Genomic DNA, 230,686 nt, shown 5'->3' with positions numbered 1-230,686 from the left:
TAACTTACTTTTTCAGTAAATGAATATTTCCTCCGGTCAGTATTTATTGAATTTGCGTATTGAATGAATTGATTATCCACGCATGAATATCAACAATATTTACAGGCTTATTTTGGCCGATAACATTCTGGTCAACAGAATAAACTGGTCCCGGGGTTATTGGTCGTGCTTTTCCTGCGAGAATTTTTAATTCGGGGATATATTCTGCCCCGACATGTCCCGGTAAACGCTCGCCCAGCCGTGAAGAAAATCGTTCGGCCGCCAGTTCAGCATCAATCTGGCACCAGATTTCCACAACCTGCGATATGCCCGCCCGTTGCAGATAATCCTGCAACACCTCTTTGGGCTGAAAACCAAACCAGGCATCGACAATAAAGGTGCTGCCTTCGGGCGCGCCGCCGATGATGTCCCAGATAACCTGATAACTTGCCAGCCCGAGTACGCGGTTAAAAGGGCGGTCAACATTCTCTAATCGCTGAAGAAACGGATTTTTAATGCCATCAAGCGACAGTTGCAGCCAGCCGCTGTATGCAGAAAGCTCAACGGCGAGCCGGCTTTTACCTGACGCCGGGATCCCGTTCACCAGGATGACGCGTTTGCCGGTTGAGCCATTTCGTGAGGCATTTCTGTTTTCAGACATGTTCCACCTGTTGTGTCTGGTTGTGTGACGGTGCATGGAAATACTGTTCAATGACGGCCTGAAGTTCGTTCAGACGCGGTACCGCCAGCGATTCAAGACGGGATTTCGTCGCGTTGCGGTCCAGTGAGATGCAGTCTTTCCACAATGAACGACCTGCGATAACGCCTGATGCGCCTTCGCTCATGGCATCTGCCACTTGTTTGAGGAAGGTGGAATGGTCAACCCCGGCAGAAAGTACGGCCCACGGCACGTCGCCAGCGAGTTTTGTGATGTCAGCACAGGCTTGTTTTGAGCCAGGATAAGGCAGTTTCAGCACCTTCGCGCCGCATTCCAGACAAATCTTGGTGCCGCCATAAATCAGAGACGGGACTTTTTCTTTATATTCTTCCTCGGTTTCGTTGTCGAGTTTATAGGTCAGAAACTCCACCACCAGCAGCAGGTCTTCGCGGGCGAAATCCTCAATGCTCTGGCGCAGAATATCAATGTTATGACGGTTTGCCGCTTCCTGGTCTGAACGCAGATACACCATGATTTTGCCGCCGGTCGCACCGAGTTCACGCACACGACGTGCATCGACATTCTCCACCAGCCGTGACAGGCGGTAGCCTTCCGGCGAACTGTCCCAGCCCGACGCATCCAGGCCAATCAGCAGCGCGGTGTCGCGGGCAATAATGCCGTTGTCCACCAGTTGCGGAACGGCACAGACCGGATCGACCAGTACGCAGGAGGCTTTGCTGGCAAGATATTGCGTGATGTCGGCTTTAATCAGCCCGAGTTCGTGTTCTGAAATGGCAGATTGCTGTTGCGGGTCGCTGGCGAGCAGGCTGCGCATGGCACCGCGCTGGTCACAGGCGATCACCAGCATCGCGCCATTTTTGCCGCAAATCTGCTGGTAGCTGCGTAGTTCTGAGGTAGACATCTTTGACATGGAACTCTCCTTTGCGTGAAATTTATTACAGATTAAAAAATCTCGATTACACTGGACGTTCTGTCTTTCCCCCCTGAAAAAACGGGGCGGAAAATCGCGTAACATGCCGTATTACAAGGGTTGAAGCCCGATCCGGCACATTGCATTTTTACAGGTGTTGCGCAATAATCCCTCAATCGACGATTTGAGTGTAATTCATTACTGAAAGGAATTTCAAGCTGAAAGAGCCAATTTTGCAAGATATTGCAGCAACGCGTGCCATGATGCATCTGGTGGCGAAGCTGCATTACGAGTCTGATATGTCTCAGGTGGAGATTGCACGCAAGCTGGATGTGTCGACGGCAACCATTTCCCGGTTGTTGAATAAAGCCCGCGCGGCGGGGATTGTGCGCATCGAAGTGGTGGGATTATCGTCACCGGAAGACATGACGGCAGACCTGATAAAACGTCTCGGGCTGAAACATGCGTATGTTGTGGATGCACCGCCGGGCAATGTGCTCGGCGCGCTGGCGACGCCGCTGGCTTCTCTTTTACAGGAAGCCGGTTTAGGCGCGGGATCGGTGCTCGGCATCGGCTGGGGAAGAGCAGTGCGCGAAGTCACGCTGGCCGGTATGCCCCGTCTGCCGGGGATCATGACCGTGGCGCTCAACGGCGGGATGCAACAATCTGCGCCGCATTTTCAGATAACCGAGTTCGTGCGCCGTGCGGCGGAACAGATGGAAGGCACACCCTATTTTCTTCATGCCCCTTATCTTTCTTCGGCGGAACTGCGTGATGCGTTTCTCTCGGACCCGAGCGTGCAGGAAATCATTTCACTGTGGGACAAACTCGATGCGGCGATTGTCGGCGTGGGTCTGACGCATACCCCGAAACCGAGTGAATCCACTACCGCGACGCCCGGTGAGCAGGCATTGAGCGATGCCGCAGGCGATGTGCTGCGCCATTACTTCACGGGAACCGGCGAGTTATTGCACTGGGAAGGCGAGGAGCGAATGATTGCGGCCTCGGTTGAACAGCTACGCAATACGCCGCTGACTATCGGCGTGGCGGCAACGCCGGAAAAAGCGGCAGGGATTATCGGTGCCGTGCGTTCAGGCATGATTAATTCATTAGTGACAGACGTGAATACCGCACAGGCGATTCTGGATAAACTGCCGGTGGTCTGACGCCTGCTTGCTTAAAAAAGCAGTGCTTAAAAAATATGCAGAAAAGAAAAAGGCATTCCTATGCGGGAATGCCTTTTCGTTTCTGCATCTATGCTATCACACCGCACCGTCGGAAATGCCGTGCCCTGATGAGCACTGCAGTTTCCCCGTAGTATGATTGATTTTCTTGTTGAACGTTTGGATGCAGGGAAGGTGGTTTGAAAATTAAAGCTACCAATAATCCTAATCGTGATTGAGGAGCATTCCGTTTTATCCAGAAATGTTAATTGATATTTGAGGATTTCGCGGGATTTCTGAAAAATAAATAATGATATATGTCAATTTTCACAAATTATTTATCCATTAAGACATCGTTACAACGACGAATTTTTTTCTTTTACGCATAAAAAAGAAAGGTTTTTTTCATTTTTATTAATTTAACTTATTGATTTTATTTTGTTTTTATTTGATGTGGTGTTTGCTAAATGATCATTTCAGTAAAAGTGGGTGTTCCACGGGGTATTTTGCTGGGAAAATAATGTGTTCTAGCAGTAAAACCCTACAGGATAATTCCCATGAATAAGCCTTGCTTAATGTCTTTGACTCTCATTGCGTTAATCGCATTGACTGCTTGTAGCACTAAAAATAATGTGGCTACGATAAAAGAGGTATCAGTAAATAAAAGCTCGAATAATACGTGCGTTAATGAATTCAAAGCATTACAACGTCTCTCTCCTCACGATTTTGATCTATATCAGAAGCAGTTTAATCAACTGACAAAATCTTATGATGTCTATAAAACCAATAAAGGTTTGATAAATAAAGATGCTCAGGAGATCCTGAACATAGAGCTGGATTCTAAATTAAAACTTATCTGCGCAAGAGTTAAAGGGGCGGCCTTTAAGAGCATGGACGAGCGCTCTCAGGAAGTGAATAAAATATGATGGCGCGAGTGAAGTCTTTCTTCTTAATTCTGCTCCTGATCAATATACAGGGAGCCCATGCTGAAGAACCGGTGGATGCTAACCTGGGTCTTTTGGATCAGTTGCAGAGTGAAAATTTAATTTCTGCTCCAGAACCGTCTGTTTTTGCGGAAAAAGATAAGACTTCCTCTCCGCTGATCCAGCCTCCAAAAAATATCGTCGTGCCGAAAGCCCTTGTTGAAAAACCGGTAGCGCAAAAACCGCGACCTAAACCGACGCCAGCGCCCGTCAGGAAAGCCCCTAAAGCGCTTCAGCCTGCGAGCACTCAGTCTGCACCTGCGGTGCCTGCTACTGCGAATGTCAGCGACACCCAGAAAAAGGCCAATGAGCAGCTCAAAAAATCCCTTGAGACAGCAAAATCCACGGCAGAAAAATCCCGTGATCAATACGCGGCTTTGCAAAAATCTTATGCGGATACACAAAAAGAAAATCAACAACTCCAAACGCAGATCGCGGCGTTAAAAGCCAAACCTGTGGTCATCCCGCCGTCGGCAGATCAAAAACTTGCGCAGAAAAAAACGCAGGATGAACTGAAAAAACTGCAAAATTCGCTGAAAAATACACAACAAGAAAACCAGCAGATTACCACTCAGTTGCAGAAGCTAAAGAGCAGCCAGAAACACGCTGAAAGTCTGACGGAAAAACTTTCCGTGGCGCAGACGGCGACAAAAAAATACCAGGACGAAGTGGCAGATATTCAGCAATCTTTGAAAAAGACTATGGGTGAAAATGCCCGGTTGAAAGCACAGTTAACCGCATTCAAAACCAGTCAGGACGGCTCAGTCAAAAAATCCTCCGAACAGGTAGCTGCCTCTCAATTGGCGACTAAAAAAGCCCAGAAAGAATTCGCTGCTCTGGAGGCGAGCTTTAAAAAATTAAGCAGTGAGAATACACAGCTCAAAACGCAACTCGATACCGTGAAAAAGCAATCCTCGGCACGCATCGAACAACTGGTCTCATCCGAACACGCTAACGGTAAATCTCTGGCAGAATTCGCAGTGCTGAATGCGACATTACAGCAGGCGACAGAAGAAAATCATAAGCTTAAAACGCAGTTTGAGACACTACAAAAGCAGTCGACTGCACAGGCCGATAAATTGCAGGCTTTACAAAGCACGGGCAATAAATCTCAGGCTAATGTGGTTGAGTTGCAGACGACGGCAAAACAAGCTGCTGCTGAAAATGTTCAACTGAAAACGCAGCTGGCCAGCCTGCAAAAGCAAGGCGCCAGCCAGAATGAAAAAATAGCGTTCGCTGTCGAGGCCAATAACAAATCCCTCAATGAAAATCAGCTACTGCAAAAGTCCCTTAAACAGGCCACTGATGAGAATGCGCAATTGAAATCGCAGCTTGCAGACTTGCAGAAACAGGATGCTGTACGTAATGACAAACTGTCAGTTTCAGATGCTGTGAATAAGAAATCTCAGGCTGACTACGTGGCTCTGCAGAAAACCCTCAAACAGGCGACCGATGAAAATGCCGGGTTGAAAAACCAACTGGCGGCATCGCAAAAAGAAACTGCTGCGCAGACCGGAAAATTGTCAGTGTCAGAGACGGCGGTTAAAAAATCTCAGGCCGACTATGTCGCTCTGCAGAAAATCCTGAAACAGGCCGCTGATGAGAATGCGCAAATGAAAACTCAATTGGCAGACTTGCAAAAACAGGGCACCGCACAGAATGGCAAACTGTCCGTGTATGAGGCGACCATCAAAAAGTCACAGGCTGACTATCTGGTCTTGCAGAAAAGCGTGAAACAGGCCGCTGATGAGAATGCGCAAATGAAAACCCAACTGGGAGAGTTGCAGAAACAAGGCGCGGCACAAAATGAAAAGTTGTCCGTTTCACAAGCCGCCAATAAGAAATCTCAGGCGGATTATCTGGCTTTGCAGAAAACCCTGAAACAAGCCACGGATGATAAAGCGCAACTGAGTATTCAACTGGCAGATTTGCAGAAACAGAGCGCAGCGCAGGCGGAAAAACTGGTGGCGTCTGAGGCCGCGAACAAAAAGTCGCAAAGTGATTATCAGGCGTCACAAACGGCATTATCAAAATCTTCTGAGGATGTGAAACGTCTGACAGCCCAGCTCAGCGAGAGTCAGCTGGCGGCGACCAAAGTCACTGAAGAAAAAAATAAGCTGACAGCCGAACTGGATAAAACGAAGAAAGACCTCGCCTCACACAGTATTGCTGCCGTGACGCAATCTGGCGGAGAGTTGATCAGTGATGCAGAACTTAAAACGTTGCAGGCGAAAGAAAGCAAGAAAACCGGGCGTTCTTATTCTGTCGGGTATTTGCTGGGGCAGGCCGCGAATTCAAAAATCGAGCAGGTGGTATCCGCCGGTGAGAAAATTGATCGCAATGTGATTGTTAAAGGCTTTGTTGACCGGATGAATGAGCTGTCCAGCATGTCGACTGAAGACATGCGGGAGTCGCTGAACAGTCTGGACAGTGATATCCGCTCTCGTCAGGAAAAGCAAAAAACGTCAAATGTAGAGAATAACCAGAAAATCCTCGATAAAGCGGGCAAGGCTAAAGGCGCGGTGAAAGCCAAATCTGGCTTTATTTACCAGATTACTAAGCCAGGTTCTGCACCTAAAGTGACGATGGATAAGGGCATTCGTTTGCAGATTATTGAGACGTTGGGCGACGGTAAAGTCATTGCCAGCGAAAAAGACAATAATGTGATCAGCGCGTCCGTAACGGAAATCCCTGCAGTGCTTCAGGAAGTCGTGCTGAAGCTGGGTTTGCAAGGCGAAGCGACACTGTATATTCCACCTGAACTGGCGTATGGCAAAGACGGCATTCCGGGTAAAATTCCGCCGAATTCACTTTCCATCATGAATATCAAAATATTAGGTATAAAAGACAAGTAAGAGTGGCCGCATAAAAAAAGGCAGGCGATCGTCAGATCACCTGCCTGTTTTATTTCTGCGGCCTGATTTATTTTCCGCTCAGGAATGCCAGCAAATCGTCGTTCAGTTGATCCTGATGTGTGACGGCAAAACCGTGCGGTGCGCCTTCATAGATTTTCAGTTCTGCAGTTTTAATCATTTCTGCCGCCAGCTTGCCGGTGGCTTCGAACGGCACTATCTGATCCGCGCTGCCGTGAATAACCAGCGTCGGCACGGTAATTTTCGCCATATCCGGGCGGAAATCTGTTTCAGAGAAGGCCGTGACACAATCGACGGTGCCTTTCAGCGACGCCATCAGCGCGATGTTCAGCGTCTGTGTCATCACGCCGTCGGAAACGGTCATCCCCTGATTAGTGCCGTAGAACGGCGTCGCAAAGTCGCTGATGAACTGTGCGCGGTCTTTCAGTAAACCGGCCCGGATGCCGTCAAATACTGATTTATCCACGCCCTGCGGATGATCATCCGTTTTAATAAACAGCGGGGTGACCGCGCCGAGCAATACCAGGCTGGTGACGCGTTCTGAACCGTAACGGCTGATGTAGCGGGTGACGTCGCCGCCGCCCATCGAGAAGCCGACCAGCGTAACGTCGTGCAGGTCGAGATGTTCAATCAGATCGTTGATGTCAGAGGCGAAAGTGTCGTAGTTGTAACCTTCCCATGGCTGCTCTGAACGGCCAAAACCACGACGGTCAAAAGCGATAACGCGGTAGCCGCGATCGGCCAGGAAATTCATCTGGCTGTCCCACATATCGGCATCCAGCGGCCAGCCGTGGCTGAATAACACCGGCTTACCTTTGCCCCAGTCTTTAAAATAAATTTGAGTGCCGTCTTGGGTATTGAATGTGCTCATTTTTATATTTCCTCAGCGGTTATTTGCAGGTTTTAAACAGGTTGTGTGTTGTGTTGCAAACAACATTAGGCATGGCAGGGAAATATTGATAATGGGTTATTTTTGACAAGTCGTTAAAAGATTTTGTTGCTTCTATCAGTCTGAAAGTAATAGGGATTTACGACGGTATAGAGAGGGGGGTGCCTGTCAAAAAAATCTGAACAAGTTGCCAAATTCTTTCCGCTATCCGCTTTTGATGTCCTGACCTATTGTTAATTCCAGCAGCACAACAACACAACGTGAAATACAAACACACAACCCAACAATGCACTCTGAGAGGAAATGAAAATGTCTAAATTCGATCTGCTGGACCCACAGAACTCCACCCTGATTTTCATCGACCATCAGCCACAAATGTCATTCGGCGTTGCGAATATCGATCGCCAGCAGCTTAAAAATAATACGGTCGCTCTCGCTAAAGCGGGCAAAGTTTTTAACGTGCCGGTGATTTACACCTCGGTTGAAACGGAAAGCTTCAGCGGCTATATCTGGCCGGAATTACTGGCGGTACATCCGGATGTGAAACCGATTGAGCGTACCTCAATGAACTCCTGGGAAGACGCGGCATTCGTGAAAGCTGTTGAAGCCACTGGCCGTAAGAAACTGATTATCTCTGCCCTGTGGACTGAAGTGTGTCTGACATTCCCGGCACTGATGGCGCTGAAAGAAGGGTATGAAGTGTATGTGGTGACCGATACTTCCGGCGGCACCAGCGTGGATGCACACGAACGTTCCATTGACCGTATGGTGCAGGCCGGTGCGGTGCCGGTGACCTGGCAGCAGGTTCTGCTCGAATACCAGCGCGACTGGTCACGCAAAGAGACTTACGACGATGTGATGAATCTGGTTCGCGAGCACAGCGGTGCGTACGGTATGGGCGTCGATTATGCCTACACCATGGTGCACAAAGCCCCTCAGCGCAAAGCGTAACCTTCTTCATTTATCCATTAAGCCGGAACCGTGCTCAGGCGGGTTCCGGCAGGAGAGACATCATGCGTCATGCCCCTGTTTCCCGCCTGTCGGCACCTGTTATCCCTTTCGCGGTTATCCGCTGGTTGGCCCTGCTGGCCTTGTGTGCCGCGTATCTGCAGGGCGGTATCGTCAAACTGTTCGATTTTCCCGGCGCGATTGCCGAGATGCAGCATTTCGGCTTATCGCCCGCCGCGCCCATGGCCGCAGCCGTGATTGTGCTGGAACTGGGCGCTTCAGCGCTGATTCTTTCCGGACGCTTTCGCTGGGCTGGCGCGCTGGCACTGGCACTGTTCACTTTCAGCGCCAACTTTATGGCGAATGCGTACTGGCAGGTTTCCGGCCATGAACGCGCCATGATGATGAACGGTTTCTTCGAGCACATCGGGCTGGCCGGCGCTTTTATCTATGTCGCCTGGACTGACCTTAAGGAGCGGGCATGAGCCAGAATAATGCTGCGGCCGGCGGCGCTTTTTCGCCGCTCAAACAGGGGCTGTTTGCCACGATTTGGGTGGCAACCATTCTCGGCAATACCGGCAGTTTTATGCGTGATGTGGCCAGCTCATGGTTAGTCACCGGGCTGTCATCAAACCCTGCGGCGGTGGCGCTGATGCAAACCGCAGCAACGTTGCCGATTTTTTTGCTGGCGATCCCCGCGGGTGTGCTGTCCGATATTCTTGACCGTCGCCGCCTGCTGATTTTTGTTCAGTTGTTACTGGCGGGCGTCAGCGGAACCTTGCTTCTGTTGTCGCACAATAATTTGCTGACCGTGGAATATCTGGTCGCGCTGACCTTTATCGGCGGTATCGGTGCGGCGCTGATGGGGCCAGCCTGGCAGGCGATTGTGCCGGAACTGGTGCCCCGTTCTGATTTGCGAAATGCCGTTGCCCTGAACTCGCTTGGGATTAATATTGCCCGCGCAGTAGGGCCTGCGGGCGGTGGCTTGCTGTTAGCCAGTCTCGGTGCCGGTGCGGCTTATGGCGCAGATGTGATGAGCTATGTTTTTGTGATTGGCGCATTACTGTGGTGGAAGCGTCCGGTCAAAGCGAAAAATGAATTATCAGAACACTTTCTTGGCGCGTTCCGTGCCGGGCTGCGATATGTCAAAGCCAGCCGGGAACTTCATCGTGTGCTGCTGCGTGCCGCGATTTACTTCGCTTTCGCCAGTGCGATCTGGGCGATGTTGCCGCTGATTGCCCGCAATATGCTGCACGGTACCGCCGGATTTTACGGCATCCTGCTCGGCGCAGTGGGCGTCGGTGCGATTTGCGGTGCACTGTTGCTGCCCCGTTTACGTCAGAAACTGAGTGTTGACGGGCTGGTGTTGCTTTCCGCCTTACTGTCCGCCGCCGTGATGTTGCTGCTGGCGACGTCACCGGCAAAATGGCTGGCCGTGGTGCTGATGGTGGTATTAGGGATTGGCTGGATTATCGCGCTGACATCCATGAACGGCGTGGCGCAGGCGGTGCTGCCTGACTGGGTACGTGGCCGCGGGCTGGCGGTGTACCTGATGGTATTTAACGGCGCGATGGCGGCGGGCAGCCTGTTCTGGGGATTAATCGCACAGGAAACCGGTCTGGTCGGGGCGTTATTACTCGCCGGTACCGGCCTGGTTATCGCCGCGCTGGTATGCTGGCGGCTGAAACTGCCCGCAGGCGAGGCGGATTTACAGCCTGCCGGTCACTGGGAAAATCCGGTGGTTGAAGGCGATGTGCAGGGCGACCGCGGTCCGGTGATGATCCAGATTGAATACATGATTGCACAAGAAGATCGCCCGGCGTTTCTGGCGGAAATTCGGAAACTTTCGCTGGCGCGCCGCCGTGACGGTGCTTATGCGTGGGGGATCACCGAACACAGCGATGACCCGTCGCGTCTGGTGGAATGGTTCCTGGTGGAGTCCTGGCATGAGCATTTGCGTCAGCATCAGCGTGTGTCACATGCCGATGCCGATTTACAAAGCGAAGTGACGCGTTATCACCGTGGCGAAAATAAACCTCAGGTGCATCATTATTTGTCGGTGCGTTAGTCGCCGTAAAAAGCCGCATTGTGCGGCTTTTTGTTTTTCAGGCCTGGCTGTACACCGCCGCAATGCCCTCGAAATCCTGTAAATTTTCGCGCCACCACATGGCAGCGTTGCCGGTCGCGTTTTCGTTCCAGGCCATAAAAGCCTGATCGCGGCGGGTTTCGGTATCCAGACGACGTTCAACCAGCGCACCGCTTTCGAGATGGGGGGCGGCCAGATAACGCGGCAGATAGCCACAACCCAGCCCGGCAATTTGTGCGTGAACTTTGGCGTTAAAATCATGAACGCTGAGCATTTTCTGCTCATCGAGCACGCGCAAATCCGCGCCTGTGCCATGGCGTGACGTGTCGTGAACCACCACGGCGCGATACTGACGGATTTGCTCACGCACCAGCGGTTCCGGCAGCGAGGCGAGCGGGTGATGCGGCGCGACAGCAAACACATATTCCAGCCAGCCGATCGGACGGTATTCAATGCCGCTGCGCGTCACCGGTTCCTGCACGGCACCAAATACGATGTCGGCTTCGCCATAACTCAGCGCTTCCCAGCAACCGGCCAGTACATCGTGGCGGAACAATAACTGCGTGTGCTGATGTTCTGCGTAAAAACGGTCAATCAACGGCGCAAGCAGCGCGAAGGGGACGGAAGCATCGACGCTGATGGTCAGTTTGCTTTCCCAGCCGCTTTCGACGTACTGCGCTTGTTGTTCCAGCTCACTGACGGCACGCAGCAGCACACGGCCTTTTTCCAGCATCAGACGGCCTGTTGGTGTGAATGTCGCGCGATGGCCTGAGCGGTCCAGAAGTTTGATGTTCAGGTCACTTTCCATTTTCTGCACGGTATAACTCAGTGCAGAAGCGGTTTTAAACAGTCTGGCGGCCGCTGCGGCAAAAGTGCCGTGTCTGTCCAGCGCATCCAGGATCAGCAGCGCTTCAAGGCTTAATCGCATTATTTTCCCCACCCCAAAAATTGTTTAACAACAACCCAAAATATTTCCGTTATGAATGGCCGTGTTGATTTCGTATCGTTCATGAATATAACGCAACATTCAGTTAACCAGAACAACGGTTAATCAGAAGGAACATCCTGTGACTTATCCTCATCAACCTGACCACATTACTCTGGTGATCACCCACGGCGTACAGCGGGATAAGCTGACGGAATATGAACGCTGGCTGGAACAGCTGAAGACCGATGCGGCCCGGTTTCCAGGTTATCAGAATGTAAATATCCTGCGCCCGGTGCATGGCGAAACTATCTATACCGTGCTGGTGCGGTTTGATAACGTCGATAATTTGTATCTCTGGATACAATCCGATCAGCGCGAAATCCGTGAGGCGGCATTAGCCAACTTACTGAGCGGACAGGAATATATTGAGCTGCGTACGCAGGCGTAAATCCTGACGTCCAACATTTACACCCGATTTTTTCCATAAAGGTTGAAGGCTGTATAAATCGCCAGTATTATTCGTCTGTTTTCTATACGACGTTTATCCGGTTAAAGCAGGTCAGTTATTTTGTGGAATCCCGAAAAAGAGTTTTTTACCGAGCTTTATCAGTACCCTGAACATCTTCGCCATACCTTAGAAAACTTACCCAACGGCAGCGGCGTCTATATTTTTTACGGCGACGATAATGCCTTTCCGCTGTATATCGGTAAAAGCGTGAATATCCGCAGCCGCGTGATGTCGCATTTCCGCAATCCTGCCGAAGCCAAACTTCTGCATATGACCCGCGATATTGAATTCATTGAGACGATCGGTGAAGTGGGGGCGTTACTGCTGGAATCGGATCTGATTAAAACCCGACGACCGCTGTTTAATAAGCGGCTGCGCACCGCCCGCAAGCTGTGTTCGATCCGGCTTCAGGGGCTGACGGCCAGTATTGTGTTTAGTGATGACGTGGATTTTTCTCACAGCGAAGATTTATTTGGCCTGTTTAAAACTAAAATGTCGGCAGTCGAAAAAATCCGGGATATCGCCGATCAGGAAAAGCTGTGTTACGGCGCGCTGGGGCTGGAAAAACTGGCAAAAAATCGTGCGTGTTTCCGCTTTTCACTCGGCAAATGTGCCGGTGTCTGTTGCGGTAAAGAGACGCCCGACGTCCATCAGGCGCGCCTCAGAAATGCACTCAGCACCCTGAGAATCCGCAGCTGGCCGTATCCGGGGCGCATTGCCATCGCCGAAGAAGCCAACGGGCTGACCGATTATCACGTCATCAATCACTGGTTCTATCTGGGAACGGTCAAAACGCTGGAAGACGCCAAAGCCTTCGATATTGCTGTGCAGCACTTTGACCGCGACAGTTATAAAATACTCTGTAAGCCGCTATTCGAGACGGAGAGTTCGAAAGTGATTTTGCTGGACTGAGAAAGTACAATGAAAACGAGTGAGCAGTTCGCTCACTCGTGAGAGGAGGCTATGAATCGCCTCTTTTATTCGCTTTTGTTGTATTACTTAGTTGCCAAACCGCTAAACCAGCTTGGGTGGTTTGCAAGCGCTGCGTCGAGTTCGGACCATCTGACATTCTTTGCAGTGTCACCATTTTTCAGTTTATCGATGATAATATTTCTTAACTCATCAACGTTATCCTGACTTCTGGAATACTCATTACGCCCCAACCAATCTTTTAACTCATATTCTTGAGATTTATCCAGATTAATAAATTCATTATCATTTTTAGCCATTTCATTAATTCCTTCTAATGCCAGCACAGGAATTGCGCTGTCTTTTTCTAAGATGAGGTTTTGAAACGCCGTTTTAATTAGTTAAATAACTATTTAAGTTAAGTTTTTTTTGGTTTTCTATATATCAACATGAATTCAAAAGGTTTTAATTTTAAGTTTTTTACCTTTCTTAGAAATTCATATTGAATTTCCCTGAGCTCAATGTCGAAAAGCAAAAAGGCCTGAGATCAGAAAATCTCAGGCCTTTATTTTTTACCGACTGGCGAATTAACGCATAGTAACAAACTCTTCCGCACCGGTCGGGTGGATGGCGACGGTGTTGTCGAAGTCTTTCTTGGTCGCGCCCATTTTCAGTGCGACCGCAAAGCCCTGCAACATTTCATCCATACCGTAGCCGATACCGTGGATACCGACGATTTTCTCTTCAGCACCGACGCACACCAGTTTCATGCGGCACGGCTGGCGGTGTTGAGTGACGGCAGTGTACATGGCGGTGAAAGCAGATTTGTAGACTTTCACGTTTTCTTCGCCGAACTGCTCTTTCGCCTGCGGTTCAGTCAGACCGACCGTACCGATTGGCGGGTGACTGAACACCACGGTCGCAATGTTGCTGTAATCCAGATGTTCGTCAGGTTTGTTGTTAAACAGACGCTCAGACAGACGACGACCCGCAGCAACGGCAACCGGAGTCAGTTCAACGGCACCGGTATTATCGCCAACGGCGTAAATCCCGTTTACGCTGGTGTTCTGGAACTTATCGACGACGATGTAACCTTTTTCGTTGGTTTTCACGCCGGTCGCTTTCAGATTGAAGTTATCGGTTTCCGGTTCGCGGCCAATCGCCCAGACCAGGCTGTCGACTTCAAATTCCTGACCGTTTTCCAGCTTAAGCGTCAGGCTGCCGTCGGCATTTTTCACCACTTCTTTCGGAATGGATTCTTTATGCAGCGCCGGGCCTTCGGTTTCCATCACTTCCACCAGCGTTTCAACGATCAGCGGATCGAAAGTCCGCAGCGGCGCGTGTTTACGCACGAACAGGTGAGTTTCAGCACCCAGCGCGTTCATCACACCGGCGATTTCTACCGCGATATAACCTGCGCCAACCACTGCAACGCGTTTTGGCATTTCGGTCAGATCGAAGAAACCGTCTGAATCAATGCCGTATTCTGCACCCGGAATATCCGGATGGCTCGGGCGTCCGCCGGTAGCGATCAGGATGTGATCTGCCGTGATCTTCTCACCGTTCACTTCCACAGTATGATCGTCAACGAAACGGGCGAAGCCTTTGATCACATCAACGTTATTTTTGCCCAGCACGTTATCGTACGAGGTATGGATACGGTCGATGTAGGCGGTACGGTTGGCGACCAGCGTTTTCCAGTTGAAGCTGTTCACGGTGGTATCAAAGCCGTAATCCGGGCCGTAGTTGCGGATCGCTTCAGCGATTTGCGCGGCATGCCACATCACTTTTTTCGGGACACAACCCACGTTGACGCACGTGCCGCCCAGCTCTTTAGCTTCGATCAGCGCACATTTTTTCCCATACATGGCTGCACGGTTGATTGATGCGATACCGCCGCTGCCGCCGCCAATTGCCAGATAGTCATAATGTTTGGTCATCGGATTTTCCATGAGTTGTCAAAAATGAAGAACGCCATACCGGCGTCGCTAATCTTAAAAATTGCTTGTGAGTTTAGCGCGTGAATGCGTTTTGTCGCAAAGTTTGGATCGATGGCTGCAATAGGTTTGATAGCTGAGACCTTAGAAAAAGGCCTCAGCGAAGGGAAATTCTTTACTTACTCAGGCACTACCCAGTTCACCGTGGTGTGACCGGTACCGGAAGGCACCAGCACTTTGAGCAGCCACGGCAGTACGTTGTTCATCTGCTGCTCGAGCTTCCATGGCGGGTTAATCACGATCATGCCGGAAGCGGTCATGCCGCGCTGATCGCTGTCCGGGCGCACGCCCAGTTCGATTTGCAGAATACGGCGGATGCCGGTTGCTTCGAGATCACGCAGCATTTTCTTAATTTGCTGGCGCATCACCACCGGATACCACAACGCGTAAGTGCCGGTGGCAAAACGTTTGTAGCCTTCCTGAATGCCTTTTACCACATCCTGATAATCGGTTTTCATTTCGTACGGCGGGTCCATCAGGATCAGCCCGCGACGTGAAGGTGGTGGCAACTGGGCTTTCAACTGCTGATAACCGTCGGCACGCGCAACGCGGGTACGGTCATCTTTCTGGAATTCACTGCGCAGCAGCGGGAAATCGCTCGGGTGCAGTTCGGTCAGGTGCAGCTTGTCGTCTTCGCGCAGCAACTGACGGGCAATCAGCGGTGAACCCGGGTAATAACGCAGGTTCTCGTTGCGGTTGAAGTGATTGACGACCGACATATACGCCGCCAGTTCTTCAGGAATATCGTCCCGCTGCCAGATGCGCGCGATGCCTTCCAGATATTCGCCAGTACGTTCGGCATGTTCGCCGCTCAGCTGATAACGCCCGGCACCCGCGTGGGTGTCGAGATAAAGGAAGGGCTTTTCTTTTTCTTTCAGAGATTCAATGATCAGGCTCTGAACGGTGTGTTTCAGTACGTCGGCATGGTTGCCGGCGTGAAAACTGTGGCGGTAACTCAACATGTGCGGCTTCTCCTGCGGCTTCGCGGCATTATCCATTAAAGACTATCCCGCCGCCACCCATTGATTTCCCCGTAACTTGACCGCATGTTAGAAGTTACGTCATCTTTAAGACGACCCGAATTCACGGCGTGGTGCGCCACAGGCGCATCAGCCACAAACGCTATTACGAAGGACTGGCCCTATGACTGAACAGCAAAACGCGTCGAATCCGCTCTTAAAACCGTTCTCCCTGCCTCCTTTCTCTGCGATCAAGCCTGAACATATTGTCCCTGCGATGAAATCCGCTATCGAAGAAAGCCGTCAGACGATCGAACGTGTTGTCGCGCAGGGCGCGCCTTATACCTGGGAAAATCTCTGTCAGCCGCTGGCCGAAAGTGATGACCGCCTGAGCCGCATCTGGTCGCCGGTGGGGCATCTCAATGCCGTAAAAAACAGCCCGGAACTGCGTGAAGCTTACGAGCAGTGCCTGCCGATTCTGTCTGAATTCAGCACCTGGACCGGGCAGCACGCCGGTTTGTATCAGGCCTACCGCGATTTAAAAGACAGCGAACATTTCAGCACGCTGTCCGTGGCACAGAAAAAAGCCATTGATAACGCGCTGCGTGATTTTGAGCTGTCCGGCATTGGTTTGCCGATGGAAAAACAAAAGCGCTATGGCGAAATTTCCGCGCGTCTGTCTGAGCTGGGTTCGACCTACAGCAACAACGTGCTCGACGCCACGATGGGCTGGAGCAAACTCATCTCTGATGAGAATGACCTGAAAGGTCTGCCGGAAAGTGCGCTGGCCGCCGCGAAAGCGCTGGCAGAATCGAAAGAGCAGGAAGGCTGGCTGTTGACGCTGGATATCCCGAGCTATCTGCCGGTGATCACCTATGGCGAAAACCGTGAACTGCGTGAAGAGATGTACCGCGCATTTGCTACCCGCGCCTCCGATCAGGGTCCGAATGCCGGTAAGTGGGACAACAGTGAAGTCATGGCCGAAGAACTGGCGCTGCGTCACGAACTGGCTCAGTTGTTAGGTTTTGATTCTTTCGCGGATATGTCTCTCGCCACCAAAATGGCCGAAAGCCCGAAACAGGTGATCGACTTCCTGAGCGGTCTGGCAACCCGTGCGCGTCCGCAGGGCGAGCAGGAACTGGCCCAACTGCGTGCTTTCGCCAAAGAACATTTCGGTGTGGACGAAATGGAAGCCTGGGATTTGCCGTTCTACGGCGAAAAACAGAAACAGCATCTGTTCTCCATCAACGACGAACAGTTACGTCCTTACTTCCCTGAGCAGCGTGCGCTGGAAGGGCTGTTTGAAGTGGTGAAACGCATTTACGGCATCACCGCCAAAGAACGTAAAGACGTAGAAACCTGGCATAAAGACGTGCGTTTCTTCGACCTGTTCGATGAAACCGGCGACCTGCGCGGCAGCTTCTATCTCGACCTGTATGCCCGCGAACACAAACGCGGTGGCGCATGGATGAACGACTGCGTTGGCAGCATGCGTAAAGCCGACGGCGAACTGCAAAAACCGGTCGCGTACCTGACCTGTAACTTTAACGGTCCGGTCGGCAACAAACCGGCGCTGTTTACCCATAACGAAGTCACGACGCTGTTCCATGAATTCGGTCACGGCCTGCATCATATGCTGACCCGCATCGACACGCCGGGAGTCGCCGGTATTGCCGGTGTGCCGTGGGATGCTGTCGAGCTGCCAAGCCAGTTTATGGAAAACTGGTGCTGGGAGCCGGACGCACTGGCGTTTATCTCCGGTCATTTCGAAACCGGCGAACCGTTGCCGAAAGAGATGCTGGATAAAATGCTGGCGGCGAAAAACTATCAGGCGGCGTTGTTTATCCTGCGTCAGCTGGAATTCGGCCTGTTCGATTTCCGTATGCATGCGGAATATGACCCGGCTAAAGGCGCGCAAATCCTGCAAACGCTGGCTGAAATCAAGAAACAGGTTGCCGTGGTGCCGTCACCTTCATGGGGCCGGTTCCCGCATGCCTTCAGCCACATCTTTGCAGGCGGTTATGCGGCCGGTTACTACAGCTATCTGTGGGCGGAAGTGCTGTCTGCAGATGCCTATTCCCGCTTTGAAGAAGAAGGGATTTTCAACCGCGAAACCGGTCAGTCGTTCCTGGATAACATTCTGTCGCGCGGCGGTTCCGAAGAGCCTATGGAGCTGTTCAAACGCTTCCGCGGGCGTGAGCCGCAGCTGGATGCTATGCTGCGCCACTACGGAATCAAAGGATAACCTCTGCCTGTGAGTGTGTGTTTACTGTGTGAAGAAGGCGCCGATGAAGGCGCCTTATCTGTTCTGGCGCAGCGCTGGAATCTGACGTCTGACCCGGATGCTGTGATGGCACTGGTGCTGACGCCTGAACGTCTGGAATTACGTAAACGTGATGAGCCAAAACTCGGCGCGATTTATGTCGATTTTGTCGGCGGCACGATGGCGCATCGTCGCAAATTTGGCGGCGGGCGCGGTGAAGCGGTGGCCAAAGCTGTCGGCATCAAGGGGCGCTATCTGCCGGATGTCGTCGACGCGACCGCCGGGCTGGGCCGCGATGCGTTTGTGCTGGCTTCTCTGGGTTGCAAAGTGCGGATGCTGGAACGTAATCCGGTGGTCGCGGCACTGCTTGATGATGGGCTGGCGCGGGGTTATCGCGATGCAGAAATTGGCCCGTGGCTGCGCGAGCGTATGACGCTGCTGCACGTCTCAAGCCTGACGGCGCTTGCTGAGCTTTCGCCAAAGCCGGAAGTGGTGTATCTCGACCCGATGTATCCGCACAAACAGAAAAGTGCGCTGGTGAAGAAAGAGATGCGCGTGTTTCAGGGACTGGTTGGCCCGGACGAAGATGCCGATGGCCTGCTGGAACCGGCACGCCGTTTAGCGACCAAACGTATTGTGGTGAAACGCCCGGATTATGCGCCGCCGATGGCCGACATCCCCGCACAGGCCGCCGTGGTGACCAAGAGCCACCGGTTTGATATCTATACGCCGTTATAGAAAGCCGCTGCTGTAACGTCTTTCCACTACTGTCATAAAAAAAAGCCCGCAGGTGAAAACCAGCGGGCTTTTTTAAATTAACAACAACGCCTCTTATTCTTCTTCTTCCTCATCGCGCAACGGCACGATCAGCATGTCGATATGAACGGTGTTGATTAGCTGGCGTGCGGAGGACATCAGTTTGCTCCAGAAATCCTGGTGATGGCCGCACAGTACTAAGTCCATGCCATATTTGTTGATGGCATCCACCAGCACCTGCGCTAAATCACCGCTGCCGCTCAGGGTTTCTGAAATCGGATAGCCGGCATTTTGCGACAGTTCGTTCAACGCGTGATGCGTTTCTTCGGAAATACGTTTCTGCATGTCACCCAGATTAACGTCGATCAGACCGGTATACAGGTCGGAATAGTTTACATCAACGTGGATCAGGGACACTTTGGCGTTATACGGACGCGCCATGGAAACGGCTTTCTCGACCAGAACTTTGCTCTCCGGTGACAAGTCCACAGCAATAAGTATGTGTTTGTAAGCCATAAGAAAACTCCTTCCATAAGTCGGTTAATAGCAATATCAGCATCATGCAAAACTCATGACTTCAGTATAGCGCCAAAAGGGTTAAATAAATCAAGCATACAGATCCCATTTCCGTTTCCGGCTATGTATAGATATAAATAATATGAACAGTTACGGATTCGTTTCCTACACTGAATAATGCAGGCGTCTCCTGTTTTGGCAATCTTCTGTGATAGGGCAAGAGGGCGGGCGAACGTAGCCCGGGGGTGTGAAATTGCGGAAAGGCAGGGCGAAACGCCGGGTGTGTGCCAGCACGACGGGCGCATTGCGCGGTGTCAGTTCGCCTTGAGGGGGAATCATGATCAGTCCCGTTGCGCTGTTTTGGGCTTTATGTTTTGTGTGTGTAGTGAATATGCTGCGCTATTACTCTTCTTTGCGCGCATTGCTGGTGGTTCTGCGAGGGTGTGATCCGCTGCTGTATCAGTACGTTGATGGAGGAGGGTTTTTTACGTCTCACGGTCAGCCCAGCAAGCAAATAAGGTTGGTACGCTATATTTATGCTCAGCGCTACGTTGAACATCACGATCCTGAGTTTATCCGCCGTTGTGAACGGGTTCGCGGTCAGTTTATCCTGACAACAGCATTGGTCGGTTTAATATTAATCAGTATGTTAGCCATGCTGATTTGGTATTAGAAACGGAAAGAAACGCGAGGGAGGATGCGTGAAAAAGGAAACAAAAAAGGCGACCTGCTGAGCAAGGTCGCCTTTTTATTTCATGCCGGTCAGACAATCATCAGATCAGCTTCAGTGCAATCCAGTACAGGACACCGGAGAGCACAATCGACACAGGCAGGGTTAAGACCCACGCCATCGCGATGTTTTTCACGGTTTTCGACTGCACACCGCCACCATCGACAATCATGGTTCCTGCGACCGCAGAAGACAGCACGTGCGTGGTGGATACCGGCATGCCGGTATAGCTGGCTACGCCGATGGAGACCGCCGCCGTGAGCTGTGCAGACAGACCCTGTGCGTAAGTCATGCCTTTCTTACCAATCTTCTCACCGATAGTGGTTGCGACACGTTTCCAGCCAATCATCGTACCCAGCGCCAGTGCCAGTGCCACAGCGATAATGATCCAGATAGGCGCGTATTCAACGGTTTGCAGAATGTCTGTTTTCAGCTCGCCGAGGAAGCGTTTGTCTGCAGGAGAGGTTTCCGGCAGCTTGGCCACTTTATCCGCAGTATCAGAAACACACATCAGCAGGCGACGCATATGGCTGCGTTCTTCCGGTGCCAGGTCGCTGTAAGACTGAAGATTGGTCAGCAGGGTTTGCGCGCGGCCGATAGCGTCAAGTGCGTGGCTGCTGTCGCAGTGGAACACTTTAGGCTCATCGGTCGGTGCGATATTGACGTCCGGTGCCGGCACTATTGGCGTCTGTGCAACCACGTGCGGCACGGCATCAACATGTTGCTGATAATACTGGCCGAGGTGTGTCACGGCGTCGCGGGTACGGGTAATGTCGTAACCGGTCGCGTTCATATTCACCACAAAACCGGCTGGCGCCACGCCAATCAGCACCAGCATGATCAGACCGATACCCTTCTGACCATCGTTAGCGCCGTGAGAGAAACTCACGCCGATAGCCGACAGAATCAGACCTGTACGTGTCCAGAATGGCGGTTTTTTCTTGCCGTCTTTCTTCTCACGTTCCGCCGGTGTCAGGTGGATACGGGCATGTTTCTTATTGCCACTCCAGTAACGGCGCAGCAGGAAAATCATGGTACCGGCGATAATCATCCCGACCAGCGGAGAGATAATCAGCGAAGCAAAAATACCAATCATTTTAGGGATGTTTAACGCATCGACCACGGAAGTGTGAGTCATTAATGCATTGGTCAGCCCTACGCCAATGATGGCGCCGATAAGGGTGTGGGAGCTGGACGCCGGCAGGCCGAAATACCAGGTACCGAGGTTCCAGATGATCGCCGCCAGTAACATAGAGAACACCATGGCAAGGCCATGAGCAGAACCCACATTGAGCAGCAAATCGGTTGGCAGTAAATGAACGATGGCATAGGCCACACTCAAACCACCGAGCAGGACGCCAAAGAAGTTAAATACCCCTGCCATCACGACCGCTAATTGCGAACGCATTGCCCGGGTATAGATGACGGTTGCCACTGCGTTGGCCGTATCATGAAAACCGTTAATGGCTTCATAGAACAGAACAAACAGTAACGCGAGAATCAATAACGAACCGGTATGAATATCCAATCCGGCAAATAGATGCAGCATAATTGTTACGCCAGTTAGTGGTCATGAACGCCGCGCATTATCTGCGAGAACAGGGGGACGGGAAAAGGAAAATATGACATTTTTTTGACTAAAAACAGTTCAATGTTTGGCTTTATTTCAATTAAGTATTTATCTATCAATATGTTATTCCTCCTTTGAACGCAGAAACATTTACTTACGACGTCCGGCAAGCAGTCTGTCTGGCTGGTTTAACAGCCCTCCGTCCCTTACAATCCGCGACTCAAAGCCCCGGTTAACAGGGCAAACCTTATCTAAAACGTAGTTGAATTTCCGGAAAAGAGAGGCCAAAAGTGGAACAGGTTGATGTGGTAGTCATTGGTGCAGGTGCGGCAGGCATGTTCTGCGCAGCACAGGCCGGACAGGGTGGCTGCCGTGTTCTGCTGCTGGATAACGGCAAAAAAACCGGGCGAAAAATTCTGATGTCAGGCGGCGGACGCTGCAATTTCACCAACCTTTATGCCGAACCCGCTGCCTATCTTTCCGAAAACCCGCATTTCTGTAAATCCGCGCTGGCGCGTTACACCCAGTGGGATTTCATCGATATGGTCAACCGTTACGGCATCGCCTGGCACGAGAAAACGCTCGGGCAGCTATTCTGCGACGACTCGGCGCAGCAAATCGTCACCATGCTCGATAAAGAATGCGAGCAGGGCAATGTCGATGTGCGCTTGCGCAGCGAGATTTCCGACGTGCAGAAAACCGAAAATGGCTTTGTTATCAAAGTGAATGGCTCAACTGTAAGCACTCACTCACTTGTTATTGCCAGCGGCGGGCTTTCCATGCCAGGGCTGGGCGCGACACCCTTCGGTTACCGTCTGGCGGAACAGTTTGGCCTGAAAGTACTGCCGACCCGCGCCGGTCTGGTGCCATTTACCCTGCACAAGCCGCTGCTCGATCACTTGCAGACGCTTTCCGGGGTGTCAGTCCCGGCGGTGCTCACTGCTGAAGACGGCACTGTCTTCCGTGAAAGCATTCTTTTTACCCATCGTGGCATGTCCGGCCCGGCCGTTTTACAGCTTTCCAGTTACTGGCAGCCTGGCGAGTTTGTGAGCGTTAACTTACTTCCTGATGTCGATCTGGCGGCGTTTCTGAATGCACAGCGTCAGGAACACCCAAATCAGAGTCTGAAAAACACGCTGGCAATGCAACTGCCGAAGCGTCTGGTCGAATGTCTGCAAACGCTGGGGCAATTGCCGGACGTGACGCTGAAACAGCTGAACGTGCCGCAGCAGGCCGAACTGGTTGAGCAACTGCAAAACTGGCAGGTACAGCCGAACGGCACCGAAGGTTACCGCACGGCGGAAGTCACACTCGGCGGCGTCGATACCAAAGAATTATCTTCAAAAACGATGGCGGCAGCGAAAGTCCCCGGCCTGTATTTTATCGGCGAAGTGGTGGATGTGACCGGCTGGCTGGGCGGATACAATTTCCAGTGGGCATGGAGCTCGGCGTGGGCATGTGCGCAGGATCTGGTGGCTGTTCTGGAATAATACAGACGGTGATCTGAATAAATAGTTTGTGATCTAACCTGAATTTGAGACATTAAAGTTCGTGATCTAGAGCACCTCTACAAAAAATCTAATTTTGATGTCAAACAGGACAATCTCCCCCCTCAAAAGCAGAAAAACACTACATATGGTAGCAGTCGCAGATGGGCGGCATAGCATATGTAGTGTTTAGCGAACGGTTCACGCTGGTGGCATGAGGAAGTTGGGCAGTCTGGGTATAAAGCCCAATTCGGAAAAACTCTATTACGCAGCCTGCCCGTAAACCCGAATCTCACCGGCGAGCAAGGCCGCTGGGGAAATCACAGTGCATCATGAAGCGGGGAGGGCCGGCATGTATAAAGACGAAGCCTCTTTTAATATATCCACTGCCGAAGGGGGAGTATACTCACACGCTGGGAACTGGCTAATAAAAGGAATTAGCATGAGCAATTATGAGGAAATCGCCACACGCATTGCCGATATCATTATTTCACCTGACTCAGTATTAGGGTTTGTTCACGGTGCGCTCTCCGTACCCGTCGATCTTGGATATATGGCTTATGGTGTATTTGACACTGATTCACATTACGCCCACGAAACACAAACCATTAGAATCATCCATGCAATCAAAAATGGAATCCTCAATTATGATCGGATTCTAGACGCGATAAAGACGGTTTTCGAAAAGTTTGATAAATACGTTTCAGAAAGCAAACAAAACAAAATATACAGCCGGTCTTTATTTTCAATAATAGGTCGCACTGCAACTAACTCTGTAATTTCAGCAAAAATAGCCACGGCGATTGCTCAGCGTGCTGGATTGGCAGTCACAGTGCGGGGTGGTCTTGTTGGTAATTTATTGCTGATAGGTGGAATGAAAGAACGCTGTATCAGAACATCAGAAGCTCTCAGCATAGACGAACCTGAAATATATGGCGAGTTGCGAAAAAAAGATTATGACTTACTCTACTTTATGTTTGAACCGGCACTCAAGCCCTTTGTGGATGCTCTGATCGTAAGACGACAACAGGGAATGCTAGCGTTTGATAACATACTGGAACGTGTTGAATCAAAATTGAGTGGATCTCATGGGGTTAATTAAAGGCTCACTAGGCGCGTTTGCCGGTTCGATAGCTGTTTGGCTGTCTTTCTATTTCATTTTCCATTTTGACACATGGACAATGAGGTTGATTTCTATTTTTACTCTCAATGCTTGTATTTATCTTGTGGCAAAATTTTTAGACAAAAAATTTCCATGTGATTAATACAGTCGCTTAAATTATAAGGATGTAAAATGTCAAATCCAGCATATTTATGGTTAACTGATGAAAATGGATCACCCGTTATAGGTGGATCTTTAGTTTCTGGTCGAGTAGGAGCCATAGAATTAAAGTCGTTGACTCATAATGTACAGATCCCAACCGACTCAAATACGGGACGACTAACGGGAACACGGGTACATTCACCTTTATCATTTCAAAAGTAATTTGATAAGGTTACACCGCTTTTATACAAAGGACTGAGCCAGGGGCTTACCATGAAATCCGCAACATTTAAGATGTACCAGATTTTAGATGCAGGCATCGAATCCGAGTATTTTAATATAATACTGGAAAATGTAAAAATAACTTCTATTACGCCGAACCTATATCAAGGCGGTCAGACGGGAACGCATTTTGAAACAATCCAAATGCGCTATGAAGTTATTACGTGGAAGTGTTGCGAGGGCAATATTATATTTAAAGATTCGTGGAATAACCGCTGGGTTGCATAAGCAGGCGCACTCCACTTTATAGGGCAAGATGTCTATCCCCACTGTGGTCTCTGAACACAATTTGTGTACAAAGTTTATTGTTCCAAGACAGTGGCTGTTCGTGGCAGTTAAAACTATTTATTCCATATCGTCATCATGAGGTGCTGTTTGCGCGGTGAATTAAAAATCCCCCTGAAGGAGCAAGTGATCCTTCAGGGGAAAGATTAAAAAATACCCCGTGCCGCGTTACCGTATCCCCGGTAACACATTCTCAGGACAAAAAACCTTTCAAATTTTCCAGCATGTTGGTCATCATGCCGAAGGCCATATTTACGCTGTGAATGCTGTAATACAGCGTAATATCATTGCGCATCAGGTATGTTTCAAAACGCTTATCTGCCAGCACCGCCTGAACTTCCAGACTGCGATCGCGAAAATGGCGGCAGTTATTAATGTACAAATCCAGCGACCGGTATTCTCCCGTAGCAAGCTGATTCACCAGCGCCGCCATCTGTTCGAAGCTCTCTACCAGCGCCCTGTGTTTTTCCAGATGGCCGGTATGCTCCTGAAGATTTTCCATAATGACGTTCTCCCGGTAATAAGACGACGGTAAAAGCCTGATCAGAAGCTTTGCCAGTCGGCCTCATTGGCTGAGAGTGCCCCCGGCTTTTCCTTGCGTGGAAGGGCGGCAAGTGCCTGCGCCGGTTTTGCCAGGGACTGATGCTGAGCCGTGGCGTTGCTGAGGTGGAATTCGCCGACCAGTCTCGCCAGGCCATCCGCCTGATCCTGCAACGAGCGCGAGGCTGAAGAGGCTTCTTCAACCAGCGCGGCGTTCTGCTGGGTCACGTCATCCATCTGATTGACCGCCTGATGCACCTGAGAAATTCCCTGACTCTGTTCTGTTGCCGCTGCGGCAATCTCGTTGACCAAATCAGTCACCTGACGGATGGCATTACCCATGGAGTTCATGTTCTCGCCGACATCGCCCGCCTGATGGGCACCGGCTTCGATCAGGCTGTAGGAAAGGTCGATCAGTTCTTTTATCTCACGCGCGGCAGTGGTCGAACGTTGTGAAAGATTTCTGACTTCACCGGCAACAACAGCAAAGCCTTTACCGTGCTCACCGGCTCGTGCCGCTTCTACGGCAGCATTTAACGCCAGAATATTGGTCTGGAAGGCGATGCCTTCGATAAGCGTGATGATCTCAGTGACTTTGCGCGAACTGCTGCGGATATCACCCATCGTACCCAGCATCGTCTCAAGTGATGATGCACTTTTCTCCGACAGCGCATTCATGTTACCCGCCAGCTGGCTGGCCTGACGCGTGTTGTCAGCCGTCTGGCGAACCGTCTCACTGAGCTCGGTCATGCTGGCGGCCGTTTGTTCCAGAGAGGCCGCTTGCTGCTCGGTGCGCGAGGAGAGATCTTCGTTACCGGCCGCGATTTGTGCCGAGGCGCTGCTGACGGACTGGGAAGCCGCGCTCACAGACAGCAGCGCTCCGGATACGCGTTGCATCAGGTTGTTGAACGCGCGGGCCATGTTGCCCACTTCATCATGACGGCTGTCATCGGCGCTCACTGTCAGATCAAGCCGCTCGCTGGCAACGGCCATAATCCCCCCGATGTCCAGCAGGCTTTTTCGTACCCGACGGATGGTGGCCAGTGCAAGGGATCCCAACAGCAGGATAATGATCGTTACGCTGCCGCCCATTCCCCACAGTGTGGTGCTGAAAATGCTGTGGTTGGTGGCCCGCAGCTCCTCACCAATGTTGATATTTAAGGTAAGCTGCTTTCGGTAATCGGAGATGAGCTGACGGATAGCCCCGCCGATGCTGTCATCGCCCTCAATCATTGCCAGAGTGACCTCGTCCTGATGCGCCCGTGAAGAGGTCAGAAAGGCGGGAAGCGCCTCCTCCACTTTACGAATATTGTCGAAAGCCACGTGCGTCAGCCTTTCATCTTCAGCATCTGAGATGTCGTGCTGCAGATAATAATCTGTCAGCGTTTTTAACCCGGTAATCTGTTGCTGAATGCGGGTTTCTACTTCAGGCATTTTGCTGTTATCAGTCTGGCTCTGATGTTTATAGAGGGTGAGAGAAAGCTTATTGCTTTGATCAATAAGATTATTGAGATCCTTAATTGAAGGGATCGTATTGACCTGAACATATTCAAACCGGTTCTGGAAACCCGAAATCAACATGATCGCGACGATGCCCATTGTGATAAGGGCCGCAGAAAGCAGCGAGAACGTCAGTAAAAGACGCTGTGTGATGTTCATATTTTCCCCTGATTTTAAAAGTCCCGCCTTCAGGAAAGCGGCAGGATGTGAATCAAGGTTATCGGCAAATGTTGCATCAACATTAATTAAATTGATCTAATTCAACAATTTACGTTAATTCAATGTTCGTGATGTGAATGTTTAAAGTGATTTTTTATGCATTTAAAGAAATTTTTCATTCTCATTGAGTCGGTTTTTGAATTATTCCCGAAGGGGCAGGAAGGTTTGTTGAAAAGAACATCAGGAACACAGCAATTTCTCATTGAAAAGCGCGAAGAAATAACCCAGTCTGCGGCCTGCACTGCGCCATCCGGCATGTCTCTTTCTCTGTCACAAGGTCATCTGATGTTTACCCATAATTGTTACCGTGCTATTGCGCTGTATAAATCAATGAAATGAAAAGAATGACGGGACGATTTACCGGTTTAAGCATCATGCTTCCTCTGCTTCTGACGTCATGCGGTACACTTTCTGAAATGCAGGTGGAGGAAAATCCTCATGAAGTGAAGCAGCTTGCCTGTAGCCAAAATCTTGACGACATGGTGGATACCGTCGCGCAGCGATATCTGCACAGAGAAAAATCCAGCGGCATGGCGGTCGGGATCATCAGAAATAACGGCGCGGCCAGAACCTGGGGTTATGGCTATACCAACGCGGTGAACGGCTACAAAATTGATGGCGAAACGCTATTTGCGCTTGGTTCGGTCAGTAAAGGTGTGACGGGAGAAGTGGTGGCGGGGCTGGTCGACAAAGGGCAGCTAAAGTGGGATGACAAACTGGCAGATTTACTGCCAAAAAATATTCCGCTGAGCGAAGACGCTAAAAATATCACTCTGCTGCAACTGGCGACGCATACTTCGGGATTGCCCCGTCAGAAAATGACCAAAGATATGTTGGAAAGTTTTCTCAGGTATTTATATACCGGCGACAACTTCTATCATGAACTGGACAGCGACGCCGTTGTGGATAATCTGTCGTCATTTAAAAAGCCATTATTGCTTGTGCCGCAATATTCTAATTTAGGGTATGCACTGCTCGGTTATATTCTGAAATTGAAAACCGGTGAAGATATCCAGCAATTATCTTATGCCTTTATTTTTAATGCCTTAAAAATGGATAACACCAGTTTTTATGCCAGCCAGTTAAAAGCCTATCCGTATCGTGCGATTGGACATGCGGGAGATCAGCCTAAACTTATCCGCCGTGGCGAGGTCGTTCCCGACTGGCATTTCTCGAATAATATGGTAGCGGCGGCCAGCCTTTACAGTAATGCTGATGACTTGCTGAAATATCTGCGGGCGCATATTGATGATTCACAACCAGGCGATCTCAGTGACGCCATTCAGGTGACGGAAAAAGTCTATTTCCAGCGAAAAATAGAAGCGGCCAATATTGCCTGGGTCACGGATTATAAAGATGGCCAGATTATTACTTACCAGGTCGGTTATATCGGCGGTTATTCCAGTTATATTGGTTTTGATAAGAAGCATAAAAATGCGGTAGTGGTTTTACAGAATACCTTCAACTGGAGCAATTACATTGGTCATGATTTACTGCTGAAAATGGCAATGGCGGATGACTATAAGGCAACCTGCGGGAAAGAGACGTTTTTCTCCTCCCCCGTTAAAGAGGGAGAAGCCCGGTGATCTATTCTGCCTGATGCACTGCAATATACCGCTCAAACTTCGCCGGTTTTAACTGGCTGAGATCCACCAGCACTAACCCGTCGATGCAGTTGTTGAATTCAGGGTCGCTGCCGAAATCAATAAACTGCACACCACCGGTTTCGCAAAGCTCGGAATATTGTTTATACAACGCCGGAATGCTGCACCCGAGATTCGCCAGCAGGCGTTTCAGGCGCTGCAAGTCTTCCTGATAATCATCGCCGCAAAACTGTGCTAACACATCGGGCAGCGAAGCCGGATACGGACGTCGTGATGTCGCCAGCGGTAATGCCGGGGAGAAATACAGGCGGTAAAACGCCACCAGTAAATCGCGGGCGGGCAGCGGCATTCCGCCGGAAATCGACACCGGACCAAACAGATAACGGGTCTGCGGATATTTCGCCAGATACGCGCCGATGCCGAGCCACAGATAATCCAGCCCGCGCTTTCCCCAGTAGGCGGGCTGAATAAAGCTGCGCCCGAGTTCGACACCCTGCGCCAGAATCGGGTCCATCTGATGGCCATAGTGGAACAGGCTCTGGCTGTAGATCCCGTTCAGCCCTTTGCTGGCGACTTGTTCTGCGGTCGGGATGAACCGGTAAGCACCGACAATTTCCAGCGCCTGCGGATCCCATAAAACCAGGTGATAATAATCATCATCATAGCCGTCGAGATCACGGCGGCGACCACTGCCTTCGCCCACGGCGCGGAACGCGATTTCGCGCAAACGCCCCAGCTCGCGCAAAATCGGCACAGTGTCTTCACCGTGACGACGATAGAGGTAAATCATTTTGCCGTCCGGCGTGTTGCCCAGCACTTCGCTGGCTTCCAGCGCGTGTTTTAGTACCGCACGGTTTTCCGCACGGGCAATCGACGTTTCGGTGTGGAACAAACCCGGCTTGCCAGCGCCGAGGCGGTAAAGGTGTTTACGAAAACGCGCTGCCAGATCGCCCGCCTGCATTTGTCCATCGTGCCAGCTGGTATACGGAATGCGCGCACCGATTTTAAGCGTCAGGCTGTTGCCGCGCTGGCCGAACATTTCATGTACCAGTAAAAGCGTACTGAGCGGGCGGTAAATCATAGAACTGAGATAAAACAGCGCGCTGTTGCTGCCACTGATATGTACCGGCACCACCGGTGCACGGGCTTTGGCGGCGAGGCGGATAAATCCGGTGTGCCATTTTCCGTCGCGCACGCCTTTCGAACTCATGCGGGATACTTCACCTGCGGGGAACACAATCAGCACGCCCTGATTCTCCAGGTGTTCCTGCATCTGTGTGACCTGATTGCGCCGCGTGCGGTTGCCCATATTATCCACCGGGATCATCAGGCTGCCGAGCGAAGACACCAGCGACAGCAACTGATTCGCCACCACTTTGACATCCGGACGTACCGACGCCACCGCATGTAATATCGCCAGTCCGTCCAGCGTGCCAATCGGATGATTCGCTACGATAACTACCGGGCCGTAGCTCGGGATTTGCTCCCGGTCGCGCTCGGTCAGTTCACAGCGGATATTAAAATGTTCAAGTACCTGCTCGGCCATATCAATGCCTTTCAGGTGCGGATACTGATCGGCGAAACGGTGAAACTCTTTTTCGCGGAACAGGATTTTTAACAGTTTGCGTTGCCAGGAAGGGGTTTTCTGCTGCGGGTCGAGATCCTGAAACAGGGTATCCATGCTGAACATAGGATGTCCTCCGGTTGAAGTCTCCCGACCATAATCAGCGCGCATGACAGTGATGTGTCACTTTGATGGCAGTACGGGGAAGCCTGAGTAAAACAACGGTTCAATTTGTTGCGAAAGCAAGCCATTGCTAATAAAGTCAAACACTCATTTACGGCTTCGTAACATGCCAGAACCCTTTTTTGTGAGACGCGACTTTCCATGCCTGACGCTGCTTCGCCCGACCTGACTGCCACCAGTCCGTCAAAGACCACGCTGCGAATTCTCTCGATTCTGGTGTTCAATTTTGCCAACTATCTGACCATCGGCCTGCCACTGGCGATCCTGCCGGGTTATGTACATGAGCATCTCGGCTACAGTGCTTTCTGGGCGGGACTGGTCATCAGCCTGCAATATTTCGCGACGCTGCTGAGCCGCCCTTATGCCGGGCGTTATGCGGATAAAGTCGGGCCAAAAAGGGTGGTGATATTCGGGCTGAGCGGCTGCCTGCTCAGCGGCGTGTTCTATCTGCTGGCACTGGGATTTGACGCCACACCGGCGGTCAGTCTGGCGTTGTTATGTCTTGGCCGCGTGATGCTCGGTGCCGGGCAAAGTTTTGCCGGAACCGGTTCGACGCTGTGGGGCATCAGCGTGGTCGGCTCCCTGCATATCGGCAAAGTGATTTCATGGAGCGGGGTGGTCACTTACGGTGCGATGGCGATCGGTGCGCCACTCGGTGTGCTGATTTTCAGTTTCGGCGGCCTGACGCTGTTGTCGGTGTGCATCATTTTGGTGGCGCTGACGGCGCTCATCACCGCGTGGCGCAAGCCGCCGGTGGTCACAAAAGCCCCGGCGCAAATCCCGTTCCGCCAGGTGCTGGGGAAAATATTGCCTTATGGCATGATGCTGGCGCTGGCGTCCACCGGCTTTGGGGTGATTGCCACCTTCATCACCCTGTTTTATGCCGCAAAAGGCTGGCCGGGCGCGGCATTTTCCCTGACATTCTTCAGTGTGGCCTTTGTCGGCATGCGGCTGTTATTGCCCAACAGCATCAACCGTTTTGGCGGATTGCGTGTGGCGCTGGCCTGTTTTGTGGTGGAGATTGCCGGGCTGATTATGGTGTTTTTCGCCCCGACGGCGTGGGCAGCAATGGCCGGTGCTTTCATTACCGGTGTGGGTTTCTCGCTGGTCTATCCGGCGCTGGGCGTGGTGGCAGTCAAAAAGTTGCCGCAGGAAAATCAGGGCAGCGCGCTGGCGACCTATTCGGCATTTCTTGATTTATCTCTGGGGATTACCGGCCCGCTGGCCGGTGTGCTGATGGCGCAGGCTGGCATTGATGCGATTTATCTTGGCTCGGCGCTGCTGGTGCTGATGGCGCTGGCGCTGGTCGTCCGGTTGCTGTTACGTCAGCCTCCGGCTGAAACCAGCGCCTCCGTCAGTGCTGATTAAACCGGTTGCCGTACGCCACGGATGCGCCCCATATGCAGCGTATCCACCAGTTCGCCGTCGCGCATTGCGTAGCTCGGGCTGAGGCCTTCAACGCTGAAACCGAACTTTTTGTACAGCCCGATTGCGGCATCATTATCGGCATAAACCGTCAGCTCGACGCGGATCACGTGCAACCATTTGTCACATAACTCAAGGGCAGCAGCGATCAGCTTACTGCCGACGCCTCTTCCCTGAAATTGCGTATCCACACCAATGCCGAAAGTCGCCACATGACGGCGTCGCCACGGCTGCTCAACCATCAGGGTGAGATTGCCCACCAGTTTGCCGTCGATACACGCAACCAGCGCGAACCGGCCGGGTGCGGCATTGGCAAGGCGGTCTTCCCATAGCGTGGCGGGTGGATAAGGGAGTTGCAGGGTGTCGCTGTAAACAGGAACCTGAGCGTATAGGTGTTGAAGCGCCTCTGCATCTGCGGCTTCAGCGTGACGAATGACTATTTCGCTCATGGCGACACTCCTCTTTTTGTGGTTACTGTTTGAATATCCTCTACATTTATCAGGAATAGGAAAACTGTCAATCGAATGTTTGGTGAAAAAAACGCTTTACAAGTGCGAATGATAATGATTATTATTGCCATGCGTTCCGGGGATGGCCTCACACCAAGGTCAAACGGGTCCCCATGAATGCACGACATTGCTCACATTGCTTCCAGTATTACTTAGCCAGCCGGGTGCTGGCTTTTTTTTCTTCATATTTTGAGCTGTGGATGCGTTGGCTGCGCTCGCTCACCCCGGTCACATACTTGTGTATGCTCCCGGGGATTCGCTTGCTGGCCGCCTGCCCACAACTCAAACTATTTCGAAAAACTCCTTTATATCTTCTCCACAACTCAAACTATTTCTAAAAACACGTTAATTAGAAGAATCCCGCGTCAGGCAAGAATCATATTCTGCTGCCATATCACCCGATCTCCGGCGGGTGGCTGGGCGATGACGGTGCTGCCGGATAAACGGTTATTAAGGAACATCAGTGAACTGGCAGGTTGTGCGGCGACGTCGGTGAAGTCGAACGTTGCCTGCGTCAGGGTTGAGGAAAGAATATCGATTTGCTTTGGCGCAGTGCCGGAAAGCGTGAAGCCGACCTGATTAAACTGCGATGCCTGAACCGACAGTGTGGAGGATTTCAGCGTGAGCGGTGCAAATTCGGTGGTGGCATTAAACGTACAGCGGACAAAATTCACCGGCGCCGTGCTGTCAAATGAATGCCCGTTGATGTCATTAAATACCGTATCGGTAAAGGTGATGGCGGCAGTGACGTTGCTTTGTACTACCGGCGCGCCGTCCTCCTGCAGGGAAAACTGACACTGACGAATAACGTTCGGGCGCGCAGCGCGTTGCGATGCCTGGCTGATAATCAGGGTGCGGTCAGCGGTACAGCCGGTCATCTGCAAACCGTCGGCATTCACCCACAACATCCCGGACTGCGGGATAGTCTCGTTGGTGATCACCACCAGATCTTCCAGCGTCAGTTCACTCACGCCGGAGCGGGCGACAAACCACGGACAGACGTGCTTACGTACATTGATACGTTTGGCGCTGCCTCCCCAGGTGGCACCGGAATTGGCAAAGGTCATCAGGCCGGAATTGCCGGTATAGGTGAGATCATGTTCGTACTGACCGTGAGTCACGAACGGGCCTTTTTCCGCGCTCTGTCCGCTGGCGTGACAATTCTCGACCAGGCAATATGCCGACGCCGTGAAATCATTTAAATGCCGCGCGTTCGCCACGCTGCAATCACTGACATGTCCATACAGACAATAGATTTGCTGTGTCAGATATCCGGCACCGCCAAAGGCGGTGTTCGGCGGATTAATGAGAGAGCACTGCTGCGTCAGATAATGGGTATTCCAGCGTCGCATCACCACCGGCCAGAAAGAACCTGTCGAATGGATCCCCTCGACATTGGCATATACCGCGTATTCAAACGCCACCGGATGGCTGCCGCTGATCTGATCAGCCCCCGCCCCGAAGAACTGCATATTTTTGATGGTGACGAATGCGACCGGTTCGACTTTCTGCAAGCTGATCACCCTGCCGGCCAGCAGTTCCCAGCCGTTGTAATAGCCAGTCTGAATATGCGTGCTGTCAGGAATCGCGATGATTTCCACCAGCTTTTGCAGCTCGCGTTCCGCCGCGCCTTTCACCGGTGCAACCTGCACTGCATACCAGTCGCCCACGCTGAACAGTGACGAATCCGCGACCGGGAAAATATCCGTTTGCTCCTGCAACGTTTCAGTCAGCGTGAAGGAGACGGGGGTGCCGGTCACCGTGCCCCGGAAGAACAGTACGGCGGCAAACGGGTCATTGACCGGTGCGCTGGCAATGCCGGTGGTGAAAACCCGGTTGTTCTGGAAATCCAGGGTGATGTCTGAGCGTGAGAAGCGATGGCGGCGCTGAAAAAGCAAATCTGAAAAAGCGAAGATCTGGCTGATGGCCGGGTCATTGACTAATGCATCAAGCGCATCGTCGGCGGGTTGATCAGCATTGAGAATACCGAAAGTGCGGAAATCGCCCACGCCCTGATGGATAAGCAGCCAGCGTCCGGTGTCCGAGTGGTCAGAAGGGATGACTGTGCCGTTATTGGCGGGCAGAACGCAGTTTTTGTCCCAGTGATAATGACCGCCGCCGCCGTCACCGGCCTGAAAATAACCATTAACGAAGACATTATGATCCATACGTATTTTATGATTCTTCAGCGCGGATACAGAATTGAACGTTTTCATGGTGAATCCTTTTAAGGCTCAGAGGTGAGCCACTTTATTTTGTTATATCTCCGTATTTTCAACCACAATATGCGGCCCTGTACTGGCTGGCACAACGGATCGGGTATTTATCATGATATTGTTCTGTTCAATAAAATAAGACGGTCGGGAAAATGCCTTATCTGTGAATAACCGCTTACCGTGCGTGAATGTCACGTGATGCGCCTGATAATGATTAATGCCGGCGGTAATGTGAATATGAAGCTGATCGTCACCGGTCACTTCAGTTTGCATTGGGCCTAATCGCCAGGTCACAGGATGTTCGCCGGTCCGTGAAAGTAAAGGCCGGGAGGCCTGATCACTGGACAGTGTGGAATCACCATTAATAACGATTTTCTGAGGTTCATCCGCCGTTAATATAAGGGACACATTTTCAAGACGGCAGGCGTTAAAGTTAACTTCTTTATTTTTAATTAACAGCGAAACATCTTTGTCCGTTCCTTTAAACTGGCAATGGGAAAAATACAGCAGCGAACGGCCATTAATGGAATTCCGGGCTTCGGCAGCAGGATGAGAAACAATAAACGGGTCATCCGGCGCCAGGTTACTGATAGTGGAATCATGGCGAGGATCCAGTACGAACCCGCAGTTTTCGAATACGTTCATTTTGATACTGCGCTGACTGTTTTGCAGTAATGTCAGTTCTCCGCTGAGGCTGCAGTTTTGCACCGTCAGTCCGTCGCAATTCAGGCGCAATATGCCGAGATTATCCTGTTCCACACTCCGGTAAATGTGCACATCCGTTAAGGTCAGATCAGTAACGTGCGTGTCGGCTGTCAGCATAGAACAATGGTGCTGGTTGATGACAATACGTGCCGCCGACTGTCCCCAGGGTTTGCCGGAATTGGCCAGTGTCAGGATGCCGGAGTTGGCCGTAAAATGCAGATCATGTTCATACTGACCGTGCGTGACGAAAGCACCGGAACTGTCACCGTTGCTGTGACAGTGCTTTACCACGCAGGAAGAGCTGGCGGTGAAATCGTTAAGATGCCGGGCATTGGATGCCGTACAGTCCGTAATCACGCCATACTGACAGTAAATTTGCTGAGTCAGATAGCCTGCGCCGCCCCAGGAAACCGAAGGTGGATTAGTCAGCGAGCATTGTTCGGTGCGAAAGAAGGTATTCCAGCGACGGAAAATGACTGACCAGAATGTCCCCTGAGCATGAACATTCAGAACATCGCAATAAATGGCATATTCGAAGGCGACCGGCTGGGAACTGCTATTAGCCAGCTGCCCCTCTGCGACATATTGCATGTTCTGAATACAGACATTCTCAACCGGCGTGACTTTGCGCCAGTGCAGTTGGCTTTGGGCGTCCAGCGCCCAGCCGCTTCTGTAATTGAGCCGGATATGCGTTTCATCAATCTGTTCTGTCACCTGCACCAGTCGTTGTATTTTGCGTTCCCAGTGGCCGGAGACTTTGTCCGATTCCAGGCAATACCACTGGCCGACAGGATATAAGCTGCTGTCATCTACCGGATAGATTTCTGACAATAAAGGCAAAGGATCCCTGAGAAGGGATATTGATGTTTTTTCTTCTGCTATTCCCCTGAAAAAGAAAATAGCGGAGAGGTAATTATTTTTGGCATCTGCCAGGGTTTCCAGTCCTGTCGCGGTCACTGTCTGGCCATTAAAATCGAGGGTGATATTCGAACGGTTAAAGCGATGGCGCGACATGAAATTCAGCGAGGTATGTGCTTCAATCCGGTGAATAAGCGGATCACTGATCATCGCCTTCAGTGCCGCATCTGCAGCATTTTGTCGGTTAACTATACCAAACTGACGAAAATCCATGACGCCGTTATGTAATTGCAACCAGCGGCCTTTAGCGGATTTTAACGAGGAAATAACGGTGCCCTGATTGGCCTCTTTCTCACTGTTCGCATCCCAGTAAACCAGTTTTGGCGCACCATCTCCGGCAAAGTAATATCCCAAAACCATCGCGCAGGTCCGGTCAGCAGGCGCAGGGAGGTTTCTTAACGCCATAATGTTGCTCGCGCTAATCATTTTATCCGGATTAATTTCAACGGCTTTAAATAATCCCGCCGACACTACACCACCGGTTATTCCCGCGATCAACTCGCGGCGGTTAATCATGATAATTTCCGGAAACAGATGTCACATTAATTTACCTTAAGGAGTTTCTTCTTTGAGTATTGTACCGATGGGTAATTAAGCAACCTGCATAAGAACAATTTACCTCAACCTTCCTCAAATCCTTTGGATTGAGTCACCTGCATTTGTTCATATTTTTTGAACAGAGGGGTGAAGTTTTTACGCTTTCTTATTCTCAGGCGTTGACTAGACTAGAGAAAACATTGAGGAGAGTTGAACATGATCTATTTACGTCAGGCACAAGAACGCGGTCACGCCAGTCACGGCTGGCTGGAAAGCTGGCACACCTTCTCTTTCGCCGATTATTACGATGCACAATTCATGGGATTCTCCGCACTGCGGGTGATCAATGAAGACTTTATCGATGAAGGACAGGGTTTTGGTAAGCATCCGCATAAAGACATGGAAATTCTGACCTATGTGCTGGAAGGCACCGTGGAACATCAGGACAGCATGGGCAATAAAGAACAGATCCAGGCGGGGGAATTCCAGATTATGAGCGCCGGGACCGGGGTGACACACTCTGAATACAACGGTAACAGCGACCGTAAACTGCACCTTTATCAGATCTGGATTATCCCGAATCAAAAAGGGCTGGAACCGCGTTACGAACAGCGTATGTTCGATGCGCCGCAGGGTCGTCAGTTAGTGCTTTCACCGGATGCCCGCGACGGTTCGCTGAAAGTGTTCCAGGATATGGAGTTGTCCCGCTGGGCGCTGAAAAAAGATGAACAGTCGGTTTATCAGATTCAGGCTGACCGCCGCGTGTGGATCCAGGTGGTAAAAGGCACCGTGTCCATCAACGGTAAGAAAGCCGGGCAGAGTGATGCGCTGGCGATCTGGGATGAAACGGCATTGTCCGTTCACGCAGAGGAAGACAGCGAAATTCTGCTGTTTGACCTGCCGCCAGTCTGATCATGGTGAAGTCAAAAGCAAAAGGCGGTGCTCCGGCATCGCCTTTTTTTGCATCATTCATTCGTCATTTGAAGCTGACATTAATACCGATATTGCCCCGGTAACCTTCCTGTTTTCCGTCAAAGCCACGCTGATAATTCACGCTGGTGTAAAACGATGCATTTTTACTCAATGGCGCCGTGATCCCGCCACCTGCTTTCCAGGCGCTTTGCGAGAAATCAGGCGAAATCTCAGTGCTGCCGATGGTGACGGCGGGCGCATCGCTGAGCGTCGATACTGCGTCGATATTCAGGTATGGCGTAATGTTGGGCTGATCTACCTGAGGCTGATGAGAAAGCCGCAAACCGCCGCGTGCCTGTACGCTGTTGTCGGCGGTTTTCGCTACCGCGGCAATACCGTCATTGAACCCTCTCATATGCAGATACTGATAAATCACCTGCGCCTGGGGTTCGAGCCTCCAGCTTTGGGTTATTGCAAAGGGAATGCCGCTTTCCGCTGAAAGCGCCACGCCGTAGCCGTCCTGTTTAGCTTCCGTTTCACTCTGGAATTCGGTGTGGTAATCGGTGACTTGCCCGACGAAATCCAGATACGCGCCGCTGTCGGTCTTCACGGTGTAATAGCCGCCAATGCCGTAAGCATCGGTAGACACATCTCCGGTATCGGTGGATTCACCGACCAGCCCGCGGGCGCTGTCCGAGCTGCTGGTTTTCTGATCCCCCAGCGAAATCATCACCCCGGCATGCACATTATTCCCGCGCGGTGTCTCATCCTGATACAAATCCTTGCCGATCTGGATATAACGAATGTCGCTGTCAAAACTGAAGCGACCTACATCATAATTATCATGCGATCCGCCGACGCGTGCCCATGTGCCATCCTGAGCACGTTTGACGCTATCGCCGGTACGTTCGTGATAAGACCCCATTGAGCTAAAGCCGTACTGCCGGTTAAGGAAGGGCGCGGCAATGTAACCCACGACATCCGTCCGGTAGGCGATCACCGGTTTAGGTGTGGGTGCAGGTTGCGGTGTGGGCTCCGGTGTCGGGTTAGGGGTCGGGTCAGGATCAGGCACTGGTTCCGGCGGCGGCACCGGCTCGAGCCAGGTGCGCAGATACCAGTCTTTTGGCGACGTACTGCCGCCTTTATAGAGATAATAATCGTATGCCCCCGCACTGACTTTTCTCAGCAATTTCAGCGACGATGTGTCATCCCCATCCACCTGCACCAGACGGATCCCGTCGCCTGTCGTCAGCGCACCATTGCCCCCGGCATTGCGCACCAGCACCCCAAAATTGCCGCTGGCGTTACCCTGAACATGCAGTAAATCGGTGGGGGAATTATCGCTGCCCAGTTGCGTGTTGAAATTCAGGGCACCGTTGCCGGAAAGCGTGCTGGCGGTAAGTGTGTGGAATGCCCCCTGCTGCGGTTGGGTGAAGTTCATCAGGCTGTTATCGAGCGATAAATCCCCGAGCACGGAATCGCCAGTCAGATTCCACGCGGACTGATTATTCAGCGCCAGTGAATGGAGGTTTTGCACCGAGCCGGTCAGCACGGAGGCATCCAGTGTGACATCGGTTTTCGCCGTCGTCGCATTGATAATATTGCCGATAATCTGGCTTTTGCCGCTGACATTCACCGTACTGATGCCGTTATCGGCAAAGGTCATGGCCGCGTTAATACCGACAATGCGAGCGGCGTTTTCGATGATCACTTGCGCATTACCGTTGTAAATCTTGCTGATGCCGATATTGCCGCTGTTTATGGTCGCGTTATCAATGCGAACGTTTTGCCACTGATCGTCTGTCATGGGGGCGCCGCTCAGTGACAGGCCGACGGAGGCATTGCCCGGTGTGGAAATAAGCAGTTCATTTTCCAGAATCAGGTTGTTAGCGCCGAGGAATGTTATGCCGTTAGTGGACGTCGCCTTCGTGGTAATGGATCCGCCGTTGATCCGTACATTGCTGTCGTTTTCCAGCATCACGCCGTTGCCATATTGCCCGGAGGTGTGGATGTCGACATTCTTCATTTGTAAATTACCGAATGACAATATCACGGCATTGCTCTGATCTTTCTCTGTGATGATGGTTCCGCGATCATAAGTGACATTTGAGAAGCGGTCAGCGGACCCGTCGATACTTATCCCCTGGCGAACCTGAGATAAAATTGACGTATTCAGTAATGTGGCATCGGCATTGTTGATGGCTATTGCCGAACTGCTGGACATTCCCGAAAGATGATTAACAGCCAGCCCGGTGGCATTCAGCGTGGCGCCATTATTCACCTCAACGGCATTATCCGCATTATTGGCGTTAATTGTGGTATTAATCATATTCGCGGTGGCGTTATTATTAATCACCACTGCCGCACTGTTAGAATTAAGGGTCGCGTCGTTGATATTTAAAACACTGCCTGCATCTTGTATCGTCACCGCATGGGAAATTTCCCCGGATTGACTGTTGTGATTAATCACGGAATCTTTCCCGATATTAATGACACCGCCATTTTGCGCGACAAGCGAGGAGCCAAGCTGGCTGCCGGAAGCGTTGAACGTGTTAGCCAGGAACGTCAGTTCTGCGCCGTTATTGACCATAATGCCATATTTTATCAACGGGTTATCGGCGACAATATTTTCGTTATCCTTGGTGGATAAGGTCAGCTTTTGATTGTTCGTCAGCAGCAGTGGCAGGGTGTAATTTGCCGCACTGGCGCTCATGACGGCAATATTGGGCAGGCAACACGCCAGCAGAATACATCGTGTAATTTTACAGGTGTTAAACGCCGGCATCAGGCATTCCTTAAAGATAATAAGCGGTGAATGCCGGACAATGTATTGATTAATTTCCCACCGACAAAATCATTCCATATCAATTTTTAACATCACATAGTGCGTGATATTAATCAGGTTTTATTTTGATTTTTGACGGTTTTAAATATCCTGCTGATGAGTAATTTAATCCCTCCGTGATAATTGTTATCTGGTTTTTCCTGTAGCGTGAGTTTCTTACTGCGCGAATGAAAAATGCGCAAAATGTGAAACGTTTCACATTGCCGGACAATCACCGTGAAATTTTATGAACAGGTTCGCACATTTTCCCTGAAGCCATGGAAACCGGTTTCCATAAAGCCTCAAATACCCTCAACAGGCTAAAAAGGGCAGAACATTAATCATCTCGGAGTGAAGCAAAATGAAAAGAATCATGCTTTGTTGTTCGGCGGGGATGTCGACCAGTTTGTTGGTGCGCAAGATGAAAGAAGTGGCGGCGGAACGCGGAGAAGAGGTGCAGATTGATGCATTCGGTGCCAGCGAGTTTGATGAAAAATTCCGTGATTATCAGGTGGTACTGCTCGGACCTCAGGTGCGTTACATGCAGGCTGATTTATCTGCCAGAGCGGCAGAATTCAACATTCCGGTCGAAACCATCAACATGATGGATTACGGCATGCAGCGCGGCGATAACGTGCTCGACTTCGCTTACGGCCTGATCGCACAGGAAGGAAGCCGCGTATGAGTGGCCTTTATCAGGCGATGGTTAACGTCATCGAAAAACACATCACGCCCCTGGCGGGCAGCGTTGGCCAGCAGCGGCATGTGATCGCCATCCGCGACGGCTTTATCGCTGCGCTGCCTTTTATGATTATCGGCTCGTTCATGCTGGTCTTTATTTTCCCGCCATTCTCGCCGGATACCACCATGGGATTTGCGCGCGGGTGGCTGGATCTGTCGCTGAAATACCGCGAGCAGCTGATGTTGCCGTGGTATCTGAGCATGGGCGTGATGACGTTTTTTATTTCGGTAGGCATTGGCGCAAGCCTCGGCAAACACTACAAGCTTGATCCGATCATGACCGGTTTACTGGCGTTTATGGCGTTTCTGCTGGTGGCTGCGCCGTATCATGACAAACAAATCTCGACGCAGTATTTCTCCGGCGAAGGCATCTTCACCGCGATCCTGACGGCGATTTATGCCGCCGAAGTGTATGCGCTGCTCAAGCGCCGCAATATCACCATCCGCCTGCCGAAAGAAGTGCCGACCGGCGTGGCGCGCTCGTTTGAAATTCTGATCCCGGTGGTGGCGATTGTCGCCACGCTGCACCCGCTGAACCTGTTTATTCAGTCCACCACCGGCATGATAATTCCTGAAGCCATCATGCATTTGCTGGCACCGCTGGTTTCTGCGTCGGATTCCCTGCCAGCGATTTTGATTTCAGTGTTTATCTGTCAGGTACTGTGGTTTGCGGGGATTCATGGCGCGCTGATTGTCACCGGCATCATGAACCCGTTCTGGATGACCAATCTGGCGCTCAACCAGACGGCGTTGCAGGCCGGTGCGCCATTGCCACACATTTATCTGCAAGGATTCTGGGATCACTATCTGTTAATTGGCGGCGTGGGGTCGACCTTACCGCTGGCGATTTTGTTGCTGTGCAGCAAGGCCGTGCACCTGCGCACCATTGGCCGGATGGGGGTGGTGCCGAGCTTCTTTAACATCAATGAACCGATCCTGTTTGGCACGCCAATTATCATGAATCCGGTATTCTTCCTGCCGTTTACGCTGGTGCCGATGCTGAACGCTATTTTTGCTTACACCGCCACCAAACTCGGCTGGGTCGCGCAGGTGGTCTCGCTCACACCCTGGACAACGCCTGCGCCAATCGGTGCATCATGGGCCGCAAACTGGGCATTCAGCCCGGTAATTATGTGCCTGTTCTGTATGGTGTTATCAGCCGTTATGTACTATCCGTTCCTGAAAGCCTATGAACGTACGTTGCTGAAACAGGAAGCGGAAAAAGCCCTGGCACAGACGGCGGGTAATGCCGTACCGGCAAACAGTTAAACATCAGTTAAAAACGTAAAGCTAACGGACAGCGAGGATGACGATGAAATACGCATTTCCAAAAGAATTCTGGTGGGGCAGTGCCAGTTCAGCGCCGCAGACGGAAGGTGAAACCCTGAGCCACGGAAAAAGCGCGACGGTGTGGGATCACTGGTATTCACAACAGCCGACGCGCTTTCACAATGACGTCGGTCCGCAGGATACCTCGACGTTTTACAAAAACTGGCGCGAAGATATCGCGCTGCTGAAACAGCTCAATCACAACACCTTCCGCACCTCGATTTCCTGGGCGCGTTTGATCCCCAACGGGCGTGGTGAAGTGAATCAGGAAGCGGTCACGTTTTATAACCAGGTGATCGACGAAATGCTGGCGCAGGGCGTACAGCCGTTTATCAATCTGTTCCACTTTGATATGCCGATGGCGATGCAGGAAATCGGCGGCTGGGAAAACCGCGACGTCGTGCAGGCTTACGCAAAATACGCCGATACCTGTTTCGAGCTGTTCGGTGACCGCGTGAAGCATTGGTTTACGTTCAACGAACCGGTGGTGCCGGTGGAAGGCGGCTATTTGTATGATTTCCATTACCCGAACGTGGTGGATTTCAAACGGGCTGCCACCGTGGCGTATCACACTATGCTGGCCCATTCGCTGGCGGTGAAGGCCTATCGCGCCCGCAATTCTGGCGGTGAAATCGGCATTATTCTTAACCTTACGCCGTCTTATCCGCGGTCACAGAATCCGGCTGACCTGAAAGCCGCTAACATTGCGGACCTGATGTTTAACCGCAGCTTCCTCGATCCGGCGCTGCGCGGTGAATATCCGCAGGAACTGGTGGAATTGCTGAACAAATACGATCAGCTTCCGGCCTGCCAGCAGGGCGATAAAGCACTGCTGCAACAGGGTGTGGTGGATTTACTCGGCATCAACTATTACCAGCCGCGCCGTATTCAGTGCCGCGACAGTATGGTTAATCCGGAAAGTCCGTTTATGCCGGAATGGTTCTTCGATAACTATGTCATGCCGGGACGTAAAATGAACCCGCACCGTGGCTGGGAAATCTACGAGCAGGGCATTTACGATATTCTGACCAATCTGCGTGAAAACTACGGTAATCCGCGCTGTTTCATTTCCGAAAACGGCATGGGTGTGGAAAATGAACTGCGCTTTGAACAGGCGGGGCGGATTGATGATGATTACCGCATCGAGTTTGTCAGCGGGCACCTGAAATGGTTGCACCGCGCCTTGCAGGAAGGCAGTGGTTGTCTGGGTTATCACATGTGGACATTTATTGATTGCTGGTCATGGATGAATGCCTATAAAAACCGGTATGGTTTCATCCAGCTGGATCTGGAAACGCAGAAGCGTACGGTGAAGAAAAGCGGCGAATGGTTCGCGGCGGTGTCTAAAAATAACGGTTTCGATTAACACAAGGAAAGACATGGCAAACATTAACGACGTTTCGCGGCTGGCGAAGGTGTCGAAAGCGACGGTGTCCCGTGTCCTGAGTGGCAGCCGCGGTGTCAAAGAAGAAAGCCGCCTGGCTGTGATGCAGGCGGTGGAAACACTGCAATATAAACCGAGCGTGATTGCGCAGTCGCTGTCCACGCAGTCTACCGGTTGTATCGGCGTGATTTGTGCGACCGAAAACATCAATCAGTCCACCGGTTATCTCCACGCGCTGGAAAAAGAGTTGCGGCTGAATCAGAAGTATCTGCTGCTGCGCTTTGCCACCGACGCAGCGAGCCTGACGCATTCCGTAGCTGAAATTGGCCGCGGTCTGTGCGATGCGATGATTGTGATCGGTGCGCGTTTTCCGCTGCCGGCATTGCCGGAAAACGTGATCACCATTGATTGTCTGGATGCGGATTCAGCACGCAGCATTCACTTTGACCGCAGCTTTGCCGCCGAAACTGCCTGCCAGTATGTGCTCAAACAAGGGCGCCGGCAGATTGCCCTGATCAACGCGGAAAACAGCGAAACCGCCGGACAAATCTTGCAGGGATATCATCTGGCACTGGAGAAGTTCCTGCTGCCTTACGACCGGCGGCTGGAGCACAGCGGCGCAGATGCGCTGACGAAACTGCTGGCACAGAACGTGCCGTTCAATGCGCTGCTGGTGCCGGACGATGCCACCGCGCAGGATGCACTCCGTCAGCTTGCCCTGCACGGGCGCGCCGTGCCTGAAAATGTGATGGTGTTCAGTCTCGACAGTACGCTGCCACCGGGCGTTTCTGCTGTTCCGGCGATTGCCTATCCGCTGGAAACCCTGGCACAACGCGCGATGGCGCTGCTGACCGGCCAGCTCTCAGCGAACCTCAGCGCACCGGTTCGCGGGCAGCTTTCCCTGCCTTCCTGATAAACCTCTCATGTCGCGCAGCAACGGATATCCGCCTGCGCGATTGTTTGCTAACATCACGCTCTGATCCCTTAACCTTTTCAGCGGCCCATCTCTTTGATGAATATGAAGAAAAAAAGACCCGTACTCCAGGATGTTGCCGACAAGGTGGGCGTCACCAAAATGACGGTCAGCCGTTATTTGCGTAACCCTGAACAGGTTTCCGGCGCGTTGCAGGAAAAAATCTCTGCGGCGCTCGACGAGCTGGGCTACATCCCCAACCGCGCACCGGATATTCTCTCTAACGCTAAAAGCCGCGCCATCGGTGTGCTGCTGCCGTCGCTGACCAACCAGGTGTTTGCGGAAGTGCTGCGCGGCATCGAAAGCGTGACTGATATCCACGGTTATCAGACCATGCTGGCGCACTACGGCTACAGCCAGGAGCGCGAAGAACAGCGTCTGACTTCACTGCTTTCCTACAATATCGACGGACTGATTTTGTCCGAACGCCATCACACCGCGCGTACGCTGAAGATGATTGAAGTGGCCGGTATTCCGGTGGTGGAGATGATGGACTGTGTGTCGCCGTGTGTGGATCTGGCGGTCGGCTTCAACAACTTCGAAGCCGCGCGGCAGATGACGCAACAAATTATCGCGCGCGGCCATCGTCATGTGGTGTATTTCGGCGCTCGTCAGGATGAGCGAACCATTATCAAACAGCAGGGTTATGAACAGGCGATGCGTGAATCCGGTCTGGAGCCTTACAGTGTGATGACCAGCCGTTCTTCCAGTTACAGCGGCGGCGCGGAATTACTGCGTCAGGCGCAAAAAGACTGGCCACAAATCGACAGTATTTTCTGTACCAACGATGACCTCGCGGCGGGCGCATTTTTTGAATGTCAGCGCCAGGGGCTGAAAATCCCTTCACAAATGGCGATTGCCGGTTTTCATGGGCACAACATGGGGCAGGCGATGGAGCCACCACTCGCCAGCGTGCTGACACCGCGCGAAAGAATGGGGCAAATCTCCGCCGAACGTCTGCTGGCGAGACTTCGCGGTGAAGAAGTGGTGCCGAGAATGGTGGATGTCGGGTTTACGATTTCTGCGGGTGGAAGTATTTGATTTGTTTGCTCCTTCCCCTCTCACGAGGGGAAGGCCGGGATGGGGTGTTGGTTTTGCGGATGACAGCTCAGCTATTAAAACCCCCTCCCCACCTCCCCCTTCGCAGGGGGAGGAGAAAGTCTTACTTCTGAATTGTTTTGAGGGCTGCAACGCAGCGATCTACCACACCTTCAAACTTGTGATCGATATTCACGCGCAACACATCCGGTTCGTCTTCGCCCGGTTCTTCGAGCGCATCGAACTGGCTGCGCAGTAAATCGGTCGGCATGAAATGTCCGGCACGCGCTTTAAGGCGCTCGGCGATCACTTCAAAACTGCCTTTCATGTAGATGAACACCATGCCTTCGTTGTCTTTACGCAGGGCGTCACGGTAGCGACGCTTCAGTGCAGAACAGACAATGATGCCGGTTTCATTTTTATGGCGCAGGCTGTAAGCCGCGTCGTTGAGGCGTAATAACCACGGCGCGCGGTCATCGTCGTTCAGTGGCGTGCCGCTGGCCATCTTTTGAATATTGGCGCGGGGATGAAGATCATCGCCGTCGATAAATTTCGCGTTAATTTCACGGGCCAGTGCCGCGCCGACGGTGGATTTACCGCTGCCTGACACGCCCATCAGAATGATGCTTTGTCCTGCCATAAGTATGATCTCTATCCCAAAATGAACATTTTGACTGCGTAGTGAGTCCTAATATTACCATGTTACCGGTATCATGATACCGGTAACAAATGGAGATGTGACTAATATCACAAAGGAATGCACTGCTGTTTTAGCGGTCGCGGTCTGTACCCGTAGCACTGTTAATTCCTACAACATCTTGAAAATTAAAAACAATGCTTCACCCGGTTTTTAGTCATACCCGGGTGACAGCGTGAGGGGAAGAATATGCCATTAGTTATTGTAGCGGTGGGTGTTGCACTGCTGTTGTTACTTATGATCCGATTTAAGCTTAATGGCTTCATTGCACTGATTCTTGTCGCGCTGGCGGTGGGGATTATGCAGGGAATGCCGGTCGATAAAGTTATCACCTCGATCAAAAACGGGGTGGGTGGGACGCTTGGCAGTCTTGCGCTGATCATGGGCTTCGGTGCCATGCTCGGTAAAATGCTGGCGGATTGCGGTGGCGCACAACGTATCGCGACCACCCTTATCGAAAAGTTTGGCCGTGAGCACATTCAGTGGGCGATCGTGCTGACAGGTTTCATCGTCGGGTTTGCCCTGTTCTATGAAGTCGGTTTCGTGCTGATGTTGCCACTGGTCTTCACTGTGGCCGCGGCGGCGCGTTTACCATTGCTGTATGTCGGGGTTCCGATGGCGGCTGCGTTATCCGTTACACACGGGTTCCTGCCTCCGCACCCTGGTCCGACGGCGATTGCGACGATTTTCCATGCGGATATGGGTAAAACACTGCTGTTTGGTTCACTGCTGGCGGTGCCGACGGTGATTCTGGCAGGGCCGGTGTATGCGCGCTTCCTGAAAGGTATCGACAAACCGGTGCCTGAAGGTCTGTTTAACCCGAAAACCTTCACGGAAGAAGAGATGCCGGGCTTTGGCGTCAGCGTCGCGACTTCACTGGTGCCGGTTATTCTGATGGCATTCCGCGCACTTTGCGAAATGATCCTGCCGAAAGGGCATCCGGTGCTGGCGTATGCTGAATTCTTCGGCGACCCGGTGATGGCAACGCTGATTGCGGTGCTGATCGCTATCTTCACTTTCGGTCTGAACCGTGGCCGTAAGATGGAAGATGTGATGGCAACTGTGACCGATTCCATCAAAATTATCGCGATGATGTTGTTAATCATCGGCGGTGGCGGTGCGTTTAAACAGGTGCTGGTGGACAGCGGTATTGAAAAATACATTGCAGCTCTGATGGACGGCAGCACGCTCTCGCCAATCCTGCTGGCCTGGTCCATTGCGGCGGTTCTGCGTATCGCATTGGGGTCTGCTACCGTGGCAGCGATTACTGCGGGCGGTATTGCCGCGCCACTGATCGCCACCACGGGCGTCAGCCCTGAACTGATGGTGATCGCCGTCGGTTCCGGCAGCGTGATTTTCTCGCACGTCAACGATCCGGGCTTCTGGTTGTTCAAGGAATATTTCAACCTGAGCATTGTCGAAACCTTCAAATCCTGGTCTGTGCTGGAAACCATCATTTCCCTGTGCGGTCTGGCGGGATGTCTGCTGTTGTCGATGGTCGTCTGACGACAAATTGTTAGCATATAAAAGGCGAGCCGCGTGGCTCGCCTTTTTCGTTTCTGACGAGAAAAACCTCGCGTTGAACTCTTACCCTGTGAGAGTATTATTCAGCCATCTTGAGTCATGGAATGAGTCATATGGAATATCTGGAGTTTATCGAAACCCCGACCTTTAGCCGCAAATGCAAAGAGCTGCTGACTGAGGAGGAATATCGCCAGTTTCAGGAATACCTCACCCATTATCCCGACGCAGGGGCTTTGATTGTCGGCACCGGTGGATGCAGAAAAATCCGCTGGGGTCATCAAAGGCGTGGAAAAAGTGCGGGTGTGCGGGCGATTTATTATTACCTGTGCGCTGACGGTCAGATTTTCATGCTGCTGGTTTATCCGAAGAGTGAGAAAGATTCACTGACGGAAAGCGAAAAATTGATTTTGAAAAACATTGTACGAAGTCTGTCATGACACAGGAGATAGACCATGACGAAAGAATTCTTTGAAGAATTGCGACAATCCGCTGAAGAGATGGTCGCTATCCATAAAGGCGAAATGACACCTGCGCATATCACGCGTGTTGCCATGCCCGAAGTAAAACAAATCCGTACAAAGGCGGGAATTAAGCAGGATGAATTTGCCCGACTGCTCGGTGTATCTCCTTCGCTGGTGCAGGCGTGGGAACAACAAAAGCGTTTGCCGAATGGCGCTGCGCTGAAATTATTGAAAATGCTCGAACTGAATCCGCAAATTATCCAGACGCTTAAAACGATTTAAAACAGATGTAAAAAAGGCGAGACGCGTGGCTCGCCTTTTTCGTTTTTTCTGCCGCTAAATCTTCAGATACGCCCTGATCCCATCAAGGAACATCTGTGTTGAGAGCATCACCAGAATCAGGCCCATCAGGCGTTCGAGGGCGCTGACGCCTTTGTCGCCGAGCAGGCGCAGGAACAGGTTCGACAGCAGAAGGATCGCCATCGACATGCCCCAGGCGATAAACAGCGCCAGCGTGAGATGACTCATCTGATTCGGATACTGGTGCGAAAGCAGCATCAGCGTGGCGAGAATCGACGGGCCAGCAACCAGCGGGATGGCCATCGGTACGAGGAAGGGTTCTTCACCGGCTGGCAGGCCGCTGCTGCTTTTCTCTTCTGACGGGAAAATCATTTTGATAGCAATCAGGAACAAAATAATACCGCCGGAAATCGACACGGTTTCGGTACGTAAATTCAGGAACGACAGGATTTTTTCCCCGGCGAACAGGAAGATCAGCATCAGGATCAGTGCGATCAGCATTTCGCGGATTAACACGACCCGGCGACGTTTCGGGTCGAGATGTTTTAAAACCGACATAAAAATCGGTAAGTTGCCCAGCGGATCCATAATTAAAAACAGCAAAATGGTTGCTGAAATCATTTCGGTCATGACTACCTCAGAAAAAATGCCTGTTATAAGTTGCGCTGCTATTAAAAGCTGCACTATTGATTAAATTCACTTGCCACTTCTACTACATTTTGTAAGGTGGTAGACCAGCGCGTTAACGGGGCACAGTGCATCAAAACAGGCACTAACTTAGTGCAAACGCGCGTTCAAGCCGTTTTAAGCAGTTATCACCCTCAGGGCAGGACAGATATTATGAAAAATGTAGGTTTCGTTGGCTGGCGCGGGATGGTCGGTTCTGTACTCATGCAACGCATGATTGAAGAACGCGATTTCGACGCTATCCGTCCGGTATTCTTCTCCACCTCTCAGCACGGTCAGGCCGCGCCTTCTTTCACGGGTCAGTCCGGAACCTTGCAGGATGCCTATGATCTGGACGCTCTGAGCGCGCTGGACATTATCATCACCTGTCAGGGCGGCGATTATACCAATGAAATCTATCCTAAGCTGCGTGAAATCGGTTGGTCTGGCTACTGGATTGACGCAGCATCCTCTCTGAGAATGGAAGATGACGCGATAATCATCCTTGACCCGGTGAACAGCGCAGTGATCCATCAGGGCATCGACAAAGGCATTAAAACCTTTGTGGGCGGTAACTGCACCGTCAGCCTGATGCTGATGTCGCTCGGCGGCCTGTTTGCGAATGACCTGATCGAGTGGGCGTCTGTTGCCACGTACCAGGCAGCTTCCGGCGGCGGAGCGCGTCACATGCGTGAACTGCTGACCCAGATGGGTATGCTGCATAGCAGCGTGGCGAAAGAGCTGGAAAACCCGGCTTCCGCCATTCTGGACATCGAACGTAAAGTGACCGCGCTGACCCGCAGCGGTACGTTGCCAACCGATAATTTCGGTGTTCCGCTGGCGGGCGGTCTGATCCCGTGGATCGACAAACAGCTCGATAACGGCCAGACCAAAGAAGAATGGAAAGGTCAGGCGGAAACCAACAAAATTCTCGGCACTTCCAGCATTATTCCGGTGGATGGCCTGTGTGTTCGTATCGGCGCGCTGCGTTGTCACAGCCAGGCTTTCACGCTGAAATTGAAACAAGACGTGTCAATTCCGGAAATCGAACAGATGCTGGCTTCGCATAATGACTGGGTTCGCGTGATCCCAAATGACCGCGAACTGTCGATGCGTGAACTGACGCCAGCGGCTGTCACCGGCACCATGAACACACCGGTCGGCCGTCTGCGTAAACTGAATATGGGCCCGCAATATCTGTCTGCATTCACCGTGGGTGATCAGCTGCTGTGGGGCGCGGCAGAGCCTTTACGCCGCATGCTGCGTATTCTTCTCTAACGCGATGCAATATTGAAAACTGCCCTGTTTTCTTTGTAAAGATTTCCCTGCGGGACACCAGCACGGTGTCCCGTTTTTGATTCTGTCATCAATCACTTCACCGTTTATCCGCCTTTTTCCAGCGCAACTCTCTGTATTTCATTTTGCGAAAAATTCATCGGTTTCTTCCCGCTGATTTTTCGAACCTTTGTCTATGCTTAGTAGAAGAGCTATGCCTCTTTGAGAAGCTGAAATAAGCACTTATTTGGAAATTGTGAGCGTAAGCGTCATCGCGCACTTTTTGGCAAAACCGAAACACAGCCGGATCACAAAGCGGCGATAAAAAGGGGAGCACACTGGGATCACGTTTCGTATTGAATACCTGAATGATTTTATTGGATTTATTGATTTAATTAATCATAGGACGAAATACATGTCTGTACTTCCCGATCAGCACGTCATTAACCAAATTATATCTGGCCACTACGCTGATCCTTTTTCTCTTTTGGGTATGCATTCTGTGGCCGCCGGGCTGGAAGTGCGTGCCCTGTTGCCGGATGCGGATCAGGTCTGGGTTATTGATGTAGAAAAAGGTAAACAGGTGGCGGAACTGCGTCGTTACGATGATCGTGGTTTCTTTGTCGGCCTGATCCCGCGGCGTAAAAATGCCTTTCGTTACAAGCTGGAAGTCCGCTGGGGCGAGAATCTGCATGTGATTGACGATCCGTACCGGTTCGGCACATTGTTGCAGGAACTGGATATCTGGTTGTTGGCGGAAGGCACGCACCTGCGGCCATACGAAAAACTCGGCGCACATCTGCAAACGCTGGATGACGTCGAGGGTGTCAGTTTTGCCGTCTGGGCACCGAACGCCACGCGGGTTTCCGTCGTGGGTGAATTCAACTTCTGGGACGGCCGCCGACACCCGATGCGCCAGCGCCGTGAAAATGGTATCTGGGAACTCTTCATTCCCGCCGTCCGCGAAGGTCAACTGTATAAATTCGAAATTATCGACTGCCGCGGGCATGTCAGCCTGCGCGCCGACCCTTATGCTTTTGAGGCGCAGATGCGTCCGGATACTGCCTCGTGCGTGCGTAAATTACCGGATGTTGTGCCGCATTCAGAAAGCCGAAAGAAAGCCAATGCGCTGAATCAGCCGGTTTCCGTGTATGAAGTGCACCTGGGTTCCTGGCGTCGTCATACCGATGATAATTTCTGGCTCAGCTATGGTGAACTGGCCGAGCAATTAGTCTCATATGCCAAATGGATGGGTTTTACGCACATCGAACTGATGCCGGTCAACGAACATCCGTTCGACGGGAGCTGGGGTTATCAGCCGCTTGGCATGTATGCGCCGACCCGTCGTTTCGGCACGCCGATGGAATTCAAAGCCTTTGTCGATGCCGCGCATAACGCCGGGCTGAACGTCATTCTCGACTGGGTGCCGGGACATTTTCCGAGCGACACCTATGGTTTAGCGCAGTTTGACGGCACCGCGCTGTACGAATATGCCGATCCCCGTGAAGGTTATCATCAGGACTGGAACACGCTGATTTATAACTATGGCCGCCATGAAGTGCGTAACTATCTGGCAGGCAATGGTTTTTACTGGATTGAACGGTTTGGCATTGACGGCCTGCGTGTCGATGCGGTGGCTTCCATGATTTACCGCGATTACAGCCGTAAAGCCGGGGAGTGGATCCCGAATTATTACGGTGGCCGCGAAAACCTCGAAGCCATTTCCTTCCTGAAATACACCAACCAGACCATTGGTCGTGAACTCGGCGGTGCGGTGACGCTGGCGGAAGAATCGACCGATTATCCCGGCGTCACCATGCCGCCGGATGCTAACGGGCTGGGTTTCCATTACAAGTGGAATATGGGCTGGATGCACGATTCCCTGACCTATATGCAGCTTGATCCGGTTCACCGCAAATATCATCACAACCTCATGACATTCGGCGTGCTTTACGCTTACAGCGAGAACTTTATATTGCCGCTGTCCCACGACGAAGTGGTACACGGTAAAAAATCCTTGCTGGATAAAATGCCCGGCGATGTGTGGCAGAAGTTCGCCAACCTGCGCGCTTACTACGGCTTTATGTGGGCACATCCGGGTAAGAAACTGCTGTTTATGGGCAATGAATTTGCGCAGGGGCGTGAGTGGAATTTTGACGCCAGCCTCGACTGGCATCTGCTTGACGATCCAAGCGGCTGGCACAGCGGCGTACAACATCTGGTACGCGACCTGAACCAGACCTATCAGGCCAATGCGCCGTTGTATGAGCTCGATTACAACCCGCGCGGTTTCGAATGGCTGGTGGTCGACGATCACGAAAACTCGATTTTCGCCTTTGCCCGCCGTGACGAAAATGGCGGTGAAGTGATCGTCATCAGTAACTTTACGCCGGTTCCGCGTGAGCATTATCGCATAGGCATCAGTCAGCCTGGGCGTTATCACGAAATCCTCAATACCGATTCGCATTTTTACCGTGGCAGTAATGTCGGCAACGGTTGCGATATTTACAGTGAAAATATTGGCCATCATCAGCGTGACCATTCGATCAGCGTGACTATTCCGCCGCTGGCGACGGTTTATTTGCGAAGGGAGGCGTAATGAAACAGCTCGGTCCCGGTCTGCCCGCACCTTTTGGTGCGCATCTCAGAGATAGTGGCGTCAATTTTTGCCTGTACTCTGCACATGCGGAAAAAGTGGAACTCTGTCTTTTTGATGAGACCGGCAGCGAGCAACATTTGCCTTTGACCGGGCGCACCGGCCATCTCTGGCATGGGTTTGTGCCGGGGCTGAAAGCCGGACAACGCTACGGCTACCGGGTTTACGGACCGTTCGACCCGAAAAAGGGTCACCGGTTTAACCCGAAGAAAGTGCTGATCGACCCAAGCGCACGTGCGATTGACGGCGTACTGCTCGACAACGCACGGTTCACCGGCGGCACCGATGCGCCCGACGATAAAGACAGCGCCGTGGTTGCGCCGAAATCCGTGGTGGTCGCCGGAAATTTCGACTGGGGTGATGATCAACCGCCCGCGAAACCCTGGGGTGAAACGGTGATTTACGAGGCGCATGTGCGCGGCCTCACTCGCCAGCATCCCCATATTCCGGCAGCCCTTCGCGGCACCTATGCCGGGCTGGCACATCCGGTGATGCTTGAATATTTGCAGCATCTGGGCGTCACCGCGATAGAACTTTTGCCGGTGCAGCATCATGCCGACGAACCACGCCTGCAACACCTTGGGCTGAGTAATTACTGGGGCTACAACGTGCTGGCACCGTGCGCGGTTGAACCGCGTTACGCCAGCGGGCTGGGCGGTGTGTCGGCGCTGAATGAATTTAAATCGGCGGTTAAAGCACTGCATCAGGCGGGTATTGAAGTGATCCTCGACGTGGTGTTCAACCACAGCGCTGAGCTGGATATCGACGGGCCGTTTATTTCGTTTCGTGGCATTGATAACGCCAGCGGGTACTGGCTTAACGACGACGGTTCCGACAACAACATGACCGGCTGCGGCAACACGATACGGCTGATGGACGAGGACATGATCGCCTGGACCCTCGATTGCCTGCATTACTGGGTACGTGAATGTCATGTTGATGGCTTCCGTTTTGATTTAGCGACAGTTCTCGGCAGAACACCGGAATTCACCGCACAATCGCCGTTGTTCCTGGCCATTAAACACGATGACATCCTCTCGAAAATCAAACTGATTGCCGAGCCGTGGGATATCGGGGCCGGGGGCTATCAGCTCGGAAATTTCCCCGCACCCTTTGCCGAATGGAGTGATGTGTGGCGCGACGATATGCGCCAGTTCTGGCTGCATGGCGATCTTTCTCTGGGGCAGTTTGCCGGGCGTTTTGCCGCCTCCGCCGACAAGTTCAACCCCGCGCAGCGTGAGCCTTACGCCAGCATCAACATGCTGACGGCGCACGACGGTTTCACGTTGCGCGATCTCGTCAGTTTTAACCAGAAACATAACCAGGCCAACGGTGAAGAAAATCGCGACGGCCATAACGAAAATTTCAGCCAAAACCACGGTGAAGAAGGGCTTGCGGCGTCTGAAGGCGTATTACAGCAGCGCCGTCTCAGCCAGCGTGCCTTGCTGGCGACGCTCTGTTTGTCACAGGGCACGCCGATGTTGCTGGCCGGTGATGAACTCGGCAACAGCCAGTCGGGCAACAACAATGCCTACTGTCAGGACAATCCGCTGACCTGGCTTGACTGGGAGAACGCCGATGAAAGCCTGACAGCCTATACCTGCGCGCTGATTGCGCTGCGCCGGAAAATTCCGGCACTGACGCAAAACCGCTGGTGGCAGGAAGGCAGCGATGACGTGCAATGGCTGAATCAACAGGGGCAACCGATGAGCCCCGGCGACTGGGAGCAGGGGCCGCAGCAGTGGCTGCAAATCTGCCTGTCACAGCGCTGGTTGGTTATCGTTAATGCCTCGCTGCACGAGGTGGATTTGCACCTGCCTCCGGGAAACTGGCAGCCAGTGGCACCGTTCAACAGCGTGCTTTTTGATGAGGAACCCCGGCGTGTCATGGAAGGCTCGCAATGGCGGGCAGCAGCAAAAACCCTCTGTGTCCTACAAGATTTCACTTCACAGAGCCGGTCATTATAAAAACAAAGGAGTCAGATATGGCGACATTAGATAACCGGGACCCGGTCATGCTGGCAAGGCAGTTGCCGCTGAAATCCGTGGCATTAATCCTTGCCGGGGGCCGTGGTTCGAGACTGAAAGATTTAACCGCAACCCGGGCAAAACCCGCCGTTCACTTTGGCGGAAAATTCCGCATCATTGATTTCGCCCTGTCAAATTGCCTGAACTCCGGCATTCGTCGCATCGGCGTGATTACACAATATCAGTCACACACGCTGGTTCAGCATATCCAGCGCGGCTGGTCTTTCCTTAACGAAGAAATGAACGAATTCGTGGATTTACTTCCGGCGCAGCAACGCCACAGCACCGAGCACTGGTACAAAGGTACCGCCGATGCGGTTTATCAGAATCTGGATATCATCCGCCGCTATAACGCCGAGTTTGTGGTGATCCTGGCGGGTGATCATATCTACAAGATGGACTACTCGCGGATGCTGATCGACCATGTGCAGAAGGGCGGTGAATGTACCGTCGCCTGCCTGGAAGTGCCGCGCACCGAGGCCAGTGAATTCGGTGTTATCGGCGTCACTGAGGATTATCACATCACCAGTTTCGTCGAAAAACCCAAAGACCCGCCGCCGATGCCCGGCAATCCCGATATGGCGCTGGCGAGCATGGGCATCTACATTTTTAATGCAGACTATCTGTTTCGCATGCTCGAAGAAGATATGGCGAGTGAAGAGTCGAGCCACGATTTCGGCAAAGACCTGATCCCGAAACTGACCCGTCAGGGCGTTGCCCGCGCGCATCCGTTTGGTCTTTCCTGCGTCACGCAAAACGATGAAGCGCCGCCGTACTGGCGTGATGTCGGCACGCTCGATGCCTACTGGCGCGCTAATCTGGATCTGGCTTCTGTCACGCCGGAACTGGATATGTACGACCGCGACTGGCCGATCCGTACCCACATGGAGCCGCTTCCGCCCGCCAAATTTGTACAGGATCGCTCAGGCAGCCACGGCATGACCATGAATTCGCTGGTGGCCGGTGGCGTGATTGTTTCCGGTTCGGTGGTGGTGCATTCCGTGCTGTTCCCGCGGGTACGCGTCAACTCTTTCTGCAATATCGATTCGGCCATCATCCTGCCGGATGTGAATGTGGGGCGTTCATGCCGTCTGCGCAAATGCGTCATTGACCGCGCTTGTCAGATCCCTGAAGGCATGGTGATTGGTGAGAATGCCGATGAAGACAGCCGCCGTTTCTACCGTTCGGAAGGTGGCGTGGTGCTGGTGACCCGCGCAATGCTGGCGAAACTATAAACAGACGATAGAAGTACGACTTTTCGTCATCCTGGTGAACGCCGGGATGACCGGGATAATCAGGAGCGCGAATGCAGGTTTTACATGTTTGTTCTGAGCTGTTTCCGCTGTTAAAAACGGGCGGCCTTGCGGATGTCGCCGGTGCATTACCCGCCGCTCAGATTGCGGAAGGCGCGGATGTCCGCGTGCTCATTCCGGCTTTCCCTGACGTCAAAAAAGGACTGGGGGAAACACAGGTGATTGGCACGCTGGCAACTTTTGCCGGGCATGTCACCCTTTCACTGGGTTACTTTGATGGCGTGGGTATTTATCTGATTGATGTGCCGGGATTGTATGACCGTCCCGGCAGCCCGTATCACGATCAATCGTCGTTTGCCTATCCGGATAACCATCTGCGCTTTGCGTTGCTGAGCTGGATGGCCTGCGAACTGGCACTGAATTTCGATCCACACTGGCAACCCGATATCGTCCACTCTCATGACTGGCACGCCGGTCTATGTTCCGCGTATATCCGCGCCCGTAATGCGCCGGTGCGGACGGTTTTCACCGTACATAATCTGGCGTTTCAGGGATTGTTTGGCGCGCATCATCTCGATGAGCTGTATATCCCGCGCGAGTTCTTTCAGATGCACGGGCTGGAATTCTACGGCCAGATATCTTTCCTGAAAGCCGGTCTGTTCTATTCCGACCACGTGACCACCGTCAGCCCAACGTACGCGAAAGAAATCACCCGTCCGGAATTTGGCTATGGCATGGAATCGCTGCTGCTGGAACGTGAAATGCAAGGGCGGCTGACGGGGATCCTTAACGGCGTCGATGACGCTATCTGGCAGCCGCGTGATGACGTGCTGCTGTCAGCGCGTTACGACGCGGAGGATTTACGCTCGAAAGCGGTCAATAAAGCCTATCTGCAACGGGCGATGGGGCTGGATGTGGATGATTCGCGGCTGGTATTTGCTGTCGTCAGTCGCCTGACCAGCCAGAAAGGGCTGGATCTGGTGCTGGAAGCCTTGCCGGATTTACTCGAACGCGGCGGTCAGCTGGCGCTGCTGGGCGCGGGTGACGCGGTGCTGCAACAGGCATTTCTGGCAGCCGCGGCGGACAATCCTGGCCAGGTCGGCGTGCAGCTCGGCTATCACGAAGCGTTTTCCCATCGCATTATCGGCGGGGCGGATGTCATTATGGTGCCGAGCCGTTTTGAGCCTTGCGGATTAACCCAATTATATGGCCTCAAATACGGTACGTTGCCGCTGGTGCGCCGCACCGGCGGGCTGGCCGACACGGTGGTCGATTGTGCACTGGAAAATCTGGCCGACGGAACAGCCAGTGGTTTTGTCTTTGAAGAAGCAACGGGGAAATCGCTGGGAAATGCGATCCGCCGGGCATTTGTTTTGTGGAGCCGACCGAAACACTGGCGACACGTCCAACAACACGCCATGGGTATTGATTTTGGCTGGAAGGTGGCTGCGCAGGAATATATCACCCTGTATAACCGCCTGCTGTCCTGACCCTGAACGTAGCTAACTTGATCGGGAATGTAACGCTATGACTTCACCGTTTAATTACAACTCACCGACAGTCAGTGTCGAAGCGCTTAAGCATTCTATTGCCTATAAACTGATGTTTATCATCGGCAAAGATCCGTCTATTGCGACACAACACGACTGGCTGAACGCCACATTGTTTGCGGTGCGCGATCGCATGGTGGAACGCTGGTTGCGTTCTAACCGGGCGCAAACCTCACAGGACGTCCGGCAGGTTTATTACCTGTCGATGGAGTTTCTGATTGGACGGACGCTTTCCAATGCGTTGCTGGCGATGGGTATTTACGACGACCTGAAAAGCGCGCTTGATGAAATGGGCTTTGATCTCGAAGAACTGATCGGTGAAGAAAATGACCCTGGTTTAGGCAACGGCGGACTCGGACGACTGGCGGCCTGTTTCCTTGATTCGCTGGCGACGCTGGCGCTGCCGGGGCGCGGTTACGGCATCCGGTATGAATACGGTATGTTTGCGCAAAGCATCATCAACGGTGAGCAAAAAGAAGCGCCGGATTACTGGCTGGAATACGGTAACCCGTGGGAATTCCAGCGTTACAATACCCGTTATAAAGTGCGTTTCGGCGGACGGGTGCAGCATGAAGGCATCAAAACCCGCTGGCTGGAAACCGAGGAGGTCATCGCCTGCGCCTATGATCAGGTCATTCCCGGCTACGACACCGACGCGACCAACACGCTGCGCTTGTGGGGCGCGCAGGCTAGTAACGAAATCAATCTGGGGAAATTTAATCAGGGCGATTACTTCGCGGCGGTGGAAGATAAAAACCATTCTGAGAACGTGTCCCGCGTGTTGTATCCCGATGACTCAACTTATTCTGGCCGCGAGCTGCGGTTGCGTCAGGAATATTTTCTGGTGTCGGCGACCGTGCAGGATATTCTCAACCGGCATTACACCACGCACCATACTTACGACAATCTGGCCGATAAAATCGCCATCCACCTCAACGACACGCACCCGGTATTGTCGATCCCTGAGCTGATGCGCCTGTTAATCGACGAGCATAAATTCGAGTGGCAAGCCGCGTGGCAAACCGTGTGCAGCGTGTTCTCTTACACCAACCACACGCTGATGAGCGAAGCGCTGGAAACCTGGCCGGTAGACATGATCGGCAAAATCCTGCCGCGTCATCTGGAGATTATTTTCCAGATTAACGATCACTTCCTCAAAGAAGTGGCGGAAAAGATACCCAATGATAATGGCCTGCTGTCGCGTGTCTCGATTATCGATGAAGGCAATGGCCGCAAAGTGCGGATGGCATGGCTTGCGGTCATCGCCAGCCACAAAGTTAACGGTGTGTCTGAGCTGCATTCCGAGCTGATGGTGCAGTCGTTGTTTGCTGATTTCGCCCGTATTTATCCGGACCGTTTCTGTAATAAAACCAACGGCGTGACGCCGCGCCGCTGGCTGGCACTGGCCAACAAACCGCTGTCAGCGGTAATTGACGATGCCATCGGCCAGACCTGGCGTTCTGATCTCAGCCAGCTGGCGGAACTGAAACAGAATCTGGATTACCTGAGCTTCCTGCAGGCAATCCGCAAGGCCAAGCTGGACAACAAAAAGCGGCTGGCGCTGTATATCGCCCAGAAGCTGAATATTGTGGTGGATCCGAAAAGCCTGTTCGACGTGCAGATTAAGCGTATCCACGAATATAAACGTCAGCTAATGAATGTGCTGCACGTCATCACCCGTTATAACCGCATTCTCGAAGAGCCAGACGCCGAATGGGTGCCACGCACAGTGATTTTCGCCGGTAAAGCGGCCTCGGCGTATTATGCGGCGAAGCAGATCATCCGGCTGATCAACGATGTGGCGGCGGTGATCAACAACGATCCGCGTATTGGCAACAAGCTGAAGATCGTTTTCATTCCGAACTACAGTGTCAGCCTGGCGCAACTGATCATTCCGGCGGCAGATCTTTCCGAGCAAATCTCTCTGGCCGGTACCGAAGCCTCCGGCACCAGTAACATGAAATTTGCTCTCAATGGCGCGCTGACTATCGGTACGCTTGACGGTGCCAACGTCGAAATGCTCGAACACGTGGGCGAGGAGAATATCTTTATCTTTGGCAATACCACGCCGCAGGTCGAGGAATTACGCCGCAAAGGCTACAACCCGCATACTTACTTCGAGCAGGATGCCGAGCTGCATCAGGTGCTGACGCAAATCGCCACCGGGGTCTTCAGCCCAGGCGAGCCGAAGCGCTACACCAACCTGTTCGATACGCTGGTCAATCTCGGCGATCACTATCAGGTGCTGGCGGATTACCGCAGTTATGTCGATACGCAGGATAAAGTCGATGAGCTGTATAAACTGCCGGAAGAATGGACGCGCCGCACGCTGCATAACATCGCCAACATGGGCTATTTCTCCTCGGACCGTACCATTCAGGAATACGCCGATGAGATCTGGAACATTAAGCCGGTGAAGTTGTAGAGGAGTCGCTCCCTCCCCTGCGAAGGGGAGGGTTGGGGTGGGGTATTAAGGTCAAAAACAAGATGTTAAGTGTGCATAAGCACTTGTTTTGTCTGTTAAACCCCCTCCCGGCCTCCCCCTTCGCAGGGGGAGGAGCTAACTAAATCAAGACGCCAGCGACAGATGTTTCTTCTGCTGTTTGTGCGTTTCCAGCCACTCGGCGACGCGTTGTTGCTGGGTTTTATCCAGCCACATACCGAGTTTGGTACGACGCCAGATGGCATCATCAAGCTGTGAAACCCACTCTTTTTCCACCAGATAACGCAGTTCAGCTTCGTAGAATCCGTGACCGAAATCTTCGCCCAGCGATTCAAGGCTGGTCGCGTCATTCAGGAATAACTCTGTCTGGCTGCCGTACGTACGCGCATAACGGCGTGCCAGTGATTCCGGTAACCATTTGAAGCGGGAACGCAGATTGGCGCTGTAGGTATCACGGTCTCCGTTCAGTTTCCCGCCAGGCAGCACGGCCGTTTTGGTCCACGCCGGGCCAGCTTTCGGATAGTACTTCACCAGTTTTTCCAGCGCGTGTTCTGCCAGTTTACGGTAGGTGGTCAGCTTGCCGCCGAATACAGAAAGCAGCGGCGCTTTGCCATCCTGATCGTGAACGTCGAGCGTGTAATCGCGGGTCACCGCCTGTGGTGAATCTGATTCGTCATCGCACAGCGGGCGCACGCCGGAATAAGTCCAGACGATGTCTTCAGTGGTCAGTTGTTTCTTAAAGTGGTCGTTATACACTTTCAGCAGATAACCGATTTCATTGTCATCGATTTTCACGTCTTTCGGATCGCCGTGATATTCCACGTCGGTGGTGCCGATGATGGAGAATTCATCCATCCACGGGATCACGAAAACAATGCGGTGATCTTCGTTTTGCAGAATGTAGGCCTGCGGCTGATTGTGTGCACGGGGCACCACAATATGGCTGCCTTTGATCAGACGGATGCCGTATGGCGATTTCAGCTTCAGGCCGTCGTCGAAGAAATGTTTTACCCACGGACCGGTAGCGTTCACCAGACCTTTGGCGCGCCAGGTGAAGGTTTTGCCGGTGTCGATATCTTCGGCTTCCACCATCCACATGCCGTCCTCACGCCATGCGCGGGTCACGCGGGTGCGGGTACGAACTTCGCCGCCACGTTCTTCCACTTCCTGTGCATTGACGACCACTAAACGCGCATCGTCGACCCAGCAATCCGAGTATTCAAAACCTTTGGTCAGTTCTGGTTTCAGCACGGACTCGCTGCCGAATTTCAGACCTTTACTGGCCGGCAGGCTGGTGCGTTTGCCCAGATGGTCGTACAGGAACAAACCGGCGCGGATCATCCAGGCCGGGCGCAAATGCGGCTGATGCGGTAAACGGAAACGCATCGGGAATGCAATATGCGGTGCCATTTTCAACAGCACTTCACGTTCAGCCAGCGCTTCGCTGACCAGACGGAATTCGTAATGTTCCAGATAGCGCAGGCCACCGTGGATCAGTTTTGAACTGGCCGAAGAGGTCGCGCAGGCCAAGTCTTGCGCTTCAAGCAGCAGAACAGACAGCCCGCGGCCAGCTGCGTCGACTGCGATGCCGGTACCATTAATACCGCCACCAATTACGATCAAGTCTTTGGTTTCCACGTCATCTTCCTCCAGATGTTCGCAATAGCTCTTTTATGTTCGTTTTCGCTCACGATTGTAATCGAGAATCGACAAACAAGCCAAGCGTTAACCAAATAAAAACAATTATGCGTGATGAAGGTAACATTTTTGTGTCGGTTTCGAGCAAAATAGCAAGGCGGGGACGAAACCGAACGCCGCTACGCGTGGAATTTTTCGAAATTGTTCGTTTTGCCGGGCAGGGCGGAGGGAGGAAAAGCAGGAGCGCCAGCCGCAGCGCTCCTTAAATGCAGGCAAATCAGCACAGTTCGAGATGCACGTCGTACTTGTCGATGATCTGCTTCACGCTGTCCGGCGGCTGTTTATCAGTGAACAGATAATGAATCAGATCCATTTTGCCAAGGTTGACCATCGCGTTTCGGCCAAATTTGGAATGGTCCGTCACCAGCATCACGCAGCGGGAGTTTTCGATAATCGCGCGTTTGGTACGGGCTTCGTGATAGTCGAATTCGAGCAGCGAACCGTCCATATCGATGCCACTGATGCCGAGAATGCCGTAATCAAGGCGGAACTGAGAGATGAAATCGAGCGTTGCCTCGCCCATGATGCCGCCGTCGCGGGCGCGCACTTCACCGCCTGCGAGGAACAAACGAAAATCCTCTTTGGCTGTCAGCAGCGTCGCGACGTTCAAGTTGTTGGTCACGATGCGCAGATTTTTATGGTTAAGCAGCGCATGCGCCACGGCTTCCGGCGTGGTGCCGATATCAATAAACAGCGTTGAACCGTCAGGGATCTGGCTGGCGACTCGTTCGGCGATACGCGCTTTCGCTTCCGACCACATCACTTTACGGTCGTTGTATGCCGCATTCACCGAACTGGACGGCAAGGCTGCACCGCCATGGTGACGGTGAATTTTATTCTGTTCCGCCAGATCATTCAGATCACGGCGGATAGTTTGCGGGCTGACTGCAAAATGCTCCACCAGCTCTTCGGTGCTGACATACCCCTGCTGGCGGACTAAATCGATAATCGCATCATGGCGTTGTGTTTGTTTCACCCGAATCCCCTACTTATTTTTTTTGTTGCGCGGAGTGCGCGTGTCAACAAATGCCATGATCAGGCCGAGGCCCAGACCAAACGCATGCGCGGCATTCGACACGGCCGCGCCGCCCGTAGCATAGCCAATGAACATAAAAATCAGCGAAATGACCAGTAATCCGCCGGGCACATACAGACGACTTTCCGGTTTCAACTGGCCGGTCAGCCAGGCGTAACCCATCAGCGCGTACACCACACCGGATAATCCGCCGAACCACGAACCGCTGACCATCGACTGGCCCCAGCCGCTGATCAGGGCCGAAATGAGTGTCACGGTGAACAGTTTGCCGCTGCCCAGATGCATCTCAATCTGGCTGGCGAGATACCACCACCATGCCAGATTAATCAGCAAGGCAATAAAGGAGAAATTCATCAGAGCCGGGGTGAACCAGCGCCATAACTGGAAAACGCGCGAACTGTCCGGCCAGGCGAGCCAGCTCATCACCAGTTCGTCGCCGACCATCTGTTGCAGGATAAACACCGCCAGACTCAGCACAATCATGCCTATCGTCAGCGGCCCGGCGCGGCTGCGCAGGGTTTTCAGGAAGGGCGTGTGCGACATCTTTAAATGTGGCTGTGCCTTGCCGGTTTTCCAGCTTGCTTCCTGATAGCGTGGATGCAGGGGATCGCGCACAAACAGCGCCACCTGCTTCTCGGCCTCTTCCAGACGGGATTCATCTTCCAGCCAGAGCTGCACTTCCTGACTTTCGTGTTTCATCGTCAGCGTAAAACCCTGGGTTGCCATGTAATCGACAAAAGCCTGAGCCAGGCGGGGGTTGTTCAGGTTAAGAATGCGCACCATAGCGTTTAGCGGTTTCCCTAATTGTTTGACTGCGGTAATTCATTGTTATGTAGACAGGCGATAATGGTATCGCCTGATTATCTGTCAGCAGGCTTCTGGTTAACAGGGTCATGCTAACCTAAATGCTGATGACATCGCATTTTGCTCGCGTACAGAGAGGCCAATTTTGCTGGCAATCGTTGGCCACTGTCTGACGATTTGCTGGCAGCGACGGATGATATCCAGCGCATCGCTGTTTGAAATCCTAAACACCGGCGCGACAGAAAGCGCTAAATCGAGATCCATCGCATTATCGGATTCGCTGATATTCAGTTTTAATCCTGTGCTTTGCGCCACCGGATTCATGTCATAGGCGGGTGAAAGACGCCATCCTTTTCCCGGTTCCAGTAGAAAACCGTGATTGCGCAGATGATCGTCGGTATTGGATACCAGCAAATTGAACACGATACGCGACCAGAGTTCGCGTAAATCCTGATTTGGCTGCGCGCCCTGATTAATAATTACCGCCGCCAGCTCAAGGTAGCTGATACCTGAAGAGGCGTCGTCGCCATCCTGATGGCCGGTCAGCGTCATCGCCGAGGCAAAGTGTTTACGCTGACCCTCTGTCGTCCGGTCAAAACGCTTCACTAAAAAACAATGATGAGGATTGGCGTAGCGGCGGGCAAGGCTTTCAGGCACATTCAGACCACAGGCTTTTGCCAGCGTATTGACGACCAACTCCCATGCACCGATATCATATTCGTCATTAATGCTGGGAAATTTTGCTATCCACAGATGACCATCTGGTGCGCTGACGCTGGCTTTTGGGCGGGCGCCGCCAAGCGATCCGCCTGGTGCAATCAGTAAACGTAACCATTCATCTCCTGCGGCATCCTGATTTTCACGGTCCTTTTCCAGCGCCCGGCTGGCGGCTTCGAGTTCACGAATTTGAATGAAAGGAGGAGCAGCGACATCATGACGGTCATCCAGAAAATTGCCTTCATCATTGAGCCGAAACCGCAGCGCGCCGATACGAAAACTGTCATGCACGCCCAGCAGGTAATCAGATTCATAAAGACGCTGGCTTGCAGAGGCCACACCTGCCCGTTTTTCACGTTCCAGCCGTCTTTTCATCAACAACCGTCCCCAGCGATCCGGACTGGTATCCGCAAAGGCACCAAAAATATCCTGCCTTTGTGCCGGATATTGGGGGCCAGTGAATAACCCTATTCGTGGATCAAGCTGAAGATGGGCAAAATCAGGATGCTCCAGCGCAGCCTGATCATATTCAAAGGCAAAAATTTCGCGACCTGCAGCCTGATGCACATTGAGATAACCGATGCGCAAAGGCGATGGGAGGGGCGCCCAGTCGGCATACACGGCAATCCTTACCGTCATTTCTTCGTCCTTTTATGGGTTTTTTTACCGGTATTTTCACCACCTTGAAGCAGTGACGCTAATGAACCCGCACTTAAAAAATCATCCTTAGCCCAGTCACTTTCTGTATCCGGTTCATCTTGTTTTAAAAGAGTATTATCTGAGGACACAGAGGAAGGCGTCCGTTTTGAACGGGAGTTGCGTGAGGTGGGTTTACGGGGAATTAATGTAGCGTCCTGCAACTGGCGGCCGAACGGATCATCTTTGAGCAACAAATTGAGATCTTGTTCTACGCCCAGAACCTGCATTACCGCCAGACAGGCACCGAGAGTGACGCCTGTGTTGCCGCGTTCAAGATTGCGCAATGTCATGGGAACCATACCTGCCCGTTCTGCGACCTGTGCTGCCGTCAGTTTGCGGCGCAACCTCGCCAGACGAAGACGATCGCCAAACTCAGTTAATAGCGATTCAGTTGCCGGAAGCAAGGGCGATGTTTTTCGGGGCATGGTAGCAGCCAATTTGAAGTGTAAACTGAAAGTATTATGGCGATATATGCTCTATATCGCCATAATAATTACACTTTAGCATGCAGGAGATGTGATGCTGAGCGTGATTTCAGATCCGCTTAAAGCCCTTCCAGCGCCTGTTGCAGATCAGCAATCAGGTCTTCGGTATCTTCGATACCGATGCTGATGCGCACCAGTCCGTCGGTGATACCGCTCTGGCGGCGAACTTCCGGCGCGACGGCGCTGTGCGTTGTCGATGCCGGATGGCAGGCCAGCGAATCGGTGTCGCCGAGCGATACCGCCTGCGTGATGATGCTCAGCTTATCGAGGAACGTCCGTGCGGCGTTGAGGCCGCCTTTCAGCTCAATGGCCATAATCCCGCCAAACAGTTTCATTTGTTTTGAGGCGGTGGCATGTCCCGGATGCTGCTTCAGCCCCGGATAGAACACGGTGTCTACCGCGCTGTGGCCGTCGAGGAATTCCGCCACCGCCTGTGCGCTCAGCGAACTGGCTTCGACGCGCAGCGGCAGAGTTTTCAGGCCGCGGATCAGCAGGCTGGCTTCGAACGGGCTCAGGTTGCCACCGAACTGCTTCAGACTCAGGGTGCGGATTGGCGTGATTAATGCCGCCGAACCGGCCACTACGCCACCGGTCGCATCGCCGTGGCCGCTGATGTATTTGGTCGCGGAATGCAGAACGATATCAATGCCCAGTTCCAGCGGGCGCGTCAGGTACGGTGTGGCAAAAGTATTATCCGCCACACTGACTGCACCGGCGGCTTTCGACAGACGGGCGACTTCAGCCAGATCGGCGATATCCAGTCCCGGGTTAGCCGGGGTTTCCACCAGCACCACTTTGGTGTTTTTTGTGAATGCCGCTTCCAGTTCGCTCACATGGGTAACGTGAACCGGTTTGATGCCATAACGTGGCAGCAGGTTACGCACCACGCCTTCAGTGCCGCCATACAGCGTGCCGATATGAATGATTTCATCGCCGGGAACCAGCAGGGCAAACAACGTGGCGCTGATCGCTGCCATGCCACTTGCGCAGGCAACGGCGGTTTCTGCACCTTCGAGCGCCGCCAGTTTCTGTTCAAAAACGGCCACCGTCGGATTGGCGAAACGGCTGTAAATATAACCCGGTTCTTCACCGCTGAAACGGCGGGCGCCGCTGTCAAAATCCGGATATGAAAATGCCGATGCGGCGGTGATAGGTGTCGCAATCGCGCCGGTCAGGGCATCGGGCTGCTGTCCGCCATGAACGGCGAGCGTACGCATCCCTAAAGAACGTGAAGTGTTCAGATGTTTCATCTTGGAATCCTGTCGATAGTAGGCAGAAATTATATCAACACTGGAGAAAGGTAGCTTTTTCAGCTTAAGAACATTTTCGGCGCAAACTCATTAGCCTGGTTATAAAGACTATAGCGTGCGCCGGCGTCAATAAAGAGGGATCAGGCTTCAATATCTTGCGGGAAGGTTTGCGACCAGGCTTCGAAACCGCCGTCAACGCTGTAGACCGATTCGAAACCCTGAGAAATCAAAAATTGCGCGGCACCGCGGCTGCTGATGCCGTGATAGCACATCACCAGTACCGGTGTTTTGGCATCGGCCTGCTGGATAAACGCAGGCAGGCTGTCGTTGCTCAGGTGATAAGCGCCAGGTGCATGTGCTGCGCCGAAGCTTTGCGGGTCACGAATATCGACCATCACGGCTTCGCCTGAGGTCAGGCGGGAATGTGCTTGTTCAACGCTGATTGCTTCAAATTGTTCCATTCTGGTCTTGCCTCATAAAAGGTTATGCCGCCATTCTACCCAATAATTGCACAACTAAGACCAGACGAAATACAGGGATAAAGGCTAAACCAGGATCACCTGCACGCCTTTCTGACGTAATTGCCCGATGATTTCATCATTCGCTTCTTTGCCGGTGATCAGCACATCGATTTGTTCGGTACGGCTGAACAGCATGCCCGCGCGCTGGCCGATTTTGCTGCTGTCGACCAGTACCGCCAAATTCCCAACATAATTCAACATCTTCTGCTCGGCCATCGCGGTCAGCATATCGGTTTTGTACAGGCCATCGGCGGTCAGCCCCGCGCCGCTGGTGAACATCCAGTGCCCGGCATACAGGCTGGCATCGCCGTCTTGTGGTGCCAGCGTAATTGACTGACTTTTATTGTACTGACCGCCCATGATCACCACGCTGTCGTGCTCCTGTTCAATCAGATAATTGGCCAGCGGCAGATAATTGGTAATGACCTGAATGTCTTTTCCGCACATTTCACGGCCGAGCAGAAACGCCGTCGAACCGCAGTTTATCACCACGCTTTCACCCGGCTGGCACAGTTCGGATGCCGCTTTGGCGATGCGCATTTTCTCGTTGAGATTGTGCGTCTGATGGATATTCAGCGGTGTCCAGTTCTGGCGTGGCTGATTCACGGCTTCAGCGCCATTGCGCACTTTCCGCAGTTTGCCCAGTTCGTTGAGCTTGGTGATGTCACGACGCGCCGTAGCGGGTGAAATATCAAACTGATCAATCACATCAGCGACGGAAATCTGCCCCTGACGTTGCAGCAGATCGAGAATAGCGTTGTGGCGTTGTGGCTCAGTCATGGTGGCTCCGCAGGTAAATAGGTGATTACCGCGTGATTATAAACGAGCAGTAATGGCAATTACATGGTTTATAAAAAAGCGGAGTCTGTTGCCTCCGCCTGTTCATAACATACTTTATAAGAAAGACTTGAATGGCAGATCAGTCTCGGTAGTAAAGCAGTCGTCAAAGCCACGCGGATAGTGATACTCGAAGTTATCCTTATCATCCGGATACGTGAATTTACCGCCGACCTGCCAGATAAACGGCTTGAAGCCGTATTTCAGGCGATCTTTTTTCATCTCCCACAGCACGCGGATTTCCTGCGGATCGGCCTGGAAATTCGACCAGATATCATGGTGGAACGGAATAACGACTTTGGTGTTGAGGGATTCCGCCATGCGCAGCATATCGACGCTGGTCATTTTGTCGGTCACACCACGCGGGTTTTCGCCATAAGAGCCGAGCGCCACGTCTATCTGATATTCGTTACCGTGTTTGGCGTAGTAGTTGGAATAGTGCGAATCGCCGCTGTGATACAGGTTACCGCCCGGCGTTTTGAACAAATAATTCACCGCGCGCTGATCCATCATATCCGGCAATACCCCTGCGGCTTTCTGGTCTGCGGGCAGGGTGATCAGCACCGTGCGGTCGAAAGAATCCAGTGCGTGAATTTCCACGTCTTTGATCCTCACCACTTTGCCCGGCGTCATCACGATGCAACGACTGGCGGGCACGCCCCAGCTCATCCACAAATCCACACAGGTTTGCGGGCCGATAAAGGGCACGTCAGCAGCACAGTTTTGCATGACCGCGGCGGCCACGTTCACATCGATATGATCGTTATGATCGTGGGTGGATAACACCGCGTCGATCTCCCTGATCGCAAAGGGATCGAGCACAAACGGTGTGGTGCGCAGATTTGGCTGGAGCTTCTTTACACCGGCCATGCGCTGCATCTGGTGGCCGGTTTTCATCAGCGGGCTGCTGTGATTTTGCTTGCCGACGCCACACCAGAAATCGACACAAATATTCGCGCCGCCCTCAGACTTCAGCCAGATCCCTGTACAGCCCAGCCACCACATGGCAAAAGTGCCCGGCGCGACCTTTTCCTGCTCGATCTCTTCGTTTAACCAGGTGCCCCATTCCGGGAAAGTGCTGAGGATCCAGGATTCGCGGCTGATCGTTTCTACTTTGCTCATAGTATTCCCTCATCTGAGTTGGCTTTGAAATAGAGTCACAATAAATCATTTAGTGATTATATATGATTTGTTTGTGAGAACTTATCATCGAAAATTCATAATGACAATGATTATAAACGAGCGATTTTTAGCATTAAGCAGGGGGTGACAAAGGAGGATGGGAGGATTTCAGGCGGTTTTCACATGCCTTTTTTTGTAGTATATGGCTGATATTTATCATAAAAACAGAGTGATTTAGTTTGTTAGCTCATTCTGCCGATGACGATATCTTGCGAGACTGCTCACAAATAATCATTGCGAATCTTTATTTGATTCGATGTGAGCATTAGAGTGCGTTTGTCCCTCACTTTTTAGCGCAGCGGTTATGTTCAAGTGCGTTGAAGAGATCAAACAAGGTCAGACGGAGAGTCTTATGGAATTCCTCTACACCATCTTCACCGTATTTTTTAATCAGGTAATGACTAACGCGCCGTTGCTGCTGGGTATTGTGACCATGCTCGGTTACATCCTGCTCAGGAAGAGCGCGACGGTGATTATCAAGGGCACCATCAAAACCATTATCGGCTTTATGTTACTGCAGGCGGGGTCCGGCATTCTGACCGGTACCTTCAAACCGGTGGTGGCAAAACTTTCAGAAGTGTATGGCATTAACGGTGCAATATCAGATACCTATGCCTCAATGATGGCCACGGTGGAGCGCATGGGCGAGGCCTATAGCTGGGTCGGTTACGCGGTGCTGATCGCCCTGGCGCTGAATATCCTGATGGTGGTATTCCGCCGCATTACCGGCATTCGCACCATCATGCTCACCGGCCACATCATGTTCCAGCAGGCGGGGCTGATTGCGGTGTTCTTCTTCATCATGGGCTATCCGATGTGGACCACCATCTGGTCAACCGCAATTCTGGTGTCGCTGTACTGGGGCATTACCTCGAACATGATGTACAAACCGACGCAGGCCGTGACCGAAAACAGCGGCTTCTCGATTGGTCACCAGCAGCAATTTGCCTCGTGGATCGCTTATAAAATCGCGCCGTATCTCGGGAAGAAAGAAGACAGTGTTGAAGATCTCAAACTGCCGGGCTGGCTGAATATTTTCCATGACAATATCGTGTCTACCGCCATCGTGATGACCGTGTTCTTCGGCATCATTCTGTGTTCCTTCGGCCTCGACACCCTGCAGCAAATGGCCGGAAAAACCCACTGGACGATTTACATCCTGCAAACCGGTCTGATGTTTGCAGTGGCGATTTTCATCATTATTCAGGGCGTGCGTATGTTCGTTGCTGAACTGACCGAAGCCTTTAACGGCATCTCCCAACGCCTGATCCCCGGTGCCGTGCTGGCCATCGACTGCGCGGCTATTTACAGCTTTGCGCCGAACGCCGTGGTCTGGGGCTTTATGTGGGGCACCATCGGCCAGCTGATTGCTGTCGCCATTCTGTTTGGCATGGGCTCTTCCATCATGATCATCCCCGGCTTTATCCCGATGTTCTTCTCTAACGCCACCATCGGCGTGTTTGCCAATCACTTCGGCGGCTGGCGCGCGGCGCTGAAAATCTGTCTGGTGATGGGGATGATCGAAATCTTCGGCTGCGTCTGGGCCATCAAACTCACCGGCCTGAGCGCCTGGATGGGCATGGCAGACTGGTCGATTCTGGCACCGCCAATGATGCAGGGCTTCTTCAGCATCGGTATGGCCTTTATAGGCGTCATTGGGGTGATTGTGCTGCTCTACATGTTCTTCGCGGGTCGCGCATTGCGGGCCGAAGAAGATGCTGAAAAACAGGCGCTTAATCAGTCCGTTTCTCACTAATGACTGTTCACTAATGACTTCTCACAAATAACTTCTCACAAAATAAAGAGGTTCCCATGACAGTACGAATTCTGGCGGTATGCGGTTGCGGGCAAGGCAGTTCGATGATCATGAAGATGAAAATCGGCCAGTTTCTGACGCAGGAAGGCGTGGATCACACCATGAATAGCTGCGCGGTGGGGGAATACAAATCCGAGCTGAGCGGGGCTGACATTATTGTCGCCTCCACGCACGTGGCGGATGAAATCACCGTCAGCGGCAACAAATACGTGGTCGGCGTGCGCAACATGCTGTCGGCGGCGGACTTCGGTCCGAAAGTGATGGAAGTGATTAACGCGCACTTTTCCGCAGACCTGAAAAAGTAAGGAGCGATGTATGAAACTGCGAGATTCGCTGGCTGAAAACAACTCGATTCGCCTCAACGCAGAAGCAGAAACCTGGCAGGGCGCAGTGAAAATTGGCGTCGATATGCTGGTGGAAGCCGGAGTGGTAGAGCCGCGTTATTACCAGGCGATTCTGGACGGCGTCGAACGTTTCGGGCCGTATTTCGTGATCGCGCCCGGGCTTGCCATGCCGCATGGCCGTCCGGAAGAAGGTGTGCTGAAAACCGGTTTTGCGCTGGTGACGCTGAAAAAACCGCTGGTGTTCAATCATGAAGATAACGATCCGGTGGACATTCTCATCACGCTGGCGGCGGTGGATGCCAATGCGCATCAGGAAATCGGCATCATGCAGGTGGTGAACCTGTTTGATGATGAAGCCAATTTTGACCGCCTGCGTGCCTGCACTACGGCGCAACAGGTGCTGGATCTGATCGACCTGACCTCCGCCACGGCGGTTCACTAATTCGTTAGCAGAGAAGGAATATATTATGTCTCATTCATTACCGATGTTGCAGGTGGCGCTGGATAACCAGTCGATGGACGACGCTTACAAAACCACGCGTCTGATCGCCAGCGAAGTCGACATTATCGAAGTTGGCACTATTTTATGTGTCGCAGAAGGTGTGCGCGCGGTGCGTGACCTCAAGGCGCTGTATCCGGAAAAAATTGTGCTGGCCGATGCCAAAATCGCCGATGCCGGAAAAATCCTCTCGCGCATGTGTTTCGAAGCCCATGCTGACTGGGTGACGGTGATTTGCTGTGCCGACATCAACACCACCAAAGGTGCGCTGGAAGTGGCGAAAGAATTTAACGGCGACGTGCAGATTGAGCTGACCGGTTACTGGACGTGGGAACAGGCGCAGGAATGGCACGACGCAGGCATCGGGCAGGTGGTTTATCACCGCAGCCGCGACGCGCAGGCCGCCGGGGTGGCGTGGAGCGATGCCGATATCTCGGCGATTAAACGCCTTTCCGCCATGGGCTTTAAAGTGACCATTACCGGCGGACTGGCGCTGGAAGATTTGCCGCTATTTAAAGACATTCCGGTGCACGTCTTTATCGCCGGACGTAGTATCCGCGACGCCAAAGATCCGGTTGACGCAGCACGTCAGTTCAAAAAATCCATTCGCCAGCTCTGGGGCTAAGGAACACCGAATGATGCATAAAGCCGTTCCACTCGGTATCTATGAAAAAGCCCTGCCTGCGGGCGAAGACTGGCTGATGCGCCTGACACTGGCGAAAGAGCTGGGCTTCGATTTCGTTGAAATGTCGGTGGATGAAACCGACAACCGGCTGGCGCGGCTGGACTGGTCACGCGAGCAACGTTTGCAGGTAGTTGATGCAATATCACGCACCGGCATCCGCATTCCGTCCATGTGCCTGAGCGCACACCGGCGGTTCCCGCTTGGTGCAGAAGATGATGAAACCCGCAATCAGGGTCTGGAAATCATGCGCAAGGCCATCGTGCTGGCGCAGGATCTCGGCATTCGCGTGATCCAGCTTGCCGGTTATGACGTGTATTACCAGCAGGCCAATGAAAATACCCGCGAGCGTTTTCGCGATGGCTTGCAGGAGTCCGTCGAAATGGCCAGTCGTGCGCAGGTCACGCTGGCGATGGAAATCATGGATTACCCGCTGATGAATTCGATCAGCAAAGCGCTGGGTTACAGTCATTACCTGAACAATCCGTGGTTCCAGCTTTATCCGGATATCGGCAATTTATCGGCATGGGATAACGACGTGCAGATGGAACTGGCAAGCGGCGCAGGGCATATCGTCGCTGTGCATGTTAAAGACACACAGCCCGGCGTATTCAAAAACGTCCCCTTTGGCAACGGCGTGGTGGAGTTCGAGCGTTGCTTTGCCACGCTGCAAAAAAGCGGTTATCGCGGGCCGTACCTGATCGAAATGTGGAGCGAAACCGCCGCCGATCCGATGCAGGAAGTGCGCAACGCCCGCGCCTGGGTGGTCGATAAAATGCAGAAAGCCGGGCTTAACATGGAGGAAACCCGATGACGGATGCACTGAAACAACGCGTATTTGAAGCCAACATGGCGCTGCCCGCTTTTGGTCTGGTGACCTTCACGTGGGGGAATGTCAGCGGTATTGATCGCGAGCGCGGTATTGTTGTGATCAAACCGAGCGGCGTGGAATACGAGAAAATGCAGGTCAGCGATATGGTCGTGCTGAACCTGCAAGGCGACGTCGTGGAAGGGCATTACAAACCCTCTTCAGATACCGCCACGCATCTCGAACTTTACGCCCGTTTCCCGCAGCTTGGTGGCATCGTGCATACCCATTCGACCTATGCGACCTCATGGGCGCAGGCCGGCGTCGCCATCCCGCCACTCGGCACCACACACGCGGATTATTTTGCCGGTGCCATTCCCTGCACCCGGCCTTTATCGCGTCAGGAAGTCAGCGGAGAGTACGAACTGGAAACCGGCAAAGTTATCGCCGCGTCGCTGACCGGCATCGATCCGCTGCATATGCCGGGTATTCTGGTCGCCCAGCATGGCCCGTTCTGCTGGGGAATCACGCCGGAACAGGCGGTACACAACGCGGTGGTGCTGGAAGAAGTCGCGAAAATGGCGTGGATCACCGGTTCAATCCGACGTGACCAAACCCCGATGGACGATTATTTGCTGCACAAGCACTTCAGCCGCAAGCACGGGCCGGATGCGTATTACGGGCAGAAATAATAGCTATTGAGATGCCATTAAAACCCCTCCCCTGCGAAGGTGAGGGTTGGGGCGGGGTTTTAATGGCATCTCCGCCATCCCTTCGACATGATTTCATGCATTTTTCCTCATCCCCGCAGTGAGCATTTTTCCAGCATAGGGTTTATACATAGATATCGCGATCACACTTTTTCTCACGGAAGCATTCCGTCCCCTCAGACTGAAAAGAGACTGCCCTATGTCGAAGATCACGTTCAAGCAGGATGTTTTTTTGGCGGCGCTCACCCGCCAGTGGCAAGCGTTCGGACTCACTTCAGCTTCAGATATGACCCGGCACCAGTGGTGGCATGCGGTCAGCGCCGCCGTCGCGGAACAAATTCCCCCGCAAAATGAGCCGGTCAGCAGTAAAAGCAAAAAAGTCATCCGCCACGTTAACTATATCTCGATGGAATTTCTGGTCGGGCGTCTCACCGGTAACAACCTGATTAATCTCGGCTGGTACGAAAAAATTGCCGCTGCGCTGGAGCAGTTTGATATCAACCTGACCGACCTGCTGGAAGAAGAAATTGATCCGGCGCTGGGCAATGGCGGGCTGGGACGGCTGGCGGCCTGTTATCTCGATGCGATGGCTTCCGTCGGGCAGCCCGGCATCGGTTACGGCCTGAATTATCAGTACGGTTTATTCCGCCAGCGTTTTGTTGACGGCAAACAGAAAGAGTCGCCGGACGACTGGCACCGCAGCGAATATCCGTGGTTCCGCCACAACAGTTCGCTGGCGGTCAGCGTCGGTATTGGCGGTAAAATCGTGAAAAATGAGCAGGGCGTTTCACGCTGGGAGCCGGAATTTACCCTGCGTGGCGAAGCCTGGGATTTACCGGTAATGGGTTACCGCAACGGTATCACGCAACCGCTGCGCTTATGGGAAGCCACGCATCCGCACCCGTTTGATCTCGAAAAGTTTAATGACGGCGAGTTTCTGAAAGCCGAACAACAGGGTATCGACGCCGCCAAACTCACCAAAGTGTTGTATCCGAACGACAACCATCAGGCCGGTAAACGCCTGCGCCTGATGCAGCAGTATTTTCAGTGCGCCTGCTCGGTGGCCGATATCCTGCGGCGTCATCATTTCCTTGGCCGCAAAATCAGCGAACTGCCGGATTATGAAGTCATCCAGCTCAACGATACGCACCCGACCATCGCTATTCCTGAAATGCTGCGCGTGCTGCTCGACGAGCATCAGTTGAGCTGGGATGACGCGTGGCACATCACCAGCCGCACCTTCGCGTACACCAACCATACGCTAATGCCGGAAGCGCTGGAAACCTGGGACGAGCGACTGGTGCGCAGCCTGTTGCCGCGTCATTTCCAGATCATTAAACAGATCAACGCCAACTTTAAGAAACGGGTCAGCAAAGAATGGCCGGGTGATGAGGCGGTCTGGGCGAAACTTGCCGTGCATCACGACAAACAGGTGCGTATGGCGAACCTCTGCGTGGTCGCGGGTTTTGCGGTTAACGGCGTGGCGGCGCTGCATTCGGATCTGGTGGTCAAAGATCTGTTCCCGGAGTATCACCAGTTGTGGCCGGAAAAATTCCATAACGTGACTAACGGCATCACGCCGCGCCGCTGGCTTAAACAATGTAATCCGGCGCTGTCGGCACTGATTGATGAACGGCTGAAAACCGACAGTTGGGTCAATAATCTGGACCTGCTGAAAGGTCTGGAAGACGGCGTTAAAGACAAAAAATTCTGCAAACAGTACCGCAAAATTAAGCACGATAACAAAGTGCGGCTGGCGGAATACGTCTGGCAGCGCATGGGGATCCGGCTTAATCCGGACGCGATTTTCGATGTGCAGATCAAACGTCTGCACGAGTACAAACGTCAGCATCTCAATCTTCTGCACATTCTTTCACTGTACCGCCAGATCCGCGATAACCCGAAACTCGACATCGTGCCGCGTGTATTCCTGTTCGGTGCAAAAGCCGCGCCCGGCTATTACCTCGCCAAAAATATCATCTATGCGATCAATCAGGTGGCAGAGAAGATCAACAACGATCCGATCGTCGCCGATCGTCTCAAAGTGGTATTCATCCCGGATTATTGCGTGTCGGTGGCTGAACTGATGATCCCGGCGGCGGATGTCTCCGAGCAGATTTCTACCGCAGGCAAAGAAGCTTCCGGTACCGGCAATATGAAACTGGCGCTGAACGGTGCGCTGACCGTCGGCACGCTGGATGGTGCCAACGTCGAAATTGCCGAACAAGTCGGCGAGGACAACATCTTTATCTTTGGACTGACCGTTGATGAGGTAAAAGCGCAGCTGAAAAAAGGCTACAAGCCGAAAGCGCTGGTGAAAAAGGACAAACATCTCAAAGCCATTCTCGACGAACTGGCCAGCGGTTTTTATGCCAGTGGTGACAAAAAGGCCTTCGATCTGATGCTCAACAGTCTGCTCGATGGCGGTGATCCGTATCTGGTGCTGGCGGATTTTGCCACCTATTGCGAGGCGCAAAAACAGGTCGATGCGCTTTACCGTAATGCCGATGAATGGACCCGCCGTACCTTGCTCAACACGGCCCGTGTAGGCATGTTCAGCGCTGACCGTTCCATCCGCGATTATCAGCAGCGCATCTGGCAGGCCAAACGATAGGAGCCGACATGGAGGACAAGCAACTTGCTGAGGCCGCGCGCCGGGCAGGCATTGTAGACAGTTTCATTAATATGACGGATGTCGTGGAAACGGTGTCAGATGACACGCGCGTCGCCTTGCTGGCGGCGATGGGGCGTGATCCGGCTGACGTGCCGGAAATCACGCCCGTGCCGCCGGTCAAAGTGTTTACACAAGGCAAAAAAGTGTTGCTGACGCCGGAAGGCAGTGGCGCATTTCAATGGCAACTGACGCAGGAAAATGGCAGCCAGACGCAGGGCGAAATCCTGACAGGCAACGTGTTGAACCTCGGGGCTGCGCTGCCTGCCGGCTATCACCAGTTGACGTTATCGCAAAATGATAACGTCTGGCCTTGCCGGATCATCGTCGCGCCGACGCGCTGTTATGAGCCGGAGGCATTGCTGGCAGGGGAAAAACTGTGGGGCGCGACGGTTCAGCTTTACACGCTGCGCTCGGAGAATAACTGGGGCGCAGGCGACTTCGGTGACCTGAAAAAAATGGTCGAAGAAGTTGGGAAACGCGGCGGGGCGTTCGTCGGGCTGAATCCGATACACGCGCTCTATCCGGCGAATCCGCAAAGTGCCAGCCCTTACAGTCCGTCGTCCCGCCGCTGGCTGAATCTGACCTACATTGATGTGAATGCCGTGGAGGAGTTTACCGCCAGTCGCGAGGCGCAAGACTGGTGGCATTCGACAGAGACGCGCGAGGCGTTACTGCAGGCGCGCAGCACGGAGTTTGTCGATTATCCGCTGGTGATGGCGCTGAAATCGGCGGCGCTCAAACTGGCCTGGCCGCTGTTTTGCGAGTTGCCGGAAGACAGCCCGCGTAAGCAGGATTTTCGCCGTTTCGTCGCACTTGGTGGCGACAGCCTGCGACAGCAGGCGTTGTTCGACGCACTGCATACGCATCTGCGCGATCTGGATTTAGGCCAGTGGGGCTGGCCGGTATGGCCGGAAGTCTATCGTGATGCGAAAAGTGCACAAGTGCGGGAATTCAGCGAGCGTTACGCCGGTGAAATTGAATTTTATCAGTGGCAGCAATGGCTGGCGCAGATGCAGTTTTCCGCATGTTATCAGCGCAGTGTTGAGCTGAAGATGCCGATCGGCGTGTATCGTGATCTGGCGGTTGGCGTAGCGCAAGGCGGCGCGGAAACCTGGTCCGATCCGGCGCTGTATTGCCTGAATGCTACCATCGGTGCGCCGCCAGATATTCTCGGGCCGCAGGGACAAAACTGGGGGCTTCCGCCCATTGATCCACACGAAATGAAAGCCCGTGCCTATCAGCCGTTCATAGATTTGCTGCGTGCAAACATGGCGGAATGCGGTGCACTGCGTATCGATCACGTCATGGGGTTGCTGCGTTTGTGGTGGATACCCGCCGAACAGGAGGCGGGCAGCGGCGCGTATGTCCGTTATCCGCTGGAGGATTTACTCGGTGTGCTGGCTTTGGAAAGTCAGCGGCATCAGTGCATGGTGATTGGTGAAGACCTCGGTACCGTGCCGAAAGAAATCCTCGCCAGCCTGCGTGACAGCGGGGTGTATTCCTACAAAGTGCTGTATTTCGAGCACGATAAACACTTCCTTTACCGGCCGCCGGAAGATTATGTTTCACAAGCGATGGCAACGGTCACCACCCATGATTTACCGACGTTGCGGGGCTACTGGGAAGGGGGCGATTTAACGCTCGGTGCGTCTCTGGGTGTTTATCCTGATCCGCAGGTGCTGGAAAAACTGCGCGGGGAACGTGAACGTAGCAAGCAGGGGCTTCTTAATGCGCTGCATCTGACACAGTGTGTGCCGAAATCGATCAGCCGCAGTGCTGAAAACATGCCGATGACGCCGCTGCTGAACCTGGGTTTGCAACGTTATCTGGCGGGCAGTGCCAGCGCGTTGCTGGGTTTGCAACCGGAAGACTGGCTGGACATGGATTTGCCGGTGAATGTGCCGGGCACCAATACCGAATACCCCAACTGGCGGCGCAAACTGACGCGAACCCTGGAGGACATGTTTGCTGATGAGCATATTGATGCGCTGCTCAGTGATTTAAACCAGCGCAGGCAGGCATAAAAAAAGCACCCAACGGAAGGGTGCTTTTTATGTTCTGACTGATCAGCAGGTGATCAGTAGAAGGAGTGCTCGCCGCGCTGGTGTTCAGTCAGGTCGCGAACGCCTTTCAGCTCAGGGAAGTTTTGCAGCAGTTCTTTCTCGATGCCGTCTTTCAGGGTGACATCAATCATCGAACAGCCGTTGCAACCGCCGCCGAATTGCAGGATAGCGATGCCGTCGTCGGTGATTTCCATCAGGGAAACACGACCACCATGGCTGGCTAACTGCGGGTTAATCTGTGACTGCAACTGATATTCAACACGTTCCATCAGCGGCGCATCGTCAGAGACTTTACGCATTTTGGCGTTCGGAGCCTTCAGCGTGAGCTGGGAACCGAGCTGATCGGTGACGAAGTCGATCACGGCGTCTTGCAGATAAGGCGCGCTTAATTCATCAATGAAAGCAGACAGTTTCTCGAACTTGAGTTCGGTATCCGTCGCTTCTACGGCGTCAGGTGGGCAATAGGAGACACCGCATTCTGCGGTTGGCGTACCGGGATTGATCACGAATACGCGGATTTGGGTGCCTTCTTCCTGGCTTGCCAGCAATTTGGCAAAGTGCTCTTGGGCAGCATCGGTAATAAGGATCATAACATTCGCTCAATAGTTGACTACTCTAGTTGGTTATAATACGCCCTTTGTTTTTACCCGTCACCCTTCACGTTGCCAGTGTGTTAGCAGCACGTGCTTACGCCTGTAAAGTCCGGCAAATACAGGCAATTTGCAGCGAAGCAACGCCCTGATTACGCAGAATCTTGCTGATTTCCCTGACAGTACTGCCGGTCGTGACCACATCATCGAGCAACATCACGTGCTTATCGCGCAGGCTGGCATGGCAGGTGAAGGCTTTGCGCAGATTCCACTTTCTCTCGTGCTCGGTCAGACTTTGCTGCGGCGGCGTGCGCCGGTTGCGTCTCAGGGCATCGGGCAGATATTGGCAATGCAGCCAGCGTGCCAGCGGCTTCGCGAGCAATTCACTCTGATTATACCCGCGCGAGAAATAGCGCTTCTGATGCAGCGGCACGCTGAGAAGCACGTCGGGTCTGGGCAGATTGCTCATCCGGTAGCGTTCCTGCCAGCGCAGAAAAAGTAAACGGGCAAGTGTGGTGTCGAGTTCCGGTTGCCTGGAGAATTTGAACCGCAAAACCAGCCCGCTCACCGGCATTTCATAAGGGCTGGCGAAGATCATCGCGTCCCACGGTGGGGGTTTTAACAGACAACGTCCGCAATCGGCATGGCCCCCGGAAGAGGGCAATCCGCAGCGCAGGCAGCAGGGCGGTGCGACCGGCAGATGTTTCATGCACAAACTGCAAATGCCCTGAACCGGGAGATGCAGCGGACACTGGCATAGCCAACAGCGGCTGGCAATTGTTAGCATAGCGGCGGGTTCCTTTTGCCAATCAGACAGACACGGACAATACGCTATGAATACGCTTTACCGGGAGACTATCGGCGAAGGAGATCGCCATCTTGTGCTGCTTCACGGATGGGGGCTGAATGCCGAAGTGTGGCGTTACACGGCAGAGCGACTTGCGCCGCAATTTTGTCTGCATCTGATTGATCTGCCGGGCTATGGCCGCAGTGAGGGTTTCGGGGCGATGACGCTGGAAGAGATGGCGGAAACCGTGCTTGCCGCAATGCCGGAGAAAAGCGCATTACTTGGCTGGTCGCTGGGCGGCCTGGTGGCCAGCCAGATAGCCCTGAGTGCGCCGCAGCGCGTGGAAAAACTGATTACCGTGGCATCATCGCCCTGTTTTGCAGCCCATGAAAACTGGCCGGGGATCCGCCCGGACGTATTACAGGGTTTTCAGCATCAGTTAAGTGAAGATTTCCAGCGCACGGTTGAGCGTTTTCTGGCGCTGCAGACGCTGGGCAGCGACAGCGCCCGTCAGGATGCGCGGCTGCTTAAATCGATCGTTCTGAATCTGCCGATGCCGCCGGTGGCCGTGCTCAATGGCGGGCTGGAGATTTTACGCAACGTGGATTTGCGCCAGCCGGTGACGCAACTGACCTTGCCAGTCCTGCGTATTTACGGTGCGCTCGACGGGCTGGTACCGAGAAAAATGGTGCCGCTGATGGATGCGATTCTGCCCGATTCCTGTTCGGAAGTCGTTGAAAAGGCTGCACATGCGCCGTTTATCTCCCACCCTGATAGGTTTTGTGAACTTGTCGAGCGTTTCCTGATTGCAGACTGCAAGCCAATGTAAATATTTTTTTCAATTTTCTGGCTAATTCTCAAGGGTGACTAATACTTAAGCCGATGATGACGGGGTGAAAGGTGGGCGTAAGTTGTTACGCGAGCCTGTTTGCGTCTCTGGGGAGTTTACTGGCGTTTAACCATGAAGGTCATGCCAGCGCAGATACACCCGCTGTTCATATCCTGACTGCTTTCTTTGAGAACTATTCATCCAATTTAGAGGTAATGTCATGAAATCAAAAAAAATTATCGTTGCGGCAATTCTGACAGGGTTATTCTCACTCAACGCGATGGCGGCAGAGATGATCTCGAAAGAAGAAGCCAAAGATAAGGGTTACACCAGTCTGGGCGTGGTCACGACCAGCAATGAATACACTGCGCCAATGGATGCGAAAGAAGAATTGTCCAAACTGGCTGATGAAAAGGGCGGCAAATACTATGTGGTGATTGCGGCTCAGGAGAAGAAGAAAATCACCGCAACGGCTGAAGTCTTCAAATAATCGCTTTTATGCTGCTCTGAACCCCGGGATGCCTTTGTGCATCCCTTTTTTATTCCCGTTTTCTGTGCGCTCCTTCTCTTTCTTTGTTCTGTATCAATTTGTTTTTAAAGAAATACGTCAGATCGTTACTCTCAGCGTAACGAAGTGTCCGGACGCTTAATTGATGCAATATTCTTCGCTGCTTACACTTAGCAGGCTATCAAAACAGGTCAAATGTGATGCAACCGCCACTTGACTGAACTTCCCGATGCCTCTTGTTTCATCACGCCGGGAAAGATTCAGCAAGCTCAACCCAGGGAGGTTTGGCATGCCGCAACATCCGCAGACCACGAAAGTGTGGGACACCCGCCGCAATGAAAAACAACGGCGTATCGACAGTGTCCGTTCCGTGGCAGAGGGTAAAGTTTTACCCACAGATAAAATTATCCCCATCCTCGAAACGCTGATTGCCTCCGGCGACCGCGTGGTGATGGAGGGTAACAACCAAAAACAAGCTGACTTCCTTTCCCGATCACTGGCGAAAGTGAATCCTGAAAAGCTGCATGATTTACATATGATCATGCCGAGCGTCAGCCGCGCTGAACATCTGGATCTCTTTGAACGTGGCATCGCCCGTAAGCTCGATTTTGCGTTCTCCGGTCCGCAAAGCCTGCGCATCGCGCAGTTGCTGGAAGACGGTCAGATGGAAATCGGTGCGATCCACACCTATATCGAACTGTATTCCCGTCTTTACGTCGATCTGGTGCCGAACATCGCACTGATCGCCGGTTTCAAAGCTGACCGCAAAGGCAATCTGTATACCGGCGCGAGCACCGAAGACACCCCGGCGCTGGTCGAAGCCGCAGCCTTCAAAAACGGTATCGTGATTGCGCAGGTCAACGAACTGGTTGAAGAAGACACTGATCTGCCGCGCGTCGATATTCCGGGCGACTGGATCGATTTCGTGGTCGTCGCCGACAAGCCATTCTTCATCGAACCGCTGTTCACCCGTGACCCGCGCCTGATCAAACCGGTTCACGTGCTGATGGCCATGATGGCCATTAAAGGTATCTACGCCAAACACAACGTGCAGTCGCTCAACCACGGCATCGGTTTTAACACCGCCGCTATCGAACTGCTGTTGCCCACTTACGGCGAACAGCTCGGCCTGCGTGGCAAAATCTGTAAACACTGGACACTGAACCCGCATCCGACGCTGATCCCGGCGATTGAAAGCGGCTGGGTGGAAACCGTTCACTGCTTCGGCGGCGAAATGGGGATGGAAGAATATATCCGCGCCCGTCCTGACGTGTTCTTCACCGGCTCCGACGGTTCTATGCGCTCCAACCGTGCGTTCTGCCAGATGGCAGGCCAGTACGCGGTAGATATGTTCATCGGTTCGACCTTGCAGGTTGACGGGCTGGCGAACTCGTCAACCGTGACCCGCGGTCGTCTGGCCGGTTTCGGGGGCGCGCCTAACATGGGGCATGATCCGCACGGTCGCCGTCACTCCACGCCAGCCTGGCTCGACATGATTGAAGAGCCGGACCCGATGGCACGCGGTAAAAAACTGGTCGTACAGATGGTGGAAACCTTCCAGGCCGGGGGCAAACCGACATTCGTTGAGAAACTCGAAGCCGTTGATGTGGGTAAAGAATCCGGTATGCCGCTGGCGCCGGTGATGATTTACGGCGACGACGTGACCCACGTGCTGACCGAAGAAGGTATCGCCTATCTTTACCGCGCCCGTTCTCTCGAAGAACGCCGTGCGATGGTGGCGGCAGTTGCCGGTATCACTGACATCGGTCTGGGCGTTGACGCCAAACGCGTCGCCGACCTGCGCCGTCAGGAACTGGTGGTCTTCCCGGAAGATATGGGCATCCGCCGCACCGACGCCACCCGTTCATTACTGGCGGCGGGCAGCGTGAGCGAGCTGGTTGACTGGTCCGGCGGCTTGTATAACCCGCCAGCCAAATTCCGTAGCTGGTGATCACTATGCCGCAGACTTTAACGACTGGCGCTCTGCTCACAGCGGAAGAACTGGCCGAAAGGCTGGCAGAAACGGCGACGCAGGCGCTGATCGACGAAGCGCGGCTTAGCCCGAAACCGGGGCTGGTAGACAGCCGGAGTGCCGGAGCCCATCAGGATTTAAGTTTAGATCTGATGGTGCGTTCGGCGCGCAGCCTGACGTCCACGTTCTATTTGCTGGCTTTACACAGCTGGCAGCGCCCGGCGGATATCGCCCTGCGTCAGGAAGTGGGCCGTTTAGGTCGTGCTGGCGAAGCGCAGATGATGGCAGAAACCGGCGGCGTGAATACTCACCGGGGCGCTATCTGGGCGATGGGGTTGCTGGTCAGCGCCGTCTCCATGCAGCCGGAAAGTTTACTGCCGCTGCATATTGCGCAGCGCGCCGCGAAAATTGCAGCGTTACCCGATGCTTTCAGCCCGAAAAAATTCAGTAAAGGTTCGCACGCCGTGCAGCGTTATCAGGTGCCGGGTGCACGCGAAGAGGCGCAAAGCGGTTTCCCGCACATTATCGGTTGTGCACTGCCGCAGCTTCATCACAGCCGGGCACACGGCGCCAGCGAAAGCGAAGCGCAGGTCGATGCCTTACTGGCGGTGATGTCCACACTGGCCGACACCTGCGTGCTGTCACGCGGTGGCTTACCGGCGCTGGAAGCCATGCATCAGGGCGCGCAGGCCGTGCTGGAAGCCGGTGGCACCAGCACGATGGCGGGCAAACAACGGTTGCGCCATCTCGAACACCGGATGCTGGCGGACAACACATCGCCCGGCGGTGCCGCTGATTTACTGGCTGCGACGCTGTTTCTTGACCGCGTCAGCGTGGTCTGAACCGGATACGCATTAACTAACATCAGTACAAAGAGGTGTTATGGAACGTTTTGAATTTAACTACCCGGCGGCAAAACCGCTGGCAGGCCGTGCCGAAGCAGGCGTGGTAGGTTCCGGCGATTTAGAAGCGCTGTATGAACCAAAAACAGTCAATGAACTGAACATTATCGTCACCACCTCGGTCGACGGCAGCCATACCTTATGGCAGAACTTTTTTAACCGTCTGAGTGCGCTGCGTGAATTACCGGCCGGTCGTCTCGACATCAATGATTTTGGCGCCACACCCGGCGTTGCCCGTCTGCGTATCGAACAGGTCTTTGAGGAGGCTGAAAATGCCAACTGATACTGATCAGAGCTTTATCGAACTGAGCGCCCGTCAGCGCGCCCGCAAATTGCTGGACGCCGGGACTTTCCGTGAACTGCTCGGGCCGTTCGAACGCATTATGTCTCCGTGGCTGGAACCGCAGGGCATCGTGCCGCAGGCCGATGACGGCATGGTCGTCGCCAAAGGTCAGATTAACGGCCAGCCTGCTGTCGTTGTGGCGATTGAAGGCAGCTTCCAGGGCGGCAGCATGGGCGAAGTGTCCGGTGCCAAAATGGCTGCTGCGCTGGAAATGGCTGCAGAAGATAACCGTAACGGCATCCCGACGCAGGCCGTTCTGCTGCTGGAAACCGGTGGTGTGCGTTTGCAGGAGGCCAATCTGGGTCTTGCCGCTATCGCCGATATTCACGCCGCCATTGTTGATTTGCGCCGCTATACGCCGGTGATCGGCGTCGTTGCCGGTACTGTTGGTTGCTTTGGCGGGATGTCGATTGCCGCCGCGCTGTGCAGCTATCTGATTGTCACCCGTGAAGCCCGTCTGGGACTGAACGGTCCGCAGGTTATCGAACAGGAAGCCGGTATCGATGAATACGATTCCCGCGACCGTCCGTTTATCTGGAGCATGACCGGTGGCGAAGTGCGTTATCACAGCGGGTTTGTTGATGCGCTGGTGAAAGATTCCCTGAATGAAGTGAAAGACAGCGTGCTGGCCTTTATTAAAGCGGGCGTACCTGCGACACATCGTTCTGATAATTATGATTATTACCTGCCAAAACTGACCGGTTTTGACACCGCGCAGCAGGCCAGCCGTGAAGTGACGGAAGCCTTGTTTAACCGGGAGGATCGCGCATGAGCAACGTAGCAAATAATGCAGCCAGCCGGGGTGATTACTGGTTCGCTGAACTGACCAAAGACGCCACTCCGGTAACCGGTCTTTGCCCTTCCGTGAAAGCGGCTGACGGCAAAATGAATGACCAGCCGGTACGTTTCATCGCCGTGGTGCCGGACAAAAATAACCAGTATCCGCGTGCAGCGGGCGGCGAAGTCGGTTTGCTCGAAGGCTGGAATCTGGCAAAAGTCGTTAACGACGTGATTGACGCCGACGCGGATGCCAGCACCAAACGCGCCATCGTGGCGGTCATCGACGTACCAAGTCAGGCTTATGGTCGCCGCGAAGAAGCGTTCGGTATCCATCAGGCGCTGGCCGGTGCCGCAGGCGCTTACGCCAAAGCGCGTCTGGCCGGGCATCCGGTGGTCGGGCTGATTGTCGGTAAAGCGATGTCCGGTGCGTTTCTGGCGCACGGTTATCAGGCTAACAAACTGATCGCCTTCAAAAACAACGGCGTGATGATCCACGCGATGGGTAAAGAATCCGCCGCACGTATCACCTTACGTTCTGTGGATGCGCTGGAAAAACTGGCTGCCACCATTCCGCCGATGGCTTACGACATCGAAAACTACGCCACGCTGGGCCTGCTGTCGCAATTACTCGACATCGCTGATCCGGATAAGGCCACACCCGACGACATCAGCAACGTGCAAAACGTTGTCTGGCAAAACATCCAGGACGCACGCAAAGAAGGCGTTAGCCTCAGCAACCGTCTGGGTGCAGAAAACCGCGCAAGTTCGCAGCGCGTTCGCCAGCAGATGCGCCAGGAATGGTAATTCGTTAACAACTTTCAGTCTCAACCGGTAACGCACCTGCAAACAGCGTGACGCAGCCGCATTGCGGGTTCCCGCCCTGACATACCGTCCGGGCGAGGGCCTGCTGTTGTCTGCAACTGGACTGTCATACTAAAAAAACCATCGCACCGGCGCCGACTGAGCAATCATTTTTTGCCTCAGGAAAAACGCTATGACTTACGTAATATTGCACGCGCTTGCCCCTATTTTCGTCATCATGATCCTCGGTTTTTACGCCGGGAAAGCGAAAATGGTGGATAACCAGAATGTCTCTTTACTGAATATTTTCGTGATGGATTTTGCTTTACCTGCTGCGCTGTTTGCAGCCACCGTACAAACCCCGTGGGCGGGCATTGTGGAACAGTCACCGCTGATTCTGGTGCTGGTTCTGGCGATGTGGATAACCTACGCAGCGATTTACTTTATTTGCACCAAAGTCTTCAAAAAATCTGCGCAGGATGCGGCGGTTCTGACGCTGACTGTCGCACTGCCGAACTATGCGGCACTGGGTTTGCCTATTCTGGGCAGCGTGCTGGGTGATGCGCCGTCAACATCACTGTCCGTCGCGGTCTCTATCGCCTGCGGTTCCGTGCTGATGACGCCGTTCTGTCTGCTGATCCTTGAACGTGAAAAAGCGCGTCTCAGTGGTGAAAATCAGGGATCTTCCCTGGCATTACTGCCGGTTCTGATGTGGCGTTCAGTGAAAAAACCGATCGTCTGGGCACCATTGCTGGGCGTGATCCTGTCAGCGATTGGCATTAAAATGCCGGAAATTTTCCTGGCTTCGATCAAGCCGCTGGGGTTGTCAGCGACCGCATCTGCGCTGTTCCTGACCGGTGTGATCCTGTCAGCCCGTAAACTGAAAATTAACGGTCCGGTGTTGTTGTCTTGTGTGGCGAAAAACCTGATCCAGCCGTTCATCGCCTGGGGTCTGGTTCTGGCATTTGGCCTGAGCGGTCAGGTTGCTGTGACCGCAATACTGATGATTGCGCTGTCTGCCGGTTTCTTCGGTATCGTGTTCGGTAACCGTTTCGGTGTGCAGTCCCCGGATGCAGAAGCATCACTGCTGATCAGTTCCGTATTGTGTATCGTGACTTTGCCGCTGTTTATCTCACTGACCGCTGCATTGCATTGATTTAAGAAGGATTGAATATGTGTGACCCGCGTGCCCATGATTTTGTCTGGATAAGCGACCGTTCAGCGCTGCAAAGCGACGACACTTTACCCGAATGGGTAAACACCGGCTGGCGCACTGCGCTGCCGCTGGTAGTGCGTCGCGATAAGCGTGCTGACGGTGCGGTTCCGGTGGGTATTCGCGGGCTGACCCGTATTCAGCGAGCCGCCGCCTGGATTGACCCGGCGGCGGTGGTGCGGGTCGTCACGCCCGAATCACTGGTCAGCGACGTGAATGCATTACTGCACTCGCCGTTTGTGTCTCAGCAACCGGTGCAGGCGCTGATCACGTTATGCAGTCTGCAACTGCCTTTCGCGTGGGGCGTGACGGGCAGTTGCGCCTACGCGCTGGTCAGTGACCTGCCGGTGATGCATGCCGACAGCGATCTCGATTTACTAGTCCGTTGCGACACACCGGCAGAACCTTCTCAGTTTTCCGATTTTTACGACCAGCTTCAGCGGCTTCCCTGCCGCGCCGATGTTCAGATCAATACGCCGCAGGGGGGATTTGCCCTCAGCGAATGGTTGCGTGGCGGTGACATCATGCTGAAAACGGCGTCCGGCCCGTTGCTGGTGCGTGACCCGTGGCAATCGCCGGCAGGCTAAGGCCCGCAAAAAGAAGCAAGGAGCACGATGAAAATCTTATTTACCTTCCCCGGGCAAGGGCCGCAGGTGCCGCAAATGCTGCATCGCCTGCCGGATAACCCGCTCACGCATTCCCTCATCGAACAGGCCAGCCTCGCGCTGGATGAAGACGTTCTGCTGCTCGACAGCGCCGATGCTCTGCGTTCCACCCGCGCGGTACAACTGTGTTTACTGATTGCCGGTGTGGTCTGGGCGAAACAATGTCAGGCCGAAGGAATCGAAGCCGATTTTTGCAGCGGGCTGTCGATTGGCGCGTTTCCGGCGGCGGTGATTGCCGGTGCGCTCGACTATTGCGATGCTGTACGTCTGGTCGCGCTGCGCGGTGAGCTGATGCAACAGGCTTATCCGCAGGGCTTTGGCCTCTCGGCGATCACCGGTCTGCGTCAGATGCAGGTTGAAGATCTGGTGGCGCAGGTCAACAGTGCAGAATCGCCGGTATATCTGGCGAATATTAACGCGGAAGATCAACTGGTGATTGCCGGCAGCGATGCCGCGATGGCGCAGGTGATGCAACTCGCTAAAGCGCAGGGCGCACAGAAAACCCATCAGCTGGCGGTCAGTGTGCCGTCACACTGTGCGCTGCTTGATCAGCCTGCGGCGAAACTGGTGGAGGCGTTTAAACAGATTCATATTTCCCGCCCGATCAGTGGTTATCTCAGCGGAACAACCGGGCGTGTGTACTGGCAACCGGAAAAAATCGCTGACGACCTGGCGATGAACATGGCCCGTACTGTCAACTGGCGTGACGCCATGGTTGCCGCGTATCAGCGCGATGTACGGCTGGCGATTGAAATGCCGCCGGGCGCGGTGCTGAGCGGCCTGACACGCCGCGCGATGGAGCAGGGCGAAGCGCTGTCGTTATGCCAGTCGGGTATGCAGGTTGCGCGACGTCTCGCAACACGGTTACGGCAAAACGAACGCTGATTAAAGGCGTGATAGGTTGGTGATACTACGGAATAAAAGCCTTTCCTGAGTGAAAGGTTTTTTGTTTTTATCGGACTGTTTATACAGGGAAGTCACCGCCATGCCAGTGATACTACGCTTTAAAAATTACCGTTTTTTCTTCTATTCCAATGAAGGAAATCCTCTTGAACCGCATCATATTCATGTAAGATCTGGTCAGAAAGAAGCCAAACTATGGCTTTCACCTGTTGCCCTATGTCGCCAGACAGGTTTTTCTGCCAAAGAGATCAGGGAAATTATAACGTTAACTAACGTTTATCAGACACTATTTCAAGGAGCATGGAATGAATATTTCGCCTAAAAGTGTTCGTTTTGATGAAAGTACAATGTGGGTGACTCTTGAAGATGGCCAGATCCTGACAGTGCCGCTGGCGCAATTTCCTGTTCTGCTGAACGCAACACCCGCACAGCGTCAGGATTGCGAAACCAGTGCTTATGGTTTGCATTGGGATGCTCTGGATGAAGATATTTCCATTGAGGGCTTAATCGTGGGAAAGCCGATCGCTAAACCGGCGACCCATACGAATGCGTCAGCGCTTTCTGCTCGCTAGCGCATACATCCGGCTTTCAGCGGCGAGGGCGAGCAGATTCGGGTCGTGCTCGCGGCTGTGCGGAAAGACCAGCGAAATGGTCTGGCGCATCTGGTAGGCTTCAGCCAGTGGCAGTAATTTTACCGTATTCTCATACACGCCTTTCATCCTGCCGGGAATCAGTGTGTAACCGACACCCGCCTGCACCAGACTCAGCATCGAGAAAATATCATTCACCCGCGTCACGATATCCGGTTCGAAACCGGCGACCTGGAAGGCTTCCTGAAAGCCGTGATAGGTGGCGAACCCTTCAGCCAGCGACACGAATTTCTTCTGTTTGTAATCGCGTAAATCCGCTGTGCCTTCTGAAATCAGTTCTGCGCTGGCCGGTGCGGCGAGGAAGATATCGTCCTGAAACAGCGGCAACTGATCGTAACGCTGGGCATCGACATTGGAATCACTGGTCGAAATCAGGATGGCATCCAGCTGACCGTCTTCCAGCTTGTGCAGTAAATCATTGTTGGACCCCATCACCAGTTCCAGTTCAAGCTCCGGACGGCGCAGTTTCAGCCCCATGATCAGGCGCGGAATGGTTTCCAGCGTCAGCGAATATAACGTGCCGACTTTCAGCCGCTTATCGCCAAAACCGGCGGCGCGCCGGGTCGCCAGGATACCGTGTTCCATTTGCTCGATGACCTGCGTCGCGTGCTCCAGCAGCGCTTCAGCCGCAGGCAGCGGCAGCAGATTGCGGCCACGATGGATAAACAGCGGGCAACGTAAACCTTCTTCCAGTGAATGCAGGGCGCGATGCACGCTGACGCTGCTCAGACCGAGTTGTTCAGCAGTACGCGTGATGTTTTGCTTTTCCATATAAGCGAGGAAGATTTCGAGTTTACGGAAGGTGATTTCACTGTCGATCATGCAGGCTCCTGCGGGCGTAAACGAGGAGTGATGATAGCCGCGACGCGGCTATCAGGAAAGGCTTTGAATCAGTGTCGGGTGAGCTGATAGCTCACCGTGAGGCATTTCTTGCCGTCGGCGCAGCTTTTACAACTGCCGCTCAGACAACTGTCATCAGCTTCGACCACTTCTGCTTTGCGCATGGCGACCAGCCGTTCAAGCATCGCCTGCACCAGCGGTTGTGGTGCATTAAGCTGATGGCTGAGCTGGCGGGCATCTGCCCGCCCGGCCAGTGCGAGACTGTCGCGAACCTGAATCAGACTGGTCATCTCATCTCCTAATGGCAATCGCTGCCGGTAGCGGGTTTACAACAGGCCGCCACATTGCGCGGTTGCAGATGAACGCTGACCCGGCTGCGGGCTTTGCGCAGGGCGGTTAAGACGAGGGCATTGAAGATCAGTACGATCAGGATAATGCCCGCGCTGTGTGCCGGATGCGTGCTGAACGTTGCCGCCTGATAGAACAGGGTTGCCAGTGAGTACGCCACGTTCAGCCCCCAGAAGATCGAGAACGTCATCCAGCTACGGCTGGTTTCACGGGCAATCGCCCCCATCACCGAGACGCAAGGCACGTAAAGCAATACAAAGATCAGGTAGCTGTAAGCCGAAATCGCCGAACCAAATTTGGTGCTCATGACGCCCATTGAGCTGACGCCCATTTCACCGTCGCCTTTGCTGGCTTCGATCGGGTTCGACAGCACGCTGATGCTGAAGGTATCTTTCAGACCCTGCCAGGTTTCTTTTACCGCGCCGCCCAGTTCATCGAACAGGTTAAAACTGGCCGCATCGAAGGCTTCATTGGTGATGTGTTCGGCGGTATATAGCGTGTTCAGCGTACCGACCACCACCTCTTTTGCCATCGCACCGGTGACCAGACCCACGGTCGCCTGCCAGTTGTCAGGATGTACGCCCATCGGCGAGAGCACCGGTGTCAGCACTTTACTGACTGACGCCAGCGCCGAGTCATTGATGTTATCCACCGCCTTGCCGCTGAACGAGAAACTGTTCAGTGCGCCGATGAAAATACTGGCAATCACGATCACCTTACCGGCGCGCAGTACGAAACCTTTCAGACGTTGCCACGTTTGCAGCAGCAGGCTTTTCAGGTGCGGAACGTGATACACCGGCAGTTCCATCACAAACGGCGAGGCTTCGCCGCGCATGATGGTGTATTTCAGCAGCAGTCCGGTCAGGATAGCGACCACGATGCCCAACAGATACAGCGAGAACACCACGGATGCGCCGTCCTGCCCGAAAAAGGCCGCAGAGAACACCGCAAAAATCGCCAGACGTGCGCCGCATGACATGAACGGCGCCATCATCACGGTGATCAGCCTTTCACGCGGCGCATCCAGCGTGCGGGCACCCATAATAGACGGCACGTTACAGCCGAAACCGACAATCAGTGGCACGAAGGATTTACCCGGCAGGCCGAGCGACTGCATCAGCCTGTCCATGACGAACGCGGCACGTGCCATATAACCGGAGTCTTCAAGGAACGACAGAAACAGATACATCATGCCGATTTGTGGCACCAGCGGCAGCACGGTATTGATACCGCCACCCAGCCCCTGTGCCAGAAAAATGGTCAGCCATTGCGGGAAATGCAGGGTAAAGCCAATCCACTGCATGCCCTGAATGAAAATCGCGGCGGAGCCGATATCGAAAATCGGCTGCAGCGCACCACCGATGTTGATGGCCAGCACGAACATCAGATACATCACCAGCAGGAAAATCGGTACGCCCAGAAAGCGGTTGAGGATCACGCGATCGAGCACCTGCGTCAGTTTATTCGGCGCCGTAAGGTGGGAGTTGCTGATCTCTGCGCAAAGCGCCGCGATGCTCTGATAACGCGCATCGGCGATCAGCAGTGCCGGATCGTCCAGTTTCTGCTCAGCCAGCCGGGCTCTCACCTGCGGCAATAATGCCTGTGCGTTGCCTGCGTGCGTCTGGCTATAAATATCCCCTTCAAGAATTTGCAGTGCCAGCCAGCGGCGTTGTTGCAGCGCCATGGCTGGCGGCATTTCGGCGGCCAAGACATCGACTTCCTGTTGTAAAACCGGATGATATTGCACACGTTCCAGCACAGCCACTTGTGGCAATTCGTCGATGGCGGCTTTCAGTTCTTTGATGCCGCTGGCACGGGTAGAAACCAGCGCCACCACAGGGCAACCCAGACGAGCAGACAGCGCAGGGATATCAATATTGATGTTCTGGATTTTGGCGATATCCAGCATGTTCAGCGCCACGATGCATGGCACGCCCAGTTCCAGCAGTTGCAGTGTCAGGTATAAATTGCGCTCGAGGTTTGAGGCATCGACGACGTTGATCATCAGATCCGCGTCGCCGCTCAGAATGTAATGGCAGGCAATTTGTTCATCGAGCGAAGTTTGCTCGGAAATGGTGGTCAGGGAATAGGTACCCGGTAAATCCACCAGCGTAATCTGGTGCGCTGCGGTGGCAAACTGACCTTCTTTGCGCTCGACGGTCACGCCTGCCCAGTTACCGACACGCTGGCGTGAACCGGTTAACTGATTGAAAAGCGTGGTCTTACCTGAGTTTGGGTTACCAATCAGGCCGATCGTTAATGGTTTCATTCGATAAAATCTACGTGTCAGAAAAGGTAAACATGCAAGCCCGGGGCCGCAGCGAAAAATGAACTGTCAAAGGCCTGATGTTGGGATCAGGCCATCATCTCGAGCTGGAGGAGATCGAGGTCTTTTCTGCGGACGACGAGGCTGGTACGGCGGGTTTCGATTTGTACCGGATCACCCATCGGCGCAACGCGGATAATGTTGAAAAATGACCCCGGTAACATCCCGAGTGACAACAGTTTCTGCCGGTAAGCCGGGCTGATTTCGTGTGAAAAGCCGGTAATTTTATAAGCACGTTTTGATTGAAGTTGCATAGTTCCTCGCGAAGCATTCAGGCATTTTGGGGGCAGCGTGACAAAGGTTACGCCGCGCTTCCGTGCCCGGTGATCTCACTTAACTGCGAAATATTGCTCAGAAATTGTCCATGGTGCGAAATTGTCAGCCTGTGGCTGACGGCGTATTGAATACGCAAAGAAGTACAAACGAGAATAGTTATCATAATTAGTACGCGTATAGAGACAAAAGAAAAGAGGGGGTGCCTCTTCACGGGAATCTCCACCGCGTCGCTATCGTATGCCTGCCGGATGGCCGATTTATTGATTTACCTCAGTGATTGATTCATTAAGACAGAGTTTAAAAAGTGTCGAAAAAAGATACATAAAAAAAGCCGCTGGATATCAGCGGCTTTGGTGTGGCGGGGAAAAACGAAGAATTAACGTTTTTTGCCGAGCGCGGCGGCCAGAGCATCGGCCATCGCGTTATTGCCTGCTGGCGCGGCATTGCGGCCCGACGGTTTGTTTGGCGCGTGGCGTTTCTGATTGTCTCGTGAATCTGACGCTGGCGCGGAAGAACGGCGCGCGGGTGCTTCGCCCGGTTGCTCGTCCAGTCGCATGGTCAGCGCGATACGTTTGCGTTGCAGATCGACTTCCATCACTTTGACTTTGACGATGTCGCCGGCTTTCACCACTGTGTGGGGATCTTCGACGAATTTGTTCGCCAGTGACGAGATGTGAACCAGGCCGTCCTGATGGACACCAATATCGACGAACGCACCAAAGTTGGTGACGTTAGTGACAGAGCCTTCGAGGATCATGCCCGGCATCAGGTCGTTCATGGTTTCCACGCCCTCGGCAAAGGTCGCGGTTTTAAACTCTGGACGCGGATCGTGCCCCGGTTTTTCCAGCTCTTTGATAATGTCGGTGACCGTCGGCACACCGAACTGCTCATCGGTGAATTCGCTGGCTTTCAGGCCACGCAGCACATTGGAATCGCCCATCAGTTCTTTCAGCGCCAGCTGTGTCGCCGCCAGAATGCGTTCCACTACCGGATAGGTTTCCGGGTGAACTGTCGAGGCATCAAGCGGGTTGTCGCCGTGGTTGATACGCAGGAAGCCCGCGCATTGCTCAAAGGCTTTTGGCCCCAGACGGCTGACTTTCAGCAACTGTTCGCGGTTACGGAACTGACCGTTTTCGTCGCGCCAGTTAACGATATTCTGCGCCATCATGCGTGTCAGACCGGCCACGCGGGTCAGCAGGGGAACGGATGCGGTATTGAGATCAACACCCACGGCGTTCACGCAGTCTTCGACCACGGTATCGAGTTTTTTCGCCAGCTGAGACTGGCTGACGTCGTGCTGATACTGACCAACACCGATGGATTTCGGGTCGATTTTCACCAGCTCCGCCAGCGGATCTTGTAATCGACGGGCGATAGAGACTGCGCCGCGAATAGAAACATCCAGATCCGGGAATTCCAGCGCCGCCAGTTCGGAGGCGGAATACACCGATGCACCGGCTTCACTGACAATCACTTTCTGCGCTTTTACCGCCGGGAACTGTTTTTGCAGCTCAAGGAAGAAGCGCTCGGTCTCGCGGGACGCGGTGCCATTACCGATCGCCACCAGTTCGACATTATGTTTGATGCACAGCGCGGCAACCTGTTGTGCGGCTTTTGCAGCCTGACCGGTGTGGGGATAAACCGTATCGATATCCACCAGTTTGCCGGTGTTATCCACAACGGCGACTTTTACACCGGTACGTAAACCCGGATCGAGACCCATAGTGGCGCGCATACCGGCGGGGGCGGCCATCAGCAAATCGTGCATGTTGCGGGCAAAAACGTTGATCGCTTCATCTTCGGCGCGTTCGCGCACGGTGCCCATCAGCTCGGTTTCGAGGTGCAGCAGCACTTTGATACGCCATGTCCAGTTGACCACGGCACGACGCCAGACGTCAGCAGGCGCGTTGTTCAGGCGCAGGCCCAGATGGTCGATGATCAGTTGTTCGGCATAGCTTTCTTTTGGCGGCTCGTCATGCTGCGGATCGGCATTCAGCGCCAGTTGTAAGATACCTTCGTTGCGGCCGCGGAACATCGCCAGCGCGCGGTGCGAAGGCACCTGAGAAATCGGTTCGTGATGGTCGAAATAGTCGCGGAATTTCGCGCCTTCCTGCTCTTTACCTTCCACCATCCGGGACGTCAGATGGGCGTTTTTCCACAGGTAATCGCGGACTTTCGCCAGCAGCGCGGCATCTTCAGCGAAACGCTCCATCAGAATGTAACGTGCGCCATCAAGGGCAGCTTTGGTGTCGGCCACGCCTTTATCGGCATCAATGAATTTTGCGGCAGCAGCGTCCGGCTCGTTTTGTGGCTCGTTCCACAGCAATTCGGCCAGCGGCTCCAGACCGGCTTCGATAGCGATTTGTCCGCGCGTGCGGCGCTTGGGTTTGAACGGCAGGTAAAGGTCTTCCAGCTCGGTTTTGCTCAGCGTGGTATTAATGGCTTTTGCCAGGTCGTCGCTGAGTTTGCCCTGTTCCTCGATAGATTTGAGGATGGTCTGGCGGCGGTCTTCCAGCTCCCGCAGATAACCCAGACGGGTGTCCAACTGACGCAGTTGGGTATCGTCCAACCCACCGGTGACTTCCTTACGATACCGCGCAATAAACGGCACGGTATTACCTTCATCCAGCAGACGCACCACGGAAGCAACCTGCTCCGGGCGAACCTGCAATTCACTTGCGATAATGCGGCTCAGTTGATCATTCATAGGTCTGATATCAGTTTTTTTCGTTTAAAAAGCAGGGCACAGTTATACGGTTTGAAGACATAAAATGCCAGTCATCAGGCTGTCCGCCTGCGTGTTTTGAGAGTTAGCTGATCATTTCCCGTAGTCAATCTCATTGACGTACCAGGTCGCGTCGCCAACCGGCGTGGTGACCACCAGACTGTCGCCGACTTCTTTTTTCAACAGCGCGCGCGCCATCGGCGAGTCGATAGAAATGTAGTCTTTGCGGCCAAAAATTTCGTCATATCCGACAATGCGGAAACGCTTGATGTCGCCGTCGTCATTTTCGACTTCCACCCAGGCACCAAAGAACACTTTGCCGTCCTGTTGCGGTGAATAATCGACGATGCGCAGCTGTTCCATGCATTTGGTCAGATAGCGGATGCGGCGGTCGATTTCACGCAGCCGTTTCTTATTGTACTGGTAATCGGCATTTTCACTGCGGTCGCCCAGGCTTGCAGCCCAGGTGACCTTTTTGGTCACTTCGGGGCGTTCATCGCGCCACAGGAAATCCAGTTCAGTTTTGAGCTTGTCGTAGCCTTCACGGGTAATCAGTTTCGTCTTCATGTCACCTGTCGCTTTGCGCAAAATCCTCGCGCTATTGTTTCACACAATCGTGTCGCTGGCAGCGCAGAAATCAGCCGGAAACTCCCGGTTGCTGCTACGCTTTATCTGATGGCTTTTTAGGCGAATAATCATTATCCTGCGGCGCAATGCGTTGAATTTAATAAAAGTCCTGATTCGCATAAAAATATCACTTCTGGCGATGGTTCACAGGGATTAGGGGTACAGCAACAAATGGATTTATTAAAATTCTTACTTCGTCTGCCTTTTACATTGATAAAAGGTGTTTTCCGCGTGCTGGCTTTTGTTCTGGGTCTGCTGGGTCGTGTCTTCAAACCGCTGGTCGGGAATATTGACTGGCGGGCGCCTGCCTGGTGGACGGCCACTTCCGGCTGGCTGAAGCGCAGCTTTACACGGATGGAAAATGGCGTAGATAAATACCCGAAAGCCATCAGTCTGGCGATTCTGGTTTTGCTGTGCGCCGCAGGTGCTGGCGTTTACGGCTGGCACTGGTGGCTCAATCGCCCGCAGCCGATAGAACCTGCACCAATGGTTTATCAGGACACCAGCGTCAGCGTCAGCGGCCCCGAGTCCGTCAATTACGCCGCACAAAAGCCTGCACCGCAGCAAGTCATTTTTAGTTTCCGCCATTCTGCCGCGCCCGTGACGGAAGTGGGCAAAGTGGTCGAAAAAGGGATTTCCCTGAAACCTGCCACGGAAGGTGAATGGAAATGGGTAAGTGGTTACACCTTAGTGTTCACGCCTAAAAATCCGCTGCCGATGGGCAACAAATATGATGTGAACTTCACCCCTGATGTGCTGCTTGCGCCACAAATTAAACTGGCGAAAACTCGCTATGAATTTTCTGCCCCAGCTTTCGGTTATCAGTTGGGTCAGGCCGAGTATTATCAGGACCCGCAGGATCCCCAAAAACGCAGTGCGATTTTTAACGTTAAATTCAACGCACCGGTGGATGTCGCCAGTTTCGAAAAACAGATTTCGCTTGGCCTGACCGAAGGGAAAGCCAAAACCGGGACGAAACTCAATTATTCTGTGGTCTATGACCAGAAGAAACTCAATGCCTGGGTACATTCCGAACCGCTGAAATCGCTGGATCACGGTGGTTCCGTGCGTGTCATCATTGGCGAAGGCGTGAAAGCCTCTGTACCCTCAAATGCCACCGCGCAGGCGAGGAATGGCGTGGTGTCCGTGCCGACGCTCTATAGCCTGACGGTGAACGAAGCCAGCGCGCAGGTAGTGGATGCCGATGGCGCGAAAGGCCAGCGTGCGCTGATCGTCGGGTTCAGCGACGCGGTCAAAGACAACGATATCCGCCAGGCAGTCAAAGTGTGGTTACTGCCACAGCATAATCCAAACGATCAGGACGAAGCCAAAGGCCCGGATGATTACGCAAGCTGGGCAGTCGACAGCGTCGAGAATAATGTGCTCGCGCAGGCCACCCCGCTGAATATCCAGCTTAATGACGCGGAAAGTGATTATCAGCCGCAGTTCAGCTTCCGTTTCGATGCGCCAGCCCACCGTGCCATGCTGGTGGAGATTGACAATATTCTGACATCTTCCGGCGGCTATAAAATGCCGGAAAAAGTCTACCGCATCGTTCAGGTTCCGGATTATCCGAAATCCCTGCAATTTATGTCGCAAGGCTCGTTGCTGTCGGTCAACGGTGACAAGCAAATCAGCGTCGCGGCGCGTAACGTACCGGGGCTGCGCCTGGACATCAAACGGGTGATCCCGAGCCAGCTGCAACACATCGTGTCGTTCAAAAGTCGTGAATATTCATCGGCGGAATTTAACCGCCTGAATGACGAGTATTTCACCGAGCACTTCAAATATCAGACGGCGGTGAATAACGACAAGCCGGGTGAAGTGAATTATCAGGGCGTCGATCTTTCGCGTTATCTCTCCACCGATCCGACCTCGCATCGCGGCGTATTCCTGCTGACGCTGTCGGAATGGGATCCGAAAAAGAAAGAAGTGAAACCGGAAGCGGATGACGACGGCAATGTGTATCAGGATGAAGACCAGAGCGGAGATGAAGCGCCGGTTGGCGATTCGCGATTCGTTGTTGTCACCGATTTGGGGATTATTGCCAAGCGTTCGCAGGATAAAACACGCGACGTATTTGTGCAGTCAATTCACAGCGGCACACCGGTGGCAAATGCGAAAGTCTCGGTTATTGCTAAAAACGGCGTCACGCTGCTGACTCAAACCACCGGTGCTGACGGGCATGTACGTTTCCCGGCGCTGGACGTTTATACCAGCGAGCGTCAGCCGGTGATGTTCCTGGTGGAAAAAGAGGGCGATGTCTCCTTCCTGCCAGCGGACCGGAATAACGATCGCGGCCTCGACTTCTCCCGTTTTGATGTCGATGGCGAAATCACCCCCAATGACCCGCGTACGCTGAGCAGTTATCTGTTCTCCGATCGCGGCGTTTATCGTCCGGGGGATACCTTCAATATCGGGTTGATCACCCGCGCTGCCGACTGGAGCAACGGGCTGGCGGGTGTGCCGGTGCGTGCGGAAATTCACGACCCGCGCGACAAGCTGATGAGCACTATCCCGCTGACGCTCGGTGCCAGCGGTTTCAATGAGCTGAGTTATACCACTGACGATAATTCACCTACCGGTGAATGGAATGTCTATCTGTATCTGATCGGCAAAGACAATGAGTCTTCCACTTTGCTGGGACATACCTCGGTTAACGTCAAAGAGTTCGAGCCGGATCAGCTGAAGGTGAAATTACAACTGACGCCGGAGCGTAAACAAGGCTGGGTGAAACCCTCAGAATTGCAGGCCAATATTGACGTGCAGAACCTGTTCGGTACGCCTGCGCAGGACCGGCGCGTGACCTCGAAACTGACGCTGCGCCCGATGTATCCGAGCTTCGATCAGTTCCCGGATTACGCTTTCTATGAGAACCGCCAGAACAGCGACGGTTTCGAAACGGAACTGGAAGAGCGCACGACGGATGAAAAAGGCGCGGCGAATATCCCGCTGGATCTGAAATCTTACGCTGACGCGACCTATCAGTTGCAACTGCTGTCCGAGGCGTTCGTGGCCGGTGGCGGACGTTCCGTGGCCGCAACGGCTCGGGTGCTGGTATCGCCGTATGACTCTCTGGTCGGCGTAAAAGCCGACGGCGATTTAGGCTATATCAACCGCGATGCAGCGCGCCATCTGAACATTATTGCGGTCGACCCGTCGCTGAAGCAGATTGCGTTGCCGGATCTGAAAGTCGCGCTGATTGAACAGAAATACATTTCAGTGCTCACCAAACAGGATTCCGGCGTTTACAAATATCAGTCGAAAATGAAGGAAGTGCAGTTGTCGGAACAGCCGCTGTCGCTGACGGCGCAGGGCAACGACCTGACGCTGGCGACGGATAAACCGGGTGATTTCGTGCTGGTTATTGAAGATGCGAAAGGCAATGTGCTGAACCGCATTGGCTATACCGTGGCCGGTAACGCCAACCTCAGCCGTTCGCTGGACAGGAATGCCGAACTGAAGCTGAAACTCAATCAGTCGGAGTACCAGCCGGGTGAGGAAATCGAGGTATCCGTTAACGCGCCGTACACCGGCAGCGGGCTGATTACCATCGAGAAAGATAAAGTCTACAGCTGGCAGTGGTTCCATACCGACACCACCAGTTCGGTGCAGAAAATCCGTGTTCCTGCAGGCATGGAAGGCAACGGCTACATCAACGTGCAGTTCGTGCGTGATGTGAATTCCAATGAAATCTTTATGAGCCCGCTGAGCTACGGCGTGATGCCGTTCAAAATCAGCACTAAAGCCCGCCAGAACACTCTCGACGTCAACGCGCCTGAGGTGATTAAACCGGGGGAAAACCTGGTCATGACGGTGAAGACCGACGGCCCGCAACAGGTGGCGCTGTTTGCCGTCGATGAAGGGATTTTGCAGGTGGCGCGTTATCGCCTGAAAGATCCGCTGGAGTACTTCTTCCGTAAACGTGAACTGGGCGTGGAAAGCTCGCAAATTCTGGATCTTATCCTGCCGGAATTCAGCAAGCTGATGCAGCTCGCCGCCGCGCCGGGCGGTGACGCCGGTGAAGGTCTGGATCTGAACGTCAATCCGTTTAAACGTAAGCGCGACAAGCCGGTGGCGTACTGGTCGGGCATTACCGAAGTGAACGGCGAGAAGCAGTTTGATTATCCGGTGCCGGATTATTTCAACGGTAAAATCCGCGTGATGGCGATTTCCGTGACGCCGGACAAAATCGGTAAAGCGCAGACCTCGGCAACCGTGCGCGACAACTTCATCATGACGCCAAACGTGCCGTCGATGGTGGCACCGGGTGATGAGTTTGATGTCAGCGTAGGTGTCAGTAACAACCTCGAAGGGCTGAACGGCAAAAGCATTCCTGTTGCTATCCACCTGACTGTACCGCCGCAGCTTGAAGTGGTGGGCCAGGCCGATCAGAACCTGTCGCTGGCTGAAAAACGCGAGGGCGTGATTAATTTCCGCTTACGCGCCAAAGCCTTGCCGGGTGATGCGCCGCTGGTGTTTGAGGCGACGTATGGCGATAAAACCAGCCGCCGCACGATCAGTACGTCGGTGCGCCCGGCAATGCCGTTCCGCACGCAGTCGGTGATGGGACGCATGAACGGCAGCAGCCAGGACGTCGATAATCTGCGTCAGATGTTTGATGCTTACGCGGTGCGTAAAGCGGCGGTGTCCAACTCGCCGCTGGTACTGACCAGCGGGTTATCCCAGTATCTGGCGGATTATCCGTATTACTGTTCTGAGCAGATTGTCAGCCGCTCGGTGCCGCTGATCCTCGAAACCGTGCATCCGGAAATGCGTGGCAATCTCAGCCCGGCGGACAGCAGCAAGCAACTGAAAGATATGCTGGGGGTGCTGCGTTCACGACAGAACGACAGCGGCGCGATTGGCCTGTGGCGTTCATCGCCGCAAACCGATCCGTTCGTCACGCCGTATGTAGTGCAATATCTGCTGGAAGCCAAAGCGGCGGGCGTTGCGTTGCCAGCCGGTATGCTGGAAGAAGCCAATTCGGCACTGCGCGAACTGGCAGCGAATCAGAATGATGATTTGTATACCCTGCGTCTGCGCGCATGGGCGGTTTATTTGCTGACGCGTCAGGGTGAAATCACCACCAGTTCGCTGGCCTCGGTGCAGGATACCTTGCAGCAGCGCTATCCGGACACCTGGAAAACCGATCTCAGCGCGATGTATCTGGCGTCTTCTTACCGTCTGCTGAAAATGGATGATGAGGCGAATACGCTGTTGCAACCAACGTGGGCGCAACTGAGCAAGGCGTATGACAAAGCCTGGTGGACGCAAAGTTACTTTGATCCACTGGTGCAGGACGCGACGCGGCTGTATCTGATCACCCGTCACTTCCCGGAAAAAGTCTCCGCGATTCCGCCACAGGTGCTGGAAAATATGGTCAAGGCACTGAAAGAGGAACGCTACACCACGTATTCCTCGGCAATGAGCATTCTGGCGCTGGAGAGTTATTCCGCACAGGTGGCGGCGCAGGCCACGGCACCGGATGCGCTGAAAATTACGCAACTAAGCAAAACCAAAAATGTGGAACCGCAGCTGATTTCACAGGTTCAGGGGCTGTTTGCTAAAGCGAATTTCACCGCTGACGCACAGGCACTTCGCATTGAAAACGGCAATAACGCGCCCGCCTGGTACGTGGTGACGCAGGCGGGTTACGATCTGGCAGCGCCGAAGAAAGCCATTTCCCGCGGTCTGGAAATCACCCGCGATTACACCGATGAAAAAGGCAACGCAGTCACGCAGGTGACGCTGGGGCAGAAGATCAATGTGCATCTGAAAGTCCGCGCCAACTCGCAGGAAGGGCAGGACAATCTGGCGATTGTGGATTTGTTGCCGGGCGGATTCGAAGTGGTCCAGCAAACGCCACCGGAACCGGAATCTGACAGCAGTGATGAAAACAGTGAAGCAGAAGCTTCAGCGTCCTGGCAGTCACCGCTGGCGGCATCGGGTTCTACGTGGGCACCGGATTACAGCGATATTCGTGAAGATCGCGTGGTGATTTACGGCAGCGCCAGCACCGATGTGCAGGAGTTTGTGTATCAGATTAAAGCCACCAACACCGGCAGTTTCGTGATCCCTCCGGCTTACGGGGAAGCGATGTATAACCGTGAAGTTCAGGCGTTGTCGGTCAGTGATAAAAAACTGGTGGTCGTGCCGGCTGATGAAGCGGCTGTTGCTAAAAAATAACACAATGCAGAAGCCCCGCCGCTGATGGCGGGGCTTAACCTGTTCTGAGTAGCAAGATGATCACCTTTCGCGCATTTTCTAAAACAGCCAAACGTCTGCTGCAAAACATCGCGATGGCGGTTTTTTTACTGGCGATGATTATTGTGGCATGCCGCCTCTGGCCACATCCGCTCCTTTCTCAGGGCCAGCCTTTTTCCACCGTCTATTATGACCGTCAGGGTACGCTGATGCGCATCACGCTGGCGAACGACGACCGTTATCGCCTCTGGACGCCGCTTGAACAGGTTTCTCCACTGGCGGTGAAAAGCTTGTTGCTGCATGAAGATCGCTGGTTTTATATCAACCCCGGTTTTAACCCGTTCAGCCTGATGCGGGGGTTCTGGCGCAGCTATGTGACGGGTGGAAAGATGCAGGGCGGCTCCACTATCACGATGCAACTGGCGCGGATGCACTGGCATCTGAACACCCGCACGCCATCGGGTAAAATCATGCAGGTTCTGCGCGCGGTGCAACTGGAACTGAGTTATTCCAAACATGACATTCTCGAAGCCTATCTGAATACCGCACCGTACGGGCGAAATATTGAAAGCATTGGCGCGGCCAGCCTGATTTATTTCAACAAAGCCCCGAAGGATCTGACGTTACCGGAAGCACTGACGCTGGCGGTTCTGCCACAATCGCCGAGCTACCGTATCGACTCTAAAACGGGTGTTGTCGGTGCGGCGCTGACGCAGGCTCGTAACCGGCTTTTCCAGCGCTGGCAGGCCCATTATGCAACCGACAGCAGCCAGACTTCATTGTTCAGATTGCCGCTGGCACTGCGCCAGCCCGAACAGATGCCTTATATTGCGCCGCATTTCATCGAGCAGTTACGCCAGCAGAACCCGCAAATTATCCGCACGGATACCCGTATCGACACCACACTGGATGCCGGTTTGCAGCGGCTGATCGTGCGGCAGGTGAATGCGTTTATCACCCGCAACGAAAGCCGTGGGATTCACAATGCTGCTGTTGTGCTGGCCGATACCCGTGATATGGGTGTGCGTGCGCTGGTCGGTTCCGCCGATTACTACAACCGTACGATTCAGGGGCAGGTGAACGGCACCAATGCGAAACGCTCGCCCGGTTCGGCGCTCAAACCGTTTATTTACGCGCTGGGCATGGAGCAGGGCGTGCTGCATCCGATGACTATTCTCAAAGATGTACCTTCAGCATTTGGGGCATATGCGCCGGAGAATTTCGACCGGCGATTTCTCGGACCAGTGACTGCCACCGATGCGCTGAACTTCAGCCGCAACATTCCGGCCGTGTATGTGGCTTCACAGCTTCGCCAGCCGACGTTCTATCAGTTTCTGCGTCTTTCCGGCGTGGCGGATATGTCCAGCGAGAACCATTATGGTTTATCGCTGGTGCTGGGCGGTGGCGAAGTGACGATGCAGGAACTGGCAAAACTGTACGCATTGCTGGCGAACCGTGGCGTCTTACAGCCGTTACGGATGCAGAAATCCGATCCGCGGCAGACAACGCCGGTCAGGTTACTGAGTGAAGAGGCCAGTTTCATCACCCTCGATATGCTGCGCCAGCACCGCCGTCCGGGCGATACGCTGGCACAGGCACCGTCTTCACTGCCAGTTTACTGGAAAACCGGCACGTCCTGGGGCTTTCGTGATGCCTGGAGCGTGGGGGTTTTCGGGCCTTACGTGCTGGTGGTGTGGGAAGGGAATTTCGACAGCAAAGGCAACAACGTGTTTGTCGGTGCCGATGCGGCCGCGCCGCTGTTCTTCAATATTATCGACAGCATTACCGCCAGTTATCCTGATTTGCAGGAACCCAAACGCCCGTTTCCCAAAGGGTTGAAACGGGTGGATATCTGCCTGGCCAGCGGTGATTTGCCGACGCCATGGTGCCAGCAAAAAGGCAAAACCTGGTTTATTCCGGGCAAGTCGCCGATCAAAGTCGATACGGTTTACCGCCCGGTGCGCCTCGATAAACTGACCGGTGAAGTGGCATGCCCGCCTTATGAGGAGGACGAAACCCGTACGGAAGTGTTTGAGTTCTGGCCATCGGATCTGGCGAATGTTTTTGCACAGGCAGGGTTGCCAAAACGTAAGCCCCCGGCGAATCACTGCAAGGATGAGGGCGTTGACGTGAGTGGCAATCCGCCACGCATCACGTCACCGCTGAAAAATACCACCTACACGCTGCGGCAGTCACAGCAAGGCCGTGACCGGATTTCCTTTAATGCGGTCACGGATGCGGACAGTAAAACGGTGTACTGGTTTGTCGATGACATCTACCTCGGCAGCTCCGCCAGCAAATCCGCTATCGACTGGCGGCCTATCAATAACGGCCAGTATCGCATTCGCGCGGTGGACGACCACGGGCGCGCGGACAGCCGGTTGGTGAGTATTGAGATTGTGAACTGAACAGCGTGGCAGGCTTATCGGATATCTATTTTCAAGGTCGCCATCCCACTGAATTCGCCGGTATCCAGCCCGCCACCAATGAGGTTAATTGGGTAAGCCGTCATAGAGATGTTTCCCATACCGTTTTGATTCATGGGTAAGTTTCCAGATTCAAAAGGGATCGCTGTACCGCTGGCATTCTCAACGCGAATACCAATATCGGCTTTATTGTCAGAAGGCCGGCGTCTGGCGACCAGCGTGTACTGATCTGTCAGGTCGTCCCCCTTCAACAGCATGGCAAGCTGTGTACCTGCCGGGATCTTCGGCAATCCATTGGCTGTGCAGTCATACGTAATGTTGAACGTTACAGGAATAAACCCTCTGGGAGGCTGATTGAGCGTGGTGAATTTATTGGTGGCGATGGCACCGAAATTGACCGTGATCGTTTCACCTTTATTGATTTCGCAGCTTTGGGGTACGGTCAGTTTTCCGCTGACGTAGACGCGGGCAACAGGGGAGCCAAGCGGAGGGGCGGTCACTATGGCCGTACCTGATGACAAATAAATCTCAGCGATCTCTGTTCTTGGTATATCCAGTTCTCCGATAAAAGGGGTGGTGATATAAAAAGTTAATGAACCTTGAGAACCAATGTCGAGGCTGGCACGGGTATTTTGCTGCACGCAAACGCCGTTATTATTTGCATCTGTGTGATGCGTGGCATCGCCAAGTGTTTTGGTCGTCGGCACCGGAACATCAGTTGCCGGAGGCAGATCAAGGCTTGCTTTGACATCAATGTGGTCATTAATTTTGTAATATCCCGGCTCAGTTCCCTTAGGTAAGGCGGTTTTTACGGTGTACATCAGCAGTACTCCACTGCGGCTGCTGGCATCTTTGTCGGTACAATTGCAGGCAATGGTGTAATTTTGCATTCCACCATTCATGCTTTTTTCATACTTTTTCCCTCTCTCGTTGTCCGACGCGGGGATGTCTTCATGAAGAAAGTTTTCATAACTCACGGCGGCACCATTTTCTGGCGAGCACATTGCCGATCCCGCTTGTGCGAGGGATGAAAAACTATTTATGGCGATCCCCAACAGTGCGAGCTTTATGAGTGATGTCAGGTTGTGCAAAACCTGTTTTTTAGTGTGCATGAATTATCCTTAAATACACTGAGCCTTCAGCGAATTCACCTGAGAGGTTGAGGCAGAAATGTTGAGTTGAGCCTGACATTGCTGAGATGCGTTATTCCCCCATTTGACATGAAGTAAAACGGGTTTTTCTAACGGGATACCTGACAGATAAACGACGCCGCCCTCATCCACGATATTGCTTTGTTTATCAGTGGCCGCCACGGCACCAAACGGGACTGTGGCCCCGTTTGGTCTGACAAGTGTCACCAAAACTCTGGCCCCCACTCGGGCATCAAAATGTGCCGTCACCATGGCGCCGGAATTCGGGATCACAATGGCTGAGGTATTTTCGATATCTACGTCGTCAGGCAGGGTGGTGGTGTCCATGGCGATACGGTTTTCGTTATACGCAGTCAGATACGGGACGACAGCAAAACCACGCCAGTCTGTTCTGACGCCAGGAAGATTTTGCAGACGTGCCCCACTGGCTCCATTGGTATCAATCAATGCAAAGGAATCACCGAGAGGTTGAGACAAAGTGGCACCCCGGGAATGCGCCACGATCCCGCCGGCAATGCCGTAGCTGAGTTGCTGAGAATCCCTGCTGTAATTGTAACCTGCATTGAGATTGCCAAAGGAGGAGCGGTAAGAAGAGTAAAGGTTGCTGCCGCTTTCACTGTTATGATCGGTATAACTTTGCTGAACTGAATAGCTCAGGCGACGATCGTCAAGCGCGGTTCCGCTTAATCCAACCTGATGCCGTGTCCCTTCGCCTTTCTGGTGAGAGACATTGTATGTCCCCCAGCTTTGTGGCAACCAACGGCTGAGCGGAATACGGACGTTCAGGGATATCTGTTGATCGTTATCCTGATCCTGTAACTGGCTGTAGGAATAGCTCAGGTTATAGCTGATACCAAACAGACTGTTGTTTAAGCCCAGTGAGAGATTCTTCTCCTTGCCGCTGTTGTTCCAGTAGTCCTGTTTGTATCCTGACAGATACAGGCTCGCGCCTTGCCACAATGTCTGATTGATATTGAACTGGATTTTACTGCGTTTGTGATAATCAAGTTCCGGAGCATTGTCGCCATCAAGATATTGTGTAGACTCATCGAAGTCGTAATATCCCGCACTTGAGTACCGATAGCTTGCCAGACTGAAATCTGTGTCGGTCATTTCAATATTTTTCGAATACTGGACGCGATATGACTGACCTGAGGTGGTTTGATTATTGTCCAGTGTGGAACGGGCATGGGTAACATCAGCCGAAATGCCGCCCAGCCACCGGAGGTTATAACCAATACCGATGAGTCCTGAGAGGTAATCTTCAGATACCACAGAGCCACCGTAGGACGTAATGGTGTTTGAAAGACCATAGATAGCCGTACCTTGAGCAAAGGTTGGCTCTTTCTCATTGTTATCTGTCGCGCGATAAGTCCCCGCAGTTGCGCTGTATTTCAAACGACCAGGGCGTTGCATGATGGGAATCGCTGAAAAAGGCTGATTAAACCGGCGTTCAGTCCCGTCAGCTTCTTTCACCGTTATCTCAAGATTTCCGCTGTAGGATGAGGGATAAAGATCGTTAATCTCAAAGGCACCCGGAGGGACAAAAGACTGATAAATAATGTGATCATTTTGCCGGATAGTGACTTCTGCATTTGAGTTTGCAATACCCCGGATGGTGGGTGCGAAACCGCGCTGGCTGTTTGGCAGCATATTATCGTCAGAAAAAAGCTGAACCCCGGAGAACGGGACACTGCTGAGGATTTCTCCGGAGGTCGAGTTTTCACCGATTTGGAATTTTGATTTTAAGGTTTTGATATCCCGTTCGGCGTAGGTTGAGATCGTATCCCAACGCTTCTCACCTCCGCTGTTGCTGTAAGTCGTATAATTACGTAAGCGCCACGGGCCTACGTTGAAGCCATTTTGCAGATTCAGGTATTGGCTGGAATCATCACTGCCATTTCGGTAACTCCTCTGGCCGCCTGAATAGGAATAATTTGAGAAAAGTACAGGTGCGCCGTCATCCCATTTTTCCGGATCAATATAGTCTTCAGCTTTTTGAAGGATCGCTGCCTGCGGAATGCTGAAATTAAGCTGCATGAGGTAGAAATCAAATTTGACGTCTGCAGCAGGGATATATTGTGCAAGCGAACCCAAAGGTGCGTCCGGCTGATGATTTTTTAACGCCGGAAACGCATCAACATTGACGCCCAGTAACCGCAATATATCAGGCGTGATCTGTGGCTCAAGCGTGCCGTCTGGTTTGGACAAGTAGCTGATTGAATGACGTATTTTTAATTTTTTATTCACATACAATGCAGTGTCATAGTTACCTGGTAACTGTGCCTGGTCATTACTCTGGAACAACGAGAGGTCGACATCCCCAACATCACCGGCTTGACGCTCGATGAACTGAGGATCGAAATAGACATTTTCTGAACGGGCCGGGTGAGCGGCGAGTAATCCCAAAGCCGTACTGGCCAGCAGGCCACCCAGTTTTAGCACGAGCGGCGCGGAGGTCTTTTTAATGTCTCCAGACAAGCTCTTCTGTAAAAATTTTTCATCCGTGAGCATAGTTTTCTCGTGCTTCTGAGTTGCCGTAATTAGGCGATTGCTGTGAGTTATGGCGTGGCTTTATTGGTCCGGTTACAGAGGTTGCTCATATCGTTCTGTCGTGCCGCCATAGTCATTTATCGCTTCCCATTTCACACTGTTGCCTGAGATTTTCGCGGGAAGAATGACATCCAGCTCGCTCAATGGCGCAATCATGGCCACCTCTTTTAAAAAAGTTGAGCCAATGCTGAGTGAACTGAAAACAACGTGATAAGGGCTCTGATTCTTGATAACGAGATGACCGTTATTTCTGGAGAAAGTGAGCGCCTTCGGTGCTTCAAACGATTTTCCGGGCAGTTTTGTTGGCCGGTAAAAGAGCTTTATCCGCGTATTGACCACCAGTTTAAGTTCGTTTTTTGTATTTTTTGGCGTTGAAGGTATCGCTTTAACATTGATATAGAAAACGGACTCTCTGTCTGTCGGGAGGACGCTGCCGTTATAGGAAATGCGCAGGTTACTTTCCTGTTGAGCATTCAGTCGAAATAGTGGCGGGGTGATAATAAAAGGACCGCGTGTTTTTTCTCCCCCCGCATCAACCCACGATTGTATGAGGAAAGGATTGTTATCGGCATTATTTTTAACGGAAAGGGTAGCTTCCCTTTTATCTGCATCATAAATAACGCGTGTCCGTCCGACAATAATTCCGCCGGCATAGGTTATTTGTGATGTAACTACTGAGGTTATAATGAAAAGTAATGTTAATATTTTTGACTTACCCATTCGAATATGAATCCTTACAGTAGCAATATATCCATGCGGTAATTGAATAAACGTATAAGAAATGCCCTGTAGAATTAATTTTTTACAGGGCAAGGCTCAAAGTACTTATCTGTAATCGAGAGTGACTTTCACGCGCGCGTCTGCCGCACCGGCAGTGATATCGCCAGGCAATTTAAACGACTCATAGTATGCGAGAAGGTTGACATTCATAACCTTTCCGGGGATTGGATAGATGATGTCAGGTAATCCGTTGATTTTCATTATCTCGTTGGTTTCTGCATCTTCGATTCTGATGCCGACACCATCCGCCATTTCATCACCGTAATCATTGCCAAGTGCAATCAAATCAGTGGTATCAGCAACGGTATCTGACTCCAGCCATATCCGGAAGTGAGGGGTAGGATTACTTTCAGTAACGACAGGACAGTTATCAAGTGGCAGGGTAAAAGGGATCTTCGGAGAGAGATCACCAATTTCCTGGAATTGAGCTGCTGAATAAGTCCCTAAAGGTATATTGAGCTCTTCACCCCCATTGATTTCACAGGCCTCTTCAACAATCGCACCCGTAAAATTAATAGCGCCATCGATCGCATAGCTATTTGCAGCCATAGCCAAAAATATCCCACCCGCTAAGAGCTTGAACTTGGTTTTCATTTTTTGCGTCCATTCAGAAATAAAAATTAGTGGTTAATCTAAAGATGACTTTATCGGATTAAATAAAGTGAATTCATCACCTTCAGACGCCGGATTCTATCAAGTGTTCTATACATTGAATAGTCGGTGGCATCCTGTCTAATTAAATGATAATGAGTTTTTAATCTGAAATATCACTGTCTATGATCTTTATGGTTTGGTTAATTCATTCAAATGATCAGTTGGTGGGTAAATGATCTATTTCTCAAATAAAATATTATCCTTATCACTTTATTATTAATCAAACGAATAAGTAAAATCACCAAACTTTTATCCCCACGGGCACATTGAGATGATCATTTTCCTGATACTTTCGGTAGAAATGCTCAGATAATGACCAGAAAAACGGATGAGCAGGTTTGCAGAGCGGGACACCCCGTAACAAACCAACCTTCGCTTGCAGAAGACTCCTCTGATATTGTTGATAAATTAGGAAATCCATAATCATTGTTACAATTTCGACTAGAATATATACCATTAAACGCTGTCTGTTTTGGCTGACTTTTCTAACAATACAAGCTTGAGGCATTCACGCCTTTGGGAGATTTAAATGCAAGAAAATCACAAGATTCTGGTGGTCGATGACGATATGCGCCTGCGTGCACTTTTGGAGCGTTATCTGACTGAACAGGGCTTCCAGGTGCGTAGCGTTGCCAATGCTGAACAAATGGACCGTTTGCTGACCCGTGAGTCATTCCACCTGATGGTTCTGGATCTGATGTTGCCTGGCGAAGATGGCTTATCTATCTGCCGTCGTCTGCGCAGCCAGAGTAACCCGATGCCGATCATCATGGTGACGGCGAAAGGGGAAGAAGTTGACCGTATCGTGGGCCTGGAAATCGGCGCCGACGACTACATTCCTAAGCCATTTAACCCGCGTGAACTGCTGGCGCGTATCCGCGCAGTCCTGCGGCGTCAGGCCAATGAACTGCCAGGCGCACCTTCTCAGGAAGAGGCGGTTATCTCATTTGGTAAGTTCAAACTAAACCTCGGCACCCGCGAAATGTTCCGTGAAGATGAGCCTATGCCACTGACCAGTGGTGAGTTTGCCGTGCTGAAAGCGCTGGTAAGCCATCCGCGTGAGCCACTGTCCCGTGACAAGCTGATGAATCTGGCGCGTGGCCGTGAATACAGTGCGATGGAACGCTCTATCGATGTGCAGATTTCCCGTCTGCGTCGTATGGTAGAAGAAGATCCGGCGCATCCGCGTTACATTCAGACTGTCTGGGGTCTGGGCTACGTATTTGTACCGGACGGCAGTAAGGCATGAAGCGAATACGCTTTTCACCGCGTAGCTCGTTTGCCCGAACACTGTTATTAATCGTCACCTTGCTGTTCGTCAGCCTGGTGACGACCTATCTGGTGGTGCTGAACTTCGCCATTCTGCCCAGCCTGCAGCAGTTCAATAAGGTATTGGCATACGAAGTCCGTATGCTGATGACTGACCGGCTGCAGTTGGAAGATGGGACGTTGCTGGCGGTTCCACCGGCATTTCGTCGCGAAATCTACCGCGAACTGGGCATTTCTCTTTATACCAACTCTGCGGCCGAGGAGAGTGGCCTGCGCTGGGCGCAGCATTACGAATTCCTCAGTCAGCAGATGGCGCAGCAACTCGGTGGTCCTACTGACGTGCGCGTCGAGGTCAATAAAAATACCCCGGTGGTGTGGCTGAAAACCTGGTTGTCGCCTGACATCTGGGTGCGGGTTCCCCTTACTGAAATCCATCAGGGCGATTTCTCTCCGCTGTTCCGCTATACGTTGGCGATTATGTTGCTGGCGATTGGTGGCGCGTGGCTGTTTATCCGTATACAGAACCGCCCCCTGGTTGAGCTGGAGCATGCGGCGTTGCAGGTAGGGAAAGGTATTATTCCGCCGCCGCTGCGTGAATACGGTGCGTCTGAAGTGCGTTCTGTGACGCGGGCGTTTAATCAGATGGCTGCCGGTGTCAAACTGCTGGCCGATGACCGTACCCTTCTGATGGCGGGCGTCAGCCATGATCTGCGTACGCCGCTGACGCGCATTCGTCTGGCGACCGAAATGATGAGTGACGATGACAGTTATCTCGCCGAGTCGATCAATAAAGATATCGAAGAGTGCAACGCGATTATTGAGCAGTTCATCGATTATCTGCGCACCGGACAGGAGATGCCGACCGAGATCACCGATCTTAACGGTATTCTGGGCGAAGTGATTGCGACGGAAAGCGGTTATGAACGTGAGATCGACTCTGGTCTGGCGGACGGCGAATTGCTGGTCAATGCTCATCCGCTGTCTATCAAACGTGCCGTGGTGAATATGGTGGTGAATGCTGCCCGTTATGGCGACGGCTGGATTAAAGTCAGTAGTGGTCGCGAATTGCAGCGGGCCTGGTTCCAGGTTGAAGACGACGGCCCGGGCATTGAGCCTGACCAGCTTAAGCATCTGTTTCAGCCATTTGTGCGTGGCGAAAGTGCGCGAACTACCAGCGGAACCGGACTCGGGCTGGCGATTGTTCAGCGCATTATTGATGCCCACTCAGGCACGCTGGATATCGGGAAAAGTGACCGCGGGGGATTACGAATTCGGGCCTATCTGCCGTTACCGGTTGAGATGCTGAAAGCGGTGGCGGTACAGCAAAAACTGGTTTGATTAAGGGGAGCCTTAATGATCCCTTTTATTCAGACAGGTGAAAGTTTCGGTTTCTCAATTTCGGCGATCACTTATCGCGCTGCGGCAGCTGAAACATAGCCAGCGCGGAGCGCGCAATAGAGCCCGGGATTCCTTAAGGGGGGTGGCGATAAGCCACCTTTAAGGCCAGTGTGGGTGGCAACCCACGGTTTAACAGCAGCCCAGCCGCTGGCTTAATTCTTCCTGCTCATCACATAATACTCTGCCGCTTCTTCCCGCCATCGTGGTGTTTCCGCCGTATCCCATGGATTAACTAACACCACGCCCGTGTGGGCAAACACTTCTGCGTGATCCGTGGCAAGCCCCGCCTGATGGTTCAGGCAGATTGCCGCGAGCTGCATATCACGCTCCGCCATCTCAATATTGGCCGCCTTCGATAAGGCCATCACACGCGGGTAATACAGCGCGCTGGCCGCATCAAACGGCAACAGCCTGCCCGCGAAATCCTGGTTCATCATCTCCAGCAAAGCGTCCGAAAGCGCGGCTTTCGGCTGATTCTCCGGCAGACTATCCGCCCAGCTGAAAAGTGCCGCGACGCTCAGGCTGGTCAGATACAGTTGTGTGGCGTCCTGCGCGTCCAGCCATTGCAGCACGTTCTTTTGCGGGAAGGGGCTAATCATCTCAAGGATGACGGCAGTATTGAGGATGATCATTTCGGTGGCAGTTCCAGATGTTCCACGCTCAGGGAAGAAAAGCGCTGGCGCAGCTGACTGCCCAGACCAAAATCAGGCACAGTAGTGGTCAGCGCCTGTTTTAGTATCAAACGTGCTTCTTCTTCCATCGAATGGCCTTTTCTGGCCGCCGCAATGCGCAGTAATTCCTTCACATCATCATCCAGATTACGAACGGTAATCGTCGCCATATCAGGCTCCTCTGACAGCAATGCTGTCATTCTGAAATGCCGCTGGGCTGGTTGCAATAAAAAAGGCGCGGAAGCCCGCGCCTGATAAGAGTTTGCCAGCAGATTAGCGTTTCGGTCCGGCACTGACCAGTGCGGCGCCAGCCGGGGTATCGGTGTATTTGTCGAAGTTATCGATAAATAACTGTGCCAGATGTTCAGCTTTTTCCTGCCACTGTTCACGGCTGGCGTAAGTATTGCGCGGATCCAGAATATGCGTGTCGACGCCCGGCAGCTCAACCGGCACCGCCAGATTAAACAGCGGCAAGGTGAAGGTTTCCGCATCATCAATGGTGCCGTTGAGGATCGCGTCGATAATAGCGCGGGTATTTTTCAGCGAAATACGTTTGCCGGTACCATTCCAGCCAGTGTTCACCAGATAGGCCTGAGCGCCTGCAGCTTCCATGCGCTTCACCAATACTTCGGAGTATTGCGTCGGGTGCAGCATCAGGAACGCCGCACCAAAGCAGGCAGAAAAGGTTGGCGTGGGTTCAGTGACACCGCGCTCAGTTCCGGCCAGCTTCGCAGTGAAACCGGACAGGAAATGGTATTGCGTTTGCGCGGCTGTGAGACGGGAAACCGGCGGCAATACGCCAAACGCATCGGCTGTCAGGAAAATCACTTTACTGGCGTGACCGGCTTTCGATACCGGTTTCACGATATTTTGAATGTGATAAATCGGGTAGGAGACGCGGGTATTCTCAGTCTTGCTGCCGTCATTGAAGTCGATTTTGCCGTCTGCGCTGACCATCACGTTTTCCAGCAAGGCATCGCGTTTTATCGCACCGAAAATTTCCGGCTCGGCGTCTTTGCTCAGTTTGATGGTTTTGGCATAGCAGCCACCTTCAAAGTTAAAGACGCCGTCATCGTCCCAGCCGTGCTCATCATCACCGATAAGCTGACGCTTCGGATCGGTGGATAAGGTGGTTTTGCCGGTACCGGAGAGACCAAAGAACACCGCCACATCGCCTTTTTCGCCGACGTTCGCTGAGCAATGCATTGAGGCGATACCCTGCAATGGCAGCAGATAGTTCATGACTGCGAACATGCCTTTCTTCATTTCGCCGCCGTACCACGAGCCGCCTATCAGCTGGATACGCTCGGTCAGATTGAAAGCGATGAAGTTTTCAGAATTCAGGCCCTGTTTCTGCCAGTCCGGATTGGTACATTTCGCGCCGTTCATCACGATGAAATCAGGCTCGAAATTTTCCAGTTCATTGACTTCGGGGCGAATGAACATGTTCTTGACGAAATGTGCCTGCCAGGCGACTTCCGTAATAAAGCGTACTTTCAGGCGCGAGTCTGCATTGGCACCGCAGAAGGCATCAACGATAAACAAACGTTTCCCGGATAGCTGCTTGCTGACCAGCGCCTTGAGTGATGTCCAGATTTCCTGCGACAGCGGTTTGTTATCATTTTTCCCTTTGCCCTGATCAGCCCACCAGAGCGTATCGCGTGTGGTGTCATCACGGACGATGTATTTATCTTTCGGCGAGCGGCCGGTGAAAATGCCAGTATCGACATTCACTGCACCGAGCTCTGTCACCTGCCCGCGCTCATAACCTTCCAGGCCCGGGGCCGTCTCTTCTGCAAAAAGAGTTTCGTAATCAGGGTTATAGACAATTTCGCTATTCTGGTGGATCCCATACTGGGAGAGTGTTTCGGCGGTGATCCCGATAGTGGTAGGCATTTCCCTGCTCCTTGCTGAATTTGAATCCCGTAAATAGGGATAAATCAGTTGCTATTGTAGGTATATATCGCTTTTGTGCCACGACAGCTCTCAAAGAATAACGGTAGATGTGAATGTTTTTCCAGAATTGTGATGAAAAACCCGAAAGGTGTGCAAATGAGGTTATGGAATAGCAATAAAAAAGGGACTTTTCAGTGAAAAGTCCCTCAGGCTGCGCGTGTTAACGATCAATGAACGTGGTCATCTCCGGAATGAACGTCGCCGCCAGCTTTCAGTGTCGCCATATCCATCGCGTCAAATTCATAGTCCGTGCCGCAATAATCGCAGTGCATCTCTATTTTTCCATCAGTTTCCAGCATGTCGAGCACATCTTCATCCGGCAGCGTCAGCAACGCTGCTGCACAACGTTCGCGGGAACAGGTGCAACGGAAACAGACATTCTGCGGTTCATACAGGGTGACCTCTTCCTGATGATACAGACGATAAAGCACTTCGTTGGCAGGCAGGGTCAGCAGCTCTTGCGCCTTGATGGTGGTGGTCAGTTGTGCCAGATGGCTGAACTCTTCCGGATCAGTATCTTGCGCTGGCAGAACCTGCAACAACATGCCGCCTGCAGCAGGCTGGCCTTCAACTTCACCCGTGCGGATGAAGATGCGGGTTGGCAGCTGTTCTGACTGCATGAAGTAGTTTTCCAGACACTCTGCCAGGTTTTCGCCTTCCAGCCCCACGACGCCCTGATAGCGTTCGCCGACGGTCGGAGAAATCGTGATCACCATGTAGCCGTTGCCAATCATCTCTTTCAGCGAGCTGCCTTCGGTAATGTCACCCTGCAGACGTGCGACGCCGCGCAGTTCCTGCTTGTTGTTACCGTTGATCACGGCCAGTTTCAGCGGACCATCACCTTGCAACTGCACGGTAATATCGCCGTCAAATTTCAGGGTGGCAGTCAGCAGGCTGGTCGCCACCAACATTTCACCCAGCAGATTGCGCACTTCTGCCGGATAGTCGTGACCGGCAATAACCTGCTGGAAAGTCTCTTTGAGCGAGACCAGTTCACCGCGAACGGCGTGATGATTGAACAGGTAGCGATGCAGTTGGTCGTGATTAGACATAATTTTCTCTCTGTTTAGCGAACTCAAATCCTTCATCCCTCCTGGAAGGACTTTGGATTTATTCAGAATCGCCATATTTAAATTTGATCAGGTTGCGGCGTTCCTTTTTGTCCGGACGTCTGTCCGGATGCGGCATCGCGTTCATTTTGCGTGCTTCGGAGATTTTTTCCCGGCTGGCAATGCTCGCCTCAGTTTCCTGATACAGTTTCTGTGCTTCTTCTGCACTACGGCGCTGAGTGGTCAGCCCCAGAACGATGATCGTTTTTGAGTCATTTCCCTGACGCAATGTAATTTCGGCATTCAGTTCCATCAGCTTGCTGGGTTTCCCCCGCTGACCGTTGTAATGCACTTTGCCGCCATCAATCATCTCGCGTGCCAGCGCGCGGGTCTTATAAAAACGAGCCGCCCACAACCATTTATCGAGGCGTACTGCATTATCGTCGTCTTCCGTTTTACCTTTCATATTCTTCCCCTGAGCGTACCGGTGTTACTTAGCCGGGCCTGTTACGGGGTGAATTGCAGGCAACAGGCTGCGGTAATCATTGATGGAAGGATGTCCTTCAAATGACTTATTTGCCATGGTCGAGTCCGGATTTTCTATACCCAGACAATAGCGGATGCCGAAGGTTTTTGCCGCATTCAGGATCGGTTCACCGTCATCGACAAATAATGTCCTGTCGGGATTAAAGCCCGTTTGTTGCTGAACTGCAGACCACAGCCGCTGATCTTCCTTCGGATAACCAAATGTGTGGGTGGAAAGTAATAAATCAAGGTGCTGGTCTAATCCGGTATGTTCAATTTTAACGGAAAGACTGTGCGGATGCGCATTGGTGAGCAAAATTGTCTGTCGTCCGCTTTCACGCAGGTGAACCAGAAACGGCAGCGTGTCGTCGCGAAGACGCGCATTTTTGCCGATGTTCGTCGTCATCTGGTAGATATCCAGACTCAGCCTTTCACTCCAGTAGTCGAAGCAATACCAGTTCATGGTGTGCTGGACGGCAAGATATTCGTCATGAATTAACTGGCGCGCGTTTTCAAGCGGGATCGCACGCTGCTGGCTAAGGGCAAGAGGGACATCCTGCAACCAGAACTGGCTGTCAAAAGCCAGATCCAGCAATGTGCCGTCCATATCCAGTAAAACAGTATCGATGCATTGCCAGTCAAAATCGGGGGGCATGAAGACTCCAGGTTCTTGCGGCTGTGAGAAACCGCAGGGGCGAACAGATGAAAGCAGGGAAGGGCGTCAGGGTAGCATAATCTGACCGGGTGGCGCAGGGACACCCGGTGGTTTTCAGCCCAGTTTTTGCACGGGGATTGGCATTAATGTGGGATGAAAGCAGGAGTTATAATATTGCTGAATATCGTCGATTCTGCGCTTATCTTTGATGAAACGGCGGGTAAACAGCACGAGATTGACCGCCAGAACACCGATTAACAGTAACAGTAATAAGCTGGTGCCCAGATAGCGCCAGAGCGTTGAGATATCCGGCTCGCTGTGCAACGAAATGTGACGGGTTCCGTTGGCATCAATGCTGATACTGGTGATCACGCCCTGCGCACTGAACGGTGTATGTAGCAGGAGTGTCGATAATTGTTGCAGTTGCTTCCACTGCTCCTGAGGCGGGTTAGCAAACACGCTGACCGGAGGCGTGGGCATTTCAATCAACTGGCGTCCTTCATCGTTACTGATCAAGAATCCGCCCGGTGGCGGGCTGTTAAGGCTGTCAGCGGCGCGACGGGTTTCCTGAACAAAGAAAGAAGACGTTGCGTTATTCACCAGTTCACTCAGCGATTGCGCGCTGACCGGACGCAGCAGAACGTTAATCCCCTGCAATGTGCCTGCTTTTGCCCGCTTCACCAGCGAATTCCAGTTGCTCGAATTGCCCAGATTCACCAGCGCATTTTTCAGACGAACACAATCGTTACTGTTTCCGCATAGCGTTTCGGTTTTCAGCACGATATCCGCGAAATCATCAAGCAGGATCATCCCGGATTTCTCGATGGCGGTGGCCAGTTGCGGGTTAATGTTTTGCTCGGGGGTTTGGTTCTGGCCGGGATGCAGCTGGTTGTTCACCGTGGTTTGCAGCGCTGTAGCTGCATCAATAATTTCTGACTGCGGCACCGGCAGCGGCGTCGCGGTATTCCAGTAAATCGCGGAACAATCAAAAGGCATAAAACCGGATGCAGAACGGCTGGCCGCCGGTGGCACATAACACATGCCGGTACCCTGAACTTTCAGGGTGTCGCCGACGCGCAGGGCAGCCTTTTCCAGTTCCTGTACGCTGTTAACCTGCGAACTTTGTGCACCTTGCAGCCAGGCTACGCTGAGTTTGAGCGGCAGGCCAAGCGGCACATAAACCAGTAACGCCAGCAGCAAGAGGAAGGCGCTGGTGGCGAGCACCAGGTTTCTTCCCCACTGCTGGAGCGGGAATCTTTTCACTTCCTCGTGCAGTGTCAGATAGCTTCCCTGGCGGACAACGTGGCTGTTCATATAGACTTCCACGTCCGTTGGCTGTCCGAGATCACGACCAATATAGGGCTGCCAGTGAGGCGGATAAATCAGGTCTACCGCACCGAGCGAAATATTGCTGATATCACCTTGTTTGGATTCACCGAACAAACCCCAGCGTTTAGGTAAGCCGCGCAGGCAATGAATTTCCTTACGATTTTTACCTAAACGTTCAGACACAAACCGCCAGATAACCCAGGCGGCTAATCCTGCCGAAATCACCAGCAACCAGGGCAGAAATATCACCGGACTTTGCAGTGTGATGAAAAGCAGAAGCAGAATAGCGGAAACAGCCAGCGCTTCTTTTACACCATTCGAACGGGTCAGCGCATGCTCTTCACGTGTTTCGCGACGCACTTTGACCAGTTCAATATGCTCGCTTTCTTCATGACGGATAGACGCATTTTGCGGCTGAGAAGGTATCACCGCCGAAACCGGCGCCGGGCCTTCGTAAACGTGCTCGGTCAGCGTATGACCGTTGAGTGAAATCACCAGCGGCAGAGTCTGTGTTTTGATCAGCTCGACCTGGTTTTCCTGAGCAATGTATTGCTCCCAGAATGGCGGCAGGTGAATTTCAGTAGAATCGAGGAAGTAACGCCATTTGTTAGGATCTTCGCTCGCCACCCCATAACGGGTGATCGCGCGGGTCAGGCTATAAACATTTTCGCTTTTGGTGGTCAGCGTCAGTTTATCTCGCAGGATAATCAGATTATTGCGGTGGGTGATCGGTGTCTGGCCGAGGCCTTCATTTTGTCGCAGATAGCGTTCTACTGCGTCGCGTTCTTTCTGGGAGAGTTTGCGCTGACTGGGTGTGGAAAAACGCACGACTGACTCGCCGCGTTGGCGGCGACGCAATACGAGCCAAAAATAAGACGCTGTGGCAATAATTGCGATACACAACAACACCAGTGTCACGACTACTGTGCTCATCCGATCCCCGTTCAGACGTGGGTGACTTACGTCAACTCTGTGAAAGTATTATACATATAACGAAATGCACATTCTGCGCATGGGTGCTTTTTGATAGGAATTTTATTATTGTTAACCTGAATCGCGTGCACAAAAATACCACGCTAGAGGATACCTGCATTTGGGAATTAACGGGTATCGGTATAATCCTATTTTTAAGTGAGAGTGTTTTTGTTAAAGCAAAAATGTGACAGCCATGAGTCAACGTGTTTTTTTTGCGCGATTAACGGCGATTATTTAGTGACATTTTGAACGGGAAATAGGCAGGACAAAGACAGTTTTTCAGTAAAGATTGCGATGCTGACGCTCCTTAACGCACAATGACTACCGGTAGCGGCTTTTGAACAGACAAACGAACCCATTAGAACACCTCTGGTCAGGTGAATAATAAGTTGGGGATGAGATGACACAACACCTGCAAAAACCGAAAATTACGAAGGTGGAAACCGTAGCCCGTTCGCGATTATTCACCATCGAATCTGTTGATCTGACATTCAGCAATGGCGCTGAACGCGTGTATGAACGCATGCGTCCTTCCGATCGTGAAGCGGTGATGATTGTACCGATCATTGATGATGAGCTGTTGTTAATTCAGGAATATGCCGTTGGGATTGAAAGCTACGAGCTGGGTTTTCCCAAGGGCCTGATTGATCCGGGTGAAGGTGTGCTTGAGGCGGCGAACCGGGAACTGATGGAAGAAGTGGGCTACGGTGCACGGCACTTTGACGTGCTGGCAAAACTGACCATGGCACCTTCTTACTTCTCCAGTCGCATGAATATCGTCATTGCTAAAGATTTGTATATGAAAAGCCTGGAAGGTGATGAGCCGGAACCTTTGCCACAAACGCGCTGGCCGGTGTCACGCATGATGGAACTGTTGCAACATCCCGATTTTTGCGAAGCCCGCAACGTGAGTGCGTTATTTCTGGCGCATGAGTTTCTGATGCGCAATGCCCGCTGAGCCTGCGATAAAACATCATTAAAAAAGCCGGTCATGCATTACGCAGACCGGCTTTTTGCTTTACAGCTCAGGCATCAGAACAGTTCGTGTTCCTGACCGTTATCCATGATGGTTGTTCCGACCTCATGCACAGCATGTTCTGTCGGCTGAGTCCCGTCGATAAAGTATTCCGGGCGACTGTTACCGCCGCCGTCAGAAAGCTTACCGGTACTCTTATCGATAGTGACGGTCACCACACCCGGAGGCGGAGTCTGTGGCTGTTCCGGCACTCCTTCCAGCACGGCTTTCATGTAATCATCCCAGGCTGGCTGAGCACTTTTCGCGCCGCCTTCGGCACCGGAGATTTGATCCGGGATGACACCGGAAGCCGTCGAACGGCCCAAATCACGACGGTGATCGTCAAAGCCAATCCAGACTGATGTCACCACGTCAGGACCATATCCGGAGAACCAGGCATCTTTCGAGCTGTTGGTTGTCCCGGTTTTGCCGCCAATGTCGTGACGTTTCAGGTCGCGTCCTGCGCGCCAGCCCGTCCCCATCCAGCCCGGTTCCCCGAAGATGTTGGAGTTCAGTGCATCACTGATCAGGAATGACAGAGGAGTACTGATCACATGCGGTGCGTATTGCTGTGCGGCATCAACCTGTGGCGAGTTCGGCGGAACCTGCTCAAGTTGTGGCGTTGGCACACTGGTATTGTTATTGATGGTGGACGTAGCAACATTTTCTACGTTGTCATCCGACAGCACGGCAGATTTCTGCGTATCCCCATAAATAACCGGAATATTACAGGTACGGCAGGCGATTTTAGGTTTGGCTTCAAACTGAACCTGGCCGGATTCATCCACGATTTTGGTGATGAAATACGGGTCAACCAGATAACCGCCGTTGGTCAGTGTGGCGTAACCGCGCACCACCTGTAACGGAGTGAATGAAGCAGAACCCAATGCCAGTGATTCGGAATGAACAATGTTCGCCGCCGGGAAGCCAAAACGCTGCAGATATTCAGCCGCGTAATCCACACCCATCGCACGCATCGCACGCACCATCACCACGTTTTTAGACTCGCCCAGACCCTGACGTAAACGGATCGGACCGTAATACGTTGGCGGGGAGTTCTTCGGCCGCCAGTCGGTACCGGCACCGGCATCCCAGCGGGTGATTGGCATGTCATTCAGGATAGTCGCCAGCGTCAGGCCTTTATCCATTGCTGCGGTATACAGGAAAGGTTTGATGTTCGAACCGAGCTGACGAACCGCCTGATTGGCGCGGTTAAACTTACTCTGGTTGAAGTCAAACCCGCCGACCAGCGCTTCAATGGCACCGTCGTTTGGATTGAGTGAAACGATGGCTGAGTTGACATCAGGCACCTGCGCCAGCCACCAGTCATCACCCACTTTACGTACCCAAACTTGCTGACCAGGGCGCACCACGTCAGTGACTTTTTTCGGAGTCGGGCCCTGAGCATTGTCATTACGGTAAGGTCGCGCCCAGCGCATGCCGCTGAATGGCAGGCTGATGACCGCGCGGTTGGACATCGTTGCCGTCGCCTGAGCGTCGTCCGTTGCGGTGATAACGGCCGGGAACAGCGGGCCATACACTGGCAGGGTTTTCAGCGACTGAACAATCTTGTCCTGATCCCACGCAGGTTCACCCACTTTCCATAACTGATTTGACGGGCCACGGTAACCGTGGCGCATATCGTAATTGAGCACGTTGGTGCGCAGGGCTTCCTGCGCGGCCAGCTGGGTTTTCTTGGTAATGGTGGTGTAAACCATGTAGCCATCGTTATAAGCGTTGTCGCCATAACGTTTCACCATCTCCTGACGCACCATTTCGGTCAGATACGGCGCAGAAAACTCGATATGTGGAGCATGATAATTCGCCACCAGCGGCTCAGCACGCGCCTGATCGTACTGGGCCTGCGTGATGTATTTCTCATCCAGCATACGCACCAGTACGGTGTTGCGACGCGCCAGGGAACGATCGTGAGAATACAGCGGATTGAAGGTTGACGGTGCTTTTGGCAGACCGGCAATCACCGCCATTTCACTGAGTGTCAGTTGGTTGACATTTTTCCCGAAGTAAACCTGTGCAGCGGCACCCACGCCATAAGCGCGATAACCGAGATAGATCTTATTCAGATACAGCTCAAGGATTTCATCTTTGGACATCATCTGCTCAATGCGGATGGCCAGAAATGCTTCCTTGATTTTACGGGTCAGCGTGCGTTCAGGACTCAGGAAGAAGTTACGGGCCAGTTGCTGAGTAATGGTACTCGCGCCCTGTGAGGCGTGGCCGGACACCAGCGCAACGGAAGCCGCACGGAAAATACCGATCGGGTCCACGCCGTGATGTTCATAGAAACGACTGTCTTCTGTCGCGATAAACGCATGCACCAGTTCCGGTGGGATCTGGTCGAGTTTCAGTGGGATACGGCGCTTTTCACCATATTGAGCGATTAAATCACCCTCGGCACTGAAAACTTGCATTGGTGTTTGCAAGCGCACGTCTTTAAGCGTGGCGACATCGGGTAGCTGTGGCTCGATATATTTATACAAACCGAAGATCGAGGCGGCTCCCAGCAAAATGCAACACACTGCAAGAATCAATAAATACTTTACGAACTTCACCTGAGATTTCCCATTAAGTGTCAATTGGGCAGTTTATAAACAACCGCGCGGTAGTATAAAGGCAAGCCAGCAACATGGATACGTTCTTTTATTTACCTGACGATATGGAGATTGGGCGAAAATGCGACTACAAGCATGGCAGGTAGGTCTGGATATTCAAGCCGGTTTTGCCCGTGCGATCGCCGTTCAGCGGCGGCGTCATGGCTGGCAATTACGTCACTGGTGGCAGCATCCTTTGCCTCCTTTCACATTGCGGGAGGGGATATTACATGAGACCGCGCCGCTGATCGCCCTTTTATCGTGCTGGCGAAAAACGCTGCCGACGTCTTTTTCATTACGAATAAGCCTTCCTGCACAACGTATTATGCAACAGCGAATGGCCGCGCCCGATGCCCGGTTGGGTGAGCCGCAGCGCAGTGCGTTTATTTTCGCTAACGCCGCGAAACAATTCCCCCTCGGCATGGAACATCTGGTGATGGACTACCGGGCTGATCCTCATGGTGATAATCAGTTGGTGGTTACAGCCGCAAGGCAGCAGGAAATTGAACAGTGGGTGCGATGCATGGTGCAGGCACGGTTGTTTCCGGATGCTATTGAACTGGCCCCTTGCGCACTTCAGATGGCGGCCTGTGCTGCCGGCGTTCCGGGTGATGCATTGCTGATTCATCCCCTTGACGATGCCTTTCTCTGGGCTTCGCCGCACAGCTTGCCGTTCCAGTTTGGCTTGCTGGATCACGCAGAGGCCATGACTGAAACCTCAATTTCTCAGAAGATCCGCACACAGTATCGCGCGGCCGCATTATGCCACGCGGAGGACTATTTCAGTGGCGAATCGCCATCTGCGGTAATGCAATGCTGGTCGCCATTAAGCGCAATCGCGCAATTGTCCGCGCCTTTGCCTGCGAATCCCGGTGCATTTGCGCCCGCCATCGGGCTGGCTATTCGTCAGGCGGATTACTGATGCTCCAGGTCAATTTATTACCGTGGCGAAAGCTGCGCCGTCAAAAGCGGATGCGTTGCTGGCTGAAGATTTTCGTTTCGTTTCCGGTCTCTGTGGTGGTCTGTGCCTGGCTTCTGGCCGCTTTCATTGCGCAGGAGCGGACGTTATTGCAGGTGAAGCTGTCAGCGCTAAATTCAGGCATTCAAAAGATTATGCTTCAGCAGCGTCGTGTGGAGGCCGCTTCAGCACAGGTAAAGGTTCTGACTGAAGCACGCCTTTTGAGCCACCAGCGTGTGCAGCGGAGCCGGGACTATCTGCAATTATTGGAGCTGCTGGCGTTAAAGATGCCCGAAGAACTGTGGCTGACTGAGCTGACAGAATATCAGGGAATGCTGACGTTAAAAGGTGAAGGGCGGTTGTACCACGACATTCTGGCATTGAGCGACATGCTGTCGGCAGGAGACTTGCTCAGCAAGGTCAGTCTTTCTGATGTACAGCAACAGCCCAACCAGAATCTGAGCTTCGTGATGAAAACGCAGTTTCGCGCTGAAAGGCCACTGCCTGCGCCGGAAGTACCGCAATGACCGGTTTTCTATCAGAGCGTATTGAACCGCTGATGGAAAAACCCGGCTGGCAGCGGGTATTCATTCTGACCGCATGTTTAGTGATGATGGTTTTAACGCTGTATCAGTTCGGATTGCGCGGATTATGGCAGCAACAGGAAACCCTGAAACGGGAGATTGACATCGCACAACAGACCCTTTCCCTGGCTCAGGTGACGCTAATGCGCATGATTCCACTGGAAAGACTGGATCAGGAACTGGCCGGTAATGCGACATCACTGCGCAAAAGCCTGCCTCTGGAGCAAGCGTTTTCCCGGCCACTGAAAGACTCTCAGGCGGTGCTGATTCGCTGGCAACCCGTTTCGCAACCGAAACAAGAACCGCAGGGTGAATTGCAATTGCAGGTGACTTTTACCGAACTGATGCATTTTCTTCATGCGCTGTTGCAACGTCCCGAACAGCCTGCGTTTAGCGAGCTGAATCTGCATACCACCGGTAGTGGTGGGATGAAAGCATCAGTGTTACTGACACAAACTGCGCCAGCGGCGGAGTTTGTTAGCGGTGTCGTCGCGTCGAAAGCCGTGCGTGATCCGTTTAATACGCCACAGACACCCGACTGTGCTGGTGTTTCTCCGTTATCTGAATGGCTGTTAAGCGGGATTTCAGATGTCGGAGGGCAACGTTATGGCTGGCTGCTTTCTCCGCAGGGGCGCTGGAATAAAGTCGAAACAGGTTCACTCGTTGGGATGCCGCAATGGACGGTTGAAGTGCTCAGCAGTGTGCAGGTTGAACTTAGCCTCAGTGACGCACGTTGCGGCTTACAGCGTCAGATTATCAGGCTGGGTAAAGGTAATGATTCTCCAGGGAAAGGAAAATAATGAAATACGTAAATAAACGGATTGTGCTGTTTTTGCTGTGTTTATGTCTTAGCCCGGTGAAAGCCGGTACGCCACCGCTGATTTCGCTGGAGTTTCAGTCCTCGCCGGTCGGCTTGGTATTGCAGGCGCTGGCGGATGCCCGGCAACTGAATCTGGTCACCGCACCGGGTTTGGACGGGCAGATAAGTGTGAAACTCAAAGATGTGCCGTGGCAGCAGGCGCTCGACATCATTCTGCAAATGAACCATCTCACCAGTCAGTTGCAGGGCAACGTTTTATTGGTGTCGCCTGAAGAAGACCCGCAGGTTGTACAACAGCGGATAAAAGATGCCGCCGATCAGCAGGCGCTGCAAAGCCCGCTGATCAGCCTCACCGTCCCTTTGCAATATGCGGATGCGAAAGAGACGGCGCTTAGCCTGAACGCTCAGAAAGGATCGCTGTTGTCGCAAAAAGGCAATGCTTCTGCAGATACCCGCACCAATACGCTATTGTTACGTGACACGCAGGCGGCGCTGGATGTGGTGGCACCGTGGGTAAAGGAGATGGATTTACCCCTCCAGCAGGTCCAGCTGGCGGCGCATATCGTCACCATGAACAGCGAAAGCCTGCGCGAACTTGGAGTGCGCTGGGGATTTACCGGGGAGGAACCCATTACAAAAGCGGTGCGCATGAACAATTTCAGTATGGGAATGCCGGTCGAAAATCCGATATTTACTGCCGGCTTCAATCTTGCACACATCAGCGGGCGGATCCTTGATCTCGAACTGACGGCGCTTGAGCAGGAAGATAAGGTCGATATTATTGCCAGCCCGCGGCTGCTGACGGCGCATATGCAGACTGCCAGTATTAAACAGGGAACGGAAATCCCGTATCAGGTTTCCAGCGGGGCGAGTGGCAGCACGTCGATCGAATTCAAAGAAGCGGTGCTGGGAATGGAAGTCATGCCGAAAATTCAGCGTGACGGGCGTATTCAACTGGCGTTGCAGATTAGCCAGAACATGCCGGGGCGAAGTATCAAACAGTCCGAAGGCGAGGCGCTGGCGATCGATAAGCAGGAAATAAAAACCCAGGTGACGGTAAAAAACGGGGAAACGATCGTACTCGGCGGGATATTCCAGCGTAAAAACCAAAAAACGGATACGAAAGTCCCTGTCCTGGGTGACATTCCGGTGGTCGGTTCTTTGTTTAAACACCAATACACCAATGAACAGCGGCGTGAGTTGGTGATTTTCATCACTCCGACCTTAATCCTCACCCGTTAAATGGGTATTCTTACCCCTTGTAAATGACTTAATAACGTTGAGCGCATGCAACTTTTTGTGTTGCAAGAGGCTTCTGAGTTTGACGCTGCCGTCGATTTAGCTTACAAGGGTTACCGAATTGAGCACCGTGATCTTTTTATTACGACAGACACGCCGATAAAAACGTACGGTTTCCCTCCTGCGGCGTGCAAAGTGATTTATTCGGTTGCCAAACTACCAAGAGTGTTGAGATAATTTTTTTCTGATCTCGCACTATATCGCTCATGAGGTTTCAGTTTAGGTCCCGCCGCTAATTTGATTGGCGGGGCGGGTTATCATCAACGAATTGTCTTAGTAATACCGAAAAACATGGCAGAGAAACGCAATATCTTTCTGGTTGGGCCTATGGGTGCCGGCAAAAGCACTATTGGTCGACAGTTAGCTCAGCAACTCAATATGGAGTTTTTCGACTCCGATCACGAAATTGAGCGACGTACCGGAGCTGATGTGGGCTGGGTATTTGATTTGGAAGGCGAAGACGGATTCCGCGACCGCGAAGAAAAAGTGATCAACGAACTGACCGAAAAACAAGGCATTGTTCTGGCGACAGGTGGCGGTTCCGTGAAATCACGTGAAACCCGTAACCGTTTGTCAGCGCGTGGCGTTGTCGTCTATCTTGAAACTACCATCGAAAAACAACTGGCGCGTACACAACGCGACAAAAAACGTCCATTATTACAAGTGAGTGCTCCGCCGCGTGAAGTGCTTGAAGCACTGGCGAGAGAGCGCAATCCTTTGTATGAAGAGATTGCCGACGTCACTATTCGTACCGATGATCAAAGTGCCAAAGTCGTTGCTAACCAGATTATCAATATGCTGGAAAGTAACTGATTATTGGTGTCCATCATTGCCTGAGGGTGTCAGTTAAAGAAGGTCACAGAGCACGACATGGAGAGGATTACCGTAACGTTAGGGGAGCGTAGCTACCCCATTACGATTGCTGCCGGATTGTTCCACGATCCGGCTTCTTTTATGCCGGTAAAGGCAGGCGATCAGGTCATGATAGTGACCAATGAAACCCTTGCCCCTCTCTATCTGGATGCAATTCGTTCAGTGCTGGAGCAGGCAGGCGTTCGTGTTGATCAGGTCATTTTGCCTGATGGTGAACAATACAAATCCCTGACTGTTCTGAATGACGTGTTCTCCGCGCTACTCGAAAAGCCGCACGGACGTGATACGACTTTGATCGCTCTTGGTGGTGGCGTAGTCGGTGATTTAACCGGCTTCGCTGCAGCCAGTTATCAGCGCGGTGTACGCTTTGTTCAGGTGCCAACCACGCTGCTTTCTCAGGTTGATTCCTCCGTTGGCGGTAAAACAGCGGTAAACCATCCGCTCGGGAAAAACATGATCGGCGCTTTTTATCAGCCTGCGTCGGTGGTGGTTGATCTCGACTGTCTGCAAACTCTGCCTGCCCGTGAAATGTCATCGGGTCTTGCGGAAGTTATCAAATACGGCATTATTTTGGATGCTGATTTCTTTGTGTGGCTTGAAGACAACATGGACGCTTTACTGGCGCTGGATATGAATGCGCTGGCGTATTGCATCCGTCGTTGCTGCGAGCTGAAAGCCGAGGTTGTGGCTGCCGATGAACGTGAAAACGGACTGCGCGCCTTGCTGAATCTGGGCCATACTTACGGCCATGCTATTGAAGCAGAAATGGGTTACGGTAACTGGTTACATGGCGAAGCTGTGGCAGCTGGAATGGTGATGGCTTGTTATACGGCCCATCGCCTGGGGCAGTTCAGTCTGGGTGATATCGCCCGGGTGAAAGCCCTGCTGACCCGCGCAGGTTTGCCTGTGACGGGCCCCGAAGTTATGGACGCGCAGTCTTATCTGCCGCACATGATGCGTGATAAGAAAGTACTGGCTGGCGAGCTGCGTCTGGTTTTACCGAAAGCAATTGGTCAGTCTGAAGTACGCTCCGGCGTATCGCATGAAATGGTGCTGGCTTCGATTGAAGATTGCCGTTAAGACTGTGGCCATAATGATGGCCAGATAACGACCGATTTTACGTTTGCCAGCAAAGCTTTATATTTTTAGTCAGGATAGTTGCTCCGCGTAAAGCCTCTTGAGGCTTTTGCCGGGTTGGAGGTTTTAGATGGATGATTTAACACCGGAAGACGATCTCAAACCAGACACCAGCGATCGCCGCCCACCGCGCGCGCGTAAACCGTCTCCTTCCATTCCAAAAGTCGCTGTATCCCGTCAGTACGTGATGATCGGCATCGGGATTGTGGTGCTGGTATTGCTGATTGTCGGTATCGGCTCAGCCATGAAGTCACCTTCCTCCAGCCAGCCTGCTCAGCAGACCAATGGTCCGAAAGACATCAGTCTCTCAGGTAACGATGCTGCGGCACCTGCTCAACCTTCTGCTCAGGCTCAGGCTAATACGGCGCAAGCCGTAGACGGTCAACAGCCAGCTGATGGCCAGCAACCGAAGAGTATCGGTTTACCGCCAGTTTCCCCGACACCAACCGAAGCCGAGCCTGTTCCCAATAATGGTCAGGCGAAAGAACGTGTCGATTTGCCGGGTGATATGAGCGATGCGCTTTCTTCCCAGCAAAATCAGGTCGATGGCGTGGCACAAGGCAGTATGGCACCTGCGGCTCAGTCACTGACTTCTTTGCCGACCGCACCAGCGACCGTCAACGGTTCAGCTCATACTCAGGCGCCGGCAGGTTCTCAGCCGTCAGCCACCCATGTACGTCCGGCACAGTCTTCGCGTAATGCGCAGCCTGCTCATACCTCGAAACAGGCTGAGCATAAGACATCAGCAACGGCGTCGCATACCGCGAAAACGCCGGCAACCAAATCCTCCGCGTCACCTGCTCCGGTTGCCTCTGCACCGGCAACAGCTTCTGGCAGCACGTCTGCCATTAAGTCTGCGCCAGGTACGCACTTTACCCTGCAACTGAGCGGCGCTTCTCAGTCCAATACACTGAATGCGTTTGCAAAACAGCAGGGCCTGAAAAATTATCTGGTTTATCAGACCGCCCGCGACGGGAAGCCGTGGTTTGTACTGGTGAGTGGTAACTACGCTTCTTCTGCAGAAGCCAAACGTGCTATTTCCAGCTTGCCTGCGGAAGTTCAGGCGAAAAAACCGTGGGTCAAGCCTGTACATCAGGTACAGCAAGACCTGAAAAAATGAAACTGATCTCAACGCGATTTGCTGTCTAAAAACAGGATACAATCCGCGGCTGTGAATTGTATATAAGTAGCTAACTGACGGCATGAAGAAGAACCGCGCGTTTTTGAAGTGGGCTGGCGGCAAATACCCGCTGATTGATGACATCAAACGTCATCTTCCGGTGGGAGATTGTCTGATTGAGCCTTTTGTTGGCGCGGGCTCCGTATTTTTGAATACCGAGTATGACGCTTATATTCTGGCGGACATCAATAGCGACCTGATCAATCTCTACAACATTGTGAAGACACGCACTGAAGAATTTGTGCGTGATGCTCACGTGCTTTTTACGCCAGAGTTTAACGAATCAGATCGTTTTTACGGCCTGAGGGCTGAGTTTAATGCCAGCAGCGATACTTATCGTCGCTCGGTACTTTTCCTCTATCTTAACCGCCATTGTTACAACGGCCTGTGTCGTTATAATCTCAGTGGCGCGTTTAATGTGCCTTTCGGGCGTTATAAAAAGCCTTATTTTCCTGAAGAAGAACTCTACTGGTTTGCTGAAAAAGCGAAGAATGCAGTATTCGTGTGTGAGCATTATCAGGACACGTTGCTGAAAGCGCAGTCTGGCTCGGTGGTTTATTGTGATCCGCCTTATGCCCCGCTTTCTGCGACAGCAAATTTTACGGCGTACCACACCAACAGTTTTAGCATGGATGATCAGCGTAATCTGGCTCGTCTGGCGTATCAGCTTTCCAATGAGAACGATGTGCCGGTGCTGATTTCCAACCACGAAACACCACTTACGCTGGAATGGTATGCACAGGCGAAACAGCTGCACCGCGTGTCAGCGCGCCGCACTATCAGCAGTAAAGTTGCCCAGCGCAGCATGGTGAATGAACTTTTAGCGCTATATCGCTGATTACCGGCCAAGCGGTGATCATCGGATAAACCTATCGTTTGGAGAAGCGGATGAAACAGTTTTTGATTGCACCGTCCATTCTGTCTGCTGACTTTGCCCGTTTGGGCGAAGACACAGCGAAAGCTCTGGAAGCGGGCGGAGATGTGGTCCATTTTGATGTGATGGACAACCACTACGTCCCCAATCTGACGATGGGGCCAGCCATTCTTAAATCACTGCGTAACTACGGCATTACCGCGCCGATCGATGTTCACCTGATGGTCAAACCGGTTGATCGTCTGATCCCGGATTTTGCCGAAGCCGGTGCCTCTTACATTACTTTCCATCCCGAAGCGTCCGAGCATGTTGACCGCTCCCTGCAGCTGATTAAAAGCCATGGCTGTAAAGCCGGTCTGGTGTTTAACCCGGCAACCTCCCTGAGCTATCTCGAATACGTGATGGATAAACTCGACGTGATCCTGCTGATGTCAGTTAATCCTGGCTTCGGCGGGCAGTCGTTTATTCCAGGCACACTGGATAAACTGCGTCAGGTTCGCAAGATTATTGATGCCAGCGGTTATGACATTCGTCTGGAAGTAGACGGTGGTGTGAAAGCCGAAAATATCGGCGAAATCGCCGCTGCCGGTGCAGATATGTTTGTCGCCGGTTCCGCTATCTTCAATCAGCCGGATTACCGCACGGTGATTGACCATATGCGCAGTGAACTGGCTAAGGTCTCACATGACTGAAATTCTCGCCGCCCGCGGTTTAGGTTTTGACCTCGACGGTACGCTGGTCGACAGCGCGCCGGGTCTCTCTGAAGCCATGGATATGGCGCTGCGTGATTTCAATTTACCTGTCGCAGGCGTTGAGCGTCTCAGTACCTGGATTGGCAATGGTGCTGACGTGATGGTTGAACGTGCCGTTCGCTGGGCCGAAGGTGATTTGTCGCCAGAGTTTCTGCAGAAAGTGCGCGATAAATTCGATCACTATTATGCCGATACTGCCGCAGGTGGCAGCCGTTTATACCCGCAAGTCAAAGAGACGCTGGCTGCACTGGCCGCAGCCGGGCTGCCAATGGGGCTGGTGACCAACAAACCCACGCCTTTCATCGCGCCTTTGTTGCAATCGTTGGGTATCGACAGCTATTTCACGGTCGTGATTGGCGGCGACGATGTTGTGGCGAAAAAACCGCATCCGGCACCGGTCTACATGACCCTGGCACTGCTCGGATTGCGCGCCAGTGAAATGGTTTTTGTCGGTGATTCTCGCAATGATATTCATGCTGCGCAGGCCGCTGGTTGTCCGTGTGTGGGCATGACTTACGGCTATAACTACGGTGAAACTATCGCGCTGACCAAACCCGATCGCGTACTGGATAATTTCGCCGACCTTTTGCCCACTTTAGGGCTGTTATCTTTAAAAGATCAGGAAGCATAAAATGAGTAAACCCATCGTATTTAGTGGCGCACAGCCCTCAGGCGAATTGACCATTGGCAACTACATGGGTGCGCTGCGTCAATGGGTCAAAATGCAGGACGATTACGAATGCATTTACTGCATCGTCGATTTGCACGCGATCACCGTGCGTCAGGATGCGGAAAAGCTGCGCAAAGCGACGCTGGACACGCTGGCGCTGTATCTGGCGGTCGGCATTGATCCGAAGAAAAGTACCATCTTCGTGCAGTCTCATGTTCCTGAACATAGTCAGCTAAGCTGGGCGCTCAATTGCTACACCTATTTCGGTGAGCTGGGTCGTATGACGCAGTTTAAAGACAAATCAGCGCGCTATGAAACCTCCAACAGCGAAAGCATCACCGCTGGCCTGTTTGATTATCCGGTGCTGATGGCGGCGGATATTCTGCTGTACCAGACCAATCAGGTGCCGGTTGGTGAAGACCAGAAACAACATCTGGAACTGAGCCGCGATATCGCCGCACGTTTCAACGCACTTTATGGCGATGTGTTTACCGTGCCGGAGCCGTTCATTCCGAAATCCGGTGCACGCGTGATGTCATTGCAGGAACCGACCAAGAAGATGTCAAAGTCGGATGACAACCGTAAAAACGTGATTGGCCTGCTGGAAGATCCGAAAGCGGTGACCAAAAAAATTAAAAGCGCGATGACGGATTCTGAAGAGCCGCCAGTCATTCGTTACGACATTAAAAACAAGCCAGGCGTTTCTAACCTGCTGGATATCCTTTCTGGTGTGACGGGCAAAGCCATTCCTGAGCTGGAAGCTGAATTTGAAGGCCAGATGTATGGTCATCTGAAAGGTGCCGTTGCTGAAGCGGTTTCAGGCATGCTCACTGAAGTGCAGGAACGTTTTAACCGCTTCCGCAGTGACGAAGCTTATCTGCAACAGGTCATGAAAGAAGGGGCTGAGAAAGCCCGTGCCCGTGCCAGCGTGACGCTGAAGAAGGCCTACGAAGCTATTGGTTTCGTCAGCTACGAATAAGTCATGCCCGGCACTCCATCAAAAAGCCACGTCTTTTAAGACGTGGCTTTTTACTTTCAGGATTTCACGAGCCGGTGTTGAAGTTATAGGTAAAGGTCGCGTTATAGCGCCAGTCGCGGGACGAACTGTCGAGCGGCACATCGCCAATCGGTCTGGCGGCTTCCACGGATAATGAATAGTGACGGTTATCGCCAAACATCACGCCAATGGCGTAAGACGACAGATTTTGTTTGGGCAGCCCCGGCTGGTTAAATCCGGTATGTGCGGCATCTACCACGGCGTAAGGCTGAATGGTTTTTAGCCATTCTCCCTGTTCCAGACTGTGGATATAACGCATTTCCACTTGTCCGCCGACACCGTAATCCCCCTGGGCATCACTGTCCGGATAACCGCGCCCGTAATGCAGCGCACCAAAATTCACACGCTCCGGTTCAGGTAAATCATTATCCGACCAGTCACCTTCCACGGATGAACTTAACCGCCATTTTTTATCGAACAGATAGGCCGCATCGCCGTTAAATTTCCAGCGGGTAAACGTCAGATCTGCATTGGGTGTGGAGTTCGTCGCCCCCAGACCGTCGATCCCCTGACGGACATTGAAGGTGGTATTCCAGTAAGCCTGATCATATTCCCGGTAGCCGGTCAGTGACAATTCTGCGGCCGGATAGCGGATCCGCTGGCTGACCTGCGGCAGGTCAATCTGCTGATTGCCCAGCCTTGCCCGCAAATCGTATTGGTATTTTTTATCGAGATAATCCAGACCGCCGCTGACCGTCCATTGTTTTTTCCGCGTCAGCTGCAACGGATAGCTGAATACCACGCCGCCGTTATATTGTGTCTGGGTGTTTTGCGCCCCGACGTCGATGCCGTTGGGCAGCAGTAATATGCTGTTGTAATCCTTATCTTTCTGCTGGTAATAACTGCCTTTCAGCTGCATCAGCAACCCGTCGTCGCCAAGATATTGCTGATAGTTCAGACCGGCGTAGGTCTTACGGGTATCGCTTTCCAGCGGGATTAAGGTCGCAATGCCGAACTGCTCGCCGTAGGTGCTCAGGCCGCTTAGCGTGGCGTTAACCACGGCAGAACTGTCACCTTTGCGGGTATCTACGGCGGTGGCGATATTCCAGTTTCGCGGGCGTGTGGCGTCGACATTCAGCGTGGTGGCGCCGTAAATGTTGTTCGGATTATTGGCCGAGGCGCTGACTTTGGTATCCGGCGTGCGTCCCATCAGAAGGGTGTACCGTTCAAAGGCATCCTGCGTCAGCGGTTTCTCCGCCATGATATGTTGCGATAATTTACTCAGCCAGCGGCCCACCTGCTGATTGTCGCTGCGGATTTGCGTACCGGAAATGTATCCCTCCACCAGACCGATGCTGAGCACGCCCTCTTTAAAGTTATCGGCCGGAATATAGGCGTAAGAGAGAATAAAACCGTCGCGGTGATAGCGTTGGGTGATCGTGTCGGTGGCCGCCAGTAATGCCGAAAGCGGCACCTGTTTGCCGATAAAGGGGGCGAAGGGCGCGGCCAGTGAATCCAGCGGATACTGAGTGCCGCCGACAAACTGAATGTGTCTGACGTCAATCAGGGTCTGGGGTGTCAGGCTGGGAGGAGACTTTTGTGCGGGTAAGGCGATATTTTGCGTTTTGGCCGGAGGCTGGGAAATAGGCTCAGCCAGTTTGGCCGGGTTATTCGGGTCGATCAGGGTAGGAAACATATCTGCCGAGCTGTAGCCAATGGCAGAACCCAGTAAAGCCACTATGCAGGATTTTATTCTCATAAACATTCCTTTGAACGCACAGGGAAAAGTTACCACTCAGAGATGCCAGCCCGCTCTCCGCCAGAACCGGAGAGCGGGCTTTTTCTACCAACGCTCATTAACAGATTTACGGCGTGGTTTTGACTTTCAGACCCAGGCCGCCGGTCAGTCCTCCCACTGTGGTGCCTACCCCGGCCAGTAAACCGCCGGATTGCGTGACGGATGCGCCAGCGCCCGCCGAAATGCCGCCGGAATTGCTGGCGGTAGAGGTGGTCGTGCTGCTGGCAGGAACCAGAATGGTCCCGGTTTTAGACACGGCCTGTCCGGTGCCGGTGACCACCTGTCCGAGACCAGCCAGCGCCGGTGTGGTGGTTGCCAGTTGCGTCCCTGCGCCGCTGACGGTAGTGCCCACCTGATTCAGCAAGCCATTAACCGGTGCGCCCAGCCCTGTTGCGCCGCCGACGGCTTGTGTGGTGCCCTGAACTTTGGCGACAACGGGCGTCACGATACCGGTGGTCGCCGTGGTGACTTTAGAAAGCTCACCGGTTTGCACGTTTGTCGCTAATCCGTTACCCGTTGTGGTGACCACTTTCCCGACGTTATTGACCAGCCCGCCTGCTGCGGATGTCACGCCGCTGACCGGTGTTCCTGTGGTATTGGCAGCCAGCGAAGTCCCCAGCCCTGACACGCCGGTGCCCAAATCCGCCACGGCAATGGGGACGCCGGCGACGGTGGTGCCGACGGCGTTCGGGTTGGTGCCGAGTTGTCCCAGCCCGTTTTTCACGCCGCTGCCCACGTCAGTCACCGCTTTACCGGTACTGTCGATGATGGTCACGACGCCAGTCCCGGCGACCGGAATATTACTGATCGGTGTCTGGGTGGCGATGCTGCTGACCTGCGTACCCAGACCACTGACCGCGGTGCCTGCGCTGCTCAGGATCGTCGCGCTGGCAAGCGTGGTTGACGGTGTTGTCCCTGTTCCGCCGCCAGTCCCGGTTCCTCCACCGCTACCGGTGCCTGCCCCGGTACCCGATCCTGTGCCGCTTCCATTCCCGGCGGTGGAGGTTCCGTCACCGCCCGTTGAAGTCCCGGTCCCTGAACCTGTGCCATCGCCGGTCGTTGCTGAGCCGGTGGTGGACGTTTTTGCCGTATGAGAAGAACCGCCGCCGCCACTGCCGCTACAGGCAGCCAGTGACAGGGCGACTAAGATTGCCAGGGCAATCTTGTTAACATGACCAACATGAATGGTATGGCGCATGATTTGACCCTCCACGGGAGATTACGCCACAGTTGGCGTAATTAAAGTTTAAGTTGAAGATTCTGAATATTCCATTTGGGTGCAGTGATTATTTTGAATTTTGACTGATTCAGGTGAGATAACAGGAATTATGTTCTGTTATAAGATTTATCTTATAAGTGCGGGGAGAGAAGTGAATCTGAATTCACTTCTCTGAATTGATTAATAAAATAAATGGAGTTTTTTGAACAGAAGGGCATCACAGACAGGTTTCGCTGGCAAACCAGTTGAGTTTCTGACGTAAGCTCACCACGCTGCCGACAATAATCAGACTGGGGCTTTGCACCTTTTTCGCCAGATTTTCGAGCTCTGTGAGCTTCCCTGTCACCACTCGTTGTTGCTGGCTGGTGCCGTTTTCTACCAGTGCGACAGGCGTTTCTGCTGCCAGGCCATTCTCCAGCAACCGGCGCTGGATCTCTCCGGCCTGCGTAAGCCCCATATAAAACACCAGTGTTTGCTGAGTTTGCGCCATGCAGGCCCAGTCTAAAACTCCATCCTGCTTCGCATGGCCGGTGATCAGCCGCACGCTTTGCGCGTGGTCGCGGTGGGTCAGCGGAATACCGCTGTAAGCGGAACAACCGGAGGCCGCCGTGATGCCAGGTACCACGGAAAATGCGATACCTGCGGCTTTCAGTGCTTCCAGTTCTTCGCCGCCACGACCAAAGATAAACGGATCGCCCCCTTTGAGACGGACAACGCGTTTGCCCATCTGCGCCTGTTCCAGCAGGATTTCATTGATGCGCTCCTGCGGCACACAATGGTGTCCGGCACGTTTGCCCACGAAAATCCGCTCCGCGTCGCGACGTGCCAGATTCAGCACGCTGTCAGAAACCAGCCGGTCGTAAACCACCACGTCGGCCAGTTGCATCTGTTGCAAGCCTTTGAGCGTCAGTAATCCGGCATCGCCCGGTCCGGCGCCGACCAGAATCACTTCGCCATGTTTATCCACGGGCTCGCGGAATAATTCTTCAAGGTATTCGTGGCTTTGCACGTTGTCATTGTTCGCCAGCGACTGCGCCAGGCGATGATGATTAAACAGTTTTTCCCACCAGCGACGGCGCTCAGAAGCATCAGGAAAATGTGTTTTTACCCGCGCCCGCAATCCGCCCGCGACCTGTGCCAGTTTGCCCAGATGCTGCGGCAGAATGGATTCCAGACGTTCGCGCAGCAAACGCGCGAGTACCGGCGCATTACCGCCGGAAGACACCGCGATCATCAGCGGAGAACGGTCAATGATCGACGGCATGATCACGCTGGCACTTTCCGGCGCATCGACCACGTTGCAGAACACGCGGCGGTGATCTGCGGCTTCGCTGACTTCCTGATTCACCAGATCGGAATCGGTCGCAGCGATCACCAGCCATTTTTCATCCACCAGCAGCGGTGAAAATTCACCGCGTAACAGGCGGACTTTGCCTTCATCTGCCCAGATCTGAAATTGCGGCGTAAAGGTGAGGGCGTTCACCGTTAGTTTTGCGCCAGCTTCCAGCAGCAAACGCGCTTTACGCTCTGCAACATCACCGGCACCGACCAGTAAGCAGGCTCTGTTTTTTAACTGACAAAAAAGGGGCAGGTAATCCATAGATAATATTCTCTGAGGCGGCGTTCTTTGAAATAGCGTTCTTTGGAATGAATAATAACGCCGCCCGGAGGCGGCGTGGAAGGCGCGGCGTTTAGCCGATTTCAGCCCGAAGCCTGGCGGTGTTGATTTCCACATTTCCGTCCTGTACGCGGACCTCGTAAGCCGGAATCGAATACTGCTCGTCTTCCATGCAGACACCGTCGGTCAGGCGGAAATGCTGTTTTTTCAGCGGACTGGCTACCCAAAGCTCGCCCTGATGTTCAGCGATAATCCCGCGTGACAGCACGCTGGCCTGTGCGAAAGGGTCGATGTTCGACAGCGCAAAAATCTGCTCATCAGCATAAGGACGAAACAGCGCGACCTGCTGATCGCCTGCCAGTGCGCAAACACCGCATGCAGGCAGGATCTGGTGGACAGAACAAAGCGTTAACCATTGGCTCATAATACTTCCTCCCCGTCGGCGATTTGTCTTACCGGGATACGTTCGTCAGGACGCGCCGGACGATGTTGCTGACGCTCACCGACGAACTGCACGTTCGGGTCACGCTGGCTGCTGTTGATAAAGTGACTGAAGCGGGTTTGCGCCGCCGGATCGTTCAGCGTTTCCTGCCATTCACAAACCGCTGAGTCGCGCAGGCGTGTCAGTTCGGCTTCGAGCTGGTCGTTAATTCCCAGTTTGTTATCGATGATGACTTTACGCAGGTAGTCGATGCCGCCTTCGAGATTGTCCATCCAGACCGAGGTACGTTGCAGTTTATCGGCAGTGCGGATGTAGAACATCATGAAGCGGTCGAGGTAACGCAACAGGGTATCGTTATCCAGATCGGCCGCCAGTAAATCGCCATGACGAGGTTTCATGCCGCCGTTACCGCAGACGTACAGGTTCCAGCCGTTTTCCGTGGCGATAATCCCCACGTCTTTGCCCTGTGCTTCCGAGCATTCACGGGTACAACCGGACACGCCAAATTTCATTTTGTGGGGCGTGCGGATGCCTTTGTAGCGGTTTTCCAGGCTGATGCCGAAACCGAGGCTGTCGCCCACGCCGTAACGGCACCAGGTGCTGCCGACGCAGGTTTTTGCCATACGCAGGGCTTTGGCATAGGCCTGACCGGTTTCGAAGCCAGCGTTAATCAGTTTCTGCCAGATGGCGGGTAAATCGTCCTTTTGCGCGCCGAACATGCCGATACGCTGCGAGCCGGTAATTTTGGTGTAGAGATTGTATTCAGCTGCGATTTCACCAATTGCCTGCAAGCCTTGCGGTGTGATTTCACCGCCCGGCGAGCGCGGTATAACGGAATAGGTACCGTCTTTTTGCATGTTAGCAAGGAACACATCGTTGGTATCCTGCAATGGCGTGTGCTGCGGTTTCAGCACGTAATCGTTCCAGCAGGAAGCCAGCAGCGATCCGACGGTCGGTTTACAGACTTCACAACCGTAGCCTTTGCCGTATTTATTCAGCAAGTCGTCGAATGAGCGGATACCTTCCACGCGGATCAGGTGATAAAGCTCCTGGCGCGAATAGGCGAAGTGTTCGCACAGATGATGGTTAACTTCGATGCCTTGTTTGCTGAGTTCAGCATTTAGCACCTGCGTTACCAGCGGGATACAGCCGCCGCAACCGGTACCGGCTTTGGTCGCCGATTTCAGTGCCGCCACGGTGTGACAACCGCCCTGAACCGCTTTGATGATATCGCCTTTGGTGACGTCAAAACACGAACAGATTTGCGCGCTTTCCGGCAGGGCATCGGTGCCAATCACCGCGCCACCGCTGCCTGCGTGAGCGGGCAGGATCAGCGCATCGGGATTTTCCGGCAGTGGAATACTGTTCAGCACCAGTTGCAGCAGATTGCCGTAATCGCTGGTATCACCGACCAGCACGGCACCGAGCAGCGTTTTATTGTCTTCGCTGACCACCAGGCGTTTGTACAACGCTTTGGTTTCATCCAGATAAACGTAGCTGCGTGCGCCCGGCGTGCGGGCATGCGCGTCGCCGATACCGGCCACATCCACGCCTAACAGTTTCAGTTTGGCGCTCATGTCTGCGCCGGTGAAGGCGTTATCGCGACCGAGTAAATGATCAGCGGTGACCTGCGCCATTTTGTAGCCCGGTGCCACCAGACCGAAAGTACGCTGATTCCACGAAGCACATTCGCCGATGGCGTACACATCCGGGTCACTGGTCTGGCACTGGTCGTTAATCACAATGCCACCGCGCGGAGCGATCTCTAAATCACACTGGCGCGCCAGTTTGTCCTGCGGACGGATACCGGTGGAGAATACGATGAAATCGACTTCAAGGAAGGTGCCATCGGCGAACTCCATCGTTTTACGGGCAGACGTGCCGCCCTGAACAATCTGTTGAGTATTTTTGGCGGTGTGGACGCGTACGCCCATGCTTTCGATTTTCTGGCGTAGCTGGCTGCCGCCCTGCGTATCGAGTTGTTCCGCCATCAGGCCGGGGGCGAATTCTACCACGTGGGTTTCAACCCCGAGGTTTTTCAATGCACCGGCGGCTTCAAGGCCGAGTAGACCGCCGCCGACCACGGCACCGCGTTTGCTACGACGGGCGCAGGATTCGATGGCATGTAAGTCTTCAATGGTGCGGTAAACGAAGCAATCCTGACTGTCAGAACCCGCGATCGGCGGCACCCACGGGTAGGAGCCGGTGGCGATAATCAGTTTGTCGTAATACACCGTGCGGCCGCTGCTGGAATGAATGACTTTTTCACTGCGGTTGAGCGTAATCGCCCGTTCGCCAATCAGCACATTGACGTTATGTTTTTCGTAGAATCCTTCGCGAACCAGCGACAGTTCTTCGGCAGTATGATGTGAAAAATAAGAGGAAAGATGGACGCGGTCATAGGCCACGCGCGGCTCTTCACAAAATACCGTGATATCGAACTGGCCCGGTTCTGCTTTATCCAGTAAATCTTCGATAAAGCGATGGCCGACCATGCCGTTGCCAATAATCGCGATTCTGACTTTGCTCATAATTGCCTCAATATTGATTTTCTGAGGCTAAACATAACCCGCGCGTAACAGGGGGTATTGATGCAAATCAAGCCAGTTCCAATATACTCCTTAGGGGGTATTTGACTGATTTTATTGGGTTTTTACGTAACCTTTCGATTTATAAACACTTTCAGGCTATTGTTCTAAGATTGGCTTTAACATCACCGACAACGCAGTCTTACTAAAAATGATGAGGTAACGCGTGACGAAAACTCTTTTGCGTACCGTGAAAAATGTACGGTTGCCTGACCGGGAAGGGTTGTGGCAGATAGATATCGAAGGCGGCGTGATACGCCAGATTGTCCCTCAATGGGATAATGCCGACTATGGCGAGCATATCCTGGATGCTGAAGGGGGGTTGGCAATCCCTCCTTTTATCGAGCCGCACATTCATCTCGATACCACTCAAACCGCCGGTCAGCCAGCATGGAATCAGTCCGGTACGTTATTTGAAGGCATTGAACGCTGGGCAGAACGCAAGGCGCTGTTGTCGCATGAAGACGTCAAACAGCGCGCCTGGCAGACGCTAAAGTGGCAGATAGCCAACGGCATCCAGCATGTGCGCACCCATGTGGATGTGTCTGATCCGACGCTGACGGCACTCAAAGCCATGCTGGAAGTGAAAGCTGAAGTCGCGCCGTGGGTCACGCTGCAAATTGTGGCGTTTCCGCAGGAAGGCATCATGTCGTACCCGAACGGCGAAGCCTTGCTGGAAGAGGCGCTGAAGCTGGGCGCTGACGTCGTCGGTGCGATTCCCCATTTCGAGTTCACCCGCGAATACGGTGTGGAATCGCTGCATAAAACCTTCGAACTGGCGAAAAAATACGACAAGCTGATCGACGTCCATTGCGATGAAATTGACGATGAGCAGTCGCGTTTTGTCGAAACTGTGGCCGCGCTGGCCCTGCGTGAAAACATGGGCGCGCGCGTTACCGCCAGCCATACCACCGCGATGCATTCCTATAACGGCGCGTACACTTCGCGTTTATTCCGCTTGCTGAAAATGTCAGGTATCAACTTTGTCGCCAATCCGCTGGTCAATATCCACCTGCAGGGACGGTTTGACACCTATCCGAAACGCCGCGGTATTACGCGTGTGAAAGAAATGCTGGAGGCGGGGATCAACGTCTGTTTCGGCCATGATGATGTGTTTGACCCGTGGTATCCGCTCGGCACCGCCAATATGTTGCAGGTACTGCACATGGGGCTGCATGTCTGTCAGCTGATGGGATATCAGCAAATTAATGACGGGCTGAAGCTCATCACCACCTACAGCGCCCGCACTATGAATCTGCAAGGTTACGGTCTGGAAAGTGGCTATGCTGCCAGCCTGGTGATCCTGCCAGCACAAAGTGGTTTCGACGCGGTGCGCCGCCAGACACCGGTACAATATTCTCTGCGCGAGGGCGTACTGATCGCGCAAACACAGCTGGCAAAAACCCTCATCCATCTTGATGAAGATCACGCTGTGGATTTCAACAGCTAAGGCAGTGAAAAATATGATGTAATATTCTGAAATAATTGGAATATTTATTCCCAAGCGTAAATAAAGGTAAAGGTCTGGCGCTAAGCGTAAAGCCTCTTTAGAATCAGTGGGATCTGTTGTTTGTATTCTGAAGAAAGGAACCGTCATGTTTAAACGTACTTTAGTGGCCCTGACTGCGCTGCTATCCCTGACTGCAATGGAGCCTGTTCTTGCGGCCGCCCAAACCCATGTCATGCTGACCACTTCAGCGGGGAATATCGAATTGGAACTCGACAGTGCGAAGGCACCGGTTTCTGTGAAGAATTTCGTTGATTACGCTCAGAGCGGCTATTACAACAACACCATTTTCCACCGCGTGATCCCGGGCTTCATGGTGCAGGGTGGCGGTTTTACGGCTGACATGCAGCAAAAAGCGCCCAAAGAGCCGATCAAGAACGAAGCGGACAATGGCCTGCGTAACCTGCGCGGCACCATCGCCATGGCGCGTACTGCCGATAAAGACAGCGCGACCAGCCAGTTCTTCATCAACGTGGCAGATAACGCCTTCCTCGATCACGGTCAGCGTGATTTCGGCTATGCCGTATTCGGTAAAGTCATTAAAGGCATGGATGTGGTAGACAAAATGTCTCAGGTCAAAACGGATAATGTCGGGCCTTACCAGAACGTGCCGACGACGCCGATTGTGATCCTGTCTGCGAAAGTGCTGCCTTAATTTTTCAGCCCTTCCTCCAGAATACTGTTTTTCTAAGCCTCCGGTTCCGGGGGCTTTTTATTGCCTATTTATTGACGCCCCTTTGATGAGACTTATAGTTTTATAGAAAGCTCCCCGCCTGCCACTTTCAAGGACAATGAAATGAGTGAAGCCCGTCTGATTGCCAAAGCCATGAATGAAGGTAAACCGGTACAGGATCTGGTGATCCTTCCTGCGCTGGCGAACCGACATGGACTGATTACCGGCGCGACCGGTACCGGTAAAACCGTCACGCTGCAACGAATGGCCGAGCAGTTTTCCCGTATCGGTATTCCGGTTTTTCTGGCCGATGTGAAAGGGGATTTATCCGGTATTGGTGCTGAAGGTGTGGCGTCGGAAAAACTCGCCGCGCGGTTGAATGATATTGGCGTGACGGACTGGCAGCCGCAGGCATGCAGCATTATCCCGTGGGATATCTTTGGTGAAAAAGGCCATCCGATCCGCGCGACGATTTCTGACCTCGGGCCGCTGCTGCTGGCGCGATTGCTCGATCTTAATGACGTGCAAAGCGGCGTGCTGCAACTGGTGTTTAAGATTGCCGACGACAACGGCTTGTTGCTGCTCGATATGAAAGATTTGCGTGCCATGGTGCAGTTTACCGGTGATAACGCTAAACAGTTCCAGACGCAGTACGGCAATATTTCTTCCGCTTCCATCGGCGCCATTCAGCGAGGCTTGCTGACGCTGGAAGGTCAGGGCGCAAATCAGTTCTTCGGTGAGCCGATGCTGGATATTAATGACCTGATGAAAACCGACAAGAAAGGCCACGGTATTATCAACCTGCTGGCCGCGGATAAGCTGATTAATCAGCCTAAACTCTACTCCGTTTTCCTGCTGTGGCTGCTGGCTGAATTGTTTGAGCATCTGCCGGAAGTCGGTGACCCTGAGCAGCCCAAACTGGTGTTCTTCTTTGACGAAGCTCATCTGCTGTTCAATGACGCCCCGCAGGCGCTGCTGACAAAAATTGAACAGGTCGTGCGGCTGATCCGCTCCAAAGGCGTGGGTATTTACTTCGTGACGCAAAACCCGCTGGATATTCCTGACAGCGTGCTCGGGCAGCTCGGTAACCGCGTACAGCATGCCTTACGCGCCTTTACGCCGCGTGACCAGAAAGCGGTCAAAGCGGCGGCGCAAACACTGCGCGCGAATCCGGCTTTCGACGCTGAAACGGCGATCACTGAACTGGGCGTTGGCGAGGCGCTGGTGTCATTTCTGGATGAAAAGGGGCGTCCTGAAATCGTTGAGCGGGCGATGGTGATAGCGCCGGAATCGAAAATGGGCATGACTGGCGACGACGAACGTAACAAAGCGATCAACCAGTCGCCTCTGTATGGTCGCTATGAAGACAGCATAGACCGTGAATCGGCCTACGAAAAAATCACCGCACAAGGTTTCGGCACGATCAACACGCCGCAATCCACAGGCCCGGCCAAACCGGCGGCGCAAACCCCTTCCGGCGGTGGGCTGATGGGGGGACTGAATGAAATATTGTTCGGCAGCACCGGACCACGGGGGGGTAAACGTGACGGTGTGGTACAGGTTGCGGCAAAAAGCATGGCGCGTGATTTAGGTCGTCAGATCCTGCGTGGGGTTCTCGGTTCCATTATGGGAGGCCGTAAAAAGTAACATCCTTCTGCTAACGCGTATAAGCTGAAACGCATCAGCTTATGCGCGTCTCTTCCTGCCTGAGATCTCAGTTTCATTTGCAATTTCTCTCTGAAATTACGATTTTTTGCGAGGTCTGGCACGTTACTGCCTGTCATTTAGCATAAAAACCGCTCAACTTGAAGGCTGTCACGTTTTTCGCCTGCCGGACTTTGTAGGCTGAATTGCTTTTGGGCTAAATCAATTCAGCAAAAAGGGGTTATTGTGAAAAAATTACTCGTTACCGGGATCGTTCTGGGGCTTTTTTCGTGGCAGGCCACTGCACAAACCATCGTGCTGACGGATGCTGAAGCCGGTACAGAACTGGGAAACTGGAAGACTGACAACAAAAAGCTGAACATCGCGGGCGCGGATTTCAGCATCGAACAAAAAGTGCTTCACGGTGGCAAACAGGAAGGGTCAAAAGTCATCACTATTACCAGCAAAGGGCTGACGATTGCACTGAGCCCGACGCGCGGGATGGATTTACTGCACGTGACCGGCGATAACATCCGCTTAGGTTGGGATTCTCCGGTTCAGGAGGTGGTGAATCCGGCCTATATCAACCTTGAAAGCCGTAACGGCGTGGGCTGGCTGGAAGGTTTCAACGAAATGATGGTGCGTTGCGGCTTTGAATGGACCGGACATCCTGTTACTGCTGACGGCATGATTTACACGCTGCACGGTCGGGCGGGCAATACACCAGCCTCGAAAGTGGTGGTTGATATTGCCGATAAAGCCCCTTATGAAATCACGGTGCGCGGCTTGCTGAAAGAAGACACCTTTAAGAAAGCCAAGCTGGAAACCTGGACTGAGCTGCGTTACGTGCCGGGTAGTCATTCGTGGACCATCCACGACACCCTGACTAACCAGTCGGATTATCCGCGCGACTACCAGATTATTTATCACAGTAATTTCGGTCAGCCGATCCTTGAGCAGGGCGCCCGTTTCATTGCGCCGCTGAAATCAATTTCTCCGTTCAATGATTACGCCAAAAAAGGTTTAGCAGACTGGCAGACTTACGCCGGGCCAACCAAAGGCTTCGACGAGATGGTCTTTAACATGGTTCCGCTGGCGGATGCACAGGGTAAAACCATTGCTGGCGTAGTGAACAAAGCGGGCAACAAAGGAGCATCGATTGAATTCGATACCCATCAGTTGCCGCTGCTGACGCTGTGGAAAAACACCGACACTCTGAAGCAGGGTTACGTTACGGGTATCGAACCGGGCACCAACTATGCGTATCCGGTCACTATCGAACGTAAACAAGGCCGCGTAAAACAACTGCAACCCGGCCAGAGCACGGTGTTTGAACTGAAATATTCACTTCTGCCGGATGCGCAGGCGGTGAAACAGCTTGAGGATCGCGTGAAAACGCTTCAGGCAGATCATAAAACAGACGTGAACGAGACCCCTATCGCTGTTGAATAATCCGAGTTTAGGGCGCTGAAGCTGGCGCCCTTTTTTCTCTGTCTATACTTAACTCCACAAGGTATGTGCCCGAATGGCTGTACCCAGGGAGGAAATAATGGCGAAGAAATTGACACTCAGGCAGCAGGAAAAACTTTTTCGCGAACGTCAGCGGCAGAACTTTCAGGCCAGTAGCGCGCTGGATGGTTTGCAGGTTGAGGTTATCACGTTAGACAACGAACAAATTTCACAACGCCTCACCGAACTGAGGAAGCACTATGAACGATAAACTCGTGCCCGGTGCCGACCCTTACTATTATACCGGCATCAATGTGCTGAAAAACCGGCTGGAAATCCGTGAAGAACATCGTCTGTTGCAGGCCGAACTCGCATTTACTGCCCTGCGCGCGTCAGCGATGCCGCTTGGGCCTGCGGTGATGGGACTGCCGCATATGTGTGCGGTGCATCTGTCTTTGTTCCAGGATATTTACGCCTGGGCAGGCGAGTTCCGTGAAATCGATATCTACAAGGATGACACTCAGTTTTGCCATTTCGAATATATCGAAAAAGAGGGCAACGCGCTGATGCAGGAGCTTGAAGAAGAAGCGTTTCTGGTCGGGTTACCCCTGGATAATCTCGCTGAGCGTCTGGCTCACTATTACACCGGCCTGAATCTGCTGCATCCGTTCCGCGAAGGTAACGGACGTGCGCTGCGGATCTTCATCGAGCAACTGGTCATTCATGCTGGCTACGATATTGACTGGTCCAAAGTGGATCGTGAGCGCTGGCTGGCGGCCAATAAAACGGCGGTGTTTGGTGATGAATCCGAGCTGGTGGCAATTTTTAATACTGTTGTCAGTGAAATCCCGGAAGAACATTGATCGACAAAATACTGAGCCTGAGCTGAAAAATGCGTAGAATTGCCCGGTAAATTTTCCGACTTTTACCGGGTACACTATGCTGCTGCTGATCGACAACTACGATTCCTTCACCTACAACCTCTATCAATATTTTTGCGAGTTAGGTGCAGAGGTGAAAGTGATGCGTAATGATCAGCTGACGCTCACCGACATTGAACAGCTTTCCCCCTCACATCTGGTGATTTCTCCCGGCCCGTGTACGCCTGATCAGGCTGGCATTTCCCTGCAAGCGATTGCCCATTTCTCCGACCGTTTACCGATACTTGGCGTGTGCCTCGGGCATCAGGCGATGGCGCAGGCGTTCGGCGCGAGCATCGTCCGCGCCCGGCAGGCCATTCACGGCAAAACATCCCCTGTCCGCCATACCGGCAGGAGTGTCTTTACCGGGCTGAATAATCCGCTGACCGTGACGCGCTACCATTCGCTGGTGGTCGCGCCACAGACGCTGCCCGATTGTTTCGAGGTTACTGCATGGACAGAACGGGATGGTGGTCGTGACGACATTATGGGCATCATGCACAAAACCTTGCCGCTGCATGGCGTTCAGTTCCATCCTGAAAGCATTTTGAGCGAGCAGGGGCATCAGCTTTTGGATAATTTCCTTAAAATCTAATCAGTTAATATTGCTGAAAAAATTACTTACCCATCAGATGCGATTTCTGTTTGCCTGTATGTGATTTTTTATGCATATTTTGTGATTATATTTTCATATCAATGGTCGTGAGGGAGAAGGGTAATGGCGGAAAAATCATCGGTAGATCGGGGCACATTCGATAAAGTTATTTTGCCGGTTTATTCACCTGCGAAATTCATTCCCGTGAAAGGTAAAGGCAGTCGCGTGTGGGATCAGCAAGGGAACGAGTACGTTGATTTCGCCGGGGGTATCGCTGTGACGGCGCTTGGACATTGCCATCCGGCACTGGTGAAAGCATTGCACGAGCAGGGCGAAACCCTGTGGCATGTCAGTAACGTATTTACCAATGAACCCGCCCTTCGACTGGCGCAGAAGCTGATCGACGCCACCTTTGCCGACCGCGTATTCTTCGCCAACTCCGGCGCTGAAGCCAACGAAGCGGCCTTTAAACTGGCGCGCTATTACGCCTCGCACCGTCACAGCCCGTACAAAAGTAAGATCATCGCTTTCCATAATGCCTTCCACGGTCGCACGCTGTTCACGGTTTCCGTGGGTGGCCAGCCGAAATACTCCGACGGCTTCGGCCCGAAACCCGCTGATATTGTGCACGTGCCGTTCAATGATCTGGATGCCGTAAAAGCGGTGATCGACGACCACACCTGCGCCATTGTTGTCGAGCCTGTGCAAGGGGAGGGCGGTGTCACACCTGCGACCAAAGCGTTTCTGCAAGGTCTGCGTGAGCTTTGTGACAAACATCAGGCGCTGCTGGTGCTGGATGAAGTACAAAGCGGCATGGGGCGCAGCGGCAAGTTGTTCAGCTACATGCATTACGGCGTGACGCCGGACATCCTGACCACTGCCAAAGCGCTCGGCGGCGGTTTCCCGGTTTCCGCCATGCTGGCAACCGAAGACGTGGCCTCGGTGATGGAACCGGGCAAACACGGCACCACCTACGGCGGTAACCCGCTGGCCTGCGCCGTCGCCGAAGCCGCGCTGGATATCATCAATACGCCAGACGTGCTGGCCGGGATCAACGAGCGTCGCGAGAAATTCATCAGCGCGCTGGAGGCCATCAACCAGAAATATCACATCTTCAGCGAGTTCCGCGGCCAGGGTTTGCTGATCGGCGCCGAGCTTTCTGATGCGTATAAAAACCGCGCCGGAGAATTCCATGCCGCTGCAGCAGAATTCGGATTGATGATGCTGGTCGCCGGACCAAACGTGATGCGGTTTGCGCCATCGCTTGTTATCGACTTCGCGGATATTGAAGAAGGGATGGAAAGGTTTGAGAAAGCCGTGGGGAAAGTTTGCGGGGGGTGATCCCCACGCCCCCGTCTTGAAACGCTTGATCGAGACAATTTCGGTTTCTCACTAACATTTATCACATGGCCTCTCGCGCCGAAACCGACCAAGAGGGAAAAGTGCTTTTTCCCTCTGCACTCCCCTCGCTTTTTTACTGCGCGCTGCCGCAGGCACGACGGACATGTTCTGGTGTATGAGTGAGTGGCGCAAATCCAGGTGCTTCGCACTGCCTTCTCTCGGTCTTCGAGCCAAAGGTCTCGAAGCCGCTCCGTTCAGCTGAATTTTGAGCACGCCAATCAACTTATTTAAAAGATAAAAGACAATCTGCCGTTGAATTTGAGATCCTGCGGGCGATTCAGAAATCTTGCCGAACGGAGCGGCCTGAAGACCCAGGGCTTCAGGACCGAGAGAGGGAACCGCAACGCGGCAAGATTTCAAGCCTGTCACCGCGGTTGCTGAAACATAGCCAGCAAGCGGAGCGCGTGTTGAAAAAGCGAGGAGGAATCCAAAGGAGGAAAAGCACTTTCCTCCTTTGGTCGGTTTCGGCGCGGTGAGTTAAGCGAGCTCGGCAATTGAGAAACCGAAACTTTCTCAATCCATTTTAAGCCGTCAGTGCGCGGTCCCCGCACTTGAGAAACCGAAATATTCTCCGATTAGCTTTAAAAAGCAGTCTGACTGCAAGCCAGTAAAAAGGGGATTTGAAAGGGGTCTCCCCCTTCACGCCCGCCGCGTCAGCCAGATCCCATGATGCGGCCTCTGCTTCCACGCCAGTGACGAGATGGTATGCATCACGCTGAGATGTGAAATTACGCGCCGCAGATGGCGTTCCATTTCGGTCAGTGGCATATCCGGGTGAAGTTCCGGCGCATTAAACAGGTTGTTCTCGCTGCCCGGCCCGTCGTAGAGCAGTCGTTGCTGACAGCTTTGCAGCGCGATTTCGCAGGTCTGTAAATACTCCGTCGCCAGTTTTTCCGGCAGCATGTAATGCTCGCGGGCGAGGATCGTCATCGCGTTGATATGCTCAACCACAAACTGACTGTGCGTCACCCACAAACGCATATCCGCCAGATAATGTGAGTTAAAACCCGGCTCCTGCATCGCCTGATTTAGCGAAGTGAACAGCTTATTGTGCGCCTGATTGACCTGCATACGGGTGTACGCCAGTTTGGCGGTGTCGGGGCTTTCCTCGAGCAGCAGGCGGATAGCGTCCTGATAGATTTCCAGCGCCTGGTGTGCATTCTGGCGCAGCAAACCGCTTTGCCATTGCGGCCACAACCAGATAGTGCCACCAAAGGCCAGCGCGCAGCCGATCAGGGTATCGACCAGTCGTGGTACCAGAAAATGCACGCCGTTCATCGCCAGCAATTGCAGGGTATACACTGCAGTCACCGTCATGCCGACCATCGCCAGTCCGTAGTTTTTGCGCAGAACGGTATAGGACAACAGGGTGATCAGCAGCATGCACAGCAGCGTGGTGCCTTCCGGCAGTTCCAGTTTGAGCAAGCCTGAGGCAATCAGCAATCCGGCCAGCGTACCGAGTGCACGGTGCTGGATCCTCACCCGCGTGGCGTTATAACCGTTCTGGCTGACCAACATGATAGTCAGCAAGATCCAGTAGGGTTTGGGCAAATTGAAGAACAGACCCAGACTGCTGCCAATCGCCAGAATAATGCCCAAACGTGCGGCATTACGCAGTGCCACGGATTTGAAGGAAAGATAGCTTTTCAGCGCGGGCCAGAAGGGCAAACGCGGCTGGGTGTTCATCAGGTCACGTTTGTACAACGGCCGCTGTGTGCGTAACAGACGGGCAATGCGGCTGAAATGGTAATAACAAAACTGACCTACCGGATTGTCCGGGTTGCGCGCGGCGATTTTCTCCAGCGCGGTCAGCTCATTGGCCATCGTAAAGCGCCCGGATAAACGATGATAAAGAATATCGTCGGCAATCACCCGAAGACGGGTGGAAATCACCTGCGCATTTCGGCGGATAACCGCTTCGGCATGGCTTTCCTCCACCAGTTTCTGCACTTCTTCCGGCTGATGCAGGCTCACTGTAATGTGCTCCTGCAAATCGAGCGCCACCTGAAAACGCTGAAATAGCCGCTTATGGTGATGATGATGTCCGTGCTGGGGCAACATGTGTAATTGCTGATAAAGCAGGGCAATCAGGTCGATAACCTGCTGCTGGCGGGTTAGCAGTGGGGGTAACGCAGTTTCGGGATCGGTATGTTGCGTCAGCAGGCTGTACTTGGCTTCGAAATAATCCGCGAGTTGCAGATAGAGCTGGCTGAGCGTTTCGCGCATCGGCTGTTCTTCCGAAATACGAAACCACGCCCAGTTAAACAATCCGTACCAGGCTGTGCCAGCGGCGAACAACACCGGGGCCTGCCACATCGGGCGCACGCCCACCATACTCAGCGTGAAGATAGTCGCCACCAGCGCACCGGGCAGCAGGCGCGCATGCAGCGGGCTGATTTCACCGGTGACGCCCAGCAGTAACGCCAGCGACAGCATGATCAGCGGCAGCGGTATATGCCAGCTTTCGAGCATCAGTTGCAGCAGAAGGCTGCTCACGGCAAAGAGTGAACCGCCGACGAGCAGGCGTTTGAAAAAGCGTTTATGCGGGGTATCCAGACCGGCGATGTTACAACAGGCCGGGCAGAGGGAAAACAGCAGGCCCATTTGCAAATTGCCAAACAGCCAGCAAATGCCAACAGGCAAGCACAACACCAGCGTCTGGCGCAGCGCGTAGTTCACTTCAGGATGGTAAAACAGTCTTCGCCATAGCGTCATGGGTAAAGCTTAGCCCATAAAAAAGGCGCGACAGTGTTTTGCCGCGCCAATTTTTGAGGGATTAACGTGTGCCGTAAACGACAATCGTTTTACCGTGTGCGGAGATCAGGCTTTGATCTTCCAGCATTTTGAGAATGCGTCCGACTGTTTCACGTGAACAACCGACGATTTGGCCAATTTCCTGGCGGGTAATCTTGATTTGCATCCCGTCCGGATGGGTCATTGCATCAGGCTGTTTAGCCAGATTGAGCAAGGTTTGAGCGATACGACCGGTAACGTCAAGGAAGGCAAGGTTGCCGACTTTCTCTGACGTCACTTGCAGACGGTTGGCCATCTGCGCGGAGAGACGCATCAGAATATCCGGGTTAACCTGAATCAGCTGGCGGAATTTTTTATATGAAATTTCAGCCACTTCACAGGCAGTTTTAGCACGTACCCAGGCACTGCGTTCCTGACCTTCTTCGAAGAGTCCCAGCTCACCGATGAAGTCACCTTGGTTAAGGTAGGACAGTATCATTTCCTTGCCTTCTTCATCTTTAATCAGGACAGCAACTGACCCTTTCACGATGTAGTAAAGCGTTTCGGCTTTTTCACCCTGGTGAATCAGCGTACTTTTAGAAGGATACTTATGTATATGACAGTGAGACAGGAACCATTCAAGAGTCGGGTCTGTTTGTGGCTTGCCGAGAACCATTTGCTATTATCCTCTGTTGTTATCGCTGCCCAAAATCACAGGGCTCAGAGTTCCCTGTACGGCACTTCAAATCCAAAGCGCCCTTTCAGCATATAACTCTCCAGAAATGCTGCAAGCGGATGTCGGAGTGCAACAGCCTGTTTATTGCTGTCATCACCGTGGGTTCTGTACTTAAACCGCAAAAACCGTCACCGCAATTTACTGGAAAGTATGTTTCGGCTTTGTTTGTAGCACAGGTTTGAGATGCTGTCTTCTGTTGTCTCGCTTCAGCATGATGGCGATCGGGTTACGTTGCCAGATTTTAGGTGAAAGGGTACTCTGAGAGCAGATTTCGACAAGTTTATTCACCGGGAGAATAGTTCATGCATGCACGTGTCAAATGGGTTGAAGGACTGACATTTTTAGGTGAGTCTGCATCGGGTCATCAGATTTCAATGGATGGAAACGCGGGTGATAAAGCCCCAAGCCCGATGGAAATGTTACTGATGTCCGCAGGGGGGTGTAGTGCAATCGACGTGGTGTCAATTTTGCAAAAAGGTCGTAATGACGTGCGTGATTGTGAAGTGAAGCTGACCTCACAACGCCGCGAAGAAGCGCCGCGTCTGTTCACTCACATCAATCTGCATTTTATCGTCACCGGTAAGGATCTGACCGATAAGATTGTTGAACGCGCAGTCAGCCTGTCTGCCGAAAAATACTGTTCTGTGTCTCTGATGCTGGGGAAAGCGGCCACAATCACCCACAGCTTTGAAGTGATTGCAGCCGAATAAAGTTTACTCGATCTTCTTGCCTTCCATCAGGCGCTGCACCAGCGGCGCCATGATCAGCTCCATCGCCAGCCCCATTTTGCCGCCCGGCACCACCAGTGTTTTGATGTGCGAGATAAACGACCCTTGCAGCATGGCCAGCAGATACGGGAAATCGATGTCATCCAGTCCCTGAAAATGAATCACCACAAAGCTTTCATCCAGTGACGGAATGGCTTTGGCGGCAAACGGGTTCGAGGTGTCGATGGTGGGTACCCGCTGGAAATTGATGTGTGTGCGGGAAAACTGCGGCGTAATGTAATTGATATAGTCATCCATCGAACGCACGACGGAATCCATCACCGCTTCACGGGAATGCCCGCGCTCGCCGGTATCGCGCACCAGTTTCTGGATCCATTCGAGGTTGACGATAGGCACTACGCCGACCAGCAGGTCGACCTGCGCGGCAACGTCAATTTTGTCCGCCACCACACCACCGTGTAACCCTTCGTAAAACAAAATATCCGTCGGTTCCGGCAACGCCTGCCACGGCGTAAAGGTACCCGGCACCTGATTGTAGGGAACGGCTTCGTCATAAGTATGCAGATACTTACGTGAACGGCCAGTGCCTGTTTTACCGTATTCGATAAAGCTTTTTTCCAGCAAACCAAAGTCATTGGCTTCCGGCCCGAAGTAGCTGATATGACGTCCCAGATCGCGCGCCTTGCGTATTGCCGCATCCATTTCAGGACGGGTGAAATGATGAAAACTGTCGCCTTCCAGTTCCGCCGCACGCAAACTAAGCTGCTGAAATATTTTACGAAATGCCACGCTGGTGGTCGTGGTGCCTGCACCGCTCGAACCGGTCACGGCAATAACAGGATGTTTGGCTGACATAATGCGCTGTTCTCCATAAAGGTGATGCAGGCAGGCGAGACGCGGTCTTTTCTGTGGTCGAAGATCTGGCGTCAAGGCTGCGCATAATTAAGCCTATTGTTACCATATTTATTCGCGAAGCCAAAGAGGGCATCACTATTCTAAACCCGCCAGCAACGGTTGGATCAGCGGGTCTTTCTGGTGGAACAGAGAAACAATGTCATGCAGCGCCTTGCCTGTGTACTCCTTTTTCCACGCCAGACTGAGCGGGGAAGGGGCGCGCGGATAGCGGATTTGCCGGGCGATCAGCTCGCCGCTGTCGAGATATGGCTGGCACAGATGGCGCGGCAGAAAACCGATACCCATTCCCTTCAGGTGACAGGCCAGTTTAGTCGCCACATCTGCCACGATGATCTGCCGTTGCCCGGTCAGCAACCAGGCTACCCGCTTGTTCAGATGGCGCGAGGTGTCTTCCACATTGATGGCAATGTACTGACGCAACACCGCTTCTTCCAGCATGCCAGTGATGTGCTGCAGCGGATGAAAGGGCGCATGAACAAAAACCCAGTCCACTTCACCCAGCGGCAGCAGATTCACGGCGTTAGAAAGAGATTCGGTGCCGGTGACGCCAATCGCCAGCTGAAAATCTTCGTACAGCAGCGTATCCCATACCCCCATGTAAATCTGCCGTGTGAAAGTGAACTGCGTGAACGGGTAGCGCTGCGTCAGACAGCTTAATAACGCCGCCAGAGTTTCAGGGCAGTACATCAGATTGTTCACCACCACATTCAGCTGGCGCTCAATGCCGTCGTTAATCTGCTGCAGTTCTGCCGGTACACCCTCCAGCCAGGTTAGCCACTGGCGACATCGTTCAAGCAGATGCTGTCCGGCGGGCGTCAGCGACACCGTGCGGGTCGTGCGGTTGAGCAATAACGTCCCGGCACTGTCTTCCAGCATCTTAATTCGATAGCTGATGGTCGCAGGCGTTTTATGCAGCATCTCTGCCGCGCGGGAAAAGCTGCCTGTTTGTGCGACGTGCATAAAGGTTTTAATCGACTCCTCATCCAGCATAGGTCACCTGAAGTAATGTTAATGCATTGAATGAAAAAGATTTTATAGATTTAACCTGATGAGAATTGTGGACTTCATCAATTTTATGGAATCTTTTTCCATATTTCGATTGAGCAAGTTGGAAAAAGTTTCTACAGTAATTGCATTGAGGATAAATCCGCCAATCTGGCGGGCTTATCTCACCGGTTTTATTTTAAATGCAGGGATGAATGCCATGGAACTTCCGGTTTACCCGCTGACCCAGGCGGCCTTCGCGGCTTACGGCGATGTGATTGAGACGACAGGTCGCGATTTTTTTCATATCAACGACGGCAAGGTTGAGCGGTACCACGATCTGACCAACGTGGAGATCCTCGGGCAGGATCGCCCGCTGGTGAGCATCAACCGCGCCCAGCCAGCACCGTTGCCCATTGTGGTGACGCAACTCGAAAAACACCCGCTCGGTTCACAGGCGTTTGTGCCGATGCAGGGCGAGCGCTTTATCGTGATTGTTGCGGCAGGGGGCGAGACGCCGGACATCTCCACGCTGAAAGCCTTTATCACCAACGGCCTGCAGGGCGTGAATTATCACCGGAATGTCTGGCACCATCCGCTGTTTGCGTTTGAGACGGTGACGAATTTTCTCACCGTCGATCGTGGCGGCGCAGACAACTGTGATATCAGTCAGTTACCTCAGGGCTATCAGCTTATTTTACCCGTTGCGGCGGGATTAAAGTCGTGACGCTATAAAGCATCTTGCATAAGATACAAGCATCTGAAAACAAGCGAAACGCGGGCGCTCAGCGCCTGATGCTGGAGAAATGTGAGATGGCCGAAGTAAAAAAACGGGGGCGTCCTAGCCAGCCTGGTTCTGGTTCGCAAAAGGGCGCTCAGGCCTTAGAACGCGGCATTGCGGTGTTGAATTATCTGGCGCAGTCCGGCGGCAGTTCTTCTGTCAGCAACATTGCAGAGAATTTGTCGCTGCCCCTTTCCACCACCTTTCGACTGCTGAAAGTGCTGGAAGAGGCCGATTTTGTTTATCAGGATGCGCAACTGAGCTGGTGGCACATTGGCTTACAGGCGTTTACGGTCGGATCGTCTTATATCCATAACCGGGATGTATTGTCAGTCGCCGCGCCTTATATGCAGCGCCTGATGTTGTTGTCGGGCGAAACGGCCAATCTGGCGATCCGCAACGGTTTCGAAGCGGTACTGATCGGCCAGCGGGAATGCCAGTCGATGGTGCGGATGTGCGCGCCGCTTGGCAGCCGTCTGCCACTGCATGCCTCCGGTGCCGGGAAAGCGTTGCTGTATTCGCTGGATGACGAGGCGCTGATGAGCCTGATGATGCAGGCGGGGTTGAAGAACTTTACGACGCACACGCTGGATAATCTGAATGCGTTGAAAAAGGATCTGCAACACGCGCGTCAGCAGGGGTTTGCACAGGACAGCGAAGAGCATGTGACAGGGCTGAACTGTCTGGCCTCGGCGATTTTTGACAGCAATAACAATGCGGTGGCGGCGATTTCGATCTCCGGCCCCAGCTCCCGCTTAACGACGGAGCGTTTTACCGATTTAGGCGAACTGGTGCGGGATACCGCGCGTGACATCAGTCTGGCCCTGGGTCAGCGCCACTAACCGGTTCGTCCTGCGATCCCCGCTCTGTCGTGAGCGGGATTTTTTTCAGTCAAATTAAAGTTGGAAACTTTTTCCGTTATTTTATGCAAAGCGGAATTACCTGAGGATTTAGCTATGGCTCGTATGACAGCTGCACAGGCAGCAATGTATGTGTTGGAAAAAGAAGGGATCACCACCGCGTTTGGTGTACCGGGCGCAGCGATTAACCCGTTTTATAACGCCATGCGCCTGCATGGAAAAATCCGTCATGTGTTAGCCCGTCATGTGGAAGGTGCATCGCATATGGCCGAAGGTTATACCCGTGCGAAAGCCGGGAACATCGGCGTTTGCCTGGGGACGTCTGGCCCGGCGGGTACCGACATGATCACCGCGCTGTATTCCGCCTCGGCGGATTCCATTCCGATCCTGTGCATTACCGGTCAGGCACCGCGCGCCCGTCTGCATAAAGAGGATTTTCAGGCGGTGGATATTCAGGCGATTGCCGGGCCAGTGAGCAAAATGGCGGTGACCGTGCTGGAACCTGCGCTGGTGCCGCGTGTCCTGCAACAGGCGTTCCATCTGATGCGTTCCGGTCGCCCCGGTCCGGTACTGGTCGATCTGCCGTATGACGTGCAGACCGCCGAAATCGAATTCGATCCGGAAACTTATGAATCGCTGCCCGCTTACAAGCCTGCCGCCACCGTCGCTCAGGCCGTCAAAGCGATGGAAATGCTCAACGCCTGTGAGCGTCCGCTGATTGTGGCCGGTGGCGGTGTGATTAACGCTGATGCCGCCGCGCTGTTGCAGCGCTTTGCTGAAATAACCCAAGTGCCGGTGATCCCGACGCTGATGGGCTGGGGCGTGATCCCGGACGATCACCGCCTGATGGCTGGCATGGTCGGATTGCAGACCGCGCACCGCTACGGTAACGCCTCACTGCTGGCGTCGGATCTGGTATTTGGCATCGGTAACCGTTTTGCCAACCGTCATACCGGCTCGGTAGAGAAATACACCGCAGGCCGCAAAATCATCCACGTTGATATCGAACCGACACAAATCGGCCGCGTACTTTGTCCTGATTTAGGCATTGTGTCTGACGCCGGTGAAGCCCTGAAACTGCTGATCGAAGTAGCAGAAGAGCAGAGAAAAGCCGGCAAACTGCCATGTCGCGAAAGCTGGATCCAGGAATGTGAAGAACGCAAACGCACCATGCTGCGCAAAACCCACTTCAACGATGTGCCGGTCAAACCGCAACGCGTCTATGAAGAAATGAGCAAAGCCTTTGGCCGCAACGTGAATTACGTGACCACCATCGGCCTGTCGCAAATTGCGGCGGCGCAGATGCTGCACGTGTTTGAGCCGCGCCACTGGATCAACTGCGGCCAGGCGGGCCCGCTGGGCTGGACCATTCCTGCGGCACTCGGCGTCTGCATTGCTGCGCCGGAACGTCAGGTGGTCGGGATTTCAGGCGATTACGATTTCCAGTTCATGATCGAAGAGCTGGCGGTCGGTGCGCAATTCAACATTCCTTACATCCACGTCCTGGTGAACAACGCTTATCTCGGCCTGATCCGCCAGTCGCAGCGCGCCTTTGATATGGATTACTGCGTACAACTGGCGTTCGAAAATATCAACTCTGAAGACGTGAAAGGTTACGGCGTCGATCACGTGAAAGTGGTGGAAGGGTTGGGATGTAAAGCGATACGCGTCTTCAAGCCGGAAGATATCGCCCCGGCGTTTACAGAAGCTAAACGTCTGATGAAAAAACATCAGGTGCCGGTGGTGGTGGAAATCATGCTGGAACGCGTCACCAATATTTCCATGGGCGGCGAAATTGACAGCGTGAATGAGTTTGAGCCGGTTGCCGATAATGCGGATGACGCACCGACGCACGTCAGCTTCATGAAATATGAATAAGCCAGGAGGCTGAAAATGCTCAAGTTCTCTGCGAATTTATCCATGCTGTTTCTGGAGGTAGATTTCCTTCAGCGCTTTAAAGCGGCGGCGGACAGCGGGTTTACGGCGGTGGAGTTTATGTTCCCTTACGACTATCCGGCTGACACCCTGAAGGCGTTGCTGACGCAAAATAAGCTGCAACATACGCTGCACAATCTGCCCGCGGGCGACTGGGCGGCGGGCGAGCGCGGTATTGCCTGCCTGCCGGGGCGTGAAGCGGAGTTTCGCGAAGGCGTAGCACAGGCCATCGCTTACGCCAAAGCACTCGGCAACCGCAAAATTAACTGTCTGATTGGCAAAACTCCGGCGGGTTCTGATGCCGTCAGCGTGACGCCTTTGGTGGTGGAAAATCTGCGCTATGCCGCACAGGCGCTGGCGAAAGAGGGGCTGATGCTGCTGATTGAGCCGATCAATCACTTTGATATGCCGGGATTTTATCTGACCGGTACGCAACAGGCGCTGGATCTTATTGAACGCGTCGGCTGTGACAACCTGTTTATCCAGTACGACATTTACCATATGCAGCGGATGGAAGGGGAACTGGCGAATACCCTGATCCGCCATGCGGACAAAATCGGTCATTTGCAGGTGGCGGATAACCCGAACCGTAATGAACCGGGTACCGGTGAAATTAATTACGACTTTATTTTCAACCTGATTAAAAACTCGGATTACGACGGCTGGGTCGGTTGTGAATATAAGCCACGGGCGCGCACGGAAGAAGGATTAGGCTGGCTTAACGCCTACCGCTAATCGTTATAAAACGCGAGAAACAGACATTATTCACCCTCGCGGTGAGGGATTTCTGTACGCCAAATTTCAGTCACATTGAAAGGGAATTAGCATGAAAATTGGATTTATCGGCTTAGGAATTATGGGCGCACCGATGGCGCAACATCTGGTGGATGCCGGGCACAGTCTGCATTTCTCCACACTCGGCAACGTGCCTGCTTCACTGACCGATGCCGGTGCCAAAGCCTGTGCGACACCGGCAGAAGTCACCGTTCACGCCGACGTCATTATTATCATGGTGCCGGATACGCCAGACGTGGCAACGGTGCTGTTTGGTGACAATGGCTGCGCCAGCGTGCCGCTGAAAGGCAAAACCATTGTCGATATGAGTTCCATCTCACCGATTGAAACCAAAACGTTTGCGCAGCGTGTGCAGCAACTGGGGGGGGAATATCTGGATGCGCCGGTTTCCGGCGGTGAAATTGGCGCGCAGCAGGGCACGCTGACCATCATGGTGGGCGGTAAGGAATCCGTATTCAACGATATCAAACCGCTGTTTGAGCTGATGGGTAAAAACATCACGCTGGTGGGCGATTGCGGAGCCGGGCAAACCTGCAAAGTGGCGAACCAGATCATTGTGGCGCTGAATATTGAAGCTGTCTCGGAAGCGCTGCTGTTTGCTTCCCGCGCCGGTGCCGATCCTGCCCGTGTTCGTCAGGCTTTGATGGGCGGATTCGCCTCATCGCGCATTCTGGAAGTGCACGGTGAGCGCATGATCAAGCGTACTTTTGCGCCGGGCTTTAAAGTCGCGCTGCACCAGAAAGATCTCAACCTGGCGCTGCAAAGTGCCAAAGCCTTATCAATCAGCCTGCCTAATACGGCGACCTGTCAGGAGTTATTCAATGTCTGTGCAGCAAACGGCGGATCGCAGTTAGATCATTCGTCATTAATTCAGTCGCTGGAAATGATGTCGAATCACAAAATCGGTTAATTAAGTAAGGCTGGCATCAATGTCAGCCTTTTTTAATCCACAAGCACGTCCCTAACGTATTATGAGGAATTAAGGATGAATGAATCAGAATGCACTCAGCAAGAACGTTATCGTGAAAGAGGATACAGCAACGATCTTCTGCCAAAATTAAAAGAAAAAAGAAACTGGAAAGGATTTAATTATTTTACGCTGTGGATGGGTTCGGTACACAACGTGCCGAATTATATTGCAGTCGGCGGATTTCTTATTCTCGGGTTGTCTACGTTTAGCGTGATGATGGCGATTATTATCAGCGCGCTGTTTATTGCGGCGGTGATGGTATTAAACGGGGCGGCAGGTTCGAAATACGGCGTACCTTTTGCGATGATCCTGCGCGGTTCTTACGGTATCCGCGGCGCATTATTTCCCGGCATTCTCAGAGGCTGTATCGCGGCGATTATGTGGTTCGGTTTGCAATGCTATGCCGGTTCACTGGCCTTCCTGATCCTGATTGGCAAAATCTGGCCGGAGTTCCTGACCCTCGGCGGTGATTTCAATCTGCTGGGTATTTCCATGCCGGGGCTGATCGCCTTTATGATTTTCTGGGCAATCAACGTGATGATCGGTTTTGGCGGCGGCGGGGTGCTGAATAAATTCACCGCCATCCTTAATCCGTGCATTTATGTTGTTTTCGGCGGCATGGCGGTCTGGGCTATCTCGCTGGCCGGGCTGGAAAATATCCTTAACTATGTGCCCGCCAATGCCGAGCAATCGGGTAATCCGCTGTTCCTGTTTCTGGTGGTGATCAATGCCGTGGTCGCGGTGTGGGCGGCACCGGCGGTGAGTGCTTCGGACTTTACCCAGAATGCCAGCAGCTTTAAACAGCAGGCGTGGGGACAAACGCTGGGTCTTATCGTGGCGTACGTGCTGTTTGCCGTTGCCAGCGTCTGTATTCTGGCTGGGGCAAGCATTCACTACGGCGTTGATACCTGGAACGTGCTGGATATCGTACAGAAATGGGACAGCCTGTTCGCCTCGGTGTTTGCTGTGTTAGTGATCCTGATGACCACCATTTCGACCAACGCCACCGGTAACATTATCCCCGCCGGTTTCCAGATTGCCGCTATCGCACCGAAAAAGCTGACCTATAAAAAAGGTGTGCTGATTGCCAGCCTGATAAGCGTGGTGATTTGCCCGTGGAAACTGATGGAGAATCAGGAAAGTATTTATCTGTTCCTCGATATTATCGGCGGGATGTTAGGGCCGGTCATTGGCGTGATGATGGCGCACTATTTTATTGTGGTACGCAGTGAGCTGGATCTGGATACGCTGTATACCGCACCGGGGAATTATCACTATTACGATCGCGGATTTAATACCGTGGCATTCGCAGTGACATTAATTGCCGTCGTCCTTTCACTGGGCGGAAAGTTTATTCCTGTACTGGAACCTTTATCGCGGGTTTCCTGGTTTGTGGGCGTCATTGTGGCTTTCGTTTTGTATTCCGTTTTTATGAAAAGGGAACCGTCACTTCAGCCGCAAAATGTGTGAGCCGGTAAACCGGCATGAAATAAACGAATAATAAATCCAATAATAAAATCTTATCTCTGTACTTTCATAAGGAAATATAACCATGTCATATGATCTGATCATTAAAAAAGGCACTGTTGTTCTGGAAAGTGAAGCCGTGATTACGGATATCGCGGTGAAGAATGGCAAAATTGTCGCCATCGGCGATGACCTGACTGGTGCAGAAAAAATACTCAGCGCGGAAGGGTTGATCGTTGCGCCGGGAATGGTGGATGCCCATACGCACATTTCAGAACCGGGCCGCAGTCACTGGGAAGGCTACGCCACCGGTACCCGGGCGGCGGCCAAAGGCGGGATCACCACCATGATCGAAATGCCGCTTAACCAGTTACCGGCCACGGTGGATCGCGCGTCCCTGCACATGAAATTCGATGCTGCCGAAGGCAAGCTGACCATCGATGCCGCGCAGTTTGGCGGGCTGGTGTCTTACAACCTTGACCGTTTGCATGAGCTGGATGAAGAAGGCGTGGTGGCCTACAAATGTTTCGTCGCTACCTGCGGCGACCGCAGCGTCAGTAACGATTTCCGTGACGTGAATGACTGGGAATATTTCAAAGGCCTGCAAATTCTGGCAAAACGCGATCAGTTAGTGGCGGTTCATGCGGAAAACGCGCTGATCTGCGACGAACTGGGCCGCGAAGCCAAAGACGCCGGACGGGTGACGGCACATGATTATGTTGCCTCACGCCCGGTCTTCACTGAAGTGGAAGCCATTCGCCGCGTGTTGTATCTGGCGAAAGTAGCGGACTGCCGTTTGCACGTCTGCCATATCTCCAGCCCGGAAGGTCTGGCGGAAGTGCTGCGCGCACGTCACGAAGGCCAGCGCGTGACCTGTGAATCGTGCCCGCATTACTTCGTACTGGATACCGCACAGTTTGAAGAGATCGGCTCGCTGGCAAAATGTTCGCCACCTATCCGCGACAAGAAAAATCAGGACGGCATGTGGGAACACCTGCTGAAAGGTGACTTTGACTGCCTGGTCTCCGACCATTCACCGTGCCCGCCGGATATGAAAGCCGGCAACGTCATGCAGGCGTGGGGCGGTATCGCCGGACTGCAAAACTGCGTCGATGTGATGTTCGACGAAGCCGTGCAGAAACGCGGTATGTCGTTGCCGATGTTCTCAAAGCTGATGTCTTCCAACGCGGCGGATATCTTCGGGCTGAAGCATAAAGGCCGTATCTCCATCGGCAAAGATGCCGATTTCGTGTTCATCAAACCGAACAGCAGCTATGTGCTGAAAGCGTCAGATCTGGAATATCGCCATAAAGTCAGTCCGTATGTTGGCCGCACCATCAATGCGCAGGTCGTGAAAACTATTCTGCGCGGCGAAACCATCTATGACATCAAAGATGGTTTCCAGGATAAGTGCATCGGTAAATTCGTACTGAAACACCAGCAGTAATCTCTGCATCTGCCCGCTGTGTAAACGGCGGGCTTTTTCTTTTTGAGGTCAGCCAGATTGTCATGATGTTATTTCCCAGAGCGCAAATCCTGCCGGGTATCCAGTGGTTCTTCTTCATTTTCTGCAACACGGTGGTTATCCCGCCGACATTACAGTCTGCGTTTCAGCTTTCCGATGCGACCACGCTGTGCCTGATGCAATACTCTTTTATCGCCACCGGGCTGGCGTGCCTGGCGCAGGCGGCGCTCGGCCACGGCCGCGCCATTATGGAAGGGCCGACCGGATTGTGGTGGGGCGTGATCCTCACCGTGACGCTGGCGGAAGCCGCGCAAGGGACGCCGCTGCCGGTGATCGGCGGCAGTCTGGCTGTGGGTATCGCACTTTCCGGCGTGATCACCGTGCTGATTGGCCTGAGCGGGCTTGGTCATCGTATCGCCGTGTTGTTTCGTCCGGCGGTGATGATGGTGTTTATGTTTTTACTCGGTGCCCAACTGCTGTCGCTGTTTATTAAAGGCATGCTGGGACTCCCTTTTGGCGTGCCGCAGGGGCCGGTGGCTATTGATTTTCCGGCGTTCCTGCTGGCGCTCGCCGTGGCGGCGCTGGTGGTCGGTATTGTGGTCTGGCTGCCGTCACCGTGGAATAAATATGGCCTGCTGGCTGGTACGTTGCTCGGTTGGGCGGCATATCGGATCATTTTCCCGCAGGCCGTCAGCCCGGGCACCGGCACAGACTGGCAGTGGTTTCCGCTGGGCGCGCCGCAGGAATTACGCGGTGGCATTATCCTGACCGCCACAATGACCGGGCTGCTGAATATTTCGAATACTTTTGGCGCGCTGCGCGGCACCCAGATTTTTTACCCGCAGCAGACCCCGCAATATCGCCGCAGTTTTGTGGTTTCCGGTCTGTTTACCCTGGGATCGGCTGTTCTGGGCATCGTGCCTTTTTCGCCGTTTGTCTCATCGATTGGCCTGCTGACGCAAACCAATGACAACCGCAAAGCACCGTTTATTCTCGGCGCGCTGGTGGTGGTTGCCATTGGTCTGTTTACGCCGCTGACGGCGTTTTTCGCCCGCATCCCGTTGAGCATCAGCAGCGCCGTGTTGCTGGTGTCTTATCTGCCTCTGCTCAGTTCGTCGCTGTCATTTCTGCCCCACATCAGGCTCAGCAGCCGCAATGTTTACCGTCTGGCGATCCCGCTGTTTGCCGGGATTTTCCTGATGGGGCTGCCTGCCGGATATGTGCAGCAGGTGCCGCTGTGGCTGCGTCCGCTGCTGAGTAATGGTTTGCTGACCGGCGTGATGCTGGCGATTGTGCTGGAAAATTTATTGCCCTGGGACCGGGTTCACTGAGTCCCCATTACCGAAGGATTGAAGATGAAAATTATTATTGCGCCCGATTCATTCAAGGAAAGTTTAAGTGCGGAATGTGCGGCGATGGCGATTGAAGACGGGTTTCGCGCTGTGTTCCCGGAACTCGAGGCTGTCCGTCTGCCGGTTGCTGACGGCGGCGAAGGCACGGTGGATGCGCTGATTGCCGCGACCGGCGGGCATCGCATTGATATTGAAGTGACAGACCCGCAGGGACATCGCGTGCGTGGTTTTTACGGCGTGAACGGCAAAGGTGATTGTGCGGTGATTGAAATGGCCGCCGCCAGCGGTCTGATGCTGGTGCCCGCCGGACAGCGTGACCCGCTCGCGGCCACCAGTTTCGGCACCGGTGAGTTAATCCGTCATGCACTGGACGGCGGTATCCGCCATATCATTTTAGGCATTGGTGGCAGCGCGACCGTTGATGGCGGCATTGGCATGGTACAGGCGCTCGGCGGCCGTTTTACCGATGCGCAGGGCATTGATCTGCCGTGGGGCGGCGCCGCGCTGGCGCAACTGGCGGCTATTGATCTGAGTCAGTTGGATCCGCGTTTAGCGCAGTGCCGGATTGAAGTGGCGTGCGATGTGGAAAATCCGCTGACCGGTCCGTGCGGTGCGGCGGCAGTATTCGGCCCGCAAAAAGGCGCATCGGTGCAAGATGTTCAGGTTCTGGACGCGGCGCTGGCCCATCTGGCGGCGGTTATTTTCCGCCATCTCGGGGTTAACGTGCTTGAGTGGCCAGGCGGTGGCGCAGCGGGCGGAATGGGTGTGGCGGCTCGGTTGTTCCTGCGTGGCAACATGCGTTCCGGTATCGACATTATTATGGATGCCATCGGGCTGGATGAGGCGATGCAAGGTGCTACGCTGGTGATCACCGGCGAAGGGCGGCTGGATCAGCAGACCATTAACGGCAAAGCACCGGTCGGTGTGGCGCGGCTGGCACAACGCTACCATGTGCCGGTGATCGGGCTGGCGGGCATTCTGGGCGAAGGAGTGGAAGTCGTGCATCAGCACGGGCTGGAAGCCGTATTCAGTATTCTCCCACGCCTCGCGCCACTGGAAACGGTGCTGGAGCAGGGGGAGGAAAACCTGCGTTATGCTGCGCAAAATCTTGCCCGAGTTTACCGGCTGGGCATGAAGGCCTCTTCCTGACGTTATCGGTTTCTCAAAACACAAAAACCGCCAGCGATGGCGGTTTTCTTATTACATTCACGAACCGTTAAAGTTCGACGTCGCGGTTACAGTCTTTCGAATAGATATAGCTCAGCGGCTCATCGCGCCCCACGGCATAACAGGCCTGCGGGCAGTACGCACCCATAAAGATATAGTCGTTTTTCTTCACCGGGATCCAGTGGTTATCCAGGTTATACATGCCTTCACCGCTGAGGATCAGCGCGCCGTGCTCCTGCACGTGCGTCTCCACATAGCCGTGGCAGGCACCTGGCGCAAACGTCAGAATATGAATGTTCATATCGAACCCCAGAACCGCAGGGAGTAAATCCTGCACAATCACATCCGACATGCCTTCGTAGTGGATTTTTTCCAGCTGATGCACGTTGTTGCTCACCACATGCGGCTGGAAACCACTGACTGGCGTATAGCGTTTTTTATAGAGGAATAAGCGGCTGTTCTGGCCGCCGTTGGCATTCACCAGCGTCATGCTCACGCCCGGCGGGCAGTAAAGATATCCACCGCTTTCCAGCCGGTAATCCTGACCTTCGGCATTCGCAGTGATGTTACCGTCGATCACGTAGACGAAGGTTTCGATATGCGCGTCGCCGCCGAAGCCCGCCAGGTTTTTCCCCCCTTCCAGCATGTTGACCAGATAATCCACAAAGGTCGCGCCCAGTTTCGGCGTCGCCAGAATGGTGATTTCACAGCGCTCAAAACCGGGCAGGGTATTTTTGACCAGACCGTCGGGTTCAATCAGCGCATAATTCCCGCGTTTGATGATGGAACGGTTAGAAAGTAAATCATTGATATAGCCTGTGTTTTGGTTGATATAACCCATTGTAAACTCCCTTTAAGACAGATTAATAAGCCAGTTGATGCAGCATTTTCGCCAGCATTTCCACGCCCGCGGCCAGATCGGCAACAGCGGTGTTTTCTGCCGGGTTGTGGCTGATACCCGCAATGCTGGGAACGAACAGCAGGCAGGTCGGTACGCAGGCGGCGAAAATCTGCGCGTCGTGCCCGGCGCCGCTGTGCATCACGCGGTAACGGCTGTTTTGTTCACGGCACAGGGCGTCGAGTTGCGCCACCAGTTGTTTGTCCATGGGCACCGGCGCTTCATCCATCCATAAATCAATGTCGATGCCGATGCCGCGTTCCTGGCAAATCCGCCGCATGGTGGCGTCCAGTTCTGTGGTAAACGCCAGCAGCGCCTGCTGATCGGTGTGGCGGCAATCAATGCTGAACACGGTTTTACCCGGCACGACATTAACGGTACCCGGCACCGGCACCACTTTGCCGAAGGTCAGCACCAGCGGATCGCCGTGCGCTTCGGCGCTTTCGGTAGCCGTCACGCAAATCTGACTGAATGCCTGAAGGGTATCTTTGCGGTAACTCATCGGCGTAGTGCCCGCGTGATTGGCGGTGCCGGTCAGGGTCACGGTATAGCGGCGCTGACCGACAATCGCATGCACCACGCCAAGTTGCTGCTGATTGCGTTCGAGCACGCTGCCCTGCTCGATATGCAGTTCGACAAAGGCTTTGATGTCGCGGCGGGCGGGCAACGGAGAACCGGGCAGCGTGAAACCGCATTGCTGCATCGCATCGGTAAATTTCACGCCCTGCGCATCGGTGATGTTGCGCACATCGGCAGGATCGGCCTGTCCGACGATGTTTTTACTGCCCCAGAAAACATAGGGAAAACGGCTGCCTTCTTCTTCGGCCAGCGACACCACTTCCAGCGTGCGGCGCGGCGTGCCAAAGGTGTCTTTCAGATAGCGCATGGCGATAAAGGCGGCGAGCACACCGAACTGTCCGTCGAGATGGCCACCGCTGACCACCGTATCGATATGCGAGCCGGAGAGAATGACCTCGTCTTTGCGGTCACTGCCTTCGATGCGGCCATATAAATTGCCGACGGCGTCGAAACGGGTGGCAAACCCATTCTGCGTCATCCGCTGTTTTAACTGATTTTGCGTTTCCAGCCATTCGGGGGAATAAAGCAGGCGGGAAATACCGCCAGCCGGATCTGCGCCAAATACCGATAACCAGTCGAGCTGACTTTCTACGTGCTGATAAAAGGGCGACATAGCATATTCACCTTTAAATAAATAATTAATGTGCGAAAGGAGATTGTGTTTGATAAGTGTGGGTATAAAGCTCATCGGAAATTAAATAACGATAAATATCATCTATCAGTTCTATTCCATTGGCTTTCGTATGCTCTTCATAAATATCCAGGTTCTGACCCGGATACAGCACTTTTTCAAAACCCGGCGCCGGGCGAAGTGCCACTAATTCGGCCAGCATCTGGCTGATATTTTTTCTGAATATCTGAGAAGAGGTAAAGAACGCCGGATTAATCACAATGTGCAACTGGCCGAGGTCACGACCGGCGGTGAGGTCTTCATACATCGAGCTGACGGAGCGCCCGAACGGCAGGCCGAGCAAAATACCGGACAACACATCGACCATCATCATCAGACCGTAGCCTTTCGGGCCGGACATCGGCAGAAGCGCTTCGACGGCATAAGGATCGGTGGTGGGATTGCCTGCGCCATCTACCGCCCAGGTGTCAGGGATTTTTTCATTGCGCGCCCGGGCATCAAGGATTTTCCCCCACGCCTGCACGGTGGTCGCCATGTCAAAGGTGATGATTTGCTCCCCTTCGCCGGGTGCGGCAAAGGCAATCGGGTTGGTGCCGTAATAGATGTCGGCGGAACCAAACGGCACCACCATCGGGTCAGACTGGCAAACGGAAACCGCGATCAAACCGGCTTTGGCCGCGCGGTGAACGAAATAAGACAGCGCGCCGCAATGCCCCATCTGTCGGATTCCCACCACGGCGACGCCTTTGGTTTTTGCCATGTCGATGGCATGTTCCATCGCCAGGTTTGCTGCGACGTGTCCGGGGCCGTTATCGGCATGCAGAATGCCGCTGCATGGCCCGGTTTCTTCCCACTGCAACGCCGGAGAGGTGTTGGTGCCGCCTCTGGCAATACGTTCGGCATAATATTCAACCCGCACCGCGCCGTGAGAATGGATGCCTCTGGCATCAGCATAAGAGAGCACGTCGGCCACCACGGCGGCATGTTCCGGCGTTAAACCGGCGGTGGTGAGTTTGCGGGCAATAAGCTGGTGTAATTCTTCGCGACTGACCTTCATCTGGCGTTCCTTATTTGCAGCGAATGAGGCGTTGAATAGCGAAGAAAATACGGGATATCCCGCGTGAGAATGTGATCTGAATAACTAATCAGGGATAGCGAAAATCAATTTGCTAATGCGCATTTTTTCTTATTAATTTTTTATTTAATAGTTATTCATTATTTAATTTTTTCACATGTAAATCAGCGTGGTTATTTAATTAAATCTGACAATAAATCAAGTGTGAGCCAGTTCACCTTGCGAGGTTTTATTTCTGCGTAGCCTGCGTCTCACCGTCTGAAAATATAAGGGAAGCAGATGATCCACGCCTGTATTAAAAAAGGAAGTTTTCAGGATTCCGTCAGCCTGATGATTATTTCCCGCCAGCTCAGTGAATCACCGGACGTTGACGATGTATCGGTGATGATGGGGACACCCGCCAATAAAGCGTTATTAGAAGCCACCGGTTTCTGGCATGCCTGTTTTGAACAGGCGACGCCGAATGATATCTGCGTGGCGGTGCGTAGCGAAAGTCGCGAAGCAGGCATTATTGCTGCGATTACCGCACAGCTTGAAGACGCCTTAAAAGCCATGTCAGCCGGGCAACGCGGCGGGCGATCTCTGCCGGTAGCGCGCCGTTTTTCCAGCGCGGAACAACGCCTTCCTGACGCTAATCTGATGCTGATTTCCATTGCGGGCGAGTATGCCGCCGGGCTGGCGCATCAGGCGCTCGACAGTGGCCGCAACGTGATGATTTTCTCTGATAACGTCACGCTGGAAGACGAAATCGCGCTTAAACAAAAAGCCTGTGAGAAAGGGCTGCTGGTGATGGGGCCGGATTGCGGCACCGCCATTATTGCCGGTGCACCGCTGGCGTTTGCCAATGTGTTGCCGCAAGGCGTGATTGGCGTGACCGGCGCATCCGGTACCGGCATTCAGGAACTGACGTCGCAAATTGCGCTGAACGGACAGGGCATTTCGCAGGCTATCGGCCTCGGAGGACGCGATCTTTCCGCGCAGGTCGGCGGCATCAGTGCGCTGACGTCGCTGAAGATGCTGGCGGAGGATCCGCAAAGTCAGGTGCTGGCCTTTGTCTCCAAACCCCCGGCAGATGCCGTTCGCCTGAAAGTGATGGCAGCGATGAAAGCTATTCGTAAGCCAGTGGTGGCGCTGTTTCTCGGTGCGCCGGTCAGCCAGGCACGTGACGGTAATGTCTGGCTGGCATCGACCCTCGATGAAGCGGCACGCATCGCCTGCCTGCTGGCGCGGGTGGTTCAGGTTGCCGCATCGCAGCCTGATGTCACGGGTAAAAAAATCGCCGGATTGTTTACCGGTGGCACGCTGGCCGCCGAGGCCGCAATGGTGCTGGCCGGTCTGCTGGACGTGGAAGCCGATCATGTCCATGAGCACGGCACCATGCTTGACCACAACGGACACCGCATCATTGATTTGGGCGACGATTTCTACACCGTTGGCAAACCGCATCCGATGATTGACCCGACCTCGCGGGAACAGCTGATTCTCGGGCTGGCCGGTAAATCTGAAACCGGCGTGCTGCTGCTGGATGTGGTCATTGGTTATGGTGCGCAGCGCGATCCGGCCGGTTCGGTGGCAACGGCTGTCAGGCAACTGATGACGCAGCGCGCCCGACATGCGCCGCTGGTGGTGATCGCCATGGTGACGGGCAGTGAGCAGGATCCGCAGTGCCGTTCGCAGCAAATCGCCCTATTGCGCGAGGCGGGCATTTTGGTGGTGCAAACCCTGCCGGAAGCCACGCTGCTGGCACACACCTTATGTACCCAAACTGCCGTGACACCTGCGGCATCAACTTGCCCGCTGTTGTCGCAGGTCGCGGTGATCAACGCCGGACTGCGCAGTTTTGCGCTGGATTTGCAATCGGCTTCGGTGCCGGTCGTGCACTACCCATGGTCGCCCGTTGCGGGTGGCAATCTCCGGCTGGCCAGCTTGTTAAAACAACTGGGCTGAGCCGTTTCCCCTCTTCGGATAACGAGACATCTTATGAAAAATACCCTCGAACAGGCCAATACCGCCGTTATCGAACGCATTCGTCAGGCGCGCCCGCACTGGCTTGATGTTCAGCCCGCCCGTCAGGTGATCCCGGTGCTGAATCAGGGAAAAACCCTGCTGCATGCAGGCCCGCCTGTCTGCTGGGAAGACATGACCGGCCCGGTGCGCGGTGCCTGCATCGGCGCCTGTCTGTTTGAAGGCTGGGCGCAGGATGAACAACGTGCGTTGCAATTGCTGAATAGTGGCGAAATCCGGTTTGTGCCTTGCCATCACGTCAGTGCGGTCGGGCCGATGGGCGGTATCACGTCGGCGAACATGCCGGTGCTGGTGATCGGCAATCTCACTGACGGCAACCGTGCTTTCTGCAACATGAACGAAGGTATCGGCAAGGTGATGCGTTTCGGTGCCTATGGCCCGGATGTTCAGATGCGTTTGCGCTGGATGCGCGACGTGCTGGCACCGGCACTGAGTGGCGCGTTGCATCGTCTCGAGCGCGGTATCGATTTAACGGCGATGATGGCGCAGGGCATTACGATGGGCGATGAATTCCATCAGCGCAATATCGCCACTTCGGCGTTACTGATGCGTTCGCTGGCACCGCAACTGGCGGCAGGCAATCTGGATAAAACCACGCTGACTGACGTTTTGCATTTTCTGAGTACGACCGATCAGTTCTTCCTCAATCTGGCGATGGCTTACTGCAAGGCGGCAATGGATGCCGGTGCGGCCATCGGCAAAGGCAGTATCGTCACCGCCATGACCCGCAACGGCAAAGAGTTTGGTATCCGCGTCAGCGGCCTCGGTGACCGCTGGTTTACCGCACCGGTCAATATGCCGCAGGGGTTGTTCTTCAGCGGCTACAGCCAGCAAGACGCCAACCCGGACATGGGCGACAGCGCGATCACGGAAACCTTTGGCGTCGGCGGCGCAGCGATGATTGCCGCGCCGGGCGTGACCCGTTTTGTCGGCGCAGGCGGGATGGACGCCGCCATCACCGTGTCTGAAGAGATGGCGGAAATCTTCCTCGAACGCAACATGATGCTGCAAATTCCCGGCTGGGATTTTCAGGGCGCCTGCCTCGGGCTGGATGTGCGGCGTGTGGTGGAAACCGGCATCACGCCGCTGATTAACACCGGCATTGCTCACCGCGAACCGGGGATTGGTCAGATTGGTGCAGGCACGGTACGTGCGCCGCTGGCCTGCTTCGAACAGGCGCTGGAGGCTCTGGCGGAACATCTCGGGGTGCATCCTCAGGTATGAATATTCCCGCACCGCTGGCGGTCAGCGCTCACGCACCGGTATGTCCCGGTGACTGGCTGGTCGTTGGTTTGTTTTCCCGCGCCATCAACCTGATCAATGAGCGGGGCGAATGGCTGACGCTGCATCGATACGGCAAAGGGTTGAGCCCGATGGGATGGCTGTTGCGGGCGCGGGATTTTGAAGGGCTACTCAGTCGTCTGACGTTGGGCGATGTGATGCGGGCGGGTGCTGAAAACCCGCCCGCGCGCAGACTGGATTTGCACGTAACACAAGGCTCGCGGCAGCTTTACGACTATGTGCACGGTTTTCTGACCGGATGCCCGCAGCTTACGGGGCTGTTCGGTGAGCTTCGTCAGGTTGTCCTTGAACCGCCCGGCGGAGAACTGGCGCATATTCAGCATCAGTTATTGCGGCAGTTGCAGGGGCATCGCGTTGACTGGCAGAACGTAGTGGGCAAAGGCGCGGGGCTGACACCGAGCCACGACGACACGCTGACCGGCATGTTGCTGGTGTGTGCGGCGCACGGGTTGCCGGTCGGTGACTTTTTTGATCATACACCGGACCTGCGCACGCTCACGTCATCGGTCAGTTGCGCCTATCTGCATCATGCGGTGAGAAGACAATTTTCCACCCCATTGCTGCATCTGATTCGTGCCCGGCGCGCAGAGCAGGTTCTGGCGCTGGGGCACACGTCGGGTGCCGATACGCTGCTTGGCGTCTGGCTGGCATTGACGCTTTTCAGGGAACACTTTCTTTAAGGAGGAAACATGGAAACTTTAGTGGTCGCACTGGGCGGTAATGCGCTTTTACAACGTGGCGAATGCCTGTCGGCTGAAAATCAGTATCGCAATATTGCGACGGTGGCCGGTGCGCTGGCGCGGCTGGCGACGCGCTACCGTCTGGCGATTGTTCACGGCAACGGACCCCAGGTCGGATTGTTGTCATTACAAAATCAGGCGTATACGGAGGTGCCCGCCTATCCGCTGGATATTCTGGTCGCAGAAACACAGGGCATGATCGGGTTTATGCTGGCGCAAATGCTCGGGCAGCAGACGGGCATGCCAGAGGTGTCCACCGTGCTGACGCGCATTGAAGTCGACAGCCGCGATCCGGCGTTTGCCTCTCCCGAAAAATTTATCGGGCCGGTGTACCCGCCGGGATCTCAGCAGGAACTGGAAAATCTGCATGGCTGGAAAATGAAAGCCGACGGGGCTTATTTGCGCCGCGTGGTGGCGTCACCCGTGCCTAAGCGGATTGTGGATATCGACGCTATTCAGCAATTGCTGGCGCGCGGGCACGTGGTGATTTGTAATGGCGGTGGCGGTATTCCGGTGTTTGAAGATGGCAACGGCGCGCAGGCGGTAATCGACAAGGATTTGTCGGCAGCGCTGCTGGCGCGTCAACTGAAGGCGCAAAAGCTGGTGATCCTGACCGATGCCGATGCGGTGTATGAACACTGGGGCACGCCGCAGCAACGGGCGATCCGTCGTGCGACGCCCGCGCAGCTCGCGCCTTTTGCGCAAAACGACGGTTCGATGGGCCCCAAAGTCGCGGCGGTCAGCGCGTTTGTGAATTACAGCGGCTATCCGGCCTATATCGGCGCGCTGGATCAGATCGAGGCGGTGCTGGCGGGAGACGCCGGAACCTGTATTTCGGCAACGGCGTAAGAAAACGGCTCCGCATCGACGGAGCCGTGAGTTACCAGTCCTGCGGGGTTTCTTCCTGCCCGGCGCGGAACTGACCACGCGGCATAATGTTCAGCGTTTCATGCAGTTCTGACCAGACCAGCACAACCTCGCCACTTTTCAGCTGACGTTTCACGTCATCGACTTTTTGTTCCAGCGATCGTTCCTGCTCGCCGTAATCGGTGCCTTCGCGCAATACGAAGGATTCCACCACGCTGGTGAGCAGTTCAGCGTCCAGTTCCTGCCAGGGAATAATCACTCTGTTGTTTCCTTAGTCTTATTTTCTAAATACGGGGCGATCCAGGCCGGAATGCGTTGCTCCAGCCACATCTGCGGATGACGTAAGCTGCCGGAAACAAACCCGACATGTCCGCCATGTTCTGTTAACTGATATTCCACGCAATCCGGTAAATCTTCTGCTTTCGGGATGACCTCCGGCGTCATAAACGGGTCGTCTTTGGCGTGGATAATCAGCAAGGGTGTTCTGATCTGCGCCAGTAACGGCAGGCCGCTGCACCGGCGGTAATAATCCAGCGCGTCGGTAAATCCGTGTGCTTTTGAGGTGATGGCGTCGTCGAATTCACGAAGGTAACGCATGGCTTTTAGCTGCTCCAGCGTGACGGGCAATGTGCCCGGATATTTCGCCAGTTTGCGCGAGGCATTGCCTTTGAGCTGATCGAGCAGATAGCGCTGATAAATCCGTGATGAACCTTGTTCCAGCCGGTAAGCGCAAGGTTCCAGCATCAGCGGCGCGGAGACCACCACGGCGGCGCTCAGCGTACACGTTTCCCCTTCCTGCCCGAGATAACAGGCCAGCATATTGCCGCCGAGCGATACGCCCACCGCGCCGGTCGGGACTTCGCCATAAGTTTCATTGAGCCAGTGAATGAAAAAACGGGCGTCTTCGGTTTCACCGGAATGGTAAATACGCAGCAGTTTATTGGGTTCACCGCTGCATCCGCGAAAATGCATGACGACGCCGAGCCAGCCTTTGTCTTTCCAGGCCTGCAATAGACCGTGGGCGTAAGGGCTGAAGAAACTGCCTTCCAGTCCGTGAAACAGGATCATGCGCGGTTTATGTCGCGCCTGTTCCGGGTCTTCAGTCCAGGCTAAATCCAGAAAATCCCCGTCCGGCGTATCCAGCCTTTGCCAGTGAGGTTTGAGTTTTGCGTGCCGCCGAACCAGCCGCGGTAACAGCGTCTGGATGTGAGGATTACTGGCTCCGCGCAGGGGGCGAAAGGATTCAAACATAAGATGAATAAATTTCTCTTAAGAGACTCTTGTGCGATCAATATCACGCTGTTAGCTTCAATGCTATCGCACATCTTTCGGGTCGGAGAACCCAAATTAAATGGAACCTGGTTTATTTTTCTCGATGCTTGGATTTTTATGGGTCGCCGCTATCACCCCTGGCCCGAACAATATGTTGTTAACCACGTCTGGCGCTAACTTCGGGTTCTTCCGCTCACTCTGGCTGATGGTCGGCATTATGCTTGGCATGCAAAGTATTTTGCTGCTGGTGGCGTTTGGGGTCGGCGGGCTCATCACGATTTATCCTGCGTTACATCTGTTCCTCAAAATCGCCGGTAGCCTGTATCTGCTGTGGCTGGCGTGGAAGATTGCGACATCTGCCTATGAAAAACTGGAAACCGGCGCCCCGCCACCCAGGCCGATCCGCTTGTATCAGGGCTGGTTGCTGCAATTCCTCAACCCGAAAGCGTGGCTGATGGGGCTGGGCGCGGTCGCGAGCTTCAGTCTGGCCGGTGCCGCCTATAACCATTCTATTGCCGGTATCAGCCTCGGGATGTTCCTGGTCAATCTGGTGTCCGGGATCATCTGGCTTGGCTTCGGTACCGTAATTGGCCGCCTGCTGCGCAGCAGGCGTGCGTGGTACACCTTTAATATCGCGATGGGGATTCTGACCGCCGCCTGTGTGTTGCTGATCTGGCACTGATTTGCAGACAAAAGAAAGGCGCCGTCGTGGCGCCTTTCTCATTTCTTACCGAACGATCTTCTAGTCGAGATCAAAGGCCTTCGACATGTCTTCCAGTTGTTCCTGTGCATCGAGCCAGGTCATTTCGGTCTCTTCCAGCGCGCCTTTCACTTTGGTCTGCTGTTGCAGACATTCGGTGAGATCGGCTTTACGGCTGTTGTCGTAAATCGCGGAATCAGCCAGACGCTCTTCAATGGTCGCCAGTTCTGTACTTAATTTTTCCATCTGCGCTTCAAGTTTGGTGATTTGCTTACGCAGCGGTTGGGTCTGATTGCGGAAATCGGCTTCGCGACGTTTCTGGTCTTTACGCGACTGCGCGCTGTTAACGCCGCCGTCTTTGGCCGGTGCGTCCTGCTGGCTTTCCTGACGCTGAATGTCCACCAGCCATTGCTGATAATCTTCCAGATCGCCGTCGAACTGTTCCACTTTGCCGCCGTGTACCAGATACAAATCGTCAGTGGTGGAGCGCAGTAAGTGGCGGTCATGCGACACGACAACCATCGCGCCCTCGAAGTCGATCAGCGCTTCGGTCAGCGCCTGACGCATATCGAGATCCAGGTGGTTGGTCGGTTCATCGAGCAACAGCAGGTTAGGGCGCTGCCAGACAATCAGTGCCAGCACCAGACGCGCTTTTTCACCGCCGGAGAATCGCCCGGTAGGATCCGTCACTTTATCGCCGTGGAAACCAAATCCGCCGAGATAATCGCGCAACTGCTGTTCGGTTTCTTTGTTCGCCAGGCGCACCAGATGTTGCAGCGGCGAATCTTCTGCGCGCAGGAACTCCAGCTGATGCTGCGCGAAGTAACCGAGTTTGACGCCTTTCGCCAGACCAATGTCACCGTGAAGCGGCGGCATGGTGCCAGCCAGTAGTTTGATCAGCGTGGACTTCCCGGCCCCGTTACGGCCGAGTAAGCCGATACGTGAACCCGGCACCAGATTCAGTTTGATCGACTCCAGAATCGTTGTGTCGCCATAACCGGCGCTGACTTTTTCCATCCGCAACAGCGGATCGGGCAAACTTTCCGGCGAGCGGAAGCTAAAATGAAAAGGATTGTCGACGTGCGCCGGGGCTATCAGCTCCATGCGTTCCAGCATTTTAATACGGCTTTGCGCCTGCTTGGCTTTGGTCGCCTGCGCACGGAAACGGTCAATATAACTTTGCAGATGCGCCACTTTCTCCTGCTGACTTTCAAACAATGCCTGCTGTTGCGACAGTTTGGTCGCACGCTGGCGTTCGAAAGACGAGTAGTTACCGGTGTATTCGTTCAGCGTCTGCTGTTCGATATGCAGTATTTTATCGATGATCGGATCGAGAAAGTCCCGGTCATGGGAAATCAGCACCAGCGTGCCGGTGTAGCTTTTCAGCCATTTCTCCAGCCAGATGACGGCGTCGAGATCCAGGTGGTTAGTCGGTTCATCGAGCAGCAGTAAATCAGAACGGCAAATCAGCGCCTGCGCAAGGTTGAGACGCATGCGCCAGCCGCCGGAGAACGATTTGACTGGCTGCTGCAACTGATTCTGAGTAAAGCCCAATCCGCTGAGCAGGCTCGCCGCGCGCGCCGGAATGGTCCAGGCGTTGATGGCGTCGAGTTTACCGTGCAGCGTGGCGATAGCGTGGCCGTCATCACGCTCGTTAGCGTGCTGCAATTGCGCTTCCAGTTGGCGAAATTCGCGGTCACCGTCGATAACATACTCTATCGCAGGCTGGTCCAGAGCGGGTGTTTCCTGATTGACCCAGGCCAGCGCCCAGTTGGACGGAAACGTCAGGTTGCCTGCATCGGCGCTCATTTCACCTTTAAGCAGCGAAATCAGGGTGGATTTACCGCAGCCATTTTTGCCCACCAGCCCGACTTTCTGGCCGGGATTGATGGTCGCAGACGCGTTGTCCAGCAGCACGTTAGTGCCGCGTCGGATTTGTAAGGAGGAGAAAACAATCATAAAGCGCCGTGTTGAGAGTATGTTAAATTGTCATGATAATGATTTAAACAAGACGTATCGCGTCCCATTTTGTCTTTGCGAAGCATGGTAACGGAAAAACCGCACCCTGACGACGCTTTGGAGGTATTGATGTCGCAGCCACCAAAGGTTTTGCTGCTGTACGCCCACCCGGAATCACCCGATTCAGTCGCCAACCGCGTTTTGTTACAGCAGGCACAGCAACTTGAGCATGTCACCGTGCATGATTTGTACGCCCACTATCCTGATTTTTTTATTGATATCCACCGCGAACAACAACTGCTGCGTGAACACAAAGTGATTGTCTTCCAGCATCCTCTTTATACCTATAGTTGCCCGGCTTTATTAAAGGAATGGATGGATCGCGTGCTGGCCCGGGGGTTTGCCAGCGGTGCTGGCGGGAATGCGCTTAACGGCAAATACTGGCGTTCGGTCGTTACCACCGGCGAGCCGGAAGGCGCTTACCGTGCGGGCGGTTATAACCGTTATCCGATGTCCGATATTATGCGTCCGTTCGAGCTGACGTCGGCGATGTGTCATATGCACTGGATGACGCCAATCGTTATTTACTGGGCGCGACGTCAGAAACCTGATGTGTTGCAGAGCCATGCCGAAGCGTACGGCGAATGGCTGCAATCCCCGTTGCCGCATGGGGGGATCGTCTGATGGACGTTTCAAGTATTCCTACGGCAATCCTGCTGTTTTTATTCGCTGCGGTGGTCGCCGTGCCTCTGGCGCAACGTTTAGGTATCGGCGCGGTACTCGGCTATTTGCTGGCGGGCATTGCCATCGGTCCGTGGGGCTTAGGTTTTATCCGTGACGTGGATGAGATCCTGCACTTCTCCGAACTGGGCGTGGTTTTCCTGATGTTTATCATCGGGCTGGAACTGAATCCCGGTAAGTTGTGGGCGCTGCGGCGGCAAATCTTTGGCGTGGGTGCCGGGCAGGTGATCCTGACCGCGCTGGTGCTTGGCGGTTTGTTGTATCTCACGAAGTTTTCCTGGCAGGCGGCGGTGATTGGCGGTATCGGGCTGGCGATGTCATCCACGGCGATGGCACTGCAACTGATGCGCGATAAAGGCATGACGCGTAACGAAGGCGGCCAGTTGGGTTTTGCCGTGCTGCTGTTCCAGGATATCGCGGTGATCCCGGCACTGGCGCTGATCCCGATTCTGGCGGGGGGCTCCGAAGGCAGCAATAACTGGGAAATGATCGGCCTGAAAGTGCTGGCCTTTGGCGGGATGTTGATTGGCGGACGCTATCTGCTGCGGCCGATTTTCCGGCTGATTGTGGCCTCCGGCGTGCGTGAAGTGTTTACCGCCGCCGCGTTGCTGGTGGTGCTCGGCTCGGCGCTGTTTATGGATACGCTGGGCTTTTCGATGGCGCTCGGTACCTTTATCGCCGGGATTTTACTGGCAGAAAGTGAATATCAGCACGAACTGGAAATCGCTATCGAGCCATTTAAGGGTTTACTGCTCGGGCTGTTCTTTATTTCTGTCGGCATGGCGCTGAATCTGGGCGTGCTTTACACCCACATTTTGCTGGTGCTGGCGGGCGTGATTGTTCTGGTGACCGTCAAAGGTGCCTTGTTGTACGGGCTGTCCCGTGTATTTGGCTTGCGTACTTCGGTCCGGCTGCAATTTTCCGCCGTGCTCAGTCAGGGCGGTGAATTTGCTTTCGTGCTGTTCTCGGCGGCGGGCGCGCAGAAAGTGATTTCTTCGTCGCAGCTTTCGCTGTTGCTGGTGGTGGTGACGTTATCAATGATGACCACGCCGCTGCTGATGCAGTGGGTTGACCGGATTTTGGTGCGACGCTACAACGACGGCGAAGAAAGCGACGAAAAGCATTTTGTTCAGGATGACGAACCGCAGGTGATTATTGTCGGGTTCGGGCGCTTCGGGCAGGTGATCGGACGTTTGCTGATGGCGAACAAAATGCGCATTACGGTGCTGGAGCGTGATATCAGCGCCGTCGGGTTGATGCGGACTTACGGCTACAAAGTCTATTACGGCGATGCAACCGAACTGGAGTTACTCAGGGCGTCCGGCGCGGAAAAGGCAAAGTCGATCGTTATTACCTCCAATGAGCCGGAAGATACGATGGCTATCGTGCATTTATGCCAGCAGCATTTTCCCCATCTGAATATTCTGGCTCGTGCCCGTGGCCGTGTGGAAGCGCATGAGCTTTTGCAGGCCGGCGTAGTGAATTTTTCCCGCGAGACGTTTTCTAGTGCGCTGGAGCTTGGGAAGAAAGCACTCGTGACGCTGGGCATGCATCCGCACAGTGCGTATCGCGCGCAGCAACATTTTCGCCGGCTCGACATGCGGATGTTGCGTGAACTGGTGCCGCAAAACCGCGGCGACGTTGCGCAGATTTCCCGCGTGAAAGAGGCCCGGCGAGAGCTGGAAGACATCTTTCAGAGTGAAATGCATAACGAACGTCGCCAGCTTGATGGCTGGGACGATGACGAATAGCCCGGTAGCAGAAAAATAATTTCGGTGGTTGATCGAAAACTGACCGGACGCAATATCGGAAATTTCAGGAGAAGTAACATGGCTACAACCCGTAAACGGTTCATCGCTGGTGCGGTGTGTCCGAAATGTAAGGCGATGGATACACTGGCTTTATGGCAGGAAGATAAGGTTGAAGTGGTGGAGTGTGTCAAGTGCGGACACCATCAGCGTCAGACTGACGCGCAGGTCAGCAAGAAGCTTCGCCCGGAAGAGCAGGTGATTGGTATTTTCGATCCGAAGTAGCGTTATGGCTCGTGTTTTTTTATGCTGGTAGTACAGAGACGCGGATTTCCGCTACACTCTTCGCCAAATTTATCCGATCGCGCTTTTCAGGATGATCTCATCGAAAAGTGGCCGTCACTGAATTAGCCTTAAGCGAAGTTGCGTGCGTTATGCAACGCCCGCAGACAAAAAATTGAGTTTCCAACGGTAGGAGTTATCATGAAAGTAGCAAAAGACCTGGTCGTCAGCGTGGCATATCAGGTACGTACAGAAGACGGTGTGTTGGTTGATGAATCTCCGGTGAGCGCACCGTTGGATTACCTGCACGGCCATGGTTCCCTGATCTCCGGTCTGGAAACTGCACTTGATGGTCATGCAATTGGTGACGTATTTGACGTACATGTTGGCGCGAACGATGCTTACGGCAACTACGACGACAACCTGGTTCAGCGCGTGCCTAAAGACGTGTTCATGGGTGTTGATGAGCTGGAAGTCGGTATGCGTTTCCTGGCTGATACCGATCAGGGCCCGGTTCCTGTCGAAATCACTGAAGTTGATGGCGACCACGTTGTGGTTGATGGCAACCACATGCTGGCTGGCCAGAACCTGAACTTCCACGTTGAAGTGGTGGCAATCCGTGAAGCGACCGAAGAAGAACTGGCTCATGGCCACGTTCATGGCGAACACGGCCACGATCATGGTCACGACCATGAACACGGTGACGGTTGCTGCGGTGGTCACGGCCATGATCACGACCACGGTCATGATCACGGCAAAAAAGGCGGTTGCGGCGGTAACGGCGGCTGCGGTTGTCATTAATCGCCCGCACAGTGATATAACAGTGATATAAACGAAAGGCGCCGCAAGGGCGCCTTTTTGTTGCGTCGCAATCCGTATCAATAATGCGGTGGCGGCGTTTCTTCCGACTGATCGGCAATCATTGATGGCTGGCTGGCACGCAGTTTGTCTGTCAGCAGGCGCAGGTGATCGTGCAGTCTGCTCATTTCCAACTGATGCTGTGTGACAATCATGTTCAGCTCTTCAATGGTAATTTCCTGAAAAGCCAGTTTGTTTTCCAGCATCTCCAGACGTTGTTCAATGGTATTTGAGTTCATCATCATTACCTCACTGTATGGCTCGTGTTGATCATGTTGTGCACTGACCTGAACCTCATCCTGTATTGTAGACCGGCGATTCTACCCGTAAAGCCGCAGGATTACCTGACCTCCCTGACGCTTTATCCGTATATCCCGATCGTGTGACGAAACTTATTGATGTAAAAAAGGTCGGAATAAGACGCTAATGGCGTGTATAGAGATTGTTTTGTCGTGAGACGGACAGTTATAGTAACCGCCGAACTTTCGTAATTATTACCAGAGGTCACAGATTTCTGGTCCTGGAGAAATGGATGAAATCACTGTTTAAAGTAACTCTGCTGGCAACCACCATGGCTATCGCCCTGAATGCCACTCAGGTTATGGCTGCTGAAGCCACAGCACCGGCCGCTGCTGCAACTGCGCCAGCCGCTGCCCCTGCTGCAACTGCTCCGGCAGCAACAGATACGGCCAAATTCAAAAGTGATGATGAGCAGGCTGCGTATGCTCTGGGTGCATCGCTGGGTCGCTACATGGACAACTCCCTGAAAGAGCAAGAAAAGCTGGGCATCAAACTGGATAAAGACCAGTTGATCGCCGGTGTTCAGGACGCGTTCGCGAACAAAAGCAAACTGTCTGATCAGGAAATCGAGCAGACTCTGCAAACCTTCGAAGGCCGTGTGAAAGCATCAGCACAGGCTAAGATGGAGCAGGACGCGAAAGCTAACGCTGACAAAGGCGACAAATTCCGTGCTGATTTCACCAAAGAAAAAGGCGTGAAGAAAACTGAGTCAGGTCTGTTGTATCAGGTTGAAAAACCAGGTGCCGGCGCAGCGCCTAAAGACAGCGATACCGTTGTCGTTAACTACAAAGGTACCCTGACCGACGGTACAGAGTTTGATAATTCTTATACCCGCGGTGAGCCGCTGTCCTTCCGTCTTGACGGTGTAATTCCTGGCTGGACTGAAGGCCTGAAACACATCAAGAAAGGCGGCAAAATCAAGCTGGTCATCCCACCGGCACTGGCCTACGGTAAAACTGGCGTTCCGGGGATCCCGGCTAACTCCACTCTGGTGTTCGATGTTGAACTGCTGGATGTGAAAGCGGCACCTAAGGCTGACCCGAAAGCAGCTGAAAAACCTGCTGAAGCAGCACCAAAAGCAAACTAAGTTGCTGCTGAGTCGTTGCAGAAAACCGTCGCTAAATGCGGCGGTTTTTTTTCGCCTCTCACTTTTCTTGCCGCCTGTCCTTCATTTTATTGAGGTTACTCTATGATGATAACTTGACGCTTTTGTTTCCCCGGCATAACGTCACAGATCCATATAATCGTAAGGCCGTTTTTTCTGTGTCTTTGATACAGTAACGACCGTGGAATGATGAATAATGCGTCCTGACTCCCGTTGGAAGGCGCGATAGAGAGGGTGGTAGCTTCGATGTCTAATTCGCTTATAACTGGCGAAACCGGTGAACTGGATTTGCTGGACCAACGTCCGTTCAGCCAGGTCGATCATGAGATTTTGTCTTCATACGAGGCCGTGGTGGACGGGCTTGCGATGCTGATCGGTGAGCATTGCGAAATTGTTCTGCATTCACTGGAAGACCTGAAATGTTCAGCGGTCCGTATTGCTAATGGTGAGCATACTGGTCGTAAAATCGGCTCGCCAATTACGGATTTAGCGCTGCGCATGTTGCATGACATGACCGGTGCGGACAGTAATGTGTCCAAAGCTTATTTCACCCGCGCGAAAAGTGGTGTGCTGATGAAGTCAGTCACCATCGCTATTCGCAACCGTGAGCAACGCGTGATTGGCTTGCTGTGCATCAACATGAATCTTGACGTACCTTTCTCGCAAATCATTCAGACCTTTATGCCGCCTGAGACGCAGGAAGTGGCATCGTCCGTGAACTTCGCGTCATCCGTAGATGATCTGGTGGCTCAGACGCTGGAATTCACCATTGAAGAAGTCAACGCTGACCGCAACGTATCTAACAATGCGAAGAACCGTCAGGTGGTTCTGAATCTTTATGAAAAGGGTATTTTTGATATCAAAGACGCGATTAATCAGGTTGCGGATCGCCTCAACATTTCTAAGCACACGGTCTACCTGTATATCCGCCAGTTTAAAAGCGGTGATCTGGTGGGGAACGAACGTTGAAACTGCGTTACTGCCTGCTGGTCACCGGCCCTGCATACGGCACTCAGCAAGCCAGTGCCGCGTATCAGTTTGCACTGGCGCTGATCGCCAGCGGTCATCATCTCGACAGCGTGTTTTTTTATCGTGAAGGTGTGCTCAATGGTAATTTGCTTTCCGCGCCGGCATCCGATGAATTCGATTTAGTCCGATCCTGGCAGCGCATGGCGGCAGATTACCAGGTGGCACTCAATGTGTGCGTAGCTGCCGCATTACGCCGCGGTGTGATAGATGAAACAGAAGCCCATAATCAGGGGCACGGGCAGACTAACTTGCAGCCGGGTTTTACCCTGACCGGACTGGGCAGTCTGGCTGAAGCTTCGTTGACCTGTGATCGTCTGGTGCAGTTCTGATGTGTGAATGCAGGGAGCAATAATGAAGAAGATCGCGTTTGTATTCACCCAGGGTCCGCACGGTACGTCTGCAGGACGGGAAGGGCTGGATGCGTTGCTGGCAACGTCAGCGCTGACCGAAGATATTGGTGTATTTTTCATAGCTGATGGTGTTTTCCAGTTAATGCCAGCGCAGCAGCCGGAAAAAATTTTGGCGCGTAATTATATTGCCACGTTCGGCGTGTTATCTCTTTACGATGTCGATCAGTGTTTCGTTTGTGAAGAGTCATTAAAGACACGGGGCCTGTCGGCTGGCCATGAATGGGTTCTGGATGTTGAGCCGTTGCCCGTGACTGAAATTCGCCAGCGACTGGCCGAATATGATGTGGTAATGACGTTTTAAATCAGGAAACTCCATGCTTTTTACTCTTGCCAATTCCCCGCAACATTGTGATTTTTCATTGCTTATTCACATGATCGCCCAGGACGATGCGCTTCTGCTGATGCAGGATGGCGTGCTGGCTGCACTTGATGGCAGTGAGGCATGCAACCTGATGAGTCAGCATGTGCAGTCCATTTATGTTTTAAGCGAAGATTTGGCGGCTCGTGGTCTGGTTGGTCAAATTTCACACAGAATCACATTGATCGACTATACTGGTTTCGTCGCGCTGACTGAGAAACATACCCAGCAAACAGCATGGTGAAACAACGATGTGCTGTATATTTCTTGACACCCTCTTAGGTCAGCCCTAAAATTCTGCGTCCCCATATTAGCTAATGCTTTTTATGGGGCGATTTATCACGCGTTTACAAAGTAGTTTATGAACCAAAATCCAGGAGCTTTTTAATGGCAACAATTAATCAGCTGGTACGCAAACCACGCTCTACGAAGGTTGCTAAAAGCAACGTTCCAGCGCTGGAAGCTTGCCCGCAGAAACGTGGCGTATGTACTCGTGTATATACCACCACTCCTAAAAAACCAAACTCCGCACTGCGTAAAGTCTGCCGTGTGCGTTTGACTAACGGTTTTGAAGTTACCTCCTACATCGGCGGTGAAGGTCACAACCTGCAGGAACACTCCGTGATCCTGATCCGTGGCGGTCGTGTAAAAGACTTGCCAGGTGTGCGTTATCACACCGTCCGTGGCGCACTGGACTGTTCAGGCGTTAAGGATCGTAAGCAATCTCGTTCTAAATACGGCGTTAAAAAGCCGAAGTCTTAATGGTTCTCCGTTAAGTAAGGCCAAACATTTTCACTTTACTGTCAAAATAAACTCTTAGAGTTTTGGACAATCCTGAATTAACAACGGAGTATTTCCATGCCACGTCGTCGCGTCATTGGTCAACGTAAAATCCTGCCAGATCCTAAGTTCGGATCCGAACTGCTGGCAAAATTCGTCAACATTCTGATGGTAGATGGTAAAAAATCTACTGCAGAAGCAATCGTCTACACTGCTCTTGAGACCCTGGCTCAACGTAGCGGTAAAGGCCACCTGGAAGCTTTCGAAGTCGCACTGGACAACGTTCGTCCGACTGTCGAAGTTAAGTCCCGCCGCGTAGGTGGTTCTACTTATCAGGTTCCAGTTGAAGTCCGTCCGGTTCGTCGTAATGCTCTGGCAATGCGTTGGATCGTTGAAGCTGCTCGTAAACGCGGTGATAAATCCATGGCTCTCCGCCTGGCGAACGAACTTTCTGATGCTGCAGAGAACAAAGGTACTGCAGTTAAGAAACGTGAAGACGTTCACCGTATGGCTGAAGCCAACAAGGCGTTCGCCCACTACCGCTGGTAATCACTTCGCAGTAGTTATGCTAACCAAGCGGGCGCTTCAAGAAGCCAACCCGCTTGGGTTAACTGAACTTGAACGTCCTAGTTATAGAGGAATCAAATGGCTCGTAAAACACCCATTGAGCGCTACCGTAACATTGGTATCAGTGCTCACATCGACGCCGGTAAGACAACCACTACCGAACGTGTTCTGTTCTACACCGGTGTAAACCACAAAATCGGTGAAGTTCATGATGGCGCAGCCACCATGGACTGGATGGAACAGGAACAGGAACGTGGTATTACCATCACGTCTGCTGCCACCACCTGTTTCTGGTCTGGTATGGCTAAGCAGTTCGAACCACACCACATCAACATCATTGACACCCCAGGGCACGTTGACTTCACCATCGAAGTAGAACGTTCCATGCGTGTTCTTGATGGCGCGGTAATGGTTTACTGTGCTGTTGGCGGTGTTCAGCCACAGTCTGAGACCGTATGGCGTCAGGCAAACAAATATAAAGTTCCTCGTATCGCGTTCGTTAACAAAATGGACCGTATGGGTGCTAACTTCCTGAAAGTTGTTGACCAGATTGAAAAACGTCTGGGCGCAACTCCGGTGCCACTGCAACTGGCAATCGGCGCGGAAGAGAAATTCACCGGTGTTGTTGACCTGGTGAAGATGAAAGCTATCAACTGGAACGAAGCTGATCAGGGCGTTACCTTCGAATACGAAGAAATCCCTGCCAACATGCAAGAACTGGCTGAAGAATGGCGTCAGAAACTGGTTGAAGCCGCTGCTGAAGGCTCTGATGAGCTGATGGAGAAATTCTTTGGTGGCGAAGAGCTGACTGAAGAAGAGATCAAAACTTCTCTGCGTAAGCGCGTTCTGAACAACGAAATCATCCTGGTTACCTGTGGTTCTGCGTTTAAAAACAAAGGCGTACAGGCAATGCTGGATGCTGTTGTTGAGTATCTGCCAGCACCAACTGACGTTGAAGCTATCAACGGCCTGTTGGACGACGGTAAAGACACTCCGGCAGTTCGCCATTCTGACGATTCAGAGCCGTTCTCTGCTCTGGCGTTCAAAATCGCTACTGACCCATTCGTGGGTAACTTGACGTTCTTCCGTGTTTATTCCGGTCTCGTCAATTCAGGTGACACTGTATTTAACCCAGTGAAATCTCAGCGTGAACGTCTGGGTCGTATCGTTCAGATGCACGCTAACAAGCGTGAAGAAATCAAAGAAGTTCGTGCGGGCGATATCGCTGCTGCGATCGGTCTGAAAGACGTGACTACAGGTGATACCCTGTGTGATCCGGATAACGTGATTATCCTGGAACGCATGGAATTCCCTGAGCCGGTAATCTCCGTTGCGGTAGAACCAAAAACCAAAGCTGACCAGGAAAAAATGGGTCTGGCTCTGGGCCGTCTGGCAAAAGAAGACCCATCATTCCGCGTTTGGACTGATGAAGAGTCTGGCCAGACAATCATCGCAGGTATGGGTGAACTTCACCTGGATATCCTGGTTGACCGTATGCGTCGTGAATTTAACGTTGAAGCTAACGTCGGTAAGCCGCAGGTTGCATACCGTGAAGCTATCCGCGCTAAAGTTACCGATGTTGAAGGTAAACACGCTAAGCAGTCTGGTGGTCGCGGTCAGTATGGTCACGTTGTGATCGACATGTACCCATTAGAACCTGGCACAAATCCGAAAGGGTATGAGTTTGTCAACGAAATCAAAGGTGGTGTAATTCCTGGTGAATTCATCGGCGCGATTGACAAAGGCATCCAGGAACAGCTGAAGTCTGGTCCACTGGCCGGTTACCCGGTAGTCGATCTGGGCGTGCGTCTGCACTTCGGTTCTTACCATGACGTTGACTCCTCCGAGCTGGCGTTTAAACTGGCCGCTTCTATTGCCTTTAAAGATGGCTTTAAGAAAGCGAAACCAGTCCTGCTTGAGCCGATCATGAAGGTTGAAGTAGAGACTCCGGAAGAGAACACTGGTGACGTCATCGGTGACCTTAGCCGCCGTCGTGGTATGCTGAAAGGCCAAGAATCTAACGCTACTGGCGTTGTGATTCATGCTGAAGTTCCGCTTTCCGAAATGTTCGGTTATGCAACTCAGCTGCGTTCACTGACCAAAGGCCGTGCATCTTACTCCATGGAATTCCTGAAGTACGATGATGCGCCGAATAACGTGGCCCTGGCCGTTATTGAAGCTCGTGGCAAATAAGCCACTGGTTTAAACACAATGATCCCGTGCTCTCTCTTTGAAGGGAGAGCACAAGAGTAAGGAATATAGCCGTGTCTAAAGAAAAATTTGAACGTAACAAACCGCACGTTAACGTTGGTACTATCGGCCACGTTGACCACGGTAAAACTACCCTGACTGCAGCAATCACTACCGTTCTGGCTAAAACCTACGGCGGTTCTGCACGCGCATTCGACCAGATCGATAACGCACCAGAAGAAAAAGCTCGTGGTATCACCATCAACACTTCTCACGTTGAATATGACACCCCGACTCGTCACTACGCGCACGTTGACTGCCCAGGGCACGCCGACTACGTGAAAAACATGATCACCGGTGCTGCACAGATGGACGGCGCTATCCTGGTTGTTGCTGCAACTGACGGCCCTATGCCTCAGACTCGTGAGCACATCCTGCTGGGTCGCCAGGTTGGCGTTCCATACATGATCGTGTTCATGAACAAATGCGACATGGTAGATGACGAAGAGCTGCTGGAACTGGTAGAAATGGAGGTTCGTGAACTTCTGTCTGCTTACGAATTCCCAGGCGACGACATCCCGGTCATCAAAGGTTCAGCGCTGAAAGCACTGGAAGGCGATGCCACTTGGGAAGCGAAAATCATCGAACTGGCAGAAGCACTGGACAGCTACATTCCACTGCCAGAGCGTGCTATCGATAAGCCATTCCTGCTGCCAATCGAAGACGTATTCTCCATCTCCGGCCGTGGTACAGTTGTTACCGGTCGTGTAGAGCGTGGTATCGTTAAAGTGGGCGAAGAAGTTGAAATCGTCGGTATCAAGGACACTGTTAAGTCTACTTGTACTGGCGTTGAAATGTTCCGCAAACTGCTGGACGAAGGCCGTGCTGGTGAGAACGTTGGTGTTCTGCTGCGTGGTATCAAACGTGAAGATATCGAACGTGGTCAGGTTCTGGCTAAACCAGGTTCAATCAAACCACACACCAAGTTTGATTCCGAAGTGTACATCCTGAGCAAAGATGAAGGTGGTCGTCATACTCCATTCTTCAAAGGCTACCGTCCACAGTTCTACTTCCGTACAACTGACGTGACCGGTACTATCGAACTGCCAGAAGGCGTTGAGATGGTTATGCCTGGTGACAACGTGAACATGGTTGTTACCCTGATCCACCCAATCGCGATGGATGACGGTCTGCGTTTCGCAATCCGTGAAGGCGGCCGTACTGTAGGTGCTGGTGTTGTTGCTAAAGTTATCGCTTAATCGCTGATAATTAAGAGCAAAAAAAGGGTGCTTCGGCACCCTTTTTTATTGCCTAAAATTTGTGTGCAAAAGCGTTCAAACTGCATTTGCAATAATAACCATTCTCATTTACAGTTAGTTCAAGATTTATGCGAAGCGTGGTTTATATGTACGTGTGTTTGTGCAATTCAGTCAGTGATAAAACGATCAGACAGGCAGTCAGACGTTACCAGCCGCAAACGTTCCAACAGTTGAGGAGTTTTGTTCCGGTAGGAACGCAATGTGGCAAATGTGTTCGTGCGGCACGACAAATAATGGAAGATGAATTACAGCAAATTCCTGAGTTCAAAAACATCGCGTAAAAATACTTAGTTAAAAAGTGTGCCTTTTTTTTGACTTACTCTGAACCGGATCTACGCTTTAGATACCGGAACGGAGGAGTTACCTATGAAAGGCGATAAAAAAGTCATTGCACACCTCAATAAACTTCTTGGAAATGAACTGGTTGCTATCAATCAGTACTTTTTGCATGCCCGTATGTTTAAAAACTGGGGACTGATGCGTCTCAACGGTATCGAATATCACGAATCCATTGATGAAATGAAACATGCCGATATCTATATTGAGCGGATCCTCTTCCTGGAAGGGCTTCCTAACCTGCAGGATCTCGGCAAACTCAATATTGGTGAAGATGTTGAGGAAATGCTGAAATCTGATTTGCTGCTGGAACTTGAAGGGGCGAAGGATTTACGCGAAGGCATTGCTTATGCTGACTCGGTGCACGATTACGTCAGCCGCGATTTAATGATTAATATCCTGGCGGATGAAGAGCATCACATCGACTGGCTGGAAACCGAACTGGAACTCATCGGGCGTATTGGCATTCAGAACTACATCCAGTCTCAGCTGAAAGAAGAATCCCAGTAATTTCTGCTGTATTAACTCAACATCAGCCAGATTGTTTTGCTCTCCTGGCTGATGTAAATCAGCGCACCAGCCAGTGCCAGGCAGGGTCCGAAAGGCGTTTGCTCTGACATTTTATAAATACTTACCCTTACCAGTGTGAAAACGATCCCCGCAAGCGCGGCGAGAATACACAGATATGGCAACATCTGCCAGCCCACCCAGGCGCCAAGTGCTGCCAGGAGTTTAAAATCCCCGTACCCCATTCCCTCTTTGCCGCTGACTAACTTGACACTCCAGTACAAAAACCACAACGCCAGATAACCTGCGACCGCGCCATATAATGCACTCTGAAGTGTCACGCTGCCGTACAGAGAGTGGACGAGTAACCCGGCCCACAGCAAGGGCAGTGTCAGCCGGTCAGGAAGCAGGTAAGTTGCCAAATCAATCAGGCTTAATGCCAGAAGAAACCAGAACAGTAATAAGGCACTGAATAAACTCAGGGGAGTGGTAAACAGAAACGACAGACCAAGAAACATGGCGGCGCATCCTGCTTCTGTAAGGGGGTACCTTTTAGAGATCGTGGTTTTGCAATAATGGCATTTCCCCCGTAACAACAACCAGCTCAAAACCGGAATGTTCTGCCAGTATTTTAGCGGATGTATACAGGCGGGGCAGTGTGATGCCGGAAGGCTCAGATTAAAGCCATGCTCTGTCAGTTGACCATCGTTCTGAATCATCAGCGGCAAGCGATAAACGACGACATTAAGAAAGCTGCCCAGCAGCAATCCCAAAACAGCGACGCAGGTGTGATAAAACCCGTCGGGTAATGATGTGATATAAGACAATTGCTGCCATCCTCCGTCCATGCTAAATATCTTCCTTGTTATGACATCTGCCCGTTAACGCAGTGTGAGTTGAGGAACACTGACGCTTCCTGTTGGTCCGTTACCTGTCACTATTGAGATGGCCACGACCTGAATACCGTATTCCTTATTGAGAATTTCAAGCCAGCGTAAAAGGGTGGTGTAAGGGATCTGCTCAAAGCTTAGGGCGACTCCCCGCTCATTCTGAGTAGTCTTAGGAAGTTGCAGGGATAAACCTGCCGCTGAGGTGTTAATAGCTTCCGTCAGCTTTTCTGTCTTAACAGGCAGTCCGGAAGGTGCCCCGAGACGCTGGGTTTGCTGAATCATCCATTCAAGCTGGTGATGTTGTGTGTTGACCCGTGCACGGGATTGGGCGATCCGGTTGTTGAGCGGGGTTAAAATACCGTACCAGATGCAAGTTACTGCCAACAGAAAAGCGGCAACCAGTATCAGCCATCTTTCCCGTTCATTTTTAAGCATCAGCCACTGTTTCATGATTTACTCCGCTGAGTTAGCGTGGCGGTGATACCCGCTGATGACGTGGCTAACTTAGAAATGGCAAAGTGAAAATCGCTTTCGGTCCGTTCGACGAAATCATCAATCGCCGCCCGGTCACCCGTAGTAATCTGCAGAGTGAACTGTTTCGTCTCTTGCTGAAAATCTAATTTATCTATGTCAATTTGCGGGCTCTGCCCATGATAAGCAGTGAGTTTTGCCAGTGCAGGAAGAAAGGCCGTAGGTGCCTTTTTCATATTTTGTTCAAAATAGAACTTCAGATTACGGGTGTGTTTGTCCTGCGGAAACCAGGTTTGATGAAGTGCAAGCATCTCTTTTTTCAGTAATGATTCTTGCTGAGAAATCTGCCACCAGGTGAAAAGTTTGGCGCCGATAATCACTAGCACAGTGAGTATCGCCATGCTGGTTGCCACCCGTAGCAGATGACGTTCCCAGGCGGATTCTTCTTTGCGCACGGCGAACTCGCCCTGCAGCAGATTCACTGCTGACGGACAGTTATTCTTCATCATAATCAGGGGATGAAAAGGCAGATCAGCGCGCACCCAGCCAGGAGAAATCGATTTCTCATCTCCGTAGTAATGTAATGTCTCCGGCGTTGCGATTTTAAGTAGGGTATCGAGTAATACCTGCTCAACCTGGCAGCCTGAATATTCCGACTGTCGAAGGAGCCACTGCTTATCAAGCTTCATTATCGACCAGCCTTCTTCATGCCTGGGCAGCAGCAAGGCATCAATATAAATGTGCCTTATTGTCAGCCCTGCATCGCTAAATAGCCGAAGCCAGTTTCTTAAATAATCTGATTCAATACCCGCCACAAAGAGTGTCTGTTTTTCTCGATAAAGCTCAACCCAATGCAACGTATCGACATCGCTGGCAATACTTTCTTCAGTAAGATGGCCAATCATCTGGCGAGTAATTTTGTTTGCGTGTTGAGGCAGAGCGATCTGACGGAAAACTATTTCACTGGCCGGGATGAACAGACAAACATTACGTGCCGCAGGTTGTGTGGCGAGTTCTGATAAATGTTCGGTATCCGGCAGGCAATGGATATCGTTGTCACATTCTGCCTTATCCGTGAACCAATAGAGTGAGTGCTCTGGCGTAGTACCAGCCCTGATAAACAGCCTGTTGGCCAGATGAAGTTGTTCCATTTACTCAATTACCCGATAGCGACGTTGATAAATTTTGATTTTTGAATCCTGTGGATTGAATTGCACAAAACTGCTCATAGCATTTTGCTGTTCTTCAAACCGGCCTAGCGTATAGAGGACGAAGTATTGGCTGCGTACCGTCAGCAGCGGTTTTAATTCGCTGCTTTGGATTTCCAGACTAAAACGCTGTTTCTTCGCCTCTTTCAGAAAAGCGTCAACAGAAACCCAGCCTCTGCGCGGTCGCGCTGAAATTAATCTGATTGCATCCTCCTGATTAATACCGCCAAGAAATAAGGCGCTTAACAGAGGAGCCTGTTCTTCGGTCAGCATATTCACATTAATTTGCTGAAACTCTTCGGGGAGAGTGCAAAGCTGATGTCGGATTTTTTTGAGTGGCAGAAGAGGGAGGTCGGGCAGCAGCGCCAGCTCATTCAGGGAAAAAAGACGTTGATTAGCTGCAGCGCGGGGCGGTATCAGCGTTTCGTAATACTCGGATTCCGCACCGGATGTTCGGGTCTCGTTATCGGCATCAAGATAATCGCTGAGGGTATCAGCGAACCGCTCGGTTTCAACGGATGTTGCCTGCGCATCAAGAAGAAGTTGTTTCAGTACCTGCGTATTGTATGGTTCACCCTCTATCGTCGTGTCAGGCTCGTTATTACGCAGGCTGTTAATGTTAAAACAGTTTTGTCCATCAGCAATAATATAGTCCACTGAAAATCCATCCTGGCCGGTGAAGTGGCCTTGCTGAACGGCAAACTGATCGAGGTTGTTTTGAACAGGGTTTTCGGTAAGTTCTTTTTTCAGTCTCGGCAGGGCGATTTCTTCAGCGGCAAAGGTTAGCCAGCGTAATTGCTGTTGATTGAGTAACCAACTTTGGCGGTGCTGGCTGACCTGAAATTGCAGCGTCATTTTTGCCGCTAATGCAGCCATGATGGCAAGGATCATTAAGACGATCAGTAGCGCCACACCTTGTTGCTTACTCATCGGTGGTGTTCTCCCCGTTTAAGGGTATCGGAGCTGCGGATTCAGAACTTGCTTGCTCAGACGGCTTATCAACTGACTCTGCCTTCGTCTCCTCAATTATTTGGGGCAGGAGGAATAACCGGCGTATTTCACCCATATCTTCCAGCGTGACAATGAGTTCGATGACTTTTGGAAAAGAATCCGTTTTGCTCCAGCTGTTGGTCCAGCCGCCGGAATAGAATCGCCAATGCAAAGAACTTACGCCTGTCAGCAGGGTAAAGGGCGTTATCGCTGATGAATCAGTCAGTGGCTGGGACGGAAGAGATTGTGCGCTGCGCGTCAGTGTGTGATCGGTAAATGTCCAGGTAACCCGTGTAAGATCACTGGCAGACAAGGGGGCTGATGCAGAATAACTGCCAATGGTTGTAAAACTTAATGAGGTCTCAGAGGCTGATAAAAGAGCTCCTGCCACATCGGTTTGCCGTGGCAATATCTGGATCAGATCCCGTTCCAGCAAAGAAAATGTAGTCTGAATTCCGGTCAGTCTTGCCGTGTGTTCTTGTGTTATTTCACTGTTTTTAACTGATGCGGAAAGGATCTGATAGGCCAGCAGGCTGAGAAGCGCAAATATCGTCATCGCAATCATGACTTCTATCAGCGTGAAACCTTGTTGTTTGGCTGTCTGCTGGCTGCTCATGGCTTCTCTGCCATTATCTGAGTCCAGCGGCTCACCGAAAGGATCGGTGAAAGGGCATCTTCTACCTGAAGAACGCGTACCTGGTTCTGGCTAATGTTGTTCTCTCTATCAAGGGTATGTTGCTGTTCAACAAACCATTCCTGCCCGGCTAGTGTTACTCGTCTTTTTTCTTTTTTTTCCGCTTTGATCTGTGTTTCTATCAGCGTATTTTCAGCAACCCAGCTGGCAAAGAGAGAAGTTCGAAAATGATCTACTGCGCTCATTTGCGAACTCAGGCTATTCAGTAATGCCAGAGCCGCCGTGGCGAAGATGCCGAGGGCAATGATTACTTCAATCAGAGTCATACCTTGCTGATTTTTAACACTACACGTTGAAGATATACGCATTATTTTCCAGACCTTCTGACATTGAATATCAGTGGCAGTCGTCCTTCAGAAATGATGCTGCAACAGGCCGGTTCAGATGCAGAGGAAGAAAAACTGAGTTCAAAGACTGAAAGTGTTCCGTCGGGCATAAAAACAATTTGTGGTGGGCGGTTGATAGATTTATTGAGGGATAAAGGGCTGAGCGAAAGGGTTTCATTTTCCGCAAATTCACCGCTGACAGGCATGCGGGAAGATTCAATTTCTTGCCACTGAGGCTCACGTGTTAGTGGAATCAACGTTAGCGTGCCACCTAAAATCACAAACCGATAAGCGCCGGCCGTTAAGGAAAGCCCGAGCGGTTTTCCTTCCAGCACTGCGCGCTCAGCAGCATATTCCATCACTGTTTTCATTTGCTCGGCGCGTTGGATTTGTGAGTTGTCAGACGGTAAAACCATGACCACAACCCCTGCGGCAATGGCGAAAATGGCCATTACCATCAGTATTTCCAGCAGCGTAAAGCCGGATTGTTTGACCGCAGACAAGGTTAGTGATCCTTCTCAACCCAGTTCTTTATGTCATCTGCGGTGTTGGGCTCACTGTCAGGCCCGGCAGAAAAGACATCGATAGCCCCATGTTCACCTGGACTGACCAACATGTATTCGTTGCCCCAGGGATCGGCGGGCAAACGCTTTATGTATCCATCGTTACGATAATTGGCAGGTAGCGGGTTGATCGTGGGCAGGGTTACAAGGGCTTCAAGCGTTTGTTCGGTTGTTGGATAGCGATGGTTATCCAGCTTATACATGTCGAGGGCGTTCTCGAGGGCGACAATATCGCTGACGGCTTTTTGGGTATCTGCTCTTTCTTTGTTGCCCATTACATTAGGAACAACGAGCGCTGCCAGCACCCCGAGAATGACGATAACCACCATCAGTTCGATTAATGTAAAGCCTTGTTGCTTCTGAGTGCCAATGTACTGATTTTTTTGAATGTTTAACATGGAATGATACCTTTAACTGACCAGATTATTAAGCTGGAGAATCGGTTGTAAAATCGACATGATGATGAATAAAACAATACTGGCCATAGTGACAATCAGCAGTGGTTCAAATAGCGCCAATACCATTGAAAGCCGGTGTTGCATCAGCTTGTCCTGATTGTCAGCCGCGTGTGCCATGAGCTCGCCAAGACGTCCGCTTTGTTCACCGGAAGCAATCATGTAGAGCATCATGGGTGGGAAGAGGCGGGTTTGTTCCAGAACAGCAAAGAGCGAGCTGCCCTGACGAACATGTTCTGCCGCTTGGGTAAGTAAATAATGGATCCGACGGTTAGTTATCCCTTCTGTTGAGATTTTCATCGCATCAAGTAAAGGAACGCCGCTCGATTGCAAAATACTGAGAGTCCGGGCATATCGGGCACTATTGATGGCCCTGATCAGTGGCCCTAAAACGACAACACCGAGCAACGCCGTATGAAAACGCATAAGATTATGCTTACGGCGCAGAGCCAGCCTGAAGGTAGCGATGAAAGCGATAACCACTATGGCAATCACCCACCATGTATGTTCCAGGAAACCACTGACGCCAATTAAAATACGGGTGGAGATGGGCAGCGTATGTTTCATATGCACAAACTGTTCAATGATTTGCGGGACGACGGCAACCAGCAAAATAACAATCACTAGAATGGCAATGATGGTGAGCATGGCCGGGTAAATCATGGCTTGCGACAACTTGCTTTTGATTTGCCGGCGGATTTCATAATAATCCGCCATTTTTTCCAGTACGGTGCCGAGTTGTCCGGTTCGTTCACCTGCCGTGACCAGTGTTCTGAACATCGGATCAAATAGGCGAGGAAAATCAGATAATGCATCGGCTAGCGTATGTCCCTCCACCACTTTGTTACGCACAGCGGTCAGCACTTGCGTGAGTCCAGCGTGCTCGGTTTGGCGGGCAATAACGGCAAGTGCGGCTTCTACGGGCAGGGCTGCATTGGTTAATGTGGCGAGCTGACGTGAGAATAGTGAAATGGCATGTGAAGGGACACGCGTTTTCAATCCTTTATTTTTACTATTTAGAGTTGTCAGCGAGTTGCCCACCTGCTTTATTTCAAGAAGCGTTAAACCCCGCTCGCGGACAATCTGGCGCGCCAGGCGGAGAGAATCGGCATCAATTACTCCTCGCTGCGTCTTGCCCGTCGGGGTGATTGCATGAAAGGCGAAGCGGCTCATGAGGGCGTTCCCCGTGTCGCTATCTCTTGTTCGGCAGTAACTCTGATCACTTCTTCCAGCGTAGTCTCGCCGCTAATGGTTTTAAGCAGTCCATTTTCCCGCAAGCTTCGGGCAGTTTTGCGATGAATGTTCTCAATGGAAAATTCATCCTGATTCTCATGAATAGCCTGACGTATAGCGTTATCAACAACCATGCATTCGTGGATAGCCACCCTGCCTTTATAGCCCGTGAAATGGCATTGAGAACATCCGACGGCTTTAAAAACAGTGGCTGGTGGTTCAGGCAGAAAGTGGAATAAAGGAATGTGAGACACATCTAACGGGGACTGTCGGGTACAATGCGGGCAAAGGCGTCGCACGAGTCGCTGAGCCACCACGCCTAATAATGAGGAGGCGAGAAGGAAGGGCTCCAGACCCATATCCCGTAAACGGGTAATGGCACCGACGGCACTATTTGTATGCAATGTTGACATCACCAGATGGCCGGTCAGTGAAGCCTGCACCGCGATTTGAGCTGTTTCATTGTCGCGGATCTCACCGACCATGACTACATCCGGGTCCTGACGCAAAATCGCCCGCAAACCGAGCGCAAATGTCATTTCTACACGGGGGTTAACTTGCGTTTGCCCCACGCCCTCCAGTTCATACTCAATCGGGTCTTCGACAGTAAGAATGTTACGCTCGTTATTGTTGAGTGCAGAAAGAACTGCGTACAGAGTCGTGCTTTTACCTGAACCGGTCGGCCCGGTGACCAGAATGATCCCGTGAGGTTTACGGATTAATGCCGATAGCTGTTGTTCGTCCTGTGGAGACAGACCAAGTTGTGGAATCTCAAGACATAAATTATTTTTATCCAAAAGGCGCATCACCACACGCTCACCATATTGAGCTGGAATGGTCGATACGCGGATATCAATCGCCCGGTGACCGATACGTAACGAAATGCGACCATCCTGAGGTAAACGTTTTTCAGCGATATCCAGTTTCGCCATCACCTTGATGCGCGATACCAAGAACGGTGCCAGCTTGCGAGCCGGTTGCAGGATTTGCCGTAAGACGCCATCGATACGAAACCGAATACTGAGCATGCGTTCGAAGGTTTCGATATGGATATCCGAAGCACCCTCTTTGACTGCTTCAGAAAGCACCGCATTAATAAGACGGATGATCGGCGAATTTTCATCACTGGCCAGTAAGTCTTCGTTATCAGGTAATTCCTCAGACAAAGACAGAAGATCGACCTCGTTATCGATATCATCAATGATTTGTTGTGACTCGCCGCTGCTACGCTGGTAGGTTGCTGATAACTTTTCATCGAACAATGTCGTTTCCACTATTTCGACCGCCGTTATTTCACCCATGATCCGACGTACTTCGAGCAGTGTTTCCACTGAAATGTCCTGTCGGCAAAAAAGCACGTTATCAAGCAGCGTTACGCCTTTTTGTTTGGCGTAGGTATAAGGCAGAACAGGGGAGGCTTGTTCCACAACGGGTCTATATAGCACTTCGTTATCACTGTTCATGGCTTATCCACTAAACGGATTACGAGGTTTGCCGTCATCAGGCGTGGTGGATATGGATGCTTTTGGCACATTGTTCCCAGGATAGTCAGGCAAAATAGAACGAGTATTTGGCGTGAGCAGATCCTGATGGTCCTCATCCTGACGCGTTTTTTGAATTTTTTGAAAGTGCGAATATTTCTTATTGGAAATGGAAGAGTAAACCTCATCATCACGAATAATGGTCGGCCTGATAAACACCATCAGATTACGTTTTGCTGATTCAGTGCTGGTATAGCGGAACAAATTGCCTATCCACGGAATATCACCCAACAGAGGAACTTTGGATTTGGTTTCTTTGGTACTGTCATCCAGCAAACCGCCCAGGACTACAGTTTCACCCGTACGAACCAGCACGGCATTGGAAATGGTTCGGGTATTGAAGGTCGGGCCAAGACTAGAGTTAGTTGAAGTATCAACGCTGGAAACTTCCTGTTCGATTTCCATCAGCACAGAGTCACCTTCATTGATCTGCGGAGTGACCTTTAATTTTGTGCCGACGGTTTTGTAAACCACGCTGCTATAAATGTTATCGCCAGATGTGGTTTGTGAGCCGGACAGGGAGGGGACTTCCTGACCGACGTTGAATGAGGCTTCTTTATTATCGAGAGTGACAATGCTTGGGGTAGCAAGAATATCGTTTTTATTACTGGTGGATAACGCAGTGAGTAAGACGTTCCAGTCACCGCTAAAGAAGCCTGCGGTCATGCCATTGAAGGTCTGCAAAGTGCTGCTCAGAGGATTATCGCTGCTGATAATGCCCTCTTTTTTGTACTGGCGAACTCCGGCCGCAACGGTCGATATTGGCGCGCCGGTTCCGGTAAATTGTGTTCCGCCAACCTGGTTGTTGCTCCACTGGATACCCAGATTAAGCCCGTTGCCATCCTGTACTTCGACAATAATGGCTTCGACTAACACCTGTGCACGGCGGATATCGAGCTTGGTGATGACCTGTTCGAGTGACTGCATCACATCCTGCTGTGCAGTAATGACGATGGAGTTTGTTTGTTCATCTGCAGTGATGCTCATCGGCTTGTTAGACGCGCCGGAAGGCTGAGCTGTTTTGCCTTCTTTCATCTCTTCTGTGATGCCAGTAAGTACGGGAACGATTTTTTCCGCTTTGGCATATTTCAGATAGAAAACACGCGTATTGCCCTGAGATGACTGGTCTTTATCAAGCTGACTAACCAGTTTTGCTGCGCGGCTGCGCACGCCTTCTGGCCCGCTGATGATTAGGGTGTTGGTTCTCTCATCCGCGACGATTTTGGCTTGTAATATGGACGATGATTGTCCTTTAGATTCCTCGCGAACCAGGTTGTTCATCATCTCAGCCATTTCCGGGGCAGAAGCATATTTTAGTTTAATGGTTTGCCTTTGCTGGTCACCCATCGCGTCAACGCGTTCGACAAGCTTAATAAGCCGGTTGACCACAGATGCCCGGCCCGTCAGAAGCAAAACATTGGAAGGTTCGTAATGAACAACATTCCCTACTCCGGTACTGTCATTCATCTGGCGAAGCAAAGGTGCCAACTCTCTGACCGGCACATTAAGAAGCGTTACGACGCGGGTGATAATTTCATCTCCCTTACCGGGGCTGTTTTTGTCTGCAATGGGCACGCCAGACATTTTCGCATTCGCTGAACGTACGACCTTCAGTAGCCCGTTATCCATGGGGATCACAGCAAAACCATAGACATCCAGCACGCTGAGAAAAAATTGATAGTATTGTTCTTCATTCAAAACATCATAACTTCTGACAGAAACAGTTCCCTGCACGGATGGATCGATAAGGATAGTTTTATTCAGATTTTTACTTACCGTATCAATAAACTCTTTAATATCCGTGCCCTTAAAGCTCGCAGTAAACTCTTCCGCGTGTACAATCCCTGGAAGTGTGGCAAATAATATGCATGCCTTTACTAGGAGAGAGTTAATGAACTTCTTCATGACTTTCTGTATCCAACGATGTTTCGATAGTGGCTAGATTTATATAGATATTCTGAAGTTGATTTTCTCTCAGAACGGTAAGTTGTACATCCCTCAGGCTTGCCAGTTGTTCAATGTATTTATCTGCTGTTGCAGTGTCGTCGAGAGATTGCCCATTTATTTTGATGACGAACTCGCCTGGAATAAGTCCCGCTCTAAGATAAACATTGCTGCTCGTTTTGGGATTGAATCTATAACCTGTAAGTTTCTCATCTTTATATACGGGGTTGGCAACTAAATAATGCATTAAGTATTTTGCGTGTTCTTTGTTTGCCCTCTGTTTTTGTGGTTCTGGGCGTTTATTATCCTGAGCTTTATCACTGAGGTATAAAATCGCTGTTCCCTTGGGGGTGCGTATTAAAACTTCGTCTGGTTTTACTGACTGCAAGTAAGCGTTTTCCACATCAGCAAGCTTTTCACCTTCACGGTAACTATGCTGACCCGTTGGTCCTTGAAGAATAGCCAGTGAGCGCCGACTGTCAGTACTTGTCAGAACTCCCTTAAGGAATAAGGGAAGCTTAACGCTAGTCGCTGGTGATCGAGTTACCTCTTTAATCACTGCATTTCTGCGTTTTTCAAATAGTGTGCCGGGTATATTGATAAAAATTTTGGCGTCGGTGGAGGTCTTGGGCAGGAACCCAAAACTTTCCCTGCTATTTAGCACAGTAACAGCGATTGTTGAGCAACAAATCATTGTGAGTATGAATGTAATGACAATAAACATTCCTGTCTTCAATGATAGCTTTGGCCGATGCCCTTTATTCCAGATGGCATGCATGTATTGGATCATTCCCTTGTGCTTTCGTTATTCCAGTGGGTTACTTATTAGGCTATATTATACGCAGAAAAACATTGATTCACATTAATACATGTTCAATACGAATGAGGTTGTGTTTCTTGATTTTCAGATTTATTCCTCTTTCGGTTTTTTATTTAAAAACATTCATTGAATGTATAAATGGTTATGGGTATTGGTATGTACCGCGATTACTTTAATTTTGTCACGCTTCCCTTTTTGGAAGGTAATTATTTCAATAATATACGTTTGTTGGCCGCTCAGGATTTTATTCTGCAGAAGTTGAGTCAGGGAGGTATCGCGATAATCGGTGGTAACAAAGGTGTTGGTAAAACGCGACTGGCGCACGAGATTGCCAGAAAAAGTCAATGCCGGGTATTGAATTTAAGTGCAGCGTCTTTGAATGGCGCAGACAGTGAAAGCCTTGGACAATTACTAGCCTTTTGTTTTCATTTAAAGAAATGGCAAACATTACCAGCCTCGATTCTCACTATGCGAATTGCAGAATCCTTTGTCCACAATGAGGACCCCGCAGAGCCCTGGTTGGTCGTGATCGATAATGCTGAAAACCTCACGGCAGAAAGTTATGAGTTTTTACGTACATTCAAAACTTATCCACAATCTCTGCGTGTCTCATTCCTGCTAGTAGAAGAACATAAGGGGAGTAAAAGCCGCGGCAGGCGCCATAAGATGGGGCTACCATATGCGGTTTACTCTCTGTCTCCAATGAGTCTCGCAGAAACCTCGGACTATCTGTCCCAAAGGATGCAATCAGCCGGAGGGGAGCCAACCCTTTTTAACAAACCACTCGTTAAATTGTTGCACACTGCCGCTGGTGGTAAGTTTCGGCTTATTAATGAACTGGCAACAGACTCATTGAACAGCGCATATGCAGAAAAAACACAGTCAGTCACTTATCGGCAAATGAAAGTCTGCCTCGAAGCCCGAGGACTGACGCCTGGCAAAAGGAAATGTCTCACGTTTCTCATTGCGTGTTACATGCTTTTGGGCAGTGTTTTGGGATGGACTTATTTAGGCTATGCAAAGCCATACCTCCCGCTGTTGGCGACGTTTTCCGAAAGGCTGCATGAAATCCCTGCTGCGGCCAAAAAACTGAGTGATGTTGGAAGTAACGAGCGTAACGGAATGCGTCAGCTCTTTCAGGTGTGGGGTTATGACGTGCCAACTAATGATGCGTTCTGTGATCAGGCCGTCCGTGCACAGCTCACCTGTAAAAAGGGTAAGGCAACCTTAGAGACCTTAGTCCAGGACGGAATTCCCTGGTTAAGTCCGATTACAGCAGATAAACAGACCGTGTACGTTACCGTTGTGAAGGTCACTGATGAGGAGTTAGATATTCTTATTAAAGATGAGACGTGGACGGTTCAGCGCAGCTGGTTTAACGAAGTTTGGGGTGGCGAATATATTCAGTTATTCCCGCAGACTCCGAGCGGTAAAAACGCCATCAACAATACAAGCCCTGAAGCTGACACCGCTTGGTTAGATATGACACTGAGCAAAATCCTGAACCTGCCATTCGGTAAAACGGGTCAGTGGGACAAAGATTTGATCAGGAAGGTTAAATTATTCCAACAACGGGAAGGTCTTATTGTTGATGGAAGGGTAGGTAAGGGCACACTGATGCAAATCGCTAAACGTACCGGCAACATGCCCGTGCTGCTTACAGAAGAAGAGCTCTAGGTTAAAATGCAAAACATTCATTTATCGGCTTACACAAGCCATTTAAACAAACAAAAAGTGAAGGTGGTAGTGCATCGCCCGCTCAGAAAAAGCCTTTATTCTCTGGGATTAGGTTGCCTATGCTTGTTGGCAGGTGCGATGGCAGGGGCTTATCTTCATATAAGTTATCTTAACTGGCAGAGTTACCGGATAAGTGTCAGTGAAGAATCCCGTCTTCCTTATAAGCAATCCCCCTTACATTACATCTATCAGGACAAAGCGATGCCTGCTGTTAGTCAGTCGGCCGATAGTGATGACGATACAAATGCTGATGAACAACTGCTGGAAGATACTTCATCTATGGAAAATGAGGCTCCGGAAGAGGCGCCGACAGGCGAAAGCGATGAAAGTCAAATCATGAAGTTAGATGAGGGAAGCCCGGATATACCATTACAAGAGTGGTTGGAAAAAGCGATGTTGGAACAGCAACAAGAAGAGAAGAGCGCAAAATAAAAGCATTTTTTTTGTAGTTCGGATTGCTTCTTACTGGTGTTTAAGTATAATGCGCGGGCTTACCTAATCTTGGTAGGCCTGGTTCAATGAGAATCAGATGGCCGATAAGTTTACTTGCCGGTCAACAATACTCCCGATATGGGGGTTATGTGAAGAACGATTACACTCTCCCATCAATCGAAATGGGTTTGAGGAGTAATCATTTACGTTTAAAATAATTGGAGCTCTGGTCTCATGCAGAACCAAAGAATCCGTATCCGCCTGAAAGCGTTTGATCATCGTCTGATCGATCAATCAACTGCGGAAATCGTTGAGACTGCGAAGCGCACTGGTGCGCAAGTTCGTGGTCCAATCCCGCTGCCGACCCGCAAAGAGCGCTTTACCATCCTGATTTCTCCGCACGTCAATAAAGATGCGCGCGATCAGTATGAAATTCGCACTCACAAGCGTCTGGTTGACATCGTTGAGCCAACCGAGAAAACCGTTGATGCTCTGATGCGTCTGGATCTGGCTGCTGGTGTAGACGTGCAGATCAGCCTGGGTTAATCAGGGTCATTGAGCGATTGAGAGGTTGAAACAATGATTGGTTTAGTCGGTAAGAAAGTGGGTATGACTCGTATCTTCACTGAAGATGGCGTTTCTATCCCTGTAACCGTTATCGAAATTGAAGCAAACCGCGTTACTCAGGTCAAAGATCTGGACAACGACGGTTACCGCGCTGTGCAGGTTACTACTGGTAGCAAAAAAGCTAACCGTGTAACCAAACCAGAAGCGGGTCACTTCGCTAAAGCTGGCGTAGAAGCTGGCCGCGGTCTGTGGGAATTCCGCCTTGCAGAAGGTGAAGAGTTCACTGCAGGTCAGAACATTAGCGTTGAAATTTTCGCAGACGTTAAGAAAGTTGATGTTACCGGTACTTCTAAAGGTAAAGGTTTTGCTGGCACAGTTAAGCGCTGGAATTTCCGTACCCAAGACGCTACCCATGGTAACTCCTTGTCTCACCGTGTTCCGGGTTCTATCGGTCAGAACCAGACTCCGGGCAAAGTGTTCAAAGGCAAGAAAATGGCAGGCCAACTGGGTAACGAGCGTGTAACCGTTCAAAGCCTGGACGTAGTACGTGTTGACGCTGAGCGCAACCTGCTGCTGGTCAAGGGTGCTGTTCCGGGTGCTACCGGTGGCAACCTGATCGTTAAACCTGCTGTTAAGGCTTAACGTCGAGGAGATAGGAATGGAATTAGTAGTGAAAGACGCGCAGAGCGCGCTGACTGTTTCCGAAACTACCTTCGGGCGTGATTTCAATGAAGCGCTGGTACACCAGGTCGTTGTTGCTTATGCAGCAGGTGCCCGTCAAGGTACTCGCGCTCAGAAGACCCGTGCTGAAGTAACCGGTTCCGGTAAAAAACCTTGGCGTCAGAAAGGTACTGGCCGTGCGCGTTCAGGTTCTGTAAAGAGCCCGATCTGGCGTTCCGGTGGTGTAACCTTCGCTGCAAAGCCACAGGACCACAGTCAAAAAGTAAATAAAAAGATGTACCGCGGCGCGCTGAAAAGCATCCTGTCCGAACTGGTACGTCAAGATCGTTTGATCGTTGTCGAGACGTTCTCTGTAGAAGCGCCTAAAACTAAGCTGCTGGCACAGAAACTGAAAGACATGGCTCTGGAAGACGTGCTGATTGTAACTGGCGAAGTCGACGAGAATCTGTTCCTGGCCGCACGTAACCTGTACAAGGTTGACGTTCGCGATGTAGCAGGTATCGATCCAGTAAGCCTGATCGCCTTCGACAAAGTAGTTATGACTGCTGACGCTGTGAAGCAAGTTGAGGAGATGCTGGCATGATTCGTGAAGAACGTCTGCTGAAAGTGCTGCGCGCGCCGCACGTTTCTGAAAAAGCGTCTACTGCGATGGAAAAGAACAATACCATCGTTCTCAAAGTTGCCAAAGACGCGACTAAAGCGGAAATCAAAGCTGCGGTTTCGAAACTGTTTGAAGTCGAAGTCGAAGATGTGAACACCTTGCTGGTTAAAGGCAAAGTTAAACGTCACGGTCAGCGTGTTGGTCGTCGTAGCGACTGGAAAAAAGCTTACGTAACCCTGAAAGAAGGCCAGAATCTGGACTTCATCAGCGGCGCTGAGTAAGTCGGAGGAGTAAGAACAATGGCAATTGTTAAATGTAAACCTACATCTCCGGGTCGTCGCCACGTTGTTAAAGTGGTTAACCCTGAGCTGCACAAGGGTAAACCTTATGCTCCGCTGCTTGAAAAACTGAGCAAAAGCGGTGGCCGTAACAACAATGGCCGTATCACCACCCGTCATATCGGTGGTGGCCACAAACAGCATTATCGTCTGGTTGACTTCAAACGCAACAAAGATGGTATCGCTGCAGTGGTTGAGCGTCTGGAGTACGATCCGAACCGTTCCGCGAATATCGCGCTGGTTCTGTACAAAGACGGCGAACGCCGTTACATCCTGGCGCCGAAAGGCCTGAAAGTGGGTGACCAGATCCAATCTGGTGTTGATGCTGCAATCAAGACAGGTAACACCCTGCCTATGCGCAACATTCCAGTAGGTTCAACGGTTCATAACGTAGAAATGAAACCAGGTAAAGGCGGCCAGATGGCTCGCTCAGCCGGTGCCTACGTTCAGATCGTTGCTCGTGACGGTTCCTACGTAACTCTGCGTCTGCGCTCTGGCGAAATGCGTAAAGTTCAAGTTGATTGCCGCGCCACCTTAGGTGAAGTCGGTAACTCTGAACATATGCTTCGCGTTCTGGGTAAAGCAGGTGCTGCTCGTTGGCGTGGTATTCGTCCTACCGTTCGCGGTACTGCGATGAACCCAGTCGATCACCCACACGGTGGTGGTGAAGGTCGTAACTTTGGTAAGCACCCGGTAACTCCATGGGGCGTTCAAACCAAAGGTAAGAAGACCCGTAGCAACAAGCGTACTGATAAATTCATTGTACGTCGCCGTAGCAAAAAATAATTAGAGGATAAGCCATGCCACGTTCTCTCAAGAAAGGTCCTTTTATTGACCTGCACTTGCTGAAGAAGGTAGAGAAAGCGGTGGAAAGCGGTGACAAGAAGCCTTTGCGCACTTGGTCCCGTCGTTCAACGATCTTTCCTAACATGATCGGTTTGACCATCGCTGTCCATAATGGTCGTCAGCACGTACCAGTATTTGTTTCCGATGAAATGGTCGGTCACAAACTGGGTGAATTCGCGCCGACTCGTACTTATCGCGGCCATGCGGCTGATAAAAAAGCTAAAAAGCGCTAAGGTAGGAGGAAGAGATGGAAACTATCGCTAAACATCGCCACGCTCGTTCTTCTGCTCAGAAGGTTCGCCTTGTTGCTGACCTGATTCGCGGTAAGAAAGTGTCGCAAGCTCTGGAAACTCTGGCCTATACCAACAAGAAAGCTGCTGGTCTGGTTAAGAAGGTACTGGAGTCTGCCATTGCTAACGCAGAACACAACGATGGCGCTGACATCGATGATCTGAAAGTCACGAAGATTTTCGTAGACGAAGGCCCAAGCATGAAGCGCATTATGCCGCGTGCTAAAGGTCGTGCAGATCGCATTCTGAAGCGCACCAGCCACATTACTGTGGTTGTGTCCGATCGCTGAGACTCTGGAGACTAGCAATGGGTCAGAAAGTACATCCTAATGGTATTCGACTGGGTATTGTCAAACCTTGGAACTCTACTTGGTATGCAAATACCAAAGATTTCGCTGACAACCTGGACGGCGACTTTAAAGTTCGTCAGTTCCTGACTAAGGAATTGGCGAAAGCTTCCGTTTCTCGCATCGTTATCGAGCGTCCAGCGAAGAGCATCCGTGTGACTATTCACACTGCTCGTCCTGGCATCGTTATCGGCAAGAAAGGCGAAGATGTCGAAAAACTGCGTAAGGTCGTAGCGGATATCGCTGGCGTTCCTGCGCAGATTAACATCGCCGAAGTCCGTAAACCGGAACTGGACGCAAAATTGGTTGCTGACAGCATCACTTCACAGCTGGAACGTCGTGTTATGTTCCGTCGTGCTATGAAGCGTGCAGTACAGAACGCAATGCGTCTTGGCGCTAAAGGTATCAAAGTTGAAGTAAGCGGCCGTCTTGGCGGTGCTGAAATCGCGCGTACTGAATGGTACCGTGAAGGTCGTGTTCCGTTGCACACTCTGCGTGCGGATATCGATTACAACACATCTGAAGCGCACACCACTTACGGTGTAATCGGCGTTAAGGTATGGATCTTCAAAGGTGAGATCCTGGGTGGTATGGCTGCAGTTGAACAACCGGAACCGGCTGCTCAACCTAAAAAGCAGCAGCGTAAAGGCCGCAAGTAAGGAGAGTCGCTGATGTTACAACCAAAGCGTACAAAATTCCGTAAGGTGCACAAGGGCCGCAACCGTGGTCTTGCGCAAGGTACGGATGTGAGCTTCGGCACTTACGGTCTGAAAGCTGTTGGCCGTGGTCGTCTGACTGCTCGTCAAATTGAAGCAGCACGTCGTGCGATGACCCGTGCAGTTAAGCGTCAAGGTAAGATCTGGATCCGAGTATTCCCGGACAAACCGATCACCGAGAAACCGCTCGAAGTTCGTATGGGTAAAGGTAAAGGCAACGTAGAGTATTGGGTTGCTTTGATCCAGCCTGGTAAAGTCCTGTACGAAATGGACGGTGTGCCTGAAGAGCTGGCTCGTGAAGCCTTCCAGCTGGCAGCAGCCAAACTGCCTATCAAAACCACCTTTGTAACTAAGACGGTGATGTAATGAAAGCACAAGAGCTGCGCGAAAAAAGCGTGGAAGAGCTGAACACTGAGTTGCTGAACCTTTTGCGTGAGCAGTTTAACCTGCGCATGCAAACGGCAAGCGGCCAGTTGCAGCAAACACACCTGTTGAAGCAAGTGCGTCGTGATGTAGCACGTGTGAAAACTTTACTGACTGAAAAGGCGGGTGCGTAATGACTGACAAGATCCGTACTCTGCAGGGTCGTGTAATCAGTAACAAAATGGAAAAATCCATTGTTGTTGCGATTGAGCGCGTGGTGAAACACCCGATTTACGGTAAGTTCATCAAACGTACGACTAAATTGCACGTACATGACGAGAACAATGAATGTGGTATCGGCGACGTTGTGGAAATCAGCGAATGCCGTCCACTGTCTAAGACTAAGTCTTGGACCTTGGTTCGCGTTGTAGAGAAAGCGATTCTGTAATACAGTAGCGCCTCTCAAAAATAGATAAACGGCTCATGTACGTGGGCCGTTTATTTTTTCTACCCATAATCGGGAACCGGTGTTATAATGCCGCGCCCTCATATTGTGGGGATTTCTTAACGACCTATCCTGGGTCCTAAAGTTGTAGTTGACATTAGCGGAGCACTAACATGATCCAAGAACAGACTATGCTGACCGTGGCCGACAACTCCGGTGCACGTCGCGTAATGTGTATCAAGGTTCTAGGTGGCTCGCACCGTCGCTACGCAGGCGTCGGCGACATCATCAAAATTACCATCAAGGAAGCAATTCCTCGCGGTAAGGTGAAGAAAGGCGATGTGCTGAAGGCGGTAGTGGTGCGCACCAAGAAGGGTGTTCGTCGCCCGGACGGTTCTGTCATTCGCTTCGATGGTAATGCATGCGTTATTTTAAACAATAACAGCGAGCAGCCAATCGGCACGCGTATTTTTGGGCCGGTAACTCGTGAACTGCGTAATGAGAAGTTCATGAAAATTATCTCTCTGGCACCAGAAGTACTCTAAGGAGCGAACCATGGCAGCGAAAATCCGTCGTGATGACGAAGTTATCCTGCTTACCGGTAAAGATAAAGGTAAGCGCGGTAAAGTAAAAAATGTACTGTCTTCTGGCAAAGTCATTGTTGAAGGTATCAACCTGGTTAAGAAACATCAGAAGCCTGTACCGGCCCTGAACCAACCAGGCGGCATCGTTGAAAAAGAAGCTGCAATTCCGGTTTCTAACGTTGCTCTCTTCAACACGGCTACTGGTAAGGCGGACCGTGTAGGCTTTAGATTTGAAGATGGCAAAAAAGTCCGTTTCTTCAAATCTAACAGCGTAACTATCAAGTAATTTGGAGTAGTACGATGGCGAAACTGCATGATTACTACAAAGACGATGTCGTAAAAAAACTCATGGCTGAGTTTGGTTACAATTCTGTCATGCAAGTCCCTCGGGTCGAGAAGATCACCCTGAACATGGGTGTTGGTGAAGCGATCGCTGACAAGAAACTGCTGGATAACGCAGCAGCTGACCTGGCAGCAATCTCCGGTCAAAAACCGTTGATCACCAAAGCACGCAAATCAGTTGCAGGCTTCAAAATTCGTCAGGGCTATCCGATCGGCTGTAAAGTAACCCTCCGCGGCGAACGCATGTGGGAGTTCTTTGAGCGTCTGGTCTCCATTGCTGTTCCACGTATTCGTGACTTCCGCGGCTTGTCTGCTAAGTCTTTCGATGGTCGTGGTAACTACAGCATGGGCGTGCGTGAACAGATCATCTTCCCGGAAATCGATTATGATAAAGTCGATCGCGTTCGTGGTTTAGATATTACTATCACCACTACTGCGAAATCCGATGATGAAGGCCGTGCATTGCTGACAGCCTTTAACTTCCCGTTCCGCAAGTAAGGCAGGGTTACTAATGGCTAAGCAATCCATGAAAGCACGCGAAGTCGTTCGCGTAAAACTGGCTGATAAATACCGCGCTAAACGCGAGGAATTGAAAGCTATTATCTCTGGTGTGAACTCATCCGACGAAGATCGTTGGGATGCAGTTCTTAAGCTGCAGTCTCTGCCGCGTGATTCCAGCCCGTCTCGTCAGCGTAACCGCTGCCGTCAAACTGGTCGTCCGCATGCTTTCCTGCGGAAGTTCGGGTTGAGCCGTATTAAGGTCCGTGAAGCCGCTATGCGCGGTGAAATTCCGGGTCTTAAGAAGGCTAGCTGGTAATTGTCACCAATTGAATCACGGGAGTAAAGACAGATGAGCATGCAAGATCCGATCGCGGATATGCTGACCCGTATCCGTAACGGTCAAGCCGCGAACAAAGTTGCGGTCACCATGCCTTCCTCCAAGCTGAAAGTGGCTATTGCCAACGTGCTGAAGGAAGAAGGCTACATTGAAGAATTTAAAATCGAAGGCGACGCTAAGCCTGAACTGGAATTAGTACTGAAGTACTTCCAGGGCAAGGCAGTGGTAGAAAGCATTCAACGTATCAGCCGTCCAGGCCTGCGCATCTACAAGAAAAAAGATGAGCTGCCAAAAGTTATGGCCGGTATGGGTATCGCTGTTATTTCTACCTCTAAAGGTGTTATGACCGATCGTGCAGCTCGCCAGGCTGGTCTTGGTGGCGAGATTATCTGCTACGTAGCTTAATTGGGAGGAAAGAATGTCTCGTGTTGCAAAAGCACCCGTCGTCATTCCTGCCGGCGTAGAGGTAAAACTCAACGGTCAGGTTATTTCGATTAAGGGTAAAAACGGCGAGCTGTCACGTACTATCCATGACGCTGTTGTAGTTAAGCAGGAAGAAAATACACTGACTTTCGCTCCACGCGAAGGCGCTGTAGACGGTTGGGCCCAAGCGGGTACCACTCGTGCACTGTTGAACTCTATGGTTGTAGGTGTTACCGACGGCTTCACTAAAAAGCTTCAACTGGTAGGTGTTGGTTATCGTGCTGCTGTTAAAGGCAACGTGGTGAATTTAGCCTTAGGCTTCTCTCACCCGGTCGATCATCAACTGCCGGAAGGCATCACTGCAGAATGTCCGACCCAAACTGAAATCGTGCTGAAAGGCGCTGATAAACAGGTTATCGGTCAGGTTGCTGCGGATTTACGTGCCTACCGTCGTCCTGAGCCTTATAAAGGCAAGGGTGTCCGTTACGCCGACGAAGTCGTGCGTACCAAAGAGGCTAAGAAGAAGTAAGGTAACACTATGGATAAGAAATCTGCTCGTATCCGTCGTGCGACCCGCGCACGCCGCAAGCTCAAAGAATTGGGTGCGACTCGTCTGGTGGTACATCGTACCCCGCGTCATATTTACGCACAGGTTATCGCACCAAACGGTTCTGAAGTAATAGTTGCTGCATCTACTGTAGAAAAAACTATCACTGAGCAACTGAAGTATACCGGCAACAAAGATGCTGCCACTGCTGTAGGTAAAGCTATCGCAGAACGCGCATTGGAAAAAGGGATTACGAAAGTATCCTTTGACCGTTCCGGTTTCCAATATCATGGTCGAGTCCAGGCACTGGCAGATGCTGCCCGTGAAGCTGGCCTTCAGTTCTAAGGAAGAGGTTTAAGATGGCTCACATCGAAAAACAAGCTGGCGAACTGCAGGAAAAGCTGATCGCGGTAAACCGCGTATCTAAAACCGTAAAAGGTGGCCGTATCTTCAGCTTTACCGCACTGACAGTCGTTGGTGATGGTAACGGTCGCGTTGGTTTTGGCTACGGCAAAGCACGCGAAGTTCCGGCAGCGATCCAGAAAGCGATGGAAAAAGCCCGTCGCAACATGATGAATGTCGCGCTGAATAGCGGCACCCTGCAGCATCCTGTTAAAGGTGCTCATACGGGTTCCCGTGTGTTCATGCAGCCGGCTTCCGAAGGTACCGGTATTATCGCCGGTGGTGCAATGCGCGCCGTCCTGGAAGTTGCAGGGGTTCATAACGTATTGGCTAAAGCTTATGGTTCCACCAACCCGATCAACGTGGTTCGTGCAACTATCGATGCTTTGGCAAATATGAAATCCCCACAAATGGTCGCTGCCAAGCGTGGTAAATCCGTTGAAGAAATTCTGGGGTAATTAACCATGGCAAAGACTATTAAAGTTACACAAACTCGCAGTTCCATTGGCCGTCTGCCGAAGCATAAAGCTACTCTGCTGGGCCTGGGTCTGCGTCGTATTGGTCACACCGTTGAGCGCGAGGATACTCCTGCTGTACGCGGTATGATCAACCTGGTTTCCTACATGGTTAAGGTTGAGGAGTAAGAGATGCGTTTAAATACTCTGTCTCCGGCTGATGGTGCCAAACAAGCGCCAAGGCGTGTAGGTCGTGGTATTGGTTCTGGCCTGGGTAAAACCGGCGGTCGTGGTCACAAAGGTCAGAACTCACGTTCTGGTGGTGGCGTACGTCGTGGTTTTGAAGGTGGTCAGATGCCTTTATATCGTCGTTTGCCGAAATTCGGCTTCACCTCCCGCAAAGCTATGATCACGGCAGAAGTTCGTCTGTCTGAACTGGCTCTGGTGGAAGGCGACGTGATCGACCTGAACGCGCTGAAAGCCGCTAACGTGGTTGGTATCCAGATCGAGTTCGCGAAAGTAATCCTTTCTGGCGAAGTCGGTCGTGCGGTAACTCTGCGTGGTTTGCGTGTCACCAAAGGCGCTCGTGTTGCTATCGAAGCTGCTGGCGGTAAAATTGAGGAATAAGTAGCAGATGGCTAAGCAACCGGGATTAGATTTTCAAAGTGCCAAGGGTGGACTAGGCGAACTGAAGCGCAGACTTTTGTTTGTTATCGGTGCGCTGATTGTTTTCCGTATCGGCTCTTTTATTCCGATCCCTGGTATTGATGCCACTGTACTTGCCAAATTGCTCGAGCAGCAAAGAGGTACCATCATTGAAATGTTTAATATGTTCTCTGGTGGTGCCCTTAGCCGTGCTTCAATCTTTGCTCTGGGGATCATGCCGTATATTTCGGCATCGATCATTATCCAGCTGTTAACGGTGGTTCATCCAGCGTTAGCTGAAATAAAGAAAGAAGGGGAGGCTGGCCGTCGTAAGATTAGCCAGTACACCCGTTACGGTACGCTGGTATTGGCAGTGTTTCAGTCAATCGGTATTGCAACCGGTCTGCCGAACATGCCTGGTATGCAGGGTCTGGTGTTAAATCCAGGCTTTGCGTTCTACTTTACTGCAGTTGTGAGCTTAGTGACCGGGACAATGTTCCTGATGTGGCTGGGGGAGCAGATTACTGAACGAGGTATCGGTAACGGTATTTCCATCATAATCTTTGCAGGTATCGTAGCGGGTCTCCCGCCAGCGATTGCCCATACTATCGAACAAGCTCGGCAAGGCGACCTGCACTTCCTCCTGTTGCTGTTGGTTGCAGTTTTAGTGTTTGCAGTGACTTTCTTTGTGGTGTTTGTTGAACGTGGTCAACGTCGTATCGTCGTTAACTATGCTAAGCGCCAACAAGGTCGTCGTGTCTATGCAGCACAGAGCACGCACTTACCGTTGAAAGTGAATATGGCCGGGGTTATCCCAGCGATCTTCGCTTCCAGCATTATTCTGTTCCCTGCCACGATTGCATCATGGTTTGGGGGTGGGACTGGTTGGAACTGGCTGACTACGATTTCGCTGTATTTGCAGCCTGGACAACCGCTTTATGTGTTACTCTATGCGACTGCAATCATCTTCTTCTGTTTCTTTTATACTGCGTTGGTTTTCAACCCGCGTGAGACAGCAGATAACCTGAAGAAGTCCGGTGCATTTGTACCAGGAATTCGTCCGGGAGAGCAAACGGCGAAGTACATCGATAAAGTAATGACTCGCTTAACCTTAATTGGTGCGATGTATATTACTTTCATCTGCCTTATCCCGGAGTTCATGCGTGACGCGATGAAAGTTCCATTCTACTTTGGTGGTACTTCTCTACTGATCGTAGTCGTCGTTATCATGGACTTTATGGCTCAAGTGCAAACTCTGATGATGTCAAGTCAGTATGAGTCTGCATTGAAGAAAGCAAACCTGAAAGGCTATAACCGCTAATCTGGTGAGTTTGCGAAGTTACGGAGAGTAAAAATGAAAGTTCGTGCTTCCGTCAAGAAATTATGTCGTAACTGCAAAATTGTTAAGCGTAACGGTGTCGTTCGCGTAATCTGCAGTGCAGAACCGAAGCATAAACAGCGTCAAGGCTGATTATCTCGCATATTTTTCTTGCAAAGTTGGGTTGAGCTGGCTAGATTAGCCAGCCAATCTTTTGTATGTAAGCAGCAATACTATTTGAGTATCCTGAAAACGGGCTTTTCAGAATGGTGTTGCCGTATATAAATAGTAGGAGTGCATAGTGGCCCGTATAGCAGGCATTAACATTCCTGATCAGAAACATACTGTAATCGCATTAACTTCGATCTACGGTATCGGCAAAACCCGCTCACAGTCTATCTGTGCTGCATCCGGTATTGCTGAAAATGTTAAGATCAGTGAGCTGTCTGAAGAGCAAATCGAAAAACTGCGTGACGAAGTTGCCAAGTTCATTGTTGAAGGTGATCTGCGTCGTGAAGTCACCCTGAGCATCAAGCGTCTTATGGACCTTGGGACTTATCGTGGTTTGCGTCATCGTCGTGGTCTTCCAGTACGCGGTCAGCGTACCAAGACTAACGCACGTACCCGTAAGGGTCCGCGTAAACCGATCAAGAAATAATCGGGGTGATTGAATAAATGGCAAAGGCACCTGTTCGTACACGTAAACGTGTAAGAAAACAAGTCTCTGACGGCGTGGCTCATATCCATGCTTCTTTCAACAACACCATTGTTACCATTACCGATCGTCAGGGTAATGCTTTGGGTTGGGCAACAGCTGGTGGTTCCGGTTTCCGTGGTTCTCGTAAATCCACTCCGTTCGCAGCTCAGGTTGCAGCAGAGCGCTGCGCTGACGCAGTGAAAGAATACGGTATCAAGAATCTGGAAGTTATGGTTAAAGGACCTGGTCCTGGTCGTGAGTCTACTATCCGCGCATTAAACGCGGCTGGTTTCCGCATCACTAATATTACTGATGTGACTCCTATCCCTCATAACGGTTGTCGTCCGCCGAAAAAGCGTCGCGTATAACGCTGCTTTTAGGTTTGTTGGAGAGAGAAAATGGCAAGATATTTGGGTCCTAAGCTCAAGCTTAGCCGTCGTGAGGGCACAGATTTATTCCTTAAATCTGGCGTTCGCGCGATCGATACCAAGTGTAAAATCGAACAAGCTCCTGGTCAGCATGGTGCGCGTAAGCCGCGTCTGTCTGACTACGGTGTACAGTTACGTGAAAAGCAAAAAGTTCGCCGTACTTACGGTGTTCTGGAGCGTCAGTTCCGTAACTATTATAAAGAAGCAGCACGCCTGAAAGGCAACACTGGTGAAAACCTGTTGCAACTGCTTGAAGGTCGTTTGGACAACGTCATTTATCGTATGGGCTTCGGCGCTACTCGTGCGGAATCCCGCCAGTTAGTTAGCCACAAAGCTATTATGGTAAACGGTCGCGTTGTTAACATCGCTTCTTATCAGGTATCTCCGAATGACGTTGTCAGCATCCGTGAGAAAGCTAAAAAGCAATCTCGCGTGAAGGCCGCTTTGGAGTTGGCTGAACAGCGTGAAAAGCCGACTTGGCTTGAAGTTGATGCTGCTAAGATGGAAGGTGTGTTCAAGCGTATGCCTGAACGTACTGATCTGTCTTCCGACATTAACGAACACCTGATCGTCGAGCTTTACTCCAAGTAAAGCTTAGTACCAAAGAGAGGACACAATGCAGGGTTCTGTGACAGAGTTTCTAAAACCGCGCCTGGTAGATATCGAGCAAGTCAGTTCGACGCACGCCAAGGTGACCCTTGAGCCTTTAGAACGTGGCTTTGGCCATACTTTAGGCAACGCACTGCGCCGTATTCTGCTTTCATCCATGCCGGGTTGCGCGGTGACCGAGGTTGAGATTGATGGTGTACTGCATGAGTACAGCACCAAAGAAGGCGTACAGGAAGATATCCTGGAGATCCTGCTCAACCTGAAAGGGCTGGCGGTGAGAGTTCAAGGGAAAGATGAAGTTATTCTTACCCTGAATAAGTCTGGCATTGGCCCTGTGACTGCAGCCGACATTACCCATGATGGTGATGTCGAAATCGTCAAGCCGCAACATGTCATCTGCCACCTGACCGATGAGAACGCTGCAATTAGCATGCGTATCAAAGTTCAGCGCGGTCGTGGTTATGTGCCGGCGTCTGCCCGAATTCATTCGGAAGAAGATGAGCGCCCAATTGGTCGTCTGTTAGTAGACGCATGCTACAGCCCTGTAGAGCGAATTGCCTACAATGTTGAAGCAGCGCGTGTAGAACAGCGTACTGATTTGGACAAGCTGGTTATCGAAATGGAAACCAACGGTACGATCGATCCTGAAGAGGCGATTCGTCGTGCGGCAACCATTCTTGCTGAACAACTTGAAGCTTTCGTTGATTTACGTGATGTACGTCAACCGGAAGTCAAAGAAGAGAAGCCGGAATTCGATCCAATCCTGCTGCGCCCTGTTGACGATCTGGAATTGACTGTCCGCTCTGCTAACTGCCTTAAAGCAGAAGCAATCCACTACATCGGTGATCTGGTACAGCGTACCGAGGTTGAGTTACTTAAAACACCTAACCTGGGTAAAAAATCTCTTACTGAGATCAAAGACGTACTTGCGTCCCGTGGTTTGTCTCTGGGCATGCGCCTGGAAAACTGGCCACCAGCAAGTATTGCTGACGAGTAACCGGATCACAGGTTAAGGTTTTACTGAGAAGGATAAGGTCATGCGCCATCGTAAGAGTGGTCGTCAACTGAACCGTAACAGCAGCCACCGACAGGCTATGTTCCGTAACATGGCCGGCTCTTTGGTTCGTCATGAGATCATCAAGACGACCCTGCCGAAAGCGAAAGAGCTGCGTCGCGTTGTTGAGCCGCTGATTACTCTTGCCAAGACCGACAATGTTGCAAATCGTCGTCTGGCATTCGCCCGTACTCGTGATAACGAGATCGTGGCAAAACTGTTTAATGAACTGGGTCCGCGTTTCGCGAGCCGTGCTGGTGGTTACACTCGTATTCTTAAGTGTGGCTTCCGTGCAGGCGACAATGCGCCGATGGCATACATCGAGCTCGTTGATCGTGCAGAGTCAAAAGCAGAAGTAGCAACTGCTGAATAATCTGTAGATGCATGAAAAAACCGGGCTTTTGCCCGGTTTTTTTACATCTAAAATTCACGTTTCTAAACCTTTTCTTCCCAGTTTTCACCATGCTAAATTCCACTCTCTTTTCCAGCGCGCCGCTTCCAGCTATGATCTAAGATGGCTCGTTCAATGTGACAAAGGCGAAATCATGTTTCTAATTGATCAGTGGGTTGAAAAGCACATCAAAGATGCTCAGGAAAAGGGTGAATTTGATAACCTTCCTGGAAATGGCCGTCCCCTTATCATGGATGACGAAAGCGCAGTTCCGGAGGAGCTCAGAACGTCCTATCGTATCTTGAAAAATGCAGGCTATTTGCCGCCTGAGTTGCAGGATCGAAAAGAGGCGATCGATTTGGATCATCTACTGAACATGTTAGACAGTGATGATCCAAAGTTTCTTCCCGCAGAAAAGCGTCTGAAGGTTTTACAAATGCGTTTACAGCAGGCAGGTATGAACACTGACTTTCTTCGGGGGCATTACGAAAATGCACTGAAGGATAAATTGAGAGGGAAATAGACATGTATAAAATTGGTGAACTTGCCAGGCTGGCCAGCGTGTCCACAGATACTATTCGTTACTATGAAAAGCAGGGAATGATGGGAGCGGGCACACGTAATACATCAGGTTATCGGCAATATGATGAAAGCGATGTGCAGCGCTTACGCTTCATCCGCTATGCCAAATCTACAGGTTTTACGCTTGATGCAATCAAGGAGTTACTTTCTATTCGAATCGATCCTTTGCATCATACTTGTCAGGAGTCAAAGTCTATTGTGGATGAACGACTCGCAGAGGTTGAGCTTAAATTAAAGGAGCTTAATCAGATGCGTGAATCCCTGCAAAGATTGAGTGCCGCTTGTTGTGGCTCCTCACATACGAGCGTAAGTTGCTCTATTTTAGAAGCATTAGAGGATGGAGCGGGTAAAGTAGCTTGAATGTTCCGGTCGTATAATAGCCACTTTCATAGTTAGGATTATAGCAGTATGATGTGCGCGCATTTTGTTCACTACTATTAATCATATCGAGGTTTTATGAGCCATTATAAGCATCAAAAAGGCATCATTCAGAATAACGCGTTACAAGCGCTTCTTCATGATCCACTGTTCAAACAGCGTGTTGAGAAAAATCAAAAAGGGAAAGGGAGCTACCGTCGCAAAGAGAAAAATGGGAAGGGGAGTTATCTGGAGGGCAGTGTTGAGTGTTCGTTTGAGTATTCAACACTGCCCTTCTAATCAGTCTAAGCAGAATTACAGTTTCGGTGCCTGCTGCTCTTTCAGCAAATCACGAATTTCCGCTAACAGAGTTTCTTCCGCTGTTGGTTTAGGTGGTGCAGCGGGCTTATCTTCCTGCTTACGACGCATTTTATTCATCAAGGTAATTGCGCAGAATATGGCCAGTGCAACAATGATGAAATCAAACACGTTCTGAATGAATACCCCGTAATGCATGACTACTGCGGGTGCTGCTCCCTGGGCCTCCCTGAGGACAAAAGCAAACTGCTTAAAATCAACTCCGCCAATCAGCAAGCCTAGCGGTGGCATAATAATATCAGCGACAAATGACGATACTATTTTGCCAAAAGCGGCGCCGATGATAACACCGACTGCCAGGTCGACCACGTTGCCGCGCATGGCAAACTCACGAAACTCTTTCATAAAACTCATAAATACTCCTTGGCAAATTCATCAAATATGTCAAACTAAGTAAAGACCATTTGCAGGGTCTTCGCTACAAAACTTCTCATCTGAAACTCAATTAACGCTAAATTCGATTAACAAAAGGTGCAATTTATAAGAAGAATGGGCTTGGCTGGAACAGCCGTTCAACATCCCTGACAAACTTCTTATCGGTAATAAACATCACAACATGGTCACCCTGTTGGATCCTGCTGGTGCCGTTGGCAATAATAACCTCATTACCGCGCACAATAGCCCCAATCGTTGTACCGGGTGGCAGTTTGATTTGTTCCACGGTACGACCCACAACTTTTGATGTTGTCTCATCGCCATGTGCAATTGCTTCAATGGCTTCCGCGACACCGCGTCTCAGCGATGAAACACTGACGATGTCTGCTTTTCTGACGTGTCCAAGCAACGCTGAAATCGTTGCCTGCTGAGGCGAAATTGCAATATCGATGACGCTGCCCTGCACCAAATCGACATATGCACTGCGCTGGATGAGAACCATCGCCTTTTTCGCGCCCATCCTCTTGGCCAGCATTGCGGACATGATGTTCGCTTCATCATCATTGGTAATAGCGATGAATACATCCACTTGTTCAATATGCTCTTCAGCCAGCAATTCCTGATCCGAGGCATCACCGTAGAAGACAATCGTATCTTGCAATATCTCTGCAAGCTCTGCGGCTCGCTGCTGATCCCGCTCGATGAGTTTTACGCTGTAATTCTTCTCTAGCCGTTGTGCAAGCCCCGCCCCGACATTGCCGCCACCTACGATCATGATTCGTTTATAAGGCTTTTCGAGCCTCTGAAGCTCGCTCATGACTGCACGGATATGCTGAGAAGCAGCCACAAAGAATACTTCATCACCGGCTTCGATAATGGTTGAACCCTGGGGGCGAATAGGACGATCCTGGCGGAAAATGGCTGCAACCCGCGTTTCAATGTGCGGCATGTGTTCACGCATTGAAGAGAGTGCATTACCGACTAAAGGCCCACCGTAATAGGCTTTTACCGCCGCAATACTGACTTTGCCTTCTGCGAAATTCACCACCTGTAGTGCACCCGGATACTCAATGAGTTTGTAGATATAATCCGTGACCAGTTGCTCCGGAGAAATCAGGTGGTCGATAGGCACGGCTTCCGGATGGAAAAGTTTTTCAGATTCACGGATATATTCAGTTGAACGGATACGGGCAATGCGGTTTGGTGTGTTAAACAGTGAATAGGCAATCTGGCAGGCGACCATATTAGTTTCATCGGAATTCGTCACAGCCACCAGCATATCTGCATCTTCGGCGCCGGCTTCGCGAAGTACACGAGGGTGAGAACCGTGCCCCTGGACTACACGCAGGTCAAACTTATCCTGAAGCTGACGCAGCCGGATGGTATTCGTGTCGACAACCGTGATGTCGTTGTTTTCACCAACCAGGTTTTCGGCAAGTGTTCCGCCAACTTGCCCGGCCCCGAGAATGATTATTTTCATATGACTCTCTGCTTTGCCTCGAAGGTATTAGCCTGAGTAAACAGCACTAATACGAGATATTCAGCTTTTAACAAGTTTAGCGTAATAGAATCCATCGCCATCTTCAGGATGTGGAAGATTCTGTCGGCCCGGTTTTTCCATCGTTCCGGTTTCAACCAGCGTAGCATCCTGATGTGATTCGAGGAATGAGGCTATTTGCTGGCAGTTTTCATCCGGCAAAATCGAACAGGTGGCGTACACCATGATCCCTTTACTTTTTAGCCGTGGCCAGATGGCATCAAGAATTTCTTTTTGGAGGCTGGCGAGTTCGGCAATATCACTGTCTCTGCGCAGCCATTTGATGTCAGGATGCCGGCGGATAACGCCCGTCGCTGAACAGGGGGCATCGAGAAGAATGCGGTCGAAAATGCGATCACCTGCCCACATCTGCGGCTCGCGCCCATCGCCTTGCTTCACTTCCGCGCTGAGTTTCAAACGCTGAAGGTTTTCATGAACACGTTTCAAACGTTGCTCATCCACATCAACAGCGAGAACATGCGCTTTAGGTGCAGCTTCCAGAATATGGGTAGTTTTCCCGCCCGGCGCGCAACATAAGTCGAGGATCAATTCGCCATTCTGTGGATCCAGCAGATCAACACTGCCTTGTGCCGAAGCATCCTGAACGGTGACCCAGCCTTCTGTGAATCCCGGAAGAAGGTTTACCTGACATGGCGTGTTCAGCCGTAATGCATCGCGGTATTCCGGATGCGGAACTGCTTCGATGTGTACTTCGTTTAACAGGTGTAGGTACTCGTCGCGTGTGTGATGCTGCCTGTTGACGCGCAGCCACATCGGCGGCCTTTGATTATTGGCATCAACGATACTTTCCCAGTCAGTGGGGTAAGCTTTTTTCAGGCGGTTAAGAAGCCAGCTCGGGTGGAGATGGCGGCTGTCATTGTTGGCCATGCGTTGAAGCAATTCTTCCTGCTGCCGCTGAAACTGACGCAACACGCCGTTGATCAGACCTTTTAACTGAGGGCGTTTTAGCGCAACGGCACCGTCAACAGTTTCAGCCAGTACGGCGTGTGCCGGAATCCGGGTATGGATCAGCTGATACAGACCCACCATCAGTAAGTAATGCAATGTTCTTTGCTTACCAGTGAGAGGTTTTGCCATCAGTTGCTGCAAGCACCATTCCAACTGTGGGAGGACGCGAAGCGTACCAAAGCACAGCTCCTGAAGGAGTCCGCGATCTTTTTCTGAGACGTTTTTCTGCAGACCAGGAAGAACAGTGGACAGGGATAATCCTTTGTCCAAAACCTGGCTGATGGCTTGAGCGGCAATGCTACGGAGATTATAGGCTGTTTTCATAGTCAAAAAAGCTGACCGGAGCCAGCATTATCAAAGAGATAAGGCCCGACGAAATATCGGGCGTAGTCGTTATGGTCAGGCTAAACGCGTGCCTTCGATAAACCATTCGCGACGAGAGTTCAGCAAATCCTGTGCGGACATTGCTTTTTTACCTGAGGGTTGTAACTGGGTGATGTTCAGGATGCCATCGGATGTTGCAATCTGAATACCCTTTTTGTCGGCAGCAACAATAGTCCCGGGTGCAGCGCTGCTTTTTCCTGACAGACATTCAGCCTGCCAGACTTTCACAGGCTGATCATCAATCATAAAGAAGCTGACGGGCCATGGGTTAAATGCACGAATACAGCGTTCAAGTTGTTCGGCCGATAGATTCCAGTCTAAGCGGGCTTCTTCCTTGCTGAGTTTCTCAGCGTAGGTTACGTGTTCTTCGCTTTGAACTTCAGGTTTTGCTGAGCCGTTCGCCAGCTGCTGTAATGTTTCAAGCATACCCTGTGGGCCCAGCTCAGCCAGCTTGTTGTAAAGCGATGCGCTGGTATCCTCGGGGAGAATGTCACATTCTACTTTGTGCAGCATATCGCCGGTATCAAGGCCGACATCCATCTGCATGATGGTGATACCTGTTTTTGTATCACCTGCCCAAAGAGATCGCTGAATCGGTGCTGCGCCACGCCAGCGTGGCAATAATGAGCCATGCACATTGATGCAGCCCAATTTCGGCATATCAAGCACGGCTTTTGGCAGGATCAAACCATAAGCAACGACTACCATAATGTCCGCCTCAAGCGCGGAAACCAGAGACTGATTCTCTTCCGGGCGCAAGGATTTAGGCTGGAAAACCGGGATGTCGTGGGTTTGAGCCAGAACTTTAACCGGACTTGCGGTAAGTTTATTACCGCGGCCAGCAGGGCGATCGGGCTGAGTGAAAACACCGACAACCTGATGTTCTGATGATAAAAGCGCGTCAAGATGACGCGCTGCAAAGTCCGGAGTACCGGCAAATATGATTCGCAAAGCAGTGTCCTGTGTTACACGAATATTAGTCAGCCCGTGCGTTCAGCTTGGCCATTTTTTCCATTTTCTGGCGAATACGCTGACGTTTCAACGGAGACAAGTAATCCACGAATAATTTACCTACCAGATGATCCATTTCATGCTGGATACAAATTGCCAGCAGATCATCGGCTTCGAGCTCGAAGGTTTTACCGTCACGGTCAAGCGCGCGGATTTTTACTTTTTCAGCACGCGGCACCAGCGCCCGTTGATCAGGGATCGACAGACAGCCTTCTTCAATCCCGGTTTCGCCGCTCTTTTCCAGCAATTCAGGGTTGATGAGAACCAGACGCTCGTCGCGGTTTTCAGAGACATCAATCACGATGATACGCTGATGAATATCGACCTGAGTTGCAGCAAGGCCAATGCCTTCCTCTGCATACATGGTTTCAAACATATCATCCACGATCTGCTGGATTTCAGCGTTAACTTCTTTGACCGGTTTTGCCGTTATGCGAAGCCGCTCGTCTGGGAAATGTAATATCTGTAATACGGACATATTTTTCTGGATCTTTATTCAATTGATTGAAGATATATAGACTCTATTCTAGACATTTCCTGCCCAGATTGACAGCATCCTCTGCCAATTGTATCAGTCGCTGAAAGGCCTTGAGAAGGGAATGGATAATGACATTACAGGAAGCATGGATACGTTTGTCGGTGGTAAAACGCCTCGATCCTCATCACGCTATGGGGATCATTCAGACCTTATTCTGCCGGGGCATTTATTCGTCCTCAGAATTAGCAAACAGTGGGCTTCTCCCCGAACAAATAGCCGATTTTCAGCATATTAATCAGCGCTGGTTAGTTGAATCATTGAAATGGCTGGAAGGAGAGAATTGTCATCTTATTACTTTTGGTAGCGAGTTTTATTCCCCGCTGTTAGCACAAATATCCTCCCCGCCTCTGATTTTGTTCGCAGAAGGAGCCGCTGAATTACTGCTATCCCCGCAAATAGCGATGGTGGGAAGCCGCGATTACTCACATTATGGCGAACAATATGCACAGGTATTTGCAGGGGGCCTGGTCAGCAGTGGTTTTACCGTGACAAGCGGTCTGGCAATGGGAATTGATGGAATCAGCCATAAGGCAACACTAGAAGCTCAGGGTAAGACGATTGCTGTGTTGGGAAGCGGACTGATGAAGCGCTATCCACCCTGTCATCTGAAGCTCGCAGATCGCATCCTCGAGCAGGGAGGAGCTCTGGTTTCAGAACATCTGGTGACTGCGCCGCCTTTAGCAGCCCACTTTCCCCGCCGTAACCGGGTTATCAGCGGGTTGAGTGCGGGTGTACTTGTTATCGAAGCCACGCTGCGCAGCGGCTCATTGATTACTGCACGCTATGCACTGGAGCAAGGAAGGGAAGTGTTCGCGTTGCCAGGCCCGCTGGGAAGTGCAACCTGCGAAGGAACACACTGGCTTATTCAGCAGGGCGCTTATCTGGTGACTGAGCCCAATGATATCGCCGAACATATAGGAAGCGGGCTGACCTGGTTTCCAAATATCAAAGCGTCAGAATCCTTGAAAATGCCTCCGGATGGTCACTCTGATGCGTCAGAGGTGAATATTTGTGCGCCAGATAGCGAAGTTGAATTGCCATTTGCTGATGTGTTGGCTAACGTAGAATATGAGGTGACATCTGTTGACGTCGTCGCCGAACGTGCCGGCCAACCTGTGCCAGAAGTTGTAGGTAAACTACTCGAACTGGAGTTAGCAGGATGGATCGCAGCTGTACCCGGCGGCTATGTCCGAATTAAGAGGGCAAGCCATGTTCGACGTACTAATGTACTTATTTGAAACTTACATTCACAACGAAGCGGAGATGAATGTTGACGAGGATAGGTTAACGGATGACTTGGCCGAGGCTGGTTTTCACCGGGCTGATATTCACAATGCGCTGAATTGGCTTGAAAAACTTGCGGATATGCAAGAGGGTGGAACCCCATCTTATATGCTGGATTCTGATCCTTCAGCATTACGTGTGTATACCGATGAGGAAACGAGTCGGTTAGATAGCAGTTGTCGTGGTTTTTTGCTGTTTCTGGAACAAATCAAAGTATTGAATTTCGATACCAGAGAGATGGTTATCGATCGTGTTATGGCTCTGGACACTGAAGAATTCGATCTTGAAGATCTGAAGTGGGTCGTGCTGATGGTTCTGTTTAATATTCCCGGATATGAAAGAGCGTATCAGCAAATGGAAGAGCTATTATTTGAAGTTAATGAAGGTTATCTGCACTAAGAGATAACAGGTAAAACGTAACATATGACAAAAGCAGCACTTTTTGCTGATAAGCAAAATGGATCCTGTCCAGCATGCGGGGCCGATTTGGTGATCCGTAGTGGTCGTCACGGCCCCTTTCTCAGTTGTTCATCCTACCCGCAATGTCAGTATGTTCGTCCCCTGAAATCACAGGCGGATGGGCATATTGTGAAAATCCTGGAAGGACAGGCATGCCCTAAATGTGACTCTACTTTGGTGCTGCGGCAGGGGCGTTACGGCATGTTTATTGGTTGCAGTCAGTATCCTGAATGCGATCATATTGAAGCTATCGATAAGCCTGAAGAAACTACTCTGGGCTGCCCGCAATGTGGAAAGGGTCATCTGTTACAGCGCAAATCACGTTTTGGCAAAGTATTCCACGCCTGTGATCGTTACCCGGAATGTCAGTTTGCCATCAATAATAAGCCAGTTGCAGGAGAATGTGTTCATTGCCATTACCCATTGTTGATGGAAAAGAAAACGGCTCAGGGGATTAAGTTATTCTGTGCCAGTAAATTGTGCGGCAAAGCCGTTGAAATAAAAGATAACGAACAAGATGAATAAAGAGACAGAAAAATCATTCAGTGCAGTGCTTGAGGCGCTTCACGGACAACATGTTATTGCTTATCCAACGGAAGCGGTTTTCGGGTTGGGGTGTGACCCAGATAGCGAACAAGCCGTCGAGGCATTGCTGGCGCTGAAAAAACGTCCAAAAGATAAAGGACTCATTCTGATTGCTGACAATTATCAGCAGCTCCTTCCTTATATTGATGACTCATCTTTAACGGAGCAACAGCTTGCGCATGTCGTTTCATTCTGGCCAGGCCCGGTTACCTGGGTTATGCCTGCAAAACCCTCGACACCTGATTGGCTTACCGGCCGTTTCACTTCGCTGGCGGTGCGTGTCACAGACCATCCTCTGGTAAAAGAACTCTGCCAAAAATTTGGAAAACCGCTGGTTTCAACCAGTGCGAACCTGAACGGGCAACCTCCTTGCCGTTTGTCTGAAGAAGTCAGGCTTCAGTTTGGGAAAGATTTTCCCGTGCTGGATGGCGATGTAGGAGGAAGAGATAATCCATCTGAAATTCGGGATGCCCTCACTGGCAACCTTATTCGTCAAGGTTAACAAATGAAAGTCACGCCATCTTTTGCGGTATTTGGAAATCCGATCGGCCATAGCAAATCCCCTCGCATTCATGCGCTTTTCGCCCGTCAGACGGGGATCGATCACACATATGGCACGGTTCTGGCCCCGCAAGAAGCGTTTGAAGAGACGTTGCGTTCCTTTTTTGAAAACGGAGCGCTGGGGGCAAATATTACGGTACCTTTCAAAGAGCGCGCTTTTGCTGAGTCAGATGAGCTGACCGAGCGGGCTGCCATGTCGGGTGCTGTGAATACGCTTAAAAAGTTCGAAGATGGGCGATTGCTTGGGGATAACACCGACGGCATCGGCATGTTGAATGATCTTGAACGGCTGGCGCTTTTAAAGCGAGGGGACCGGGTTCTTCTGATTGGCGCCGGTGGCGCTGCGCGTGGGGTGATACTTCCTTTACTGTACTACGGCTGCCCGGTTGTTGTTACTAACCGGACGTTTGAACGCGCACAGCACCTGAGCCATATTTTCGAAAAGAAAGGGAATATCCGGGCTATTGCTTTGGCCGATCTGGCTGATGAATCTTTCGATCTGATCATTAATGCTACTGCATCGGGTATTAAAGGTCAGATCCCAGAGATCCCCGAAAGTGTGCTGACGACGCAGACCCGCGTCTACGACATGTTTTATCAGTCGGGTTTAACGCCTTTTATCACCTGGGCGAAAAATAATGGGGTAACTCATTATGCAGACGGGCTGGGGATGCTGGTGGGGCAGGCAGCGCACGCTTTTTATCTGTGGCATGGGGTGATGCCCCAAATAGAACCAGTGCTTGAGGAGCTAAAGAAAGACTTGCTGGGGTGATTGTGAAATGCCTGAACAATCAGATTTATTACTGTTCAGGCAGTACGCTTCTTATTGCTCCTGTGAAAGATAGAGATCTTTCCATGTCACATAATTATTAGAAGAGTATGTCAGTCCAGCGAGTTCATCAGAAGTCAGTTCTCGTATCTGCTTAACAGGACTTCCTAAATAGAGGTAGCCACTTTCGAGTGTTTTCCCAGGTGGAACCAGACTGCCTGCGCCAATCATGACATCGTCTTCGACGATAGCCCCATCCAGCAGTATTGATCCCATTCCGACCAAAACTCTGTTTCCGATCGTGCAACCATGCAGCATCGCCTTATGCCCGACAGTGACGTCTTCCCCAATAATAAGAGGGTGCCCCTCGGGATTATGTCGTGACTGATGAGTCACATGGAGCACACTTCCATCCTGCACATTAGTCCGACAGCCGATAACCACATTATTCACATCACCACGTATCACAACCAGTGGCCAGATACTGACGTCATCAGCCAGATCCACATCGCCAATCACCACGCTTGAGGGATCCACCATCACTCTTTCACCCAATGTTGGTGTTAATCCCTGATAAGAACGTAAAGTCTGAGACATCTGAAGTACCCCGTAAGTGAGTATTAATCTTGGCAATATAGTTCGGGTCGGGGGAAATACCAATTGAGGGGCGATAAGATCGGCGTTAAAAGCAGCAGATCGGGTGAGATCTCTGCGAAGGGGTCGAAAAATACGCAGTCGATCCTTTTATTGGAAAAAAGGCTTGTGCAAAAAATTCGGATCCCTATAATGCCGCTCCATCGACAGGGAACAACGTGAACAACATCACGAAGTGACCGGGTCGGAAAGATTAAAAACAGCGGCAACCGGATAAAATAAACGGTTGACACTGAATGAGGAAAGCGTAATATACGCCACCTCGAGTTAGCAAGCGAAAGCGCGTAACTCACTGCTCTTTAACAATTTATCAGACAATCTGTGTGGGCACTCACAAGACGATATCAGCCACTTCGGTGGCAAAAAATATCAAGTCTTAGAGTGACCAAGCAGTAATTCATTTAGTTGAATTATTACGAAGTAATCTCTGAGCACCGCTTCACTTGTTGAAGCAAATCGAACTTTTAATTGAAGAG

The 230,686-nt window shown here is 52.3% G+C and carries 225 protein-coding genes and 1 pseudogene; 145 read left to right on the top strand and 81 right to left on the bottom strand.

The features are described 5' to 3' along the window. Positions 1–43: 43 nt before the first annotated feature. Complete coding sequence (locus GW591_RS19265) at positions 44–640, bottom strand: AAA family ATPase (RefSeq protein ID WP_013573507.1); 597 nt, start codon at positions 638–640, stop codon at positions 44–46. Then, entirely contained in the window at positions 633–1,568 is a 936-nt protein-coding gene (locus GW591_RS19260; RefSeq protein ID WP_013573508.1) for a tagatose-bisphosphate aldolase, read from the bottom strand. The genes GW591_RS19265 and GW591_RS19260 overlap by 8 nt, the downstream gene beginning before the upstream one ends. 233 nt (positions 1,569–1,801) lie before the next feature. Here GW591_RS19260 and GW591_RS19255 point away from each other — a divergent pair, with 233 nt between their 5' ends. The 3 genes from GW591_RS19255 (at position 1,802) to GW591_RS19245 (ending at position 6,569) form a co-directional block, all read left to right on the top strand. Beyond that, the gene (locus GW591_RS19255; RefSeq protein ID WP_013573509.1) at positions 1,802–2,734 is read left to right on the top strand and encodes a sugar-binding transcriptional regulator; all 933 of its coding nucleotides are present in this window, start codon (positions 1,802–1,804) and stop codon (positions 2,732–2,734) included. Between the two features lie 554 nt (positions 2,735–3,288). Then, on the top strand, positions 3,289–3,657 hold the full coding sequence (locus tag GW591_RS19250) for a hypothetical protein (RefSeq protein ID WP_037033751.1): 369 nt from the start codon (positions 3,289–3,291) through the stop codon (positions 3,655–3,657). After that, the gene (locus GW591_RS19245) at positions 3,654–6,569 is read left to right on the top strand and encodes an FKBP-type peptidyl-prolyl cis-trans isomerase N-terminal domain-containing protein (protein ID WP_126124578.1); all 2,916 of its coding nucleotides are present in this window, start codon (positions 3,654–3,656) and stop codon (positions 6,567–6,569) included. Before GW591_RS19250 ends, GW591_RS19245 begins: the two co-directional genes overlap by 4 nt. A 67-nt stretch (positions 6,570–6,636) precedes the next feature. On the opposite strand, the gene GW591_RS19240 is transcribed toward GW591_RS19245, so the two are convergent. Further along, positions 6,637–7,458 carry an alpha/beta fold hydrolase gene (locus GW591_RS19240; RefSeq protein WP_126124579.1) on the bottom strand — a complete coding sequence of 274 codons (822 nt, stop codon included), beginning with the start codon at positions 7,456–7,458 and terminating at the stop codon, positions 6,637–6,639. Between the two features lie 327 nt (positions 7,459–7,785). On the opposite strand from GW591_RS19240, the gene GW591_RS19235 reads away from it, so the two are divergent. From GW591_RS19235 to GW591_RS19225, 3 genes are all read left to right on the top strand, one after another. Further along, entirely contained in the window at positions 7,786–8,427 is a 642-nt protein-coding gene (locus GW591_RS19235; protein ID WP_013573513.1) for a hydrolase, read from the top strand. Between the two features lie 62 nt (positions 8,428–8,489). Next, positions 8,490–8,909 (top strand): DoxX family protein, encoded by a 420-nt coding sequence (locus GW591_RS19230; protein WP_013573514.1) that lies wholly within the window; start codon positions 8,490–8,492, stop codon positions 8,907–8,909. Further along, on the top strand, positions 8,906–10,492 hold the full coding sequence (locus tag GW591_RS19225; protein ID WP_013573515.1) for an MFS transporter: 1,587 nt from the start codon (positions 8,906–8,908) through the stop codon (positions 10,490–10,492). Before GW591_RS19230 ends, GW591_RS19225 begins: the two co-directional genes overlap by 4 nt. A 37-nt stretch (positions 10,493–10,529) precedes the next feature. Here the strand turns inward: GW591_RS19225 and GW591_RS19220 are convergent, their stop codons facing one another. Continuing rightward, positions 10,530–11,438: a LysR family transcriptional regulator gene (locus GW591_RS19220; protein ID WP_013573516.1), complete on the bottom strand. Its 909-nt coding sequence runs from the start codon at positions 11,436–11,438 to the stop codon at positions 10,530–10,532. Positions 11,439–11,577: 139 nt separating this feature from the next. Here GW591_RS19220 and GW591_RS19215 point away from each other — a divergent pair, with 139 nt between their 5' ends. After that, entirely contained in the window at positions 11,578–11,886 is a 309-nt protein-coding gene (locus GW591_RS19215; RefSeq protein ID WP_037033745.1) for an antibiotic biosynthesis monooxygenase, read from the top strand. A gap of 120 nt (positions 11,887–12,006) precedes the next feature. Continuing rightward, positions 12,007–12,858 (top strand): excinuclease Cho, encoded by an 852-nt coding sequence (gene cho, locus GW591_RS19210; RefSeq protein ID WP_119261093.1) that lies wholly within the window; start codon positions 12,007–12,009, stop codon positions 12,856–12,858. 83 nt (positions 12,859–12,941) lie between these two features. On the opposite strand, the gene GW591_RS19205 is transcribed toward cho, so the two are convergent. The 3 genes from GW591_RS19205 to GW591_RS19195 all read right to left on the bottom strand — a co-directional run bounded on the left by GW591_RS19205 (position 12,942) and on the right by GW591_RS19195 (position 15,814). Then, positions 12,942–13,175 (bottom strand): hypothetical protein, encoded by a 234-nt coding sequence (locus GW591_RS19205; RefSeq protein ID WP_013573519.1) that lies wholly within the window; start codon positions 13,173–13,175, stop codon positions 12,942–12,944. 267 nt (positions 13,176–13,442) lie between these two features. Further along, entirely contained in the window at positions 13,443–14,795 is a 1,353-nt protein-coding gene (gene gorA / locus GW591_RS19200; protein ID WP_112151951.1) for a glutathione-disulfide reductase, read from the bottom strand. Between the two features lie 176 nt (positions 14,796–14,971). After that, positions 14,972–15,814 carry a 23S rRNA (adenine(2030)-N(6))-methyltransferase RlmJ gene (locus GW591_RS19195; protein WP_013573521.1) on the bottom strand — a complete coding sequence of 281 codons (843 nt, stop codon included), beginning with the start codon at positions 15,812–15,814 and terminating at the stop codon, positions 14,972–14,974. Positions 15,815–15,995: 181 nt separating this feature from the next. Between GW591_RS19195 and prlC the strand changes: the two genes are divergently transcribed. Both prlC and rsmJ read left to right on the top strand, forming a co-directional pair. Beyond that, the gene (gene prlC, locus GW591_RS19190) at positions 15,996–18,056 is read left to right on the top strand and encodes an oligopeptidase A (protein ID WP_166861252.1); all 2,061 of its coding nucleotides are present in this window, start codon (positions 15,996–15,998) and stop codon (positions 18,054–18,056) included. Positions 18,057–18,065: 9 nt separating this feature from the next. Next, positions 18,066–18,812, top strand: coding sequence for a 16S rRNA (guanine(1516)-N(2))-methyltransferase RsmJ (gene rsmJ / locus GW591_RS19185; protein ID WP_037033739.1), 747 nt, complete (start codon positions 18,066–18,068; stop codon positions 18,810–18,812). A 93-nt stretch (positions 18,813–18,905) separates the two neighbouring features. Here rsmJ and uspA read toward each other — a convergent pair whose 3' ends face one another. Further along, complete coding sequence (gene uspA, locus GW591_RS19180) at positions 18,906–19,346, bottom strand: universal stress protein UspA (RefSeq protein ID WP_013573524.1); 441 nt, start codon at positions 19,344–19,346, stop codon at positions 18,906–18,908. 337 nt (positions 19,347–19,683) lie between these two features. Here uspA and uspB point away from each other — a divergent pair, with 337 nt between their 5' ends. After that, positions 19,684–20,019 carry a universal stress protein UspB gene (gene uspB / locus GW591_RS19175; protein ID WP_013573525.1) on the top strand — a complete coding sequence of 112 codons (336 nt, stop codon included), beginning with the start codon at positions 19,684–19,686 and terminating at the stop codon, positions 20,017–20,019. 100 nt (positions 20,020–20,119) lie between these two features. Here uspB and pitA read toward each other — a convergent pair whose 3' ends face one another. After that, positions 20,120–21,625, bottom strand: coding sequence for an inorganic phosphate transporter PitA (pitA, locus tag GW591_RS19170; protein ID WP_013573526.1), 1,506 nt, complete (start codon positions 21,623–21,625; stop codon positions 20,120–20,122). Positions 21,626–21,936: 311 nt separating this feature from the next. Between pitA and GW591_RS19165 the strand changes: the two genes are divergently transcribed. The 3 genes and pseudogenes from GW591_RS19165 to GW591_RS19155 all read left to right on the top strand — a co-directional run bounded on the left by GW591_RS19165 (position 21,937) and on the right by GW591_RS19155 (position 24,907). Continuing rightward, positions 21,937–23,136 (top strand): BaiN/RdsA family NAD(P)/FAD-dependent oxidoreductase, encoded by a 1,200-nt coding sequence (locus tag GW591_RS19165; protein WP_119261094.1) that lies wholly within the window; start codon positions 21,937–21,939, stop codon positions 23,134–23,136. 439 nt (positions 23,137–23,575) lie between these two features. Beyond that, on the top strand, positions 23,576–24,235 hold the full coding sequence (locus GW591_RS19160; protein WP_126125287.1) for a hypothetical protein: 660 nt from the start codon (positions 23,576–23,578) through the stop codon (positions 24,233–24,235). Positions 24,236–24,427: 192 nt separating this feature from the next. Beyond that, positions 24,428–24,907, top strand: a pseudogene (locus tag GW591_RS19155) (Hcp family type VI secretion system effector). Positions 24,908–25,157: 250 nt separating this feature from the next. Here GW591_RS19155 and GW591_RS19150 read toward each other — a convergent pair. After that, positions 25,158–25,466, bottom strand: coding sequence for a hypothetical protein (locus GW591_RS19150; RefSeq protein WP_013573528.1), 309 nt, complete (start codon positions 25,464–25,466; stop codon positions 25,158–25,160). Between the two features lie 41 nt (positions 25,467–25,507). Next, the gene (locus GW591_RS19145; RefSeq protein WP_013573529.1) at positions 25,508–27,163 is read right to left on the bottom strand and encodes a methyl-accepting chemotaxis protein; all 1,656 of its coding nucleotides are present in this window, start codon (positions 27,161–27,163) and stop codon (positions 25,508–25,510) included. A gap of 156 nt (positions 27,164–27,319) precedes the next feature. Between GW591_RS19145 and GW591_RS19140 the strand changes: the two genes are divergently transcribed. Both GW591_RS19140 and GW591_RS19135 read left to right on the top strand, forming a co-directional pair. Then, positions 27,320–27,562 (top strand): hypothetical protein, encoded by a 243-nt coding sequence (locus GW591_RS19140; RefSeq protein ID WP_013573530.1) that lies wholly within the window; start codon positions 27,320–27,322, stop codon positions 27,560–27,562. A 35-nt stretch (positions 27,563–27,597) separates the two neighbouring features. Then, complete coding sequence (locus GW591_RS19135) at positions 27,598–28,809, top strand: serine hydrolase domain-containing protein (protein ID WP_112152015.1); 1,212 nt, start codon at positions 27,598–27,600, stop codon at positions 28,807–28,809. 1 nt (position 28,810) lies between these two features. Here the strand turns inward: GW591_RS19135 and GW591_RS19130 are convergent, their stop codons facing one another. Beyond that, positions 28,811–30,517, bottom strand: a complete 1,707-nt coding sequence (locus GW591_RS19130) for a lysophospholipid acyltransferase family protein (RefSeq protein WP_013573532.1) — start codon at positions 30,515–30,517, stop codon at positions 28,811–28,813. Positions 30,518–30,715: 198 nt separating this feature from the next. Between GW591_RS19130 and GW591_RS19125 the strand changes: the two genes are divergently transcribed. Further along, positions 30,716–31,942, top strand: a complete 1,227-nt coding sequence (locus GW591_RS19125; RefSeq protein ID WP_013573533.1) for an MFS transporter — start codon at positions 30,716–30,718, stop codon at positions 31,940–31,942. Here GW591_RS19125 and GW591_RS19120 read toward each other — a convergent pair. From GW591_RS19120 to GW591_RS19110, 3 genes are all read right to left on the bottom strand, one after another. Beyond that, positions 31,939–32,448: a GNAT family N-acetyltransferase gene (locus GW591_RS19120; protein WP_119261097.1), complete on the bottom strand. Its 510-nt coding sequence runs from the start codon at positions 32,446–32,448 to the stop codon at positions 31,939–31,941. The genes GW591_RS19125 and GW591_RS19120 overlap by 4 nt on opposite strands. A 425-nt stretch (positions 32,449–32,873) precedes the next feature. Next, complete coding sequence (locus GW591_RS19115; protein ID WP_166861250.1) at positions 32,874–34,724, bottom strand: hypothetical protein; 1,851 nt, start codon at positions 34,722–34,724, stop codon at positions 32,874–32,876. Between the two features lie 42 nt (positions 34,725–34,766). Beyond that, positions 34,767–36,863, bottom strand: a complete 2,097-nt coding sequence (locus GW591_RS19110) for a hypothetical protein (protein WP_112151946.1) — start codon at positions 36,861–36,863, stop codon at positions 34,767–34,769. Between the two features lie 237 nt (positions 36,864–37,100). Here GW591_RS19110 and GW591_RS19105 point away from each other — a divergent pair, with 237 nt between their 5' ends. Beyond that, complete coding sequence (locus tag GW591_RS19105; protein ID WP_013573537.1) at positions 37,101–37,796, top strand: pirin family protein; 696 nt, start codon at positions 37,101–37,103, stop codon at positions 37,794–37,796. A gap of 64 nt (positions 37,797–37,860) precedes the next feature. Here GW591_RS19105 and GW591_RS19100 read toward each other — a convergent pair whose 3' ends face one another. Next, positions 37,861–40,581: an autotransporter family protein gene (locus GW591_RS19100; protein WP_166861248.1), complete on the bottom strand. Its 2,721-nt coding sequence runs from the start codon at positions 40,579–40,581 to the stop codon at positions 37,861–37,863. Between the two features lie 400 nt (positions 40,582–40,981). Between GW591_RS19100 and GW591_RS19095 the strand changes: the two genes are divergently transcribed. The 5 genes from GW591_RS19095 to gntR all read left to right on the top strand — a co-directional run bounded on the left by GW591_RS19095 (position 40,982) and on the right by gntR (position 46,088). Further along, a complete protein-coding gene (locus tag GW591_RS19095) occupies positions 40,982–41,305 on the top strand; it encodes a PTS sugar transporter subunit IIB (protein WP_013573539.1) in 324 nt (107 codons plus the stop codon). Next, complete coding sequence (locus tag GW591_RS19090; protein WP_013573540.1) at positions 41,302–42,630, top strand: PTS cellobiose transporter subunit IIC; 1,329 nt, start codon at positions 41,302–41,304, stop codon at positions 42,628–42,630. The genes GW591_RS19095 and GW591_RS19090 overlap by 4 nt, the downstream gene beginning before the upstream one ends. A 43-nt stretch (positions 42,631–42,673) precedes the next feature. Further along, complete coding sequence (locus tag GW591_RS19085) at positions 42,674–44,056, top strand: glycoside hydrolase family 1 protein (RefSeq protein ID WP_112197405.1); 1,383 nt, start codon at positions 42,674–42,676, stop codon at positions 44,054–44,056. A 13-nt stretch (positions 44,057–44,069) separates the two neighbouring features. Next, a complete protein-coding gene (locus GW591_RS19080) occupies positions 44,070–44,987 on the top strand; it encodes a LacI family DNA-binding transcriptional regulator (RefSeq protein ID WP_013573542.1) in 918 nt (305 codons plus the stop codon). Between the two features lie 105 nt (positions 44,988–45,092). Next, positions 45,093–46,088 carry a gluconate operon transcriptional repressor GntR gene (gene gntR / locus GW591_RS19075; RefSeq protein ID WP_014411484.1) on the top strand — a complete coding sequence of 332 codons (996 nt, stop codon included), beginning with the start codon at positions 45,093–45,095 and terminating at the stop codon, positions 46,086–46,088. 121 nt (positions 46,089–46,209) lie between these two features. Here gntR and GW591_RS19070 read toward each other — a convergent pair whose 3' ends face one another. Beyond that, complete coding sequence (locus GW591_RS19070; RefSeq protein ID WP_037033722.1) at positions 46,210–46,725, bottom strand: gluconokinase; 516 nt, start codon at positions 46,723–46,725, stop codon at positions 46,210–46,212. Between the two features lie 246 nt (positions 46,726–46,971). Between GW591_RS19070 and gntT the strand changes: the two genes are divergently transcribed. The 3 genes from gntT to nadS all read left to right on the top strand — a co-directional run bounded on the left by gntT (position 46,972) and on the right by nadS (position 49,049). Further along, positions 46,972–48,288, top strand: coding sequence for a gluconate transporter (gene gntT / locus GW591_RS19065; protein ID WP_013573545.1), 1,317 nt, complete (start codon positions 46,972–46,974; stop codon positions 48,286–48,288). A gap of 131 nt (positions 48,289–48,419) precedes the next feature. Then, the gene (locus GW591_RS19060) at positions 48,420–48,743 is read left to right on the top strand and encodes a type II toxin-antitoxin system RelE/ParE family toxin (protein WP_014411485.1); all 324 of its coding nucleotides are present in this window, start codon (positions 48,420–48,422) and stop codon (positions 48,741–48,743) included. 15 nt (positions 48,744–48,758) lie between these two features. Then, complete coding sequence (nadS, locus tag GW591_RS19055) at positions 48,759–49,049, top strand: NadS family protein (protein ID WP_013573547.1); 291 nt, start codon at positions 48,759–48,761, stop codon at positions 49,047–49,049. A gap of 54 nt (positions 49,050–49,103) precedes the next feature. Here nadS and GW591_RS19050 read toward each other — a convergent pair whose 3' ends face one another. Then, on the bottom strand, positions 49,104–49,697 hold the full coding sequence (locus GW591_RS19050; RefSeq protein WP_013573548.1) for a YhgN family NAAT transporter: 594 nt from the start codon (positions 49,695–49,697) through the stop codon (positions 49,104–49,106). 210 nt (positions 49,698–49,907) lie between these two features. On the opposite strand from GW591_RS19050, the gene asd reads away from it, so the two are divergent. From asd to glgP, 6 genes are all read left to right on the top strand, one after another. Then, positions 49,908–51,011 (top strand): aspartate-semialdehyde dehydrogenase, encoded by a 1,104-nt coding sequence (gene asd, locus GW591_RS19045; RefSeq protein WP_013573549.1) that lies wholly within the window; start codon positions 49,908–49,910, stop codon positions 51,009–51,011. A 412-nt stretch (positions 51,012–51,423) separates the two neighbouring features. Next, entirely contained in the window at positions 51,424–53,607 is a 2,184-nt protein-coding gene (gene glgB, locus GW591_RS19040; protein WP_013573550.1) for a 1,4-alpha-glucan branching protein GlgB, read from the top strand. Further along, positions 53,607–55,631: a glycogen debranching protein GlgX gene (gene glgX / locus GW591_RS19035; protein ID WP_166861246.1), complete on the top strand. Its 2,025-nt coding sequence runs from the start codon at positions 53,607–53,609 to the stop codon at positions 55,629–55,631. The genes glgB and glgX overlap by 1 nt, the downstream gene beginning before the upstream one ends. A gap of 17 nt (positions 55,632–55,648) precedes the next feature. Beyond that, positions 55,649–56,926: a glucose-1-phosphate adenylyltransferase gene (gene glgC / locus GW591_RS19030; protein ID WP_013573552.1), complete on the top strand. Its 1,278-nt coding sequence runs from the start codon at positions 55,649–55,651 to the stop codon at positions 56,924–56,926. A 71-nt stretch (positions 56,927–56,997) separates the two neighbouring features. Then, complete coding sequence (glgA, locus tag GW591_RS19025) at positions 56,998–58,434, top strand: glycogen synthase GlgA (RefSeq protein WP_013573553.1); 1,437 nt, start codon at positions 56,998–57,000, stop codon at positions 58,432–58,434. Positions 58,435–58,471: 37 nt separating this feature from the next. Next, complete coding sequence (glgP, locus tag GW591_RS19020) at positions 58,472–60,919, top strand: glycogen phosphorylase (protein ID WP_014411488.1); 2,448 nt, start codon at positions 58,472–58,474, stop codon at positions 60,917–60,919. A 144-nt stretch (positions 60,920–61,063) separates the two neighbouring features. Here glgP and glpD read toward each other — a convergent pair whose 3' ends face one another. The 5 genes from glpD to GW591_RS18995 all read right to left on the bottom strand — a co-directional run bounded on the left by glpD (position 61,064) and on the right by GW591_RS18995 (position 66,235). Beyond that, positions 61,064–62,575 carry a glycerol-3-phosphate dehydrogenase gene (glpD, locus tag GW591_RS19015; RefSeq protein WP_014411489.1) on the bottom strand — a complete coding sequence of 504 codons (1,512 nt, stop codon included), beginning with the start codon at positions 62,573–62,575 and terminating at the stop codon, positions 61,064–61,066. Positions 62,576–62,852: 277 nt separating this feature from the next. After that, positions 62,853–63,611, bottom strand: coding sequence for a DeoR/GlpR family transcriptional regulator (locus GW591_RS19010; protein WP_013573556.1), 759 nt, complete (start codon positions 63,609–63,611; stop codon positions 62,853–62,855). A gap of 9 nt (positions 63,612–63,620) precedes the next feature. Further along, positions 63,621–64,454 carry a rhomboid family intramembrane serine protease GlpG gene (glpG, locus tag GW591_RS19005; protein WP_013573557.1) on the bottom strand — a complete coding sequence of 278 codons (834 nt, stop codon included), beginning with the start codon at positions 64,452–64,454 and terminating at the stop codon, positions 63,621–63,623. A 108-nt stretch (positions 64,455–64,562) separates the two neighbouring features. After that, on the bottom strand, positions 64,563–65,831 hold the full coding sequence (locus tag GW591_RS19000; protein ID WP_013573558.1) for a type II toxin-antitoxin system HipA family toxin: 1,269 nt from the start codon (positions 65,829–65,831) through the stop codon (positions 64,563–64,565). Continuing rightward, complete coding sequence (locus tag GW591_RS18995; protein WP_232829664.1) at positions 65,828–66,235, bottom strand: helix-turn-helix domain-containing protein; 408 nt, start codon at positions 66,233–66,235, stop codon at positions 65,828–65,830. The genes GW591_RS19000 and GW591_RS18995 overlap by 4 nt, the downstream gene beginning before the upstream one ends. Here GW591_RS18995 and GW591_RS24160 point away from each other — a divergent pair. After that, positions 66,175–66,321, top strand: coding sequence for a hypothetical protein (locus GW591_RS24160; RefSeq protein ID WP_223509957.1), 147 nt, complete (start codon positions 66,175–66,177; stop codon positions 66,319–66,321). The two genes, GW591_RS18995 and GW591_RS24160, sit on opposite strands and share 61 nt — an antisense overlap. A 114-nt stretch (positions 66,322–66,435) precedes the next feature. Here the strand turns inward: GW591_RS24160 and GW591_RS18990 are convergent, their stop codons facing one another. The 4 genes from GW591_RS18990 to ulaG form a co-directional block, all read right to left on the bottom strand. After that, positions 66,436–67,626: a trans-sulfuration enzyme family protein gene (locus tag GW591_RS18990; protein ID WP_166861244.1), complete on the bottom strand. Its 1,191-nt coding sequence runs from the start codon at positions 67,624–67,626 to the stop codon at positions 66,436–66,438. Positions 67,627–67,766: 140 nt separating this feature from the next. Next, positions 67,767–68,087: a thiosulfate sulfurtransferase GlpE gene (glpE, locus tag GW591_RS18985; RefSeq protein WP_037033715.1), complete on the bottom strand. Its 321-nt coding sequence runs from the start codon at positions 68,085–68,087 to the stop codon at positions 67,767–67,769. 84 nt (positions 68,088–68,171) lie between these two features. After that, positions 68,172–68,927 carry an HTH-type transcriptional regulator UlaR gene (gene ulaR, locus GW591_RS18980; protein WP_013573562.1) on the bottom strand — a complete coding sequence of 252 codons (756 nt, stop codon included), beginning with the start codon at positions 68,925–68,927 and terminating at the stop codon, positions 68,172–68,174. 114 nt (positions 68,928–69,041) lie between these two features. Then, entirely contained in the window at positions 69,042–70,106 is a 1,065-nt protein-coding gene (ulaG, locus tag GW591_RS18975) for an L-ascorbate 6-phosphate lactonase (protein ID WP_013573563.1), read from the bottom strand. A 412-nt stretch (positions 70,107–70,518) separates the two neighbouring features. Here ulaG and ulaA point away from each other — a divergent pair, with 412 nt between their 5' ends. From ulaA to malQ, 8 genes are all read left to right on the top strand, one after another. Continuing rightward, positions 70,519–71,922, top strand: a complete 1,404-nt coding sequence (gene ulaA, locus GW591_RS18970; RefSeq protein WP_112151940.1) for a PTS ascorbate transporter subunit IIC — start codon at positions 70,519–70,521, stop codon at positions 71,920–71,922. Between the two features lie 56 nt (positions 71,923–71,978). Next, the gene (ulaB, locus tag GW591_RS18965) at positions 71,979–72,287 is read left to right on the top strand and encodes a PTS ascorbate transporter subunit IIB (RefSeq protein ID WP_013573565.1); all 309 of its coding nucleotides are present in this window, start codon (positions 71,979–71,981) and stop codon (positions 72,285–72,287) included. A 10-nt stretch (positions 72,288–72,297) separates the two neighbouring features. Continuing rightward, positions 72,298–72,768 carry a PTS ascorbate transporter subunit IIA gene (gene ulaC, locus GW591_RS18960; protein WP_112151939.1) on the top strand — a complete coding sequence of 157 codons (471 nt, stop codon included), beginning with the start codon at positions 72,298–72,300 and terminating at the stop codon, positions 72,766–72,768. Between the two features lie 25 nt (positions 72,769–72,793). Beyond that, positions 72,794–73,450, top strand: coding sequence for a 3-keto-L-gulonate-6-phosphate decarboxylase UlaD (locus GW591_RS18955; protein ID WP_013573567.1), 657 nt, complete (start codon positions 72,794–72,796; stop codon positions 73,448–73,450). A gap of 10 nt (positions 73,451–73,460) precedes the next feature. Next, positions 73,461–74,321, top strand: coding sequence for an L-ribulose-5-phosphate 3-epimerase (locus tag GW591_RS18950; protein WP_112151938.1), 861 nt, complete (start codon positions 73,461–73,463; stop codon positions 74,319–74,321). After that, positions 74,318–75,007, top strand: coding sequence for an L-ribulose-5-phosphate 4-epimerase (locus tag GW591_RS18945; RefSeq protein WP_013573569.1), 690 nt, complete (start codon positions 74,318–74,320; stop codon positions 75,005–75,007). The genes GW591_RS18950 and GW591_RS18945 overlap by 4 nt, the downstream gene beginning before the upstream one ends. 217 nt (positions 75,008–75,224) lie before the next feature. After that, positions 75,225–77,639, top strand: a complete 2,415-nt coding sequence (malP, locus tag GW591_RS18940; protein ID WP_013573571.1) for a maltodextrin phosphorylase — start codon at positions 75,225–75,227, stop codon at positions 77,637–77,639. Between the two features lie 8 nt (positions 77,640–77,647). Then, a complete protein-coding gene (malQ, locus tag GW591_RS18935) occupies positions 77,648–79,723 on the top strand; it encodes a 4-alpha-glucanotransferase (RefSeq protein WP_166861242.1) in 2,076 nt (691 codons plus the stop codon). A 53-nt stretch (positions 79,724–79,776) separates the two neighbouring features. Here the strand turns inward: malQ and nfuA are convergent, their stop codons facing one another. Both nfuA and gntX read right to left on the bottom strand, forming a co-directional pair. Beyond that, positions 79,777–80,352: a Fe-S biogenesis protein NfuA gene (nfuA, locus tag GW591_RS18930; protein WP_013573573.1), complete on the bottom strand. Its 576-nt coding sequence runs from the start codon at positions 80,350–80,352 to the stop codon at positions 79,777–79,779. Between the two features lie 97 nt (positions 80,353–80,449). After that, positions 80,450–81,139: a DNA utilization protein GntX gene (gene gntX, locus GW591_RS18925; RefSeq protein ID WP_112151935.1), complete on the bottom strand. Its 690-nt coding sequence runs from the start codon at positions 81,137–81,139 to the stop codon at positions 80,450–80,452. A gap of 46 nt (positions 81,140–81,185) precedes the next feature. Here gntX and bioH point away from each other — a divergent pair, with 46 nt between their 5' ends. The 12 genes from bioH (at position 81,186) to GW591_RS18865 (ending at position 90,627) form a co-directional block, all read left to right on the top strand. Further along, entirely contained in the window at positions 81,186–81,968 is a 783-nt protein-coding gene (gene bioH, locus GW591_RS18920; RefSeq protein ID WP_013573575.1) for a pimeloyl-ACP methyl ester esterase BioH, read from the top strand. Positions 81,969–82,188: 220 nt separating this feature from the next. Beyond that, positions 82,189–82,458, top strand: a complete 270-nt coding sequence (locus tag GW591_RS18915; RefSeq protein ID WP_013573576.1) for a YdgH/BhsA/McbA-like domain containing protein — start codon at positions 82,189–82,191, stop codon at positions 82,456–82,458. A gap of 307 nt (positions 82,459–82,765) precedes the next feature. Further along, the gene (gene mdcA, locus GW591_RS18910; RefSeq protein WP_013573577.1) at positions 82,766–84,427 is read left to right on the top strand and encodes a malonate decarboxylase subunit alpha; all 1,662 of its coding nucleotides are present in this window, start codon (positions 82,766–82,768) and stop codon (positions 84,425–84,427) included. A gap of 5 nt (positions 84,428–84,432) precedes the next feature. Then, entirely contained in the window at positions 84,433–85,290 is an 858-nt protein-coding gene (locus GW591_RS18905; protein WP_013573578.1) for a triphosphoribosyl-dephospho-CoA synthase, read from the top strand. Positions 85,291–85,330: 40 nt separating this feature from the next. Continuing rightward, positions 85,331–85,633, top strand: a complete 303-nt coding sequence (locus GW591_RS18900) for a malonate decarboxylase subunit delta (protein WP_013573579.1) — start codon at positions 85,331–85,333, stop codon at positions 85,631–85,633. Then, the gene (locus GW591_RS18895) at positions 85,623–86,465 is read left to right on the top strand and encodes a biotin-independent malonate decarboxylase subunit beta (RefSeq protein ID WP_013573580.1); all 843 of its coding nucleotides are present in this window, start codon (positions 85,623–85,625) and stop codon (positions 86,463–86,465) included. Before GW591_RS18900 ends, GW591_RS18895 begins: the two co-directional genes overlap by 11 nt. Then, a complete protein-coding gene (mdcE, locus tag GW591_RS18890; protein WP_013573581.1) occupies positions 86,462–87,277 on the top strand; it encodes a biotin-independent malonate decarboxylase subunit gamma in 816 nt (271 codons plus the stop codon). Before GW591_RS18895 ends, mdcE begins: the two co-directional genes overlap by 4 nt. A gap of 190 nt (positions 87,278–87,467) precedes the next feature. Next, positions 87,468–88,430, top strand: coding sequence for an AEC family transporter (locus tag GW591_RS18885; protein ID WP_013573582.1), 963 nt, complete (start codon positions 87,468–87,470; stop codon positions 88,428–88,430). Between the two features lie 17 nt (positions 88,431–88,447). Further along, on the top strand, positions 88,448–89,074 hold the full coding sequence (locus tag GW591_RS18880; RefSeq protein WP_013573583.1) for a malonate decarboxylase holo-ACP synthase: 627 nt from the start codon (positions 88,448–88,450) through the stop codon (positions 89,072–89,074). A 27-nt stretch (positions 89,075–89,101) separates the two neighbouring features. Next, a complete protein-coding gene (gene mdcH / locus GW591_RS18875; protein ID WP_013573584.1) occupies positions 89,102–90,037 on the top strand; it encodes a malonate decarboxylase subunit epsilon in 936 nt (311 codons plus the stop codon). A gap of 100 nt (positions 90,038–90,137) precedes the next feature. Then, the gene (locus GW591_RS18870) at positions 90,138–90,377 is read left to right on the top strand and encodes a DUF4160 domain-containing protein (RefSeq protein ID WP_014411499.1); all 240 of its coding nucleotides are present in this window, start codon (positions 90,138–90,140) and stop codon (positions 90,375–90,377) included. Further along, positions 90,361–90,627: a DUF2442 domain-containing protein gene (locus GW591_RS18865; protein WP_013573586.1), complete on the top strand. Its 267-nt coding sequence runs from the start codon at positions 90,361–90,363 to the stop codon at positions 90,625–90,627. The genes GW591_RS18870 and GW591_RS18865 overlap by 17 nt, the downstream gene beginning before the upstream one ends. On the opposite strand, the gene GW591_RS18860 is transcribed toward GW591_RS18865, so the two are convergent. From GW591_RS18860 to greB, 6 genes are all read right to left on the bottom strand, one after another. Next, complete coding sequence (locus tag GW591_RS18860) at positions 90,607–91,527, bottom strand: LysR family transcriptional regulator (RefSeq protein WP_013573587.1); 921 nt, start codon at positions 91,525–91,527, stop codon at positions 90,607–90,609. The two genes, GW591_RS18865 and GW591_RS18860, sit on opposite strands and share 21 nt — an antisense overlap. A gap of 68 nt (positions 91,528–91,595) precedes the next feature. Further along, a complete protein-coding gene (locus GW591_RS18855; RefSeq protein ID WP_013573588.1) occupies positions 91,596–91,835 on the bottom strand; it encodes a FeoC-like transcriptional regulator in 240 nt (79 codons plus the stop codon). An 8-nt stretch (positions 91,836–91,843) separates the two neighbouring features. Then, complete coding sequence (gene feoB, locus GW591_RS18850; RefSeq protein ID WP_014411500.1) at positions 91,844–94,162, bottom strand: Fe(2+) transporter permease subunit FeoB; 2,319 nt, start codon at positions 94,160–94,162, stop codon at positions 91,844–91,846. Between the two features lie 86 nt (positions 94,163–94,248). Continuing rightward, the gene (feoA, locus tag GW591_RS18845) at positions 94,249–94,473 is read right to left on the bottom strand and encodes a ferrous iron transporter A (RefSeq protein ID WP_013573590.1); all 225 of its coding nucleotides are present in this window, start codon (positions 94,471–94,473) and stop codon (positions 94,249–94,251) included. A 398-nt stretch (positions 94,474–94,871) separates the two neighbouring features. Then, a complete protein-coding gene (locus tag GW591_RS18840; RefSeq protein WP_131638459.1) occupies positions 94,872–97,202 on the bottom strand; it encodes a Tex family protein in 2,331 nt (776 codons plus the stop codon). Positions 97,203–97,313: 111 nt separating this feature from the next. Beyond that, on the bottom strand, positions 97,314–97,787 hold the full coding sequence (gene greB / locus GW591_RS18835; protein WP_013573592.1) for a transcription elongation factor GreB: 474 nt from the start codon (positions 97,785–97,787) through the stop codon (positions 97,314–97,316). Between the two features lie 231 nt (positions 97,788–98,018). Here greB and GW591_RS18830 point away from each other — a divergent pair, with 231 nt between their 5' ends. Beyond that, positions 98,019–104,036 carry an alpha-2-macroglobulin family protein gene (locus GW591_RS18830; RefSeq protein WP_166861240.1) on the top strand — a complete coding sequence of 2,006 codons (6,018 nt, stop codon included), beginning with the start codon at positions 98,019–98,021 and terminating at the stop codon, positions 104,034–104,036. 56 nt (positions 104,037–104,092) lie between these two features. After that, entirely contained in the window at positions 104,093–106,462 is a 2,370-nt protein-coding gene (gene pbpC, locus GW591_RS18825) for a penicillin-binding protein 1C (RefSeq protein ID WP_166861238.1), read from the top strand. A 14-nt stretch (positions 106,463–106,476) separates the two neighbouring features. On the opposite strand, the gene GW591_RS18820 is transcribed toward pbpC, so the two are convergent. The 4 genes from GW591_RS18820 to GW591_RS18805 form a co-directional block, all read right to left on the bottom strand. Next, complete coding sequence (locus tag GW591_RS18820) at positions 106,477–107,592, bottom strand: fimbrial protein (protein ID WP_119261113.1); 1,116 nt, start codon at positions 107,590–107,592, stop codon at positions 106,477–106,479. A 9-nt stretch (positions 107,593–107,601) separates the two neighbouring features. Next, on the bottom strand, positions 107,602–110,112 hold the full coding sequence (locus GW591_RS18815) for a fimbria/pilus outer membrane usher protein (RefSeq protein WP_225444970.1): 2,511 nt from the start codon (positions 110,110–110,112) through the stop codon (positions 107,602–107,604). A gap of 105 nt (positions 110,113–110,217) precedes the next feature. Then, positions 110,218–110,904: a fimbrial biogenesis chaperone gene (locus tag GW591_RS18810; RefSeq protein WP_013573597.1), complete on the bottom strand. Its 687-nt coding sequence runs from the start codon at positions 110,902–110,904 to the stop codon at positions 110,218–110,220. Between the two features lie 105 nt (positions 110,905–111,009). Then, entirely contained in the window at positions 111,010–111,558 is a 549-nt protein-coding gene (locus GW591_RS18805) for a fimbrial protein (RefSeq protein ID WP_013573598.1), read from the bottom strand. A 589-nt stretch (positions 111,559–112,147) separates the two neighbouring features. Here GW591_RS18805 and ompR point away from each other — a divergent pair. Next, positions 112,148–112,867 carry an osmolarity response regulator transcription factor OmpR gene (gene ompR / locus GW591_RS18800; RefSeq protein WP_009635740.1) on the top strand — a complete coding sequence of 240 codons (720 nt, stop codon included), beginning with the start codon at positions 112,148–112,150 and terminating at the stop codon, positions 112,865–112,867. After that, complete coding sequence (gene envZ, locus GW591_RS18795; protein WP_013573600.1) at positions 112,864–114,225, top strand: two-component system sensor histidine kinase EnvZ; 1,362 nt, start codon at positions 112,864–112,866, stop codon at positions 114,223–114,225. The genes ompR and envZ overlap by 4 nt, the downstream gene beginning before the upstream one ends. Positions 114,226–114,437: 212 nt before the next feature. Here envZ and GW591_RS18790 read toward each other — a convergent pair whose 3' ends face one another. The 7 genes from GW591_RS18790 to GW591_RS18760 form a co-directional block, all read right to left on the bottom strand. After that, entirely contained in the window at positions 114,438–114,917 is a 480-nt protein-coding gene (locus GW591_RS18790) for a PIN domain-containing protein (protein ID WP_013573601.1), read from the bottom strand. Further along, entirely contained in the window at positions 114,914–115,126 is a 213-nt protein-coding gene (locus GW591_RS18785) for a FitA-like ribbon-helix-helix domain-containing protein (RefSeq protein ID WP_013573602.1), read from the bottom strand. The genes GW591_RS18790 and GW591_RS18785 overlap by 4 nt, the downstream gene beginning before the upstream one ends. A gap of 103 nt (positions 115,127–115,229) precedes the next feature. Continuing rightward, complete coding sequence (gene pckA, locus GW591_RS18780) at positions 115,230–116,852, bottom strand: phosphoenolpyruvate carboxykinase (ATP) (protein WP_013573603.1); 1,623 nt, start codon at positions 116,850–116,852, stop codon at positions 115,230–115,232. A 227-nt stretch (positions 116,853–117,079) separates the two neighbouring features. Beyond that, positions 117,080–117,964, bottom strand: coding sequence for an Hsp33 family molecular chaperone HslO (hslO, locus tag GW591_RS18775; RefSeq protein WP_037033672.1), 885 nt, complete (start codon positions 117,962–117,964; stop codon positions 117,080–117,082). Between the two features lie 58 nt (positions 117,965–118,022). Then, entirely contained in the window at positions 118,023–118,427 is a 405-nt protein-coding gene (gene hslR, locus GW591_RS18770; protein ID WP_013573605.1) for a ribosome-associated heat shock protein Hsp15, read from the bottom strand. Positions 118,428–118,451: 24 nt separating this feature from the next. After that, positions 118,452–119,141, bottom strand: a complete 690-nt coding sequence (gene yrfG, locus GW591_RS18765) for a GMP/IMP nucleotidase (protein ID WP_119261116.1) — start codon at positions 119,139–119,141, stop codon at positions 118,452–118,454. A gap of 114 nt (positions 119,142–119,255) precedes the next feature. Then, positions 119,256–121,403, bottom strand: a complete 2,148-nt coding sequence (locus GW591_RS18760; RefSeq protein ID WP_014411507.1) for an intracellular growth attenuator family protein — start codon at positions 121,401–121,403, stop codon at positions 119,256–119,258. Positions 121,404–121,845: 442 nt separating this feature from the next. On the opposite strand from GW591_RS18760, the gene nudE reads away from it, so the two are divergent. After that, a complete protein-coding gene (nudE, locus tag GW591_RS18755) occupies positions 121,846–122,403 on the top strand; it encodes an ADP compounds hydrolase NudE (RefSeq protein ID WP_013573609.1) in 558 nt (185 codons plus the stop codon). 74 nt (positions 122,404–122,477) lie between these two features. Here nudE and mrcA read toward each other — a convergent pair whose 3' ends face one another. Continuing rightward, entirely contained in the window at positions 122,478–125,033 is a 2,556-nt protein-coding gene (mrcA, locus tag GW591_RS18750; protein ID WP_112198410.1) for a peptidoglycan glycosyltransferase/peptidoglycan DD-transpeptidase MrcA, read from the bottom strand. A gap of 121 nt (positions 125,034–125,154) precedes the next feature. Between mrcA and pilM the strand changes: the two genes are divergently transcribed. The 11 genes from pilM to trpS all read left to right on the top strand — a co-directional run bounded on the left by pilM (position 125,155) and on the right by trpS (position 135,198). Beyond that, entirely contained in the window at positions 125,155–125,994 is an 840-nt protein-coding gene (pilM, locus tag GW591_RS18745; protein WP_166861236.1) for a pilus assembly protein PilM, read from the top strand. Continuing rightward, positions 125,994–126,557: a PilN domain-containing protein gene (locus tag GW591_RS18740; protein WP_119261118.1), complete on the top strand. Its 564-nt coding sequence runs from the start codon at positions 125,994–125,996 to the stop codon at positions 126,555–126,557. The genes pilM and GW591_RS18740 overlap by 1 nt, the downstream gene beginning before the upstream one ends. Continuing rightward, entirely contained in the window at positions 126,554–127,414 is an 861-nt protein-coding gene (locus GW591_RS18735) for a pilus assembly protein PilO (RefSeq protein ID WP_119261119.1), read from the top strand. The genes GW591_RS18740 and GW591_RS18735 overlap by 4 nt, the downstream gene beginning before the upstream one ends. Beyond that, positions 127,414–128,676, top strand: a complete 1,263-nt coding sequence (hofQ, locus tag GW591_RS18730; protein WP_112198413.1) for a DNA uptake porin HofQ — start codon at positions 127,414–127,416, stop codon at positions 128,674–128,676. The genes GW591_RS18735 and hofQ overlap by 1 nt, the downstream gene beginning before the upstream one ends. Before the next feature lie 348 nt (positions 128,677–129,024). Next, positions 129,025–129,546 (top strand): shikimate kinase AroK, encoded by a 522-nt coding sequence (aroK, locus tag GW591_RS18725; RefSeq protein ID WP_014333540.1) that lies wholly within the window; start codon positions 129,025–129,027, stop codon positions 129,544–129,546. Positions 129,547–129,603: 57 nt separating this feature from the next. Beyond that, positions 129,604–130,686, top strand: coding sequence for a 3-dehydroquinate synthase (aroB, locus tag GW591_RS18720; protein ID WP_121019991.1), 1,083 nt, complete (start codon positions 129,604–129,606; stop codon positions 130,684–130,686). A gap of 127 nt (positions 130,687–130,813) precedes the next feature. Then, positions 130,814–131,863: an SPOR domain-containing protein gene (locus tag GW591_RS18715; RefSeq protein WP_112151928.1), complete on the top strand. Its 1,050-nt coding sequence runs from the start codon at positions 130,814–130,816 to the stop codon at positions 131,861–131,863. Between the two features lie 82 nt (positions 131,864–131,945). Beyond that, the gene (gene dam, locus GW591_RS18710; RefSeq protein ID WP_013573618.1) at positions 131,946–132,761 is read left to right on the top strand and encodes an adenine-specific DNA-methyltransferase; all 816 of its coding nucleotides are present in this window, start codon (positions 131,946–131,948) and stop codon (positions 132,759–132,761) included. Positions 132,762–132,811: 50 nt separating this feature from the next. Continuing rightward, on the top strand, positions 132,812–133,489 hold the full coding sequence (gene rpe, locus GW591_RS18705) for a ribulose-phosphate 3-epimerase (RefSeq protein ID WP_014333544.1): 678 nt from the start codon (positions 132,812–132,814) through the stop codon (positions 133,487–133,489). Continuing rightward, positions 133,482–134,180: a phosphoglycolate phosphatase gene (locus tag GW591_RS18700; protein WP_013573620.1), complete on the top strand. Its 699-nt coding sequence runs from the start codon at positions 133,482–133,484 to the stop codon at positions 134,178–134,180. The genes rpe and GW591_RS18700 overlap by 8 nt, the downstream gene beginning before the upstream one ends. Before the next feature lies 1 nt (position 134,181). Further along, complete coding sequence (gene trpS, locus GW591_RS18695) at positions 134,182–135,198, top strand: tryptophan--tRNA ligase (RefSeq protein WP_037033655.1); 1,017 nt, start codon at positions 134,182–134,184, stop codon at positions 135,196–135,198. 64 nt (positions 135,199–135,262) lie between these two features. On the opposite strand, the gene GW591_RS18690 is transcribed toward trpS, so the two are convergent. The 5 genes from GW591_RS18690 to nirB all read right to left on the bottom strand — a co-directional run bounded on the left by GW591_RS18690 (position 135,263) and on the right by nirB (position 142,824). After that, entirely contained in the window at positions 135,263–136,981 is a 1,719-nt protein-coding gene (locus GW591_RS18690; RefSeq protein WP_379670870.1) for a ShlB/FhaC/HecB family hemolysin secretion/activation protein, read from the bottom strand. 100 nt (positions 136,982–137,081) lie between these two features. Further along, positions 137,082–138,212, bottom strand: a complete 1,131-nt coding sequence (locus GW591_RS18685; protein ID WP_037033653.1) for a collagen-like triple helix repeat-containing protein — start codon at positions 138,210–138,212, stop codon at positions 137,082–137,084. A gap of 238 nt (positions 138,213–138,450) precedes the next feature. Next, the gene (gene cysG, locus GW591_RS18680; protein WP_166861234.1) at positions 138,451–139,833 is read right to left on the bottom strand and encodes a siroheme synthase CysG; all 1,383 of its coding nucleotides are present in this window, start codon (positions 139,831–139,833) and stop codon (positions 138,451–138,453) included. A 91-nt stretch (positions 139,834–139,924) separates the two neighbouring features. After that, complete coding sequence (gene nirD / locus GW591_RS18675) at positions 139,925–140,275, bottom strand: nitrite reductase small subunit NirD (protein ID WP_121019990.1); 351 nt, start codon at positions 140,273–140,275, stop codon at positions 139,925–139,927. Next, complete coding sequence (nirB, locus tag GW591_RS18670) at positions 140,272–142,824, bottom strand: nitrite reductase large subunit NirB (RefSeq protein ID WP_112198417.1); 2,553 nt, start codon at positions 142,822–142,824, stop codon at positions 140,272–140,274. Before nirB ends, nirD begins: the two co-directional genes overlap by 4 nt. Positions 142,825–143,047: 223 nt before the next feature. Between nirB and GW591_RS18665 the strand changes: the two genes are divergently transcribed. The 8 genes from GW591_RS18665 to argD all read left to right on the top strand — a co-directional run bounded on the left by GW591_RS18665 (position 143,048) and on the right by argD (position 151,010). Next, a complete protein-coding gene (locus tag GW591_RS18665) occupies positions 143,048–144,331 on the top strand; it encodes a cytosine deaminase (RefSeq protein WP_013573625.1) in 1,284 nt (427 codons plus the stop codon). A 145-nt stretch (positions 144,332–144,476) separates the two neighbouring features. Beyond that, on the top strand, positions 144,477–145,043 hold the full coding sequence (ppiA, locus tag GW591_RS18660; RefSeq protein WP_013573626.1) for a peptidylprolyl isomerase A: 567 nt from the start codon (positions 144,477–144,479) through the stop codon (positions 145,041–145,043). 141 nt (positions 145,044–145,184) lie between these two features. Continuing rightward, positions 145,185–146,708, top strand: a complete 1,524-nt coding sequence (locus GW591_RS18655) for a helicase HerA-like C-terminal domain-containing protein (RefSeq protein WP_037033645.1) — start codon at positions 145,185–145,187, stop codon at positions 146,706–146,708. Between the two features lie 243 nt (positions 146,709–146,951). Next, the gene (locus GW591_RS18650) at positions 146,952–148,157 is read left to right on the top strand and encodes an aldose 1-epimerase family protein (protein WP_121019989.1); all 1,206 of its coding nucleotides are present in this window, start codon (positions 146,952–146,954) and stop codon (positions 148,155–148,157) included. A gap of 97 nt (positions 148,158–148,254) precedes the next feature. Continuing rightward, positions 148,255–148,425 (top strand): YhfG family protein, encoded by a 171-nt coding sequence (locus GW591_RS18645; protein ID WP_013573629.1) that lies wholly within the window; start codon positions 148,255–148,257, stop codon positions 148,423–148,425. Continuing rightward, a complete protein-coding gene (locus GW591_RS18640; RefSeq protein ID WP_166861232.1) occupies positions 148,415–149,017 on the top strand; it encodes a putative adenosine monophosphate-protein transferase Fic in 603 nt (200 codons plus the stop codon). Before GW591_RS18645 ends, GW591_RS18640 begins: the two co-directional genes overlap by 11 nt. 76 nt (positions 149,018–149,093) lie before the next feature. Continuing rightward, complete coding sequence (locus GW591_RS18635; protein ID WP_013573631.1) at positions 149,094–149,669, top strand: aminodeoxychorismate synthase component II; 576 nt, start codon at positions 149,094–149,096, stop codon at positions 149,667–149,669. Positions 149,670–149,792: 123 nt separating this feature from the next. Continuing rightward, positions 149,793–151,010, top strand: a complete 1,218-nt coding sequence (gene argD, locus GW591_RS18630; protein ID WP_013573632.1) for a bifunctional acetylornithine/succinyldiaminopimelate transaminase — start codon at positions 149,793–149,795, stop codon at positions 151,008–151,010. A 699-nt stretch (positions 151,011–151,709) separates the two neighbouring features. On the opposite strand, the gene GW591_RS18625 is transcribed toward argD, so the two are convergent. Together GW591_RS18625 and crp are read right to left on the bottom strand one after the other, a co-directional pair. After that, positions 151,710–153,785, bottom strand: coding sequence for a YccS/YhfK family putative transporter (locus tag GW591_RS18625; RefSeq protein WP_013573633.1), 2,076 nt, complete (start codon positions 153,783–153,785; stop codon positions 151,710–151,712). Positions 153,786–153,846: 61 nt separating this feature from the next. Then, positions 153,847–154,479, bottom strand: coding sequence for a cAMP-activated global transcriptional regulator CRP (crp, locus tag GW591_RS18620; RefSeq protein ID WP_013573634.1), 633 nt, complete (start codon positions 154,477–154,479; stop codon positions 153,847–153,849). A 362-nt stretch (positions 154,480–154,841) separates the two neighbouring features. Between crp and GW591_RS18615 the strand changes: the two genes are divergently transcribed. Continuing rightward, complete coding sequence (locus GW591_RS18615) at positions 154,842–155,249, top strand: OsmC family protein (protein ID WP_013573635.1); 408 nt, start codon at positions 154,842–154,844, stop codon at positions 155,247–155,249. 3 nt (positions 155,250–155,252) lie between these two features. Here GW591_RS18615 and GW591_RS18610 read toward each other — a convergent pair whose 3' ends face one another. Beyond that, positions 155,253–156,122 (bottom strand): phosphoribulokinase, encoded by an 870-nt coding sequence (locus GW591_RS18610; protein ID WP_121019988.1) that lies wholly within the window; start codon positions 156,120–156,122, stop codon positions 155,253–155,255. Between the two features lie 135 nt (positions 156,123–156,257). Then, positions 156,258–157,172 (bottom strand): HTH-type transcriptional activator AllS, encoded by a 915-nt coding sequence (gene allS, locus GW591_RS18605; RefSeq protein ID WP_013573637.1) that lies wholly within the window; start codon positions 157,170–157,172, stop codon positions 156,258–156,260. A 214-nt stretch (positions 157,173–157,386) separates the two neighbouring features. Between allS and GW591_RS18600 the strand changes: the two genes are divergently transcribed. The 9 genes from GW591_RS18600 to GW591_RS18560 all read left to right on the top strand — a co-directional run bounded on the left by GW591_RS18600 (position 157,387) and on the right by GW591_RS18560 (position 167,940). Beyond that, the gene (locus GW591_RS18600) at positions 157,387–157,893 is read left to right on the top strand and encodes an ureidoglycolate lyase (RefSeq protein WP_037033635.1); all 507 of its coding nucleotides are present in this window, start codon (positions 157,387–157,389) and stop codon (positions 157,891–157,893) included. Between the two features lie 86 nt (positions 157,894–157,979). Then, positions 157,980–158,789: an HTH-type transcriptional repressor AllR gene (gene allR, locus GW591_RS18595; protein ID WP_013573639.1), complete on the top strand. Its 810-nt coding sequence runs from the start codon at positions 157,980–157,982 to the stop codon at positions 158,787–158,789. A gap of 114 nt (positions 158,790–158,903) precedes the next feature. Further along, a complete protein-coding gene (gcl, locus tag GW591_RS18590) occupies positions 158,904–160,685 on the top strand; it encodes a glyoxylate carboligase (RefSeq protein ID WP_013573640.1) in 1,782 nt (593 codons plus the stop codon). Between the two features lie 15 nt (positions 160,686–160,700). Continuing rightward, complete coding sequence (gene hyi, locus GW591_RS18585; protein WP_119261127.1) at positions 160,701–161,477, top strand: hydroxypyruvate isomerase; 777 nt, start codon at positions 160,701–160,703, stop codon at positions 161,475–161,477. A 91-nt stretch (positions 161,478–161,568) separates the two neighbouring features. Beyond that, the gene (gene glxR / locus GW591_RS18580; protein WP_013573642.1) at positions 161,569–162,447 is read left to right on the top strand and encodes a 2-hydroxy-3-oxopropionate reductase; all 879 of its coding nucleotides are present in this window, start codon (positions 161,569–161,571) and stop codon (positions 162,445–162,447) included. Between the two features lie 75 nt (positions 162,448–162,522). Beyond that, positions 162,523–163,977 (top strand): allantoin transporter, encoded by a 1,455-nt coding sequence (locus GW591_RS18575; RefSeq protein ID WP_014411521.1) that lies wholly within the window; start codon positions 162,523–162,525, stop codon positions 163,975–163,977. Positions 163,978–164,059: 82 nt separating this feature from the next. After that, positions 164,060–165,421 carry an allantoinase AllB gene (allB, locus tag GW591_RS18570; protein ID WP_013573644.1) on the top strand — a complete coding sequence of 454 codons (1,362 nt, stop codon included), beginning with the start codon at positions 164,060–164,062 and terminating at the stop codon, positions 165,419–165,421. Between the two features lie 62 nt (positions 165,422–165,483). Further along, positions 165,484–166,770, top strand: a complete 1,287-nt coding sequence (locus tag GW591_RS18565; RefSeq protein WP_013573645.1) for a uracil/xanthine transporter — start codon at positions 165,484–165,486, stop codon at positions 166,768–166,770. 24 nt (positions 166,771–166,794) lie between these two features. Next, the gene (locus GW591_RS18560; RefSeq protein WP_013573646.1) at positions 166,795–167,940 is read left to right on the top strand and encodes a glycerate kinase; all 1,146 of its coding nucleotides are present in this window, start codon (positions 166,795–166,797) and stop codon (positions 167,938–167,940) included. A gap of 67 nt (positions 167,941–168,007) precedes the next feature. Here the strand turns inward: GW591_RS18560 and allE are convergent, their stop codons facing one another. From allE to allD, 3 genes are read right to left on the bottom strand one after another with little or no spacing between them, the layout of a single operon-like run. Continuing rightward, entirely contained in the window at positions 168,008–168,799 is a 792-nt protein-coding gene (allE, locus tag GW591_RS18555) for a (S)-ureidoglycine aminohydrolase (protein WP_013573647.1), read from the bottom strand. A gap of 22 nt (positions 168,800–168,821) precedes the next feature. Continuing rightward, the gene (allC, locus tag GW591_RS18550; protein ID WP_013573648.1) at positions 168,822–170,048 is read right to left on the bottom strand and encodes an allantoate deiminase; all 1,227 of its coding nucleotides are present in this window, start codon (positions 170,046–170,048) and stop codon (positions 168,822–168,824) included. Positions 170,049–170,073: 25 nt separating this feature from the next. Further along, a complete protein-coding gene (allD, locus tag GW591_RS18545; protein WP_013573649.1) occupies positions 170,074–171,123 on the bottom strand; it encodes an ureidoglycolate dehydrogenase in 1,050 nt (349 codons plus the stop codon). A 297-nt stretch (positions 171,124–171,420) separates the two neighbouring features. Between allD and fdrA the strand changes: the two genes are divergently transcribed. The 4 genes from fdrA to GW591_RS18525 are packed head-to-tail and all read left to right on the top strand — an operon-like array spanning position 171,421 to position 176,057. After that, on the top strand, positions 171,421–173,088 hold the full coding sequence (gene fdrA / locus GW591_RS18540; protein ID WP_119261132.1) for an acyl-CoA synthetase FdrA: 1,668 nt from the start codon (positions 171,421–171,423) through the stop codon (positions 173,086–173,088). 33 nt (positions 173,089–173,121) lie between these two features. After that, a complete protein-coding gene (locus GW591_RS18535) occupies positions 173,122–174,390 on the top strand; it encodes a YlbE family protein (RefSeq protein WP_013573651.1) in 1,269 nt (422 codons plus the stop codon). Beyond that, positions 174,387–175,148 (top strand): DUF2877 domain-containing protein, encoded by a 762-nt coding sequence (locus GW591_RS18530; RefSeq protein WP_013573652.1) that lies wholly within the window; start codon positions 174,387–174,389, stop codon positions 175,146–175,148. Before GW591_RS18535 ends, GW591_RS18530 begins: the two co-directional genes overlap by 4 nt. A 9-nt stretch (positions 175,149–175,157) precedes the next feature. Further along, positions 175,158–176,057, top strand: a complete 900-nt coding sequence (locus GW591_RS18525) for a carbamate kinase (RefSeq protein ID WP_013573653.1) — start codon at positions 175,158–175,160, stop codon at positions 176,055–176,057. A 31-nt stretch (positions 176,058–176,088) separates the two neighbouring features. On the opposite strand, the gene GW591_RS18520 is transcribed toward GW591_RS18525, so the two are convergent. Then, positions 176,089–176,334 (bottom strand): YheU family protein, encoded by a 246-nt coding sequence (locus GW591_RS18520; protein ID WP_013573654.1) that lies wholly within the window; start codon positions 176,332–176,334, stop codon positions 176,089–176,091. Then, positions 176,331–177,326 carry a hydrolase gene (locus GW591_RS18515; RefSeq protein ID WP_013573655.1) on the bottom strand — a complete coding sequence of 332 codons (996 nt, stop codon included), beginning with the start codon at positions 177,324–177,326 and terminating at the stop codon, positions 176,331–176,333. Before GW591_RS18515 ends, GW591_RS18520 begins: the two co-directional genes overlap by 4 nt. A 100-nt stretch (positions 177,327–177,426) precedes the next feature. Here GW591_RS18515 and GW591_RS18510 point away from each other — a divergent pair, with 100 nt between their 5' ends. Beyond that, entirely contained in the window at positions 177,427–178,029 is a 603-nt protein-coding gene (locus GW591_RS18510) for a LysE family translocator (RefSeq protein ID WP_013573656.1), read from the top strand. Positions 178,030–178,089: 60 nt separating this feature from the next. Here the strand turns inward: GW591_RS18510 and GW591_RS18505 are convergent, their stop codons facing one another. Then, on the bottom strand, positions 178,090–180,006 hold the full coding sequence (locus GW591_RS18505; RefSeq protein WP_013573657.1) for an ABC transporter ATP-binding protein: 1,917 nt from the start codon (positions 180,004–180,006) through the stop codon (positions 178,090–178,092). A gap of 129 nt (positions 180,007–180,135) precedes the next feature. On the opposite strand from GW591_RS18505, the gene kefG reads away from it, so the two are divergent. The 4 genes from kefG (at position 180,136) to slyD (ending at position 183,578) form a co-directional block, all read left to right on the top strand. Continuing rightward, positions 180,136–180,690 carry a glutathione-regulated potassium-efflux system ancillary protein KefG gene (gene kefG, locus GW591_RS18500; protein ID WP_014411531.1) on the top strand — a complete coding sequence of 185 codons (555 nt, stop codon included), beginning with the start codon at positions 180,136–180,138 and terminating at the stop codon, positions 180,688–180,690. Then, the gene (gene kefB, locus GW591_RS18495) at positions 180,690–182,498 is read left to right on the top strand and encodes a glutathione-regulated potassium-efflux system protein KefB (RefSeq protein ID WP_013573659.1); all 1,809 of its coding nucleotides are present in this window, start codon (positions 180,690–180,692) and stop codon (positions 182,496–182,498) included. Before kefG ends, kefB begins: the two co-directional genes overlap by 1 nt. A 78-nt stretch (positions 182,499–182,576) precedes the next feature. Next, positions 182,577–182,780 carry a YheV family putative zinc ribbon protein gene (locus GW591_RS18490; RefSeq protein WP_112197871.1) on the top strand — a complete coding sequence of 68 codons (204 nt, stop codon included), beginning with the start codon at positions 182,577–182,579 and terminating at the stop codon, positions 182,778–182,780. Positions 182,781–182,978: 198 nt separating this feature from the next. Then, positions 182,979–183,578: a peptidylprolyl isomerase gene (slyD, locus tag GW591_RS18485; RefSeq protein ID WP_166861231.1), complete on the top strand. Its 600-nt coding sequence runs from the start codon at positions 182,979–182,981 to the stop codon at positions 183,576–183,578. A gap of 77 nt (positions 183,579–183,655) precedes the next feature. On the opposite strand, the gene GW591_RS18480 is transcribed toward slyD, so the two are convergent. Beyond that, entirely contained in the window at positions 183,656–183,874 is a 219-nt protein-coding gene (locus tag GW591_RS18480; protein ID WP_014411533.1) for a protein SlyX, read from the bottom strand. Between the two features lie 293 nt (positions 183,875–184,167). On the opposite strand from GW591_RS18480, the gene fkpA reads away from it, so the two are divergent. The 11 genes from fkpA (at position 184,168) to bfr (ending at position 192,539) form a co-directional block, all read left to right on the top strand. Continuing rightward, complete coding sequence (fkpA, locus tag GW591_RS18475; RefSeq protein ID WP_013573663.1) at positions 184,168–185,022, top strand: FKBP-type peptidyl-prolyl cis-trans isomerase; 855 nt, start codon at positions 184,168–184,170, stop codon at positions 185,020–185,022. A 264-nt stretch (positions 185,023–185,286) separates the two neighbouring features. Next, the gene (locus GW591_RS18470) at positions 185,287–186,009 is read left to right on the top strand and encodes a helix-turn-helix transcriptional regulator (RefSeq protein ID WP_013573664.1); all 723 of its coding nucleotides are present in this window, start codon (positions 185,287–185,289) and stop codon (positions 186,007–186,009) included. Then, positions 186,006–186,398 carry a sulfurtransferase complex subunit TusD gene (gene tusD / locus GW591_RS18465; RefSeq protein ID WP_013573665.1) on the top strand — a complete coding sequence of 131 codons (393 nt, stop codon included), beginning with the start codon at positions 186,006–186,008 and terminating at the stop codon, positions 186,396–186,398. The genes GW591_RS18470 and tusD overlap by 4 nt, the downstream gene beginning before the upstream one ends. A 22-nt stretch (positions 186,399–186,420) precedes the next feature. After that, complete coding sequence (gene tusC / locus GW591_RS18460) at positions 186,421–186,780, top strand: sulfurtransferase complex subunit TusC (protein WP_013573666.1); 360 nt, start codon at positions 186,421–186,423, stop codon at positions 186,778–186,780. A 13-nt stretch (positions 186,781–186,793) separates the two neighbouring features. Beyond that, a complete protein-coding gene (gene tusB, locus GW591_RS18455; RefSeq protein WP_013573667.1) occupies positions 186,794–187,081 on the top strand; it encodes a sulfurtransferase complex subunit TusB in 288 nt (95 codons plus the stop codon). A 143-nt stretch (positions 187,082–187,224) separates the two neighbouring features. Next, positions 187,225–187,599 carry a 30S ribosomal protein S12 gene (gene rpsL / locus GW591_RS18450; protein ID WP_013573668.1) on the top strand — a complete coding sequence of 125 codons (375 nt, stop codon included), beginning with the start codon at positions 187,225–187,227 and terminating at the stop codon, positions 187,597–187,599. 96 nt (positions 187,600–187,695) lie between these two features. Continuing rightward, positions 187,696–188,166 carry a 30S ribosomal protein S7 gene (rpsG, locus tag GW591_RS18445; RefSeq protein ID WP_005969574.1) on the top strand — a complete coding sequence of 157 codons (471 nt, stop codon included), beginning with the start codon at positions 187,696–187,698 and terminating at the stop codon, positions 188,164–188,166. 96 nt (positions 188,167–188,262) lie between these two features. After that, positions 188,263–190,377 (top strand): elongation factor G, encoded by a 2,115-nt coding sequence (gene fusA / locus GW591_RS18440; RefSeq protein WP_013573669.1) that lies wholly within the window; start codon positions 188,263–188,265, stop codon positions 190,375–190,377. Positions 190,378–190,448: 71 nt separating this feature from the next. Next, the gene (gene tuf / locus GW591_RS18435; RefSeq protein WP_013573670.1) at positions 190,449–191,633 is read left to right on the top strand and encodes an elongation factor Tu; all 1,185 of its coding nucleotides are present in this window, start codon (positions 190,449–190,451) and stop codon (positions 191,631–191,633) included. A gap of 146 nt (positions 191,634–191,779) precedes the next feature. Continuing rightward, positions 191,780–191,974 (top strand): bacterioferritin-associated ferredoxin, encoded by a 195-nt coding sequence (gene bfd, locus GW591_RS18430; protein WP_013573671.1) that lies wholly within the window; start codon positions 191,780–191,782, stop codon positions 191,972–191,974. 85 nt (positions 191,975–192,059) lie between these two features. Further along, positions 192,060–192,539: a bacterioferritin gene (gene bfr / locus GW591_RS18425; protein WP_013573672.1), complete on the top strand. Its 480-nt coding sequence runs from the start codon at positions 192,060–192,062 to the stop codon at positions 192,537–192,539. A gap of 11 nt (positions 192,540–192,550) precedes the next feature. Here the strand turns inward: bfr and GW591_RS18420 are convergent, their stop codons facing one another. The 12 genes from GW591_RS18420 to gspC are packed head-to-tail and all read right to left on the bottom strand — an operon-like array spanning position 192,551 to position 203,629. Beyond that, a complete protein-coding gene (locus GW591_RS18420; protein WP_112152600.1) occupies positions 192,551–193,384 on the bottom strand; it encodes a prepilin peptidase in 834 nt (277 codons plus the stop codon). Between the two features lie 33 nt (positions 193,385–193,417). Beyond that, positions 193,418–193,876 carry a type II secretion system protein GspM gene (gspM, locus tag GW591_RS18415; RefSeq protein WP_166861229.1) on the bottom strand — a complete coding sequence of 153 codons (459 nt, stop codon included), beginning with the start codon at positions 193,874–193,876 and terminating at the stop codon, positions 193,418–193,420. After that, positions 193,873–195,048: a type II secretion system protein GspL gene (gene gspL / locus GW591_RS18410; protein WP_037035602.1), complete on the bottom strand. Its 1,176-nt coding sequence runs from the start codon at positions 195,046–195,048 to the stop codon at positions 193,873–193,875. Before gspL ends, gspM begins: the two co-directional genes overlap by 4 nt. Further along, a complete protein-coding gene (gspK, locus tag GW591_RS18405) occupies positions 195,049–196,035 on the bottom strand; it encodes a type II secretion system minor pseudopilin GspK (RefSeq protein WP_166861226.1) in 987 nt (328 codons plus the stop codon). Beyond that, on the bottom strand, positions 196,028–196,711 hold the full coding sequence (gene gspJ, locus GW591_RS18400; RefSeq protein WP_166861224.1) for a type II secretion system minor pseudopilin GspJ: 684 nt from the start codon (positions 196,709–196,711) through the stop codon (positions 196,028–196,030). Before gspJ ends, gspK begins: the two co-directional genes overlap by 8 nt. After that, entirely contained in the window at positions 196,708–197,097 is a 390-nt protein-coding gene (gene gspI / locus GW591_RS18395) for a type II secretion system minor pseudopilin GspI (protein WP_112152596.1), read from the bottom strand. The genes gspJ and gspI overlap by 4 nt, the downstream gene beginning before the upstream one ends. After that, the gene (gene gspH, locus GW591_RS18390) at positions 197,097–197,618 is read right to left on the bottom strand and encodes a type II secretion system minor pseudopilin GspH (protein ID WP_166861221.1); all 522 of its coding nucleotides are present in this window, start codon (positions 197,616–197,618) and stop codon (positions 197,097–197,099) included. Before gspH ends, gspI begins: the two co-directional genes overlap by 1 nt. Positions 197,619–197,620: 2 nt before the next feature. Then, on the bottom strand, positions 197,621–198,076 hold the full coding sequence (gene gspG / locus GW591_RS18385; protein ID WP_013573680.1) for a type II secretion system major pseudopilin GspG: 456 nt from the start codon (positions 198,074–198,076) through the stop codon (positions 197,621–197,623). 12 nt (positions 198,077–198,088) lie between these two features. After that, positions 198,089–199,306 carry a type II secretion system inner membrane protein GspF gene (gene gspF / locus GW591_RS18380; RefSeq protein ID WP_166861218.1) on the bottom strand — a complete coding sequence of 406 codons (1,218 nt, stop codon included), beginning with the start codon at positions 199,304–199,306 and terminating at the stop codon, positions 198,089–198,091. Continuing rightward, positions 199,303–200,829, bottom strand: a complete 1,527-nt coding sequence (gene gspE / locus GW591_RS18375) for a type II secretion system ATPase GspE (protein WP_126124055.1) — start codon at positions 200,827–200,829, stop codon at positions 199,303–199,305. The genes gspF and gspE overlap by 4 nt, the downstream gene beginning before the upstream one ends. 3 nt (positions 200,830–200,832) lie before the next feature. Continuing rightward, the gene (gspD, locus tag GW591_RS18370) at positions 200,833–202,812 is read right to left on the bottom strand and encodes a type II secretion system secretin GspD (RefSeq protein ID WP_037035590.1); all 1,980 of its coding nucleotides are present in this window, start codon (positions 202,810–202,812) and stop codon (positions 200,833–200,835) included. Then, a complete protein-coding gene (gene gspC, locus GW591_RS18365; protein WP_037035605.1) occupies positions 202,796–203,629 on the bottom strand; it encodes a type II secretion system protein GspC in 834 nt (277 codons plus the stop codon). The genes gspD and gspC overlap by 17 nt, the downstream gene beginning before the upstream one ends. Positions 203,630–203,827: 198 nt before the next feature. On the opposite strand from gspC, the gene GW591_RS18360 reads away from it, so the two are divergent. From GW591_RS18360 to GW591_RS18200, 33 genes are all read left to right on the top strand, one after another. Beyond that, a complete protein-coding gene (locus tag GW591_RS18360) occupies positions 203,828–205,348 on the top strand; it encodes an ExeA family protein (protein WP_225444969.1) in 1,521 nt (506 codons plus the stop codon). A gap of 6 nt (positions 205,349–205,354) precedes the next feature. Further along, positions 205,355–205,840 (top strand): hypothetical protein, encoded by a 486-nt coding sequence (locus GW591_RS18355; RefSeq protein WP_119261137.1) that lies wholly within the window; start codon positions 205,355–205,357, stop codon positions 205,838–205,840. A 234-nt stretch (positions 205,841–206,074) separates the two neighbouring features. Beyond that, positions 206,075–206,386: a 30S ribosomal protein S10 gene (gene rpsJ, locus GW591_RS18350; protein ID WP_009639175.1), complete on the top strand. Its 312-nt coding sequence runs from the start codon at positions 206,075–206,077 to the stop codon at positions 206,384–206,386. Positions 206,387–206,419: 33 nt separating this feature from the next. Beyond that, positions 206,420–207,049, top strand: a complete 630-nt coding sequence (rplC, locus tag GW591_RS18345; RefSeq protein WP_013573687.1) for a 50S ribosomal protein L3 — start codon at positions 206,420–206,422, stop codon at positions 207,047–207,049. Positions 207,050–207,065: 16 nt separating this feature from the next. Next, positions 207,066–207,671 carry a 50S ribosomal protein L4 gene (rplD, locus tag GW591_RS18340; protein ID WP_013573688.1) on the top strand — a complete coding sequence of 202 codons (606 nt, stop codon included), beginning with the start codon at positions 207,066–207,068 and terminating at the stop codon, positions 207,669–207,671. Further along, on the top strand, positions 207,668–207,970 hold the full coding sequence (gene rplW, locus GW591_RS18335) for a 50S ribosomal protein L23 (RefSeq protein WP_013573689.1): 303 nt from the start codon (positions 207,668–207,670) through the stop codon (positions 207,968–207,970). Before rplD ends, rplW begins: the two co-directional genes overlap by 4 nt. 18 nt (positions 207,971–207,988) lie before the next feature. After that, positions 207,989–208,813, top strand: coding sequence for a 50S ribosomal protein L2 (rplB, locus tag GW591_RS18330; RefSeq protein WP_013573690.1), 825 nt, complete (start codon positions 207,989–207,991; stop codon positions 208,811–208,813). A gap of 14 nt (positions 208,814–208,827) precedes the next feature. Continuing rightward, positions 208,828–209,106, top strand: coding sequence for a 30S ribosomal protein S19 (gene rpsS / locus GW591_RS18325; RefSeq protein WP_004929772.1), 279 nt, complete (start codon positions 208,828–208,830; stop codon positions 209,104–209,106). 14 nt (positions 209,107–209,120) lie between these two features. Continuing rightward, the gene (gene rplV / locus GW591_RS18320) at positions 209,121–209,453 is read left to right on the top strand and encodes a 50S ribosomal protein L22 (protein WP_004391423.1); all 333 of its coding nucleotides are present in this window, start codon (positions 209,121–209,123) and stop codon (positions 209,451–209,453) included. 17 nt (positions 209,454–209,470) lie between these two features. Further along, on the top strand, positions 209,471–210,169 hold the full coding sequence (gene rpsC, locus GW591_RS18315) for a 30S ribosomal protein S3 (RefSeq protein WP_013573691.1): 699 nt from the start codon (positions 209,471–209,473) through the stop codon (positions 210,167–210,169). Positions 210,170–210,181: 12 nt separating this feature from the next. Further along, positions 210,182–210,592: a 50S ribosomal protein L16 gene (gene rplP / locus GW591_RS18310; protein ID WP_009639183.1), complete on the top strand. Its 411-nt coding sequence runs from the start codon at positions 210,182–210,184 to the stop codon at positions 210,590–210,592. Continuing rightward, positions 210,592–210,783, top strand: a complete 192-nt coding sequence (gene rpmC, locus GW591_RS18305; protein ID WP_013573692.1) for a 50S ribosomal protein L29 — start codon at positions 210,592–210,594, stop codon at positions 210,781–210,783. Before rplP ends, rpmC begins: the two co-directional genes overlap by 1 nt. After that, entirely contained in the window at positions 210,783–211,037 is a 255-nt protein-coding gene (gene rpsQ / locus GW591_RS18300) for a 30S ribosomal protein S17 (RefSeq protein ID WP_013573693.1), read from the top strand. Before rpmC ends, rpsQ begins: the two co-directional genes overlap by 1 nt. Before the next feature lie 170 nt (positions 211,038–211,207). Beyond that, positions 211,208–211,579 (top strand): 50S ribosomal protein L14, encoded by a 372-nt coding sequence (gene rplN, locus GW591_RS18295; protein WP_008457164.1) that lies wholly within the window; start codon positions 211,208–211,210, stop codon positions 211,577–211,579. Between the two features lie 10 nt (positions 211,580–211,589). Continuing rightward, positions 211,590–211,904, top strand: coding sequence for a 50S ribosomal protein L24 (rplX, locus tag GW591_RS18290; RefSeq protein ID WP_013573694.1), 315 nt, complete (start codon positions 211,590–211,592; stop codon positions 211,902–211,904). Between the two features lie 14 nt (positions 211,905–211,918). Next, entirely contained in the window at positions 211,919–212,458 is a 540-nt protein-coding gene (gene rplE / locus GW591_RS18285; RefSeq protein ID WP_013573695.1) for a 50S ribosomal protein L5, read from the top strand. A gap of 13 nt (positions 212,459–212,471) precedes the next feature. After that, entirely contained in the window at positions 212,472–212,777 is a 306-nt protein-coding gene (gene rpsN / locus GW591_RS18280) for a 30S ribosomal protein S14 (RefSeq protein WP_013573696.1), read from the top strand. Positions 212,778–212,810: 33 nt separating this feature from the next. Next, positions 212,811–213,203, top strand: coding sequence for a 30S ribosomal protein S8 (gene rpsH / locus GW591_RS18275; RefSeq protein ID WP_013573697.1), 393 nt, complete (start codon positions 212,811–212,813; stop codon positions 213,201–213,203). 13 nt (positions 213,204–213,216) lie between these two features. Beyond that, complete coding sequence (rplF, locus tag GW591_RS18270; RefSeq protein WP_013573698.1) at positions 213,217–213,750, top strand: 50S ribosomal protein L6; 534 nt, start codon at positions 213,217–213,219, stop codon at positions 213,748–213,750. 9 nt (positions 213,751–213,759) lie between these two features. Continuing rightward, complete coding sequence (rplR, locus tag GW591_RS18265) at positions 213,760–214,113, top strand: 50S ribosomal protein L18 (protein ID WP_013573699.1); 354 nt, start codon at positions 213,760–213,762, stop codon at positions 214,111–214,113. 14 nt (positions 214,114–214,127) lie between these two features. Continuing rightward, entirely contained in the window at positions 214,128–214,628 is a 501-nt protein-coding gene (rpsE, locus tag GW591_RS18260; RefSeq protein WP_013573700.1) for a 30S ribosomal protein S5, read from the top strand. A 6-nt stretch (positions 214,629–214,634) separates the two neighbouring features. After that, positions 214,635–214,814 carry a 50S ribosomal protein L30 gene (gene rpmD, locus GW591_RS18255; RefSeq protein WP_013573701.1) on the top strand — a complete coding sequence of 60 codons (180 nt, stop codon included), beginning with the start codon at positions 214,635–214,637 and terminating at the stop codon, positions 214,812–214,814. 3 nt (positions 214,815–214,817) lie between these two features. Further along, positions 214,818–215,252, top strand: a complete 435-nt coding sequence (gene rplO / locus GW591_RS18250; protein ID WP_013573702.1) for a 50S ribosomal protein L15 — start codon at positions 214,818–214,820, stop codon at positions 215,250–215,252. 7 nt (positions 215,253–215,259) lie between these two features. Beyond that, positions 215,260–216,591: a preprotein translocase subunit SecY gene (gene secY / locus GW591_RS18245; protein WP_013573703.1), complete on the top strand. Its 1,332-nt coding sequence runs from the start codon at positions 215,260–215,262 to the stop codon at positions 216,589–216,591. A 33-nt stretch (positions 216,592–216,624) separates the two neighbouring features. Next, a complete protein-coding gene (gene rpmJ / locus GW591_RS18240) occupies positions 216,625–216,741 on the top strand; it encodes a 50S ribosomal protein L36 (RefSeq protein ID WP_002227352.1) in 117 nt (38 codons plus the stop codon). A gap of 148 nt (positions 216,742–216,889) precedes the next feature. Continuing rightward, positions 216,890–217,246, top strand: coding sequence for a 30S ribosomal protein S13 (gene rpsM / locus GW591_RS18235; protein ID WP_013573704.1), 357 nt, complete (start codon positions 216,890–216,892; stop codon positions 217,244–217,246). A 17-nt stretch (positions 217,247–217,263) separates the two neighbouring features. After that, on the top strand, positions 217,264–217,653 hold the full coding sequence (gene rpsK, locus GW591_RS18230; protein ID WP_004929731.1) for a 30S ribosomal protein S11: 390 nt from the start codon (positions 217,264–217,266) through the stop codon (positions 217,651–217,653). A 30-nt stretch (positions 217,654–217,683) separates the two neighbouring features. After that, the gene (gene rpsD, locus GW591_RS18225; protein ID WP_013573705.1) at positions 217,684–218,304 is read left to right on the top strand and encodes a 30S ribosomal protein S4; all 621 of its coding nucleotides are present in this window, start codon (positions 217,684–217,686) and stop codon (positions 218,302–218,304) included. 25 nt (positions 218,305–218,329) lie between these two features. After that, a complete protein-coding gene (locus GW591_RS18220; protein ID WP_002919219.1) occupies positions 218,330–219,319 on the top strand; it encodes a DNA-directed RNA polymerase subunit alpha in 990 nt (329 codons plus the stop codon). A gap of 40 nt (positions 219,320–219,359) precedes the next feature. Continuing rightward, the gene (gene rplQ / locus GW591_RS18215; RefSeq protein ID WP_013573706.1) at positions 219,360–219,749 is read left to right on the top strand and encodes a 50S ribosomal protein L17; all 390 of its coding nucleotides are present in this window, start codon (positions 219,360–219,362) and stop codon (positions 219,747–219,749) included. A gap of 172 nt (positions 219,750–219,921) precedes the next feature. Beyond that, positions 219,922–220,290 (top strand): DnaJ family domain-containing protein, encoded by a 369-nt coding sequence (locus tag GW591_RS18210; RefSeq protein WP_119262214.1) that lies wholly within the window; start codon positions 219,922–219,924, stop codon positions 220,288–220,290. Positions 220,291–220,292: 2 nt separating this feature from the next. After that, complete coding sequence (zntR, locus tag GW591_RS18205; RefSeq protein ID WP_119261138.1) at positions 220,293–220,709, top strand: Zn(2+)-responsive transcriptional regulator; 417 nt, start codon at positions 220,293–220,295, stop codon at positions 220,707–220,709. A 96-nt stretch (positions 220,710–220,805) separates the two neighbouring features. Next, positions 220,806–221,006, top strand: a complete 201-nt coding sequence (locus GW591_RS18200) for an alternative ribosome-rescue factor A (RefSeq protein WP_037035586.1) — start codon at positions 220,806–220,808, stop codon at positions 221,004–221,006. A gap of 15 nt (positions 221,007–221,021) precedes the next feature. Here the strand turns inward: GW591_RS18200 and mscL are convergent, their stop codons facing one another. The 5 genes from mscL to def all read right to left on the bottom strand — a co-directional run bounded on the left by mscL (position 221,022) and on the right by def (position 225,838). Continuing rightward, a complete protein-coding gene (mscL, locus tag GW591_RS18195) occupies positions 221,022–221,438 on the bottom strand; it encodes a large-conductance mechanosensitive channel protein MscL (protein ID WP_013573710.1) in 417 nt (138 codons plus the stop codon). Positions 221,439–221,562: 124 nt separating this feature from the next. Further along, entirely contained in the window at positions 221,563–222,939 is a 1,377-nt protein-coding gene (gene trkA, locus GW591_RS18190; protein WP_013573711.1) for a Trk system potassium transporter TrkA, read from the bottom strand. 60 nt (positions 222,940–222,999) lie between these two features. Next, complete coding sequence (rsmB, locus tag GW591_RS18185) at positions 223,000–224,289, bottom strand: 16S rRNA (cytosine(967)-C(5))-methyltransferase RsmB (protein ID WP_112152591.1); 1,290 nt, start codon at positions 224,287–224,289, stop codon at positions 223,000–223,002. 75 nt (positions 224,290–224,364) lie between these two features. Continuing rightward, positions 224,365–225,324 (bottom strand): methionyl-tRNA formyltransferase, encoded by a 960-nt coding sequence (fmt, locus tag GW591_RS18180; protein ID WP_173362077.1) that lies wholly within the window; start codon positions 225,322–225,324, stop codon positions 224,365–224,367. Between the two features lies 1 nt (position 225,325). Next, positions 225,326–225,838 carry a peptide deformylase gene (gene def / locus GW591_RS18175; RefSeq protein WP_013573714.1) on the bottom strand — a complete coding sequence of 171 codons (513 nt, stop codon included), beginning with the start codon at positions 225,836–225,838 and terminating at the stop codon, positions 225,326–225,328. A 128-nt stretch (positions 225,839–225,966) separates the two neighbouring features. Here def and dprA point away from each other — a divergent pair, with 128 nt between their 5' ends. From dprA to aroE, 5 genes are read left to right on the top strand one after another with little or no spacing between them, the layout of a single operon-like run. Next, on the top strand, positions 225,967–227,136 hold the full coding sequence (dprA, locus tag GW591_RS18170; protein WP_013573715.1) for a DNA-protecting protein DprA: 1,170 nt from the start codon (positions 225,967–225,969) through the stop codon (positions 227,134–227,136). Continuing rightward, complete coding sequence (locus GW591_RS18165) at positions 227,108–227,581, top strand: DUF494 family protein (RefSeq protein ID WP_013573716.1); 474 nt, start codon at positions 227,108–227,110, stop codon at positions 227,579–227,581. Before dprA ends, GW591_RS18165 begins: the two co-directional genes overlap by 29 nt. Before the next feature lie 24 nt (positions 227,582–227,605). Then, on the top strand, positions 227,606–228,166 hold the full coding sequence (locus GW591_RS18160; protein WP_037035580.1) for a DNA topoisomerase family protein: 561 nt from the start codon (positions 227,606–227,608) through the stop codon (positions 228,164–228,166). Further along, positions 228,159–228,728, top strand: coding sequence for an L-threonylcarbamoyladenylate synthase type 1 TsaC (tsaC, locus tag GW591_RS18155; RefSeq protein WP_013573718.1), 570 nt, complete (start codon positions 228,159–228,161; stop codon positions 228,726–228,728). The genes GW591_RS18160 and tsaC overlap by 8 nt, the downstream gene beginning before the upstream one ends. Before the next feature lie 3 nt (positions 228,729–228,731). Continuing rightward, positions 228,732–229,559: a shikimate dehydrogenase gene (gene aroE / locus GW591_RS18150; protein WP_153376732.1), complete on the top strand. Its 828-nt coding sequence runs from the start codon at positions 228,732–228,734 to the stop codon at positions 229,557–229,559. 51 nt (positions 229,560–229,610) lie between these two features. On the opposite strand, the gene GW591_RS18145 is transcribed toward aroE, so the two are convergent. Continuing rightward, on the bottom strand, positions 229,611–230,153 hold the full coding sequence (locus GW591_RS18145; protein WP_013573720.1) for a gamma carbonic anhydrase family protein: 543 nt from the start codon (positions 230,151–230,153) through the stop codon (positions 229,611–229,613). Positions 230,154–230,686 lie beyond the last annotated feature (533 nt).

The organism is Rahnella aceris, assembly GCF_011684115.1.
GTDB lineage: Bacteria > Pseudomonadota > Gammaproteobacteria > Enterobacterales > Enterobacteriaceae > Rahnella > Rahnella aceris.
The sequence above is the reverse complement of the archived record's forward strand: the minus strand, read 5'-3'. Positions and strand labels throughout refer to the sequence as shown.

Bases quoted from the DNA above. Each gene is read 5' to 3' on its own strand.
- GW591_RS19265 (WP_013573507.1), bottom strand. From the start codon at position 640: ATGTCTGAAAACAGAAATGCCTCACGAAATGGCTCAACCGGCAAACGC.
- GW591_RS19260 (WP_013573508.1), bottom strand. From the start codon at position 1,568: ATGTCAAAGATGTCTACCTCAGAACTACGCAGCTACCAGCAGATTTGC.
- GW591_RS19250 (WP_037033751.1), top strand. From the start codon at position 3,289: ATGAATAAGCCTTGCTTAATGTCTTTGACTCTCATTGCGTTAATCGCA.
- GW591_RS19245 (WP_126124578.1), top strand. From the start codon at position 3,654: ATGATGGCGCGAGTGAAGTCTTTCTTCTTAATTCTGCTCCTGATCAAT.
- GW591_RS19240 (WP_126124579.1), bottom strand. From the start codon at position 7,458: ATGAGCACATTCAATACCCAAGACGGCACTCAAATTTATTTTAAAGAC.
- GW591_RS19235 (WP_013573513.1), top strand. From the start codon at position 7,786: ATGTCTAAATTCGATCTGCTGGACCCACAGAACTCCACCCTGATTTTC.
- GW591_RS19230 (WP_013573514.1), top strand. From the start codon at position 8,490: ATGCGTCATGCCCCTGTTTCCCGCCTGTCGGCACCTGTTATCCCTTTC.
- GW591_RS19225 (WP_013573515.1), top strand. From the start codon at position 8,906: ATGAGCCAGAATAATGCTGCGGCCGGCGGCGCTTTTTCGCCGCTCAAA.
- GW591_RS19220 (WP_013573516.1), bottom strand. From the start codon at position 11,438: ATGCGATTAAGCCTTGAAGCGCTGCTGATCCTGGATGCGCTGGACAGA.
- GW591_RS19205 (WP_013573519.1), bottom strand. From the start codon at position 13,175: ATGGCTAAAAATGATAATGAATTTATTAATCTGGATAAATCTCAAGAA.
- gorA (WP_112151951.1), bottom strand. From the start codon at position 14,795: ATGACCAAACATTATGACTATCTGGCAATTGGCGGCGGCAGCGGCGGT.
- GW591_RS19195 (WP_013573521.1), bottom strand. From the start codon at position 15,814: ATGTTGAGTTACCGCCACAGTTTTCACGCCGGCAACCATGCCGACGTA.
- prlC (WP_166861252.1), top strand. From the start codon at position 15,996: ATGACTGAACAGCAAAACGCGTCGAATCCGCTCTTAAAACCGTTCTCC.
- uspA (WP_013573524.1), bottom strand. From the start codon at position 19,346: ATGGCTTACAAACACATACTTATTGCTGTGGACTTGTCACCGGAGAGC.
- uspB (WP_013573525.1), top strand. From the start codon at position 19,684: ATGATCAGTCCCGTTGCGCTGTTTTGGGCTTTATGTTTTGTGTGTGTA.
- pitA (WP_013573526.1), bottom strand. From the start codon at position 21,625: ATGCTGCATCTATTTGCCGGATTGGATATTCATACCGGTTCGTTATTG.
- GW591_RS19160 (WP_126125287.1), top strand. From the start codon at position 23,576: ATGAGCAATTATGAGGAAATCGCCACACGCATTGCCGATATCATTATT.
- GW591_RS19150 (WP_013573528.1), bottom strand. From the start codon at position 25,466: ATGGAAAATCTTCAGGAGCATACCGGCCATCTGGAAAAACACAGGGCG.
- GW591_RS19145 (WP_013573529.1), bottom strand. From the start codon at position 27,163: ATGAACATCACACAGCGTCTTTTACTGACGTTCTCGCTGCTTTCTGCG.
- GW591_RS19140 (WP_013573530.1), top strand. From the start codon at position 27,320: ATGCATTTAAAGAAATTTTTCATTCTCATTGAGTCGGTTTTTGAATTA.
- GW591_RS19135 (WP_112152015.1), top strand. From the start codon at position 27,598: ATGCTTCCTCTGCTTCTGACGTCATGCGGTACACTTTCTGAAATGCAG.
- GW591_RS19130 (WP_013573532.1), bottom strand. From the start codon at position 30,517: ATGTTCAGCATGGATACCCTGTTTCAGGATCTCGACCCGCAGCAGAAA.
- GW591_RS19125 (WP_013573533.1), top strand. From the start codon at position 30,716: ATGCCTGACGCTGCTTCGCCCGACCTGACTGCCACCAGTCCGTCAAAG.
- GW591_RS19120 (WP_119261097.1), bottom strand. From the start codon at position 32,448: ATGAGCGAAATAGTCATTCGTCACGCTGAAGCCGCAGATGCAGAGGCG.
- GW591_RS19115 (WP_166861250.1), bottom strand. From the start codon at position 34,724: ATGAAAACGTTCAATTCTGTATCCGCGCTGAAGAATCATAAAATACGT.
- GW591_RS19110 (WP_112151946.1), bottom strand. From the start codon at position 36,863: ATGATTAACCGCCGCGAGTTGATCGCGGGAATAACCGGTGGTGTAGTG.
- GW591_RS19105 (WP_013573537.1), top strand. From the start codon at position 37,101: ATGATCTATTTACGTCAGGCACAAGAACGCGGTCACGCCAGTCACGGC.
- GW591_RS19100 (WP_166861248.1), bottom strand. From the start codon at position 40,581: ATGCCGGCGTTTAACACCTGTAAAATTACACGATGTATTCTGCTGGCG.
- GW591_RS19095 (WP_013573539.1), top strand. From the start codon at position 40,982: ATGAAAAGAATCATGCTTTGTTGTTCGGCGGGGATGTCGACCAGTTTG.
- GW591_RS19090 (WP_013573540.1), top strand. From the start codon at position 41,302: ATGAGTGGCCTTTATCAGGCGATGGTTAACGTCATCGAAAAACACATC.
- GW591_RS19085 (WP_112197405.1), top strand. From the start codon at position 42,674: ATGAAATACGCATTTCCAAAAGAATTCTGGTGGGGCAGTGCCAGTTCA.
- GW591_RS19080 (WP_013573542.1), top strand. From the start codon at position 44,070: ATGGCAAACATTAACGACGTTTCGCGGCTGGCGAAGGTGTCGAAAGCG.
- gntR (WP_014411484.1), top strand. From the start codon at position 45,093: ATGAAGAAAAAAAGACCCGTACTCCAGGATGTTGCCGACAAGGTGGGC.
- GW591_RS19070 (WP_037033722.1), bottom strand. From the start codon at position 46,725: ATGGCAGGACAAAGCATCATTCTGATGGGCGTGTCAGGCAGCGGTAAA.
- gntT (WP_013573545.1), top strand. From the start codon at position 46,972: ATGCCATTAGTTATTGTAGCGGTGGGTGTTGCACTGCTGTTGTTACTT.
- GW591_RS19060 (WP_014411485.1), top strand. From the start codon at position 48,420: ATGGAATATCTGGAGTTTATCGAAACCCCGACCTTTAGCCGCAAATGC.
- nadS (WP_013573547.1), top strand. From the start codon at position 48,759: ATGACGAAAGAATTCTTTGAAGAATTGCGACAATCCGCTGAAGAGATG.
- GW591_RS19050 (WP_013573548.1), bottom strand. From the start codon at position 49,697: ATGACCGAAATGATTTCAGCAACCATTTTGCTGTTTTTAATTATGGAT.
- asd (WP_013573549.1), top strand. From the start codon at position 49,908: ATGAAAAATGTAGGTTTCGTTGGCTGGCGCGGGATGGTCGGTTCTGTA.
- glgB (WP_013573550.1), top strand. From the start codon at position 51,424: ATGTCTGTACTTCCCGATCAGCACGTCATTAACCAAATTATATCTGGC.
- glgX (WP_166861246.1), top strand. From the start codon at position 53,607: ATGAAACAGCTCGGTCCCGGTCTGCCCGCACCTTTTGGTGCGCATCTC.
- glgC (WP_013573552.1), top strand. From the start codon at position 55,649: ATGGCGACATTAGATAACCGGGACCCGGTCATGCTGGCAAGGCAGTTG.
- glgA (WP_013573553.1), top strand. From the start codon at position 56,998: ATGCAGGTTTTACATGTTTGTTCTGAGCTGTTTCCGCTGTTAAAAACG.
- glgP (WP_014411488.1), top strand. From the start codon at position 58,472: ATGACTTCACCGTTTAATTACAACTCACCGACAGTCAGTGTCGAAGCG.
- glpG (WP_013573557.1), bottom strand. From the start codon at position 64,454: ATGGTGCGCATTCTTAACCTGAACAACCCCCGCCTGGCTCAGGCTTTT.
- GW591_RS19000 (WP_013573558.1), bottom strand. From the start codon at position 65,831: ATGACGGTAAGGATTGCCGTGTATGCCGACTGGGCGCCCCTCCCATCG.
- GW591_RS24160 (WP_223509957.1), top strand. From the start codon at position 66,175: ATGTCATGGGAACCATACCTGCCCGTTCTGCGACCTGTGCTGCCGTCA.
- GW591_RS18990 (WP_166861244.1), bottom strand. From the start codon at position 67,626: ATGAAACATCTGAACACTTCACGTTCTTTAGGGATGCGTACGCTCGCC.
- glpE (WP_037033715.1), bottom strand. From the start codon at position 68,087: ATGGAACAATTTGAAGCAATCAGCGTTGAACAAGCACATTCCCGCCTG.
- ulaR (WP_013573562.1), bottom strand. From the start codon at position 68,927: ATGACTGAGCCACAACGCCACAACGCTATTCTCGATCTGCTGCAACGT.
- ulaG (WP_013573563.1), bottom strand. From the start codon at position 70,106: ATGAGCAAAGTAGAAACGATCAGCCGCGAATCCTGGATCCTCAGCACT.
- ulaA (WP_112151940.1), top strand. From the start codon at position 70,519: ATGGAATTCCTCTACACCATCTTCACCGTATTTTTTAATCAGGTAATG.
- ulaB (WP_013573565.1), top strand. From the start codon at position 71,979: ATGACAGTACGAATTCTGGCGGTATGCGGTTGCGGGCAAGGCAGTTCG.
- ulaC (WP_112151939.1), top strand. From the start codon at position 72,298: ATGAAACTGCGAGATTCGCTGGCTGAAAACAACTCGATTCGCCTCAAC.
- GW591_RS18955 (WP_013573567.1), top strand. From the start codon at position 72,794: ATGTCTCATTCATTACCGATGTTGCAGGTGGCGCTGGATAACCAGTCG.
- GW591_RS18950 (WP_112151938.1), top strand. From the start codon at position 73,461: ATGATGCATAAAGCCGTTCCACTCGGTATCTATGAAAAAGCCCTGCCT.
- GW591_RS18945 (WP_013573569.1), top strand. From the start codon at position 74,318: ATGACGGATGCACTGAAACAACGCGTATTTGAAGCCAACATGGCGCTG.
- malP (WP_013573571.1), top strand. From the start codon at position 75,225: ATGTCGAAGATCACGTTCAAGCAGGATGTTTTTTTGGCGGCGCTCACC.
- malQ (WP_166861242.1), top strand. From the start codon at position 77,648: ATGGAGGACAAGCAACTTGCTGAGGCCGCGCGCCGGGCAGGCATTGTA.
- nfuA (WP_013573573.1), bottom strand. From the start codon at position 80,352: ATGATCCTTATTACCGATGCTGCCCAAGAGCACTTTGCCAAATTGCTG.
- gntX (WP_112151935.1), bottom strand. From the start codon at position 81,139: ATGCTAACAATTGCCAGCCGCTGTTGGCTATGCCAGTGTCCGCTGCAT.
- bioH (WP_013573575.1), top strand. From the start codon at position 81,186: ATGAATACGCTTTACCGGGAGACTATCGGCGAAGGAGATCGCCATCTT.
- GW591_RS18915 (WP_013573576.1), top strand. From the start codon at position 82,189: ATGAAATCAAAAAAAATTATCGTTGCGGCAATTCTGACAGGGTTATTC.
- mdcA (WP_013573577.1), top strand. From the start codon at position 82,766: ATGCCGCAACATCCGCAGACCACGAAAGTGTGGGACACCCGCCGCAAT.
- GW591_RS18905 (WP_013573578.1), top strand. From the start codon at position 84,433: ATGCCGCAGACTTTAACGACTGGCGCTCTGCTCACAGCGGAAGAACTG.
- GW591_RS18900 (WP_013573579.1), top strand. From the start codon at position 85,331: ATGGAACGTTTTGAATTTAACTACCCGGCGGCAAAACCGCTGGCAGGC.
- GW591_RS18895 (WP_013573580.1), top strand. From the start codon at position 85,623: ATGCCAACTGATACTGATCAGAGCTTTATCGAACTGAGCGCCCGTCAG.
- mdcE (WP_013573581.1), top strand. From the start codon at position 86,462: ATGAGCAACGTAGCAAATAATGCAGCCAGCCGGGGTGATTACTGGTTC.
- GW591_RS18885 (WP_013573582.1), top strand. From the start codon at position 87,468: ATGACTTACGTAATATTGCACGCGCTTGCCCCTATTTTCGTCATCATG.
- GW591_RS18880 (WP_013573583.1), top strand. From the start codon at position 88,448: ATGTGTGACCCGCGTGCCCATGATTTTGTCTGGATAAGCGACCGTTCA.
- mdcH (WP_013573584.1), top strand. From the start codon at position 89,102: ATGAAAATCTTATTTACCTTCCCCGGGCAAGGGCCGCAGGTGCCGCAA.
- GW591_RS18870 (WP_014411499.1), top strand. From the start codon at position 90,138: ATGCCAGTGATACTACGCTTTAAAAATTACCGTTTTTTCTTCTATTCC.
- GW591_RS18865 (WP_013573586.1), top strand. From the start codon at position 90,361: ATGAATATTTCGCCTAAAAGTGTTCGTTTTGATGAAAGTACAATGTGG.
- GW591_RS18860 (WP_013573587.1), bottom strand. From the start codon at position 91,527: ATGATCGACAGTGAAATCACCTTCCGTAAACTCGAAATCTTCCTCGCT.
- GW591_RS18855 (WP_013573588.1), bottom strand. From the start codon at position 91,835: ATGACCAGTCTGATTCAGGTTCGCGACAGTCTCGCACTGGCCGGGCGG.
- feoB (WP_014411500.1), bottom strand. From the start codon at position 94,162: ATGAAACCATTAACGATCGGCCTGATTGGTAACCCAAACTCAGGTAAG.
- feoA (WP_013573590.1), bottom strand. From the start codon at position 94,473: ATGCAACTTCAATCAAAACGTGCTTATAAAATTACCGGCTTTTCACAC.
- GW591_RS18840 (WP_131638459.1), bottom strand. From the start codon at position 97,202: ATGAATGATCAACTGAGCCGCATTATCGCAAGTGAATTGCAGGTTCGC.
- greB (WP_013573592.1), bottom strand. From the start codon at position 97,787: ATGAAGACGAAACTGATTACCCGTGAAGGCTACGACAAGCTCAAAACT.
- GW591_RS18830 (WP_166861240.1), top strand. From the start codon at position 98,019: ATGGATTTATTAAAATTCTTACTTCGTCTGCCTTTTACATTGATAAAA.
- pbpC (WP_166861238.1), top strand. From the start codon at position 104,093: ATGATCACCTTTCGCGCATTTTCTAAAACAGCCAAACGTCTGCTGCAA.
- GW591_RS18820 (WP_119261113.1), bottom strand. From the start codon at position 107,592: ATGCACACTAAAAAACAGGTTTTGCACAACCTGACATCACTCATAAAG.
- GW591_RS18810 (WP_013573597.1), bottom strand. From the start codon at position 110,904: ATGGGTAAGTCAAAAATATTAACATTACTTTTCATTATAACCTCAGTA.
- GW591_RS18805 (WP_013573598.1), bottom strand. From the start codon at position 111,558: ATGAAAACCAAGTTCAAGCTCTTAGCGGGTGGGATATTTTTGGCTATG.
- ompR (WP_009635740.1), top strand. From the start codon at position 112,148: ATGCAAGAAAATCACAAGATTCTGGTGGTCGATGACGATATGCGCCTG.
- envZ (WP_013573600.1), top strand. From the start codon at position 112,864: ATGAAGCGAATACGCTTTTCACCGCGTAGCTCGTTTGCCCGAACACTG.
- GW591_RS18790 (WP_013573601.1), bottom strand. From the start codon at position 114,917: ATGATCATCCTCAATACTGCCGTCATCCTTGAGATGATTAGCCCCTTC.
- GW591_RS18785 (WP_013573602.1), bottom strand. From the start codon at position 115,126: ATGGCGACGATTACCGTTCGTAATCTGGATGATGATGTGAAGGAATTA.
- pckA (WP_013573603.1), bottom strand. From the start codon at position 116,852: ATGCCTACCACTATCGGGATCACCGCCGAAACACTCTCCCAGTATGGG.
- hslO (WP_037033672.1), bottom strand. From the start codon at position 117,964: ATGTCTAATCACGACCAACTGCATCGCTACCTGTTCAATCATCACGCC.
- hslR (WP_013573605.1), bottom strand. From the start codon at position 118,427: ATGAAAGGTAAAACGGAAGACGACGATAATGCAGTACGCCTCGATAAA.
- yrfG (WP_119261116.1), bottom strand. From the start codon at position 119,141: ATGCCCCCCGATTTTGACTGGCAATGCATCGATACTGTTTTACTGGAT.
- GW591_RS18760 (WP_014411507.1), bottom strand. From the start codon at position 121,403: ATGAGCACAGTAGTCGTGACACTGGTGTTGTTGTGTATCGCAATTATT.
- nudE (WP_013573609.1), top strand. From the start codon at position 121,846: ATGACACAACACCTGCAAAAACCGAAAATTACGAAGGTGGAAACCGTA.
- pilM (WP_166861236.1), top strand. From the start codon at position 125,155: ATGCGACTACAAGCATGGCAGGTAGGTCTGGATATTCAAGCCGGTTTT.
- GW591_RS18740 (WP_119261118.1), top strand. From the start codon at position 125,994: ATGCTCCAGGTCAATTTATTACCGTGGCGAAAGCTGCGCCGTCAAAAG.
- GW591_RS18735 (WP_119261119.1), top strand. From the start codon at position 126,554: ATGACCGGTTTTCTATCAGAGCGTATTGAACCGCTGATGGAAAAACCC.
- hofQ (WP_112198413.1), top strand. From the start codon at position 127,414: ATGAAATACGTAAATAAACGGATTGTGCTGTTTTTGCTGTGTTTATGT.
- aroK (WP_014333540.1), top strand. From the start codon at position 129,025: ATGGCAGAGAAACGCAATATCTTTCTGGTTGGGCCTATGGGTGCCGGC.
- aroB (WP_121019991.1), top strand. From the start codon at position 129,604: ATGGAGAGGATTACCGTAACGTTAGGGGAGCGTAGCTACCCCATTACG.
- GW591_RS18715 (WP_112151928.1), top strand. From the start codon at position 130,814: ATGGATGATTTAACACCGGAAGACGATCTCAAACCAGACACCAGCGAT.
- dam (WP_013573618.1), top strand. From the start codon at position 131,946: ATGAAGAAGAACCGCGCGTTTTTGAAGTGGGCTGGCGGCAAATACCCG.
- rpe (WP_014333544.1), top strand. From the start codon at position 132,812: ATGAAACAGTTTTTGATTGCACCGTCCATTCTGTCTGCTGACTTTGCC.
- GW591_RS18700 (WP_013573620.1), top strand. From the start codon at position 133,482: ATGACTGAAATTCTCGCCGCCCGCGGTTTAGGTTTTGACCTCGACGGT.
- trpS (WP_037033655.1), top strand. From the start codon at position 134,182: ATGAGTAAACCCATCGTATTTAGTGGCGCACAGCCCTCAGGCGAATTG.
- GW591_RS18690 (WP_379670870.1), bottom strand. From the start codon at position 136,981: ATGTTTATGAGAATAAAATCCTGCATAGTGGCTTTACTGGGTTCTGCC.
- GW591_RS18685 (WP_037033653.1), bottom strand. From the start codon at position 138,212: ATGCGCCATACCATTCATGTTGGTCATGTTAACAAGATTGCCCTGGCA.
- cysG (WP_166861234.1), bottom strand. From the start codon at position 139,833: ATGGATTACCTGCCCCTTTTTTGTCAGTTAAAAAACAGAGCCTGCTTA.
- nirD (WP_121019990.1), bottom strand. From the start codon at position 140,275: ATGAGCCAATGGTTAACGCTTTGTTCTGTCCACCAGATCCTGCCTGCA.
- nirB (WP_112198417.1), bottom strand. From the start codon at position 142,824: ATGAGCAAAGTCAGAATCGCGATTATTGGCAACGGCATGGTCGGCCAT.
- ppiA (WP_013573626.1), top strand. From the start codon at position 144,477: ATGTTTAAACGTACTTTAGTGGCCCTGACTGCGCTGCTATCCCTGACT.
- GW591_RS18655 (WP_037033645.1), top strand. From the start codon at position 145,185: ATGAGTGAAGCCCGTCTGATTGCCAAAGCCATGAATGAAGGTAAACCG.
- GW591_RS18645 (WP_013573629.1), top strand. From the start codon at position 148,255: ATGGCGAAGAAATTGACACTCAGGCAGCAGGAAAAACTTTTTCGCGAA.
- GW591_RS18640 (WP_166861232.1), top strand. From the start codon at position 148,415: ATGAACGATAAACTCGTGCCCGGTGCCGACCCTTACTATTATACCGGC.
- GW591_RS18635 (WP_013573631.1), top strand. From the start codon at position 149,094: ATGCTGCTGCTGATCGACAACTACGATTCCTTCACCTACAACCTCTAT.
- argD (WP_013573632.1), top strand. From the start codon at position 149,793: ATGGCGGAAAAATCATCGGTAGATCGGGGCACATTCGATAAAGTTATT.
- GW591_RS18625 (WP_013573633.1), bottom strand. From the start codon at position 153,785: ATGACGCTATGGCGAAGACTGTTTTACCATCCTGAAGTGAACTACGCG.
- crp (WP_013573634.1), bottom strand. From the start codon at position 154,479: ATGGTTCTCGGCAAGCCACAAACAGACCCGACTCTTGAATGGTTCCTG.
- GW591_RS18615 (WP_013573635.1), top strand. From the start codon at position 154,842: ATGCATGCACGTGTCAAATGGGTTGAAGGACTGACATTTTTAGGTGAG.
- GW591_RS18610 (WP_121019988.1), bottom strand. From the start codon at position 156,122: ATGTCAGCCAAACATCCTGTTATTGCCGTGACCGGTTCGAGCGGTGCA.
- allS (WP_013573637.1), bottom strand. From the start codon at position 157,172: ATGCTGGATGAGGAGTCGATTAAAACCTTTATGCACGTCGCACAAACA.
- GW591_RS18600 (WP_037033635.1), top strand. From the start codon at position 157,387: ATGGAACTTCCGGTTTACCCGCTGACCCAGGCGGCCTTCGCGGCTTAC.
- allR (WP_013573639.1), top strand. From the start codon at position 157,980: ATGGCCGAAGTAAAAAAACGGGGGCGTCCTAGCCAGCCTGGTTCTGGT.
- gcl (WP_013573640.1), top strand. From the start codon at position 158,904: ATGGCTCGTATGACAGCTGCACAGGCAGCAATGTATGTGTTGGAAAAA.
- hyi (WP_119261127.1), top strand. From the start codon at position 160,701: ATGCTCAAGTTCTCTGCGAATTTATCCATGCTGTTTCTGGAGGTAGAT.
- glxR (WP_013573642.1), top strand. From the start codon at position 161,569: ATGAAAATTGGATTTATCGGCTTAGGAATTATGGGCGCACCGATGGCG.
- GW591_RS18575 (WP_014411521.1), top strand. From the start codon at position 162,523: ATGAATGAATCAGAATGCACTCAGCAAGAACGTTATCGTGAAAGAGGA.
- allB (WP_013573644.1), top strand. From the start codon at position 164,060: ATGTCATATGATCTGATCATTAAAAAAGGCACTGTTGTTCTGGAAAGT.
- GW591_RS18565 (WP_013573645.1), top strand. From the start codon at position 165,484: ATGATGTTATTTCCCAGAGCGCAAATCCTGCCGGGTATCCAGTGGTTC.
- GW591_RS18560 (WP_013573646.1), top strand. From the start codon at position 166,795: ATGAAAATTATTATTGCGCCCGATTCATTCAAGGAAAGTTTAAGTGCG.
- allE (WP_013573647.1), bottom strand. From the start codon at position 168,799: ATGGGTTATATCAACCAAAACACAGGCTATATCAATGATTTACTTTCT.
- allC (WP_013573648.1), bottom strand. From the start codon at position 170,048: ATGTCGCCCTTTTATCAGCACGTAGAAAGTCAGCTCGACTGGTTATCG.
- allD (WP_013573649.1), bottom strand. From the start codon at position 171,123: ATGAAGGTCAGTCGCGAAGAATTACACCAGCTTATTGCCCGCAAACTC.
- fdrA (WP_119261132.1), top strand. From the start codon at position 171,421: ATGATCCACGCCTGTATTAAAAAAGGAAGTTTTCAGGATTCCGTCAGC.
- GW591_RS18535 (WP_013573651.1), top strand. From the start codon at position 173,122: ATGAAAAATACCCTCGAACAGGCCAATACCGCCGTTATCGAACGCATT.
- GW591_RS18530 (WP_013573652.1), top strand. From the start codon at position 174,387: ATGAATATTCCCGCACCGCTGGCGGTCAGCGCTCACGCACCGGTATGT.
- GW591_RS18525 (WP_013573653.1), top strand. From the start codon at position 175,158: ATGGAAACTTTAGTGGTCGCACTGGGCGGTAATGCGCTTTTACAACGT.
- GW591_RS18515 (WP_013573655.1), bottom strand. From the start codon at position 177,326: ATGTTTGAATCCTTTCGCCCCCTGCGCGGAGCCAGTAATCCTCACATC.
- GW591_RS18510 (WP_013573656.1), top strand. From the start codon at position 177,427: ATGGAACCTGGTTTATTTTTCTCGATGCTTGGATTTTTATGGGTCGCC.
- GW591_RS18505 (WP_013573657.1), bottom strand. From the start codon at position 180,006: ATGATTGTTTTCTCCTCCTTACAAATCCGACGCGGCACTAACGTGCTG.
- kefG (WP_014411531.1), top strand. From the start codon at position 180,136: ATGTCGCAGCCACCAAAGGTTTTGCTGCTGTACGCCCACCCGGAATCA.
- kefB (WP_013573659.1), top strand. From the start codon at position 180,690: ATGGACGTTTCAAGTATTCCTACGGCAATCCTGCTGTTTTTATTCGCT.
- GW591_RS18490 (WP_112197871.1), top strand. From the start codon at position 182,577: ATGGCTACAACCCGTAAACGGTTCATCGCTGGTGCGGTGTGTCCGAAA.
- slyD (WP_166861231.1), top strand. From the start codon at position 182,979: ATGAAAGTAGCAAAAGACCTGGTCGTCAGCGTGGCATATCAGGTACGT.
- GW591_RS18480 (WP_014411533.1), bottom strand. From the start codon at position 183,874: ATGAACTCAAATACCATTGAACAACGTCTGGAGATGCTGGAAAACAAA.
- fkpA (WP_013573663.1), top strand. From the start codon at position 184,168: ATGAAATCACTGTTTAAAGTAACTCTGCTGGCAACCACCATGGCTATC.
- GW591_RS18470 (WP_013573664.1), top strand. From the start codon at position 185,287: ATGTCTAATTCGCTTATAACTGGCGAAACCGGTGAACTGGATTTGCTG.
- tusC (WP_013573666.1), top strand. From the start codon at position 186,421: ATGAAGAAGATCGCGTTTGTATTCACCCAGGGTCCGCACGGTACGTCT.
- tusB (WP_013573667.1), top strand. From the start codon at position 186,794: ATGCTTTTTACTCTTGCCAATTCCCCGCAACATTGTGATTTTTCATTG.
- rpsL (WP_013573668.1), top strand. From the start codon at position 187,225: ATGGCAACAATTAATCAGCTGGTACGCAAACCACGCTCTACGAAGGTT.
- rpsG (WP_005969574.1), top strand. From the start codon at position 187,696: ATGCCACGTCGTCGCGTCATTGGTCAACGTAAAATCCTGCCAGATCCT.
- fusA (WP_013573669.1), top strand. From the start codon at position 188,263: ATGGCTCGTAAAACACCCATTGAGCGCTACCGTAACATTGGTATCAGT.
- bfd (WP_013573671.1), top strand. From the start codon at position 191,780: ATGTACGTGTGTTTGTGCAATTCAGTCAGTGATAAAACGATCAGACAG.
- bfr (WP_013573672.1), top strand. From the start codon at position 192,060: ATGAAAGGCGATAAAAAAGTCATTGCACACCTCAATAAACTTCTTGGA.
- GW591_RS18420 (WP_112152600.1), bottom strand. From the start codon at position 193,384: ATGGACGGAGGATGGCAGCAATTGTCTTATATCACATCATTACCCGAC.
- gspM (WP_166861229.1), bottom strand. From the start codon at position 193,876: ATGAAACAGTGGCTGATGCTTAAAAATGAACGGGAAAGATGGCTGATA.
- gspL (WP_037035602.1), bottom strand. From the start codon at position 195,048: ATGGAACAACTTCATCTGGCCAACAGGCTGTTTATCAGGGCTGGTACT.
- gspK (WP_166861226.1), bottom strand. From the start codon at position 196,035: ATGAGTAAGCAACAAGGTGTGGCGCTACTGATCGTCTTAATGATCCTT.
- gspJ (WP_166861224.1), bottom strand. From the start codon at position 196,711: ATGAGCAGCCAGCAGACAGCCAAACAACAAGGTTTCACGCTGATAGAA.
- gspI (WP_112152596.1), bottom strand. From the start codon at position 197,097: ATGCGTATATCTTCAACGTGTAGTGTTAAAAATCAGCAAGGTATGACT.
- gspG (WP_013573680.1), bottom strand. From the start codon at position 198,076: ATGTTAAACATTCAAAAAAATCAGTACATTGGCACTCAGAAGCAACAA.
- gspF (WP_166861218.1), bottom strand. From the start codon at position 199,306: ATGAGCCGCTTCGCCTTTCATGCAATCACCCCGACGGGCAAGACGCAG.
- gspE (WP_126124055.1), bottom strand. From the start codon at position 200,829: ATGAACAGTGATAACGAAGTGCTATATAGACCCGTTGTGGAACAAGCC.
- gspD (WP_037035590.1), bottom strand. From the start codon at position 202,812: ATGAAGAAGTTCATTAACTCTCTCCTAGTAAAGGCATGCATATTATTT.
- gspC (WP_037035605.1), bottom strand. From the start codon at position 203,629: ATGCATGCCATCTGGAATAAAGGGCATCGGCCAAAGCTATCATTGAAG.
- GW591_RS18360 (WP_225444969.1), top strand. From the start codon at position 203,828: ATGTACCGCGATTACTTTAATTTTGTCACGCTTCCCTTTTTGGAAGGT.
- GW591_RS18355 (WP_119261137.1), top strand. From the start codon at position 205,355: ATGCAAAACATTCATTTATCGGCTTACACAAGCCATTTAAACAAACAA.
- rpsJ (WP_009639175.1), top strand. From the start codon at position 206,075: ATGCAGAACCAAAGAATCCGTATCCGCCTGAAAGCGTTTGATCATCGT.
- rplC (WP_013573687.1), top strand. From the start codon at position 206,420: ATGATTGGTTTAGTCGGTAAGAAAGTGGGTATGACTCGTATCTTCACT.
- rplD (WP_013573688.1), top strand. From the start codon at position 207,066: ATGGAATTAGTAGTGAAAGACGCGCAGAGCGCGCTGACTGTTTCCGAA.
- rplW (WP_013573689.1), top strand. From the start codon at position 207,668: ATGATTCGTGAAGAACGTCTGCTGAAAGTGCTGCGCGCGCCGCACGTT.
- rplB (WP_013573690.1), top strand. From the start codon at position 207,989: ATGGCAATTGTTAAATGTAAACCTACATCTCCGGGTCGTCGCCACGTT.
- rpsS (WP_004929772.1), top strand. From the start codon at position 208,828: ATGCCACGTTCTCTCAAGAAAGGTCCTTTTATTGACCTGCACTTGCTG.
- rplV (WP_004391423.1), top strand. From the start codon at position 209,121: ATGGAAACTATCGCTAAACATCGCCACGCTCGTTCTTCTGCTCAGAAG.
- rpsC (WP_013573691.1), top strand. From the start codon at position 209,471: ATGGGTCAGAAAGTACATCCTAATGGTATTCGACTGGGTATTGTCAAA.
- rplP (WP_009639183.1), top strand. From the start codon at position 210,182: ATGTTACAACCAAAGCGTACAAAATTCCGTAAGGTGCACAAGGGCCGC.
- rpmC (WP_013573692.1), top strand. From the start codon at position 210,592: ATGAAAGCACAAGAGCTGCGCGAAAAAAGCGTGGAAGAGCTGAACACT.
- rpsQ (WP_013573693.1), top strand. From the start codon at position 210,783: ATGACTGACAAGATCCGTACTCTGCAGGGTCGTGTAATCAGTAACAAA.
- rplN (WP_008457164.1), top strand. From the start codon at position 211,208: ATGATCCAAGAACAGACTATGCTGACCGTGGCCGACAACTCCGGTGCA.
- rplX (WP_013573694.1), top strand. From the start codon at position 211,590: ATGGCAGCGAAAATCCGTCGTGATGACGAAGTTATCCTGCTTACCGGT.
- rplE (WP_013573695.1), top strand. From the start codon at position 211,919: ATGGCGAAACTGCATGATTACTACAAAGACGATGTCGTAAAAAAACTC.
- rpsN (WP_013573696.1), top strand. From the start codon at position 212,472: ATGGCTAAGCAATCCATGAAAGCACGCGAAGTCGTTCGCGTAAAACTG.
- rpsH (WP_013573697.1), top strand. From the start codon at position 212,811: ATGAGCATGCAAGATCCGATCGCGGATATGCTGACCCGTATCCGTAAC.
- rplF (WP_013573698.1), top strand. From the start codon at position 213,217: ATGTCTCGTGTTGCAAAAGCACCCGTCGTCATTCCTGCCGGCGTAGAG.
- rplR (WP_013573699.1), top strand. From the start codon at position 213,760: ATGGATAAGAAATCTGCTCGTATCCGTCGTGCGACCCGCGCACGCCGC.
- rpsE (WP_013573700.1), top strand. From the start codon at position 214,128: ATGGCTCACATCGAAAAACAAGCTGGCGAACTGCAGGAAAAGCTGATC.
- rpmD (WP_013573701.1), top strand. From the start codon at position 214,635: ATGGCAAAGACTATTAAAGTTACACAAACTCGCAGTTCCATTGGCCGT.
- rplO (WP_013573702.1), top strand. From the start codon at position 214,818: ATGCGTTTAAATACTCTGTCTCCGGCTGATGGTGCCAAACAAGCGCCA.
- secY (WP_013573703.1), top strand. From the start codon at position 215,260: ATGGCTAAGCAACCGGGATTAGATTTTCAAAGTGCCAAGGGTGGACTA.
- rpmJ (WP_002227352.1), top strand. From the start codon at position 216,625: ATGAAAGTTCGTGCTTCCGTCAAGAAATTATGTCGTAACTGCAAAATT.
- rpsK (WP_004929731.1), top strand. From the start codon at position 217,264: ATGGCAAAGGCACCTGTTCGTACACGTAAACGTGTAAGAAAACAAGTC.
- rpsD (WP_013573705.1), top strand. From the start codon at position 217,684: ATGGCAAGATATTTGGGTCCTAAGCTCAAGCTTAGCCGTCGTGAGGGC.
- GW591_RS18220 (WP_002919219.1), top strand. From the start codon at position 218,330: ATGCAGGGTTCTGTGACAGAGTTTCTAAAACCGCGCCTGGTAGATATC.
- rplQ (WP_013573706.1), top strand. From the start codon at position 219,360: ATGCGCCATCGTAAGAGTGGTCGTCAACTGAACCGTAACAGCAGCCAC.
- GW591_RS18210 (WP_119262214.1), top strand. From the start codon at position 219,922: ATGTTTCTAATTGATCAGTGGGTTGAAAAGCACATCAAAGATGCTCAG.
- zntR (WP_119261138.1), top strand. From the start codon at position 220,293: ATGTATAAAATTGGTGAACTTGCCAGGCTGGCCAGCGTGTCCACAGAT.
- GW591_RS18200 (WP_037035586.1), top strand. From the start codon at position 220,806: ATGAGCCATTATAAGCATCAAAAAGGCATCATTCAGAATAACGCGTTA.
- mscL (WP_013573710.1), bottom strand. From the start codon at position 221,438: ATGAGTTTTATGAAAGAGTTTCGTGAGTTTGCCATGCGCGGCAACGTG.
- trkA (WP_013573711.1), bottom strand. From the start codon at position 222,939: ATGAAAATAATCATTCTCGGGGCCGGGCAAGTTGGCGGAACACTTGCC.
- rsmB (WP_112152591.1), bottom strand. From the start codon at position 224,289: ATGAAAACAGCCTATAATCTCCGTAGCATTGCCGCTCAAGCCATCAGC.
- def (WP_013573714.1), bottom strand. From the start codon at position 225,838: ATGTCCGTATTACAGATATTACATTTCCCAGACGAGCGGCTTCGCATA.
- dprA (WP_013573715.1), top strand. From the start codon at position 225,967: ATGACATTACAGGAAGCATGGATACGTTTGTCGGTGGTAAAACGCCTC.
- GW591_RS18165 (WP_013573716.1), top strand. From the start codon at position 227,108: ATGTTCGACGTACTAATGTACTTATTTGAAACTTACATTCACAACGAA.
- GW591_RS18160 (WP_037035580.1), top strand. From the start codon at position 227,606: ATGACAAAAGCAGCACTTTTTGCTGATAAGCAAAATGGATCCTGTCCA.
- tsaC (WP_013573718.1), top strand. From the start codon at position 228,159: ATGAATAAAGAGACAGAAAAATCATTCAGTGCAGTGCTTGAGGCGCTT.
- aroE (WP_153376732.1), top strand. From the start codon at position 228,732: ATGAAAGTCACGCCATCTTTTGCGGTATTTGGAAATCCGATCGGCCAT.
- GW591_RS18145 (WP_013573720.1), bottom strand. From the start codon at position 230,153: ATGTCTCAGACTTTACGTTCTTATCAGGGATTAACACCAACATTGGGT.